This window comes from Streptomyces sp. NPDC087300 (assembly GCF_044744425.1).
GTDB lineage: Bacteria > Actinomycetota > Actinomycetes > Streptomycetales > Streptomycetaceae > Streptomyces.
In genome coordinates this window covers 964,342-1,195,027 of the sequence record NZ_JBIUYI010000001.1, presented here as the reverse complement: position 1 = coordinate 1,195,027, position 230,686 = coordinate 964,342, and the positions used below count along the sequence as shown (strand labels likewise).

Annotated in this window: 164 protein-coding genes (1 of these 164 cut by a window edge); 76 read left to right on the top strand and 88 right to left on the bottom strand. The window is 71.9% G+C overall.

The window, feature by feature from the left end:
• Nucleotides 1–526, bottom strand: the beginning of a protein-coding gene (locus ACIO9J_RS04785) for a thiamine pyrophosphate-binding protein (protein WP_401992491.1). Its footprint begins 1,079 nt before the window's first position; the window shows 526 of its 1,605 coding nt (coding positions 1–526); it begins with the start codon at nt 524–526; its stop codon lies off the left edge, out of view.
• A 102-nt stretch (nt 527–628) separates the two neighbouring features.
• Nucleotides 629–1,765 (bottom strand): chorismate mutase, encoded by a 1,137-nt coding sequence (locus tag ACIO9J_RS04780; protein ID WP_401992488.1) that lies wholly within the window; start codon nt 1,763–1,765, stop codon nt 629–631.
• 648 nt (nt 1,766–2,413) lie between these two features.
• Between ACIO9J_RS04780 and ACIO9J_RS04775 the strand changes: the two genes are divergently transcribed.
• Nucleotides 2,414–2,659, top strand: coding sequence for a hypothetical protein (locus tag ACIO9J_RS04775; RefSeq protein WP_401992485.1), 246 nt, complete (start codon nt 2,414–2,416; stop codon nt 2,657–2,659).
• A 653-nt stretch (nt 2,660–3,312) separates the two neighbouring features.
• Here the strand turns inward: ACIO9J_RS04775 and ACIO9J_RS04770 are convergent.
• Complete coding sequence (locus tag ACIO9J_RS04770; protein ID WP_401992482.1) at nt 3,313–3,822, bottom strand: nucleoside deaminase; 510 nt, start codon at nt 3,820–3,822, stop codon at nt 3,313–3,315.
• Nucleotides 3,819–5,234, bottom strand: coding sequence for a purine-cytosine permease family protein (locus tag ACIO9J_RS04765; RefSeq protein ID WP_401992479.1), 1,416 nt, complete (start codon nt 5,232–5,234; stop codon nt 3,819–3,821). The genes ACIO9J_RS04770 and ACIO9J_RS04765 overlap by 4 nt, the downstream gene beginning before the upstream one ends.
• A gap of 260 nt (nt 5,235–5,494) precedes the next feature.
• Between ACIO9J_RS04765 and ACIO9J_RS04760 the strand changes: the two genes are divergently transcribed.
• A complete protein-coding gene (locus tag ACIO9J_RS04760; RefSeq protein ID WP_401992476.1) occupies nt 5,495–7,081 on the top strand; it encodes a PucR family transcriptional regulator in 1,587 nt (528 codons plus the stop codon).
• Nucleotides 7,082–7,187: 106 nt separating this feature from the next.
• Here the strand turns inward: ACIO9J_RS04760 and ACIO9J_RS04755 are convergent, their stop codons facing one another.
• From ACIO9J_RS04755 to ACIO9J_RS04740, 4 genes are all read right to left on the bottom strand, one after another.
• Nucleotides 7,188–8,480, bottom strand: coding sequence for a sensor histidine kinase (locus ACIO9J_RS04755; RefSeq protein WP_401992473.1), 1,293 nt, complete (start codon nt 8,478–8,480; stop codon nt 7,188–7,190).
• A gap of 10 nt (nt 8,481–8,490) precedes the next feature.
• A complete protein-coding gene (gene cseB / locus ACIO9J_RS04750; protein WP_401992470.1) occupies nt 8,491–9,246 on the bottom strand; it encodes a two-component system response regulator CseB in 756 nt (251 codons plus the stop codon).
• A 173-nt stretch (nt 9,247–9,419) separates the two neighbouring features.
• On the bottom strand, nt 9,420–10,364 hold the full coding sequence (locus ACIO9J_RS04745) for an endonuclease/exonuclease/phosphatase family protein (protein ID WP_401992467.1): 945 nt from the start codon (nt 10,362–10,364) through the stop codon (nt 9,420–9,422).
• A 146-nt stretch (nt 10,365–10,510) separates the two neighbouring features.
• A complete protein-coding gene (locus ACIO9J_RS04740; RefSeq protein WP_401992464.1) occupies nt 10,511–11,560 on the bottom strand; it encodes a D-alanyl-D-alanine carboxypeptidase family protein in 1,050 nt (349 codons plus the stop codon).
• A 377-nt stretch (nt 11,561–11,937) separates the two neighbouring features.
• Here ACIO9J_RS04740 and ACIO9J_RS04735 point away from each other — a divergent pair, with 377 nt between their 5' ends.
• Both ACIO9J_RS04735 and ACIO9J_RS04730 read left to right on the top strand, forming a co-directional pair.
• Complete coding sequence (locus ACIO9J_RS04735; RefSeq protein WP_401992461.1) at nt 11,938–13,443, top strand: FUSC family protein; 1,506 nt, start codon at nt 11,938–11,940, stop codon at nt 13,441–13,443.
• Nucleotides 13,444–13,557: 114 nt separating this feature from the next.
• On the top strand, nt 13,558–14,604 hold the full coding sequence (locus tag ACIO9J_RS04730; RefSeq protein WP_401992458.1) for a lactonase family protein: 1,047 nt from the start codon (nt 13,558–13,560) through the stop codon (nt 14,602–14,604).
• A 115-nt stretch (nt 14,605–14,719) separates the two neighbouring features.
• Here ACIO9J_RS04730 and ACIO9J_RS04725 read toward each other — a convergent pair whose 3' ends face one another.
• The 9 genes from ACIO9J_RS04725 to ACIO9J_RS04685 all read right to left on the bottom strand — a co-directional run bounded on the left by ACIO9J_RS04725 (nt 14,720) and on the right by ACIO9J_RS04685 (nt 25,519).
• A complete protein-coding gene (locus ACIO9J_RS04725) occupies nt 14,720–15,673 on the bottom strand; it encodes a sirohydrochlorin chelatase (RefSeq protein WP_401992455.1) in 954 nt (317 codons plus the stop codon).
• 95 nt (nt 15,674–15,768) lie between these two features.
• Complete coding sequence (locus ACIO9J_RS04720; protein ID WP_401992452.1) at nt 15,769–16,803, bottom strand: N-acetylglucosamine kinase; 1,035 nt, start codon at nt 16,801–16,803, stop codon at nt 15,769–15,771.
• The gene (locus tag ACIO9J_RS04715; RefSeq protein WP_401992449.1) at nt 16,800–17,477 is read right to left on the bottom strand and encodes a uracil-DNA glycosylase; all 678 of its coding nucleotides are present in this window, start codon (nt 17,475–17,477) and stop codon (nt 16,800–16,802) included. Before ACIO9J_RS04715 ends, ACIO9J_RS04720 begins: the two co-directional genes overlap by 4 nt.
• 33 nt (nt 17,478–17,510) lie before the next feature.
• On the bottom strand, nt 17,511–18,596 hold the full coding sequence (locus ACIO9J_RS04710; RefSeq protein WP_401992446.1) for a WD40/YVTN/BNR-like repeat-containing protein: 1,086 nt from the start codon (nt 18,594–18,596) through the stop codon (nt 17,511–17,513).
• A gap of 109 nt (nt 18,597–18,705) precedes the next feature.
• Entirely contained in the window at nt 18,706–19,725 is a 1,020-nt protein-coding gene (mmuM, locus tag ACIO9J_RS04705; protein WP_401992443.1) for a homocysteine S-methyltransferase, read from the bottom strand.
• Nucleotides 19,722–21,803 carry a dipeptide ABC transporter ATP-binding protein gene (locus ACIO9J_RS04700; RefSeq protein WP_401992440.1) on the bottom strand — a complete coding sequence of 694 codons (2,082 nt, stop codon included), beginning with the start codon at nt 21,801–21,803 and terminating at the stop codon, nt 19,722–19,724. The genes mmuM and ACIO9J_RS04700 overlap by 4 nt, the downstream gene beginning before the upstream one ends.
• Before the next feature lie 16 nt (nt 21,804–21,819).
• Nucleotides 21,820–22,725, bottom strand: a complete 906-nt coding sequence (locus tag ACIO9J_RS04695) for an ABC transporter permease (protein ID WP_401992437.1) — start codon at nt 22,723–22,725, stop codon at nt 21,820–21,822.
• Nucleotides 22,722–23,681, bottom strand: a complete 960-nt coding sequence (locus ACIO9J_RS04690; protein WP_401992434.1) for an ABC transporter permease — start codon at nt 23,679–23,681, stop codon at nt 22,722–22,724. The genes ACIO9J_RS04695 and ACIO9J_RS04690 overlap by 4 nt, the downstream gene beginning before the upstream one ends.
• Nucleotides 23,678–25,519 (bottom strand): peptide ABC transporter substrate-binding protein, encoded by a 1,842-nt coding sequence (locus ACIO9J_RS04685; protein WP_401992431.1) that lies wholly within the window; start codon nt 25,517–25,519, stop codon nt 23,678–23,680. The genes ACIO9J_RS04690 and ACIO9J_RS04685 overlap by 4 nt, the downstream gene beginning before the upstream one ends.
• Nucleotides 25,520–25,725: 206 nt before the next feature.
• Here ACIO9J_RS04685 and ACIO9J_RS04680 point away from each other — a divergent pair, with 206 nt between their 5' ends.
• The 3 genes from ACIO9J_RS04680 (at nt 25,726) to ACIO9J_RS04670 (ending at nt 29,512) form a co-directional block, all read left to right on the top strand.
• Nucleotides 25,726–26,967 carry an ROK family protein gene (locus ACIO9J_RS04680; protein ID WP_401992428.1) on the top strand — a complete coding sequence of 414 codons (1,242 nt, stop codon included), beginning with the start codon at nt 25,726–25,728 and terminating at the stop codon, nt 26,965–26,967.
• A complete protein-coding gene (locus ACIO9J_RS04675) occupies nt 26,964–28,574 on the top strand; it encodes a M81 family metallopeptidase (RefSeq protein ID WP_401992425.1) in 1,611 nt (536 codons plus the stop codon). Before ACIO9J_RS04680 ends, ACIO9J_RS04675 begins: the two co-directional genes overlap by 4 nt.
• 74 nt (nt 28,575–28,648) lie before the next feature.
• Entirely contained in the window at nt 28,649–29,512 is an 864-nt protein-coding gene (locus ACIO9J_RS04670; RefSeq protein WP_401992422.1) for a transporter substrate-binding domain-containing protein, read from the top strand.
• Nucleotides 29,513–29,543: 31 nt separating this feature from the next.
• On the opposite strand, the gene ACIO9J_RS04665 is transcribed toward ACIO9J_RS04670, so the two are convergent.
• The 6 genes from ACIO9J_RS04665 to ACIO9J_RS04640 all read right to left on the bottom strand — a co-directional run bounded on the left by ACIO9J_RS04665 (nt 29,544) and on the right by ACIO9J_RS04640 (nt 42,513).
• The gene (locus ACIO9J_RS04665; protein ID WP_401992420.1) at nt 29,544–31,556 is read right to left on the bottom strand and encodes a hypothetical protein; all 2,013 of its coding nucleotides are present in this window, start codon (nt 31,554–31,556) and stop codon (nt 29,544–29,546) included.
• A complete protein-coding gene (locus ACIO9J_RS04660) occupies nt 31,553–35,164 on the bottom strand; it encodes a DUF5682 family protein (RefSeq protein ID WP_401992418.1) in 3,612 nt (1,203 codons plus the stop codon). The genes ACIO9J_RS04665 and ACIO9J_RS04660 overlap by 4 nt, the downstream gene beginning before the upstream one ends.
• Complete coding sequence (locus ACIO9J_RS04655) at nt 35,151–36,302, bottom strand: AAA family ATPase (RefSeq protein ID WP_401992415.1); 1,152 nt, start codon at nt 36,300–36,302, stop codon at nt 35,151–35,153. The genes ACIO9J_RS04660 and ACIO9J_RS04655 overlap by 14 nt, the downstream gene beginning before the upstream one ends.
• Nucleotides 36,299–41,284, bottom strand: coding sequence for a hypothetical protein (locus ACIO9J_RS04650; protein ID WP_401992412.1), 4,986 nt, complete (start codon nt 41,282–41,284; stop codon nt 36,299–36,301). The genes ACIO9J_RS04655 and ACIO9J_RS04650 overlap by 4 nt, the downstream gene beginning before the upstream one ends.
• On the bottom strand, nt 41,281–42,162 hold the full coding sequence (locus tag ACIO9J_RS04645) for a DUF4132 domain-containing protein (protein WP_401992410.1): 882 nt from the start codon (nt 42,160–42,162) through the stop codon (nt 41,281–41,283). Before ACIO9J_RS04645 ends, ACIO9J_RS04650 begins: the two co-directional genes overlap by 4 nt.
• Nucleotides 42,163–42,279: 117 nt before the next feature.
• Nucleotides 42,280–42,513, bottom strand: coding sequence for a WhiB family transcriptional regulator (locus ACIO9J_RS04640; RefSeq protein WP_401992407.1), 234 nt, complete (start codon nt 42,511–42,513; stop codon nt 42,280–42,282).
• Nucleotides 42,514–42,671: 158 nt separating this feature from the next.
• Between ACIO9J_RS04640 and ACIO9J_RS04635 the strand changes: the two genes are divergently transcribed.
• Entirely contained in the window at nt 42,672–43,055 is a 384-nt protein-coding gene (locus tag ACIO9J_RS04635) for a VOC family protein (protein ID WP_401992404.1), read from the top strand.
• 148 nt (nt 43,056–43,203) lie between these two features.
• Here the strand turns inward: ACIO9J_RS04635 and ACIO9J_RS04630 are convergent, their stop codons facing one another.
• Nucleotides 43,204–44,283: an NADH:flavin oxidoreductase/NADH oxidase gene (locus tag ACIO9J_RS04630; protein WP_401992401.1), complete on the bottom strand. Its 1,080-nt coding sequence runs from the start codon at nt 44,281–44,283 to the stop codon at nt 43,204–43,206.
• A gap of 251 nt (nt 44,284–44,534) precedes the next feature.
• Between ACIO9J_RS04630 and ACIO9J_RS04625 the strand changes: the two genes are divergently transcribed.
• Nucleotides 44,535–44,897: an ArsR/SmtB family transcription factor gene (locus tag ACIO9J_RS04625; protein ID WP_401992398.1), complete on the top strand. Its 363-nt coding sequence runs from the start codon at nt 44,535–44,537 to the stop codon at nt 44,895–44,897.
• A gap of 249 nt (nt 44,898–45,146) precedes the next feature.
• Here ACIO9J_RS04625 and ACIO9J_RS04620 read toward each other — a convergent pair whose 3' ends face one another.
• A complete protein-coding gene (locus tag ACIO9J_RS04620; RefSeq protein ID WP_401992395.1) occupies nt 45,147–46,517 on the bottom strand; it encodes an FAD-dependent oxidoreductase in 1,371 nt (456 codons plus the stop codon).
• A 249-nt stretch (nt 46,518–46,766) separates the two neighbouring features.
• Here ACIO9J_RS04620 and ACIO9J_RS04615 point away from each other — a divergent pair, with 249 nt between their 5' ends.
• Nucleotides 46,767–47,501 carry a DUF6214 family protein gene (locus tag ACIO9J_RS04615; RefSeq protein ID WP_401992392.1) on the top strand — a complete coding sequence of 245 codons (735 nt, stop codon included), beginning with the start codon at nt 46,767–46,769 and terminating at the stop codon, nt 47,499–47,501.
• A gap of 45 nt (nt 47,502–47,546) precedes the next feature.
• On the opposite strand, the gene ACIO9J_RS04610 is transcribed toward ACIO9J_RS04615, so the two are convergent.
• Nucleotides 47,547–48,170 (bottom strand): DUF305 domain-containing protein, encoded by a 624-nt coding sequence (locus tag ACIO9J_RS04610; RefSeq protein ID WP_401993070.1) that lies wholly within the window; start codon nt 48,168–48,170, stop codon nt 47,547–47,549.
• A gap of 212 nt (nt 48,171–48,382) precedes the next feature.
• Here ACIO9J_RS04610 and ACIO9J_RS04605 point away from each other — a divergent pair, with 212 nt between their 5' ends.
• Nucleotides 48,383–49,885, top strand: coding sequence for an LVIVD repeat-containing protein (locus tag ACIO9J_RS04605; RefSeq protein WP_401992389.1), 1,503 nt, complete (start codon nt 48,383–48,385; stop codon nt 49,883–49,885).
• Here the strand turns inward: ACIO9J_RS04605 and ACIO9J_RS04600 are convergent.
• Nucleotides 49,873–50,550 (bottom strand): TetR/AcrR family transcriptional regulator, encoded by a 678-nt coding sequence (locus tag ACIO9J_RS04600; protein WP_401992386.1) that lies wholly within the window; start codon nt 50,548–50,550, stop codon nt 49,873–49,875. The two genes, ACIO9J_RS04605 and ACIO9J_RS04600, sit on opposite strands and share 13 nt — an antisense overlap.
• A 281-nt stretch (nt 50,551–50,831) precedes the next feature.
• Between ACIO9J_RS04600 and ACIO9J_RS04595 the strand changes: the two genes are divergently transcribed.
• Together ACIO9J_RS04595 and ACIO9J_RS04590 are read left to right on the top strand one after the other, a co-directional pair.
• Complete coding sequence (locus tag ACIO9J_RS04595) at nt 50,832–51,077, top strand: DUF2630 family protein (protein WP_401992383.1); 246 nt, start codon at nt 50,832–50,834, stop codon at nt 51,075–51,077.
• 27 nt (nt 51,078–51,104) lie between these two features.
• Nucleotides 51,105–51,536: a (4Fe-4S)-binding protein gene (locus ACIO9J_RS04590; protein WP_401992380.1), complete on the top strand. Its 432-nt coding sequence runs from the start codon at nt 51,105–51,107 to the stop codon at nt 51,534–51,536.
• A 13-nt stretch (nt 51,537–51,549) separates the two neighbouring features.
• Here ACIO9J_RS04590 and ACIO9J_RS04585 read toward each other — a convergent pair whose 3' ends face one another.
• From ACIO9J_RS04585 to ACIO9J_RS04575, 3 genes are all read right to left on the bottom strand, one after another.
• Nucleotides 51,550–52,239 (bottom strand): HAD family hydrolase, encoded by a 690-nt coding sequence (locus ACIO9J_RS04585; protein ID WP_401992377.1) that lies wholly within the window; start codon nt 52,237–52,239, stop codon nt 51,550–51,552.
• A gap of 10 nt (nt 52,240–52,249) precedes the next feature.
• On the bottom strand, nt 52,250–52,957 hold the full coding sequence (locus ACIO9J_RS04580) for a phosphatase PAP2 family protein (protein ID WP_401992374.1): 708 nt from the start codon (nt 52,955–52,957) through the stop codon (nt 52,250–52,252).
• 288 nt (nt 52,958–53,245) lie between these two features.
• Nucleotides 53,246–54,184, bottom strand: a complete 939-nt coding sequence (locus ACIO9J_RS04575; RefSeq protein ID WP_401992371.1) for a M56 family metallopeptidase — start codon at nt 54,182–54,184, stop codon at nt 53,246–53,248.
• A 273-nt stretch (nt 54,185–54,457) separates the two neighbouring features.
• Between ACIO9J_RS04575 and ACIO9J_RS04570 the strand changes: the two genes are divergently transcribed.
• Nucleotides 54,458–55,102 (top strand): HAD family hydrolase, encoded by a 645-nt coding sequence (locus ACIO9J_RS04570; protein WP_401992369.1) that lies wholly within the window; start codon nt 54,458–54,460, stop codon nt 55,100–55,102.
• A gap of 210 nt (nt 55,103–55,312) precedes the next feature.
• Here the strand turns inward: ACIO9J_RS04570 and ACIO9J_RS04565 are convergent, their stop codons facing one another.
• Nucleotides 55,313–55,873, bottom strand: coding sequence for a DUF5134 domain-containing protein (locus ACIO9J_RS04565; protein ID WP_401992367.1), 561 nt, complete (start codon nt 55,871–55,873; stop codon nt 55,313–55,315).
• A 178-nt stretch (nt 55,874–56,051) separates the two neighbouring features.
• Here ACIO9J_RS04565 and ACIO9J_RS04560 point away from each other — a divergent pair, with 178 nt between their 5' ends.
• From ACIO9J_RS04560 to ACIO9J_RS04540, 5 genes are all read left to right on the top strand, one after another.
• The gene (locus tag ACIO9J_RS04560) at nt 56,052–57,761 is read left to right on the top strand and encodes an FUSC family protein (RefSeq protein WP_401992364.1); all 1,710 of its coding nucleotides are present in this window, start codon (nt 56,052–56,054) and stop codon (nt 57,759–57,761) included.
• Entirely contained in the window at nt 57,758–58,294 is a 537-nt protein-coding gene (locus ACIO9J_RS04555) for a MarR family winged helix-turn-helix transcriptional regulator (RefSeq protein WP_401992361.1), read from the top strand. The genes ACIO9J_RS04560 and ACIO9J_RS04555 overlap by 4 nt, the downstream gene beginning before the upstream one ends.
• A 171-nt stretch (nt 58,295–58,465) precedes the next feature.
• Nucleotides 58,466–59,680 carry a M20 family metallopeptidase gene (locus tag ACIO9J_RS04550; protein ID WP_401992358.1) on the top strand — a complete coding sequence of 405 codons (1,215 nt, stop codon included), beginning with the start codon at nt 58,466–58,468 and terminating at the stop codon, nt 59,678–59,680.
• The gene (locus tag ACIO9J_RS04545) at nt 59,677–61,110 is read left to right on the top strand and encodes an aldehyde dehydrogenase family protein (protein WP_401992355.1); all 1,434 of its coding nucleotides are present in this window, start codon (nt 59,677–59,679) and stop codon (nt 61,108–61,110) included. Before ACIO9J_RS04550 ends, ACIO9J_RS04545 begins: the two co-directional genes overlap by 4 nt.
• Nucleotides 61,107–61,967, top strand: a complete 861-nt coding sequence (locus ACIO9J_RS04540) for an SDR family NAD(P)-dependent oxidoreductase (protein ID WP_401992352.1) — start codon at nt 61,107–61,109, stop codon at nt 61,965–61,967. Before ACIO9J_RS04545 ends, ACIO9J_RS04540 begins: the two co-directional genes overlap by 4 nt.
• Here ACIO9J_RS04540 and ACIO9J_RS04535 read toward each other — a convergent pair.
• Together ACIO9J_RS04535 and ACIO9J_RS04530 are read right to left on the bottom strand one after the other, a co-directional pair.
• Nucleotides 61,949–63,328 (bottom strand): NAD(P)/FAD-dependent oxidoreductase, encoded by a 1,380-nt coding sequence (locus ACIO9J_RS04535; RefSeq protein ID WP_401992349.1) that lies wholly within the window; start codon nt 63,326–63,328, stop codon nt 61,949–61,951. The genes ACIO9J_RS04540 and ACIO9J_RS04535 overlap by 19 nt on opposite strands.
• A gap of 159 nt (nt 63,329–63,487) precedes the next feature.
• Nucleotides 63,488–63,880, bottom strand: a complete 393-nt coding sequence (locus ACIO9J_RS04530; RefSeq protein WP_401992346.1) for a VOC family protein — start codon at nt 63,878–63,880, stop codon at nt 63,488–63,490.
• 69 nt (nt 63,881–63,949) lie between these two features.
• Between ACIO9J_RS04530 and ACIO9J_RS04525 the strand changes: the two genes are divergently transcribed.
• Nucleotides 63,950–64,501: a GNAT family N-acetyltransferase gene (locus ACIO9J_RS04525; protein WP_401992343.1), complete on the top strand. Its 552-nt coding sequence runs from the start codon at nt 63,950–63,952 to the stop codon at nt 64,499–64,501.
• 36 nt (nt 64,502–64,537) lie between these two features.
• Here the strand turns inward: ACIO9J_RS04525 and ACIO9J_RS04520 are convergent, their stop codons facing one another.
• The 6 genes from ACIO9J_RS04520 to ACIO9J_RS04495 form a co-directional block, all read right to left on the bottom strand.
• Entirely contained in the window at nt 64,538–65,221 is a 684-nt protein-coding gene (locus tag ACIO9J_RS04520) for a glycerophosphodiester phosphodiesterase (RefSeq protein ID WP_401992340.1), read from the bottom strand.
• Between the two features lie 74 nt (nt 65,222–65,295).
• A complete protein-coding gene (locus tag ACIO9J_RS04515; RefSeq protein WP_401992337.1) occupies nt 65,296–65,421 on the bottom strand; it encodes a hypothetical protein in 126 nt (41 codons plus the stop codon).
• A 77-nt stretch (nt 65,422–65,498) separates the two neighbouring features.
• Nucleotides 65,499–66,155, bottom strand: coding sequence for a PadR family transcriptional regulator (locus ACIO9J_RS04510; protein WP_401992334.1), 657 nt, complete (start codon nt 66,153–66,155; stop codon nt 65,499–65,501).
• A 55-nt stretch (nt 66,156–66,210) separates the two neighbouring features.
• Nucleotides 66,211–68,898, bottom strand: coding sequence for a pyruvate dehydrogenase (acetyl-transferring), homodimeric type (gene aceE / locus ACIO9J_RS04505; protein ID WP_401992331.1), 2,688 nt, complete (start codon nt 68,896–68,898; stop codon nt 66,211–66,213).
• Between the two features lie 122 nt (nt 68,899–69,020).
• On the bottom strand, nt 69,021–69,698 hold the full coding sequence (locus ACIO9J_RS04500; protein ID WP_401992328.1) for a GntR family transcriptional regulator: 678 nt from the start codon (nt 69,696–69,698) through the stop codon (nt 69,021–69,023).
• A 114-nt stretch (nt 69,699–69,812) separates the two neighbouring features.
• A complete protein-coding gene (locus ACIO9J_RS04495; protein WP_401992325.1) occupies nt 69,813–71,363 on the bottom strand; it encodes a bifunctional phosphatase PAP2/diacylglycerol kinase family protein in 1,551 nt (516 codons plus the stop codon).
• Nucleotides 71,364–71,544: 181 nt separating this feature from the next.
• Here ACIO9J_RS04495 and ACIO9J_RS04490 point away from each other — a divergent pair, with 181 nt between their 5' ends.
• From ACIO9J_RS04490 to ACIO9J_RS04480, 3 genes are all read left to right on the top strand, one after another.
• Complete coding sequence (locus ACIO9J_RS04490) at nt 71,545–71,934, top strand: DUF488 domain-containing protein (protein WP_401992322.1); 390 nt, start codon at nt 71,545–71,547, stop codon at nt 71,932–71,934.
• A gap of 62 nt (nt 71,935–71,996) precedes the next feature.
• Entirely contained in the window at nt 71,997–72,791 is a 795-nt protein-coding gene (locus ACIO9J_RS04485; RefSeq protein WP_401992319.1) for an SDR family NAD(P)-dependent oxidoreductase, read from the top strand.
• A gap of 155 nt (nt 72,792–72,946) precedes the next feature.
• Nucleotides 72,947–73,936 carry an alpha/beta fold hydrolase gene (locus ACIO9J_RS04480; protein ID WP_401992316.1) on the top strand — a complete coding sequence of 330 codons (990 nt, stop codon included), beginning with the start codon at nt 72,947–72,949 and terminating at the stop codon, nt 73,934–73,936.
• A gap of 24 nt (nt 73,937–73,960) precedes the next feature.
• Here ACIO9J_RS04480 and ACIO9J_RS04475 read toward each other — a convergent pair whose 3' ends face one another.
• A complete protein-coding gene (locus ACIO9J_RS04475) occupies nt 73,961–74,695 on the bottom strand; it encodes an ANTAR domain-containing protein (RefSeq protein ID WP_401992313.1) in 735 nt (244 codons plus the stop codon).
• Between the two features lie 327 nt (nt 74,696–75,022).
• Here ACIO9J_RS04475 and ACIO9J_RS04470 point away from each other — a divergent pair, with 327 nt between their 5' ends.
• On the top strand, nt 75,023–75,583 hold the full coding sequence (locus ACIO9J_RS04470) for a GNAT family N-acetyltransferase (protein WP_401992310.1): 561 nt from the start codon (nt 75,023–75,025) through the stop codon (nt 75,581–75,583).
• Between the two features lie 94 nt (nt 75,584–75,677).
• Here the strand turns inward: ACIO9J_RS04470 and ACIO9J_RS04465 are convergent, their stop codons facing one another.
• Entirely contained in the window at nt 75,678–77,180 is a 1,503-nt protein-coding gene (locus tag ACIO9J_RS04465) for an MFS transporter (RefSeq protein ID WP_401992307.1), read from the bottom strand.
• Nucleotides 77,181–77,282: 102 nt separating this feature from the next.
• On the opposite strand from ACIO9J_RS04465, the gene ACIO9J_RS04460 reads away from it, so the two are divergent.
• Entirely contained in the window at nt 77,283–78,026 is a 744-nt protein-coding gene (locus ACIO9J_RS04460; protein WP_401992304.1) for a TetR/AcrR family transcriptional regulator, read from the top strand.
• Nucleotides 78,019–80,334, top strand: a complete 2,316-nt coding sequence (locus ACIO9J_RS04455; protein WP_401992301.1) for an arylsulfatase — start codon at nt 78,019–78,021, stop codon at nt 80,332–80,334. Before ACIO9J_RS04460 ends, ACIO9J_RS04455 begins: the two co-directional genes overlap by 8 nt.
• An 8-nt stretch (nt 80,335–80,342) precedes the next feature.
• Here ACIO9J_RS04455 and ACIO9J_RS04450 read toward each other — a convergent pair whose 3' ends face one another.
• Both ACIO9J_RS04450 and ACIO9J_RS04445 read right to left on the bottom strand, forming a co-directional pair.
• Entirely contained in the window at nt 80,343–81,668 is a 1,326-nt protein-coding gene (locus ACIO9J_RS04450) for a uracil-xanthine permease family protein (protein WP_401992298.1), read from the bottom strand.
• Nucleotides 81,665–82,807: an aryl-sulfate sulfotransferase gene (locus tag ACIO9J_RS04445; RefSeq protein ID WP_401992295.1), complete on the bottom strand. Its 1,143-nt coding sequence runs from the start codon at nt 82,805–82,807 to the stop codon at nt 81,665–81,667. The genes ACIO9J_RS04450 and ACIO9J_RS04445 overlap by 4 nt, the downstream gene beginning before the upstream one ends.
• Nucleotides 82,808–82,941: 134 nt before the next feature.
• Between ACIO9J_RS04445 and ACIO9J_RS04440 the strand changes: the two genes are divergently transcribed.
• The 4 genes from ACIO9J_RS04440 (at nt 82,942) to ACIO9J_RS04425 (ending at nt 86,372) form a co-directional block, all read left to right on the top strand.
• Complete coding sequence (locus tag ACIO9J_RS04440; protein ID WP_401992292.1) at nt 82,942–83,577, top strand: helix-turn-helix domain-containing protein; 636 nt, start codon at nt 82,942–82,944, stop codon at nt 83,575–83,577.
• Nucleotides 83,578–83,785: 208 nt separating this feature from the next.
• Nucleotides 83,786–84,406: a TetR family transcriptional regulator gene (locus ACIO9J_RS04435; protein WP_401992291.1), complete on the top strand. Its 621-nt coding sequence runs from the start codon at nt 83,786–83,788 to the stop codon at nt 84,404–84,406.
• 14 nt (nt 84,407–84,420) lie between these two features.
• The gene (locus ACIO9J_RS04430) at nt 84,421–85,230 is read left to right on the top strand and encodes an SDR family NAD(P)-dependent oxidoreductase (RefSeq protein WP_401992288.1); all 810 of its coding nucleotides are present in this window, start codon (nt 84,421–84,423) and stop codon (nt 85,228–85,230) included.
• Nucleotides 85,231–85,331: 101 nt separating this feature from the next.
• Nucleotides 85,332–86,372, top strand: coding sequence for an NAD(P)-dependent alcohol dehydrogenase (locus tag ACIO9J_RS04425; RefSeq protein WP_401993067.1), 1,041 nt, complete (start codon nt 85,332–85,334; stop codon nt 86,370–86,372).
• 113 nt (nt 86,373–86,485) lie between these two features.
• Here ACIO9J_RS04425 and ACIO9J_RS04420 read toward each other — a convergent pair whose 3' ends face one another.
• The 7 genes from ACIO9J_RS04420 to ACIO9J_RS04390 all read right to left on the bottom strand — a co-directional run bounded on the left by ACIO9J_RS04420 (nt 86,486) and on the right by ACIO9J_RS04390 (nt 108,606).
• Nucleotides 86,486–87,217: a chitinase gene (locus ACIO9J_RS04420; RefSeq protein WP_401992285.1), complete on the bottom strand. Its 732-nt coding sequence runs from the start codon at nt 87,215–87,217 to the stop codon at nt 86,486–86,488.
• A gap of 106 nt (nt 87,218–87,323) precedes the next feature.
• Entirely contained in the window at nt 87,324–87,842 is a 519-nt protein-coding gene (locus ACIO9J_RS04415) for a lytic polysaccharide monooxygenase auxiliary activity family 9 protein (RefSeq protein WP_401992282.1), read from the bottom strand.
• Nucleotides 87,843–88,038: 196 nt separating this feature from the next.
• Entirely contained in the window at nt 88,039–89,367 is a 1,329-nt protein-coding gene (locus ACIO9J_RS04410) for a cytochrome P450 (RefSeq protein WP_401992279.1), read from the bottom strand.
• Complete coding sequence (locus ACIO9J_RS04405; protein ID WP_401992276.1) at nt 89,364–93,263, bottom strand: amino acid adenylation domain-containing protein; 3,900 nt, start codon at nt 93,261–93,263, stop codon at nt 89,364–89,366. The genes ACIO9J_RS04410 and ACIO9J_RS04405 overlap by 4 nt, the downstream gene beginning before the upstream one ends.
• Complete coding sequence (locus ACIO9J_RS04400) at nt 93,260–101,113, bottom strand: amino acid adenylation domain-containing protein (RefSeq protein WP_401992273.1); 7,854 nt, start codon at nt 101,111–101,113, stop codon at nt 93,260–93,262. The genes ACIO9J_RS04405 and ACIO9J_RS04400 overlap by 4 nt, the downstream gene beginning before the upstream one ends.
• Nucleotides 101,114–101,134: 21 nt before the next feature.
• Nucleotides 101,135–102,178, bottom strand: coding sequence for a MupA/Atu3671 family FMN-dependent luciferase-like monooxygenase (locus ACIO9J_RS04395; protein ID WP_401992270.1), 1,044 nt, complete (start codon nt 102,176–102,178; stop codon nt 101,135–101,137).
• A gap of 80 nt (nt 102,179–102,258) precedes the next feature.
• Complete coding sequence (locus tag ACIO9J_RS04390) at nt 102,259–108,606, bottom strand: amino acid adenylation domain-containing protein (protein ID WP_401992267.1); 6,348 nt, start codon at nt 108,604–108,606, stop codon at nt 102,259–102,261.
• 433 nt (nt 108,607–109,039) lie between these two features.
• Here ACIO9J_RS04390 and ACIO9J_RS04385 point away from each other — a divergent pair, with 433 nt between their 5' ends.
• From ACIO9J_RS04385 to ACIO9J_RS04345, 9 genes are all read left to right on the top strand, one after another.
• Nucleotides 109,040–110,353, top strand: a complete 1,314-nt coding sequence (locus tag ACIO9J_RS04385; protein ID WP_401992264.1) for an MFS transporter — start codon at nt 109,040–109,042, stop codon at nt 110,351–110,353.
• A 213-nt stretch (nt 110,354–110,566) separates the two neighbouring features.
• On the top strand, nt 110,567–115,189 hold the full coding sequence (locus ACIO9J_RS04380) for an amino acid adenylation domain-containing protein (protein WP_401992261.1): 4,623 nt from the start codon (nt 110,567–110,569) through the stop codon (nt 115,187–115,189).
• A complete protein-coding gene (locus ACIO9J_RS04375) occupies nt 115,186–120,717 on the top strand; it encodes an amino acid adenylation domain-containing protein (protein WP_401992258.1) in 5,532 nt (1,843 codons plus the stop codon). The genes ACIO9J_RS04380 and ACIO9J_RS04375 overlap by 4 nt, the downstream gene beginning before the upstream one ends.
• Nucleotides 120,714–121,817 (top strand): Gfo/Idh/MocA family oxidoreductase, encoded by a 1,104-nt coding sequence (locus ACIO9J_RS04370; RefSeq protein ID WP_401992255.1) that lies wholly within the window; start codon nt 120,714–120,716, stop codon nt 121,815–121,817. Before ACIO9J_RS04375 ends, ACIO9J_RS04370 begins: the two co-directional genes overlap by 4 nt.
• A gap of 137 nt (nt 121,818–121,954) precedes the next feature.
• Nucleotides 121,955–123,358, top strand: a complete 1,404-nt coding sequence (locus tag ACIO9J_RS04365; protein ID WP_401993064.1) for an MFS transporter — start codon at nt 121,955–121,957, stop codon at nt 123,356–123,358.
• Nucleotides 123,355–125,202: an ABC transporter ATP-binding protein gene (locus ACIO9J_RS04360; RefSeq protein ID WP_401992252.1), complete on the top strand. Its 1,848-nt coding sequence runs from the start codon at nt 123,355–123,357 to the stop codon at nt 125,200–125,202. Before ACIO9J_RS04365 ends, ACIO9J_RS04360 begins: the two co-directional genes overlap by 4 nt.
• On the top strand, nt 125,199–126,914 hold the full coding sequence (locus ACIO9J_RS04355) for an ABC transporter ATP-binding protein (RefSeq protein ID WP_401992249.1): 1,716 nt from the start codon (nt 125,199–125,201) through the stop codon (nt 126,912–126,914). Before ACIO9J_RS04360 ends, ACIO9J_RS04355 begins: the two co-directional genes overlap by 4 nt.
• 7 nt (nt 126,915–126,921) lie before the next feature.
• Nucleotides 126,922–127,731: a thioesterase II family protein gene (locus ACIO9J_RS04350; RefSeq protein ID WP_401992246.1), complete on the top strand. Its 810-nt coding sequence runs from the start codon at nt 126,922–126,924 to the stop codon at nt 127,729–127,731.
• A gap of 74 nt (nt 127,732–127,805) precedes the next feature.
• Nucleotides 127,806–129,419: a (2,3-dihydroxybenzoyl)adenylate synthase gene (locus tag ACIO9J_RS04345; RefSeq protein ID WP_401992243.1), complete on the top strand. Its 1,614-nt coding sequence runs from the start codon at nt 127,806–127,808 to the stop codon at nt 129,417–129,419.
• An 82-nt stretch (nt 129,420–129,501) separates the two neighbouring features.
• On the opposite strand, the gene ACIO9J_RS04340 is transcribed toward ACIO9J_RS04345, so the two are convergent.
• Together ACIO9J_RS04340 and ACIO9J_RS04335 are read right to left on the bottom strand one after the other, a co-directional pair.
• Nucleotides 129,502–130,167, bottom strand: a complete 666-nt coding sequence (locus tag ACIO9J_RS04340; protein ID WP_401992240.1) for a TetR/AcrR family transcriptional regulator — start codon at nt 130,165–130,167, stop codon at nt 129,502–129,504.
• A gap of 218 nt (nt 130,168–130,385) precedes the next feature.
• A complete protein-coding gene (locus tag ACIO9J_RS04335; protein WP_401992237.1) occupies nt 130,386–131,111 on the bottom strand; it encodes a TetR/AcrR family transcriptional regulator in 726 nt (241 codons plus the stop codon).
• 295 nt (nt 131,112–131,406) lie between these two features.
• Here ACIO9J_RS04335 and ACIO9J_RS04330 point away from each other — a divergent pair, with 295 nt between their 5' ends.
• The 3 genes from ACIO9J_RS04330 (at nt 131,407) to ACIO9J_RS04320 (ending at nt 137,011) form a co-directional block, all read left to right on the top strand.
• Entirely contained in the window at nt 131,407–132,843 is a 1,437-nt protein-coding gene (locus ACIO9J_RS04330) for an MFS transporter (RefSeq protein ID WP_401992234.1), read from the top strand.
• Nucleotides 132,844–133,591: 748 nt separating this feature from the next.
• The gene (locus ACIO9J_RS04325) at nt 133,592–134,983 is read left to right on the top strand and encodes a salicylate synthase (protein WP_401992232.1); all 1,392 of its coding nucleotides are present in this window, start codon (nt 133,592–133,594) and stop codon (nt 134,981–134,983) included.
• Nucleotides 134,984–135,022: 39 nt separating this feature from the next.
• Nucleotides 135,023–137,011: a BTAD domain-containing putative transcriptional regulator gene (locus tag ACIO9J_RS04320; RefSeq protein ID WP_401992229.1), complete on the top strand. Its 1,989-nt coding sequence runs from the start codon at nt 135,023–135,025 to the stop codon at nt 137,009–137,011.
• Between the two features lie 74 nt (nt 137,012–137,085).
• Here the strand turns inward: ACIO9J_RS04320 and ACIO9J_RS04315 are convergent, their stop codons facing one another.
• From ACIO9J_RS04315 to ACIO9J_RS04255, 13 genes are all read right to left on the bottom strand, one after another.
• A complete protein-coding gene (locus ACIO9J_RS04315) occupies nt 137,086–138,285 on the bottom strand; it encodes a cytochrome P450 (protein WP_401992226.1) in 1,200 nt (399 codons plus the stop codon).
• A gap of 31 nt (nt 138,286–138,316) precedes the next feature.
• Nucleotides 138,317–139,276 carry an alpha/beta fold hydrolase gene (locus ACIO9J_RS04310; protein WP_401992223.1) on the bottom strand — a complete coding sequence of 320 codons (960 nt, stop codon included), beginning with the start codon at nt 139,274–139,276 and terminating at the stop codon, nt 138,317–138,319.
• A gap of 61 nt (nt 139,277–139,337) precedes the next feature.
• Entirely contained in the window at nt 139,338–140,717 is a 1,380-nt protein-coding gene (locus tag ACIO9J_RS04305; RefSeq protein ID WP_401992220.1) for an NAD(P)/FAD-dependent oxidoreductase, read from the bottom strand.
• Nucleotides 140,718–140,772: 55 nt separating this feature from the next.
• Entirely contained in the window at nt 140,773–142,056 is a 1,284-nt protein-coding gene (locus ACIO9J_RS04300) for an AMP-binding protein (protein ID WP_401993061.1), read from the bottom strand.
• Between the two features lie 11 nt (nt 142,057–142,067).
• Nucleotides 142,068–142,604: a flavin reductase family protein gene (locus ACIO9J_RS04295; RefSeq protein WP_401992217.1), complete on the bottom strand. Its 537-nt coding sequence runs from the start codon at nt 142,602–142,604 to the stop codon at nt 142,068–142,070.
• A 95-nt stretch (nt 142,605–142,699) separates the two neighbouring features.
• Nucleotides 142,700–143,503 carry a thioesterase II family protein gene (locus ACIO9J_RS04290; RefSeq protein ID WP_401992214.1) on the bottom strand — a complete coding sequence of 268 codons (804 nt, stop codon included), beginning with the start codon at nt 143,501–143,503 and terminating at the stop codon, nt 142,700–142,702.
• The gene (locus ACIO9J_RS04285) at nt 143,500–145,971 is read right to left on the bottom strand and encodes a beta-ketoacyl synthase N-terminal-like domain-containing protein (protein ID WP_401992213.1); all 2,472 of its coding nucleotides are present in this window, start codon (nt 145,969–145,971) and stop codon (nt 143,500–143,502) included. The genes ACIO9J_RS04290 and ACIO9J_RS04285 overlap by 4 nt, the downstream gene beginning before the upstream one ends.
• A gap of 11 nt (nt 145,972–145,982) precedes the next feature.
• Entirely contained in the window at nt 145,983–155,033 is a 9,051-nt protein-coding gene (locus ACIO9J_RS04280; RefSeq protein ID WP_401992210.1) for a type I polyketide synthase, read from the bottom strand.
• Between the two features lie 58 nt (nt 155,034–155,091).
• Nucleotides 155,092–161,367 carry an SDR family NAD(P)-dependent oxidoreductase gene (locus ACIO9J_RS04275; RefSeq protein ID WP_401992207.1) on the bottom strand — a complete coding sequence of 2,092 codons (6,276 nt, stop codon included), beginning with the start codon at nt 161,365–161,367 and terminating at the stop codon, nt 155,092–155,094.
• Nucleotides 161,368–161,521: 154 nt separating this feature from the next.
• On the bottom strand, nt 161,522–163,189 hold the full coding sequence (locus tag ACIO9J_RS04270; RefSeq protein ID WP_401992204.1) for an NAD(P)/FAD-dependent oxidoreductase: 1,668 nt from the start codon (nt 163,187–163,189) through the stop codon (nt 161,522–161,524).
• Entirely contained in the window at nt 163,186–166,038 is a 2,853-nt protein-coding gene (locus tag ACIO9J_RS04265; protein WP_401992201.1) for an AAA family ATPase, read from the bottom strand. Before ACIO9J_RS04265 ends, ACIO9J_RS04270 begins: the two co-directional genes overlap by 4 nt.
• Before the next feature lie 45 nt (nt 166,039–166,083).
• Complete coding sequence (locus ACIO9J_RS04260; protein WP_401992198.1) at nt 166,084–167,346, bottom strand: cation:proton antiporter; 1,263 nt, start codon at nt 167,344–167,346, stop codon at nt 166,084–166,086.
• A gap of 41 nt (nt 167,347–167,387) precedes the next feature.
• Nucleotides 167,388–168,680 (bottom strand): NAD(P)/FAD-dependent oxidoreductase, encoded by a 1,293-nt coding sequence (locus tag ACIO9J_RS04255; protein ID WP_401992195.1) that lies wholly within the window; start codon nt 168,678–168,680, stop codon nt 167,388–167,390.
• A gap of 509 nt (nt 168,681–169,189) precedes the next feature.
• Between ACIO9J_RS04255 and ACIO9J_RS04250 the strand changes: the two genes are divergently transcribed.
• The 7 genes from ACIO9J_RS04250 to ACIO9J_RS04220 all read left to right on the top strand — a co-directional run bounded on the left by ACIO9J_RS04250 (nt 169,190) and on the right by ACIO9J_RS04220 (nt 176,177).
• Nucleotides 169,190–170,389: an LLM class flavin-dependent oxidoreductase gene (locus ACIO9J_RS04250; RefSeq protein WP_401992193.1), complete on the top strand. Its 1,200-nt coding sequence runs from the start codon at nt 169,190–169,192 to the stop codon at nt 170,387–170,389.
• Nucleotides 170,389–171,426 carry an alpha/beta hydrolase gene (locus ACIO9J_RS04245; RefSeq protein WP_401992190.1) on the top strand — a complete coding sequence of 346 codons (1,038 nt, stop codon included), beginning with the start codon at nt 170,389–170,391 and terminating at the stop codon, nt 171,424–171,426. The genes ACIO9J_RS04250 and ACIO9J_RS04245 overlap by 1 nt, the downstream gene beginning before the upstream one ends.
• A gap of 81 nt (nt 171,427–171,507) precedes the next feature.
• The gene (locus tag ACIO9J_RS04240) at nt 171,508–172,911 is read left to right on the top strand and encodes a DUF6421 family protein (RefSeq protein ID WP_401992188.1); all 1,404 of its coding nucleotides are present in this window, start codon (nt 171,508–171,510) and stop codon (nt 172,909–172,911) included.
• A 26-nt stretch (nt 172,912–172,937) separates the two neighbouring features.
• The gene (locus ACIO9J_RS04235; RefSeq protein ID WP_401992185.1) at nt 172,938–173,678 is read left to right on the top strand and encodes an SDR family NAD(P)-dependent oxidoreductase; all 741 of its coding nucleotides are present in this window, start codon (nt 172,938–172,940) and stop codon (nt 173,676–173,678) included.
• A gap of 41 nt (nt 173,679–173,719) precedes the next feature.
• Complete coding sequence (locus ACIO9J_RS04230) at nt 173,720–174,790, top strand: threonine aldolase family protein (protein WP_401993058.1); 1,071 nt, start codon at nt 173,720–173,722, stop codon at nt 174,788–174,790.
• A gap of 90 nt (nt 174,791–174,880) precedes the next feature.
• On the top strand, nt 174,881–175,477 hold the full coding sequence (locus ACIO9J_RS04225; RefSeq protein WP_401992182.1) for a transglutaminase family protein: 597 nt from the start codon (nt 174,881–174,883) through the stop codon (nt 175,475–175,477).
• 13 nt (nt 175,478–175,490) lie between these two features.
• The gene (locus ACIO9J_RS04220) at nt 175,491–176,177 is read left to right on the top strand and encodes a B3/4 domain-containing protein (protein WP_401992179.1); all 687 of its coding nucleotides are present in this window, start codon (nt 175,491–175,493) and stop codon (nt 176,175–176,177) included.
• 33 nt (nt 176,178–176,210) lie between these two features.
• On the opposite strand, the gene ACIO9J_RS04215 is transcribed toward ACIO9J_RS04220, so the two are convergent.
• A complete protein-coding gene (locus tag ACIO9J_RS04215; RefSeq protein ID WP_401992176.1) occupies nt 176,211–176,948 on the bottom strand; it encodes a lysophospholipid acyltransferase family protein in 738 nt (245 codons plus the stop codon).
• A 235-nt stretch (nt 176,949–177,183) separates the two neighbouring features.
• Between ACIO9J_RS04215 and ACIO9J_RS04210 the strand changes: the two genes are divergently transcribed.
• From ACIO9J_RS04210 to ACIO9J_RS04195, 4 genes are all read left to right on the top strand, one after another.
• Nucleotides 177,184–177,510: a TlpA family protein disulfide reductase gene (locus ACIO9J_RS04210; RefSeq protein WP_401992173.1), complete on the top strand. Its 327-nt coding sequence runs from the start codon at nt 177,184–177,186 to the stop codon at nt 177,508–177,510.
• 234 nt (nt 177,511–177,744) lie between these two features.
• A complete protein-coding gene (locus ACIO9J_RS04205) occupies nt 177,745–178,266 on the top strand; it encodes a flavin reductase family protein (protein WP_401992170.1) in 522 nt (173 codons plus the stop codon).
• A gap of 232 nt (nt 178,267–178,498) precedes the next feature.
• Nucleotides 178,499–179,284, top strand: coding sequence for an electron transfer flavoprotein subunit beta/FixA family protein (locus ACIO9J_RS04200; protein WP_401992167.1), 786 nt, complete (start codon nt 178,499–178,501; stop codon nt 179,282–179,284).
• A 57-nt stretch (nt 179,285–179,341) separates the two neighbouring features.
• Entirely contained in the window at nt 179,342–180,304 is a 963-nt protein-coding gene (locus ACIO9J_RS04195; RefSeq protein ID WP_401992164.1) for an electron transfer flavoprotein subunit alpha/FixB family protein, read from the top strand.
• Between the two features lie 60 nt (nt 180,305–180,364).
• On the opposite strand, the gene ACIO9J_RS04190 is transcribed toward ACIO9J_RS04195, so the two are convergent.
• Entirely contained in the window at nt 180,365–181,189 is an 825-nt protein-coding gene (locus ACIO9J_RS04190; RefSeq protein WP_401992161.1) for an endonuclease/exonuclease/phosphatase family protein, read from the bottom strand.
• Between the two features lie 248 nt (nt 181,190–181,437).
• Between ACIO9J_RS04190 and ACIO9J_RS04185 the strand changes: the two genes are divergently transcribed.
• The 3 genes from ACIO9J_RS04185 (at nt 181,438) to ACIO9J_RS04175 (ending at nt 185,155) form a co-directional block, all read left to right on the top strand.
• A complete protein-coding gene (locus ACIO9J_RS04185; RefSeq protein ID WP_401992158.1) occupies nt 181,438–182,730 on the top strand; it encodes a DUF6986 family protein in 1,293 nt (430 codons plus the stop codon).
• 75 nt (nt 182,731–182,805) lie between these two features.
• A complete protein-coding gene (locus ACIO9J_RS04180; RefSeq protein WP_401992155.1) occupies nt 182,806–184,632 on the top strand; it encodes a serine/threonine-protein kinase in 1,827 nt (608 codons plus the stop codon).
• 28 nt (nt 184,633–184,660) lie between these two features.
• Complete coding sequence (locus ACIO9J_RS04175; RefSeq protein ID WP_401992152.1) at nt 184,661–185,155, top strand: hypothetical protein; 495 nt, start codon at nt 184,661–184,663, stop codon at nt 185,153–185,155.
• A gap of 39 nt (nt 185,156–185,194) precedes the next feature.
• Here the strand turns inward: ACIO9J_RS04175 and ACIO9J_RS04170 are convergent, their stop codons facing one another.
• Nucleotides 185,195–186,259: a LacI family DNA-binding transcriptional regulator gene (locus tag ACIO9J_RS04170; RefSeq protein ID WP_401993055.1), complete on the bottom strand. Its 1,065-nt coding sequence runs from the start codon at nt 186,257–186,259 to the stop codon at nt 185,195–185,197.
• Nucleotides 186,260–186,375: 116 nt separating this feature from the next.
• Between ACIO9J_RS04170 and ACIO9J_RS04165 the strand changes: the two genes are divergently transcribed.
• Nucleotides 186,376–187,338 (top strand): ROK family protein, encoded by a 963-nt coding sequence (locus tag ACIO9J_RS04165; protein ID WP_401992149.1) that lies wholly within the window; start codon nt 186,376–186,378, stop codon nt 187,336–187,338.
• 208 nt (nt 187,339–187,546) lie between these two features.
• On the opposite strand, the gene ACIO9J_RS04160 is transcribed toward ACIO9J_RS04165, so the two are convergent.
• Nucleotides 187,547–189,631 carry an NPCBM/NEW2 domain-containing protein gene (locus tag ACIO9J_RS04160; protein WP_401992146.1) on the bottom strand — a complete coding sequence of 695 codons (2,085 nt, stop codon included), beginning with the start codon at nt 189,629–189,631 and terminating at the stop codon, nt 187,547–187,549.
• Nucleotides 189,632–189,898: 267 nt separating this feature from the next.
• On the opposite strand from ACIO9J_RS04160, the gene ACIO9J_RS04155 reads away from it, so the two are divergent.
• The 3 genes from ACIO9J_RS04155 to ACIO9J_RS04145 are packed head-to-tail and all read left to right on the top strand — an operon-like array spanning nt 189,899 to nt 193,028.
• Nucleotides 189,899–191,167 carry an ABC transporter substrate-binding protein gene (locus ACIO9J_RS04155; RefSeq protein WP_401992143.1) on the top strand — a complete coding sequence of 423 codons (1,269 nt, stop codon included), beginning with the start codon at nt 189,899–189,901 and terminating at the stop codon, nt 191,165–191,167.
• 2 nt (nt 191,168–191,169) lie between these two features.
• The gene (locus ACIO9J_RS04150) at nt 191,170–192,102 is read left to right on the top strand and encodes a carbohydrate ABC transporter permease (RefSeq protein ID WP_401992140.1); all 933 of its coding nucleotides are present in this window, start codon (nt 191,170–191,172) and stop codon (nt 192,100–192,102) included.
• Entirely contained in the window at nt 192,099–193,028 is a 930-nt protein-coding gene (locus tag ACIO9J_RS04145) for a carbohydrate ABC transporter permease (protein ID WP_401992137.1), read from the top strand. Before ACIO9J_RS04150 ends, ACIO9J_RS04145 begins: the two co-directional genes overlap by 4 nt.
• Nucleotides 193,029–193,046: 18 nt before the next feature.
• Here ACIO9J_RS04145 and ACIO9J_RS04140 read toward each other — a convergent pair whose 3' ends face one another.
• Nucleotides 193,047–194,546 carry an MFS transporter gene (locus ACIO9J_RS04140; RefSeq protein WP_401992135.1) on the bottom strand — a complete coding sequence of 500 codons (1,500 nt, stop codon included), beginning with the start codon at nt 194,544–194,546 and terminating at the stop codon, nt 193,047–193,049.
• 94 nt (nt 194,547–194,640) lie between these two features.
• Between ACIO9J_RS04140 and ACIO9J_RS04135 the strand changes: the two genes are divergently transcribed.
• Nucleotides 194,641–195,330 carry a TetR/AcrR family transcriptional regulator gene (locus tag ACIO9J_RS04135; RefSeq protein ID WP_401992132.1) on the top strand — a complete coding sequence of 230 codons (690 nt, stop codon included), beginning with the start codon at nt 194,641–194,643 and terminating at the stop codon, nt 195,328–195,330.
• Between the two features lie 50 nt (nt 195,331–195,380).
• Here the strand turns inward: ACIO9J_RS04135 and ACIO9J_RS04130 are convergent, their stop codons facing one another.
• The 5 genes from ACIO9J_RS04130 to ACIO9J_RS04110 form a co-directional block, all read right to left on the bottom strand.
• Nucleotides 195,381–195,770: an STAS domain-containing protein gene (locus ACIO9J_RS04130; protein WP_401992129.1), complete on the bottom strand. Its 390-nt coding sequence runs from the start codon at nt 195,768–195,770 to the stop codon at nt 195,381–195,383.
• A 182-nt stretch (nt 195,771–195,952) separates the two neighbouring features.
• Complete coding sequence (locus ACIO9J_RS04125) at nt 195,953–197,350, bottom strand: FtsW/RodA/SpoVE family cell cycle protein (protein WP_401992126.1); 1,398 nt, start codon at nt 197,348–197,350, stop codon at nt 195,953–195,955.
• Entirely contained in the window at nt 197,338–198,558 is a 1,221-nt protein-coding gene (locus ACIO9J_RS04120; protein WP_401992123.1) for an LCP family protein, read from the bottom strand. Before ACIO9J_RS04120 ends, ACIO9J_RS04125 begins: the two co-directional genes overlap by 13 nt.
• Before the next feature lie 90 nt (nt 198,559–198,648).
• Nucleotides 198,649–200,148 (bottom strand): sensor histidine kinase, encoded by a 1,500-nt coding sequence (locus ACIO9J_RS04115; protein ID WP_401992120.1) that lies wholly within the window; start codon nt 200,146–200,148, stop codon nt 198,649–198,651.
• Nucleotides 200,138–200,815, bottom strand: coding sequence for a response regulator transcription factor (locus tag ACIO9J_RS04110; RefSeq protein WP_401992117.1), 678 nt, complete (start codon nt 200,813–200,815; stop codon nt 200,138–200,140). Before ACIO9J_RS04110 ends, ACIO9J_RS04115 begins: the two co-directional genes overlap by 11 nt.
• Nucleotides 200,816–201,428: 613 nt before the next feature.
• Between ACIO9J_RS04110 and ACIO9J_RS04105 the strand changes: the two genes are divergently transcribed.
• The 6 genes from ACIO9J_RS04105 to ACIO9J_RS04080 all read left to right on the top strand — a co-directional run bounded on the left by ACIO9J_RS04105 (nt 201,429) and on the right by ACIO9J_RS04080 (nt 209,199).
• Nucleotides 201,429–203,162: an ABC transporter permease gene (locus tag ACIO9J_RS04105; protein WP_401992115.1), complete on the top strand. Its 1,734-nt coding sequence runs from the start codon at nt 201,429–201,431 to the stop codon at nt 203,160–203,162.
• A gap of 389 nt (nt 203,163–203,551) precedes the next feature.
• The gene (locus tag ACIO9J_RS04100) at nt 203,552–204,916 is read left to right on the top strand and encodes a nitrate/sulfonate/bicarbonate ABC transporter ATP-binding protein (protein ID WP_401992113.1); all 1,365 of its coding nucleotides are present in this window, start codon (nt 203,552–203,554) and stop codon (nt 204,914–204,916) included.
• Between the two features lie 48 nt (nt 204,917–204,964).
• Nucleotides 204,965–205,369, top strand: coding sequence for a hypothetical protein (locus ACIO9J_RS04095; protein WP_401992111.1), 405 nt, complete (start codon nt 204,965–204,967; stop codon nt 205,367–205,369).
• A 24-nt stretch (nt 205,370–205,393) separates the two neighbouring features.
• Nucleotides 205,394–206,302 carry an endonuclease/exonuclease/phosphatase family protein gene (locus ACIO9J_RS04090; protein ID WP_401992110.1) on the top strand — a complete coding sequence of 303 codons (909 nt, stop codon included), beginning with the start codon at nt 205,394–205,396 and terminating at the stop codon, nt 206,300–206,302.
• A 167-nt stretch (nt 206,303–206,469) separates the two neighbouring features.
• Complete coding sequence (locus ACIO9J_RS04085; RefSeq protein WP_401992108.1) at nt 206,470–207,555, top strand: hypothetical protein; 1,086 nt, start codon at nt 206,470–206,472, stop codon at nt 207,553–207,555.
• A 597-nt stretch (nt 207,556–208,152) separates the two neighbouring features.
• The gene (locus ACIO9J_RS04080) at nt 208,153–209,199 is read left to right on the top strand and encodes an NUDIX domain-containing protein (RefSeq protein ID WP_401992106.1); all 1,047 of its coding nucleotides are present in this window, start codon (nt 208,153–208,155) and stop codon (nt 209,197–209,199) included.
• Nucleotides 209,200–209,220: 21 nt separating this feature from the next.
• On the opposite strand, the gene ACIO9J_RS04075 is transcribed toward ACIO9J_RS04080, so the two are convergent.
• Nucleotides 209,221–210,018 carry a DJ-1/PfpI family protein gene (locus tag ACIO9J_RS04075; protein WP_401992104.1) on the bottom strand — a complete coding sequence of 266 codons (798 nt, stop codon included), beginning with the start codon at nt 210,016–210,018 and terminating at the stop codon, nt 209,221–209,223.
• Nucleotides 210,019–210,132: 114 nt separating this feature from the next.
• Nucleotides 210,133–211,488, bottom strand: a complete 1,356-nt coding sequence (locus tag ACIO9J_RS04070) for a dipeptidase (RefSeq protein ID WP_401992102.1) — start codon at nt 211,486–211,488, stop codon at nt 210,133–210,135.
• A 135-nt stretch (nt 211,489–211,623) separates the two neighbouring features.
• On the opposite strand from ACIO9J_RS04070, the gene ACIO9J_RS04065 reads away from it, so the two are divergent.
• Entirely contained in the window at nt 211,624–212,826 is a 1,203-nt protein-coding gene (locus tag ACIO9J_RS04065) for a geranylgeranyl reductase family protein (protein ID WP_401992101.1), read from the top strand.
• A gap of 116 nt (nt 212,827–212,942) precedes the next feature.
• Here ACIO9J_RS04065 and ACIO9J_RS04060 read toward each other — a convergent pair whose 3' ends face one another.
• A complete protein-coding gene (locus tag ACIO9J_RS04060; RefSeq protein ID WP_401992099.1) occupies nt 212,943–213,461 on the bottom strand; it encodes a nitroreductase/quinone reductase family protein in 519 nt (172 codons plus the stop codon).
• 283 nt (nt 213,462–213,744) lie between these two features.
• Between ACIO9J_RS04060 and ACIO9J_RS04055 the strand changes: the two genes are divergently transcribed.
• From ACIO9J_RS04055 to ACIO9J_RS04040, 4 genes are all read left to right on the top strand, one after another.
• A complete protein-coding gene (locus ACIO9J_RS04055) occupies nt 213,745–214,446 on the top strand; it encodes a TetR/AcrR family transcriptional regulator (RefSeq protein WP_401992097.1) in 702 nt (233 codons plus the stop codon).
• Between the two features lie 244 nt (nt 214,447–214,690).
• The gene (locus tag ACIO9J_RS04050; protein ID WP_401992095.1) at nt 214,691–216,064 is read left to right on the top strand and encodes a sensor histidine kinase; all 1,374 of its coding nucleotides are present in this window, start codon (nt 214,691–214,693) and stop codon (nt 216,062–216,064) included.
• Entirely contained in the window at nt 216,061–216,726 is a 666-nt protein-coding gene (locus ACIO9J_RS04045; RefSeq protein ID WP_401992093.1) for a response regulator, read from the top strand. The genes ACIO9J_RS04050 and ACIO9J_RS04045 overlap by 4 nt, the downstream gene beginning before the upstream one ends.
• Before the next feature lie 96 nt (nt 216,727–216,822).
• A complete protein-coding gene (locus ACIO9J_RS04040; RefSeq protein WP_401992091.1) occupies nt 216,823–217,224 on the top strand; it encodes a MarR family winged helix-turn-helix transcriptional regulator in 402 nt (133 codons plus the stop codon).
• Nucleotides 217,225–217,261: 37 nt separating this feature from the next.
• Here the strand turns inward: ACIO9J_RS04040 and ACIO9J_RS04035 are convergent, their stop codons facing one another.
• Nucleotides 217,262–218,005, bottom strand: coding sequence for a maleylpyruvate isomerase family mycothiol-dependent enzyme (locus ACIO9J_RS04035; RefSeq protein WP_401993053.1), 744 nt, complete (start codon nt 218,003–218,005; stop codon nt 217,262–217,264).
• Nucleotides 218,006–218,066: 61 nt separating this feature from the next.
• Complete coding sequence (locus ACIO9J_RS04030; protein WP_401992089.1) at nt 218,067–219,335, bottom strand: MFS transporter; 1,269 nt, start codon at nt 219,333–219,335, stop codon at nt 218,067–218,069.
• 141 nt (nt 219,336–219,476) lie between these two features.
• On the opposite strand from ACIO9J_RS04030, the gene ACIO9J_RS04025 reads away from it, so the two are divergent.
• Nucleotides 219,477–220,709 carry an ROK family protein gene (locus ACIO9J_RS04025; protein WP_401992086.1) on the top strand — a complete coding sequence of 411 codons (1,233 nt, stop codon included), beginning with the start codon at nt 219,477–219,479 and terminating at the stop codon, nt 220,707–220,709.
• Here ACIO9J_RS04025 and ACIO9J_RS04020 read toward each other — a convergent pair.
• The 6 genes from ACIO9J_RS04020 to ACIO9J_RS03995 all read right to left on the bottom strand — a co-directional run bounded on the left by ACIO9J_RS04020 (nt 220,706) and on the right by ACIO9J_RS03995 (nt 225,511).
• Nucleotides 220,706–221,953: an MFS transporter gene (locus ACIO9J_RS04020; protein WP_401992083.1), complete on the bottom strand. Its 1,248-nt coding sequence runs from the start codon at nt 221,951–221,953 to the stop codon at nt 220,706–220,708. The two genes, ACIO9J_RS04025 and ACIO9J_RS04020, sit on opposite strands and share 4 nt — an antisense overlap.
• Nucleotides 221,954–222,168: 215 nt before the next feature.
• The gene (locus ACIO9J_RS04015; protein ID WP_401992080.1) at nt 222,169–222,768 is read right to left on the bottom strand and encodes a TetR/AcrR family transcriptional regulator; all 600 of its coding nucleotides are present in this window, start codon (nt 222,766–222,768) and stop codon (nt 222,169–222,171) included.
• A gap of 146 nt (nt 222,769–222,914) precedes the next feature.
• On the bottom strand, nt 222,915–223,835 hold the full coding sequence (locus ACIO9J_RS04010) for a phosphotriesterase (RefSeq protein WP_401992077.1): 921 nt from the start codon (nt 223,833–223,835) through the stop codon (nt 222,915–222,917).
• Nucleotides 223,832–224,416 (bottom strand): DUF4865 family protein, encoded by a 585-nt coding sequence (locus ACIO9J_RS04005; RefSeq protein ID WP_401992074.1) that lies wholly within the window; start codon nt 224,414–224,416, stop codon nt 223,832–223,834. Before ACIO9J_RS04005 ends, ACIO9J_RS04010 begins: the two co-directional genes overlap by 4 nt.
• A gap of 48 nt (nt 224,417–224,464) precedes the next feature.
• On the bottom strand, nt 224,465–224,860 hold the full coding sequence (locus ACIO9J_RS04000) for a cupin domain-containing protein (protein ID WP_401992071.1): 396 nt from the start codon (nt 224,858–224,860) through the stop codon (nt 224,465–224,467).
• Between the two features lie 69 nt (nt 224,861–224,929).
• The gene (locus ACIO9J_RS03995; RefSeq protein WP_401992068.1) at nt 224,930–225,511 is read right to left on the bottom strand and encodes a TetR/AcrR family transcriptional regulator; all 582 of its coding nucleotides are present in this window, start codon (nt 225,509–225,511) and stop codon (nt 224,930–224,932) included.
• Nucleotides 225,512–225,723: 212 nt separating this feature from the next.
• Between ACIO9J_RS03995 and ACIO9J_RS03990 the strand changes: the two genes are divergently transcribed.
• The 3 genes from ACIO9J_RS03990 to ACIO9J_RS03980 are packed head-to-tail and all read left to right on the top strand — an operon-like array spanning nt 225,724 to nt 229,450.
• The gene (locus ACIO9J_RS03990; protein WP_401992065.1) at nt 225,724–226,017 is read left to right on the top strand and encodes an SHOCT domain-containing protein; all 294 of its coding nucleotides are present in this window, start codon (nt 225,724–225,726) and stop codon (nt 226,015–226,017) included.
• Nucleotides 226,014–226,883, top strand: coding sequence for an ABC transporter ATP-binding protein (locus tag ACIO9J_RS03985; protein ID WP_401992063.1), 870 nt, complete (start codon nt 226,014–226,016; stop codon nt 226,881–226,883). The genes ACIO9J_RS03990 and ACIO9J_RS03985 overlap by 4 nt, the downstream gene beginning before the upstream one ends.
• Nucleotides 226,880–229,450 carry an ABC transporter permease gene (locus ACIO9J_RS03980; protein WP_401992060.1) on the top strand — a complete coding sequence of 857 codons (2,571 nt, stop codon included), beginning with the start codon at nt 226,880–226,882 and terminating at the stop codon, nt 229,448–229,450. Before ACIO9J_RS03985 ends, ACIO9J_RS03980 begins: the two co-directional genes overlap by 4 nt.
• An 89-nt stretch (nt 229,451–229,539) precedes the next feature.
• On the opposite strand, the gene ACIO9J_RS03975 is transcribed toward ACIO9J_RS03980, so the two are convergent.
• Nucleotides 229,540–230,013 carry an ATP-binding protein gene (locus tag ACIO9J_RS03975; protein ID WP_401992058.1) on the bottom strand — a complete coding sequence of 158 codons (474 nt, stop codon included), beginning with the start codon at nt 230,011–230,013 and terminating at the stop codon, nt 229,540–229,542.
• Nucleotides 230,014–230,209: 196 nt separating this feature from the next.
• Nucleotides 230,210–230,539 (bottom strand): hypothetical protein, encoded by a 330-nt coding sequence (locus ACIO9J_RS03970; RefSeq protein ID WP_401992055.1) that lies wholly within the window; start codon nt 230,537–230,539, stop codon nt 230,210–230,212.
• Nucleotides 230,540–230,686 lie beyond the last annotated feature (147 nt).

The window sequence follows — 230,686 nt, the reverse complement described above, 5'->3', positions numbered from 1 at the left end:
ACTCGTCCAGCAGGTTCATCGGCAACGAGACGAACACCGGTCCTGTCGGCGGCGCTTGCGCGACCCGGAAGGCGTGGCCGAGCACCTCGCCGAGTTCCTCGCGGGTCCCGACCTCGTGGGCCCACTTGACGGTGGGTGTGGCCAGGCCCGTCAGGTCGCCCGCGAGAACCGGGTCGCGGATGAGGTGGCGCAGGTCCTGCTGCCCCGCGGTGACCACCATCGGTACGCGGGCGGCTGCCGCGTTGGTGAGCGCGCCGATGCCGTTGCCGAGGCCCGCGGCCGCGTGCAGGTTGACGAAGGACGGGCGGCCGGTGATGCGGGCATGGCCGTCCGCCATGGCGACCGCGGAGGCCTCCTGGAGCGCGAGCACGTAGGTGATGTCGTGTTGGTCCGCCAACTGCTGGATCAGGGGGAGTTCGGTGGTCCCGGGGTTGCCGAAGACGTGGTCGACGCCTTCTTCCCGGAGGACGCGCAGGACGAGTTCGGCACCGCTCAGACGCGGTGAAGCGACAGCGGGTGTGGGCATGGGGGGCTCCCGATGGTGGGTGGGGGAGGGCGGGGAGAGCTGGAGACGCTGGGAGGGCGAGGAGAGTCTGGGGACCGGGGACGGGACCGGGACCGGGGACGTTCAGGACTCGGCCGGTCGGCCCGAGAGCCCGGCAATCGGATACGTGCCGATCATGCGCAGCCGGTCGCAGGGTTCGCTCAGCTCGACCCAGGTGCGTACGAGGCGGGGGTCGGCGGCGTGTCCGCGGCAGTCCAGCCACAGCAGGTGACGGGCCTTCCCCGCGGGCAAGGTGTGCAGGCCCAGAACTTCGGCCCGGTTGCGGGCCAGGCACTCCACGACGTCGGTCAGGGACCGGGTGGGCACGGTGACGGCCAGGCTGGTGACGTCGTCACCGGACGGCTCCGGCAGCGCGGCGGCAGGCCGTACCAGGGCGAAACGTGTGACGGGGACCAGCGACGTGTCAGGTGTCGCGAGGACGCTCAGGCGGTAGTGCTCAGCCGCCCTGCGGGTACACACGGCCGCTTCGTACGCGGCGTCGGGCGCGAGGAGCCCCGCGGCGGACGCGGAGGAGGACGATGCGGCGCTGGTGGTGGCCGTCCGCGGCAGCAGCGCGCCGAGCCACTTCCGGGTCTGGGCCAGCGCGTGCGGGTGGCTCGCCACGGTGTCGACGTCGGCGAGGCGCGTGCCCGGTGCGGCCGCGAGCACCCAGTCGACGGGGAGCCGCAACTGCGCGGTGACGCACACCTCGTCGCAGGCGACGAGGGCACGGATGCTGTCGTGGACGGGCCCGGACAGGGTGTTCTCCAGAGGCAGCACCGCCTCAGCGGCGCGGCCGTCCACCACCTCGCTCACCACGTCGTCCAGCGTGTCCAGGGGCACCAGTTCCTGTCCCGCGCGGGGCACGAGGAGCTCGGCGGCCCGCTGGGAGACGGATGAGGCAGGCCCGAGGAAGGCCCGTCGGGCCGGGGCGGCGCCAGACCCGAACGCGGGCACGGGGTCCCTGCCGCGGCACAGGCGCAGCAGGCTCAGCGCGATGTCACGGCCCGCCGGGCCCAGACTCTGGTGGTACCTCCGGACGACGACGTTCTCCCGCCGATGGTCGGTGCGGCAGCCTCCGTCCGAGATGCGGGCGGACTGCACGAGTGCGGAGAACGACACCCGCTCCTTGAGCATTCTCACGATGTGTCGGTCGAGTTCGTCCAGGCGCTTCCTCGCCCGGTCGATATCCCCTTCAGGAGTTCCTTCGACGTGCGACATGGCTTGCTTTCCGCTTGAGGCAGCGAGTCACTTACAGGGCCCGCGCACTGTGTCGGCGGGCGCCTTCCCGGGGTCCTGCCGCGCCACTACCGGTACGCGGCGGACCACCAACTCGGCAGTCGCGTCCAGCCTTCCACTCCCGTGAGGAGGGCGGCATTCGCCGACATGAGGCCGAGGCTATGTCTCCGAGTAAACGCGCATTCGCCCCGTGGGACCAGGGAGAGAACGGGGCGCATTGGCTGCTGACGAGGCACGTTGCGACACGTGGTGCGTGGCCCACTGAAGCGTCGCGGAACCACGCCTCCCGGCCTCCCGTGATCCACCCGAACGCACCCGTGCGCCCGCATGAAAGCGAGCGGCGGGGGAACATCCGCTGCCCGTACCTGTGTGTCAGAGGAGGATCATCCATGCCCTGGAAGTCTGTCGTAGCCCTGTAACAGGGACCGTGAGCACTTGGATCTTCCCCCGTTCGTGTGATCGGGTACTGAGTGCCCGAGGGAAGCGCGACGCGACGCTTCGCCACGGTCGGACACGACTCCGGCCGGCCGCGGGGGCGGCCCGATCCAGCCGCGCTCCGCGAGCAGCGGGCCCGTGCGCCGTGGAGGCGCGCACGTACCACTGAACGTATGCACGTAAAGGAGAGAACACATGCGCAAGTTCCAGCGCACCGCAGTCGCCGCCGCCGGCATCCTGGCCTTCTCCGGCCTCGCCGTCGGAGCCGCGCAGGCCGCCGAACTCCCCTACGTGGAAACGCCGGGTGACGCCGCGACGGACTGCTTCACGAAGGAGACCCAGCGGGAGATGGACATGGGGGCGGGCCACCACGTCACGATCGTCCACTGCGAACGCGACCCCAGGAACCCGGGCAGCATGTTCGTCTTCTACCGGAACTGAGTCCGGAGCACCCGCACCGGACGTTCCGTCGACGTGACGGACGAAGGCGGCTCCTCCACCCCCTGCGCGGGGGTCGGAGGGGCCGCCTTCGTGGTGCTCGTCGACGCCGCTGGCCGGACGGTGGACGCCGCCCACGGCACGCCGCCCGCTTCGCGTACCCGTCTGACGCTCCATCGAGCCGACAGGTGACCGGTGGTGAGAGCTGACCGGAGAGCTACCGATCAAACACGCTGCGCTCTAGTGTCGTGACGATGTGAAGCGCGGCCGCTCTCGCACCGGCTGCCGCGCACTTATCAGGCTCCTGGACCCGAGCCTGCTCATGCTCATGCCGTCCAGGACCCGTTGGGGCCGCGCCGCCGACCATGCGGCCCCAACCACTGCCCTCCCGTACGCCCGGCCCGGGATTCCCGCTCCCGGCCGACGCTGGAGGGCGCCCGCGCGAGGGCCATGGGGGAGCCGTGTCCCTCGCGCACTCGACGGCCGTCATCACGTGCATGCGCGTGATGACGGCCGTCCCCCTAGCGGGCCGGCCTTCAGCACTGCCGACGGCCCATGTCGCGACGCTACTGCCGACGGGTATCCGTGGCTGAGTCCTTGACGGAATGTGCCTCGTATCTATGCATCCGCGTTGCCTGGGCGCAGAGGCCGTTCGGTCAGTTCCAGAAGCCGTGGTGGACTTCGCGGGCCTCGGGCAGGCCGACGGGACCGATCACCGGGAGGTCGCGCTGACCGGCCTTGAAGACCTCGCGGCAGGGCAGGGCCATGGTGGGGTTCTCGGCGTTGGCGCCGGTCATGGCGAGGAGTTCGTCCTCGCCGAGGGCGTAGACGACGCGGCCGATGCCGCCCCAGTAGATGGCGCCGGAGCACATCGCGCAGGGTTCGGTGCTGGTGTAGAGGGTGCAGGTGCGCAGGAAGTCCGCGTCGTACTTCTGGGTGGACAGGCGCACGAGGTTGGTCTCGGCGTGACCGGTGGCGTCGCTGTCGGTGGTGACGGTGTTCTCCGCCTGGAGCAGGACGGTGCCGTCGGGGCCGGTCAGGAGGGCGCCGAAGGGGTGGTTGCCGCCGTCGCGGGAGCGCTGGGCGACGGTGACGGCGGTGCGCAGGTGCGCGAGGTCGGTGGTGGTGGCGGAGGGGGTCTCGGCTGCGGACTGGACGGTGGTCATGCGGGGATCTCCTCAGTGGGTGAATCGGTGGCTGGATCGGTGGGCGAAAGGGAGTTGACGGGCCTGTCCGTACGCGTGATGCGGACCAACAGGAGATGGATGAGCCCTGCGGTCGTGAAGGCGACGGCCGCGGCGTACGGGCCGAGGGCCGGATGGTGGTCGGCGAGCGGGCCGGTGAACACGCCGGGCTGGCTCATGAACGGGATCGCCGCGGCGATCCCGAGCATCCAGGATGCGAAGCCCGCGCCGAAGCGGGGGGTCTCGCCGTCCGCCGGGGCGGGGGCGACGTAGCGGTGGACGAGCATGACGGCGAGCCAGGGGGCGATCCAGTTGCCGAGCAGGATGAGGAAGTTCTGGAAGGACTCCCAGTAGTCGCCCTGCCCGGCCGCCCAGCCGGTCGCGGATCCGATCGCGCCGACCACCAGGACGGCCTGCCAGCGGGCCATCTTGACCCCGACCACCAGCCAGGCCATCGCGCCGGAGTAGCAGTCCAGGCAGGAGGAGGTGATGGTCGAGACGCCCAGGGCGAGCATGGTGAGTGCCCCGAGCGCGGACGGCAGTACGTTGTTGACGAGGTCGGTGGGGGTGCCGACGAAGGTGAGGGTGCCGATGGCCGCGCCCAGCCCGGCGATCCACACCGAGCCGAGCAGCGCCCCGCCGAAGGCATGGCGGAAGAGCCGGCCCGGGGGTGTGTCCCGCGGCATGTAGCGGGTGTAGTCCGCCGCGTAGGAGGAGAAGCTCAGCGAGCGTGCGGCCTGGACGGCGACGGTCAGTGCGAACGCCCCCGCGAAGCCGAGCGAACCGGCCTTGTCCGCGTCGAACGACGAGTCCAGATGGCTCTTGGCGAAGCCGTAGACGGAGACGCCGATGAACAGCAGTGGCAGGACGACCGCCATCGCCTTCTGCACCAGGTGGATGAAGCCGTAGCCGAGCAGCGCGATGACGACCTGGCTGACGGTCACGATGCCGAAGGCCAGGCCGAAACCGGTCCCGAGCAGGGACTGAAGGGCGAAGGAGCCGAGCACCGAGTTCACGGCGAACCAGGCGCACGCCTTGAAGAAGACCAGCACCGCGGGCACGGCACTGCCGAAGCGGCCCAGCGGAACGCGGGACTGGACGAGCAGTCCCACACCGGCCCGGGGGCCGAAGGTGGACATGATGCCGATCGCGGCGGCGCCGATCGCGCTGCCGAGGGTGATCGCCACGAGTGCCTGTAGCCATCCCAGGCCGAAGACGGCGGTGGCGAGCAGACCGCTGCTGAGGCTGGAGAACTGGACGTTGGAGCTGAACCAGAGGGTGAACGAGGCGCCGGTGCCGCCGGTGCGTTCGGACTCCGGGATCGGTTCGGCCCCGGACGTCTCGATCTCGGTGGCGGCGCGGATGGTACGGGTGACGCGTCCGTGCTGGGCCATGAGAGCCCCATTCCGTCGATCATCGGATTCAGGCTGTCCGGATGAAGCCTCCGGGCAGTGGGTGGGATTGCCGCAGCACTGGAAGTAGACCAACGGGAACAGGGATGGGGGCAGGCTACGAGTGTGCGAAAGCGTGGCTGGAAGTCGACCCGATCTCCTACGATCGTCGGAACCGGGCGGAGGAGCGGCGCACGGTCGTCGGAATCGGGCGGAGGGGCGGGGCGGCGCATGAACGTCGGAACCGGGCGGAGGGGCGACGCATGAACGTGGCGGACCTGCTGGACATGCCCGGCATGCGGCTCGACCTGCTGAGCGGCGACGCCGACGCCCTCGGCCGCGAGCTGCGCTGGGTCTACACCACCGACCTGCTGGATCCCGAACCGTTCCTGACCGGCGGCGAACTCGTCCTGACCAGCGAGGGCTGGTACCGGGACCCCGCCGACTGCGAGGTCTTCGTCGCCTCACTCGTGGCGGGCGGCGCGGCCGCCGTGGTCGCCGGTGACCTCCTGCTCGGTGAAGTCCCGCCCGCTCTCATCAGCGCGTGTGCCCGGCACGATCTGCCGCTGCTGGCGGCACCCTCCGAGATCTCCTACAGCACGTTGTCGCGCGGCGTCATCGACCGGATCAACCGCGAACGCGGCCGGCAGCTCGGCGAGATCCTCGGCCGGCACCGCCGTCTCGTCCGGGCCCTCGTCGACGGCGCCGACCTGGGCGGACTCACCGCCATGCTCGCCGCCGAACTGGGCCGCGCATGCTGGGTCCTGTCCACCGCGGGCCGCCTGCTCGCCGGGCCCTCGGACGCTCTGCCGCCCACGGCCCGCACCGCCCTGATCGCCGCCGCGCTCGCCGCCGACCGGTTGCCCACCGTGCTGCCCCTCGGCCCGCACGACACCGGCACCGACGACAGCCGCGAGTCCTGCACGGTCCTGCCGATCGGCCGTCGCGGCAGCGGCGGCGGCCACCTCGTCGTCGAGGGTGAACTCACCTCTGACGAGGGCCTGGACGCGGCCGTGCAGACCGCCGAACTGCTGGCCCTGGGCGGCGCCCGCCGCGATGAGCGGCGCCGCACCGAACAGCACTTCTTCGCCGACCTCATCGCGCTGATCGAGTCAGGCGCCCCCGCCTCGGCCCTCGTGCCCCGGCTGCGCACGGCCGGTCTCGCCGCCGACGGCCCCTTCCTCGTCCTCACGGCCACCAGCAAGGGCGCCCCGCGGCCCTGGGACCTCGCCGCCGATCTCGTGGAGAGCACGCTGGACCACGATCCCCGCGCGCGGACGGTCGTCGCGGCCCACAGCGCCGGCCTCACCGTCCTCGTCACACTCGGCGACGAGATCACCGACGACCTCGCCCTCGCGCGGCTGCTCCGCGAACGGCTCGGCGCGCTGGAGGACACCGCCGAGGGAGGCAAGATCGCCTTCGGGCTCGGCGAGCCCGTCCGCACCCCCGCGGACCTCCCACGCGCCCTGGACGAAGCCCGGCACGCCGCACGCCTCGCCGAACTGCGTCCCGGGCGCCTCGCGTTGGTCACCGCCCGCGACCTCGACTCGCACCTCCTGCTCCTCGCCGGCGTCCCGGTCGAGACCCGCCGCACCTTCCGCCGACGCCTGCTGGCCCCGATCGAGGACTACGACCACACCCACCACGCCGAACTGCTCCCCACCCTCACCGCCTTCCTGGAGAACAACGGCGCCTGGCGCGGCACCGCGGCCCAACTCCACATCCACGTCAGCACCCTGCACTACCGCATCGGCCGCATCGAACACATCACGGGCCGCGACCTCTCCCACGCCGGCGACCGCGTCGACCTCTACCTCGCGTGCGCCCTCACCGACGACCGGCCGGCGTGAGAGCTGGGCAGGGGGAAGCGGGCCACGGCCGACGCGATCCCGAGGCGCGGGGCGACCGCGCCTGAACTCCGAGCCGTCACCCAGCAGACCGCCTCCCCGCGCGGCGCTACGGGCTGGGCACTTGCTCCGAACCGGGCTCGTCAGTGGGCCCTCCGACGGGGGAGTCGCCGAGTTCCAGCGTGGCGATCGCCCCTCCGTCCAGTGCGTTGGTGAAGGTCAGCCGGGCGCCGAGGACCGTCGCCTGGCCGAGCGCGATGGTCAGGCCGAGCCCGTGGCCGCGTCCGCGTTCGGCGGCTTCCGTGCGGAAGCGTTGCGGACCGTGTTCCAGAAGGCCGGCGGGGAAGCCGGGGCCGTGGTCGCGTACGGCGATCCGGGACCTGGTGACGGTGACCTGGATCGGAGAGGCACCGTGCCGCTGCGCGTTGGTGATGAGGTTGGTGAGGACGCGTTCCACCCGGCGCGGGTCCGTACGCACGACGTCCGCGTCCCGGGCGCTCACTTCGTCGACGCCGCCGAGGCGTCGGACCACGTCGGTGACCAGTTCGCCCAGGGGGACCTCGTCGAGCCTGGCGCGCTCGACCCCGGCGTCGAGGCGGGAGATCTCCAGGAGGTCCTCGGTCAGGCCGCGCAGCGTGCCCACCTCGGTGCGGACCAGGTTCGCGGCCTCGTCGTGGTCGGGGAGCAGGCTCGCGGCGGTGACCAGGCCCATCAGCGGGGTGCGCAGTTCATGGGCCACGTCGGCGGTGAAGCGCCGTTCCGACTCCAGCCTCTGCTGGAGGGTGCCCGCCATGACGTCCATGGCCGTGGACATCTCGGTGATCTCGTCGCGGGCCCGGCCGCGGTGGCCGATGCGGGCGTCCAGGTCGCCGTCGGCGATCCTGCGGGCGGTACGGGCGCCGTGCCGCAGCCGCCGGTTGATCGGCTCGGTGGCGAGCGCGGCGAGAGGGACGACGACGGCGAGCGCGGCGAAGACGGACTTCACGATGCTGCGGTCGAGCAGCTGGAGGCTGCGCACCTCGGCACTCATGTCCGTGCGGACGACGAGCACCTTGTCGCCGACGGGCACGGCCGCCCACATCCAGTACCAGTTGGGCGGCTTCTCGTCGTACCAGACGGCGTATTCACCGCTCCGGCTGAGCCCCGCGAGGTCGCGGGCCAGGGGGCCTGGCACCTCGTCCCGCGTCATGAGGTCGGCGGTCGCGGGCCTTTGGCCGGTACGGGCGTACTCCTGCTCGGCGACGTGCAGTTGAGTGACGGCCCGGTCGTGACCCGCCCGCTGCCCGTGCTCCTGCGTCGACTGGTGGACGAGCAGACCGATGACCGTGGCGACCGCGCAGCAGGCGGCCGCGGTCAGGGCGGCGATCTTCCAGCGCAGGGCGCGGGGGTTGAGGAATCTCATGGCCGCCGTCTCAGGACCGGTCGAGTTTGTAGCCGAAGCCGCGGACGGTCTTGATGCGGTCGGCGCCGATCTTCTTGCGCAGCCGTACCACGCACAGGTCGACGACCCGGGTGTCGCCCTCCCAGCCGTAGTCCCAGACCTCGCGCAGCAGGCGGCGCCGGTCGAGCACGACGCCGGGGTGCTCGGCGAACGCCAGGAGCAGCCGCAGCTCGGTGGGGGTGAGGGGGACGGTCGCCCCGGCCCGGCTCACCGTCAGCCCGCGGAGGTCGATGGCCAGGTCACCGAAGACGAGAGGATCGGACCCGGAACCACCATCGGAACTATCAGAGGAGCCGGAGCCGGGACCGGGTTCCGCGGCAGCCTCGACCGCCCCCGGGTGGAACGTCGCACGACGCAGCAACACCCGGATCCGGGCGACCATGACCCCGATGTCGACGGGCTTGACCACGTAGTCGTCGGCCCCTGCCTCGAGACCGGACACGACGTCGAGGGCGTCGCTGCGGGCGGACATCATCAAGATGGGGACGAGGCTCTCGTCGCGGATGCGCCGGCACAGGCCGATGCCGTCGAGGCCCGGCAGCATGACGTCCAGGATGAGCAGATCGTGCCGTGCGGACCGGAACGCCTCAAGGCCCCCGAGACCGTCCTCCGCGACCGAGACCTCGTACCCGTAGCGCTCGAGAGCCAGTTGGACGGCGCGGCGGATGACCGCGTCATCTTCGACCACGAGCACGCTGACCGTGCTCGGGACGGGGGATTCGGACAAGGACTTACCTTCCCAAAACGTTCCTGCCGACTGATGATCGAATCGTAGCCATGTGGCGGCCCGCCCCTCGTCAGGCCGCGTGCTCCGTGAGGGCGCGTGCTCCGTGAGGTCGGCGCGGGTACAGGAAGGTCGGTGCGCGTACAGCCGATGTGGTGTCCGTACGGGCGGCGGCGTCACAAGCTCAGGGAGGCCGCGACCGGCAGGTGATCACTGCCGGTGGCGGGCAGGGTCCACGAGGAGACCGGAGTCATCCCCTTGACCATGATCTGGTCGAGGCGGACCACGGGGAACGCGGCGGGCCACGTGAAGCCGAACCCGTCCCCCGCCTCTCGCTGCGCGGAACGCAGCTGGCGGGTTAGAGGGGCCATCGCCGAGTCCTCGGTCGCCCCGTTGAAGTCGCCGACCACGACGACCCGGGCCAGTTGTTCGGCCCGTACGGCGTCGGCCAGTTTCCCCGCCGACTCGTTGCGGCGTTCCGTGGTGAATCCGGAGCTGGGCAGGACACGCACGGAGGCGAGGTGCGCGACGTAGAGGGCGACAGGCCCCTTCGGGGTGTCGACCGTGGCGCGCAGGGCCCGCGTCCAGGGCATGATCTCGACCGGCCGCACGGCCTTGAGCGGGTGCTTGCTCCACAGCCCGACGCCTTCGCGCACCGCGGAGTACCGGTAGACGGGCGCCAGTTCGCGCTCGTACGTCGAGACGGCGGGGCGGGAGAGTTCCTCCAGCGCCACGACGTCGGCACCCGAGGCGGCCAGCGCTCGTGCGGTCCCGCGCGGATCGCGGTTCCCCTCGTGCACGTTGTGGCCGACCACGACCAGGTCCCCGCCGCTGGAGCGCTTGTCGAGGAACGTGCCCGCGAACAGGGAGCACCAGGTGACGGCGGGGACCAGTACGGCGACGGCCGCGAGAGCGGAGCGGCGTGCCAGGGCGGCCGCCAACAGCGCGATCACGCCCAGGCCCGTCCAGGGCAGCACGGTCTGCAACAGGCTGCCGAGGTTGCCGACGCTGTTCGGGACGTGGGTGTTGAGGGCCATGAGCAGGGCGCAGAGTACGGCGGCAGCGGCGACGACCCGACCTCGTCGCCACATACCTGTGCGCCAGGCGCGGAGGCGCCACATACATGTGAGCCGCATACGCGTGTGCCGCATACGTGTGCCCCACGTGTTCGTGCGCCCTGTGCTCGTGCGCCCTGTGCTCGTGCGCGGTATGTCGGCGGATTCCGCCGCGGGACGGGAGTCGGTGCTGCTGGTGACCGTGTTCTCGCTCATCGACGACCGCCCGCGTCCCCGCCGTCGCGGTTCGCCGCCAGGGCGGCGGGCAGCCGCTCCTGGAGCGCGTCGAGGAGTCGGCCGCTGCTGGCCAGGGCCGCCTGGTTTCCCTCGGTCGGGGAGGTGCCCACGCGCTGGGAGAGGACGACGCCGTACACGACACGGTGGCTCTTGCCGTCCGGTATCTCGGCCGCCCACATCAGATTGCCGCCCGCCGGGGTGCTCGATCCCGTCTTCAGACCGATCACACCTGGGCGATCGAGCAGCTTGTTGGTGTTCCGTATCGGTTCGGCCTGACCGGGGAGCTTCGTACTGCGCAGGGCCACCGTCGCGCGCAGCGCCGGGTCCTTCATCGCCTCGCGGGCGAGTGTGAGCTGGTCGGCGGCGGTGGACCGGGTGGTGGACTCGAAACCGCTGGCACCGGTGTACGTGGTGTGGGCCATCCCGAGCCGGGTCGCCGTGGCGTTCATCTTGGCCGTGAACTTCTTCTGGCTGCCGGAGTCCCAACGGGCCAGCAGCCGGGCGACGTTGTTGCCGGACGGCAGGAGCATCAGCTCAAGGAGTTTGCGCTGGGAGAGCATCTGTCCCTGGCGTACGGGTGCGGTGGACTCGCTGAGCGAGTGGGCCTCGGCCGCGGCCCGCTCGTCGACCTTGATCACCGGCCCGTCGTCGCCGTCTTCCAGCGGATGCTCTTTCAAGATCACATATGCGGTCATGACCTTGGTGAGGCTGGCGATCGGCACGGCTTGCCGTGCCCCTGCCCCGTTGGCGCCGAGGGCACCGACCTTCTCCACCGCGATGGCCGTCTGCCCCTCTTCGGGCCACGGCAGTTCCAGCCGGTCGGCGACGCCCCGCGGCATCGGGACCTGCTGCGCGACAGCGCTTCCCCGGTCACCCGAGCTGCTGTCACCGCCGTCGGTGAAAGCGAGCAGCCCTCCGGTACAACCGACGAGGAGCGCCGCGGCCGCCGCCCACGTCGTACGCCGGCGGCCCCGCGACGACCCCCCGAGCACGGTGCGGACAGCACAGTGGGCACGTACGAACACGTCAACCGCCTCCCAAAGCCAGCTACGCGTACACCGGACATCGGGTACGGGCACAGCCTTCGGGAAGGCGGCTTCAAGGCCGTCAGGGCGAAGCTTCCGCTGTCGCACGGTTATGTATCAGGCGTGTGTCGGCCCTCTGCCGCGTCGATGCTCCTGCGGACGACGCGGGGGCCGGGGGCCGTGCCCCGTAGCCCATTGGCCTTCTCGACGGTCGCGTGGAGGGCCTCCTGATGGGCCATTGGTCCAGCGGCCCGGGTGCGGGTTGAGCCACAAGGTCGATGGATGGTGTGATGTGTCTGTCGATGGCGCTGCGGAACTCCGTGGCGCCTTTTTCATGTGGGCAGGTTGTGACAGGGCGTGGAAGGGGCGGGGAAGCCGTGCTGAAGAGGGTGTTCGTGGCGCCGGATCCGGGGCGGATGCGGTTGCGGTTCGCGTCGCGGGCGGTCCTCGGGATCGCGCTGGCCGTGGCCGTGTGCGGCGTTGCCGGGCATTCGCTGGTGGCGGCGATCACCGGTGGGCTCGCGGCGCTGCTGGCTCTCTTCACGGTGGGGGACGCGAGTGTGCGGGGGCAGGCGGTCACCACCGCCCTGCTGCCGGTCGTCGGTTTTCCCGTGCTCGCGCTGGCGGCGGTCCTGCATGACGTGCCGGTGGCCAGGGATGTCGCGTTCTTGAGCGTGATGGGGCTCGGGGTGTACGCGCGGCGCTGGGGACCGCGCGGGCACTCGCTCGGCGTGTTCGCGTTCATGATGTTCTTCGCGACGCAGTTCCTGCACACCGTGCCCGCCCAGCTCCCCGAGCTGTACGCCGCCGTGCTCATGTCGCTGTGCGCCTCGTCGGCCGTGCGGTTCGGGGCCTGGTGCTACGAGCGGCGGCTGCCCGTCGCCGTCGTGCCCGCCGTGCCGGGCGGCAGGGGCATCGCCCGTACGACCACCCGGCAGGCCGTGCAGGCCTTCGCCGGCGGGGCCTTCGCGCTGATCCTGGGGCAGGTGCTCTCGGGGGAGCGGTGGTACTGGGCCGTGGGTGCCACCTGGTGGGTGTTCGTGAACACCGCGTCCAGTGGCGAGACCCTGGTGCGGAGCTTCCGGCGGGTGCTCGGCACCGTCATCGGCATCGGCGTCGGCTTCGTCCTCGCGGTGCCGTTGAACGGAGCGCCCGTGCCCTCCGCGCTGCTCGTCGCCGTCAGCGTCTTCGGGATCTTCTACACGGCCGCCGTCTCGTACACCTGGATGATGCTCGCCGTGACCGTGATGGCCGGTGTGCTCTACGGCCTGCTCGGAGTGCTCGACCCCGCGCTGCTCACGCTGCGCGTCGGCGAGACCGCCGTCGGGGCGCTCGGCGCGGTCATCGCCGTGCTCGTCGTGCTGCCCGTCACCACGCACGCCACCACCAACGCCTGGATCCAGCGCGCCCTGCGGTGCGTGCACGCCTGCACCGCCGAGGCCGCCGCGCGTCTCGCGGGCTCGGGCGGCGCCGACCCGGCGCCTCTCGTCGCCGAACTCGAACACCTCCTCGGCAAGGTGCGCCTCTCGCTCGCCCCGCTGGTGCACCCGCTCAGCCCGCTGCGCGGCCGCAAGGAACGGGCCCGTCAGGTGCTCGCGCTGCTCGACTCCTGCGCCCGCGAGGTGCGCGGGCTCGCCTCGATCGCCGCCGACCCCGAGGCCTCGCACGACGACCGGCTCGCCGCGGCCTGCTGGCGCGTGGAGGCCGCCGTGGAGGCGCTCACCACGTCCAAGGCCGCCGAAGGCCGCGAGGCCGGTGTCCTCGCCGCGCCGCAGCACTCCGCCCTCGAACCCGCGCTCGCCCACCTGCACGGCCTGGAGAAGGCGCTCGCCGACCTCGCCGAGCCGCTGCGCAGCCACACGCGTGCCCCGTTGGGCGCCTGACCCGTCCCTGCCGGGTTCCCGCCACCGGCTCCGGCTTGGTCTAGACCGGCTGCTAGCGTCGGCCGCACGAGCGGCGCCACGGACGTGCGCCGCTCCGGTCGAGAGGGGACAGCAGTGGTCGTCGGCAGGCACGCCGCGCGGGCGTACATCGGATCCTTCACCGCGGCAGGGGGCCGCGGCGTCAGCGCCGCGGCGCTCGACCAGGACACCGGCGCGCTGACCGTCCTGAGCAGTACGGACGAGGTCGCCGACCCGTCGTACCTGGTGCTCTCGCCCGCAGGCGAGACCCTGTACGCGGTCAGCGAGACGGCCGAGGGCGCGGTCGCCGCCTACGATCTCGGCGGCGCGGAGCCACGGCTCACCGCGACGCCCGTCCCCGTCGGCTCCGCGCCCACCCACCTCGCGCTGCACGCGGGCCACCTGCTCGCCGCCAACTACGGCTCGGGCAGCGTCGCCGCCGTACCCCTGCGCGCCGACGGAACCCTCGCCGCCGCCCCGTCGAGCGTCCTGCGCCACACCGGCTCCGGGCCGCACCCCCAGCGCCAGCAGGCGCCGCACGCCCACCAGGTGAGCGCCGACCCGAGCGGCCGCTGGGCGCTCAGCGTCGACCTCGGCACCGACTCGGTGCGGGTCTGCGCCCTGGACGAGGACAAGGGGCAGCTGACCCTGCACCGCGAGGTCGCGCTGCGGCCGGGGTCGGGGCCGCGGCACCTCGCGTTCCACCCGGACGGCGACCGCGTGTACGTCCTGAACGAGCTCACGCCCACCCTCACCGTCTGCGCCTGGGACGCCGCCGAGGGCGCGATCACACCGCTCGGTGAGACGCCCGTCCTCACCGAGGTCCCGGACGGCGACGCCTTCCCTTCGGCGGTCGTCGTCGACCCCGAAGGGCGCTTCCTGTGGACCGCTACGCGCGGCACGGACGTCATCTCCGTCTTCGCGCTCGACGGCCCCGGCGGGGCGCCGCGGCTCACGGCGACCGTGCCGTGCGGCGGCCACTGGCCCCGTGACCTGGCCGTCCACCCCTCGGGCCGGTACCTCTACGCGGCCAACGAGCGCTCCGGGGACGTCACCTGGTTCACGGTCGACCGGGCCACCGGGATGCCCGTCAGGAGCGGCTCCGTCGAGGCACCCGCCGCCTCCTGCGTGGTCTTCGGCTGAGAGCCGGTACCAAGCAGCCGGTAGCAGCCGGTTCCGAGTCGCCCTTAGGTACGACGATGGGCCCGCCCCCACATCGGGGCGGGCCCATTCGTCGTATCCGTCGGCGCGCGGCGGCTCAGTGCACCGGCGTGCCCGAAGGCTGCTGCGGGGTGATGCCGAGCGTCGTCGTGTACTTGGCGAGCGCCAGCTTGCCGATCGCCGGGTAGGGGCCGAGCGGCTCGGCGACGGAGCAGCCCGCCTCCTTCGCCGCGGCGTCGAGCAGACCGGAGTCCAGCTCGGGGCCGATCAGGTACGGGGCGAGCGCCAGCTGGGCGGAGCCGGAGCCGCGCAGCTGCTCGGCGGTCGCCGCGATGGCGCCCTCCTCGTCGAGCGCGGCGGCCATCACCGGCACCGCGAGGCGGGCGGCGAGCAGCATGCCGGTGATCCCGGCGGCCTGCACGGCCTCCTCGCCGCCGACCGTGGCGAGCACGATGCCGTCCGCGGCGGTCGCCACGGTGAACAGGCGGGCGCGGTCGGCGCGGGCAAGACCGGCCTCCGAGAGGCGCACGTGCAGCGCCTCGGCGAGCAACGGGTGCGGGCCGAGCACATCGGTCAGCTCGGCGGCGACACGGCTGTCCATGACGGCCTGCCTGATGCGCCGCATCAGCGCGCTGTCGGGGCCCGCGAGCAGCGGCACCACGACCGCCACGGGACCTTCCGACTGGGCAGCGTCGGCCACGTCCGCACCGGCGGCACGCGCCTGCTCGACGCGGGCGGCGCGCTCGGCGGCCGCGTGCGCGAGCACGGAGCTGAGCGAGGGGAACTCGGGGAAGGACGTGACGGTGGCGTCCTCCTCACCGTCGACGTAACCGATCCGGGCGTCGAGACCGGGGAGCTCGGAGCGGGCGATGCTCACGACTTCCTCGGCGAGGCTGCGCGTGGTGGTGCTGGGGGCGCCCGGCACGGCGAGGACGAGTGCGGGTGCGCCCTCAGGAGCCGCGACGGGCTCCGGGCGGCGGTGCCGGCCCGGCTGACGGGGGCGCGGCATTCGTACGGGCAGGCCTGATGCGGGCCCAGTGGGGGAGCTCATGCGGCCGCATGCTACTGGTTTGCGGGTCCTCGCTGTTCGGGGAGGGTGCAGGTGGGCGGTATAAGTCCGTTTTTGTCTGATGAATTACGTAGAGGTCAACTGTCGTCTTCACCGGGGACGGTGAGCATGCGCGGATCCCGCGGCAGTCGCAGCCGGTTCGCGGCGATATCGGCGGCTATGCGCAACGCGCCGTCCAACGGGTCGCCCGCGGCGGGAACCCGCACGGCCCGTGGCAGTCGCTCCGTCAGTTCCTCGTCCAGCGGCCCGGTCAGCGCCTCGCCCAGCTTGAACAGGCCGCCCGTCAGCGCCACTTCGCAGTCGCCTTCCGCCGGGCAGACGGCGGCCGCGGCCTGCGCGATGTGCCGTGCCGCGGCGCACAGGATGTCCCGCGCCACCGGGTCGTCGGCCGCGCAGGCGGCCACGTGCGGCGCGAACGAGGCGAGGACGGCGGGCCGGTCGGTACGGGGATAGAGCTGGGCCGGCAGGCCCGCCACCGGCCCGAACAGGTCCTCGGCGCGGCCGAGCAGCGCCTTGGAGCCGCCGTCCCTGCCGTCGTGCGCCCGCATCACCGCCTCCAGGCCCGCACGGCCGATCCAGGCGCCGCTGCCGCAGTCCCCGAGCAGATGTCCCCAGCCGTCGGCGCGGTGCCAGGCGGCGAGGTCCGTACCGATCGCGATCAGGCCCGTGCCCGCGGCGACGACCGCGCCGGGGCGGTCGCCGAGCGCTCCCGCGTACGCGGTCACGGCGTCCGCGGCGAGCGCCACGCGGCGTACGCCCAGGCTCTGTTCGAGCGCGGCAGGCAGCCGGGCGCGCAGGTCGTCGCCCAGGGTCGCGAGTCCCGCCGCGCCGATGCCGACGGCCACGATCCGGCCGCCGCCCGCGCGGTCGAGCAACTCCCTTGCCATGGGCAGGAGTTGCGTCATGAAGTGCTCGGCGTCGATGCCTCGCACACCGGTGCGCACCGGCTCCGCCGAGCGCACGGGGGCGGGACCGCGCACCCCGTCACCGCGCACCCCGGCACCAGGCGCGCCGCTCGGCACCGCGAGCCCGGCCCGCAGCCCGGAGCCGCCCGAGTCGACGCCGAGGACCAGGGCCCTGTCCGCGTCGGGGCCGCCGGCCGCCGGTGTCACGGCAGTCGCCAGTCCACCGGCTGCGCGCCCTGCTGGACCAGCAGGTCGTTGGCCCGGCTGAAGGGGCGCGAACCGAAGAAGCCGCGGTCCGCCGACATCGGCGAGGGGTGCGAGGACTCCACGGACGGCAACTGCCCGAGCAGCGGCCGCAGATTGCGTGCGTCACGGCCCCACAGGATCGAGACCAGCGGCTTGCCGCGCGCGGCGAGCGCCCGTATCGCCTGCTCGGTGACCTCCTCCCAGCCCTTGCCGCGGTGCGCGGCGGGCTTGCGCGGGGCGGTGGTCAGCGCCCTGTTGAGCAGCAGCACGCCCTGCTGCGTCCAGGGGGTGAGGTCGCCGTTCGACGGCGGGGGCAGGCCCAGGTCGTTGTTCATCTCGCGGTAGATGTTGATGAGGCTGCCTGGCAGCGGCCGCACTTCGGGCGCGACCGAGAACGACAGCCCCACCGCGTGACCGGGGGTGGGATAGGGGTCCTGGCCGACGATCAGGACGCGGACGTCGTCGAAGGGCTGCTGGAAGGCGCGCAGGACGTTCGGTCCCGCCGGGAGATAGGTGCGTCCCGCGCCGATCTCCGCGCGCAGGAAGTCGCCCATCGCGGCGATCCGTCCGGCCACCGGTTCCAGGGCCTTGGCCCAGCCGGGTTCGACGATTTCATGCAAGGGTCGTGGTGCCACGGCGTCACCCTACTGCCGTAACGGGGCGGTCGATCAACCGATGGCCGCGGCCCGCACGCACAGCACGTCCGGCAGGTGCGAGGCCAGTTGCCGCCAGCTGTCGCCGTCGTCCGCCGACGCGTACACCTCCCCGTTGCGATTGCCGAAGTAGATTCCCGCCGGGTCGCTGTCGTCGCTGCACATGGCGTCGCGCAGCACGGTGCCGTAGTGGTCCTCCTGGGGCAGGCCCGCGCTGAGCGGCTCCCAGGTCGTGCCCGCGTCGGCCGTGCGGTAGACCCGGCACTTGCGGTCGGCCGGGACCCGGTCGCTGTCCGCGGTGATCGGGAAGACGTACGCCGTGCCGCCGCGGTGCGGGTGGGCGACCGCCGCGAAGCCGAAGTCGGAGGGCAGTCCGTCCCCGATGTCGGTCCAGTTGGCGCCCGCGTCGTCGCTCCGGTACACGCCCCAGTGGTTCTGCAGATACAGCCGGTCGGGGTCGGCCGCGTCCCGCGCGACCTTGTGCACGCACTGGCCGAACTCGGGGTCGGACTCGGGCAGGAAGACGGCGGAGACGCCGTGGTTCGACGGGGTCCAGCTCGCGCCGCCGTCCACCGTGCGGAACACTCCCGCGGTGGACACCGCGACGGTCACCGCGCGCGGGTCGCGGGCGTCGGTGAGGACCGTGTGCAAGCCCTCGCCGCCGCCTCCTGGGACCCATTTGGAGCGGGTGGGATGCTCCCAGAGCGGTCGTACGAGCGCGAAGCTCTCGCCCCGGTCCTCCGAGCGGTACAGCGCGGCCGGCTCCGTGCCCGCGTACACCACGTCGGGCTCGGCGGCCGCCGGGTGCAGCTGCCACACGCGCTCCAGCGAGGCCCCGGTGTCCTTGGGGAACTTCACGGCGGGACTCGACGGCTCGGTCCAGGTCGCGCCGAGGTCGTCGGAGTGGAAGACGGAAGGGCCCCAGTGCGCGCTGTCGCCGCCGACGAGCAGGCGCGGGGTCGGGCCGCGGGTGTCGATCGCGACGGAATACACGGCCTGCGCGTTGAAGTAGGGGCTGTCGTCGAACTCCCAGGCGCCACCGCGCCTGCGGCCGATGAAGAGGCCTTTGCGGGTACCTACGGTCAGGATGATGTCGGACATGCCGACCACCTCCGGGACGTCGTTGTCTCAGGTACCGGTCAGTCTGCACCCCGGCACTGACAACCACCCCCGGAGTCGGTGTCCGTGCAGGTCAGCGCCGTGTCCCGGATCAGGGACCGGTGCCGGGCGCCCGCTCGCGCGAAGGCTCAGCCCCCTCCCGCGACAGCTCTGCCCGCTCCCGTGACAGCTCAGCCCGCTCGCGCGACAGCTCTGCCCGCTCCCGCGGCGGCTCTGCCCCCTCCCGCGACAGCTCGGCGGCCACCTGCGAGATCGTCGCGGGCCCCACCCGGCAGCAGCCGCCGATCAGCCGCGCCCCCGACGCCCGCCAGCCCGTGACCCGGCCCGCCGAGAAGGTGCCAGGCCCCCGCCAGGCGCGGGCCGCCGCGTCCCAGTGCTCCCCGCTGTTGGGGTAGACCACCACGGGCTTGCCGGTGATCCGCGCGGCGAGCGCCACCGCCGTGTCCGCGTCGCGCGGATCGCAGCAGTTCACGCCGACCGCGATCACCTCGTCGGCGTCGGCGGCGAGCGCGAAGGCCTCCGCGAGCGGCTGGCCCGCGCGCGTGAAGCCGCCCGTGACGCTGTACGACAGCCAGGCGGGCACGCCGAGCCCGCGCACCGCCCGCAGCAGCGCCCGCGCCTCGTCGGTGTCGGGGACCGTCTCCAGGGCGACCACGTCGGGGGCCGCCCCGGCGAGGGCCTCCAGGCGCGGCCGGTGGAAGCGTTCGAGTTCGTCCACGCCAAGGCCGTACCGACCCCGGTACTCGGAGCCGTCCGCGAGCATCGCGCCGTAGGGCCCCGCCGACGCGGCCACCCAGACCTCCCGGCCCGCGTCGGCTCCCGCATGGCGCGCCAACTCCACGCTCAGGCGCAGCAAATCGGTGGTGCGGGCCGCGTCGATGCCGTGCCGCGCGAACCCCTCGTACGTCGCCTGATAGCTCGCGGTGATCGCGACGTCGGCGCCCGCCGCGTAGTACGCGCGATGCGCCGCCTCGATCGCGGCGGGCTCGTCGGCGAGCAGCCGCGCGGACCACAGGGCGTCGGCCAGGTCGTGCCCGGCGGCCTCCAGCTGTCCTGCCAGGCCGCCGTCCAGCACGACGGGGCGGCGCGCGAAGGCGTCTGCGAGTTTCACAGAGCCGACGCTAGCCGAGGTGCGGCGAGCGGGAAGTGGCAGGCGACCTGGTGTCCCGCCCCGTTCGGGGTGCTGACCGGCGGCTCGGTCGTGGCGCAGACCTCCTGGGCGAGGGGGCAGCGGGTGCGGAAGCGGCAGCCCGAAGGGGGCTTCGCGGCGGACGGCGTCTCGCCCTCCAGCGGGGTGCGCCCGGCATCCGATGTGCGCGCGGCGGCCGTCGGGTCCGGCACGTTGACCGTGTCGAGCAGCCCTCGCGTATAGGGGTGCAGCGGCTGGGCGTACACCTGCTCGGCGGGCCCCGACTCGACCAGCTTGCCCAGGTACATCACGCCGACGGTGTCCGCCAGATGACGCACCACCGCCAGGTCGTGCGAGATGAACAGATAGGTCAGGCCGCGCTCGCGCTGGAGGTCGCGCATCAGGTTGAGGATCTGCGCCTGTACGGACACGTCGAGCGCGGACACCGGCTCGTCGGCGACCACCAGATCGGGCGACAGCGTCAACGCGCGTGCCAGGCCCAGGCGTTGGCGCTGGCCGCCGGAGAACTCGTGCGGGTAGCGGTGCACGGCGCCGCGCGGCAGGCCGACCGCGTCGAGGAGCTCGCCGACCAGTTCCTCCTGGTGGGCGCGGTCGCCGACGCCCTGGATGACGAGCGGCTCGCGCAGGATCTCGCCGACGCGCATGCGCGGATCCATCGCGGCGGTGGAGTCCTGGAACATCAGCTGGACGCGGCGCCGGTGCGCGCGGCGCTCGGCCCGCGACAGGCCGGCGGGGTCACGCCCCTCGAAACGCACCGCGCCACCGGTCGGCTCCTCCAGGCCCGCGACGATCCGCCCCAGCGTGGTCTTGCCACAGCCGGACTCGCCGACCATGCCGAACGTCTCGCCCTTGCGGATCCGCAGGGACACCCCGCCGACCGCGCTGACCGTGCCGCGGCTGCGCGAGAACGCGCCGCCCTTGAGGGGGAACTCCTTGACCAGCCCGTCGAGTTCGAGGAGTACGTCACCGGGGGCCGCGGGCGCGGGGACCACCGCGGGGGCCACCACCTCGTCGGGGGACGTGACCTCGTCCGGCACCGGATGGAAGCAGGCGAACCGGTGCCCGGCGCCCCCTGCCGCGTCGTCCGCGAGCGGCGGCTCCTCCGTACGGCAGGTGTCGGTGGCGAAGGAGCAACGCGGCGCGAAGCGGCAGCCGGTGGGGCGCACGGCGAGGTTCGGCGGCAGACCGGGGATGGTGTGCAGCTCCGTGCCGCGCCCTGCCGCGCGCTCGGGCAGCGCGGCGAACAGGGCCTCGGTGTAGCGGTGCCTGGGACGCGCGAACAGGTCCTGTACGTCGGCCTGTTCGGCGACCTTGCCCGCGTACATCACCGCGACCCGGTCCACCCGGTTGGCGATGACCCCGAGGTCGTGCGTGACCAGGATCATCGCCATGCCGAGGCGTTCGCGCAGATCGTCGACGAGCTCCAGGATCTGGTGCTGCGTCGTCACGTCGAGCGCCGTGGTCGGCTCGTCGGCGATCAGCAGCTTCGGCTCGCAGACCAGGGCCATGGCGATCGCCACGCGCTGGCGCATGCCGCCGGACAGCTGGTGCGGATAGGCCTTCATGCGCTCGGCGGGCTGCGGCATGCCGACCAGGCGCAGCATCTCCTGGGCGCGCGCCCAGGCCTCCTTCCGCGTGATCCCCTCGCGGTGCAGCAGCAGCGGCTCCGCCACCTGCGCGCCGATCGTCATCGTCGGGTTGAGGGAGGTCAGCGGGTCCTGGAAGACCATGCCGATGGTGTTGCCGCGGACGTCCTGGAGGACGGGCGCGGGGGCCGCGGCCAGGTCCTGGCCGTCGAACAGGACGCGTCCGCCGGTGATGTCGCCGCCGGGCGGCAGCAGGCCGAGGACGCTGAGCGCCGTCATGGTCTTGCCGCAGCCGGACTCGCCGACGATGCCGAGGGCCTCGCCGGGGGCCAGCTGGAGGCTGACGCCGTCCAGGGCGTGCACGGTGCGCTCGCGCGAGGTGATGTCGACGCGCAGGTCGTCGATCGTGAGCAGGGGCTCGGCCGTCTGGGGTGTGTGGGGTGTCTGGGTCATGTCTACGGGGCTCCCTTTACTTCCGCAGCCGTACTTCGAAGGCGTCCCGCAGCCCGTCACCGATGAAGTTGAACGCGGCGACGACCAGGACGATCGCGATGCCCGGCGGGAAGATCAGCCACCAGTAGCCGTTCTGGGTGTAGGTGATGCCGGCCGACAGCATCGAGCCCCAGTCGGCGGACGGCGGCGGGATGCTCAGCCCGAGGAAGGCGAGGTAGCTGACGTAGAGGATCGCGTCGGCGATCTGGAACGTGCAGTTGACGATGACCGTGCCGATCGCGTTCGGCACGATGTGCTTGAAGACGGCCCGCGCACCGCCGCCGCCCATCATCCGCATGGCCTGGACGTACTCGCGGTTGCGCAGCGAGAGGGCCTCGCCGCGCACCAGGCGGGCGGGGGAGAGCCAGGCCACCGAGGCGATGATGACGATCAGGACGCCCTTGCTGGGGGTGATGATCGCGGCGACCACGACGAGCAGGAACATCGCGGGGATGGCGAGCGCCGCGTCGGTGATCCGCATCATCGTGGCGTCGACCCAGCCGCCGAAGTATCCGGCGACGGCGCCGTACACGGTGCCGAAGAGGGTGGCCAACAGGCCTGCCGCCAGGCCGATTTCGAGCGACGTCTGACCGGCGACCATCAGCCGGCCGATCATGTCGTAGCCGAGGTCGGTGGTGCCCAGGAGGTGGCCGGAGCTGCCGGGCGGGAGGTTGGCCTGGGAGAGGTCGGTGTGGACCTGCTCGGTGTCGTACAGGAGCGGGCCGAGATAGCTGAACGCGAGCAGCAGCACCAGGACGACGACGCCCGTCAGGGCGAGCTTGTTGCCGGTGAAGACCTGGAGCGTGCGGCGGGCGAGGGAGGGGGTGGCCCGCGCCGCTTCCTCCTGCCCGGGGGCGATGCCAGGGGTGACCGCGGTACTCATGCCACGCTCCGTATCCGGGGGTCGAGGACGGCGTACAGGACGTCGGTGAGCAGTGAGCCGACGACGGTGGCGACACCGACGACGAGCGTCACGCCGAGCAGTACGGGGAAGTCGGAGCCCTGCGCCGCGTTCCAGAACAGCAGCCCCATGCCGGGGTAGTTGAACATCGACTCGACGACGAGGGCGCCGCTGAACAGGGTCGGCAGATAGAGGCCGAGCAGGGTGGCCAGCGGGATCAGCGCGTTGCGCAGGACGTGCCTGACCATGATCCGGCGGCTCGACTGGCCCTTGGCCATCGCGGTGCGGACGTATTCCTCGGTGAGGTTGTCGAGGACCGCCGAGCGCATGTAGCGGCTGAACATCGCGATGATGCCGAACGCCATGGTGACCACGGGGAGCACCAACCCGCTCGCGTCGCGCAGGAGTTCACCGATGGTCTCGCCCTGCGGGGCCTCGGCCGGGAAGACCGGCATGACCTGCGCGAACAGGATGATCATGATGAGGCCGAGGAAGAACACCGGCGTCGCGTACAGCAGGAAGGCGAGCCCCGTGAGGGCGTAGTCCGACGCCTTGCCGCGCCGCACGGCCTGGAGCAGGCCGAGCGGCACCGCGATGAGCACGGCGAGCGCGGTGGACAGGACCGTCAGGAGCAGCGTCTTGGGCAGCCGCTGCTTGAGCAGTTCGAAGACCGGCGAGTTGAGCTTGAAGGACTCGCCGAGGTCGCCCGTGAGCAGCCGCTTCAGATACATCACGTACTGCATCGGCAGCGAACGGTCGTACCCCTGCTGGTGGTTGAAGTGCTCGATCTGCTGCGGCGTGCCCTTGGGGCCGAGGATGGCGCGCGCGGGGCCGCCGGGCAGCAGGTGCAGGAGCACGAAGACGATGACCGACACCAGGAAGAGGACGACGATCGCCTGGAGGAAACGCTTGACCAGAAAGCCGGTGAAGCCGGTCACTTCTCGGCCCCCTTCTTCTTGACGTAGTACCAGTGCTGGGGCGCGAAGGTGACCGTCGGGTTCTGGTCGACACCGCGCAAGTCGTTGCGGATCACCGAGACTTGGTATGCCGGGTTGGGCATCCACATCACGGGCAGCTGGTCGGCGAGGTACTCGCCGTACTCGTGCACGGCCTTCATGTCGGGGGAGTACTGCACGCCCCGGATGATGCGGTCGGCCTTCTTGTCGCTGTAGTTGCCGAAGTTGGCGGACGCGCCGGTGGAGAAGAGCTGTTCGCCGCTGGGGTTGAGCGGGTAGTACCAGCTGCCCGCGGTGCCGAAGAAGGACATGTCCCAGTCGCAGCCGGGGTCCTTGGCCTTGCACGGTACGGAGTTGCCGAGGACGGAGTTCAACGGCTGCTGCCGTACGGTCAGTTGGATACCGGCCTTGGAGAGCGACGACTTCAGCTCCTGCATCATGTTCGTCGTCTCGGTCGACCCCGACTGGGAGAGCAGGGTGAGTTCGAGCGGGTCGTCCTTGTCGATGCCCGCCCCGCACTCGTCGTCGCCCGTGCCAGGCCGTACGCAGCGTGCGGTGCCGTCGTCGGTGCGCCAGCCGCGCTCGGCGAGCAGCCGCCTGGCCTCGGCCACGTCGAAGGGGTAGCGATCGCGCTCCATCGCCTTGGAGAGGTACTGGCTCTTCGGCGTGACAGGGACGGGACCGAGCGTCGGCGTCGCGCTGCCCTGCCAGATGACGTCGCTCATCGCCTTCTGGTCGACGAGGTGCTGCATGGCCCTGCGGATGTAGAGCTGGCTCATCAGGGGGCCCGCGTGGGTGGAGTTGAAGTTGTAGACGATGTACGTCGCCGCCCAGCCCTCCCACGGGTCGACGCGATACCCCTTGTCCTCGAACTTCTCCTTCTGCGCCATCACCGACGGCGGGATGTAGCCGTAGTCGACGCCGCCCGAACGCAGCACGTTGTACTCGGAGTCGGCCGTGGTGAAGGGCTTGAAGACGACCTTGTCGAGGTGCGGGCGCTCCGCCTTCGGACCGGTGAACTTCTCGTTCGGCACGATGGTGACCTGGCCGCTGTCACGCCAACCGGCCAGCTTCCAAGGGCCGTTGACGGTCTTCCAGAGCGGATCGGAGCCGTACGAACCGAGGCTCTTGGCGTGCTTGGTGAGCCGGGCGAAGACGGCCTTGGCGCCCGCGGGGGTGCGGTCCCAGTCGCCGATCTTCCCGCCGTCGGTCTTCGCGTCCCAGGCGTGCTGGGGCAGCGCCCGCATCAGGGTCAGCTGATTGGCGGTGAACCAGTCGGGGTTGTACGCGCGCGTCAGGTGCAGCCGCACGGTGTGGTCGTCGAGCGTCTCGAAGCGCTTGACGTTGTCGGGCATCGTGCCGACCGAGTAGTTGCCCCAGTCCGCCTTGTTGGCCTTGACCAGGTGGAACCAGAACTCCAGGTCACGTGCGGTGACGGGCTTCCCGTCGGACCACTTCACGCCCTCGCGCAGCGGCACGGTCACGGTCCTGTTGCCGTCGCTGTACTTCGGTTCCAGGCCGAGCGTGCTCGGGCCGTGCGTGGTCAGCTCGCCCTTCGCCTTGTCCTGCACGGCGTCGTAGACCGGCATGAAGAGCAGCGACTGGATCCCGTAGTTGTACGAGGCGCCGTAGCCGGGCGCGCCGATCGGGAAGATCCAGTTGGGCGTCGCGGCCGGCGGCAGCGCCATGGTCGCGGTGCCGCCCTCGACCGGGGTGCCGCCGGTGGGGCCCATGTCGATGCGGCCGCCCTCGCGGGTGCAGCCCGTCAGCGCCGCCGCGAGGACGACCAGGGCTGCCGCCGTGGACCTGAATGAGCGCATGGCGATGGGCCTCCAAGGGATACGTGGGCGGCCCCGTGCCGGAGAACGACGGGGCGGCGCCCGAACGCTAGGCCGCAGGTGAAAAACAAGTCAATAGCTTCGTTCGGCAAGAAGAGGAAAATCCGATAGGGCTAGCCAACTTGCTTCGACCGAACCTAGAGTTCGTATCGTTCTCGAACGAAAGCTTCGAAGTAAATGGGGGCGGTATGGCCGGAACACCACTCGGCGAGCCAGGTTCGGCGCAGCACATCGTGCACCTGGTCTCCTCGGGGGCGGCCACCTCCCGGGCCGATCTCGTACGCGAGCTGGGCCTCGCCCCCTCGACGGTCTCCCTGCGGGTCCAGGAGCTGGTCGACGCCGGGCTGCTCACCGAGTCCGGCGAGGGCGCCTCGCGCGGCGGGCGCAGGCCACGCCTGCTCCGGGTGGCCGCGCACGGCGGCGTCGCCCTCGCCGCCGACCTCGGCAGCCATCACGCGCGGCTCGGCGTGGTCGACGCCGGTGGCACCGTCACGGACGCCGTCGACCTGCCGCACGACATCACCGCGGGGCCCGAGTCCGCCGTCGGCTGGCTCTGCGGCCAGGCCGACGCCCTCGTGGCCCGCCAGCGCGCCGAGGGGCGCACGGTGCGCGCGTTCGGCGTCGCCTTCCCCGGCCCCGTCCAGCCGGGGGCCGGCCGCGTCCTGAGCCCGTCCCGCATGCCGGGCTGGCACCGCTACCCGCTCCGCGACGTCCTCGCCGAGCGGCTCGGCATCCCCGTGACCGTCGACAACGACGCCACGATGATGGCCGTCGGCGAGCACCGCGTCGGGCGCCCCGAACTCGACCACCTGGTCGTCGTCAAGGCGGGCCGCGGCATCGGCAGCGGCATCATCTCCGCGGGCCGCCCGCACGACGGCGCCAACGGCAGCGCCGGCGACATCAGCCACGTCCGCGTCGACGCCGCCGGTGACCGGCCGTGCAGCTGCGGCAACATCGGCTGCCTGGAGACCGTCGCCAGCGGGGCCGCGCTGATCCGCGAACTGGCCGGGCAGGGCGTCGAGGTGGCCGACACCACGGACCTGCTGCGTCTCGTCGCGGACGGCGACCCGCAGGCCACCACCCTGGTGCGCACCGCGGGACGCCACATCGGCACCGTCCTCTCGGTCGTCGTCAACTTCTTCAACCCGCAGGCCGTGGCCCTCGGCGGGGTCCTCGCCACCGCCGAGCCGCTGGTCGCCGCCGTGCGCGGCGTCCTCTACGAGCGCTGCCTGCCGCTGGCCACCGCCGACCTGGAGATCACCACCACCGTGACCGGCGTCGACGCGGGCCTGCTCGGTGCGGGCCTCACCGCGCTGCGCCCCCACCTCCCCACCTCCCCGGCGGCCCCCACCTCCCCGACGGCCCCCACCTCCCCGGCAGCCCCCGCATCCGCGGCCTCCGCATCCCAGGAAGAGAGCGCACCCGCATGACCCCCTCCGCGAACCACCGCCGCCTGCGCGTCGGCATCGGCGGCATCGGCATCGAGTCGTCCACGTTCTGCCCGCACCGCTCCACCGCCGACGACTTCCGGCAGACCCGCGGCCAGGACCTCCTGGACCGCTACACCTGGACGCGGGCGGACTCTGACCTCGCCGACGCCGTGGAATGGGTGCCCCTGCTGCACGCGACCTCGCTGCCCGGCGGCCCGGTGGAAGCGGAGTCGTACCTCACGCTCAAGGACGAACTCGTCACGCGCATACGGGAGGCGGGCCCGCTCGACGGACTCGTCTACGACATCCACGGCGCGATGAGCGTCGTCGGCCTCACCGACGCCGAGGCCGACCTCACCGAGGCGGTCCGCGCGGCCCTCGACTTCGTGGGCACCCCGGACGGCAGGGGCCGCCCCATGATCTCCACCGCCATGGACCTGCACGGCAACGTGTCGCGCCGCTTCGCCGAGCCGATCGACCTGCTCACCGCCCACCGCCTCGCCCCGCACGAGGACGCCTGGGAGACCCGCGAGCGCGCCGCCCGCAACCTCGTGTGCTGCCTCCTCGACGGCACCCGGCCGCACCGCGCCTGGGTGCAGGTCCCCGTCCTGCTGCCCGGTGAGAAGACCAGCACCCGCCTGGAGCCCGCCAAGTCCCTCTACGCCTCGCTCGCCGACGTCGAGCGGCTGCCGGGCATCCTCGACGCCGCGATGTGGGTCGGCTACGCCTGGGCCGACGAGCCGCGCTGCAAGGCCGCGATCGTCGTCACCGGCGAGAACGCCGAACTCGCCGCAGCCGAGGCCGAGAAGCTCGCCCGGCGCTACTGGGAGGCGCGGCGCGACTTCGTCTTCGTCGGGCCCACGGGCGGCGCGCAGGAGTGCATCGAGAAGGCCGTCGCATCGGACAAGCGCCCCTTCCTGATCAGCGACTCGGGCGACAACCCGACGGCGGGCGGCGCGGGCGACCTCGCGTACATGCTCGGCAAGCTCCTGGAGAACGAGGACGTCCGCACCGGCCGGGTCACCGCGGTCCACCCCGGCATCACCGACCCGGTCGCCGTCGCCCGCTGCTTCGAGGCAGGGGTGGGCGCCGAGGTCACCCTGAGCGTCGGCGGCAAGGTCGACAGCAACCACGGCGGCCCCTACGAACTCACCGGCACCGTCGTGGCGTTGCAGCGCGCCACCGACCAGCGTGACCGCGCGGAGGGCGGCGCGTACGACCGCGGCGTCGACATGGCGGCCGTGCGCTGCGGCGGCCTCACGGTGATCCTCGTCGAGCGCCGCAAGCCGTTCCACACCCTCGCCGACTTCATGGGTCCCGAGCACGGCGGCCTGGGCATCGACCCCCGCACGTACGATCTCGTGGTCGTCAAGATCGGCTACCTGGAGCCCGAGCTCCACGACATGGCGGCCGACTGGCTGCTCGCCCTCACACCCGGTGGCGTCGACCAGGACCTGCCGCGGCTGGGACACCACCGCGTCGAACGGCCGCTGTACCCCTTCGACGAGGACGCGTACGACGGCGGCGCGCCCGACCTCACCCCCGTCCGCCTCGCGCCGCTCGCCGGTTCGCTCACCGGCTGGCTCGGCGGGCCGCTCGCCAGGTGAGAAGGGGGTTCAGCCGCGGGAACGGGTCTGCGAAGGTGATCCCTTCGAGCCGCCCACCGCGCAGAGGAGCCCCCGTGAAGCGTGCCGCCACCCTGACCGCCCTGGTCTGCCTGCTCGCCGTCACCGCCGCCGCGCCCGCGTCCCCCGACGCGGGCCGGCGCGCGGACACCGGGGCGGCTGCCCCCGGCGACGCCCGGTCGGGCGCCCGGCCGGACCGGCACCACGGGACCCTCCTCGACTCGGTCCCGAAGAAGGCCGTCCTGAAGGTCTGCACGACCGGCGACTACGCCCCCTTCACCAAGCTCGACCCCGCCGATGGCACATACAGCGGCGTGGACATCACGATGGCGCGCGACCTCGCCGAGAGCCTGGACGCGAAGCCGAAGTTCGTCGCCACGACCTGGGCGAACCTGACCAAGGACGTCGCGGCGGGCCGCTGCGACATCGGTGTCGGCGGCGTCTCGATCACGCTGCCGCGCGCCCGCCAGGTGTACTTCAGCGAGCCCACGCGCGAGGACGGCAAGACGCCGATCGTGCGCTGTGCCGACAAGGGCAAGTTCGGCGCGGGCGCGCTCGCGGACATCGACAAGCCGGGCACGAGCGTCGTCGTCAACCCCGGCGGCACGAACGAACAGTTCGCCCGCGCGCACATCAAGCAGGCGACGATCAAGCTCCACCCCGAGAACACCACGATCTTCAAGGAGATCATCGAGGGCCGCGCGGACGTCATGATGACGGACGCGAGCGAGACGCTCTACCAGTCGAAGATCCACCCCGAACTGTGCTCGCTCCACCCCGACAAGCCCTTCACCTTCTCGGAGAAGGCGTACGCGACGCCGCGCGGTGACGACCAGTTCAAGGAGTACGTCGACCAGTTCGTGCACCTCGCCACGCACGACGGCACGTATGCGCGGTACGAGGACGAGTGGATGAAGTGAGCCGGGGCGCGCGGCGGGCGCCCGCACCGGTCTACTGCCGTCGCGTCGGCACCTCCTGAGGATTCCTCGGCACCTCCTGAGGATTCGGCGGACGCGGTTCCCACGCCGCCGTGAGCAGGGACGTGGACGCGGCCCGCGCATAGCGGGCGGTGGCGAGCCACGCCTCGGCGTAGGCGCGCGGATCGGCGGGGAGCAGCCGGCCGAGCACGTCGTGGCGGCGGTCGGCCGCGGCGTCGGTGAGCCGTTGCGCACAGGCGGCCCCGGTGGCGAGCCCCACCGCCCTCAGCCTGCGCGGGAGTTCGCCCCCGGTGTCCAGCGCGGCGACGGCACGACCGCCCGCCACGGCGCGGTCCACGGCGCGGCGGAGCACGCCGAGTTCCATGGGGAGTGCCGGGGGCTCGGTGGGCCCGGTGGCGGTCGGATCAGCTTCGGCCGCCCTGGGCGGCTGGCTCGGGAAGTGGGTACGGTCCAGGCGGCGCAGGCCCAGGTCCGCGCGGTACAGCGTGTCGTCGCGACCGGGCCAGGCGGCCGCGAGGACGAGGATCCCACCGGGCCTGTCCGGCGCGGCCCGGCCGATGACACGGACGGGCAGGCCGTGGCGGGCGGCGATGAGACGCAGGTTCTCGGCGTACGGCAGCTCCGGACGCTCGTCCGGGGCGAGCAGACGCAGGACGGGACCGTCGACGACGGCGAGGTCGCCGCCCGCCGTGACCGCTCCGCGCAGGAAGAGGAGGTCGCCGCCCGCGGTCGTTCGCTCATCGGCGGGAGTGTCCAACCAGGCGAGCGCATCCGTCAGTTGCGCATGCGGTGCGCGCTGCCACAGTGCGTCGAGCGGATCGTCGTGCCAGGTGGTGCCCGGGGCCGGGACGGAACGCACCTTGCCGCCGCCGCCGATCCTGCCGTCCCGCGACACCGTCGGCGCGGTGAGGATCGCCCCGCCGCCGTCACCGAGCTCGCGCAGCGAGAGGGCGCGGGCGCCGGGCACGGCGGAGCCCGCCGCCCTGCCGACCCGCTCCGGTCCGCCGGGCGCCACGTCCGGCACGGTACGCAGACCGCCTTCGGGCGCGAGGGCGTGGGTGACCACTCCCGCGTACCCGGACGCGGTGACCACCGGCTCGGTGAACAGGCCGTACAGGCGCAGCGGGCGCTCGGGGCGGTAGGGGCGGCGGGCGGTGCCAATGAGGGAGGGGTCGGCATCGCCGGTGCCGGGGTGTGTCAACGTCCTTGTGGTGCCGAGGAGTTCCGCCAGTTCCGCCGTCAGTCCGGACAACCGGAAGCCGGGGTCGCCCGTGGCCGCCTCGCCGAGGAGCCGGGCCACGCGGACGGCCGCCGCGGAGGCCCGGTGCAGGCCCGCGATCCGGGCGGCGTGCGCGGCGTGCAGGAGCCGCGCCCGGTGGACCGCTCCCGCTCCGGAGATGCCGGCGACCAGGATCTCGGTGGTGGCGGTCAAGAGGGTGTGGGATGCGGTCAGTTGGGGTGGGGTGAGGGGGTGGTGGGGCTTTGGGGGGTCAGGGTCCACGGCCAGGTCCGGGTCCGGGTCCGGGGCCGAGTTGGTGCTGTTGCTCGGGCCGGGGGTGGAGTGTGCCGGGGTCTCCGGACCCGTCATGTCAGCCGGGGCCTCCGCGTCCGCAACGTCCTTGTCTGCCAAGGCTTCCGCCTCGGAAACGGACTCCGCCCCCGCCCCCGCCTCCGCCAGTGGTGCGAGGGACAGTACCGCGGCCCGGTGCAGGCAGGCCGGTGCCAGCAGGCATGTGCACGTCGCGTCGTCCGCAGTCGCGATGACACCGGCCGTGGCGGTCAGTGTCACCGTCGTGTCGTCGTCGACCCGGACCACGGCCCGGATCACGACGCCCGCACCGTCCCTGCTGACGTCGACCGGCCAGGACGCGGCCTTGGCGACGGTGGCGTCGGCACGTTTGCGCAGCCGCGCGGGGAGGGGATCGAGCGCGGCGGCCCACACGTCGGGTGCCACCGGAGGCAGCCCCGCCGAGCCTGTCACACCGAGCCCCTTCGGCCCTTCCGCCTCTTCGCGTACTTCTGTCACCGGGCCGTACCTCCCAAGCGTTCGCCCACCCAGCGGGCCAGTTCCAGTGGGCTGAGCGCCGCGACCGGCATGCCCGCGGCCACCAACTGCCCCGCCACACCCGCCGAGTAGCGCGGGCGCCCCTCGTCGTCGAGCGAGGCGCAGCCCAGTACGTGACAGCCCGCGTCGACGAGCGCGCGCACCTCCGACAGGATCGGTCCGACGGGTCCGCCCTCCTCGAAGTCGCTGACCAGCACCACCAGCGTGCGGGACGGCACCGTGACGAGGGTGCGGGCGTGCCGCAGTCCGCGCGTGATGCTGGTGCCGCCGCCGACCCGCACTTCGAGGAGCAGCCCGAGCGGGTCGTCCACGTGATCGGTGAGGTCCATGACCTCCGTGGAGAACGCCACGAAGTGCGTGCTGAGCGCGGGCACTCCGGCGAGCACGGAAGCGGTGAGCGCGGACCAGACGGTCGACGCCTCCATCGAGCCCGACACGTCCACGACGAGCACCAGCCGCCAGTCCGCGGCCTTGCGCGCCCGCGTACGGAACACCGGCCGCTCCGGCAGCACCGTCACCGCGCCCGTGGCCGGGTCGCGGCGCGCGGTCGCGAGATTGGCCCGCAGCGTACGGGCGAGGTCCAGCGGGCCGCCGGGCCTCGACGTCGGACGGGGATGGGCGAAGCCGGTGACGGCGGGCCGCAGACGGTGCGCCAGCGTCTCCGTCAGCTCCTTCACCAGCCGGGCCACCAGCGGTCTGAGTGTGGCGAGTTGGGACTCGGGCATGCCTCCCGCGTACGACAGGACCGTGCGCAGCAGCTCCACCGAGGGGCGTGCCGACGCAGGGTCGAGCTCGGCCGCGGCGTCGATGCGCCCGGCCTCGGCCGCCGAGGCGAGGACCTCCTCACGGATGCCCGGTCCGAAGAGCGCGGCCAACTCCTCCGACCAGCCGCGCACATCAGGGAAGGACGCCTCCGTGCCGCCCCCGGACCCGGGCGTACCGTCCTCGCCCCGGGACCCCTCGCCGCGCCCGGACCCGTACAACTCGTCGAGGGCGGTGGCCATCCGGCCCGCCCTGCCGGTCAGCCCCCGGGCCCTGCCGAGCAGGAGCCGCCAGCGCTCATGGGCTCCCAGGACGAGGGAAGTGTCCTGCTCCTGAATCGCCGGCGCGGGTGTGCGTGGGCCGTCGCCCGCGCCCTTCGTGGCGACAGCTGGTGCTCCGGAACCTCCGGGCGTCGGCACCGCGATCCCCGCCCGCGCCAGTGCCTCGCGTCCCGCCAGGTCGGCCTCGGCGAGGCGGGCGAGGAGGGCCGGGTCGGCGACCGTGGCGGGGAGGGCGTCCGCGGAGTGACCCGTGCGGTCCTCCACGGCCGCGAGCATCCGCGCGCGTGCGGCGGGCGACAGCGCGTCGAAGCCGGACCGCAGCGTGGGAAGCCGGTCGACGAAGGCGCGGTCGGCGAGGGACTCGACCCGTTCCATGAGGGGCCGCAGGGCCCGCGCGGTCTCCAGGAGCGGGCCCGCGGCGACCAGCGTGCCCCGCAGGAACGCGCCGAGGTCCGACCGCAGTTCGGGCGTGACCGCGCCGTCCACCCGGGAGGCGAGCCGCGTGCCGAAGTCCTCGGCGGCCCGCTGTCCGAGCAGCACCCGCGCCGCGCCCGCCGCGCCCCGGATCAGCGGGGTGCCGTCCGTGTCGAGCCTGGCCAGCGCGTCGGCGAGCCGCAGCCCGCCGCCCTCGTCGGCGGCGCGCAGCGCGAGATCGACCAGCGCACGGGCGTCGTCCACCTCCGTGGCGCCCGCGAGGCCGTCGAGCGCGCGCACGCCCGCCGCGCCGAGCCGCTCGCGCGCTTCGGCGATCTCGCCTGCACACCAGTCCACGGGCAGACCGGGCAGCCGGCCCGCGCCGACGCGGCCCAACAGGTCGAGGCCCGCGATGAGTTCGGGCAGCGTCCCGGACGCGGGCAGCAGGTCGGCCATCTCTTCGAGGAGCTCGGCCGCGAGCTCGGGCAGCGCGCAACCGGCCGCGTCCGCGAGGGCCGTGAGCACCTGGGCCGCGGTCGGACCGCCGTGCCGCACGTCGGTCGCGTGGCGGCGCCGCAGCACACCGGCCGCGGCCTGCTCGGGCGTCACGCCGTGGATCCCGGTGACCTCCAGCATCGCGGCCGTGGACGGCTTCCACTGAACCGTCCAGCGCGTGGTGAGCGCCGCCGTCTCGCCCACGCCGGCGACCTGGCCCTCCTCCCCGTACGGCACCCGGCAGACGGCGAGGCGGCGCAGCAGGACCTCGCGGCGCGCGTCCAGCTCGGAGCGGAGCGGGTCCAGGCGCAGCTCGCGGCGGGCGGGGGAGTCGGGGGTGGGCAGGGAGAGCTCGTCGAGCCGTGCCTCCACGGCGGGTCCGAGGCCCGAGCGCGGCGTCCCCGGGGCGAGCCGCCCGTGCCGGTCGCCGACGAGCACCTCCTCCATGGCCGCGGCCACCACCCGCCCCCGCCCCTGGAGCTGCCCTTGGGTCAGTACGGTCTGCGCGGCCTCGGCCAGCTCGCCCCGGCCCGCGGCGGGCAGCCCGCGCAGCGTCGCCAGGTCCCTGGCGACCCGCACGACCTCGCGAGCGTCGGCGGGCCCGCTCGGGTGCCCCGCCGCGCGCACGGCTGCGCAGATCCGCACGGCGGTGACGGTGAGCAGTTCGTCGATCCGCCCGGCCTCGCCCCCGGCCCGGAACACCCCGTGCTGCCACTCGGGATCGCGGATCCCCGCCGGATACCCGGACCGCTCGTCGAGCAGCGGATAGGAGTACGGGACGAGCGAGGTGGTCACCTCGGAGTCGTACGACGTGACGTGTGCCGTGATGTGCGTCGTGCCGTACGACGTGGTGGTGTGCCCGCCCGGCGCGCTGTCGCCGTCCGCCCCGGCGCCCGGTTCCCCGCGCCCGACCAGCGCGGGGGCGTGAAACGCGCCCACCACGGCCGCGGCGCGGCGCCCCGCGTGCTCGGCGAGCCTGCGGCGCATGTGCGCCTCGCGTGCCAGGTCGTGCGCCGAGACCTCGCCGGTGTCCGTCCGCAGCGCCCAGCCGACCAGGAGCGCGGCCCTGCGCAGCGCCTCCGCCGTGCCGCCGGGCGCCGCCGATTCGACGAGGCGGTCCCACAGGTCGTCCTGGGGTCGCAGGCCCGATCCGGCACGCAGCGCGGCGACGAGCCGGCCCGCCTCTGGCGCCGTGCCTCCGCGCTCGGGCACCGGAGGGAAGGCGTCGTCCCGCGCGGACTCCGCCTCCCGTGCCGCCAGCGGCAGGTCGAAGGGCAGCACGGGCACGCCCGCCCCGCGCGCCCAGCGGATCGCGGCCAGCTCCGGTGAGAACTCCGCGAACGGCAGGAACACGGGGCCGCCCGCCGCGCCGGTCCCCGCGAGTGCCACCGGCGGCACGGTCGCGGGGTCCCCGAGGTGCCCGAGCCACGGCCCGAACTCCTCGGGCAGCTCCACGAACAACACCTCGGGGTCCGCCGCCGCGAGCAGCTCGGGCATCGCGGACGCCAGCGCGGGGGAGTGGTGCCGCACCCCGATCAGCGACGGCGCACGGCACCCGGCCAGCGCGGCAAGCGCCTCCCCGGGCGCGTGGCCGGTGTCCGCCTCAGCCGAGGTCATCACGCAGCTCCCACAAGGTGCGCCACAGCCCCGCGCCGCTCTCCGCACGGCGCCGCACCGGGCCGTCCCAGTAGCCGAGCAGCCGCGCGTGGTCGGCCGGATCGTCCTTCCGCACGGTGCCGAGGAGATGGCCGGGCAGCGTGCGCGCGACGTCCCTGCCGTCGCCGAGATACGCGGCGCCGATGCCCATGGACGTGGCGACCTGGACCGCCTCCGCCGTCGACATGACCGTCGAGGGCCGCTCGACCTCCCAGCCCTCCGCGCTGCGGCCGGAGCGCAGGTCGCGGAAGGCGGTGACCAGCGCTGCGAGCACGGTGTCGTCCACGGCGAAGGAGGCGCCGGAGCGGGCCAGCGCCGCCGTGGCCTGCCGCCGCACGAGGTCCGTCTCCGCCTCCAGGTCGCCGATCGGCCCGACCGTCTCGAAGTTGAAGCGGCGCTTGAGGGCGGCGGACATCTCCGAGACGCCCCGGTCCCTGAGGTTGGCCGTGGCGATGAGGGTGAATCCCGGCACCGCGTGCACCGTGCCGTCCCCCGCGCCGTCTCCGTCGGAGCCCGCCAGTTCGGGTACCGAGACCCGGCGTTCGGAGAGCAGCGACACCAGCGAGTCCTGCACCTCGGGCAGACAGCGCGTGACCTCCTCGACCCGCGCAACCGCCCCGCGCGACATCGCCGTCAGGACCGGCGAGGGCACGAGCGCCTCGCGGCTCGGGCCCTTGGCGAGGAGCATCGCGTAGTTCCAGCCGTACCGCAGCTGGTCCTCCGTGGTGCCCGCGGTGCCCTGCACGGTCAGCGCACTGGTGCCGCACACGGCGGCGGCCAGCAGCTCCGACAGCATCGACTTGGCGGTGCCGGGCTCGCCGACGAGCAGCAGTCCGCGCTCGCCCGCGAGCGTCACCACGCAGCGCTCCACGAGCTGCCGGTCGCCCACGAACTTCCGCTCCACGACGAGCTGGCGCCCGTCAGGGAACCGCAGCGGCTCGCCGTCCGAACCGCAGACGAAGACCACCACCGCGCGCGGGGTGAGCCGCCAGCCGGGCGGCCGCGGCCCGTCGTCGTACGCCGCGAGGAACGCCAGCTCCCCGGCGAATCTGTCCTCGGGCAGCTCCATCTGCCGCCCACCGAGGTCGTCCCGCTTCATCGCCTGCCTCCGCCCCGGCCGCCTCGGCCGCTCCGTTCCTTGAACTCCTCGTAGCCCGGCTCGTCGCCGTCGACGACCCGCTGCCACGTCCGCGCGTACAGCTCGGGCACCGTGTGGTGCGGCACCACGGCACGCGAGCCCGTCAGCGGCAGCAGCGGTGTCTTCCAGCTCTCCATCGGCAGATACGGCGCCTTGAGGTCGAGCCAGCCGCCCGGCAGGAACAGCGAACGGCCCGCGCGGGCGCGCTTGGCCTCCACCACCAGGTCCGTGGCGGCCAGTTCGGCCCTTGCCTTCTTCAGCCGGGCCGACTTCCAGCCGGTCCACGCCGCCTGGCGGCGGTCCGTGGGGTCGGGCAGCGCGAGGACCATCAGATAGAGCACGGCCGCGTCCTCGGAGAGCCCGTGCCGCTCGCGCACGGCGGCGACCGCCTCGGGCGCGCCGATCAGCGGATGCTGCGGGGCCCCCGGCGGCCCGTCCGCCGTGAGCAGCGCGGTGAACTCCGCACCGAGCAGGGTGCGCAGGGCCGTCAGCGGCTCGGATTCTCGGGCGAGCCCGGCGAGCAGCCGCAGCGCCGGGTGGTCGGGTCCCGCGTCCTCGCCCGCACTCGGGAGGAGCGCGGAGGGGCGCACCCACACCGCGTCCCACTCGTGGCGGTACGACATGGGGGTGAGCACGATCGCGGGACCGGCGGTGACGAACTCCCGGTCGTCGGCGCCGCCGCGCGCGGCGAGACCGAAGGCTTCACGCACCCGTTCACCCGTGGCCTTGCCGTCCGTGCCCCAGCTGACCCGCAGATCGAGCAGCAGCCCGGGGTCGGCGAGCCGCTCGCGGAGCATCCGCAGCGTCTCGGGCAGCACGGCGCGCAGCGGATCGCCGTACGGCAGGCGGTAGGCGAGCCAGCGCAGCGTGGCCACGTACGACACCAGCGCGGAGCCCGTGAGCAGCGCGTCGGCGTCCACCGGCTTGAGTCCGTCGTCGAGCTTCTGCTCGGTGCGGCCGGTCAGTTCGGGACGTGTGCCGGGGTTGAGGACGTGGTCGAGGACCGGGCCGGGGCCCAGTTCGCCGACGACCAGGCCGACCAGCTCGGGCGGCGCGACACGGTGCCTGCCGCGCACGTCCACCCACAGCCCGGCCGCGTCGTCGAGATCGAAGCCGGTGCTCCACAGATCGGCGACGCGCTCGGGGTCGCTCGGGACGAGCGCGGCCGTGAACGCCTGGAGCTGTCCGGCCTCGATGTCCTCCAGCACGCTCCGGGCGGCCCGCGCCTCCGCGCTCTTGGCGCCGAGCGGCTTGAGGTACTCGGCGGGCAGCAGGGTATCCCGCCCGTACCCCCGAAGCCCCGGAAGACCGAGTTGCAGCAGGGCGCCGGCCACCGGGCTGACACCGGCCCGCTCGGCGAACTCCTGTGCCTGCTCCGGGCGGTAGGGCAGCGGCCCGCGCTCCCGTACGAGTGCGACGAGTCGGCGCAGCGCGGGCGCTCGGCGGGGAGCGTCCGGGGTGCCGTGCACCTCGGCCGAGGTGAGGGCGAAGCCGTCCCAGGCGCCGAACGCGCCCGCCGGGTCGTACTCGATGCCGTTCCAGTACGCGTCGTCGCCGTCCACCCGCTGGCAGGAGACGATCAGCATGCGGCGCTCGCCGGAGACGAGGACCTCGCCCACGCGCTCGGGGCGCGCGGACCGCGACGTCTTGAGCTCCACCACGCGCAGCCTGCCGCGGGGATCGACGAGGACCGAGTCGTCGTCGGCCCGCACCGCGAGGACCGCGTCGAGCAGTTCCAGGAGCGCCGCCCGGTGCGCGTCGTCCGTGGTCGGCGCGGCGGCACGGACGGCGAGTGCCGTCATGCCGGGCCCGGTCAGCGTCAGCCAGGCCACGGCCGTTCCGGAGAGGCCCAGCTTGCCCGCGGGGGTGCCGGCCCCCACCACCCGGCCGAACGCGGCGAGTTGCTCCACGGCGGTCGCGGCCTGCTCGTCGCGGCCGTAGTGGAACGTGGTGGAGAAGTGCCGCGAGCCCGTCAGGCCCTGCGTCGCGGCGCGCAGCACACCGTCGAAGGCGTGCCGCACCCGTGCGGTGTCCTGCTCCCGTGCCCCCTGCCGGTCGGCGTGCTCGGCGAGCGTGGCGATCCGCTTGGCGCAGCGCGCGGTCTCCTCGACCAGACCAGCTACGCCCCGCGCCAGCGAGGGATGGGTGAGCGCGGGCAGCAGCCGGGCCACGGCGGCCTCGGGCCGCTCGCCGCCCTTGACGGCCGCGAGCAGCGCGGCCGCGTCCGCGTCGGTCACGGCGCGCAGCGCGGCGGAGCCCCGCTCGTCACGCGGCCGCAGCGCGTGCCAGTACCAGAGCGGCGGGACGAACCGGGTGCCCGCCGAGTACGCGCTGCCCCGGTCGCCGGTCAGCACCCGGGCGACGGGCACGCCGTCCGCGTCGCGCAGCTCGACCACCGCGTTGTTCCAGCCCTGCCGCACGGGGTGCAGCACGGCACCCGCGGGCAGCCGCAGCGGCGCCGCGGGCAGGCCGTCGCCCGTCGCGGGGCCTTGGCTGCCGTCGACGGAACAGGCCGTGTGGGTCCCTGCCCGCTCGTCGTACGTCACCCACCAGCCGAGCAGCCCGTCCTTGCTGCCGAACGGCGAACCCTCCAGGCCCGCCTGGACGGGCAGCAGACGGCAGGCCTTCTCGGCGAGGCGCGTGCCGCGTCCCGGCACGTCGGAGGTCCCGTCTGCCGCACCGGCTCCGGTCCCGGCGAGCGCCGAGTCGAAGAAGGCGGGCACACTGGCGCGGCCGCGGCGCGCCGAAGCCGGGTCGTACTCGTGCCAGCGGTCCTCGTGCAGCACCCAGTACGAGACGCCGTCCGACGCGATCTCACGGCGCTGCTCGGCGAAGGAGGTGTCGCCGGGGTGCACGGGCCGCGCGCCGTAGCTGCGGCCGCCGCCGGGCAGCGGGAGCGAGACCGTGCCTGCGTGGTACCAGCCGTCCTGGAGGCCCGCGGGCTTGAACACGTCGGCGGGGTTCCCCGACCAGGTGGCCCGCCGCTCGTTGCCGTACCCCGAAGCGACCAGCCACTGGCCGTCCACGAAGCGCACCGTCGGCTCGCCGTGCTGCGAGGTCTTCGCGGGCAGGGTGAGCGTGCGCTGTTCGAGGACACCGTCGGGGCCGGCGAGCACGGCCCGGGTGCCGGCCCGGACGACCAACGCGGGCCAGGCGTCGGCGCACTTGTACCCGTCCCCGTACGAAGAGGACCACTGCGGAGGGTGGGCCGCGGCCTTGGCGGGGTCACCGAGCGCTTCGACGGCCTCGTCGAGCGCGGGCCAGCCGAGCTCGTCCAGGATGCCCGCGCGCAGCGTCCTGGCGAGGACGGGAGCGAGGTCGAAGGAGACGATGCGGCCGACCGCTTCGGGCGCGGTGGCCAGCACCGACGGCTTGGAGAACCGCGCGACGCCGCGCAGCAGTTCGTCGAGTCCCGGCAGCCCGACCGGGCGCGCGAGATCCGCGGCGCGGTCGGCGAGCCAGCTCGCGAGCACCGTACGCAGCGCCGGGTGTTCGGCGAGCCTGGCCAGGCGCGCGGAGGGAACTGCCGCGGGGCCGTCGGCGAGCGAGAGGCTCTCCACCGCCTTGTGCAGGAGCGGCACGAAACGGGCGTCCGAGGTGACCGCCACCAGGTCCCTGCGGCCCTCGCCGTCGTCCTCCAGCCAGTTCCTGAGCTCCAGGTTCTCCGCGCTCGCCGGTGGGTCGGCGACCGGAACTCCCGCCGCGAGGACGGCATCGAGCAGATCGAGGTCCACCTCGGAACGCCAGCCCTCGTCGGTCACCAGGGGCACCGGGGTGCCGTCCGCGATCAGCCTCGGCGCGAGGCGCTCCACCAGGGCCAGCTCGGCGGAGAGCCGGGCCGACTGGCGCCAGCCGCGCTGACGGTGGCGCGCCCAGGAGCCGAGCCACTCGGCCGCGCCCACCGATCCGTCGAGGAGCAGGCCGACGGCCCCGCAGGTGTCGAGCAGCGCGAGCCACGCCTCGTCGAAGGCCTCCGTGGCGTCGCCGCCCGCCGTCGGCATGAGCGTCAACAGCCGCCGCCGCACCGCGGGTTCGGCCGCGGCGAGCTCGGCGAGCGCGGGCAGCGCGGACTTCCAGAAGCTGCCCGCCGCGCGGGTCATCGCACCGGAGTGGATGATCTCCGCGAGCAGCGAGATCTCCTCGGCGCGCGCCGTGAGCCCCGCACCGCGCGCGAGGCGCCGCAGGTCCTCCAGCATGCCGGCGTACGGCGCGATGCCCGCCGCGCACCGCTGCGACGACAGCGTCCTGAACTGCTCGTACGCCTCCTGTCCCGAGAGCCGTGCGGCGAGGCCCTTCGCGTGCTCGCGCAGTACCTTGCCGCTGAGCGCGCCCGCCCCCGCGAACTCCAGGAACACCTCGCGCAGCCGCGCCTCGTCGATGTCGAGCGCGTGCCGCTGCTCGGCCGACCGCGCCTTCCCGAAGAACACTGAGGCGTGCTGCCGCGACTCGGCGGCGAGGAAGAGCCGCGCCACCTGTTCGTAGTACGTCGGCAGGAAGTGCGGCACCGAACGGTCCAGGCGGTCCCCGATCTCGTCGAAGCCCTCCTTGGCCTGGCCCGGCTTGCTCGTCACCAGGCGGGCGAGCCGCTCCATCTCCTTGACCACGGCGAGCGCGTGCCGCCCGTTCGCCGGGTCGTTGACCAGTGCCCAGGCCGGGAAGCCGAGCGAGCGGCGGCGCACCCGGCCGACCGTCGTCGAGGTGCCGCCGCCGAAGCCCAGGTACTCCAGGGCGAGATCCTCGGCGGGCCCGATCGCCTCGGGTACCAGCCGGACCACCGTGCGCCCTTCGAGCACCGGGTGTCCGTACGCCCGCGCGGTCAGCGTGTCCCCCTCCGCGGGCGCGTTGCCGGTGTCCCCGGACGCCGCTTCCGCATCCGTCCGCGCCCGGTCCCGGAGCGGCGGCAGGACCGCACCCGCCTCCAGCAGCCGCTGCTCCGCGCTCACAGCTCCCCCTCCTCGTCCTCGTTCTTGACCACACGGCCCGCGTACACCGAAGCGGCCATGCGGAGCCCCTCCGACCAGGCCACCGGGCCCACTTCACCGATCGGCAGCCGCCGCCCGCCGTCGACCCGCCACTCCAGGCCGCCGGTGTACGCCTCGGCCTCCGGGTAGTCGTCACCGATCCAGTACGCCGCCTCCAGGGCGCGGCCGTCCTCCGTGAGCGGGCAGATCGCGTAGCCCCCGCGCACGCGGTAGCCGTACGACACCGCGCGTGCGGTCGCGTGCCGCAGCTCCTCGAACTTCGCGTCGGCGTACGCACCCCACTCCAGGGCGGTGCCCCCGGCCGTCTCCGGGCGCTGCCAGACCTCCCGGAACAGCTGCTCCAAGCCCTGCTCGACGCCGAGCTCCGTCGCGAACTCCCGCAGGTCGTCGAGGTCTTCGAGGAGCACCGGGTGCGGGATCAGGACCTGCTCGCAGTCCAGGCGGACCGAGTCGCCGTCCAGGTCGACGATGCCGAGGCCGCGCTCGGGGTCGGCGTCGCGCAGGAATCCGGCACGGTCCGCCTCGGCCCTGCCGTCCGCGCCCACCGGCGCCACGACCAGGTCCCGCAGTGCCCCCTGCCAGGCCTCGTCGGGCCATACCCGCGCGAGCAGCCCGACCGGGACGGGCAGCGAGCGCACCAGCCAGGCGTCCACCTGGGAACGGCACTCGTGCTCGTGCCGTTCGAGCCATTCGGCGAGCTGGCGCAGCCGCACCACCTCCGCGTCGTCGCGGAGCTTGGCGGGAACCTGCTTCAGCGCACGGCCCGCGGCGTTCCTGCACCGCACCCGAGTGCCGTCCAGGGTGACCGCGTACCCACCCGTTGTTTCGACCCAGCCCATGTCAGGACCCCTCCCGGACCTCTTGCCTGCTCTGTCGATCACAGTAGGTGAGGGGTCTGACAATCGATTTCCAGCCGGTGGGGAGAGGGGGCCTCGGACCGGTGGGGAGGCGGCGTCTCAGCGGCGCAGCTGCCTGCGCAGGGCCGCTCGTTCCTCCTCGCAGGTGCCGCCCCAGACGCCCGTGGCCTGACCGGTGTTCATGGCCCAGGCCAGGCACAGTCCGCTCACCGGGCAGCGGGCGCAGACGCGTTTGGCCGCGGCGCGGTTCTGCAGAGCACGTCCTGCCGCACCGGAGGGAAAGAACAAGTCGGGGTCCTCGTCGGCGCAGGCGGCCCGGTTCAACCAGTCCATGGGCGCGCGAGTTCCCGTGATGGAGGGAAGGAAACCTGGTCGGCGGGGGTGCGGCAGGTTCCTCCCGCCGCTTTCCGCGGCCTTCTCGCTGCCGTCCCCCTGCCGTCCCCCTTCCTTCCCACCTGTTTGAGACGGCAGGTCGGGGGGACTCGCCGGGCATGACCGTCCACAAGAAGACCGTGCTCGTACTCGACTGTTCGGAGCCCGAGCGGCTCGCCGAGTTCTACGCCGGCCTGCTCGGCGCTGAGGTCCGGCTGAGCAAGGACCCCGACTACGTGGAGGTCACCCACGGGGACGGCGTCTGTCTGTCCGTGCACCGCGAGCGCGACTACATTCCGCCGAGCTGGCCCCGGCCCGAGGACTCGCAGCAGGCGCATCTGCGCATCATGGTCGCCCGTACCGACATGGACGAGGCGGAGCGCGAGGCGGTCGGCCTCGGCGCGCGCCCGGTGGACACGAAGGACAACACGGGCCCCCGTGACACCCGGACCTACTCCGACCCGGCGGGCCACTCCTTCACCCTGGCGGCCATCCCCGAGTGAACTCCCGCCAACAAGGGCCGCGGCCACAAAGACCGCAGCCACAAGGACCGCAGCCGCGAGTCCGGCCGGTGTCGGACCGGCCGGACTCGCGGCTGCGTCAGGTGGGTGAGGACCCCGGGCGGGCCCGTCGGGCCAGTGTGACGGATCGTCAGACGGACCGCAGATACTGCTCGGGCACCCGTACCTCCGCGCCGAGTTCGCGCGCCGCACGCCGCGCCCACGAGGGGTCGCGCAGCAGTTCACGGCCCAGGAGCACCGCGTCGGCCTCGCCGTTGGCGAGGATCTTCTCGGCCTGCTCGACCTCGGTGATCATGCCGACGGCGGCGACCGGCAGCTCCGTCTCGGCCTTCACCCGTGCGGCGAAGGGGACTTGGTAGCCGGGGCCGACGGGGATGCGCACGCCCGCCGCGTTGCCGCCGGTGGAGACGTCGAGCAGGTCGACGCCGTGCTCCTTGAGCTCGGCGGCGAACCGGACGGTGTCGTCCGGCGTCCAGCCGTCCTCCGTCAGCCAGTCGGTGGCGGAGATGCGGAAGAACAGCGGCTTGTCGTCGGGCCACACGGCCCGCACCGCGTCGACGACTTCGAGGGCGAAGCGGGTGCGGTTCTCGTACGAGCCGCCGTAGGCGTCGGTGCGCCGGTTGCTGTGCGGGGAGAGGAACTCGCCGATCAGGTAGCCGTGCGCGCCGTGGATCTCGGCGACGTCGAACCCGGCGGCCAGCGAGCGCCGCGCGGCGTCCGCGAACTGCGTCACGATCTCCTGGATCTGCGCGCCGGTGAGCTCCGTCGGCACCGCGTGGCGCTCGTCGAAGGCGACCGGGCTCGGTGCGACCGGCTGCCAGCCGTGCGCGTCGGCGTCCAGCGGGGCGCCGCCCTTCCAGGGTCGGTCGGTCGACGCCTTGCGGCCCGCGTGGGCGATCTGCACGCCGGGCACCGTGCCCTGGCTCCTGAGGAAGTCCGTGACGCGGCGGAACGCCTCGACCTGCGTGTCGTTCCAGATCCCCAGGTCGTACGGGCTGATGCGGCCCTCGGGGCTCACGGCGGTGGCCTCGACGATGATCAGGCCCGTGCCGCCCGCGGCGCGGGCGCCGTAGTGCGCGAAGTGCCAGTCGCGCGGTGCGCCGGTCTCAGGGCCCTCGGACAGCGCCGAGTACTGGCACATCGGGGGCATCCAGACCCGGTTGGGGATCGTCAGCGATCGCAGGGTGTACGGCTCGAACAGCGCGCTCACGGCGGACTCCATTCGTCACGGCTGATGTGCTGCTCGTACGGTAACCATCGTAGTACGGCGCATGTCAAACTACGATGAATCTCGTACAATGGCTGGAAGAAGCCTGCCGGGCGTGTCGGACGCGCCGCGTGTCGGAAACCTGGTCGCTGACGCCCTTCGGTGCTGTTCGATGTACGCCAGCACGGAGTGCGTCAGTACAGATGTACGGACGGGAGCGCTCGGGGAGATCGGGCGCACGACGAGGAGCCGCCATGACCATCGCCGCCACCACCAGCAGCAGAACGCTGATCCATCCCGCAGCCAAGGACATCCGTCTCGAAGGCGTGCTGCACGCGCTCGCCGACCCCATGCGCATGCGGGTGGTGCGGGACCTGGCGAAGGAGGAGGGGGCGGAACTCTCCTGTTCCTACTTCGACCTGCCCGTCACCAAGTCGACCAGCACGCACCACTTCCGGGTGCTGCGCGAGAGCGGTGTGATCCGGCAGATATACCGGGGCACGGCCAAGCTCAGCGTGCTGCGCCGCGACACCCTGGACTCGCTGTTTCCCGGGCTCCTCGACAGCGTGCTCGCCGCGGCGGCCAAGGACGCGGACCGGCACGGTGACGGCACCTGATCCGACAGGATCGAACCGCCGTGCGGGACGGGGCGGTTGACCGGCGGGGCGACATGGCGGCCCCCTCGCTCGCTCCCGGACCCCGCGCTCTTCCCGCCCTCGCTCCGCTCCGGCGTCGCCGCCGCACTCCACCGTGGCCCAGCTCCGGCTCCACCGTGCTCCGGCCGCGTCGCCACCGTGCCCCGGCCGTCCTTCGGCCCCGCCCCGGTCGCGCCACACAGCGCTCCGGAATGCGTTCGTCCGGGATCGTTATCCGGACGCTTCTCGCGCCGCTGCCGCCCGCAGCCCCGCCCAGTCCGGGATCTTCACCACGCCGCGCCCGAGCGAGCGCCCCAGCTCCGCCTCGGCGCGTTCGATCGCCAGCCATCCCGCCCAGTCGACGGGACGCAGGCCGGCGGCCCTGAGCGCCGCGAGCGGGTCGTCCGGAACCGTCCTGCGCGCGAGTTCGGGCGCGTCGGCCAGCAGGGAGAGGACCGTCTCCTTGGCGCACGGCCGGTTGGTGCCGATGACGCCGGTCGGGCCGCGCTTGATCCAACCAGCCACGTACTCACCGGGTGACGGGACGCCGTCGCGCAGCACGCGCCCGGCCGCGTGCGGCACCGTGCCGAGGTCCTGGTCGAACGGCAGCCCGTCGAGCGGCACCCCGCGATAGCCGACCGAGCGCAGCACCAACTGGGCCTCGACGTCCTCGAACCGCCCCGTCCCGGTGACTCCGCCCCGGCCGTCGGGCTGGGTGCGTTCGAACCGCACCGAGGACACCCGGCCCCCGGCTCCCTCGGTCAGTGCCACCGGGCGCAGGAAGAAGCGCAGCCGGATCCGCCGGGTGCGCCGCGGTGCCGGGTTCGCCGCCCAGCCGCGCATGACCTCGACGTTGCGGCGGGCCGCCGCGGGCAGGCCGGACGGGTCGGCGTAGGCCGGGTCGAGCGCCAACTCCGCCGGATCCACCACGATTTCGGTATCCGGCAGCGCGCCGAGCTCCCGCAGCTCCTTGGTGGTGAACCGGGCCTGGGAGGGGCCGCGCCGCCCCACCATGTGGACCTCGCGGACCCCGCTGTCCGCGAGCACGCCGAGCGCCGCGTCCGGCATGTCGGTGGGGAGCAGCTCGGCGGCGCCGCGCGCCAGCATCCTGGCGACGTCCACCGCCACGTTGCCCACCCCGATGACGACGGCGGACTCCACCCCGCGTACGAAACCGTCCTGCTGGAAGCCGTCGCTCAGTACGTCGGGGTGGGCGCTGTACCAGGAGACGAACTCGGTGGCGGAGTGGCTGCCCGGCAGGTCCTCGCCCGGCACGCCGAGCCTGCGGTCCGCGGCGGCGCCCACGCAGTAGACCACCGCGTGGTAGAGGCCGAGCAGCCGTTCGGGCGGCAGGGTGCCGGGGCCGATCTCGACGCCGCCGACGAAGCGCACGCGCTCGTGTTCGAGGACCGTGCGCAGGTTGTTCTGGAGCGACTTGATCTTCTCGTGGTCCGGCGCGACGCCATACCTGACCAGGCCGTACGGGCAGGGCAGCCGGTCGAGCACATCGACCCGCACCTCGGGCGCCCCGTCCCGCTGGACGAGGGTCTGTGCGGTGTACACCCCGCTGGGGCCCGAACCGACGACGGCGACCTGCAGCACGGTGGTGCTCCTTCCGCGAGGTGACCTCGGGACGGTCCCAGGATCGCACCCCGGCCCTGCCAGGGGGAGATGCCGGACAGGTGGGCCGGGCGGGCCGGGCTCTCAGGGGTCCGCTGTCAGGGTGCCCCGCCCCGCGTCCGCGTGCGTGCCGTTCCTGTTCAAATGCGATCGCACGGATAGCGTGCTTCTGTGCTGAATAGGTCATCTATTGACGTTTCTGAACACTATCGACCGGATGCCGCTGCCTCCATGTGGCCGACGTGGGAGTTGCAGGAAAACGGCACGACAGCGGCGGCGCGGAGCGGTCCGGCGCAGGCCCAGGGGTCGGCGCAGGGCCAAGGCCAGTGGCAGTGGCGGTGGCAGGACGCGGGTCCTGGCGGGTGGCGGGACGCGGCTCCGACCGTGGATACGGCGGGGTGGGGTGGGGGCGGCGAGGGCTCTCCGCCGCCCTGGTTCCAGGTGCGGCTGCTGTTCGGTGACGGGGCGGCCGTCGACGCCCTCGCGATGGTGGCGGACGGCAGGAATCCCTTCGGGGACCCGTATGCGTTCGGGGACCCGTACGCGCGGCCGCCGATCTCCCCCGACACCTTCGTCGCGCCCGCCCAGGAGGAGCCGTACGCGACCGGCTTCGATGGTCGCCCGCCCTGGTGCGAGGAGACGGCGGGCCATGCACCGGAGCCGCCCGCGCCGACCCCACCGATGCCCGCCGCACCGACGTCAGCCGCGCCGGAGCTGCCCGCCGCCCCGGAGCTGCCGGCCACACCGGCCCCGTCGCCCCCGCCGAACCGCGCCCGCCCCTCCTGGCCGCGCGGCAGCGAAGGCCGGCGCACCGTCGCCGAGGCCTACCGCGCGGCACAGCGGGAGGGCCGGGACCCGGTGCTCGCCGTGATGTGCGCGACGGGCCGCAGCCGCCGCAGGTCGCTGAAGCTCATCGCCGCGTCCAGGGACGCCGGTCATCTGCCGCCGCGCCACAACCGCCGCTGAGAGTGGACCAATTGGGCCGAGGTGGTGGGCGTCGCCCGGCGGCGCTCACTCCATCTGCTGCATCCTGCCGATCTCGCTCGTCTGCTGCGCCACCACGTCGTTCGCCATCTCCTCGACCTGGATGTTGTTGCCGTCCGATAGGAGGTCGGTGGCCATGGTGATCGCGCCGTTGTGATGCGTGATCATCAGCTTCAGGAAGAGTTCGTCGAACGCCTTCCCCTTCGCGGCGCGCAGCTGCTTCAGCTGTGCCCCGGTGGCCATGCCGGGCATCGAGCCGTGGTCGTGGCCCGCGTGTTCGCGCGGCCCGCCGTGGCTCTTGAGCCAGCGCTCCATCGCGCCGATCTCCGGCTTCTGCGCCGCGCTGATGCGGGACGCCAGCCGCTTCACCTTCCCCGACTCGGCCCGCTTCGGGGCGAGTTCGGTCATGGTGAGTGCCTGCCCGTGGTGCACGATCATCATCTGCGTATAGGTGAAGTCGGCCGAGTTGGGCCGGTCGTCGTCGGTCCTGCGCTTGGCCGCCTCCTCCGCCGACAGGGTCGCCGCCTTCTCGCCCGGCTTGCCCGGCGCGATCACCGAGGGGCCCGGTGACGCCTGGCTCCCGGACTTCGGTTCCGAGCCGCCGCCCCCGTCGGAGTCACAGCCCCCGAGGACGAGGACGGCGGTCGTCATGAGCGCGGTGACGGCGGACGTACGACGGTAGGGCACGGCAACCTCCTGTGGCACGCGGGGGAGTTGAGGTCCGTATTAGCACGTTCATGAGCGTTGGTGATCGGAAACTCTCGTTACGAGTGCGTTGCCATCTGTTGATCTGTGCATGATGAGCACGATACTGCGGGTGTCCGTGAACCGTTCGAGTGCGAACGGCGACAAGGGAGGACGCAGTGACCCTGTTGAACACATCCCGAACCCGGCGCAGACGCCTGGGCATCGGCGCGGCGGCGGCCGGACTGCTCGCCGCGCTGCTCACCGCCGCGCCGGCGGGGGCGACCCCCGACCCCGGAGACTCGCCCGCCGCCCCGAAGAGCGTGTCCAAGAGCGAGGCCGCCGAGGCCAGGAAGGCCATCGAGCGCGGCGAGATACCCGCGCCCGACGAGGTCGTCCACTCCGCCAACATCGAGCACCTGGCCAACATCCCCAAGGACGCGCTGCCCGGTCTCAACACCGACATCGCCTTCCAGGGCAAGTACGCCTTCGCGGGCAACTACGACGGCTTCCGCATCTACGACATCAGCAACCCGAAGGCGCCGAAGACCGTCTCGCAGGTCCTGTGCCCGGGATCGCAGAACGACGTCTCGGTCTCGGGGAACCTGCTCTTCCTGTCGACCGACTCCTCGCGCAGCGACAACTCCTGCAACAGCACCACGCAGCCCGCGACGGAGAAGTCCTCCTGGGAGGGCATGAAGGTCTTCGACATCAGCGACAAGGCGAACCCCAAGTACGTCTCCGCCGTGGAGACCGCCTGCGGCTCGCACACGCACACGCTGGTGCCGGAGAAGCGGAACGTCTACATCTACGTCTCCTCGTACTCCCCGAGCGCGACCTTCCCCGACTGCCAGCCGCCGCACGACGGGATCTCCGTCATCAAGGTGCCGCGCAAGGCCCCGCAGAAGGCCGCGGTGGTCAACTTCCCCGTGCTCTTCCCCGGTGAGGGTCCCGACGGCGGCGGAAACCCGGGCGGGCCCACCAACCCGGGCGTCTCCAAGACCACCGGCTGCCACGACATCACGGTGCTGCCGTCGGAGGACCTGGCGGCGGGCGCGTGCATGGGCGACGGCATCCTCTTCTCCATCAAGGACCCGGAGAACCCGAGGGTCATCAACCGGGTCCAGGACAACCAGAACTTCGCGTTCTGGCACTCGGCGACCTTCAACCAGAAGGCCGACAAGGTCGTCTTCACCGACGAGCTGGGCGGCGGCTCCGGCGCCACCTGCAACGAGGCCACGGGTCCCGAGCGCGGTGCCAACGGCATCTACGACATCAAGGGCAAGGGCGACAAGCGCAAGCTCGTCTTCAAGAGCTACTTCAAGATCCCGCGCCACCAGGCCGACACCGAGAACTGCGTGGCCCACAACGGCTCGCTGATCCCGGTCAAGGGCAAGGACCTGATGGTCCAGGCGTGGTACCAGGGCGGCGTCTCCGTCTGGGACTTCACCAATTCCAACAAGCCCAAGGAGATCGGCTACTTCGAGCGCGGCCCGCTCACCACCGACAAGATCACCACGGCGGGTTCGTGGTCGGCGTACTACTACAACGGCCGAATCTACTCGAACGACATCGCCAAGGGCCTCGACGTCCTGAAGATCAACGACAAGCGGACCGACCCCGGCCAGCGGGTCAGGCTGCACGAGCTCAACGTCCAGACGCAGCCTGACTACTTCGACTGAGTCTCGACCGCGTACGGCGTCCCGGCCGCGAGCCGGGACGCCGTACGCGGATGTGTCCCGCCGGGCGGAGCCGCGCCCGGCGGGACCCCCAGGCCCCAGTCGAGGCCGTAGCGCTGGAACAGCTCGGCGCGCAGCGCCTCGATGGGCATCGGCGCCCCCGGCATGAGCAGGGCGAACACCGCGCCCATCAGCAGGGCCCGCAGCAGCGGATACTCCCGCTCGACGTCGTCCGAGCCGTAGCGCTCGACGGTGTCGCGCAGCAGTTCGGCGAGGCGCTGCTGCTCCGGGCACTGCACGAAGCCCTCCGCCTGGAGGATCCCGGCCATGTGCGTGCGCATCAGCCGCGGCCGGTCCACGGCAAGGCCCAGGATCGCGTCGACGGCCCGCGCCAGGCGCTCCTGCCCGTCGTCCGCGAGCGGCTCCCGCTCCAGCGCCGCAGCCAGGGTCAGGTGCATCAGACGGTGCACGGCCGACTGCAGGAGCTGGCGTTTGCCGGGGAAGTAGTACGACACCAGGCCCCTGGCGGCGCCCGCCCGGTCGGCGATATCGCCGAGCTTCGTGGCCTCGTAGCCCCGCTCGCTCACGAGCTCCACCGTGGCCTGCAGCAGCCGCTCCCTGGAACGCCTGCGCAACTCTTCATTGACCGATGGGCTACGGGGGGACATTCTGTAACTCCTACGTTGACTGGCCCTGAGCCAATATACTCAGACCGCCCGCCACGGGGACTCGGTACGGGATCCCGTACGGGGCGGACAGGCCTGGGGCAGGCAGCACCGCGGGGGAGTGTTGCCTGCCCACGGGTCGTTCCGCAGCCGTTCTACGCGCGCTGCCCAGGGCCGCGCCGCAGGTTTTTCGCACGTCGCTTCCGGGCCCTCGCGCCCGCTCTCCTCGCCGATCCGGCCCGGCCTCCTTACAGTGGGCCGGGGGGCCGAGGAGGGTGACCGACATGGACCAAGAGCAGATCCTGTCCCGGATCACGGCGATGGTCGACGACGAGAAGAAGCTCCGCGCGTCCCTCGCCGCAGGAGAGATCGACGCTCCCACGGAACACGAGCGGCTCGGCGCCCTGGAGCGCGAGCTCGACCAGTGCTGGGACCTCCTGCGCCAGCGGCGCGCCAAGACCGAGTTCGGCGAGGACCCCGACGAGGCGGCGGTGCGGCCCGCTTCGGAGGTCGAGGGGTACCAGTCGTGAGCGCCCGGCCGTACTGAGGTGCCCGCCATGGGAACCGAGCGGGGCAAGCCGTACCCGGGCGACGCCGTCACCGTCACCTTCGACGCCGCGCGCTGCATCCACGCCGCGGAGTGCGTGCGCGGCCTGCCGCAGGTGTTCGACACCGGGCGGCGCCCCTGGATCCTGCCCGACGCGGCGCCCGCCGCCGAGGTCGCCGAGGTGGTCGGGCGCTGCCCGTCGGGCGCGCTGCACTACGCCCTCGCCGACGGGTCCACGGAGACCCCGCCCGCGCGGACGTCCGTGGCGCGCCGCGCCGACGGCCGGATCGTGCTGCGGGGCGACCTGCTGGTGCGCGCCGGGGATGCCGCGCCGACGCACGAGACACGGGTGACGCTGTGCGGCTGCGGCCACAGCGGCAACCAGCCGTACTGCGACCGTGCAGGGCCGTGCGGGGCTCCGGGAGCCGGGGACGAGGGCTGACGCGGGCGGCGGTTCAGCCGACGAGGCCGAGGACCGGACGCAGGGCGTCCGGGCGCCGGTCGGCCGGCAGGTGGTCGACGAAGTGCACCGCGCAGCCCAGCGCGGCCGCGCCGCCGTCGGCCCGCCGGTCGTCGCCGACCATCACGGTCTCGCGCGGATCGGCCCCCAGCGCCTCGCAGGCCAGCGCGAACAGGCGCGGGTCCGGCTTCTGGATGCCGTGCTCGTAGGAGAGGACGTACGCGTCCACGTAGGCGTCGAGGCCGTGCGCGCGGAAGACGGGGCGCGGGTCCCAGCCGATGTTGCTGACCACCGCGACGCGCACGCCCCGCTCGCGCAGCCCGGCGAGCACGTCCGCCGCGTCGCCGTACGGCGCCCAGGCCGCGGGCGTCATATGGCGCTCGTACAGCGCGTCGTACAGGGCCGGATCGGGCAGTGGCACCTGGCGGGCGAGGCCGGTGTAGGCGGCGCGGTGCAGGTGGGCGTCGCGGTCGCGGGTGGCCCACAGCTCGGCGAGGTGGTCGGGCACCGCCTCCGGCGACGCCCCGCCCGGCAGCGCGCCCGCACGCTCCAATGCCTCGGTCGTGTCCCTCAACTCGCCCTCGGGCAAGGCGAGTCCGGCGCGGTCGAGCACCGACGCGAGCCAGGTACCGGTCGATTCGGCGCGGAACAGCGTCCCGGAGAAGTCAAACAGTGCGGCCTTCACCCGGATGACCCTAGCGGGGCGCGGCCGAGGCCGCCGTGCCGTCGGCGCCGCGGCTGCCCGGCCAGTACGCGTACGTCGCGATGGCGAGCGCCACCGTCATGGCGCCGAGCAGCCAGCCGCCGAGCACGTCCGACGGCCAGTGCACACCGAGCCAGATCCGGGTCAGGCCGACGCCGAGGACGGAGACCGCGGCGATGACCAGCGCGACGCGCCACACGGCGGTGCTGACCTGGTACCTGCGCAGCAGCCACAGGAGCAGGCCGCAGACCACCGCGGCCGTCATCGCGTGGCCCGAGGGGAAGGCCGCGTAGTGCGCGGAGTCCACGGGGTCCGGCCACACAGGGCGCGGCCGGTCGACCGCCGCCTTGAGGGACTGTTGCAGGGCCGAGCCCACCGCACAGGCGCCGGCCAGCCAGACGGCGAGCCACCACGCCCCGCGCACCGCGAGCCACACGCAGGCCACCGCGCACAGCGCCCGCATCGTCCAGGGGTCCCACACCCAGTCGGTGAGGACCCGGAAGGTCTGGGTGGTGTCCGGGTCGGAGACCGCCCAGCGGTGCGTCGTACGGGCGATGTCGCCGTCGAGGGTCAGCAGTGGGCGCCACTTCATCGAGACGAGCAGCAACAGCAGGAGGGAAGGGACGCAGAGCAGCGCGGCGACGAGGGCGGCCCGGCTACCGGGGGGACGGGTGGGGGAGTCGAGCGGCGCGGGGTACATGAAGTGATCCTCCCCGACGGGGCGGGGCCGGGGCCATGCCGGGGAGGGGTGCGGCGGGAATCGGGGTGTGGTCCGGGGTGGCGTCTTCGGTGGAAACGGGTCGTGTGGCCAGGTCGGTGCGGGGGTGCGGGGGTGCGGGGGTGCGGGGGTGCGAGGTCGCGTGGGCGCATGGCCGACCGGGCCAGATGAGCGCGGGGGTCGGCCCAGGTCACGGTGCCGGTTGGTCCAGGGTCGCGTTGCCGGTCGGTCCAGGCCGCGTCGCGAGTCGGTCCAGGGGCGCGTGCCCGGTCAGCCCAGGGCCCGCAGCCCCGGGATGAACGTCACCAGGACCGGGATCACCGGCACCAGCGCGGCGGTCGCCGTCAGGCGCAGCCTGCGGCCCGCGGTGAGCCGCGGGCGGGCCGTCAGGAGCCGGTGCACGCGCTGCGGGACGTGTGCCTGCGGGGTCGGGCACGGGCCGAACACGCCGCGGTCCTCGTTGAGTTCGACCAGGGCGAGGGCGATCGTGAGCCGGCCGAAGCGGCGCGACGCCACGTCGTCCGCGGCCAGTTCGACCAGGCGGTGCATCTCGTCGCGGAACGCCGCGAACACCCGTACCTGCGGGAACCCCGAGGCGAGCGCGCCGGAGCAGTGCAGCAGCCAGTCGTGCCTGGCCTGCGCGTGGCCCTGCTCGTGCGCGAGCACCGCGTCCAGCTGGCGGCCCTTGAGGCGGCGCAACGCGGCTGTGGTGATGACCAGTTGGGGCGCCTGCCCCGGCAGCCACCAGGCGTCGGGGCGCTCGCCCTCCAGGACGACCAGCCGGTCGGCGCCGGGCTCCTCACCGGGCAACAGCGGTGCGCGCTCCAGGAGTTCGGCACGCCGCGTGGCGCGCCGGGCGCGCGCGAGCACGATCTCGCGGGTCAGCATCGCCGCGGTCCAGACGCCGCCGCAGGCCAGCACCACGGCGGTGGCCGCGGCCCAGGGGCCGTCGGACGCCTGGAGCGCGTACGCCTCGACGACGGCGTGCGGCGCGGGGGCGAAGAGATGGCCGCGCACGGCCTGCCACGCGGCGGCGGCGCTCAGCGTCATCGAGAGCGCGCAGCAGAGCAGGACACCCGCCACCACGCACTGCCACGCCCACAGCGCGACGACCGGTTCGCGCTCCGGCCAGTCGGCCCGTGCGAGCATCCGCGGGGCGAGGAGGGCGGTCAGCGCGCCCAGCAGCAACAGGGCGACGGGGACCATCATGCCGTCAGCCTATGAGGGCCGGGCAGCCCGAGGGTATGGACTGCCCGCTCAAGTGACGGACGCCACGGACGAAACGGGTGCGGAGTGTACGGAGTGCCTGCTCGGCCGGGGCGCGCCGGGGGTGTGCCGCCTCCCGGGCGCCCTTCGCTCGTCCTTCGCTCGCCCTTCGCTTCAAACACCTGCGCGAGCGCGGGTGCTCCTTCGGTGCCACCTCACCCGTGCGGCCGAGTGGTGCGGGCCGCCGGGGCCCCGCGACGCCGTAATGTCCCTGTGATGACGATCGAGACCATCGTGTTCGACGTGGGCGAGACCCTCACCAAAGACGACCGCTACTGGGCCGCCTGGGCGGACTGGCTCCAGGTGCCGCGCCACACCGTCTCCGCGCTGGTCGGTGCCGTGGTCGCGCGCGGCGGCAACAGCGCGGACGCCCTGCGCCTGATCAGTCCTGACATGGACGTCGCATCGGCCTACCACGCCCGGGAGGCGGCGGGCCGGGGCGAACACCTGGCCGAGACCGACCTCTACCCGGACGTGCGCCCGGCCCTCGGCAGCCTCCAGAAGCTCGGTGTCCGCGTCATCGTCGCGGGCAACCAGACCTCGCGCGCCGCCGAGCTCCTGCGCGACCTCGACCTGCCCGCCGACCTCGTCGTCACCTCGGGCGACTGGGGCGTGGCGAAACCCGATCCCGCCTTCTTCGCACGGGTGCTCGAGGTGTCCCAGGCGGGCCCGCGCGAGACGCTCTACGTGGGCGACCATCCGGCCGACGACATCTTCCCCGCCCAGCAGGCCGGTCTGCGCACGGCACACATCCGCAGGGGGCCGTGGGGTCACTTGTGGGCGGACGACCAGGCCGTGGCGGAGGCCGCGGACTGGCAGATCGACACCCTCACCACGCTGGCCTCGCTGATCGGGCGCTGAGCGCCGCCCCTAGGGTCTTTCGTTTGGATCAGGTCGGGCTCGCGGGGTCTGGCACGCCCTCCCCCAAGCTCTCGGCTTCGCTCGAGCAGGGAGGTGCCCCCTGCGGCGTTGTCGTCGGTTGTCAACGCTCCGCGTTGCCGCCCTCCTCCGCCTTGCGATCGCACGCACCAGACCCCGCTCCCTGATCCGGCCTGATCCAAACGAAAGACCCTAGAGGGTCAGCAGCATCGCCAGCATCCCCATGCCCATCGACAACCGGCAGGCGAGGGCGAGTTCGGGACGGTCGGCCCAGCCCAGCGGTACGGGGGGTGGGCCCGCCGGGGCCGCGGCCGTGCGGGCCGGGGCGAGCCGGGTGCCCGAGTGCAGGACGTAGGCCGCGAAGTAGACGAGGAACACGCCGGTCAGGACGGGCGCCCCCGAACTGCCGTGGCCCGCGTGCGCCATGGGCGTCATGGTCATCGCCAGGGACATGTAGATCATGGCGAACGCGCCGATCAGATGGTGCAGATGGTGGCGGCTGGTGCGGGCCGACCACAGGGACCGCAGGGCCGCCGCGCCGAACACCGCCGCGTAGGCCAGCCAGACCCAGCGCGGTGGTGACACCACCGCGGCGGGCACGGCCATCACCGCCATGCCGAACCCCATGAGCGCCTCGCCGCCCGCGGTCCTGCGCTGTTCCTCGATCCGGCTGCGCATCCGCAGCAGACAGTAGGCCCCGGTCGCCGCGCACAGCACGACGAGCAGCCAGCCGGCCTGCGCCGGTCCGTGCACCGCGCACCTCCCCAGTCGACGGTGTCGTCGGGTCGATGCCCAGGCACGCGGGGCCGTACGCGAGCGCACGGGGGTGCACCGGGAGCACGGGGGGAGCGGGCGGGGGCGGCGCGGTGCGAGGTGTGGCGTTCCGCACCCCAGATCTTTTGCAGGTAAAACACTTGCTAAGGTTTTGGGTATGAGCAGTGCACCGCCCTCCCCGATCCGCCCCGTACGCGTCCGCCGCCTCCCGCTCGCCGGTGTGCTGCGCCCCGGCAGGCCGTCCGACATCTGGTTCAAACCCGCGTCCAGCGTGGTCGTCGCCACCGCGATACCGAACCTGACGCTGCTCGCCCTCGGCCGGCTCGATCTCGTGATGTACACGATGGCCGGCTCGTTCTGCGCGCTGTACGCCCACCACCTCCCGTACGCCGCGCGCGCGAAGGCGCTCGCCTGGGTCGTCCTGGGGATGGCCGCGAGCATCGGCGTCGCCCTGGTCACCGCCTCGCTGACCGGGTCCGCCGTCGTCCTCGTCGCGGTCGGCGCGGTGCTCGCCGCCGTCCAGAAGACGCTCTGTGACGCCACCCGCATCGGGCCGCCCGGACATCTGATCTTCACCTTCATCAGCTCCGCGTGCCTCTTCGCGCCGCAGAGCCTGGGCCAGGTCCCCTGGCACCTCGCGCTGACCTTCGCCGGGGGCGCCGTGGCCTGGCTGGTCGGCATGGCGCCCGCCCTGGTGCGCCCGCACGGCCCCGAGCGCAGGGCCACCGCCCGCGCCCTGCACGCGGCGGCCGCCTACGCCGACGCCGCGCGCGCCGACACCGCGGGGCCCGCGGCCGAGCGGGCCCGCGCCGCCGCGGCGGGCGCCGTGCACGCCGCCTGGCAGTCGCTGCTCGCCACCGGATCGCGCGGTGCGGCCCGGCGCGCCATGGAACGCCTCGTCGTGCGCGCCGAGGAAGCCCTCGCGGTGCCCGCGGAGGCGGACACCGTCGCGCTGCGCGCCTGGGCCGCCGGGCTGCGCGGCACCGGCGCCGTCCCGCGCCCCCGTGCCGTACGCCCCGGCGAGCGCGACGAGATCCTCGGTGTCGACGCCGGACTCGCGGGGCCCGCGACGCCCCTGTGGCGGCGGCTCGCCCCCGGCTCCCCGCTGCTGCCCATCGCGCTGCGCACCGGGGTCGGCTGCGCGCTCGCCGGATACGCGTCGCTCGCGCTCGGCATCGGCCGTCCCTACTGGGCCCTGGTGACCGCCGCGTCCCTCTATCAGGCGAACGTCACGCTCACCTGGAACCGCGGTGTGCAGCGTGTGGTCGGTAATCTCGTGGGAGTCCTCGCCTTCGCCGCCGTCGCGCCGTTCGCACACCTCGGCCACGCCGAACTGATCGTCAGCTGCCTGGTGCTCGCCTTCGGCGCGGAGGCGCTGATGGGCCGCAACTACTGGCTCGGCACGGTGTGCGTGACGCCGATGGCGCTGCTCGTCACCGAGTTCGCCAGGTTCCAGCAGCCCGGCGAACTGATGGTCGACCGCGTGGTGGACACCCTGGTGGGCGCGCTGCTCGGCATCATCGCCGCGTTCGCCGTCACCAACCGGCGCGCGGGCGACCACATCGAGCGGGCCATCGACACGGCGGTGCTCGCCAGGGAGCGGGCCGAGGCCTCGCTCGCGGGCACGGGACCCCTCGAACCCGCGCGCCGCTCGCTGACCGGCGCGCTCGTCGACCTGCGCGCCGCGGCCGACGCGGCGGCCGGCGAATGGTGGCAGCGGGCCCTGCCCGAGGAGCGGCTGGTCGACGCCGAGCGCGCCGGACACCGTACGCTCGCGGCGACGGTCCGACGACAGAGCGGTGAGAACGGTCAGGGGACGCGGCCCCGCGAAAGGGTCGCGGACGCCTGGGAGGGCGCACGAGCATGACAGAAGAGAACGGTCCGGTGGCGGGCTTCGGTGGCGACACCGTGGCCGCGGTGGTGCGGCAGTGGCAGACGGTGCGCCCCGACATCGACACCGGGCCCATGGAGGTGATCGGCCGCATCAACCGCTGTGCGGCCCTCCTCCAGCAGGCCGAGGACGCCCCGCTGCGCCGCGCCGGGCTGACCCGCGCCGAGTTCGACCTGCTGGGCGCGCTGCGCCGCACCGGGCACGAACTGACCCCCGGCGAGCTGGCCCGCGAGACCTTCTCCTCGGGAGCCGCGGTCACCAAACGGCTCAAGCAGCTCCAGGAGCGCGAACTGGTCGACCGCAGGACCGACGCCCGCGACCGGCGCGTCGCCCACGTCCGGCTGACCGACGCCGGACGCGACCTGGTCGACGCGCTGCTCCCGGAGCAACTCGCCTACGAGACCGTGGTGCTGTCCGTGCTCGACCCGGGCGGCCAGGGCCAACTGAGCGGACTGCTCGGCGAGTTGCTCGGCCAGCTCGAAGGGCGGCTCGGGGTGCGCAGGGTCTGACGGGCCACGGTGGCCGCGCGGCGCGGAACGGCCAAGATCTGACGGTTGACCCGGGCCCGGCGTGCGGGCAGAGTGCGGAAGTTCAGCTGGTCCGACCAGCCGGCCGTCCCGCGGTGCCGAACGGCGCCGAAGGCCGATGCCGCGGTCGGCCGGACGACTTGGAGGTTCTCCATGGCCACCGCACCCCCGGCCCTCCCCGCCGTGGACACCGACGCCGCGATCGCCTTCACCCGGGAGCTGGTGCGGCTGCGCACCGTCAACGCCGCGGGCGCCACCGAGGTGGAGGGACCCGCCGCGCTCCTCGTGCGGCGGCTCTTCGACTCGTTCGGCTGGACCTACGACGTCGTGGAGGTCGCCCCCGGCCGGCCCAACACCGTCGCCGTCGTCGAGGGCGGCGGGGGCCCGGGGCCCACCCTCATGTTCGAGGGGCACATCGACGTCGTCACCGAGGGCGATCCGGCCGACTGGCGCGTCGACCCGTACGGCGCGGAGATCCGGGACGGCAGGCTGTGGGGACGCGGTGCGGCCGACATGAAGTCCGGCGTCGCCGCCATGATCTACGCCGTACGCGCCCTCCAGCTCGCCGGGCCCTTCCCCGGCCGCGTCGTGGTCGGCGTCCTCTGCGACGAGGAGGGCCTGATGCTCGGCGCCAAGGCGTTCGCCGCCACGCCGCTGGCGCGCACCGTAGACGGCGTCGTCGTGTGCGAGCCCGAGGGGTACGAGGTGTGCACGTCGGCGCGCGGCGGGATCAGGCTCCGGCTCGATCTGCGCGGCGTCATGGCGCACGGCGCGATGCCGCAGGAGGCCAGGAGCCCCGTCGTGGCCGGAGCCCGCGTCGTCGACGCGCTCGCCGGGGTCCAGGAGTGGGCCCAGGAGCATTACGCCGCCCACCCGCACGCGGGCCGTGTCACGGTCACCCCGACCGTCCTCATCGGCGGCGACCCCGACCAGCTCAACGTCATCCCCGCGCACGGCGTCGTCGGCGTCGACGTGCGCACCGTCCCCGGCACCGACCACGCCGAACTCATCGGCCGGGTAAGGGAGTCGGCGGTGCGGGCGGCCGCGAGCGTCGGCGTGGACGTTACCCTGACCGTCGTCGACGACCGGCCCGCGATCGAGCTCGCCGAGGACCACCCCGTGGTGACCGCGCTCGTCGAAGCACACCGCCAAGTGCACGGCGAGAAACCGCCGTTCGGCGCCGTGCCGGGCACGACGGACGGGACGATCCTCACCCGCGACGCCGGTCTGCCCACCGTCGTCTACGGTCCCGGCGGCAAGTGGATCGCCCACCAGAAGGACGAGTACGTAGAGGTGCGCGAGATCGGCGAGTACGCGCGCGTGTACGCGGCCGCCGCCCGCGCCTTCCTCTCCGGAGGCGCCCGATGACGTACCCCGAAGGGCTCCCCGTGGGCGACGGCTGGGTCCCCGCGCCCGGCACGGCGGCGGTCACCTTCCCGTACGACGGCACGGAGATCGGGCGCGCCCCCGTCGGCGACGCGGCGCTCGCGCTGCGCGCCGTCGAGCACGCGGACCGGCTCCGCAGGCGGGTCGGCGCGCTGCCCGCGCACGTCCGGCGCCAGGTGCTCGGCGAGGTCGCGCGCGATCTCGCGGACGCGCTGCCCGAACTCGTCGAGCTGCTCGTCCTGGAGACCGGCAAGCCGCGCGTGGACTGTGAGGTGGAGCTGCGCCGGTCCGTGGCCACCTGGCAGGCGGCGGCCGACGAGGTGGCCCATCTGCACGGCGAGACCGTGCCGTTGGACATCCAGGCGTCCGGGGAGGGGCTGTTCGGGTTCTGGACGCGGCGGCCCGTCGGGGTCGTCGTCGGCATCACCGGGTTCAACTACCCCGTCCTGCTGGCCTCCCACAAGATGGCACCCGCCCTCGCCGCGGGCTGCCCCGTGATCGTCAAACCGGCGCCCGCGACCCCGCTCGCCACCCTGCGGCTCGTGCACCTGGTCCGCGAGCGGCTGGCCGCCGCGGGGGCGCCCGCAGGAGCCGTCCAACTGGTCACCGGCGACGCGGAAGTCGGCCGCGCCCTCGTCACCCACCCGCGAGTCGCCGCCGTCTCGTTCACCGGATCGGCCGCCGTGGGACACCGCATCGCGCGCGACGCGGCGCCCCGCAGGACCGTCCTGGAACTGGGTTCCAACGCCGCGCTCGTCGTGGCCGCCGACGCCGATCTGGACGCCGCTGCCGACGCCGTGGTGCGCGGCGGCTACTACGCGTCCGGGCAGGCGTGCATCTCCGTGCAGCGGGTCGTCGCCGTCGACGAGGTGGCCGGTGAACTGGAGAAGCGGATCGCGGCACGGCTGCCCGAGGTGACCGTGGGCGATCCGCGGGACGCGGGCACCCGGGTGTCCGCGCTCGTCGACGAGGCGGCCACCGAGCGGGTGCTCGACCGGGTCGCGCGGGCCAGGGCGGCCGGCGCCCGCCTGGTGCGCGGCGGCGTCCGCGCGGGCCGGTGCCTGGTGCCGACGCTGCTCGCGGATGTGCCCGACGGCGAACCGGCCTGGGAGGAGGAGATCTTCGGGCCGGTCGTCTGCCTGCGCGTGGTGCCGGATCTGACCGCCGCGTACGATCTGGTGAACGCGAGCCGCTACGGCCTGCACGTCGCGGTGTTCACCCGCGCCCTGAACACCGCGCTCCGCGCCGTGGAGGAGCTGGAGGCGGGCGGCGTCGTGGTCAACGAAGTACCCGGCTACCGCAGCGACATCGCGCCGTACGGCGGGGTCAAGGACTCCGGCACCGGCCGCGAGGGCCCGCGCTTCGCGATCGAGGAACTGACGGTGACGCGGATGGCGGTGATCCGGCCGTGAGCGAGACAGGCGGCGCGCGGGCAGGGCGCGAGGGCGCGGAGGGGCGAGGCGGGACCGAACACGCCGCCTACGCGCGGCTGTTCCGGCTGGACGGGCGGCGCGTCGCGGTCGTCGGCGGCGCGGGCGGCATCGGCCGCGAGGCCGTGCGGGCGCTGGTCGCCCAGGGCGCCGACGTGGTCGTCGCCGACCGGGACGGGGCGGGCGCCGCGGAGACGGTGCGGCTCGCGACCGAGGAGGGCGCGGGGCCCGGCCACGGCACCGCCGTCGCGCAGGAGCTCGACGTCCTCGACCCCGACGCCGTACGGGCCACGGCCGCCGGGTGGGAGCCGCTCGACGGGCTCGTCGTCACCGTCGGCGTCAACGTCCGCAAGCGCATCGCCGATTACAGCCTCGCCGAGTTCGACCGCGTCATCGCCCTCAACCTGCGCTCCTACCTCACCCTCGTGCAGGCCGTCGCCCCCGGCATGGCCGCACGCGGGCGCGGCAGCGTCGTCGGGTTCGCGTCGATGCGGGCCTTCCAGGTCGAGCCGGGGCAGGGTGCCTACGCGGCGGCCAAGGCGGGGCTGATCCAGCTCCTGCGGACCGCGGCCGCCGAGTGGGGGCCGCACGGCGTGCGCTTCAACGCGATCGCGCCCGGCGTGGTGCGCACCGCGCTGACCGACCAGATCGCGGCCGACCCCGCCTGGTTCGACGCCTACGCCCAGGCGTCCGCGCTCAAGCGGTGGGCGCGGCCCGACGAGATCGCCGGAGCCGTCGCCTACCTCGTCTCCGACGCGGCGACCTTCGTCACCGGCAGCGTGCTGACCGTCGACGGCGGCTGGACGGCGGTCGACGGACGCTACGACCCGTCGGTGTGACCACCCGGCCGTACGGCCGCCGACTCCACCCGGTCGCTGATCTCCTCGGGCGACAGATAGGCGTCGGTCATCTCGAACCCCTTGAGCGTGGCGGGGCGTTGGGCCTGGAAGCCGGTGCGTACGTAGTCGTCGCCCGCGACCGCGTTCAGGCCCCAGTTGGCCGCCGTGCGGAACCGGGCGGTCATGGTGCGCAGCGCCCCCAAGTGGTAGCCGCGCGCCACCACTTGGGCGGGCAGGCCGGTCAACTGCACGCCCAGCGGCTTCGACACGGCCTGGATGCCGCCCAGGTCGACGACGAGCCCGAGGTCCTTGTGCCGGTAGTCGGCGAGCGGGAAGCCGCGCAGCGCGGCCGTGACGTTCTTGGCGGCGGCCCACCCCTGGCGCATCGCGTGCTGCGCGGTGGGCGGGCAGATCGCGTCGCCGCCCTTGACGACGTCCGGCACGGCCGCCGCGTCGCCGAGCGCGAAGACGCCGTCGAGTCCGGGCACCGTCAGATCGGCCCGCACCACGAGCCGCCCCCGGTTCGTCTCGGCGCCCAGTGTGGCGACGAGCGGGCTGGGCGCGACCCCGGCGGTCCAGATCAGCGTGCGGCAGGGCAGTACGCGGTCGTCGGTGAGGGTCACGGTGTCCTCGGTCACCTTCGCCACGGAGACGCCGAGGGAGACGTTCACCCCTCGGCGCTGCATGATCGCCATCGCCTTGTCGCCCAGGCGCGGGCCCAGTTCGGGCATCAGCTTCGGGGCGACGTCCACGAGATGCCACTTGATCAGGGCCGGGTCGAGGCCCGGGTAGCGCTTGACGGCGGCGCTCGTCAGGCGCTGGAGGTACGCGGCCGTCTCCGTGCCCGCGTAGCCGCCGCCGACCACGACGAACTGGAGCCGCTGCTCCCGCTCCTCCTGGTGCGAGCTCGCGGCGGCCAGGTCGAGCTGGGAGATGACGTGGTCACGGATCCAGGCGGCCTCGGCGAGCGTCTTGACGCCCACCGCGTACCGGTCGACCCCGGGGATGTCGAACTGCCGCGTGACGCTGCCGGGCGTCAGGACCAGATAGTCGTAGCGCTCGACGACCTCCTCGCCGTTGATCTTGCGGACGACCACGGCCTTGGCCTTCGTGTCGACGCCGACCGCGCCGCCGGGCACGATCGCCGTGCGGCGCAGCATTCTGCGCAGCGGCACGGCGACCGACTGCGGGGTGAGCACCCCGGAGGCCACGTGGGGCAGCAGCGGGAGGTAGAGCTGGTGGTCCATGGGGCTGATGAGCCGTAGCTCCGCCTCGTGGGACGAGAGTTTCCGCTCCAGCTTGTGGGCGCACTCCATGCCGGCGAATCCGCCGCCGACGATGAGGATCCGGGGGGCTGCCATGTGATGTCTCTCCTGGGCTGTGGGAGATCGACTTCAGGGCTGTGGGAGATCTTGTGTGGACCGTACCTGTGGCCTTGTACCCCTGCATCCCGGATGGATTGGTCGTGTGACGTGGTTCACATTTCGCGATCCAAGGGTCGTCAGGCAGGACCAGGAGGGTCAGATTCCCGGGCGGTACCTGATCGGATGGTCCTCGGGGACCTCGACGAGCACGATCCGGCAGCCGTCCGGATCCTCGATCCACATCTCCACCAGCCCCCACGGCTCGCGCACCGGCTCCCGCACCACCCCGACGCCCCGCTCCACGAGCTCGGCGTGCGCCGCCCGTACGTCCGGCACCTGGAGCCAGAGCTGGAGGGCGGGGGACGGCGGGGCGTCGGAGCGCCCCGAGACCTCCAGGAAGCCGCCGCCGAGGAAGTAGACCGTGCCGCGCTCGGGACCCGTGCCGAACTCGCGGTACACGGCGAGCCCGAGCGCCCCGCCGTAGAAGGCGCGCGAGCGCTCCGGGTCGGTGGGACGGAGGAGGGTCCTGCTGCTCAGTACATGCACCATGCAGCCGCACCCTAGTGCCGCGTTAGGCTCGGCGGAGCCGCACGTCGCGCCAGATCGGAGAACAGCGCCATGGACACCGCCCCGCGTCCCACCCCCGCCGACCTCACCTTCCGCGATGCGACCGTCGCCGACGTCGACGTGCTCGTCGCCCTCGTCGAGTCGGCGTACCGCGGGGACTCCAGCCGCACGGGCTGGACGACGGAGGCGGACATCCTGGAGGGGCAGCGCACCGACCCGCAGGAGGTCGCCGACGTCATCGCGGCGCCCCGGACCCGTCTGATGACCGTCGAGTACGACGGCGCCGTCGTCGCCTGCTGTCAGCTCCAGGGCCGGGACGACCACGCCTACTTCGGCATGTTCGCGGTGAGCCCCGCCCTCCAGGGCGCGGGCCTCGGCAAGACGATCATCGCCGAGGCGGAGCGGGTCGCGCGGGCCGAGTGGGGCTCCCGCGCGATGCACATGACCGTGCTGAACGCGCGCGAGGACCTCATCGCCTGGTACGTGCGGCGGGGCTACCGCCGTACGGGAGAGATGACGCCCTTCCCGTACGGCAACGAGCGGTTCGGCCTGCCGCAGCGCGACGACCTGGCGTTCGAGCTCCTCGTCAAGGACCTGGACTGAGCGCGAGGAGACCGCGCACGGGCGGCGCGGGGCGGCTCACGCCGTGAAGCGTCCGGTGCGCTTGATCTCCGGGTAGTCGGTGGTCGCGCCGTCCAGTTGCAGGGCGCGCACCAGGCGCAGATCGTCCTGGGTGTTCACGACCCAGCCGATGATCCGCAGGTCGGCCTTCCTGGCGTGCTCGACGATCTCCAGGGTCAGCCGCCTGATGTTGAGGACCAGCGTCGTGGCGCCGACCGCGGTGGCGCGCTGCACGACGTCGGTGCCGTAGCGGCTGGCGACGAGCGCGGTGCGCACCCCGGGCACCAGGCGGGCGATCTCCGCGATCGCCTCGTCGTGGAAGGAGATGACCTCGACGCGGGAGACCAGATCGCGCCGGTGCATGACGTCGGCGAGGGCGCGCGCGGCCGCGGCGTCCTTGATCTCGGCCTGCAACGGCGCCTTCACCGCGTCGAGCACCTCTTCGAAGACGGGGATGCGCTCACCGCGTCCCGCGTCGAGTTCCCGAAGCTCGGAGAGGGTCTTCTCGGCGATCGGTCCCTTGCCGTCGGTCGTCCGGGCCACGTCGGCGTCGTGCATGACGACGAGGGCGCCGTCCTTGCTCAGATGCAGATCGAGCTCGATGAGATCCAGGCCCGCGGCTTGCGCGGCGATGAAGGAACGGAGGGTGTTCTCGGGTTCGACACCCATGACCCCGCGATGACCGATGGTGAGGAAGTTCAAGGTTCACTCGCTTCCGTCGAGGGCGGCTCGGCGGCCGCACGGCGAGGACGGAGGAACCGCGCGGCTGTCGCAGCCTAACGGCCCGCCTCCGCGATGGAACCGGCCGGACGGGGGTGAGCGGAGTCGTCCGCTCTGGTTCCCACGATGCCGAGGATGAGTCCGGTGATCAGGGCGGCGACAAGGACGGCGCGGGTGCTCACAGGGGCGTTGCTCCGTACGGCGGGGACGGCTGACCCCGTCCGTCCTACTCCTGCGGACACGGTCGGGGCGAGCCGCGTCACCCGGGGGTGGGCGAGTCCCCCACGGGTTGACCGGCCGCGGAAGGGTCCGTTCCGGGCGGTGGTCCCGCCGCGTCGAGATCGGTCAGCATCGCCTCCGCGAGCTCGACCTCCGACTCCAGGCGCCGCACGCTCCAGCGCAGCGCGATGTGCGGATGGGACCACTCCTCGGTGCCCTCCGCGCGGGCCAGCGCGTCCCGCGCCTCCTTGAGGTCGCCCCGGGTCCGCGCGATGTGTTCGCCGACCAGGGCGCGCAGTTGACCGGGGTCGGCGAGGTGACCGAGCCAGACCCGCAGAAGCAGCGGGTGCTTGAGGACGGGCGGACCCGCGTCCGCCGCGCCGCCCGCCCAGGCGGCGAGGGCGGTGCGGCCCTCGTCCGTGATCGCGTACGAACGCTTCGCGCGCGGTTCTTCGGGGCCCGAGCGGCGCGACGAGGCGTAGCCGAGCGCTTCCAGGCGGCGCAGTTCGGCGTAGATCTGGCTGATCGCGGGCGACCAGTAGAAGAAGCGCAGCGAGGCGTCCGCCCACTTCTTGAGCTCGTAGCCGGTCCGCTCCCCGGGGAAGGAGAGCAGACCGAGTACGGCCCAGGCGGTCGGTGGCAGCCCGTCGCCGGAAGGGACTTCATGCCGTGGTGATGTCGTTCGACGGGCTGTCATAGGCCGCATTGAAGTGAACGGCGCGCTCCGTACGCAAGGGGCTGCCGGGCGCGGGCTACAGGCCGTAGCGCGCGGCGGCCTCCCGCACCGTCTCCGGCTTGACCTCGCCGCGCCGGGCGAGCGCGGCGAGTGCGGCGACCACGATCGAGGGCGCGTCGACGCCGAAGTGGCGGCGGGCGTTCTCGCGGCTGTCGGAGAGGCCGAAGCCGTCCGTGCCGATCGAGGTCCAGTCCTGCTCGACCCACGGCCTGATCTGGTCGGGCACGGCACGCATCCAGTCGCTCACCGCGACCACCGGGCCCGGGGCGCCCGCCAGGGCCCGGGTGACGTACGGGACCCGGTCGCTCGCGCCCGTGTCGTGGGAGGCTGCGGCGAGGTTCGCGGCGTCGCAGGCGAGCGCGTCGCGGCGGAGTTCGGTCCAGGACGGCGCCGACCAGACGTCGGCCGCCACCGACCAGTCCGCCGCCAGCAGGCGCTGCGCGTCGAGGGCCCAGTGGACGGCGGTGCCGGAGGCCAGGAGTTGCAGGCGCGGGGCGTCGGCGGGCGCGGACCCGGCCGCCCGGTAGCGGTACAGGCCGCGCCGGATGCCCTCGGCCACGTCGTCGCCGGGCGGCATCGGCGGCTGGACCTTCGTCTCGTTGTAGACGGTCAGGTAGTAGAAGACGTCCTCCGCGTCCGGCCCGAACATCCTGCGCAGACCGTCCTCGACGATCACCGCGACCTCGTAGGCGAACGCCGGGTCGTAGCTGACCGCCGCCGGATTGGTCGAGGCGATCAGATGCGAGTGCCCGTCGGCGTGCTGGAGGCCCTCGCCGGTCATCGTCGTACGCCCCGCCGTCGCCCCGACGGCGAAGCCGCGGCCCAACTGGTCGCCGAGCGCCCAGAACTGGTCGGCCGTCCGCTGCCAGCCGAACATCGAGTAGAAGATGTAGAACGGGATCATCGGCTCGGCGTGGGTCGCGTACGACGTGGCCGCCGCGGTCAGCGAGGCCAGTGAACCGGCCTCCGTGATGCCCTCGTTGAGGATCTGTCCGTCGCGCGCCTCCTTGTAGTAGAGGAGCTGGTCGCGGTCGACGGGATCGTAGGTCTGGCCGAGCGGCGAGTAGATGCCGGCGGAAGGGAACAGCGACTCCATGCCGAACGTGCGGGCCTCGTCGGGCACGATCGGCACCCAGCGCCGACCGGTCTCCTTGTCCCGCATCAGCTCCTTGACCAGGCGTACGAATGCCATGGTGGTGGCGATCTCCTGGCTGCCCGAGCCCTTCTTGAGTGCTGCGAACGCCTTCTCGGCGACGGCCGATCCGGTGACCGGCAGCGGTTTGGCGACGACCTTGCGGGCCGGGGCGGGACCGCCGAGCGCCGCGCGCCGCTCGCGCAGATAGGCCAGCTCGGGGGAGTCCTTGCCCGGATGCGCGTACGGCACCAGTTCGTCGTTCAACGCGCTGTCGGGGATGGGGAGTTCGAGCAGGTCGCGCATGGCACGGAACTCCTTGCCCGAGAGCTTCTTCATCTGGTGGTTGGCGTTGCGCGACTCGAAGCCGGGGCCGAGCGTCCAGCCCTTGACCGTCTGGACCAGGACGACGGTGGGCGCGCCCTCGTGCTCCACGGCGGCACGGTAGGCGGCGTACACCTTCCGGGGCTCGTGGCCGGCGCGCGAGGTGCCGACGATCTCCGCGAGGCGCGCGTCGGTGAGCCGGTCCGTCAGCGGGCGCAGCACGGGATCCGCGCCGGTCAGGTACTCGCGGATGTACGCGCCGTCGCGGGCGGCGAACGTCTGGAACTGTCCGTCGGGGATGCGACCCAACTGCCGTACGAGCGCGCCTTCGGTGTCCTGGGCGAGCAGCTCGTCCCAGGCCGAACCCCACAGGGACTTCACGACGTGCCAGCCCGCGGCGCGGAACTGGCGCTCCAGCTCCTGCACGATCTTGAAGTTGCCGCGCACCGGGCCGTCGAGGCGCTGGAGGTTGCAGTTGACGACGAAGGTGAGGTTGTCGAGCTTCTCGCGGGAGGCGAGCGCCAGGGCGGCGGTCGCCTCCGGCTCGTCCATCTCGCCGTCGCCGAGGAACGCCCAGACGTGCGAGGCCGAGGTGTCCTTGATGCCGCGGTGCTCCAGATAGCGGTTGAACCGCGCCTGGTAGATGGCGGAGAGCGGGCCGAGGCCCATCGACACGGTCGGGAACTCCCACAGCCAGGGCAGCCGCCTGGGATGCGGGTAGGAGGGCAGTCCGGCACCGCCCGCCTCCTGCCGGAAGCGGTCCAACTGGCCCTCGTTCAGGCGTCCTTCGAGGAAGGCTCGGGCGTAGATGCCGGGCGACGCGTGGCCCTGGACGTAGAGCTGGTCGCCTGAGTGATCGGCCTCCTTGCCGCGGAAGAAGTGCTGGAAGCCGACCTCGTAGAGCCAGGCCGCGGAGGCGAAGGTGGCCATGTGGCCGCCGAGGCCCCCGCGTTGGTTGCCGCGTGTGACCATCGCGGCCGCGTTCCAGCGGTTCCAGGCGGTGATGCGGGCCTCCATCGCCTCGTCACCGGGGAAGTCCGGTTCGACGGCGGTGGGGATCGTGTTGACGTACGGCGTCTCCAGCAGGGGCGGGAGGTCGATCCCGCTCTGCCGGGCGTGCTCGGTGAGACGGCGCAGCAGGTGTGCCGCGCGGTCCGCGCCCCCGAACCGGACGGCCCCGTCCAGTGAATCGCGCCATTCGGCGACCTCGGTCGGGTCCTGGTCGGGCAGTTGGTCGAGCTGGGACACGGGTGATCCCCTTTCGCGTACACGCGAGTTCCGTCATGTGGAACATCGGTTCCGTATGGCGAATCTAGGAGCCGATATAGGTGTGGTCAACACTTACTGGTGAGTAGATGAGTGATGATCGATCAATTGTGTTCCGCAGAACCCGCCGGGGCCGCGTAGTTCAGGACGTGCAACTGCACGAGCCGGCCCACGTACGGGTCCTGCCTGCGGAACGCGTCGACGATCGCCTCGTGGTCGCAGGCGTTCTCGTGCGGCTCGGTGCGCAGCCACTTCAGGGAGAGGCGGGTCCACAACTCGATGGCGAGGGACTCCCAGTTGCGCAGCAGCACCTGGTTGCCCGCCGCCCGGACGATCTCCCGGTGGAACTCCACGCCGTGGTGGATCTGCCCGTCCACGTCGTTCGCCTCCGCCAACTCCCGCAGCCTGCCCAGATGGTGTGCCAGGACGGTCACGTCGCCGCCCATCCGGTGTACCGCGAGCTCGGCCGCGAGCCTCTCCAGGGCGGCCCGCACCGGGTAGACCTCGGTGAGCTGGCCCGGCGTCAGTTCCTTGACGCGCATGCCCTTGTTGGGGATCGACTCGACCAGCTGCATGGCCTGGAGATCGCGCAGCGCCTCGCGGATCGGGGTCTGGCTGACGCCGAGCTCCAGGCCGATGCGCCGCTCCACGATCCGGTCGCCGGGCTGCCAGCGGCCGTCGAGGAGTCCTTCGAGGACGAAGTTCCTGACCTGGTCGCTGAGCGGGACGCGCGCCACGGGGGCGGGCACGGAGGGGATGCGGGGCGGTACGTCGGCGGTCATCTGGGCTCTCCGAGGCATGAATGAGTGATGATCGATCATCGCTGGTCTCACGGTACCCGGTGACGGCGCCGAAGGGCAGGGCCAGGGGGGCGGCCCGGCCCTGTCGCGCGGCGGTCATCCCTGACGCGTGCGGCGCCCCCGACTCGCCGCCAGCATCGCCGTGCGGGCCCCTTGGGCGATCTCGTCGAGTGCTACTGCCGGGCTGTAGACCGTCAGCGCCGCCTGCCGTTTGTCGAGGACCAGGGCGTCAGGTGCCGGTGCGGTCTCGCCGTCGTACGCGAGGGCGGCCACCTGGTCGAGGCCGCTGAGCCTGAGCTGTTCGACGCGCTCGGTGCGGAAGACGCGGGAGCGCCGCAGCGCGCCGCCCAGGGCGGACAGGGCGACCCGGGTGCGGGCCAGCGGCGCCTGCGCGTCGACCGTGCGGATGTCGAGAAGACCGTCGTCCATGCGGGGCCGGTGCGTGGGGGCGAGGCCGTCCGGGAGGTACTGGCCGTTGCCCGCGAAGAGCAGCCACAGGACGCGGTCGTGGCCGTCGAGCCTGATCCGCAGCGGCTCGGCCGTGCGCAGGACCTCCACGAACGACACGGCGGCCGCCGGCCACTTGCCGATGCGGCCCTCCAACTTCTCGCGCTTGCGCACCAGTTCCGGATAGAGGCCGATGCTGAAGGTGTTGACGAACCCGGTGACGTCCGCGCCGTCACCGTCGCGCACCCGGGCCAGGTCGATCCGGACGGCCTCGCCGCGCTGCACCGCGTACGCGGTGTCCTCGAAGGTGGGCGTGCCCGCGTCCAGGGCGAAGTGGTTCAGGGTGCCGCCGGGGAACACCGCGAGGGGCAGTCCGGCGGCCGCGGCCCGCAGCGCGGCCGCGTTCACGGTGCCGTCGCCGCCGCAGACACCGAGCACACCGGCGGCGTCGGCCGCCCGCGCCACCGCCTTGTCGAGGACGTCGCCGAGGTCGTCCCCCGGCCCGTGCTCCACGATCTCGGCGCGCGGCAGCAGCAGTTCCAGGTGCTCGCGCGCGGGCAGGCGCCCAGGAACCCCCTTGCCCGAACCGGAGTTGACGACCACGACGAGGCCCTCCCCGTCGGCGAGCGCGGGCGCCGCCACCCGGGTGCGCCGGATCTGCGCGGGCTGGGGGCGCGGCGGCCACCAGTAGCAGCTCACCGCGGCGGCGGCCGCGCCGAGCGCGCAGCCCGCCAGCACGTCGCCGGGATAGTGGACCCCCACGTACACGCGCGAGAAGGCCACGGCTGCGGCGACCGGCGCGAGCAGCGCGCCGTACCGGGGCGCCTCCAGGGCCACACCCGTGACGAACGCGGCGGCCGAGGCCGCGTGGCCGGAGGGGAACGACGACGTCCACGGCGCGCTCGTGAGGCGCCGCACCCTCGGGACCGTGTCCAGGACGGGGCGGTGGCGGCGTACGGCGTACTTGGCGACGGCGTTCGTCGTCAGGGAGGCGAGCGCGAGGGCGCCGACGCCGCGCCACGCGGCACGCCGGGCGGCGGGGCCGCCCGCGACGGCGAGGGCCGCCGCCGTGCCGAACCAGAGGCGCCCGTGGTTCGCCGCGGCGCTGAGCGGCGGAAGCACCTGCTCCGCGCCGGGCAGGCGCGCCGCCGCCACCCGTTCGAACCACCGCTGATCGATACTGCCGATACGTCCCGTCATGATCCCAATCGAACAGGATGGCGGGGCAAAGGCCCAAATTGCTCGCCCGAACGGGTCGCGGCCGGGCGGCCCGCGCCGCCGCCGGACGCCGGTCAGGCCGGGAGCCGGCCGCTGGCTGGCGCGGGAGCGGTCTCACCCGCAGCCTTGGGGTGGCACCCCCGACCGGACGGAGCACGCCGCGATGACGCCGAGCCACCCCCTGGACGTTCAGGTCAAGCGCGTCTACGACCCCGCGTCGCCCGACGACGGCACCCGCGTCCTGATCGACAGGCTCTGGCCGCGCGGTGTCTCCAAGGAGCGTGCGGGGCTCGACGCCTGGGAGAAGGAGCTCGCGCCGTCGACCGAGCTGCGCCACTGGTACGACCACGACCCGGACCGCTACGAGGAGTTCGCCGAGCGCTACCGGCACGAACTCGCCGCACCGGAGCGGAGCACCGGACTCGACCGGCTGCGCACCGTCGCCCGCGCGGGCCGCCTGACCCTCCTCACGGCGACGAAGGACCTGCCGCACGGGCATGTGCGGGTCCTCGTCCAGGTCATCGAGCGGGGCGGAGACCGGGGCGGAGAATAGGGGCGTACGGGTCCCGTGGGGCCGCGTCGCAGTACTCGCCGAAGTGTGTGGAGGTACGTACCGTGCTCATCGATCTCTCGGGCAGGACCGCGCTCGTGACCGGATCGACCCAGGGGATCGGCGCGGCGATCGCCGCAGGTCTCGCCGGGTCGGGCGCCCGGGTCGCGGTCAACGGGCGGTCCGCCGCTTCGGTGGACGCCGCCGTCAAACGCCTCGCGGAGGAGTGCGAGGGCGCCGAGTTCGTCGCGGCGCCCGGCGACATCTCCACCGACGCGGGCGCCGCACAGGTCTTCGAGGCCGTGCCGAGCGCGGACATCCTCGTCAACAACCTCGGCGTCTTCGGCGCCGAGCCCGCCCTGGACATCACCGACGCCGAGTGGCGGCGCTACTTCGAGGTCAACGTGCTGACCGCGGTGCGGATGATCCGCCACTACCTGCGGGGCATGAAGGACCGCTCCTGGGGGCGGATCCAGAACATCGCCAGCGACTCGGCGTTCGCCACGCCCGCCGAGATGATCCACTACGGCATGTCGAAGACCGCGCTCCTCGCCGTCTCGCGGGGCTTCGCCAAGGAGGCGGCGGGCTCCGGGGTCACCGTCAACTCCGTGATCGCGGGGCCGACGCACACCGGCGGCGTGGAGGACTTCGTCTACGAACTGGTCGACCGCGCGCTCCCGTGGGAGGAGGCGCAGCGGAAGTTCATGACCGAGCACCGCCCCCAGTCGCTGATCCAGCGGCTCATCGAGCCTGCGGAGATCGCGCACATGGTGGTCTACCTCAGCTCCCCGCTGGCGTCCGCCACGACGGGCGGCGCGGTGCGGGTCGACGGCGGGTACGTGGACTCGATCGCTCCCTAGGGTCCTTCTGGAGAGTCCTTCTGGCGGACGGGGGCCCACGACGGCCCCGATTTGCCGAAGCGGCAACGATCGTCGTCCCGCGCGCCGGGACCGCACCATGCTCGGGACTGTCGGCGGCCGATCACCGGCCGCCCCGGAGCACCCCAGGAGGGTCCATGTCCGCGACCGCACCCGCCACCCAGGACCGCAGGCACCGCATGGTTCCCTCGCCCGCGGGCCGGATCCATCTGGTCGAACAGGGGAGCGGGCCGCTCGTCCTGCTGGTGCACGGCTTCCCGGAGTCCTGGTACTCCTGGCGCCACCAGCTGTCGGCCCTCGCGGCCGCCGGATACCGCGCGGTCGCCGTCGACCAGCGTGGCTACGGCCGGTCGTCGAGGCCCGCGGAGCCTGCCGCGTACCGGATGCTCGACCTGGTCGACGACCACGTCGCCGTGGTCCGCGCACTCGGCGAGGAGAGTGCGGTGGTGGTGGGTCACGACTGGGGCGCCACCGTCGCCGCGCACTCCGCGCTGCTCCGGCCGGACGTGTTCCGCGCGGTCGGACTGCTGAGCGTCCCCTACACGCCGCCGGGCGGTCCACGGCCGAGCGACGTGTTCGCCCACATGGGAGGGGACGAGGAGTTCTACGTCTCGTACTTCCAGGAGCCCGGCCGCGCCGAGGCCGAGATCGAGCCCGACGTGCGGGGCTGGCTCGCCGGTTTCTACGCCGCGCTGTCCGCCGACACCATGCCGGGACCCGACGCGCCCGACCCGCACTTCGTGAGCCGCGGCGGCCTGCTGCGCGACCGGTTCCCGGCGGGGCGGCTGCCCGGCTGGCTCGGTGAACGGGAACTCGACTTCTACGCGGGGGAGTTCGAGAGGACCGGCCTGACCGGGGCGCTCAACCGCTACCGGAACATGGACACGGACTGGGCGGACCTCGCGGGACACGCGGGCGCGCCGGTCACTCAGCCCGCGCTGTTCGTGGGCGGCGGCCTCGACGCCTCCACGACCTGGCTCGCCGACGCGATCGAGGCGTTCCCCGTCACGCTGCCGGGGCTCCGTGCCTCGCACGTCATCGAGGGCTGCGGGCACTGGGTCCAGCAGGAGCGGCCCGCCGAGGTCAACCGCATCCTGACCGACTGGCTCGCCGGGCTGCCCGGCTGACCTCGTCCCGCGCGGCGCCCGCCGTCAGGGCCGGCTGAACGGCGTGGCCCAGTGCGGGCTGGTGATGACCTCGCGGGACAGGTCGCTGAGCTTCATCCGGTGGGCGCGGGCGTGTCTGCGCAGCCGGTCGAAGGCGTCGTCGACGGTGCAGTCGAGGCGCTCGGCGAGGATTCCCTTGGCCTGCTCGATCAGGACGCGGCTGGACAGCGCGGTCTGGAGTTGATCGCGGTGGGTGCGCGCGCCGCGCAGTTCGGTGCGGTGCGCGAGGCCGATGGCGGCGGCCCGCGCGAGCAACTGCCCCCACTGGGCGTCCGAAGGACCCAGGGAACGGTGCTGGTGGTAGAGGTCGAGGGAGCCGGTGAGGTGCCCCCGGTAGCTGATGGGCAGGGCCGTGACCGCGGTGATCCCGGCGTCCAGGGCGTGCCGGGTGAACGCGGGCCAGCGCACGCGGCTCTGCGGATGCACCATGGGGACGTCGTTGAGCGCCGTGCGGGTGCGCGCGGCGTCGCGGCACGGGCCCTCCTCCAACTCCTGCTGCACCCGCTCCAGTTGCGCGGCGACCAGGTCGGAGGCCGCGGAGCAGGGGGCGACGCCCGGCGGCGCCGTGATGGTGCAGCTGGCCGCGTCGACGCCGGGGACGGCGGCCGCGCTCCTGGCGAGGCGCTCCAGGGTGCGCGCATCCTCCTCGTCCGCTCCCGCCCCGTCGACCAGGACGAGCAGGGCCGCGGCGTCCGAGGGTTCCTGCAGAGGCAGAGACATGTCCTGTTCCCTCACGTGAACTCGGTCGTCCGATGGCCACGGCCCGGCGGAACGTTCGCGCCCGTGCGGTCGCGTCGGCCCGGTCGCGTCGGCCCGGCCGGTGCCGGACGGCCACTTCCCGGAGGGACGCCTGCCCACTCCTACCGACCAGCACACCGGGGAAGGGACGTGCGCCGGAGCGCGGGCGTGGAGGGGCTGTGAAGTCGTGCCGCCCGCAACCACTTCCGGACCGACCGCGGCCACTCTCCGGCGTGCGAGGATCCCTTCCTGCCGGACGTCGGACGCGGGGCACCGGACGCCGGGACCGGACGACGCTGGAAGGTGACGATGTACGCCATATCGCTGGGTGACGACGGGGCGGAGCTGCGCCCGCTGGAACCGTGGCAGGCCGGGGAGTTCCTGGCCCACATGGACCGGGGCAGGGAGTTCATCGGGCGGCACAACGGACTGCCCGACGTCGTCACCGACCTGGAGTCGAGCCGGGCCTACCTCCAGGCGTACGCGGAGAAGGCCGCGGCCGACACGGGGCGCCTCTTCGGCATCAGGGTCGACGGCACGCTGGTCGGCGCGGTGATCCTGCGGACGCTCGACACGGTGCAGGGCACCGCGGAGGCGGGCTGTTGGCTGGAGCCTTCGGCGGTGGGCAAGGGCCTGGTGACGCGCTCGGTACGGGTGGTCATCGACTGGGCCGTCGAGGAACGGGGCGTGCACCGCGTGGACTGGTGGGTCTCCTCGGACAACGAGCCGAGCATCGCGGTGGCCCGCAGGCTCGGCATGACGAAGGAGGGCGTGCTCCGCCAGTCCTACCTGTACCGGGGCAAGCGCCACGACGAGGAGATCTGGTCGGTCCTGGCACCGGAGTGGCGGGCGGCACGGGGGCGTGGCTGAGGGCTCCTCGGGTGGGGCCTGTGGGGCTTGTGGGGCGGAGGGGTCACGTCCTGCCTGTGTGGCTGAGGCCTCGCGCCCCCGCATCCCCGAGGCTTCACGCCCCCTTCGCTCCCCGCCCCGCCTCGGCCTCCGCCCCCGCGATCCGCAGCACCCCACCCGTCGCGGGCTCGCGGCCGTGGCGCATCGACGTGGCCACCAGGAGGCCCGTGAAGGTCACCGCCGACGCGATGCCGAAGGCCAGGGCGTAGCCCGTCTCCGCGTACAGGATGCGGTCCTTGTCGGAGTCGTCCACCACGTACCGGGCGAGGATCGCGCCGAGTACGGTCACGCCCGTCGCCTGCCCCAGGTTGTTGGCGACGCCCATCAGGCCCGCGCCGACCGCCGTGCGCTCCGCGGGGACGGCCTCCACGACGAGGTTGGAGACGCCGACGAAGAAGCAGCCGAAGCCCGCGCCCATGAACAGCGCCGCGAGCAGCAACTGCCAGAGCGCGGTGTGCAGCAGGGCCAGGGTGAGGGTGGTGGCGGTGAGTCCGGCGAGGGCGACCATGAGCGTGTGCCGGGGCCCGCCCCGCCGGGCGAGCAGTCCGCCGAGGGGTCCGCAGGCCGCGCCGATCAGCCCCTGCGGCACGAGGAACACCGCGGCGCCGAGCACGCTCATGCCGAATCCGTACCCGAGTGACGTCGGCGTCTGCACCAGCATCGGCATCGCGAACGCCGTACCGCCGATCGCGAACGCCCCGGCGAACGCCGCGAGCAGCGTCCAGCGCAGCGCGGGCCCGGTCAGCAGCCGGAGGTCGATCAGCGGTTCGGGCGCGCGCAGTTCACGCCGTACGAAGGCCAGGAGCAGCAGCAGCGAACCGCCGAGCGCGGCGAGGGTGGCCGCCGATGCCCAGCCCCACGCCGCGCCCTGCCCGACGAAGAGCAGCAGACCGCCCGCGCCCGCGCCGAGCAGCAGACCCCCCGACACGTCGAATCCGTGCCGCTCCGCGCGCGGCCGCCGCACCGGCGACTCGGGCAGCGTGCGCGCGAACCACGGCGTGAGCACGGCGACGTAGCCGAGCGCGAACCAGAACACCGCCCGGTACCCGAAGGCCTGCCCGAGCGCGCCGCCGGTCAGCGGTCCGACGATGGCGCTCAGCCCGATCCCGGTGGTGACCGCGCCGAGCGCCACCGGCACGACACGGGCCGGGAAGATGTCGCGGATCAGGCCGTACGCGGCGGGCGCCATCACCAGGCAGGTGCCCTGGACGGCGCGGCCGGCCAGGAACACGGGGTAGGAGGGCGCGAGCGCGCAGATCAGCGAGCCCGCGCCGAAGGCCCCCGCCGCGTACAGGATCATCCGCTTCTTCCCGATCACATCGGCGACCCTGCCGAGCAGCGGCTGCGCCACCACCCCCGTCAGGCTCACCACGGTCAGCGTCCACCCGATCGACGGTGTGTCGAAGGCGTCGGAGAGCAGCGGCAACACCGGGTAGACCAGCGTGAGTTCGAGCGCGGTGACCTCGGTGAGCAGGATGAGCGGAGCCAGCAGCAGGGCGTACGAGGTGGGGGAGCGGTCGTCGGGCAGCGGGACGGAGCGCGCGGGATCGGAGTGCATGGCCTGGGTCGCACCACCGCTCGGTCAACTCGTGCGCGGATCAGGGAAGTTCACTGTTTAACGCAGTTGCGTTGAAGGGGCAAGGGCCGCACACTGACCGACGTGGAAGAACCTCGGACCCCCGCCGCCACCAGGATCCGGCTGATCGAGACCGCCGAACGGCTCTTCGCCGAGCGCGGCGTCCACGCGGTGTCGCTGCGCGAGATCGCCGCGGCGGCCGGACAGCGCAACACCTCAGCCGTCGCCTACCACTTCGGTGACAAGAGCGGCCTGGTCACCGCCGTGTACGCGCACCGGCTCGGGCCGACGAACGAGGCGCGGCTGCGCAGGCTCGCGGCACTCGACGCGGAGGGTCGCGGCAAGGAACTCCGGGCGCTGGTCGAGGTGTTCGTGCACCCCATGGCCGAGCGGATCAGCCGCGCCGCTGCCGACCCGGACGCCCCGCCGAGCCACTTCCTGCGCTTCGTCGCCCAGGCCCTGTACGTCGACGGCATCGCGCCGCACGATCTGGCGGCCGAGCCCTGGACGCGCGCCCTGCACCAGTTGCGTCCGCGCATCGACGCCTGCCTCGCCGAACTGCCCGCCCCGGTCCGTGCCGACCGGTGGCGCGTCTTCGTCGGTCTCACGCTGCACACGCTCGCCGACCACGAACGGGCCCTGCAATCGGGCGCGGCCGCCCCCGGGCACCGTACGGACCTGCTGGTGGCGAACCTCGTGGACGCCGCCGTCGCCCTGCTCACCGCGCCCGTCTCACCCGCCACCGGAGCGCTGCTCGTGCGGCAGGATCCGGCGGGCGCCGCGCGCGACCCCCTTCCCCCGGATCCAGGAGGCACCGCGGATGACTGACCCCCGCCACCCCGCAGATCCCCGCCACCCCGCAGATCCCCGTCACCTCGCTGGGCCCCGCCCCGAGCCCGGCGCGCCCGACGTCGTCGTCATCGTCCTCGACGACCTCGGCTTCGCCCAACTCGGCTGCTACGGAGCCGACATGGCCACCCCCCACCTGGACCGGCTGGCCGCCGACGGGCTGCGCTTCAACCGCTTCCACGTCACCGCGATGTGCTCCCCGACCCGCGCGAGCCTGCTCACGGGGCGCAACCACCACGCCGTCGGCATGGGCTTCCTCGTCGACCTGCCGATCGCCCACCCCGGCTACACCGCGCGCCCGCCGAGATCCGCCGCGCCGCTGCCCCGGCTGCTGCGCGACGCGGGCCACTCCACCCTCGCCGTCGGCAAATGGCACCTCACGCCCCGCTGGGAACGCACCGCGTCGGGCCCCTTCGACCGCTGGCCGCTCGGCTACGGCTTCGAGCGCTTCTACGGTTTCCTCCAGGGCGACACCAACCACTACGCGCCGAACCTGGTGAGCGACAACCACTACACCGAACCGCCCGCGGGCCCCGAGGACGGCTACCACCTCAGCGAGGACCTCGCCGACCGCGCGATCCGCATGATCCTCGACCAGCGGCAGGCCACCCCCGACAAGCCGTACTTCCTCTATCTGCCGCTCGGCGCGACCCACGCCCCGCACCACGTGCCCCGCGCCTGGAGCGACGCCTACCGGGGCCGCTTCGACCATGGGTGGGAGCGCTGGCGCGAGGAGACCTTCGCGCGCCAGACCGACCTCGGTGTCGTCCCCGGCGGCACCACCCTCACCCCGCGCCCGCCCTGGATCCAGGACTGGCGCGGCCTGGCCGCCGACGAGCGGCGCGTCTTCGCCCGCATGCAGGAGGTGTTCGCCGGGTTCCTCACCCACACCGACGCCCAGATCGGGCGCCTCCTGGACTTCCTTCGCCGTATCGGACGCCTCGACGACACGCTCGTCCTGGTCCTGTCCGACAATGGCGCGAGCGCGGAGGGCGGCCGCCTCGGCACCCTCAACGAACACCGCTTCACGGCCCGTTCGCAGGACAGCGCGGCCCGCAACCTCGCCGCGCTCGACGACTGGGGCGGCCCCGCGACCTATCCGCACTACGCCTGGGGCTGGGCCTGGGCGGGCAACACCCCGCTACGGCTGTGGAAGCGCTACACCTGGCTCGGCGGCACCCGCGCCCCGCTGATCGCCCACTGGCCGCGCCGGATCCGCGACGCGGGCGCCGTCCGCACCGGGTTCACGCACGTCGTCGACCTGATGCCGACGATCCTCGACGCCTGCGGCATCCCGGCCCCCGACGAGGTGGACGGCGTGCCCCAGCAGCCCGTCGACGGCCGCAGCCTGCTGCCCCTCATCGACGACGCCGATGCCCAACGTCCTGTCCCCACCCAGTACTTCGAGATGCTGGGCTCCCGCTCGATCGTGCACGGCGACTGGAAGGCCACCACGGACCACGTGTCCCGCGGCGTCGCCGACGAGGAGCGGCTGCTGCCCGGCAGCCGCGACTTCACCGCCGACCGCTGGTCCCTGTTCCGCCTCTCCGACGACTTCGCCGAAGCGCACGACGTCGCCGACCAACACCCGGACGTCGTACGGAAAATGGCTGACCTGTGGGACGGGGAGGCCGTACGCAACGACGTGCTGCCCCTGGACGACCGCATGCAGGAGCGGCTGAGTGCGATGATCCCGCCCGCCTGGCCGCCGAGGGCCCGCGCCGTCTATCTGCCGGGCGGCTCACCCGTGCACGACGAGGCGCTGCCGCTGCTCTTCGCCGGCTTCACGCTCACCGCCGACGCGGAGATCCCCGGGGCCGGCGAGGCGTCCGGGGTGCTGTGCGCGCTCGGCGACCTCAACGGCGGCTTCGCCCTGTACGCCCACGGGGGCGCACTCGCCTTCAGCTGCTCGCGGGCGGGTGACCTGGACCGGGTCGTAGCCGATGTGCCGCTTCCCGCGGGCAGGCACCTGGTGGGGGTGCGGTTCGACGCCGCCGGGCCCCAACAGGCCTCTGAGTACGGGGTGTTCACCCTCATCGTGGACGGCGCGGACGTCGCTTCGGTGCCGCTCGGCGGGGCGTTCCCCTTCACCTTCCAGCACGGCGGCGCGGGCCTGCGCATCGGGCACGACAGCGGCCTCGCGGTGGACACCGTGACCTACCAGCCGCCGTACCCGTGGCGCGGCACGCTGCACGAGGTGGTCATCGACACGACGGCCGCACACGCGGCCGACGCGCCCCGACGGTCCGTCGACGACGAGATGCGGGACGCGCTGCACAGCGACTGACCAGTCCCTTACGGGGATTTGTCGTTGGCATGGCCGCGCAGCAACGCCGAGAGCAGGACCGCCGTCAGGGTCCCGGCGACCACTCCGCTGCCGAGCACCGTGCGCACCCAGGACGGGAATCCGTCGTACAGGCCGGGGGAGAGGAGCGGCAGGAGGCCCATGGCGAGGGCGAGCGCCGCCACCATCGAACCCGTGCCCTGGCCGGGACCCGCGCCCAGGTCCGCGCGGCGCAGCATCTCCACGCCGAGCACCGCGATCACCGCGTACACGACGAGAGAGGAGCCGCCGACCACCGCCGCAGGGATGCCCGCGACCGCCCGTGACACCGGGGCGAGCAGCCCGGTCAGGACGAGCAGCGCGCCCGCCCCCGCCGTCACGAACCGGCTGCGCACCCCGGTGAGCCTGCCGATGCCGATGTTCTCCGCGCTGGTCACCATCAGCGAGGTGCCGAAGACGCCGCCGACGAGCGAGACGAGCGCGTCGGCCCTGGCCACCCGTGGCACGTCACGGCCCGGATCGGGCGCGCGGCCCGCCGACTCGCTGTTGAGGACGGTCTGCCCGGTGATCTCGGCGAGCGTGGTGAGGCTGAAGAGCAGCAGCGGCAGCGCGGCCAGCAGGTCGAAGTGTGGTGCGCCGTAGGGCAGCAGGGCGGGCAGGGAGAAGCCGGAGCCCGCCGCCGGACGGAACTCGCCGAGGCCCGTGACGACCGCGAGCAGCGTCCCTGCCGCCATGCCGATGAGCACGGCGGTCTGCCGCCACACGCCCCGCAGCAGCACGTACGCCGCCACGGTCGCGGCCACCGTGAGCCCCGCGAGGAGCACGGCGCGCGGCGGCGCGGCCTGCCCGCCGTGCCCCGCGATGAGTTGCGCGGCGACCCGTACCATCGCGATGCCGATGAGCAGCACCGTCACGCCCATGACCAGCGGTGGGAAGAGCCGTACGACGCGGGCGTACAGCGGCAGGACGGCGAGCAGGAGTGCCGCGGCGAGCAGCACCGAACCGGTCGCCGTGGCCGCCCCGTGGTCCTCGGCGATCTGCAGGAACAGCGCGGTGGCCGCGCCGCCCGGCAGCATCACGAACGGCAGCTTCGCGCCGATCCGCCACACCCCGAGCGACTGGAGCAGCGCGCCCGCCCCGCACAGCACGAGCACCGCGCTGAGCAGCGACGCGGTGTCGCCGGGCGAGAGCCGCAGCGCGCCCGCCGTCAGGAAGACGGTCGACACGGGCGCCGCGACCATCGCGAGGACGTGCTGGGCGGAGAGCGGCAACAGGCGGCGCAGCGGCACCCGTTCGTCCACGGGGGAGACCGCGTCGGCCGCGACGCGGGTGCTCACGACGCGTCCTCCGCGCGCCCGGAGCCGTCGAGCCAGGGCAGTTCGGACGCCGCGTACCGGTAGGCGCGGAAGACGGCGTTCGGCTCGGCGGGGAACAGGCCCCGCACCTCCGACTCGCGGTACCCGGCGAAGTACGGCACGACGTACTCCCAGCACAGCTGCCGCTCGGCCGTCACCTCGAAGAGGCGGCCCGACGGCGAGTCGGTGACGAGCGTGTTCCCGTTCGGCAGGCGCTGCGCGCTGCCCATGAACGGCGCGAAGAAGAACTCCCGCGCCGGGTCGTGGTACTCCCAGACCACCTTGCCGCTCGCCCGCTCGATCTCGATCACCCGCGAGTAGGGGACGTCGTGGTGGGGCCGGAACACACCGTTGTCGAAGACGAGGATGTTCCCGTCGGGCAACTCGGTCGGCGCGTGCTGCTGCGAGACCGTGCCGGGCTCGCTGCGCCACAGGATCCCGCCGGTGGCGCGGCTGATGACGACGACCGCGGAGACGCTGCGCAGGCTCGCGAGGACGTTGCCGTCGGCGAGTGGCGTGACGCTGTTGATCAGCGGCCAGTGCTCGCGGGCGTACGCGGGGTGCAGCGCGTAGGCGTCCCGGTCGAGGTGGTCGGCGGCGCGCCACGACCACACGGTGCGCCCCTCGGCGTCGACCTCGCTGATCGTGTCCGCCCAGACGACGCCGTCCGCCGCCTCGGATCCCGGCACGCCCCCGACGACCCCGGCCGCGTCCGCGCCCCGCAGCGGTTCGAGCCCGGTGTACAGGATGTGTCCGTTGTCCAGGTGGTGGGCGTCGTGGTGCTGGAGGGGATCCCGGTGCTCGCGCAGCACGGTGCCGTCAGGTGCGGCCTGGAGCATCACGCCGCCCCGGTACTTGTGCCACATGGGGAACAGCGCCTCCTCGCCGGGCAGGACGCCGTTGTACGCGAGGGTGCCGCCCGGCAGGATCCGGGCGTGCCGCCCCGGCCGGTAGGGGAAGGTCCACCGGTGGGCGGGGCGCCCGGCCATGTCGACGAGGTGGACCTCGCCGGGCCCGGTGAGCGGCGCGAAGAGCGTGTAGCCCGCGAAGGCGGTGTCCGGGTCGTGCGCGATGAGTCCGGTGGCGTGGCGGCGGCGCGAGTTCTGGTCCACGGCGGGCATGACGGATCCCCCTGTCAAAGTTTCTTTGATGAGAACGAACGACTTTGAAGCTAGGGGTGTGATGTGTCGTGCGTGTGACAGCCGTACGAAGCCGGGCACGGAGGCGCGTAAGGAGGCGAAATAGGGTGCAGGCCATGGGCATGGGCACGGACTTGGGGGCGGACGCGGACATGGGTGAGGGGACGGGCGCGGGTGCGGACCGGGCGGGCGGCAAGGGTGCGGGCGACGGCACGCCGCGCGTGGGCGGGGCCGTCCGGCGGCGGCGCAGGAGCCTGGACCTCACGCTCGCGGCGGTGGCCGGGCGCAGCGGCCTCTCGGTGCCGTTCCTCAGCCAGATCGAGAACGACAGGGCCCGCCCCAGCATGCGCTCGCTCCAGCGCATCGCCGACGCGCTGGAGACCACGGCCGTCCAACTGCTCGCGGCCTCCGACGAGCGTCGGGTGGTCGACGTCGTACGGGCGGGTGACGCGGGCGGACTCACGCCGGGCGCGGGCGTACGGCCGCTGACGAGGGGTCAGCATCAGCTCCACGCCCTGGAGTTCACCGGTGAGTCGGACGCGGGCCGTGAATTCCTTCACCGCAACGACGAGATGATGTACGTCGCGGACGGGGCCGTCGAAGTGGAGGCGGAGGGGCGCGTCCACCGTCTCGGGCGCGGCGACAGCATCCTGCTGTCCGGCGGAGTGCGGCACCGCTGGCGGGCCACGGAGGCGGGGGCGCGGGTCCTGGTCGTGGCGGTGTCGGACGAGGTCCAGGTGACGGACGGCTGAGGGGGGGCGGCGTCTTGAGGGTGGCGGAGGTTTGAGGATGTCCGCGGCTTGACGGCGTCCGCGGGGCTCCGGGGTGCCTCGCGCGGATACGAGAGGGCCTTGCCGAGCGGATGCGAGAGGCCTCCCCGAGCGGATCCGAGACGCCTCCCGAACTGTCCCGCCGGGCCATGTGTCCCATTGGGACACTTCGAGGAGTACAGTCGAAGCCATGAGCACCAAGGAGAGCCGCAGGACCCGCAAGGTCCAGGAGAGCCGGGACGCCATGGCGGGCGCCGCCGTGGACCTCGTCCTCGCCCACGGCCTCGACCGGGTCACCGTCGAGACGATCAGCGAACGCGCCGACGTCTCCCGCCGCACCTTCTCCCGGTACTTCACCGGCAAGGAGGACGCCGTGGTCGACGCGCTCCGTGCCGACTACGCCCGGATCAACGCGGCGCTCGCCGCCCGCCCCGCCGACGAGGGCCCGCTCACGGCCTACTACCGCGCCCTGCGCGGCTGGCTCGACGACGATCCCGCCGCCTGGCACCGCGAGCCCCGCTCGGGCGACCTGCTGCGACTGCTCCACGCGGAGCCCTCGCTGCTGCCCGCCTATCTGCGGGTGCGGGACGAGGCCGAGAGCGAGTCCGTGGCGATCGTCGCGCGCCGCCTGGGCCTGGACGCCGGGCGCGATCTGCGCCCCGCGCTCGCCGTCTCCCTCGCCGTCGGCGCCTTCGGCACCGCCGTGCGCTTCTGGATCGCGCCCGGCGCGACCACCCCCCTCCCGCGGCTCATCGACGCGGCGTTCGCCGCCCTCGCCGACGAGCCCGCACCCCGCACCACCGGCAAGTGAAACCAGGTACCACCATGTCCACAGGGACCAGCACGAACACCAGCACCAGCACCGCCGTCGCCGCGGGCCAGGACCCCGCGGCGGGCTTCGCAGGGAAGACCGCCCTGGTCACCGGCGCCGCCTCCGGCATCGGCCTCGAAGTGGCCCGCCGCCTCGCCGAGGCCGGCGCCGCCGTCGTCGTCGCGGACTTCAACGAACAGGGCGCGAAGGACGTCGCCGCGGCCCTCACCGAGGCGGGCGGCCGCGCCGCCGCCGTGCGCGTCGACGTCACGGACCCGGAGTCGGTGCGCGGCGCCGTCGAGTTCACCGTCGAGACGTTCGGCGGACTGCACCTCGCCGTCAACAACGCCGGGATCGCGGGCGCCTCCGCCCCGACCGGTGAGTACGGCATCGAGGACTGGCAGCGGGTGATCGACACCAACCTCAACGGCGTCTTCTACTCCCTGCGCCACGAGCTGCCGCACATCCTCGCCTCCGGCGGCGGCGCGGTCGTCAACATGTCCTCGATCCTCGGCACCAACGGCTTCGCGGGATCGCCCGCCTACTCCGCCGCCAAGCACGCGGTCGTCGGCCTGACCAAGACCGCCGCCGTGGAGTACGCGGCCCAGGGCGTCCGCGTGAACGCCGTGGCCCCCGGCTTCATCGACACCCCGCTGCTCCAGGGCGCCGAGTCCCAGCGCGACCACCTGATCTCGCTGCACCCGCAGGGCCGCCTCGGCACCGCGGAGGAGGTCGCCGAGCTCACCCTGTTCCTGCTCTCCGACCGCGCCTCGTTCGTCAACGGCAGCTACCACCTGGTCGACGGTGGCTACGCCGCACGTTGAGGCGGAGTGACGGGGACAGGAAGACCAAGAACGTACAGCGCAAGGAAGCGCCAGCCAGCGTCAGAAAGAAGGCACCCCAGATGTCGGACCTGCCCGCCGAGATGAAGGCCCTGCAGTACCGCAGCGTCGGCGCCCACCCCGAGGTGGTCACCGTGCCGCGCCCCGCGCCGGGACCCGGTCAGGTGCTGCTCAAGGTCACCGCCGCCGGAGTGTGCCACTCGGACATCGCCGTGATGGGCATGCCCACGGAGGCGCTCACCTTTCCGCTGCCGCTCACCCTCGGCCACGAGGGCGCGGGCACCGTCGCGGCCCTCGGTGACGGCGTCACCGGCTTCGCGCTCGGCGACTCCGTGGCCGTGTACGGGCCGTGGGGCTGCGGCTCCTGTCTGATGTGCGCGCAGGGCAAGGAGAACTACTGCACCCGCGCCGCCGAGCTCGGCATCCGCCCGCCCGGGCTCGGCGCGCCCGGCGCCATCGCCGAGTACCTGCTGGTGGACGACGCGCGCCACCTGGTGCCGCTCGGCGACCTCGACCCGGTCACCGCGGTGCCGCTCACCGACGCGGGCCTGACGCCTTACCACGCGGTCAAGACCTCGCTGCCCAAGCTGACGCCCGGCAGCACCGCCGTGGTCATCGGCACGGGCGGGCTCGGGCACGTCGCCATCCAGCTGCTCCGCGCGCTGACCCCGGCGCGGGTGATCGCCCTCGACGTGACCGAGGAGAAGCTGGCCCTGGCCCGCGAGGTCGGCGCCCACGAGGCGGTCCTCTCGGACGAGAAGGCGGCGGCGAAGGTCCGCGAGCTGACCGGCGGGCTCGGCGCCCAGGCGGTGTTCGACTTCGTCGGCGCGCCGCCCACCGCCACCACGGCGGCGGCCTGCGCGGCGGTGGAGGGCGATGTCGCCATCGTCGGCATCGGCGGCGGCGCCGCGTCCGTCGGCTTCGGCACGACGGCGTACGACGTGGCGGTGCGCGCCCCCTACTGGGGCAGCCGCGCGGAGCTGGTGGAGGTCCTCGACCTCGCGAGGGCGGGCGCGATCGACGTGCACGTGGAGACGTACACGCTGGACGAGGCGCCCACGGCGTACGAGAACCTGCACGCGGGCCGGGTCCACGGCAGGGCCGTCATCCTGCCGAACGGCTGACCGCGCGACCGGAACGCGAGAGGCGGGCCGGAACGCGAGCGGCGGGCCGGAACGCGAGAGGCGGGGCGGGCTCCCACGGAGAGCCCGCCCCGCCTCTCGCCATGACCGGCGGATCAGCAGCTGAGATTGCCGCCCGGGTCCACGCCGAGGATCTGCGCGTACCGCTTGTAGCTGTCGATGCGGCTCTGCACCTGGGAGGGATTTCCTCCGTTGCATTCGAGGGTTCCGTTGATGCTGCGAATGGTCTCGCCGAATCCGGCGCCGTTCACCATCGCGTCGTGCGGCGTCATGGTGCCGGGTCCCGTCTGGGTGTTCCAGTACCAGAGTCCGGTCTTCCAGGCGACGGCCGCGTCGTTCTGCACGAGGTCGGGGTTGTTGAGCAGATCGATGCCCAACGCGTCCCCTGCCGCCTTGTAGTTGAAGTTCCAGCTGAGCTGGATGGGTCCGCGGCCGTAATACTTGTCGTTGCCCGCGGGACAGCCGTAGGGCTGGCTCGTGTCGCAGTAATGCGGATAGTTCGAGGTGTTCTGCTCGACGACGTACACCAGGCCACCGGTCTCGTGGCTCACATTGGCGAGGAAGGCCGCGGCCTCCTGCTTGCGCACGGTGTCGCTGCCGGTCTGGGTGAATCCGGGATAGGCACTGAGCGCCGCGGTCAGACCGCTGTACGTGTAGAAGGCGTTCCTGTTCGGGAACATCTCGTTGAACTGCGATTCACTGACGACGAATGCGTCCGCCGCGCTCTTCGGCGCCTTCTCCGCGGAGGCCGGCGACGCGAGCGTGAGCAGGGCGAGGGAGGCGGCGGCCGCGATGGCGGTCAGCAGCCCGATGATGCGGGAGCGCATGGGCTCACTCCTTGGCCGGCCGCCGGTGACCGGCGGCCGTTGGAGGGGGTGGGGGGAGTGCGGCCGCCGACCGTGTGGGGGGTGCGGCCGGGGCGGAACGGGGGCTTCAGCCGCCGACGTTCACGTCGATGCAGGCGTAGAAGGCATTGGAGGTGTCCGCGATGTTCCACACCGCGAGGACCTTCTGCTTTCCGCTGAGACCGCCGAAGTCCACGTCGTGCGTGACGGTGGCGCCGGGCTGTGCGCCGCCGTCGTCGAATTCGGCGATCTTCTGGCCGCCCGCGTAGTACTGCCAGGTGCTGGTGGAGTGCCGGGCCGTCAGCGTCCACTGGAACTGGGTGGTGCGATTGACATGGGTGACGGCCCAGCCCTTGGAGTCGTCGTCGAGCTCGGCGAACCGGCTGTTTCCGCCGCTGCAACTGGTGAGCCCCTTGGGCCCTTCCACGCTCTGCGGCTCGTATTTGATCTCGCCGCAGCTGACGGTTCCGGCCGCGCACTGTGCCTGCCTGCTGGGCGGATTGGAGATGTATCCGTGGGCGCTCGCCGAACTCGCGGGCAGGCTGACCGCGATGACCGGGGCGAGCGCGGCGCCTATGAGAGCGGCGACTTTTCTGCTGGAACGCATATGTGCTCCTTCACATCAGGTCTTCCCGTGCGTACGGGGGTGTGGGGAACCCCGAATGCGACAGGGCGTCCTCTCGAGGGTGGGGCCAAGAGGCGCGAAAGGAGGCGGAGTTCACGCCCGGGAGCACAACGGAATGCGAGGCAACCGGAACGGGAATTCCTAGTTGGCCTAGACCATACAGGTCGCCGTGTCCGCGTCAAGAGCGCGTGAGGAAGGGCCTGTTGAGAGCCCCGGGCGGCTCCCACATCATCGGCAGCGAACCGAAGCCGGTCAGGAAGTTCGAGTAGATGCGGCGCGGGGGCCCCGCCGCGCCGATGGACCCGACGAGTTCCCGCAGGTCCCTGAGGACCGCACCGATCTCCGCCCGCGCCAGGAACGCCCCCAGACAGAAGTGCGGACCGTGCGCGAAGGTCAGATGCGGGTTCGGCGCTCGCGAGAGCAGGAAGCGGTCGGGGTCGTGGAAGGCGGCCTCGTCCCGGTTGGCCGACGCGTTCCACAGGGTCACGACGTCGCCCGCCCTGATCGTGCGCCCGTGCAGTTCGATGTCCACGGCCGCCGTCCGCCCCGCGTGCAGCGTCGGCGTGGTCCAGCGCAGCACCTCCTCGACGGCCGTCTCCGTGGCGACCTTCCCCTCCCGGTACGCGTGCCACTGCTCGGGGTGGTCGACGAAGGCCGCGACCGCGCCGATCAGCGCGAGGCGCGTGGTCTCGTCGCCGCCGAGGATCAGGCTGTAGCAGTTGAGGATCACCTCCTCGTCGGTGAGCGGCACCCCGTCGATCCGGCACTGGGCGAGCAGGCTGATGACGTCCTCGCGCGGATCGGCGCGCCGGTCCGCCGCCACCTGGGAGAAGTACAGGAGGATCTCCGCCTTGGACACCCAGGACGCCTCGCGCAGTTCGGCCTCGCTCTGGGCGCCGAGCGCCGACGACGTCATGTCGAGCAGCCGCTGCCGGTCGGCGGCGGGCACGTCGAGGAGGTCGCAGATCGCGCGGAGCGGCAGCTGGCCCGCGACGTCCCGCGCGAAGTCGAACCTGCCCCGGTCCAGGGCCTCCACGACGACTTCGCGCGACGCCCGCCGGATGCTGTCGACCACCGAGGCGAGCACCCGTGGCGAGAACGCCTTCATCAACTGGCCGCGCAGCGCGGCGTGTCGGGCCCCGTCCATCACGGGCAGCATGAGACCGGCCGCCGAGTCGCCGCCGCCGAGGAGGGTGTCGAGGACGTTGCCCCGGTCGGAGCGGAAGCGCTCGGTGTCCCGGTAGGCGGCGGCGACGTCCGCGTGGCGCGTCAGGACCCAGAACCCCGGGCGCGCGTCCCGCTCCGGCTGCCGGTGGACCGGCTCGTCGGCGCGCAGCCGCCGCCACAGCCCGGCGAGGTCACGCTCGGCGTGCACGGCGGGATCGGCGAGATCGACGCCGTCGGCCGTGACGTCGCTCGTGCCGGCTGTCACGTCATCGGCCGTGTCGTCGGTCATGCCATCGGTCACGCCGTCGGTCATGTCGTCGCTCCTGGAGAAGTCCGTCATCGGGTGGCCCGCCCCTTCAGCACCTCGGAGAGCGCCGCGCAGATCTCGGCGAGCGGCACGGGGTCCAGCATCCGGTGGTGGCCGCACCCGATGTCGTACGTCGTCAGGCGGCCGCCGGTGAACGCCTGCCAGGACTTCGGCTCCGCGCCCGCCCCCGGCCCTTCGGCGGCCGCCCGGAAGTGCACGATGTCGACGTCGGCGGCGAGCGGCGGCACGGTCCGCAGCACGTCGAGGGCGCCGTGCGCGGCCGCCCGCACTCCCGCCACCGCCCGCGGGCCGAGTGCCGCGATCTGCTCGGGCGGTGTCCCGTCGGCGGCGAAGCCGATGCCGTCGAGGATCCCGCGCAGCATCGTGTCCCGGTCAGGCAGCGGCGCGGGCTCCGGCGGATAGGAGTCCAACAGGCCCAGGAACGCGACCTGTTCACCCGCGGACGCCAGCTCCGCGGCGACCGAGAAGGCGATGTTGCCGCCCACCGACCAGCCGAGCAGGTGGTAGGGACCGTGCGGCTGTACGGCGCGGATCCGCGCGGCGTAGTCGCGGGCCGTGCCGCCCGGTGTGGGCGGGCCGGTGTCCGGGTCGTCGACGGCGGGCGACTGGAGGCCGTACACCGGCAGATCGGCGTCCAGGTGGGGGAGCAGCCGCGCGTACGGCCAGGCGAGGCCGCTCGCCGCGTGCACGCAGAACAGCGGCGGACGCCCTCCCGTGCGCCGCAGCGGCAGCAGCACGTCGAGGCCGCTGCCCGGTCCCGTGGCGTCGGTGCGGGCGGCGAGCGCGGCGGGCGTCGGTGCCTGGTAGAGCGTACGGACGGAGATCTCCGCGCCGAGCTCCGCGCGGACCCTGCTGACCAGGCGGGTGGCGAGCAGCGAGTGGCCGCCCAGGTCGAAGAACCCGTCGTCGGGCCCGACGACGTCCGCGCCCAGCACCTCGGCGAAGAGCGCGCACAAGGCCCGCTCGCGCTCGTCGGCCGGTGCGCGCGGAGCCGAGCGGGCGTACGAAGGTGCGGGCAGCGCGGCCCGGTCGAGCTTGCCGTTGGGCATCAGGGGGAAGCGCGGCAGCCGCACCACCGTCGAGGGGACCATGTGCCGGGGCAGGTGGTCGCCTGCGAAGCGGCGCAGGTCGGCCACGTCGAGCGTCGTTCCCGGCGGCGTGGTCACCACGTAGGCGACGAGCCTGCGGTCATCGGCCCGTTCGCCGCGCGTGACGACGACGGCCTGCGCGATCCGCTCGTGGCGGAGCAGCGCGGACTCCACCTCGCCGGGTTCGACCCGGAAGCCGTTGACCTTCACCTGGCCGTCGAGCCGCCCCAGGAAGTCGAGTTGGCCGTCCGGCCGCAGCCGCACCTGGTCGCCCGTCCGGTACATCCGGCGTCCCGGCGCGCCGAACGGGCAGGCCACGAAGCGCTCCGCGGTCAGCGAGGGCCGGTCCAGATAGCCGCGCGCGACGCCCGCCCCCGCGAGGTACAGCTCACCGGGCAGCCCCACCGGCACGGGCCTGAGCCACGGATCGAGCACGTACGCCTGGCAGTTGGGGACCGGGCGGCCGATGGGCGGCTCGGCGTCTGCGGGTTCGCCGTCGTCGCGCCAGGTCGTGGCGTACGTCGTCGCCTCGGTCGGGCCGTAGATGTTGGTGACCACGCTGCCGGGTACGCGTTCGCGTATCTCGCGCAGCAGACCGCGCGGGATCGGCTCCCCGCCGAGGACCACGTCGCGCGCGGCGAGGCGGGTGTCGCCGCCCGCCAGGACGCTCGCGACCGCGGACGGCACGCCGCTGAGCATGCTGCCCCGCCAGCCGTCGCGTTCGAGGAGCGCGAACAGGTCGTCGACGAGTTCGACGGCCCCGCCGGTCGCCAGCGTCGTGACGATCTCCAGGACCGACACGTCGAAGCTCAGGGACGTCGACGCCAGGACCCGCGCCATCCCTTCGGGACCGAACTGGTCCTCGACCGTGGCGACGAGACCGACCGCGTTGGCGTGTTCGACGACCACGCCCTTGGGTGTACCGGTTGAGCCCGAGGTGTGGATGACGTACGCGGCGTGCCGGGGGAGCAGCGGCCGGGGCCGCTCGGCGTCCGTGACGTCACCGTGGGGTTTGGCCGCGGTGTGCCGCACGACCTGTTCGGCGTCCATGACGACGAGCGTCGCGCCGTCCGGCGGCACGATCCCGGTGCCGTCGGCGACGACCACGACGAGCGGGCTCGCGTCACCGAGCATCCGCGCGATCCGGCCGGCCGGGTGGCGCACGTCGACGGGAACGTAGGCGGCGCCCGCCTTGAGGGTGGCGAGGACGGCGACGACCATGTCGGGCGTTCTGGGCAGGGCGAGGGCCACGAGCGCCTCGGGCCCGGCCCCGTGTTCGAGGAGCAGCCGGGCGAACCGGTTGGCCCGCCGGTTGAGTTCCCCGTAGGTCAGCTCCTGCCCGGCGTGTGTGACGGCGGGCGCGTCGGGCCGCCGTGCCGCGCGCGCCTCGATCAGGCCGGGCAGGGTGGCGGGGGCGACAGGGCGCGCGGTGTCGTTCCACTCCACGAGGATCCGGTGGCGCTCGCGCGGTGTCAGGACGGACACCGAGGCGACCGTGCGCCCCGGGTCGTCGGCGATCGTCTCCAGGATGCGTACGAACCAGTCGCGGATCCGCGCCGCCTCCGCGTGCTCGAACAGATCGGGCCGGTAGTCGAGCCGTACGCCCAGTTCCTCACCGGGCGTGCAGATGAGGGAGAGGGGGTAGTGCGTCGCGTCGAAGCCGCCGGTGCCGACCAGGAGCGCGTCGCCCAGCGCGTGGTCGCCGCCGCTCACCGGGTAGTTCTCGAAGGCGGTCGTCGTGTCGAACAGGGTCCCGTACCCGGCATCGCGCTGGATCTCGGTGAGCCCCAGATGATGGTGGTCGAACAGGTCGAGCTGGGTGTCCTGCGTCCGTTCGAGCACACCGGAGAGGGTGTCCCCCGCGGGCAGCCGGACCCGGGCCGGGAGGGTGTTGACCAGCAGGCCCACCATGGTGTCGATGTCCTCGACGTCCGCGGTCCTGCCCGAGACCGTCATGCCGAAGAGCACGTCGTCACCGCCGGTCAGCTGCCGCAGCACGAGCCCCCAGGCCACCTGCACCACGGTGTTGAGAGTGACGCCGCACTCCCGTGCCCGCCCCCTGAGCGCGGTGCACAGCGCGGCGGGCAGGGTGGACGTCACGCGCGCGGGCAGGACGGTGCCGACGGCCCGTGGCGCGACGAGCGTGGGCCCCTGGATCCCGGCGAGCGCCTCGGACCAGACGGCCCGCGCCTCGTCGGCGTCGGTGTCGGCGAGCCAGTCCAGATAGCTGCCGTAGGCGGGCGCGGGGAACAGCTCGGGTGCGGTGTCGCCGAGCAACTGGTCGTAGATGTCGCAGAGTTCGTCGAGGAGGACCGATGTCGACCAGCCGTCCAGGATGATGTGATGGTTCGTCAGCGCGAAGTGCCAGTGCCGTGCGTCGACGCGCGCCAGCAGGAAGCGGACCAGCGGGGGCCGCGCCAGGTCGAAGCGGCGGGCCCGCTCCTCCGCCATGATCCGGTCGGTCTCTGCGTCCCGCCCGGCCGGATCCGGCGCCTGGACGTCCACCTCGCGCCAGTCCAGCGGGACGTCGGGCACGACGAAGCGGACGGGTGCCCCGGACGCGTCGGTGCGGAAGCCGGAGCGCAGGCTGTCGTGCCGGTCCAGCAGTGTCCGGCAGGCGGCCCGGAGAGTCTCCGGGTCCAGCGGGCCCTCGAAGTCGAGGGTCAGCTGCGTGGTGTAGACGGCCTGGCCCTCCGGGTCGAACGCGGTGTGGAAGAACAGTCCCTGCTGGAGCGGCGCGGGCCGCGCGGAGCCTTCGTGACCTTCGTGATCGGCGGCGCTCATGCGCCGCCCGGAGCCTTCGTGATCTGCGGCGCTCATGCCGTCCTTCCCGTTCCCTCGGCGCGTACCGTCATGGCTTCCAGGGCCGTGCACCACCCGTCGGCGAGCTCCGCCACCAGCCGCTCGTCGAGAAGCGCGCTCGCGTACGCCCACGTGGTCCGCAGCTCGGGCCCGTCGGCGGTGTCGAGGGCGACCGCGGAGATCTCCAGGAGATGGGTGAGCGGCATGTCAGGATCGCCGCCCCCGCCGACCGCCCCCGCCTCCGGGGCGAGCCCCCAAGGAGCGTCGCCGGACCGCTCGAACCTGCCGAGATAGTTGAAGAGGGCCTGCGCCCGGGGCAGCTTCTCCAACTCAGGGCCGGCGTCCGGATCGAGGTATCGGAGCATCCCGTAGCCGACGCCCTTGTCCGGCATGGCGCTCAACTGCGCCTGAAGTGCGGCCACGTCACCTTCCGAGCCGGACTCCGGTCGCCCGAGCCGCACCGGGAACATGCTCGTGAACCAGCCGACGGTCGACGACAGGTCGAGCTCCTCGGCCACCTCCTCCCGCCCGTGCCCTTCGACGTCCACGAGGAAGGGCGCGGTGCTCCCGGGGAAGTGCGCGGCCCGCCAGCGCCGCACGGCCAGGTCGAGGGCGGACAGCAGTACGGCATTGATGCCGGTGCCGAACGCGGCGGGTGCCCGCGTCAGCAGGGCGCCGGTCAGCTCGCGGGACAGGGTCCTGGTGACGATGCCCTGCGACCCCAGGACGTCGCGCGCCGCATCGAGCCCGGGGCTTGGCACAAGATCCTCAGCACCCTCGATCGTCCCCTTCCAGAAGGGGAGTTCGGAGCGGCGCCCGGCCGCCCCACGGGTGAGCAGGGCGCCCCAGTCGGCGAAGGAGATGCCCGTCGGGCGCGCGTCCGGCCCGGCGGTGCTCCCCGACTCCCACGCCGTCCGCAGGTCCTGGAGCAGGATGCGCCATGAAATGCCGTCCACCACCAGGTGGTTGATGACGAGCAGCAGCCGCCCGGACCGCCGCTCCCCGGCGTCGAACCACACCGCCTGGACCATGTTTCCTTCGCCGGGCCTGAGCCGTCCGCGCGCCGATTGGGCCTGGACGCGGACGAGTTCGGCCAGTTGCTCGTCGGTCAGGCTGTCGGCGTCGACCCGTACGACACGCCCCGACGCGTCGATCGAGCCGCGCGGCAGGACGTGGAGCTGCCACGGCCCGTCGCGGTCCAGGCGCATCCGCAGCGCGTCGTGCCGGTCGAGTACGGACTGCACCATCGCGACTAGCCGTGGCAGCCGCAGTTCGGCGGGGGTCCGCAGGAGCACGGACTGGTGGAAGCCGTCGACGGGGCCTCCGCGCTCCCGCTGCCAGTGGATGATCGGGGTGAGCGGCACGGAACCGGCGGCCTCGGCGCGCGCGGCCGTTGCCGTCATCGGTGCCTTCGCCCGTGCCGCGCGGGGCGCTCGTTCCTTTGCGTGCAGGGCGAGTTCGGCCACCGTCTTGTGCCGGAACACGTCCCGCGCGGAGATGCCGACGCCGCGTGCGCGGGCCCGCGCGACCAGGCGGATCGCGACGATGCTGTCGCCGCCGAGGTCGAAGAAGCTGTCGTCCACGCCGACGCGGGGCAGGCCGAGGATGCCCGCGAAGAGCTCGCAGAGCAGCGTCTCGGTCGGGGTGCGCGGTCCACGCGCGGTGGCGACGGCGGCGAAGTCGGGTGCGGGCAGGGCGGCCCGGTCGAGCTTCCCGTTGGGGGTCAGCGGCAGGCCGTCCGGCAGGACGACGACCGTGGGCACCATGTGGTCCGGCAGCAACTTGCCCGCCCTCCGCGCGAGTTCCCCGGCGAGGTCCTCGGTCGCGGCGCCCGTGGCCGGGGCGACGTACGCGGTCAGCCGGGCCGTCCCGGTCCCGTCCTCGCGTACGAGTACGGCCGCTCGGGCCACGGCGGGGTGGCCGCTCAGGACGGCCTCGACCTCGCCGGGCTCCACGCGGAACCCGCGGATCTTGATCTGGTCGTCGGCGCGCCCGACGAAGTCGAGGTCGCCGCCCGGGGTCCACCGCATCAGATCCCCGGTGCGGTACATCCGGGTGCCCGGCGCGCCGAAGGGGTCGGCGACGAAACGTTCGGCGGTACGGCCTGGGAGGCCCGGATAGCCGCGGGCGACGCCCGCACCGGCCAGGTAGAGCTCGCCTACGACGCCCACCGGCGTGAGCCCCAGGCCCGGATCGAGCACGCGCACATAGGTGTTGGGCAACGGACGCCCGATCGGCGGGCGTTGCTCGTCGTGCCGGTCGACGGGCGCTGCGAGGGACCAGATGGTGGTCTCGGTGGGCCCGTACAGATTGGTGACGTCGGCCGTCAGGGCGCGCAGCTTCGCGGCGAGCGCGCCGGGCAGCCGCTCGCCGCCGACCAGGACGCGCAGCCCGCGTACGGCCTCCGGCGCGCTGTCGACCAGCCCCGACCACAGCGACGGGGTCGCCTGGAGCACGGTGACCCCGTGCCGTCCGATCAGCCGGCCGAGCGCATGCGGATCCCTTACGTCGTCGTCGGACGCGATGACGACCGCGGCGCCGACGAGCAGCGGCAGCATGAGTTCGAGCTGCGCGATGTCGAAGGCGACCGTGGTGACGGCGAGCAGCCGGTCCCGCTCCTCCGGCACCGTGCGGTGGCGCATCGCGTCGAGGAGCTGGGCGAGATTGCCGTGGGTGACGGTGACCCCCTTGGGCCTGCCCGTCGTGCCCGAGGTGTAGAGGACGTACGCGGCGGTGTCGGCGGCGATGTCCGTTCCGACGACATCCGTGCCCAAGTCGCCAGCGCCTGACGTCAGTTCGAGTTCGTCGACGGTGAGCCAGCCCTCCCCGCCCAGCGACGCGCGCGCGGCCGGATCGCACAGCACCAGTACCGGCGCCGCGTCCGCGAGGATCGTGTCGATCCTGGCCTTGGGGTGCCGTGGGTCCAGGGGGAGTTGGGCGGCACCCGCCTTGTGCACGGCCAGCAGGGCCACCAGCAGGGCGGGGGAGCGGTCCATGGCCACGCCGACCAGGCGCTCGGGCGCCGCGCCGTGTGCGAGCAGCCGGTGCGCGAGGCGTGTGGCGCGGTCGTCGAGCTCGCGGTAGGTGAGCCGGTCCGCGCCGTGGATCACGGCGAGCGCGTCGGGCGTCCGCGCCGCCTGCGCGCGGAACCATCCCGGCACCGATCCGGGCGTCCGCTCGCGGGCGCGGCCGCTCCACTCGCCGAGCACGGCGTCCCGCTCGTCCGGGGAGATGATCCCGACCTGTCCCACCGGCCGTGCGGGCGCTGCCACGGCGTCGGCGAGGAAGCGTTCGAAGCAGCGGGCGAGGCGCTCGGCCGTGGCGCGGTCGAAGAGGTCCTCGGCGTAGATCAGCCGGCCCGCGAGCCCGTCGGGTCGGCCCGCGAGCCCGTCGGGACGGCCTCCGGGCCCGTCGGCGGACTCGGCGACGTCGAAGAGCAGGTCGAACGGGACCGACGGATCCTGCCCGTCGTCGAGCGACGTCACGTCGAGGCCGGTCAGCTCGGCCGCGGCGGCGGCGTTGTTCTGCAGGCTCAGCATGACCTGGAAGAGGGGGTGCCTGGCGGCCGAACGGGTCGGATCGACCGCCTCCACGACGCGTTCGAAGGGCACTTCCTGGTGGTCGAGCGCGGCGAGCACGGCGGTGCGGGCCCGGTCGGTGAGCTCACCGAGGGACGGGTCGCCCGAGGCGTCGGTGCGGATCACCACGGTGTTCAGGAAGCAGCCGACCAGGTTCTCCAGGGCGGCATCGGTGCGCCCGGCGACGGGGCTGCCGACGGCGATGTCGGTGCCCGCGCCGAGCCGGTGCAGAAGGCCCGCGAGCCCCGCGTGCAGCACCATGAACAGGCTGGCCTCCCGCTCCCTGGCGAACTCGGCCAGTCGGCGGTGCTCACGCCCTCCGACACGAAGCGCCACGGACCCCGCCCGGTGGGTCGCGGTGGGCGGCCGCGGACGGTCGAAGGGCAGCGCGATCTCCTCGGGCATCCCCTCCAACGCCTCACGCCAGTGTGCGAGTTGCTGGGACAGCGCACTCTCTGGGGCCTCCTGCTCGCCCAGCTTCTCCCGCTGCCAGAGGGTGAAGTCGGCGTACTGCACCGGAAGTTCCGACCAGTCCGGCGCGTGCCCGGCCAGGCGTGCCGCGTAGGCCGTCGAGAGATCGCCGAGGAAGGGCGCCGCCGACCAGCCGTCGAAGGCGATGTGGTGCACCGTGAGCAGGAGGACGTGCTCGGCCGGTCCCATGGCGAGCAGCTCGGCTCGCAGTGGTGGCTCGTGCGCCAGGTCAAAGACATGACTGGACGCGGCGGCCTGCGCCGCCGCCACGACTTCGGCCGCTGTCGCCCCATCGGCCGCCGCCAAGGCGTCGGCGGTCACCTCCCGTACCGGCAGGTCGAGGCGCGCGGCCTCCTCGTCGAGGATCACCTGGTACGGGACCCCGTCCCTGGCCGGGAACACCGACCGCAGGCTCTCGTGCCGCCCGACCACGTCCCGCAAGGCGCTCTGCAATGCCGTCCGGTCGAGCCGCCCCGCCAGGCAAAGGCCCAGAGTGATGGTGTGCTCATCGGCTCCGTCCGCCAGCTCGCCCTGGAACCAGAACCTCAACTGCGAGAAGGAGAGCGGGAGATGGTCGGGTCGGGGCCGTCGCGCGACGAGGCGGCTCGGGGCTTCAGGCGCCGGGGCGAACCGTTCGGCCAGCGCGGCCGGCGTCGGCGCCTCGAAGATCGTGCGCATGCCGACCTCCGCGCCGAGCACCGCGCGGAGCCTGCCCACCAGACGGATGGCGAGGAGCGAGTGGCCGCCGAGATCGAAGAAGCTGTCGTCGACACCGACGTGCGGCAGCCCGAGGACGTCGGCGTACAGCTCGCAGAGCGTCCGCTCCGCAGGGGTACGGGGCTCGCGCGCCGGTTCTGGAGAGGTGCTCTCCGGGGCGGGCAGTGCCGCCCGGTCGAGCTTGCCGTTCGGGGTGAGCGGCAGCCCGTCGGGCAGGACGACCACGACCGGGATCATGTACTCCGGCAGCAGCTCCGCCGCCCGCGCGGCCAGTGCCTGGCCGAGGCCTTCGGCGTCTGCCGCGTCCTTCGGCACCGCATAGGCCACCAACTGGCGCTCGCCCGAAGTCACTTCACGCACCACCACGGCCGCCTGAGCGACCGAAGGATCGCCGGTCAGTACCGCCTCGATCTCGCCGGGCTCGATGCGGAAGCCCCGCATCTTGACCTGCTCGTCGGCGCGTCCGACGAAGGCGAGCCTGCCGTCGCGGGTCCAGCGAACCAGGTCCCCGGTGCGGTACATCCGGGTGCCCGGGGCGCCGAAGGGATCGGCGACGAAGCGTTCGGCGGTGAGGTCGGGGCGGCCCAGATAGCCGCGCGCCAGGCCCGCGCCGGAGAGGTGCAGCTCGCCGACGACACCGGGCGGCACGGGGCGGAGGGCGTCGTCGAGGACGTACACCCGTGTGTTCGCCATGGGGCGTCCGATGGGCGGGCGTCCGCCGGAGTGGTCGGGCGGCCGCAGCGGCTGGCTGGTCGTGAAGGTGGTGTTCTCGGTCGGCCCGTAGGCGTTGGTCAGAGCCGTGTCCGGGTACTCCTCCACGAAGCGGCGCACGGTGGCCGCCGACGGCTCCTCGCCGCCCACCCAGATGTGGCCGAGCGACCGCAGGACGGAACTCCCCTCCGCCACAAGGGAGTCGAAGAGCGCGGCGGTGAGGAACGCGCCCGTCGCCCCGTGCTCCGCCACCGCCTCCTCCAGCGCCCCGGCGGCCGCATCGCGGGCCGGTGCCACGACGACGGTGCCGCCGCCGAGCAGCGGCACCCACAGTTCGTACGTCGACGCGTCGAACGAGTGCGGGGAGTGCGCGAGGACCCGGGCGTGGGTGCCGTCCGCCCAGCAGGGGTCGGCGGCGAGAGCGACGATGTTCCGGTGCGTCACCACCACGCCCTTGGGGGTGCCGGTGGACCCGGAGGTGAACATCGCGTACGCGGCCAGGCCCCCGGTGATGGACGGCAACTCCAAGTCCTCGTAGCACTGTTGGGGGACGTCGCCGAATGCCAGCACCGGGATGTCGGCGAAGGGGGCGGCCACCTCGCGTGCGCGCTCGTGGGACGCGGCGTCGGTGAGCAGGAGGCAGGGGCGTGCGCCGTCCAGGACCGTGCGCAGGCGGGCGTCCGGACTCCGCGCGTCCAGCGGCAGGTAGGCCGCGCCTGCCTTGAGGACGGCGAGCAGGGCGACGACGAGATCGGCGGAGCGCTCCATGGCGACGGCGACGAACCGTTCGGGCCCGGCCCCGTGGCGCATCAGCCAGCGGGCGGTCCGCTCCGCACGCGCGTCGAGTTCGGCGTACGTGAGGCGGCTGCCGCCGCAGAGCACGGCTGTGGCGTCCGGTGCGGTGGCGGCGCGCCGCCGGAAGAGCTCCGGTACCGACGCGGCGGGCAGCGGCAGCGAGGGGCCCTGCCACTCGGTCAGGATCGTGTGGCGCTCGGCGGGCGGTACGACGCCGAGGCGGCCGATCGGCAGCGTGGGGTCGGTGGTCGCCTGTGTCAGGAAACTCTCCAGGCGGTGCGCGAGGAGCTCGGCGGTGGCGCGGTCGAAGAGGTCCTCGGCGTAGACGAGGCGTCCCTCGATGCCGCCCGCCCGCTCGGTCACGTCGAGCAGCAGGTCGAAGGTGAGCGACCGGTCCCTGCCCTGCGCCAGCGTCCGCACGGCGAGGCCCGGCATGCGGGGCGGCTCGGACGTGCTGTTCTGGAGGCTGAGCATGACCTGGAACAGAGGGTGCCTGGCCGCCGAACGCGGCGGGTTGACCGCCCCCACGACCTGCTCGAACGGCACGTCCTGATGGTCCAGCGCGGTCAGGACCGCCGACCGTGCCCTGCGCACCAGCTCACCGAAGGCCGGGTCGGACGCGGTGTCCGTGCGGATCACCACGGTGTTCACGAAGCAGCCGACCAGGTCCTCCAGACCGGTGTCGGTGCGCCCGGCGACGGGACTGCCGACGGGGATGTCGGTGCCCGTGCCGAGCCGGTGCAGAAGCCCCGCGAGCCCCGCGTGCAGCACCATGAACACGCTCGCGTCATACGTCCGGGCGACCGCGTCGATCCGCCGCCCCACCTCGGCACCGAGCCGGAAGGGGACCGCGCCCGCCCGGTGCGACGCGGTGGCGGGACGGGGCCGGTCGGCGGGCAGGGCCAGTTCCCCCGGAGCTCCGGCCAATGCTTTCGTCCAGTAAGCGAGTTGCTGGGAGAAGTGGCTGTCGGGGTCGGCGGGGTCGCCGAGGACCTCGCGCTGCCAGAGGGTGAAATCGGCGTACTGGACGGTCAGTTCGGGCCACTCGGGTTCGCTGCCGTCCGTCCGCGCCCGGTAAGCGAGCGCCAGATCGCGGACGAACGGCGCCGCCGACCAGCCGTCGAACGCGATGTGGTGGAACGTCGCCACGAGCACGTGCTCCTGTGGGCCCGTACTCAACAGCACCGCCCGCAACGGGAGTTCCTCCGTGAGGTCGAAGTGCTCCTCCTGCGCCTCGGCCACGAGCCGCGGCAGGTCTTCCGGCCGGGCCGCACGGACCGGAAGGTCCAGGCGGACCGCGGCCGCGTCCAGGATCTCCTGGCGCGGCACGCCGTCCGTCACCGGAAAGACCGTGCGCAGTATTTCGTGGCGCGTCACCACATCCCGCAGCGCCGCCCGCAGGGCGGTCGTGTCCAGCGGCCCGGACAGGTGCAGCGGAACCGAGGCGACGGGCGATTCCCGCCCACTGTTCCGCTCCGCCGGGGAGCCGTCACCGGACTCGCCCTGGAGCGCGCCCTGGAACTCACCCTCCTGGAACTCGCCCTGAAACTCGCCCTGAAACCAGAATCGCAGCTGTGAAAACGACAGTGGGATCATGAATGCCTCGGCCTCCCAGCCTTATGCGCACGCTTCGCGAAGCGCGTTCACATAACGCAATCCGCTCAGTACGGTCTTGGTGTCCACGCCGAAATCAATCAGGCAGGCAATCTCGTCCACGCCGACGGCGCGGAGCCTTTCCACCGTCCGTGCCGCCTCGGCCACCGTGCCGAAGAGCCCCCGTTCGCCGAAGTAGGTGTCGAACGACTGGGAGATGATGAACTCGACGTCTTCCTCGTCGAGGTCGTCGGGATCGAAATCGGGATCGGTCTCGCCGAATGACCGGGTGATGAGGTGGACCGAGCTCTTCAAGTACTCCGTCAGCGGCCCGCGCACGGTCTCGCGCACCTCGTCGCGGCTCTCCCCGACGAACGTGTGCAGCATCAGTACGACGTGTCCGTCCCAGCCCCCGTGCGCCGCGCGCGCCACCGCACGGTACTCGGCGATCTTGGCGGCGAGGTCGTCGACGTCCTGATGGAGCAGATGGGTCAGCACACCCGCCCTGGCCTCGGCGGCCGCGCGGAACGTGCCCGCGTCCCCGGCGCTCGTCACCCACACCGGCAGTTCGCGCTGGACCGGCGGCGGGAAGACCCGCACGGTGGCGGGCAGCCCGTTCCCGTCCGTCACCTCGTGGCTCTCGCCGCGCCACAGGCCCCGCACCTGCCGGACGCTGTCCAGCAGCACGCGCTTGCGTTCGCCGTAGGACGCCCGCCCCAGCGCGAAGTCCACGGGATGCCAACCGGAGGCGAACGAGATGCCGACCCGGCCCCCGGACAGGTTGTCCACCACCGACCACTCCTCGGCGATCCGGACCGGATGGTGCAGGGGAGCCACCACGCTGCCCGCCCTGATGGCGATGTTCTCGGTGACGGTGGCGAGCGCCGCGCCGACCACGGCCGGGTTCGGATAGAGCCCGCCGAAGGCGTGGAAGTGCCGCTCCGGCGTCCACACCGCGCGAAACCCGTTCCGGTCCGCGAAGCGCGCCCCTTCAAGGAGCAGCTCGTACCGTCCCGCGTCCCCCGCAGGGCCGCTGTCGTCCGCGAAGTAGAAGAGGCTGAAGTCCATGGGGCACCCTTGTCGTTCGGCGTCCGCCGGGCGGGCGGGCGCAGTGGTCCGGGGCGTGCGGTCGGCGACGGCACGGTCCCTCAGTCACGCCGGCGCATCCGGCGCAGCGCGGGCCGCGCCTTGCGGGCACCGGCGAGACGCGTCACCAGGTCGGCGACGCGCGGGGTGTCGAAGACCGCACCGACCGGCACCTCGACGCCGAACTCGGCGCGGATGCGGCTCACCAGTCGGGTGACGAGCAGCGAATGGCCGCCGAGTTCGAAGAAGCTGTCGTCGATGCCCACCGCGTCGAGCCCGAGCACCTCCGCGTACATCCGGCACAGGGACTCCTCCGGTGGCGTCCGCGGCGGACGGCTCGCGGCGTCCCCGCCGGGTCGTGGATCGGGCAGCGCGGCGCGGTCGAGCTTGCCGTGCGGGGTCAGCGGCAGACGGTCCAGGACGACGATCGCCGAGGGCACCATGTACGCGGGCAGGAAGGCGCGGGCGTGGCGCGTCACCGCGTCCTTGAGCAGCGCGTCGGCGGAGGCGGCCGAGGGGACGTTGACGTAGCGCGCGACATCGAGCCGGTGTTCGGCCTGAGCCTGCGAGCCGCGGACGTCCTCGGCATCCTCCGCCCCGAGCTCCCCGCCCCCGAAGCCTCCGCCCCCGAACTCCGCGTCGAAGCACGCCGGTCCCGCCACCCCCGACCAGCGCGGCACGACCTCACGGCCCAGTGCCTCGCCGAGCCGCGCGAGTTCCTCGGGGTCCACCGCGTCGGCGTGCCCCTGCCCCACGGCCGCCAGGTCGGCGGTGAGCCGAGCGTTGGGGATCCCGGTGATCCGGAGGCGGCCTGCGGGCCGGTCGCGCAGGAGCGCGCGGACGTCGTCGAGCGAGCGCACGTCCGCGCCCCAGGCCCGCTCCTCCGGCGCCGGACCTGCGGCAGCGCTCGGTCCGGTGCGCAGCACGACGTCGTACCGGTAGCGGGTCAGTTCGTTGTGGTCACCGCCGCGTTTCAGCCGTACGTCGCACGCGGTGAAGGGACCGGGGGAGGCGACGAGCGCGCCGAAGAACCCCGGGTCGACCAGGAGCTCCGGTTCCCTGGCGATGCTCCGCTCGGTGGCCTGCCGATGCGCGGGGCCGCCCGGCACCGCACCGCTCCTGCGCGCCGCCCCCGCCGCGTGGAAGCAGTCGAGGAGCCCCAGATGCCGTACGTCGCCGAGGAACACCGAACCGCCGGGAGCCAGCGCCCGCGCCGCGTGCCGCAGGACCCGGACGAGGTAATCGCCACTGGGGAAGTACTGCGCCACGGAATTGAGCACCACCACGTCGAAGTGCCCCTGGGGGATGCCGGTGTCGTCGTCGGCCTGCTGATCGCGCAGGACGACGCGGTCGGCGAGCGCGGGCCGCTCGACGATGTGCCGCCGGAGACGTTCGATCGCGCGCGGCGAGAGGTCGAGCCCCCAGTAGGAGTCCGCCTCGGGAGCCAGATGGGCGAGCAACAGGCCGCTGCCCACGCCCAGTTCGAGGATGCGGCGAGGGCGCAGCGACCGGATGCGGCGCAGCGTCTCGTCCCGCCACTGCCGCAGCTCGCCGAGCGGCAGGGCGGTCCCGTCGTACCCGCTGTGCCACCCGGCGAAGTCCTCACCGAAGGGCGCGGGCGCCGCATCGGCCGGCACCGCGTCGTGGATGCGCCGCCAGTCGGCGACCCGCTCGCCGTCCGTCGGCGTGCCCGGCGGGGCAGCGCCGCCGTCCCGTACGACGTAGCCGACGATCCTGCGGTCGCCGTCCCGGTCCTCCCGTACGGCGACCGCCGTGCCCGAGACGTGCGGATGACCGGCGAGCAGCGCCTCGATCTCGCCGGGTTCGATGCGGAAGCCCCGCACCTTGACCTGGTCGTCGGCGCGCCCGGCGAACTCCAGTTCGCCATCGGTGGTGCGGCGCACGAGATCACCGGTCCGGTACATCCGGGACCCGGGCGGCCCGAACGGGTCCGCGACGAACCGCTCGGCGGTAAGGCTGAACCGGCCCGCGTATCCCCGGGCGAGCCCGGCCCCCGCGACGTACAGCTCGCCGACCACGCCGTCCGGCGCGGGGCGCAGCCGCTCGTCGAGCACGTACAGGCGCGTACGGCGGATCGGACCGCCGATCGGCGGCGGAGCCGTGCCCGTCGGGGACTCCGGCAGCGGGCGGCTCATGGTGGCGCACACCGTCGTCTCGGTCGGCCCGTACGCGTTGATCAAGGTCCGGCCCCGCGCCCACCGCCCGGCCTCCGCCGCGCCGAGCGCCTCACCGGCGGCGACCAGGCTGCCGACGCCGGACAGGGCGCCGGGCGGCAGCGCGCGGAGTACGGAAGGGGTGAGTGTGGCGTGGGTGACGCCGTGTTCGTCGACGACGTCCAGCAGCCCAGGCCCGGGGAGCAGCCGGCGGGCGGGGGCCATGACGAGCGCGGCCCCTGCGGACAGCGCCAGGGTCAGCTCCCAGAAGAACGCGTCGAAGCCGGACGAGGCGAACTGGAGCACCCGGCTCGTCGGTCGCACCGCCATCGTGCGCAGTTCGTGGGCGACGAGATTGTCGAGGCCGGAGCGCGTCACCACGACACCCTTGGGGCGGCCGGTGGAACCGGAGGTGTAGATCAGGTACGCGGGATGTTCCGGGTGCACGGACCCGGACCCGGAGCCGCTATGGCGGCCGGTCGCCGGTGTCTCCCGCTCCGCAGCGCCGGTCTCCGCCGGGTCCAGGACGAGCCGGGGCACGCCCCGAGCCGTGGCGCAGGCGGCCTCGGTCCCCGGAGTCACGAGGAGCAGCGCGGGAGCGGCGTCGCCGAGGACGTACGCGATGCGGTCGGCCGGGTGCGTGGGATCCACCGGCAGATAGGCGGCACCCGCCTTGAGGACCGCGAGCACCGCGACGACGAGGTCGGGGGACCGGGGCACGGCCGAGGCGACGACCGTTTCGGGTCCGACGCCCCGGGAGCGCAGCCGACGGGCCAACCCTGCGGCGCGGGCGTCGAGTTCGGCGTACGAGACACGTTCCTGCTCGAAGAGGACGGCGGTACGGTCCGGGGCCCGCGCGGCCAGCCCCTCGAAGAGGCCGATGAACGACTGCGCTTCCACACCGTCCCCGTCCCCGTCGCCAGCTCCGTCGTGTCTCTGCCGCGCCTCACATCCGGCGGTCACGGTCAACACGTCCCGGCCCGCCCGCGCGGCGAACTCTCCGATGGCCAGGCCTGGTTCGGCTGCCGCCGTCCGTAACGTGGCCATCAGCCGGGCGGCGATCGCCTCGGCCGTGGCGGGGCGGAACAGGTCGGCGGAGTACTGGAGGTGGCCGTCGAGACCGCCCGGCGTGCCGTCGTCGGCGCGCAGTTCGGCGACCGAGAACGACAGGTCGAACTTGGCGGTGCGCGGCTCCACGGCCTCCGTCCGCATGTCCGTGCCCGCCAAGTCCCATACGGGAACGGCGTTGTTCTGGAAGGCGAGCAGTACCTGGAAGAGCGGCTGACGGCCCGTCACGCGTGGCGGGTTGAGCGCTTCGACGAGCTGGTCGAAGGGCAGGTCCTGGTGCTCGAACGCGGCGAGATCGGTGTCCCGCACCCGCGCGAGCAGCTTCTCGAACGACGGGTCGCCCGAGGTGTCCGTCCTGAGCACCAGCGTGTTCACGAAGAAGCCGACCAGATCGTCGAGCGCGGGCTCGCCGCGCCCCGCCACCACCGCACCGACCGGGATGTCGTGCCCCGCGCCGAGCCCGGTCAGCACCGTGGCGAGGGCCGCCTGCACCACCATGAAGAGCGTGCAGCCGTTGTTCCGCGCCAGCTCCACGAGTGCGCGGTGCAGATCCGCGCCGCAGGCCAGGGGCACGGCACCGCCCCGATGGGCCGCCGTGGCGGGCCGTGGTCCGTCGACGGGCAGCGACAGGGCGTCCGGGAGCCCCTTGAGCGCGTCGGTCCAGTACGCGAGCTGTCGGCTCGGCGGTTCGTCCGGGCCGTCACCACCGTCCATGACGGCGCGCTGCCAGAGGGTGAAGTCGGCGTACTGGACCGGGAGTTCGGGCCAGTCCGGCGCGGTGCTCGCGCGCCGCGCCCGGTAGGCCGTGGCCAGGTCCCGGGCGAGCGGCCGGAGCGACCAGCCGTCGCTGGCGATGTGATGGGTGACGAGTAGCAGTACGTGGGTGTCGGGTCCCGTCGCGAACAGGGCGGCGCGCAGCGGTGGTTCGGCCACGAGATCGAAGGGGAGAGCGACGATCGTACCCAGCCGCTCGGCCAGCTCCGCGGCGCGTATCTCGTGCACCGGCAGGTCCAAGCGCACGGCCTCCGGCGCCAGGACGTGCTGCGCGGGTTCGCCCGCGTGCTCGCGGAAGACCGTGCGCAGCGACTCGTGGCGCGCCACGACGTCCCGCAGCGCGGACCGCAGGGCGGGCACGTCCAGGGCGCCCGTCAGGCGGAAGGCCATCGGCTCGTTGTACGTGGAGTTCGGCCCTGCCAGCCGGTCGAGGAACCACAGCCGGTGCTGGGCGCGGGAGAGCGGCAGCAGGGCGGGGCGGGGCGCCCGGCGCAGCGGGGGCCGGGAACGGGTGGGCACAGGGCGACCGCGTCCCTCAGATCCGGCGCCGACCTCTGCTCCGCCGGCGAGTACGGCCATCGCGGCGTCCACGCGCCGCGCGAGGGCCACCGGCGTCGGCGCCTCGAAGACGTCGCGCACCGTCAGCTCCGCGCCCAGGTCGGCCCGGACCCTGCCCACGAGCCGCATGGCGAGCAGGGAGTGGCCGCCCGCAGCGAAGAACCCGGTGTCGGCGCCGATCCGTGGCGCGTCGAGCAGCTCGGCGAAGAGGGCGCGCAGCGTCCGTTCCCTCGCCGTGCGCGGCGCGTGCGACGGGGTGCCGGGGGTGGTGACCTCGGGGGCCGGGGCGGGCAGCGCCGAGCGGTCCGTCTTGCCGTTCGGCGTCAGCGGGAAGGCGTCGAGGACGACGAAGGCCGACGGCACCATCGCCTCGGGCAGCCGCGCGGCACAGTGCGCGCGCAACGTGTCGGACAGTCCGTGGGGCGCGGGCGGGGTCGCGGTGACGTACGCGAGGAGGCGACGGTCCCCGTACGGGTCCCTGCGCGTGGTGACCACCGCCCTCGTGACGGCGGGATGGCGGCCGACGACCGCCTCGATCTCGGCCGGTTCGATCCGGTGGCCGCGCACCTTGACCTGGTCGTCGGTACGGCCCAGATAGGCGAACACCCCACCGGACAGCGGCCGTACGCGATCGCCCGTCCGGTACATCCGGCCGCCCGCGGGCCCCAGCGGATCGGCCACGAACCGCGCCGCCGTCGCGCCCGGGAGACCCGCGTACCCCTGGGCGACCCCGGCACCGGCCAGATACAGCTCACCGGCCTCCCCCTCGCGCACCGGGCGCAACCGGTCGTCGAGGACCAGGGTCCGTACGCCGGGCAGGGCCGACCCGATGTGCGGTCCCGCCCCCGTGACGCGGGCGGCCGTCGCGTCGACGGTGCACTCCGTGGGCCCGTACAGATTGACCGCGCTCACCCGGCCCTGCCGCGACAGTTCGGTCAGGTCGGCCCACATGGCGGGCGGCACGGGCTCACCACCGAGGAAGAGCCGCAACGCGGGCCCGTCCGCGCCGTCCCCCGTCGGCAGATACGGGCGGAGCACTGCCCAGTGCGACGGGGTGGCGTCCAGGTCGGTGGCACCCTGGGCGCGCAGGAAGTCGGTGAACAGGCCTGGCTCAGCACGGAGTTCGTCCGTCGGCAGGATCAGCGTGTCGCCCCGGCAGACCCGGACCCACTGCTGGACCGACGCGTCGAACCCCGGCCCGGCGTTCCACGCCACGCGGGCGGGCTCCGGGGGATAGACCCCGCTCTCCTCCAAGGCGCGGACCAGATGGGCGACGTTGCGCCGGGTGACGGTCACGCCCCTGGGGCGGCCGGTGGTGCCGGAGGTGGGGAGGATGTACGCGGGGGCCGACCAGGGGACGGACGCGATGGATGTCGTCCGTGGTCCTGCCGTTCCGTAGGGCGTCGCTTCCGAGGAGAGGCTTATGTCGATGTCGATGTCGATGTCGATGTCGATTTCGAGGACGCGGGCCCTCGGCGGCCAGGCATCGGGGTCAACGTGGCCGCCCGCCACGACGACCGCGCGCGCACCGGAGTCCTCGACGAGCAGCCGCAGGCGTCCGGCGGGATGGGCGGGGTCGAGCGGGACCTGGGCCGCGCCGACCTGCCAGACGGCGAGCAGCGCCGCGACGAGGTCGGGGCGCCGGGGGAGACACACCGCCACGGCGGATCCGGGCGTCACACCCGCGCGGCGCAGCGCGGTGGCCAGCTCATTTACCCGGACGGCCAGTTGGGCATACGTGAGGCGCTCGGTCGGCGTGGCGACGGCGATGCGACCGGGGTGCCGGGCGGCCCCTCGGTGGAATCGGCTCAGGAGATCGGTCGCGCTGCCTGTCACGGAGGGCTCCTCGGGCTCTCGTTCGTGAGGTGGAACCATGGCCGCTGCCGCGTCGCGGCCGCCGCGAATCGCGGGACGCGCGTACGGCCCTTCGCTAGCGCGGAGCCGAATAGGGCGCGTGCTGCGGCGCCGACCCGCGAGTGACCCCAGTGACCCCCGAGTAAAGAGGAATGCTCAATTCCCGCGCTCGGACAGCGCGCGGAACCCCGCCATTCATGAGGGCCGGGGGCCGGCCGAATCCATTCCCAAACGTCCCAAACGGATGCGCCATCCGAAATCGACTCGCTTTCACCCAAGGCGTGTTACTGCGGTGACGAGCGCGAATAATCCTAGGGCGGCGGTCGTTGAATTCCCACACTGGTATTCAAAAATCCGATCTTGTATGATCGCGCGAATCCCGGTCGGAACGACTTCTGCGAAGGGGTCGCGCGCCATGAGCGACGAGGGTGCCGCCGACGTTCCCGGCGTGGTCGACGAGCCCTCCCCGCCCGGCGGCGCACGGTCGGCGAAAAGCCGGAGCCTGTTGTTCCACCGGAACTTCCGGCTGCTCCTGATCGGGGAGACCACCAGTAAATTCGGCACGAGCGTCACCTCCGTCCTGCTGCCCGTCGTCGCGGTCACCACGCTCGACGCCCCGGCGTTCCTGCTCGGCCTCCTGACGGCGGCGACCTGGCTGCCCTGGCTGCTGATCGGCCTGCCCGCGGGCGCCTGGGTCGACCAACTGCCCCGCCGCCCGGTGATGCTCTGCGCCAACGCGGTCTCCGCCGTCCTGTTCGCGAGCGTGCCGGTCGCGGCCTGGCTCGGCGTCCTCGGCATCTGGCACCTGGTGGCCGTCGCGCTGCTCTCGGGCACGGCCGCCGTCTTCTTCTCCACGGCGTACTCCGCGTACCTGCCGTCCCTGGTCGACACGTCCGAACTCATGGAGGGCAACGCGAAGTTGCAGGGCAGCGAGCAGGCCGCGAAGGTGGCGGGGCCCGGCGTCGGCGGACTCCTCGCGCAGACGGTGGGAAGCGCGAGCGGCCTGCTGCTCGACGCCTTCTCGTTCGTCGTCTCCTCGATGTGCCTGCTCGCCGTGCGCGGCGTCGAGCCCCGCCCCGCCGTCAGGTCAGGGCGCCGACTGCGCGCCGAGATCTCCGCGGGCCTGCGCTTCGTGCTGCGCGATCCGCACGTGCGGATCCTCACCGCGTACGGCGCGGCGGTGAATCTGGCCCTGGCCGGCTACCAGGCGGTCCTCGTCGTCTTCCTCGTCCGCTCCGTGGGCGTCGACTCCGGCACGCTCGGCGCGCTGGTCGCCTTCGGGGGAGTGGGCGGCATCGCGGGCGGACTGCTCGCGGGACGGCTCACCCGGTGGCTCGGCACCGCCAGGGGGCTGCTCGTCGTCCAGCTCACCGCATCGCCCTTCGGGCTGCTCATCCCGCTGACCCGGCCGGGCGCGGGCCTCGCGCTGTTCGCGGTGGGCTCCGTCGTCGTACTCGCGGGGGTGGTGGCCTGCAACGTCATCATCGTCAGCTTCCGCCAGTCGTACTGCCCGCCCGAGATGCTGGGCCGGGTCACGGCGACCACGCTGTTCCTCAACTACGGCACCATCCCGCTCGGCGCGCTGCTCGGCGGCGCCCTCGGCTCGCTCCTCGGCGCGCGCCCGACGATGTTGATCGTGACCACCGCCCTCGTCGCGGCGAACGGCTTCCTGCTCGGCGCCCCGCTCCGCACGCTCCGCGACTTCCCCGCGGCGTCGGCGCGCGCCTGAGCGCGGACGGCCGTCGTCGCGGCGGATGGGCTGCTCCCGTTTCGACACACGTTGCCTGGTCATCCCGCTCGGCGCTGCCCAGAAGGCATCCAGACTCTGCCCAGCTGCGGATGTGAGGCTGATTCGGGCCTTCGGTTGCCCCTGAGTCCAACCTTTGCACTGCAGAGGGGGCGGAGAGGCGCTCGCATCAGACCGACGAACCGGAGTTGAGGGATGTCACAGGAGAGCATGTCGCCCCGGCCCGCCGAGGCCGCCGCCGCAGCGGCGCCCCTTTGGGAACCGGAGGTTCTGCGGGGGGAGGTCTCTCGTCTGCTGGGCGCGGAACTGAGTCCTGCGGACGACGACGTCAACCTCATCGAACTGGGGCTCCAGTCGTTGCAGTTGATGCGGCTCACGAACCGTCTGAACCGTTCCGGCAGCCGGGTCGACTTCGCACAGCTGGCGGATGATCCTCGTCTGTCGGCATGGTGTGCGCTGCTGAAGGGCTCGGACGGGTTCACCGCCCCAGTGCCGGACAAGCTCGCGTCCGCCGTGGATGAGCACAGGGGTCCCGGTACGCGATCGTCCACCGACGAGGGCAGCGGCTTCCCGCTCACCGCCGTGCAGCAGGCGTACTGGATCGGTCGCAGAAGCGACCAACCGCTCGGTGGTGTGGGCTGCCACGCCTATCTGGAGATTGATGCCCTTGACGTCGATGCCCAGTGTCTCGAGTCCGCGGTGCGCGCCCTTCTGGACCGACACCCCATGCTGCGGGCCCGGTTCGAATCGGACGCGACCCAGCGTGTGCTGACGCGGTCTCCTTGGGCCGGCCTGACCGTCCACGACTTCCGCGCTCACCCGGCGGAGGCCGCCGACCAGGAGCTGGACCTCCTGCGCGACGGGCTCTCGCACCGTCGCCTGAACGTGGGTGCGGGTGACGTCCTGGACGTGCAGCTGAGTCGGCTGCGCGGGTCCCGTGACCGGATCCACGTCAACGTCGACCTGCTGGTCGCCGATGTCCACAGCATCCGGCTGCTCCTCGCGGACCTGGCCGCACTGTACGAGGACCCCTCGGCCGTGCCGGAACTGACGTACACCTTTGGCGAATACCTGGCCGAGCAGGCCGGGAGCAGGAACGTCGAGCGTGAGGCCGCGCGGGCGTACTGGCAGCGTCGGCTGCCCGAAATGCCGGGAGGCCCTCGGCTGCCACTGGCCGTCGAGCCCGCGGACATCGAGGCTGTCCGCTTCGTGCGCCGGACCCATGAACTGTCACCAGAAGCGTGGAGCACCCTGCAAGGGAAGGCGGCAAGGGCCGGCATCACACCGGCTGTGCTGATGGCAACCGCCTTCTCCGAGGTCCTCGCGCGGTGGAGCGGCGAGGAGAGGTTCCTGCTCAATCTGCCGCTCTTCGACCGTGACGTCGAGGCACACCCGCAGATCGAGCGCGTCGTCGCCGACTTCACGAGCCTCGTCCTGCTGGAGGTCGACCTGACCCGTGGCGGCACCTTCGCCGAGCGGTCCCTGGCCGTGCAGAAGCAATTGCATGAGGACGTGGCGCACTCCGCCTACACGGGGGTGGATGTGCTGCGCGATTTTGTCCGCGCCGACACCGACTCGCCGCGCGGCGCGCCGGTGGTCTTCGCCTGCAACCTGGACGCGCCCCTGGTGCCCGATGCCTGCGCCACACAGTTCGGAGAGCTGACCTGGATGGTGTCCCAGACTCCCCAGGTCTGGCTCGACCACCAGGTCTACCGGACCAGGGCCGGCGGCCTGCTGCTGGCCTGGGACGCCGTGGAGGAACTCTTCCCGGCGGGTGTGCTGGACGCGATGATGTCCGCGTACGCCAAGTTGCTCGGTGACCTTGTGGCCGGGGAGCTGCGGACCGCCCCGTGCCTCGCGTTGCCCGCTGCACAGCGGACACGGCGCGACGAGGTGAACTCCGCCTGCAGAGAGGAGAGCGGACACCTCCTGCATTCGGCATTCTTCGACTCGGCGCGGAGCAGGCCCCGGCAGACCGCACTGAGGTGGGGCGACACCGGGCAGCTGACCCATGGCGAACTCGCCGAACAAGCCCTGCGTATTGGCGCGGCGCTGGAGGGACAGGGCGTCGGGCGTGGCTCGACCGTGGCCGTCACCGTCCCCAAGGGCCCGGATCAGATCGCCGCCGTGCTCGGCATCCTCGCGGCGGGCGCCACCTACGTGCCCATAGGCGTCGATCAGCCCGAGGCACGGTGTGCCCGGATCCTGGAGACGAGTGGCGCCGCGCTTGTTCTGGTCGGCGGCTCTCTCTCGCGCTCAGCCGGAACGGCGACCCCCGTCCTGTCCGTCGCCGAGGCGCTGCGCGCGGAACCGCTCGACGCGCCGCTGCGTGCGGAGCCGGACGACACGGCCTACGTCATCTTCACTTCGGGTTCCACCGGCGCGCCCAAGGGTGTCGAGGTGAGTCACCGGGCCGCGATCAACACCGTCGAGGACATCTGCGAGCGGTTCGCCGTCTCGTCGAGCGACCGCGTACTGGCTGTCTCGGCACTCGATTTCGACCTGTCGGTATGGGACATCTTCGGGCCGCTGGCCGTGGGTGGCGCTCTCGTCCTGGTGGACGAGTCCGACCGGCGGGACGCGAGCCGTTGGCTGAGCCTGTGCTCCCGGCACGAAGTGACGGTGTGGAACAGCGTGCCCGCGCTCCTGGACATGCTGCTCACCGCCACGGCCGAGGCGGAGCTGCCGGCGTCGATGCGCCTGGCCCTGCTGTCAGGCGACTGGATCGGCATGGATCTGCCCGGCCGGCTCGCTTCCGCGACCGCCGGGCGATGTCAGCTCGTCGGGCTCGGTGGCGCCACTGAGGCGGCGATCTGGTCCAACGCGTACGAGGTCGCCGACATACCTGAGCACTGGCGGTCGATCCCGTACGGGAAACCCCTGCGCAACCAGAGATTCCGCGTCGTGGACGGTCGGGGCCGGGACTGCCCGGACTGGGTGCCGGGCGAGCTGTGGATCGGCGGCGCCGGCGTAGCCCTGGGCTATCGAGGTGCACCCGGGTTGACGGCCGAGAGCTTCGTCGAGCACCACGACGAGCGGTGGTATCGCACGGGGGACCTCGGCCGCTATTGGCCGGACGGAAACCTGGAGTTCTTGGGGCGGTTGGACCATCAGGTCAAGATCAATGGCTTCCGCGTCGAACTCGGCGAGATCGAAGCCGGCCTCCAGGGGCACCCCGAGGTCGCGAGCGCCGTCGTCGTGCGGGCCGGAGAGCGCCGCAACGAGCTGACCGCGGCCGTGGTCGAGCGCGTCATGCAGAACGAGGGAGTCATCACTCACGAGGCGGACGCCTCTGCCCAGGCCGCGGGCCGGGCCCTCACCGTGGACCCGGCCGCCGCGACGACGGACGCCGAAGCGCTCGAACACCACCTGGTCGACGTTCTGCTGGCCGAGGTTCTCTCGCCGATGGTCGTGGCCGCGCCCGGCACCGCACAGACGCTGTCGGTGACGGAGGAGCAGCGGCCTGTGCTGGAGGCCTGGATCGCTCATCTGGCCGGGACCGACGTGGTGCGCCGAGACGGCCGCGCTGTCCGCCCAGGTGCGCGCTGGGCGGAGACTCGCGACCAAGGACGGGCGCAGCGGCTGCGTGACCGGGCGCGAGGCACCCATCTGGAGCCCGTGGCCACCGCGCTGGCCTGGGCGGGACCCGTCCTGACAGCGGTGTTGGGCGGCGAGGCGCACGCCTCGGTGCTGTTGGACGACCCGGTGCTGTCACCGGAGGGGCTCAACGACGCCATGCCCGCGGTCAGGGAGTGCGTGGCGGCCGTCGCGGCCGACCTGCGAGCGTCGCTGTGCGACGGCACGGGTGTGCCGGCGATCGCCGAGTGGGACGCGACGAGCGGGCTCGGCGCCGCGCGTCTTCTCGCAGGGCTGGAACCCGGCACGGTCGACTACACCTTGCTCGGCACCTCGACGGCGCACCTGGGCACGGCCGAGGCACGGCTGGCGGATTCGGGACACCGGGTGCGCACCGTGCACCAAAGCAGCTCCGCGGTACCCGCCGAACGTGTGCATGCCTATGACGCCGTCGTGGCCAACAACGTGCTGCACCGGATGCCGACCTCCGAATCCGCCGCGATGACCATGGCACTGTTGCTCAAGCCAGGCGGCCGACTGCATGTGCTGGAGCGCACCCGCCTGTCCCCGCTCGCTCTGGTGGTCGCCCTGCCGCTGGAGGCACAGGCGGGTCGGCTTCAGCACGGTGGGCCGGGCAAGACCTGGCTGCCTTCCGGAGCGGAGTGGGCACGGGCCTGCGCGGTCGCCGGACTCGTCGACATCCGGGTGGTGCGCTCTCACGCGACGGGCGAAGTCCTGCTGACCGCTCGCCGGCCCCACGGAGCGGCCGGGGTCGATCCGGACGAACTCCGTCGGTGGACGGCCGAACGGTTGCCCGGCCACATGGTTCCTGCCCACTTCGCGGTGCTTCCCGCGCTGCCCCTGAGCGCCAACGGCAAGGTCGACCGGCAGCGGGTGCAGGACGTCCTGGCATCCATGTCCCCGCGCTCCCGCGAGGAGTCCGACCCGCCTCGAGGCGCCACGGAGCAGTCGGTCGCCGGGTTGTGGGCCGACCTGCTCGGTCTGACTTCGGTGGGACGTGACGAGAGCTTCTTCGTGCTGGGCGGTGACAGCCTCCTCGCCACCCGCCTGGTCACGGAGGTGCACACGGCCCTGGGCGTCGAACTTCCCATGCGCGATGTGATGCGTGCGCCGACCGTCGCCGGCTTGAGCGCGCTGATCGAGAGTCTGCTGTCCACGGACCACGACGAGATGCCGGGGTCGTACGCCGCCGGTGGTGACTTCGAGGAAGGTGTGCTGTGAACCCCAGCCAACTGGTCGAAGAGTTCAAGACCGCCGGGATCCGTGTCTGGCGAGAGGGCGAGCAACTGCGGTTCCGGGCACCGCGCGGCGTCATGACGGAGGAGCGCCTCGCGGCCCTGCGCCGCTGCAAGGACCAGCTCCTCGCCGAATTGCCCGACGGGGCGGCACCGGACGGAGTCCGTACCGACGGCTCCGCCGCCCGCGAGCCCGTCTGGGTGGCCGAGCCGGAGTCCCGTCACGAGCCCTTCGCGCTGACGGACATCCAGTCCGCGTACCTGCTCGGCCGGGACGATGCCTTTGACTACGGAGGCGTCTCCTGCCACATCTACCTGGAGTTCCGGCGTTCCGCCGACCTCGACCCCGAGCGTCTGCAGCACGCGTGGGACGGCCTGGTCGAGCGCCACGGCATGCTGCGTTCGGTCATCTCGCCCGACGGGACCCAGCGCATCGCCCCAGCACTCTCGGACACCGGTATCCGGGTCACCGACGTACGGGGCGCCTCGGACGAATCGGTGTCCGCCACGCTTGCCGCCGTCCGTGACGAGCTGTCGCACCGGGTTCACCCCGCGGGCGAACGCCCCATGTACGAGCTGAGGTTGACGCGGACGACGGACCACAGCCTGCTGCACCTGTCGATGGACTTCATGGTGCTGGACTGGATCAGCATCCAGCTGCTGCTCTCCGAATTGGACCGGCGATGCGAGCAGCCCGACTGTGAACTACCGCCCGTCGACGCGACGTTCCGCGATTACGTCTGCGCCGAACGCCGCCTGCGCGACACGGAGCGCTACGAGCGTGATCGTGCCTACTGGTGGAACCGGCTCGACGAGTTGCCGGCCGCTCCGGCCCTGCCGTTGACCGAGGGCCATGACCCGGCCGACGTGCCGCCCCGCTTCCGCCGTCTCGGTACGTCGCTGAGTGCTGAGGCGTGGCGGGCGCTGAAGAAGCGTGCCGCGGGACACGGCAGCAGCCCGGCCAACGCGGTGCTCGCCGCGTATGCCGAGACGATCGGCCGCTGGAGCGCCACGGAGCGGTTCTGCCTGGGGCTGACCATCCTCAATCGCATGCCGCTGCATCCGGATGTGGACCGGCTGCTCGGAGACTTCACCTCCGTCAGCCTGCTGGGCGTGGACCAGTCGGCACGAGCGTCCTTCGCCGAGCGGGCGCGCGGCGTGGGTGAGCGGCTCTTCGAGGATCTCGATCACAGGCTCTGTGGGGGAGTCGAGGTGCTGCGCGAGCTGGCCCGCCGCCGGGGGCGCGAAGCCGCACTGATGCCGGTGGTCTTCACCGGAGGCATCGGTGTCGCGGACCGATCCGTCGCCGGCGCTGAGAACTTGCGGCCGGTCTACGGAATCAGCCAGACACCGCAGGTGTGGATCGACTGCCAGGCCACCGACCAGTTCGGAGGTCTGGAAGTGAACTGGGACGTCAGGGAAGGGGTCTTCCCCGACGGTCTGGTGGACGACATGTTCGCGGCGTTCTCTCGCCTGCTGCATCGCATCGCGGAGGAGGACGCTCCCTGGCGCGAGGTCGACCCGCTGGGACTGCCGGAGTACCAGCGGTCCCGAAGAGACGCCGTCAACGCCACCGCGGCACCGGAACCCGGTGGTCTGTTGCACGCACCACTGGTGGAGTACGCGAGGAAGTTCCCCGGCGCCACGGCTGTGATCGACGCGACCGGGTCGATGACCTACGAGGACTGGCTGGGCCGGGCGGCCTGGGTGGCGCGCGAGCTGCACGCGGTGGGATGCCGCCCCGGGGACTTCGTTGCCGTGCTCATGGACAAGGGACGCGATCAGGCCATCGGCGTCCTGGGCGTTCTGTTGGCCGGCGGCGCGTACGTACCCGTGGATGTGGGCCAGCCCCAAGCGCGGCGCGACCGCATCCTGAATGGCTGCGGCGCTCGCTACGCGGTGCTCTCGGACGAGAGTCTGAGCCGGACGCTGCCGGCTGCGGTCCGGCCCGTGGATGTGACGGGCGCTGAGCCGCTGGCGCCCGCGGAGCTGCCTGATGCGAGCGCGGTTGCTTCAGGTGACCTCGCCTATGTCATTCACACGTCGGGTTCGACCGGCGAGCCCAAGGGCGTGATGATCAGTCACAGAGCCGCCGCGAACACCGTGCACGACATCAACGAGCGCTTCGCGGTCAGTGACTCGGACAAGGTGCTCGGCCTCGCCGCACTGGGCTTCGACCTGTCCGTCTACGACCTGTTCGGGCCGCCCGCCCTCGGCGCCGCCCTGGTGCTGCCCGAATCCGCCCGCCGCGGTGACCCCTCGCACTGGGCCGAGTTGATGCAACGCCATGGCGTCACGCTCTGGAACTCCGTTCCCGCTCAGCTGCAGATGCTGGCGCACTATCTGGACGCGGAACCGCGAGCACTCCACCAGGTGCGGCTCGCGATGCTGTCGGGCGACTGGATTCCGCTCGCCCTGCCCGAGCACGTGGGCCGACATCTGAACTGTGCCGAACTGGTCAGCCTGGGGGGAGCGACGGAGGCCGCGATCTGGTCGATCTACCGGCCCATTCGCTCCGTCGAGCCGCAGTGGCGGAGCATTCCCTACGGCACTCCGCTCGCCAACCAGCGTTTCCACGTGCTCGACGGCGCGCTCCGCGACCGCCCGGACCTGGTCGCCGGCGAACTGTACATCGCGGGCACCGGTCTGGCGGAGGGTTACCTCAATGACCGCGAGCGCACCCTGGAACGCTTTCCACGGCATCCGGAGACAGGTGAACGGCTCTACCGCACCGGTGACCTGGGCCGCTATCTTCCCGATGGCGAGATCGAGTTCCTCGGCCGCGCCGATCAGCAGGTCAAGATCCGCGGGCACCGCATCGAACTCGGCGAGATCGACTCCGTCCTCGGCGAACACCCGGCCGTCGGTTCCAGCGCCGTCCTGGTGGAGGACGCGGACGTGCTCGAGCGTTCGCTCATCGCCTTCGTGGAACCCGCCGTCCGGATGGATCCGCCGGAGGAGTCGGCCGCGCTGGCCGTGCAGAACGAGGCCGCAGCCCAGTCGGCCGTGCCGCTCCCGCCGGACGCTCCCACCGCGGAGCAAGTACGCGCGTATGTGCGCACCTTGAACCGTGCCTTCCTGCTGTCCATGGCTGAGACGCTGGCTGTGTCCGGACTTTTCGCGGACGGCGCCACGGCCCGGTCGGAGGCAGAGCTCAGCCGTCGGCTGCGGGTGGCCGAGTCACACCTGGGGTTGCTGCGGCGCTGGCTCTCGGCCCTGGCGACGGCCGGGTACGTACGACACGAACCGGCCACTGACACCTGGCAAGGACTTCGGGCACCGGACACGGCCGAGGTGAGCCGTGCCTGGAAGGAACTCGCGGCCCACGCCCATGACGATGTCTGCCCGCCCAGCCTGCTGGCGTACTTCCGAGCGCACTCGGACGCGCTGCCCGCTCTCCTGCGGGGAGAAGAGGAGGCCGTAAGGCTGTTCTTTCCCGGTGGCAGCCAGGAGATCGCGCGTGCCTGGTACGCCGACAACCTCGCCTCACGGCGCCTACTGGCGACGCTCGGTGCCGCCGTACGCGGCGCGGCGCACGGGAAGCAGGGCGGTCGGCCGCTGCGGGTGCTCGAGGTCGGCGGTGGCATCGGGGCGGCCACGGGACCGGTCCTGGACGCACTGGGGGACCGGCCGGTGGACTACTTGTTCACCGACGTCTCGGAGTACTTCCTCGCGGACGCCAGGGAGCGGTTCGGAGCCCGTCCGGGGGTGCGTTTCGGCCTGTTCGACATGAACGCAGACGCGCGTGCACAGGGCCTGCTCCCCAACTCCTTCGACGTCATCGTGAGTGCTGGAGCTCTCAACAACGCACGGGACACCCCGCAGGTGATCTCCCGGCTGCGCGCACTGCTCGCCCCGCAGGGCTGGTTGTGCCTGCTCGAGATGGTGCGGGAACACCCGGAGATCACCGCGACACAGGCGTTCATGATGGAGGAACCCGAGGATGCGCGGCGTGAGCGGGGGAACCTGTTCGTCCACGAGGATCAGTGGCGTGACCTCCTCACGGACGCGGGCGCGTCCGAGGTACTCGTACTGTCGGACGCAGACGATCCGTTCGCGGAGCTGGGCCAGTCCGTGCTGGCGGCCTCCTTCAAGCAGGACCGGGTGGTGACCCACCCCGAGGAGATCACTCAATGGGTGGCCGATCGGCTGCCTGCCTACATGATTCCCGCGCACCTCCAGGTCGTCGACGCACTGCCGTTGACGTCGAACGGCAAGGTGGACCGCAAGCGTCTGCTCGGCTGGGTGCCGCAGCGCGGCGAGCGAACCGCGGACCGGGCGGCTGAACCGCCCCGGCCCGGTGTGGAACGACGCGTGGCTGAACTCTGGGCGGAACTGCTGGGTGGCGAACTCCCGTCCCGACACCAGGGATTCTTCGACGCGGGGGGTGACTCCCTGCTGGCGGCGCGGTTGGTGGGCAGGGTGCGTGAGCTGGTGCCCGAGGCGTCGGCCGTCACCTTCGACGTCCTGCTGCGCACCCTCCTGAACACGCCCACTGTCGCGGGCTTGGCCGCCCGGATCGAGGCGCCGGCCGATGGGAGCGGGGAACCGAGTGGGCGCGGGAGGCCCCTTGAGGGCAGGCCGTCGTCCCTCGTCGATCTGGGAGGCTCAGGACGGGGCCCGGTGCGGGTACTGGTGCACGAGGGCCTCGGCACCCTCGCGCCGTACCGTCCGTTGATCCGTGAACTCGCCCAAGACGGAACCCTGTTGGGACTCGCGGTACCTGACAGTGACGGCTATCTCGGAATCGCGCCGGAGCGAGTGGTGGAGGACCTGGCCGCCGGATACGCGCGTGAGGTGCTGGCCGCAGGGCATCGCGACGTGGAGATCGTGGGCTACTGCTCCGGAGGGCTGATCGCCGCAGAGCTGGCCCGCGCGCTGAGCGAGGGCGGAGCCGACGTACGGCGCCTGACCGTGGTCTCCAGCTACCGCATCCCGTATCGGCTGCGCGACCCGCTCATGGTCGACTACGCCTTCGCCCGTGTCATGGGAGGGGACCTGGGAACGCTCGGTTGGCCCGTGGACGAGAGTGACATGGGGAAGGCCCTGTCGGCGGCCCTGCACCGCTCTCCCCGGTCGCTGGAGCCCGGTGCCCTGGCGCGCGTCGGTGGGGACGAGCGGCTGGATTCCGTCGCCGAGCGCTTCCGAGCGTTGGAGAAGCTCACGGACGACGAGCGCGAGGACGGTCTGTACCGGGAGCTCGCCGCGACCGAGGCGGGCCTGGGCGACGTTCGCCATGTGACCGCTCTGCACCGCGTCTTCGCGCACACCGTAGAGGCGGTCACCCGCTATGAGCCGCTGCCGTATGCGGGGGACATCACCTTCCTTCGACCTCTGGCGCCCACGCACTTCATCCCCGGCTTCGCGGACGACATGACGCACTTCTGGAAGGACTTGTGTCTGGGTGAGTTCACGGTCGTCGACGTGCCCGGTGACCACTTCACGTGCATCCAGGCGCCGCACGTGTCACGGACCGCCGAGGCGATCACGGCACGTGCCGGGGTGCGGCGATGAGCGCCCCCCTGCGGGTCGTGGTGTGCGGCACACGGTTCGGGCAGGTGTATCTGTCGGCACTCCGCCGCTGCCCGGAGAGGTATCGGCTCGTCGGCATCGTCGCGCAGGGCAGCGCGAGATCCGTGTCCCTCGCCGAGGAGTACGGGGTTCCGCTGTACGCGTCGGTCGACCAGCTGCCTGACGGCGTGGACGTCGCCTGCGTCGTCGTGTCCAGCGGGGTCGGGGGTGGCCAGGGCGTGGAGCTGGCCACCCGGCTGATGGAGCGTGGGATACACGTGCTGCAGGAACACCCCGTCCACCCCAGCGAGTTGGCGGACTGCCTGCGCACCGCGCGAAGGACGGGGACGCAATATCAACTGAACACCTTCTACCCCCACCTCGAGCCCGTGCGCCGCTTCATCGCCGCGGCACGACGCCTGGTGGCGCGGCGGCCCGCGGTGTTCGTGGACGCCATGTGCGCCGTGCAGGTCTCCTTCGACCTCCTGGACATCCTGAGCGAGGTCTTTGACGGCGTCCGTCCTTGGTCCCTCACCGCGCCCCCGGACGGCGCGGGGCGCCCACTCTCCGCTGTGGACGCGACGGTTGCCGGAGTGCCGTTGACGCTGCGTGTGGAGAACCGGATGGAGCCCGGAGACGACAGCAGCAGTCTGTTGCTGCACCGCGTCACCGTCGGTACGGACGCGGGCAACCTGACCCTGGTCAGTACCCACGGCCCGGTCATCTGGAGCCCCGTCCTGCGGGTTCCCTCGGATGCCGTGGGGCGGTTCCTCGCCGGTCCTGGCGGGGCAGGGCCCCGGGCAGGTGACGTGCCGGAGGCCAGCGCCGAGGTACTGGGACCCATCGAGGCACCGGCGTGGGGGTCGGTCCTGGAAGAGGTGTGGCCGGAAGGTGTCCTGCGCGCCTTGGACCAGCTGGGGGCGCGCATGGCCGCGGGCGGCGATCCACTTCAGGGTGCCCAGCGGCATCTGACGGTGGCCCACGCCTGGCAGGAGCTCACGGACGCACTGGGGTTCCCGCAGGCGAGCAGTCCCCGCACCGGCCCTCCGATCACCGCCGCGGACTTGCTGTCGGTCTCCGGTGAACCAGCGGAGGCAGGGTGACAAGGCAGCTTGCTCCTTGTACATTCTTGTACGCGTACAAATAACGCGTACGAAAAGTTGGAGGAGCTGTGAACGAGGCAGGTATGAACAGGGGGCGAGTGCTTCTCGCAGTGGCCTTGGCCCAGTTCACGGTCACGATGGTCATGTCGATCGTGAACGTGGCGCTGCCCGCCATCCGCACCGGTCTGGGCTTCGCCCCGGACCAGTTGTCCTGGGTTGTCAACGCGTACTCGCTGGTGTTCGGAGGTCTGCTGCTGCTGGGCGGCCGCGCCGCGGACGTGTACGGCCAGCGACGGTTGCTGGTCAGCGGCGCGGTGGTCTTCGCGGTGGCCTCGCTCGGCGGTGCACTGGCCCAGAGCCCGGTCCAGATGATCGTCGCGCGCGTGGTGCAGGGCCTTGGAGCCGCTGCCCTCGCGCCCGCCGCGCTCGCGATTCTGACCACCACTCAGCGTGAGGGGCGCGAGCGCACCAGGGCCTTGGGCGTCTACGCCGCGGTATCGGCCGTGGGCGGGGCGGCGGGCGTTCTCTTCGGTGGTTTGCTCACCGAGTACGGAGGGTGGCGCTGGGTCATGCTCGTGAACGTCCCGATGGCGCTGGCAGTGGTCTGGTTGGCCATGCGTCACATTCCCCAGGGGGCGTCCGGCGGGGGCCGGCGGCTCGATGTGCTGGGCGGCATCCTGGGCACCGGCGGCGTGGGCCTGCTCGTGCTCGGCGTCGTGCGCACCAATGAGTACGCCTGGACCTCGGGCATGACGCTGGGCACGCTGGCGGGCGCGGTGGTGCTGCTCGTGGCCTTCGTCATGGTGGAAACCCGCCCATCGGCAACGGACCCGCTGGTGCGGTTCGGGCTGCTCGCCCGGCGCAGCGTCGGCGGTGCGAATCTCTTCATGCTCCTGGTGTGCGCGGGCCAGTTCGCCGGTTTCTATTTCGTTTCGCTCTACCTCCAGCAGGTGCTCGAGATGAAGCCGGTCGCCGCCGGTACCGCCTTCCTGCCCTTCTGTGCCGGCATGATCGCGGGCAGCGCCGTCTCGACCCGGTTGCTGGGCACCCTCGGATCCAAGGCCCTGCTCGTGCCCGGTGGTCTGCTGGCGGCCGTCGGCTTCGGCTGGTTCGGCCTGATCAGCGCGTCCGGCAGCTTTGTTGCCGACATCCTCGGGCCGTCCCTGGTCGCGGGGTTCGGTATCGGAGTCTGCTTCGTGCCGCCGACCGGCGCCGCCACGAGCGGACTCGCGCCGCATGAGGCGGGAATGGCCTCGGCGCTGCTCAACAGCGCACGACAGATCGGCGGGGCGATCGGGCTCGCCGCTCTCGTGACCGTCCAGGTCCGCCACACCGAGGACGGCCTCGCCGCAGGGGACGCGCCCAAGGAAGCGATGACCAGCGGCTTCGGTCTCGGTCTCGGCCTGGCCGGAGCGATCCTCGCGGTGGCGGCGCTCACCGCGGCCTTCGTGCTGCCCAGTAGGGCCCGCGAGACCGCCGCGGCCCCCGCCGCGGCGCCGTCCGACCGTGCGGGTGCCCCGGCGACGGAGGCACGGCAGTGACCTCCACCGAAGCCGGCGCGGCCGCAGAAGAGGACCCGGGGTCCGTCGAACAGTCGGCCGCCGGGCCGGCCGGATGGCAGGCGCTCACTGGCCTGCTGCGCCCGCACCGCTTCAGCCTTGCCGCTGTCCTCCTCCTGCAGACCATCGGCGCACTCGCGGGTCTCGCGCCGCTGATCGCCGTGGTCGAACTGGGCCGTGCGCTCCTGTCGTCCGGGCCGATCGACGAGGGCCGCGTGTGGACCGTCATCTCCCTTGGCGCGGTGGGGTTGCTGGTTCGCGTGCTGTTCAGCGCGCTGTCCTCCGGTATCGGGCATGTCGTCGACGGCGAACTCCAGTTGTCCCTGCGGAAGTTGATCGCATCCCACCTCGGCCGCGTACCCATCGGCTGGTACTCCCGGCGCAGTGCGGGCGGACTCGGGCAGGTGGTACAGAACGATGTCGGTGACCTGCACCCGCTGACGGCTCACACTCCGGGAGAGATCACCTCTGCCGTGGTGGTGCCGCTGGCCTCCCTGGTCTACCTGTTCTGTATCGACTGGCGGTTCACCCTGATCGCCCTGGTACCGGTGGCGCTCGGTCTGGTCCTGAACCTCATGCTCATGTCGGACTCCCGGCGCCGTGACCAATTGGCGCTGGACATGGCCATGGGCCGGATCGCCGGCTCCGCCGTCGAGTTCGTCGAGGGCGTTGCGGTGGTCAAGGCGTTCGGCAGCTCCGGTCGCGCGCATCGCGCCTTCATCAAGGCGGCCGACGATTTCGCCGAGTACTTCCTCGGGTGGGTGCTCGGCGTCGCAGGTCTGGGAGCCATGGCATCACTGGTGCTCTCACCTCCGTTCGTCATGCTGGTCGTCCTCTCCGGTGGAACGGCACTGATCACCTTCGACGGCATGCCGCCCGCGGACCTGCTCCCCTTCGTGCTCCTCGCCCTCGGTCTGACCGCGCCGGTCGCCGCTCTCGGCCACGGGCTCGACGACGTGCAGGCCGCGCAGCGGGCCGCGGGCCGGATCCGTGCGTTGCTCGAGGTGCCGGTGCAGCCCGAGCCCTCCGCCCCACGTACTCCGCAGGGCCACCGGGTGGAGCTCTGTGACGTCGGATTCGGCTACGAGCCCGGTCACGAGGTCCTGCGTGGTATCGACCTCGTCCTCGAGCCGGGGACGGTCACGGCGCTGGTGGGCCCCTCGGGCGGTGGGAAGTCCACCCTGGCTCAACTGCTGCCGCGGTTCTTCGACCCGACGCGCGGCTCCGTTCTGCTGGGCGGTGTCGATCTCCGGGACATCGCGACCAAGGATCTGCACCGGCTGATCTCCTTCGTCTTTCAGGACGTGCGGCTCCTGCGCGCCACCGTGGCTGAGAACATCGCGCTCGCGGTGCCGCACGCCGATCGACAGGAGGTGGAACACGCGGCCAGGCTCGCCCGGATCCACGATCGGATCCTGGAACTGCCCCGGGGCTACGACTCCGTGATCGGTGAGGACGCCGGATTCTCCGGGGGAGAGGCGCAGCGCATCTCCATCGCCCGAGCCCTGCTCACCGACGCCCCCGTGCTGGTGCTCGACGAGGCCACCGCATCCGCCGACCCGCGTACGGAGCACGAAGTGCGCTCGGCCCTGGACACGCTCAAGGAGCATCGCACCCAACTGGTCATCGCGCACCGGCTCGAGACGATCATCAACGCCGACACCGTCGTCACACTGGAGGCCGGACGGATCTCGGAGCGCGGCAGTCCCCAGGAACTTCTGGCGAGGCAAGGCAAGTTCGCCACGATGTGGCAGGCCCAACAGGCATGGCGTGACACCACGCCGGACGGCCGCGGCGCGGTCATGCCGGAAAGCGAGCTCCGATGACACGTCTGCTTCTGCGCTTGCTGAGGGCCGAGGACGCCCGGCTGCTGCGCCGCACCATCGCCCTGATGACGGCGACGGCGGTCGCCGAGGGCCTGTCCTATGCGCTGCTGGTCCCGATGCTGAACGCGCTCTTCAGCGACACACCCGACAATGCCTGGCCATGGCTGGGTGCTTTCGCGGCCGCCGCGATCGGTTGCGCGGTGCTGCGTTACCTCGGGGATGTGTCGGGCTTCCGCGTGGGCGCCACGCTCTCACGCGGCCTCCACCACCGGTTGGGCGACCATCTGGCCCGGCTGCCCCTGGGCTGGTTCACGCCGCAGCGAGTCGGCGACGTCTCCGTGCTCGCCAGCCGCAGTGTGCTGCAGGTGATGGCCGTCCCGGCGCACCGTCTCCAGCCACTGATCGGTGCCTGCGCCACGCCGCTCACCGTGGTGGTCGTCCTGCTCTGTTACGACTGGCGGATGGGCCTCGCCGCCCTTGCCGCCGCTCCCGTCGTCGCGGCGACGCAGATCTGGACCGGGCGAGCCACGGCTGCTCAGGACGCGGAACGCGCACGCATGGGAGACGAGGCGGCCGGCCGGGTCATTGAATACGTGCGGGCGCAGCCGGTGCTGCGGGTGGGGGGCCGGACGACCGAGGGATTCCGGAAGTTGGACGACGCGCTGAGCGGACAGCGAAGCGCGGTGCGCCGTTCCGCCATGACCGCGTTGCCGGGCGTGCTGGGACTGTCGTTCACCGTGCAGGCCGTGTTCACGTTGCTGATGGTCCTTGGCGCAGCCCTTGCGCTCGGCGGCCGGATTCAACCGGCAGAGGTGCTGGCGCTGTTGATCCTGGCTGCCCGATGCGTGGATCCGCTGCTGTCTCTGTCTGATCTGTCCGGTCAGATGAGGGCGTCGCGAGGTGAACTGGAGCGGCTCGACGCGGTACTCCGTGAGGAGCCGCTGCCCGAGCCCGAGGTCGCGGCCGAACCGCTCGGCAATGACCTCGCGTTCGATTCGGTGGACTTTGTCCGCGGCGGCCGCAAGGTGTTCGACGGGCTGTCCTTGAACGTGCCCGAGGGGCGGTGTCTCGCGATCGTGGGCCCGTCCGGTGCCGGGAAGAGCACGCTGCTCCAGCTGATCGCGCGTTTCCACGATGTGGACGCGGGAGCGGTGCGCCTGGGCGGGGCGGACGTGCGCGACATCAGTACCGAGCGCTTGATGAGCCGCATCTCCATCGTCTTCCAGAGTGTCTATCTCTTCGAAGGCACCATCGAGGCCAACATTCGCCTCGGGCGCCCTGACGCGAGCGATGCCGAGGTGCACACCGCCGCCACGGCCGCAGGCCTGGACGAGGTGGTGGCACGGCTTCCCGAGGGCTGGTCGACCAACGTGGGGGAGGGGGGCGCCGTGCTGTCGGGCGGGGAGCGCCAACGTGTGTCGATCGCCCGGGCACTGCTCAAGGACTCTCCCGTGGTGCTGCTGGACGAGGCGACGTCCGCGCTGGACCCGGAGAACGAAGCGGCCGTCCAGGAAGGCATCGGTCGACTGCTGGAGGGGCGCACCGTGGTGGTGGTCGCCCACCGACTTCGGACGGTCCAACGGGCCGACCACATTGCGTTCGTCGAGCGTGGCCGGATCGTCGAGCAGGGCACCCATGACGAACTGCTGGGCCGGGACGGGGCCTATGCCCGGTTCTGGCAGCTCTCTTCGGAACCCGTACTCAGTGAGTGAGGCATAGATGTTCTCCGATTCCCTGGCACCGGCCCGGGGTGGCCCGGCTGTGCGGCGCCCCGCGCCGCGTGTCTGTGCCCGCGCCCGGGTGCTCTGCTTCCCGCACGCCGGCGGCTCCGCGAGCCACTACCGCAGGTGGGCCGTGGAAGCCCCTTGGGACGTGGAGTTCGCCGTGCTCCAGTACCCCGGCCGTGAGGAGCGGTACGAGGAGACGGCACCCACTGAGATGGCGGACCTGGCGGGGTCGATCGCCGCCGAGATGCTGTCCGAGGCAGCGCAGGGAGCATCTTTGCCCACTGTGCTGTTCGGCCACAGCATGGGAGCCGCTGTCGCCTATGAGGTCGCCCGGCGGCTCACCGCCGCCGGCCTGCCTCCCGTGGCCCTGGTCGCCTCGGGGCGTCCCGCTCCACCGCTGTCCCGGCCGGGCACGGTGCACCTGGGGACCGACGACGACCTGCTCGCCGATCTGCGTCGCCTCGGCGGCACGGAGAGCGGCGTTCTGGGCAACACGTCTCTGATGGCGGCCGTGCTTCCCACCATCCGCCGCGACTACCAACTCATCGAGACGTACAGGCCGCTGCCCGGGGCCCCACTGCGGGTTCCGGTCACCGTTCTGTACGGCGAGGGGGATCCCGAGGTCGACGAGCGGGAGGCCACGGCATGGCGTGAAGCGACCGAAGGCCCGTGCGAGGTACGCGCCTACCCGGGCGAACACTTCTATCTCGAGACACACCGCCGGGAGGTGCTCGACATCGTCGTGGGCCAGGCGCGTGCGGCCGGAACCAGTACATCCGCGGGCCGGTTGGCCATGCCTTGACCTGCGACGTATCAACGCACTGCGAGACGGGGGCCGAGCCCTCGACTCGCATCTGAGCCGAAGGAGTGTCCCCGATGAGTGAAGACCTTGTGAGCTGGCCCGATCCGGTGGTCCTGCGGTACCGGCAACGCGGGTACTGGACGGATGAAACACTGGGAGTGTGGCCTGCGGGCGTTCCGGGGCGCGCCGATCGAACAGCACTGATCACTCCCGACCAGCGGCTGACCTTCGCCGAAGTCGACCTGGCCGCCGACCGGATGGCCGCGGGGCTGTGGGGTCGAGGACTACGGGCGGGTGAGCGCGTCGTCGTACAACTGCCGAACACACCGGACCTGGTGGTGCTCAGTCTGGCGTTGTTCAGGCTGGGTGCGCTTCCGGTGTTCGCGCTTCCGGCGCACCGGGCGGCGGAGATCACGCACCTCGTGGACACCTCCGAGGCGGTGGTCTACGTGTGCCCTGCCGAATCCATGGACAGTGAGTACGGCCGACTGGCCAAGGACGTCGCGCTTCGCTGTTCCACCCTGCGGGAAGTGCTCGTGGCGGGCGACGCCGGACCCTTCACCGCCCTCGGTGAGGTGGACGCGGAACCTCTCGAACTCCCCGCGCCCGACCCGCTCGACGTCGCACTTTTCCTGCTCTCCGGCGGGACCACGGGCCAGCCCAAGCTCATACCGCGCACCCATGCCGATTACACGTATCAGATACGCGAGAGCGCCCGGCTGTGCGGGTTCGGACCGGAGAGCCGCTACTTGGCGGCATTGCCGATGGCGCACAACTTCGCCCTGGCCTGCCCCGGCGTGCTGGGTGCGCTGCGGCTCGGGGGAGCGGCCGTGCTGGCTCCCGCGCCGACGGCGGAGATTTGCTTTCCGCTCATCGAGAGGGCCGGCGTGACGGCCACTTCCCTGGTGCCGCCACTGCTGCCCCTGTGGCTGGAGGCGACGGAGTGGAACGAGCGTGACCTCTCCGCGCTGAAGCTGCTTCAGGTGGGGGGCGCCAAGCTCGATGTGAACACGGCACGGCAGGTGCCGGCTGGACTCGGCTGCATGCTTCAGCAGGTCTACGGAATGGCCGAAGGGCTGCTCAACTACACGCGCCTGGACGATCCGTGGGACGTCGTCTGCGGCACGCAAGGACGCCCGCTGTCGCCGGCGGACGAGCTGCTGGTGATCCGAGAGGACGGCCGACCGGCCGGTTACGGCGAACCGGGCGAGTTGCTGACCCGTGGTCCTTACACCCTGCGTGGCTACTACCGTGCGCCAGAACACAATCGGACCCGATTCACCGATGACGGCTACTTCTGCAGCGGCGATGTGGTGATTCGCACCGCTGACGGGAATCTCGAAGTGGTCGGGCGGGTCAACGATGTGGTCAATCGGGGAGGGGAGAAGGTCCCGGCGCAGGAGCTGGAGGAGCATCTGCTCGGCGACGAGGGCATTGTGGGCGCAGCGGTCATCGCGCTGCCCGACGACCTCATGGGAGAGCGGACGTGTGCGTGCATCGTGCCGCGGCATCCCGACCGCCCCCCGACGCTGCGGGAGGTGCAGTCCGCTCTCCGGGCGCGTGGCATCGCCGCCTACAAGCTGCCGGACCTTCTGGAGGTGGTCTCCGACTTCCCGATGACCGCCGTCGGCAAGATCGACAAGAAGAGCCTGCGCGTGAGGGTGCTCCAGGGCCACACCACTTCTTGAGGTCCCGCCCATGGGTTCGGTACGGAGCGTGACTCCGTACCGAACCACTGCGCACGCACACGTGTGCTTCACCGATGACGGGTCAAGCGCGTGCGAGGAGCCCTTCGACCACCGTCTCAAGGCCTTGGCGGTGGGTGTCGTGGGCGGTGAGTGTGGCCCAACGGTCGGAGAGAGCCGCGAGACGCGGGTACTCGTCCGCCGCGAGCATCGAGAAGGTACGGTCGCGATACGAGGGGCGGTCGGCATCGGCCTGGCGCCGCTCACGGCTCACGCGGACCATCAGCTCGCCGACCGTGTAGTACCAGATGATGCGGTAGGCGTCGACGGCTTGCTCGGGGGTCAGTCCGCACTTGATCGCGGCGTCCACCATCGCCTCCACGATCCACAGCGCGGAGACTGCCATGAGGTCGTCCGATGCGAGCACCTCGACGATCCAGGGGCAGTCGGCGAGGACATCGTGGAGCACCTGTCCCGCGGCGATCAGACGCTCGCGAGGGTCCTCCGGGAGTTCGGGACGGGGCATGCGCTGCGCGTGTGCCTCCAACAGCAGCAGCAACAGCTCGTCCTTGTCGCGCACATGGTGATAGAGGGCCATGGGCGTGCTGGCGAGCTCCTTCGCCAGGCGCCGCATCGACAGGGCGTCGGCGCCCTCCGCCGCCAGCAGCTGCTCTGCGGCTGAGATGATCGCCTGCTGCGACAACCGTGGCGGACGTCCGGTCCTTCCGGTGCGCTTCGATCGGGGCTGCATCCGTCCCTTTCCTTCACGTCTCAACGACCGCACTTGTGGTGCGTCTGTCATGCGGTTGAGGTCCGTGGCTCCTACCGTCGCCTCACTGGCGCTTGAGGGAGCCGATGGCGCCGCGACCGCTGTGCGGTGAGGCGAAGGGACCCTGGTGGCAGCATCGTAAAGCGGACGGGAACCCACCTGGGCGCTCGCGGCGGCCGAGTGGCAACCCGTTCCTGGAGTCAGAGGGGTTGACGCCCCGTGGCATCTGGCCGACACGGTAACACCCCGTCCACCGCCGTACGCGGCGATCCATCCGTCGAGGTGGGCCCGTCGGCGGACGTGGATCGGCGCAGTATCGGATCGCGGCCGCGCAGGAACCCCTCGACCAGCGCTTCAAGCCCTTCACGGTGGGTCTGCCGCGCCGTGAGACCGGTCCAGCGGTCCGCCAGGGAGTGGAGCCGCGGGTGGGTGCGCGAGTCCATCTCGGCGAAGACGCGCTCCCGGTAGGGAGGTTGATCCAGCTGGGCGAGGCGTCGCTCGCCGGCGTAGCGGATCAAGAGTTCACCGGCGGTGTAGTCCCAGATGATGCGATAGATGTGAACGGCCTCGGCGAGCTCGAAACCACACTGGACGGCGGATTCCACCAGGGTCTCGATGATCCAGAGGTTCGAGGCCGTCATGAGGTTCTCGGAGGTCAGGATCTCGCCGAGGAACGGGCAGTCGCTCAGCGTGTCGTAGAGCAGCTGGGAGCTCACGACAAGCCGCTCGCGCGGGTCATGGGGCAACGTGGGCCGAGGTACGTTCTGCGCCTTGGCCTCCAGCAGCAGCAACAGCAACTCGTGCTTGTCGCGCACGTGGTGGTAGAGGGCCATCGGGGTGATGGACAGCTCCCGGGCCAATCGCCGCATGGACAGACTGCCCTCGCCCTCGTCGTCGATGACCTGCTGGGCCGCGGCGACGATCACCTCCTGTGAGAGCGAGGTCCTGCCTCGCGCGCGGGGGCCACGTCTGCGGTTGCTGTCCGGCCGCTTCGACTCCACTGCGTTCGCCTCCTCATCTGTCCCCGCGCCGTGCGCCGGAAGATCGGATTCGGTCCGTCTTGCCTGGCCAGAAGCCCTTGTGCGGCAGCGGACGCGGAGCGGGGGTGACAGTCAACCGGCCTTGGGCTACGGTTATCTTACGCGTACGTCTTACGGGTACAAAAACTCTGGAGGGTAGATGTCTCAGGCGGGTCTGAGCCGGGGAAGGGCTCTCTTCGCAGTGGCCCTGGCCCAGTTCATGGTGACCCTGGATATGACGATCGTGAACGTCGCGCTGCCCGACATGGGCGCCGGTCTCGACTTCGATCCGGCCCAGCTTCCCTGGGTGGTCAACATCTATGCCCTGCTCTTCGGCGGCTTCCTCCTCCTGGGTGGTCGGGCCGCGGACATGTTCGGGCAGCGACGCATCCTGTTGTCCGGGGCCACGGTGTTCGCCGTGGCCTCCCTGGTCGGTGGACTCGCCCAGGAGCCATGGCAGTTGGTGGTCGCCCGTGCCGTGCAGGGCGTCGGCGCGGCGGTGATGGCACCGGCGGCGCTGGCCGTGCTGACACTGACTCAGCGCGAGGGGAAGGAGCGAACCAAGGCCCTTGGCGTGTATGCCGCCGTCTCCGCCGTGGGCGGTGGAGCGGGCGTCCTGATCGGTGGGTTGCTCACCGAATACGCAGGCTGGCGCTGGGTGATGCTCGTCAATCTTCCGATGGTGCTCGGCGTCGTGGTCCTCGCGATGCGCAGCATCCCGGCCGGCACGTTCGGCAACAAGCGCGGCCGGCTCGATGTCGTCGGCGCGATACTGGCCACCGCGGGTATCGGCCTCCTGATCCTTGGTGTGGTGCGTACGGAGCAGCTCGCCTGGACGTCGGGTACCACCGTGGTCACCTTGGCGGCTGCCGCGATCCTGCTGGTCGCCTTCGGCCTGTGGGAGCAGTTCGGGCCCATGCCCGACCCGTTGATCCGGCTCAGCCTCTTGGGCAGGCGCAGTGTCGGCGGCGCCAATCTCTACATGGCGCTTCTCGTGGCCGGTCAGTTCGGCGTCTTCTACTTCCTCTCGCTCTATCTGCAACGGACCCTGGGGCTGGGGGCCGCTGAGGCGGGCCTGGCGTTCCTGCCGCTGTGTCTGATCGTGGTACTGGGCATCCGGCTGGCCACACGCCTCCTGCCCGTGGTCGGCGTGAAGATGCTGCTGATCCCGGCTGCCGTGCTCGCGGCCGCGGGGTTCGGCTGGTTCGGGCTGGTGGACGCGTCGGGGAGTTATGTGACGGACGTCCTCGGGCCTTCTCTGGTGGCCGGGCTCGGCATCGGGACTTCCTTCGTGCCGCTCACGGCTGCCGCCACCGGCGGGCTCCCGCCGCAGGAAGCGGGCATGGCATCGGCACTGCTGAACTCCTCCCGCCAGATCGGTGGCGCCATTGGTCTCGCCGTCCTCGTGACGGTGCAGACCGCTCGCACCGACAGCCGTCTTGACGCCGGCGCCGGGCAACAGGTGGCGGCGGCTGACGGGTACGCCTTGGGATTTCTCCTGGCCGGAGGCTTCCTGCTGGTCGCGTTGCTCGTGGCGATCTTCGTGCTGCCCGGACAGGTGCGCGGAGGCAGGCAGGCGACCCAGTCACCGCCTTCCACGACCTCGGTGCAGCCCAATGTGACGGCAGACACGCGCTGAGATGTGCCCCCCCCTGTCAGGGGACTCAAGCTGCGGCGGCGGGAGCCGCAATCCCCCGCCGACTCCCGCCGCCGCTGGGTTCCATTGCGCTCTGCACGATTTGTCCAATTGGGGTGTGGAATTTAACGGATCTGTTCGGGGGGTGATGGCTTGCTTTTGCTGGACGATGGCCAGATGGCTGCTTCTTCTGAGGGTGAACATCGAGTAAATCTAGAACTCGTTTTAAAGTTGTGTTGAATCGGCACTCACCGCTAGGTAGACTCGCATCCAGTTCGGTCGATCCGGTTAACCGGATCGGCATGGGGGCGTTTATCTTGCCGAGGTGGCGATGCATAATGGATGCTGCGCAATAGGCGACGACGACTGCTTGCCCATCACGGGAACAGTCGTTTTTGTATTATGCTCATTAATTGCCCGGCAATGATAATCCCGGGTATCAACGCGGAGCGGCCTCGGTAGATCTGAGGGGTGCGTGGGCGTGTGGCCTGCGCCGGAGCGTGCAGTGTGGTGCGCTCTGCCTTCTGTCTTGATTCTTCTCCCTTTGCTGTGGGTGCGGCGGCATGGCGTCAGCGTGCGGTCGCGCTCAAGGCTGTGTTCGCTTGCTGGGGAATCTCACTCAATCTTAGGGTAATCGCCCGTCTCCGCGTACCCTCGACGCCTTTCTGTGCGCGTCTTTCGGTCTGCTCAATCCGTCATGTATCTGTCGCAATAGCTGCTGCGCTGTCGCTCTACGCATGGAGGAAGTGAAATGAAGGCCCATTACCGCACCGTCGTGGTGGAAACCACATGTGAACCGCTGGACATCGCTGCTGAGGTTGCCTCCTCAGGCATCTTTGAGACCTATATGGTCCACGAATCCTCGGAGGGCTGGTCCATAGCCGGGGGCGTCGCCGCGGAAGTGATACTGAGCGCCGATCGCCTGCGATGTACGGAGTTCGGAGAGAGCCGTGAGGAACGCTGGCACGGGGATCCGCTGCGGCAGGTCCAAGACTTCCTGGCCCGGCTGCACATCGCCGACTGGAGTGCCTACGGCTGGAGCGCCTTCGAACTCGCACATGCCATCGCCGGCATGGCCGTGGACCCCGGGGTACTGCTGCACCTCGTCGTCCCTGAGACGGAGATCCTGCTCTCGGAGTCCCGCATGGTCGTGCGCGGCCTGGACAGCGCCTCGTTGGCGGACGTGGAAGTCGCTCTGGACCGGATCCAGGCGAATGTGACGGCGCATCGTATGGATCCGGCCGAACGGCGACAGCAGGTTCCCGTGGATCTGGAGAAGGGCGCCGAGGTCTATCGCAACGGTGTCGCGTCTCTCGTCGGGGACATCCGCTCGGGCAAGTTGCAGAAGGCCATCCTCTCCCGCCGCGTGCCGGTCGAAGCCGAGGTCGACTTCCCCGCCAGTTACCGGAAGGGCCGCCGTGAGAACACGCCGGCACGGTCCTTCCTCCTGGACATGGGCGGGTTGCGCTGCTTCGGGTTCAGTCCGGAGACGGTCGTCGAGGTGAGTCCCGGCCGCCGGGTCGTCAGTCAGCCGCTGGCCGGCACGCGAGCTCTGACGGGCGACGCCGATGTGGATCGCAAGCTCCGTGAGGAGCTCATCTCCGACCCCAAGGAGTTGCACGAACATGCCATCTCGGTGAAGGTCGCGGTCGATGAACTCGCCGGGCCCTGCGCCCTGGAGTCGGTCGTCGTCGAGGAGTACATGACCGTCAAGGAACGAGGTTCCGTTCAGCACTTGGCCTCCCGGGTGGCGGGACGGATGCCCGAAGGTTGCACCCCCTGGGACGCGTTCAGTGCGGTCTTTCCGGCTGTCACCGCGTCCGGTGTGCCCAAGCACGCCGCGTACGAAGCCATTCGCGGGTACGAGCAGTTCCGGCGTGGACCGTACGCGGGCGCCGTGCTGAAGGTGACCGAGGCGGGCGCCATGGATGCGGCTCTGGTCCTGCGCAGTGTCTACGCGCAGGACGGCCAGGCGTGGCTGCAGGCCGGCGCGGGCATCGTCGAGCACTCTCGTCCCGAGCGTGAACTCGAGGAGACACGGGAGAAGCTGCGATGCGTGGCCCTGTCGGTACTGGCGCCGGCCGAAGGCCCCGCGGACGCCGCTGCCCTGGTCGGTTCCGGTCACGCCGGGCACGTGCGTTGACAGACGACCAGCCCCACAACTTCTGGAGGTGACCGCACTGTGCTGACAACGGGGGAGTCCATACGGGTCCAGCTCCTGGGGCCCATACGAGTGTGGCGGGACGGTACCGAAGTCCCGCTCGGGCCACCGAAACAGCGGGCTGTCCTCGGCCTTCTGGCCAGCAGGGTCGGCGATGTCGTGGGGATCGAGCGCATCATCGACGCTGTTTGGGGAAGCGACATTCCACAGACGGCCGCCAATGGCGTGCACACCTACGTCGCCGGGCTGAGACGCGCGCTGGAGCCCGGCCGCAGCAGGCGAGGAGACAGTTCCGTCCTCGCGTCCGCCTCCGGTGGCTACTGTCTGCGCATCGACCCCGACGCGGTGGACGTCACGCGGTTCACGCGAAGCCACGCACAAGCCCGAAAAGCGCATGCCGAACGTGACGCGCAAAGGGCCGTCGGGCTGTACGAGGAGGCCCTGACGCTCTGGCACGGAGAGGCGTACTCCAGCGTTCCGGGACCCTTCGCTGCCATGGAACGGGCCAGGCTCCAGGATCTGCGGCTGACAGCCGTGGAGGAGTGGGCGTCGGACATGCTGGAGGAAGGGCGGCACGCCGAAACCGTCGCCGACCTGTCCGCCGCGGTGATGGAGGAGCCGCTGCGTGAGAAGCTGCGCTGGCTGCTGATGCTGACCCTGTACCGCTGCGATCGCCAGGCGCACGCACTCGCCGTGTACACCAAGACACGAGACCTGCTCAATCGCGAGTTGGGCATAGAACCGGGTGCGGAGCTGCGCAACCTCCATCAAGAGATCCTGCTGGGGAGTCCAAGTCCGAAGGCTGCGGCCCGCCGTGAGCCGCCCACTGCGCCAGGGGGCGAGGGTGACCTCGCCGACGGAGCTCTGGGTGACACCCCACGTCCTGCTCAACTACCGCCGCTGGCACGGGGATTCGTCGGGCGCGCGGCGGAACTCGCCGAGCTGGAGCGGACACTGGGCGACGACGACGGGCGGCACAACGCCAGCACGCGAGTGGCGGTCGTGGACGGTCTCGCGGGTGTGGGCAAGACGGCGTTCTCCCTGGAACTGGCTTATCGGCTGCGCGATCGGTTCCCGGACGGTCAGCTGTTCGTCGACCTGTGCGGTACGGGCCTGCAGGAGAAGCCGCTCTCCGCCCTGGAGGCACTGGCCCAGCTCCTGCGCAGCCTGGGTGTCGACGAGGCGCGGATCCCCGATGACCTGGCCGGGCGGGGAGCCCTCTACCGGAGTCTGCTGCACGGGCGGCGCATGCTCGTCGTCCTCGATGACGCGCTCTCCGCCAACCAGCTGCGGCCGCTGATGCCCAGCGGTTCGTCCTGCGTACTGGCCACGAGCCGCCAGCGGCTCTCCGGCCTTGCCATCCGTGACGGCGCCCATCTTCTGCACATCGGACCGCTGTCCGACGGCGAATCGGCAGACCTCATCACCTACCTCGGAGGGCACCGCTTCCACGGTGAGAGGACGGCCGTGATGCGCCTCGCGGCCATCTGCGGAGGGGTGCCGCTGGCGCTGCGCAGCGCGGTCGAAGGAATGCTCGCGACACGTGATGTCCCACCGCTGGCCATGGTCGAGCGGTACGCCGACGAACGTGTGCTGTTGGATCGCCTCACGGTGAAGGGCGACGCCGCCGCGAGCCTGCGCGCGATGTTCGAGACTTCCTACCAGGCACTTCCCGCGCCGGCGGCTCGGATGTTCCGCTATCTGGGCCTGCACTCGGAGAGTCCGATCACGGTGCACCTGGCGGCGACTCTGGTGGGCACGAGTCACGCGATGGCCCGGCAACTGCTCGATGTGCTCGTCGACAACCACATGCTGGAAGAGGCGTCGAGAGGCCACTACCGATTCCACGGACTCATGGGGCTCTACGCCGCCGAATGCGCCCAGCGTGAGCCATTGGCCAACCGGGAATCGGCGCTCAACAGCCTGATAGAGCAAGGGTGGGGCTTCGTACCGCACCAGGCACCGGCGCCGCTGCAGGAGAACTGCTTGCCGCACGCCACCACGCACTGACGTAAGGGCATGAGAAGGGGCGGGGACCGTTGCCGGTTCCCGCCTCCCTCATGCCCGGATGCGGCAGCGCGTCGTCAGTTCGCGGCGAAGCGGATCGGCAGATGGTGCGGACCTCGTACGAGGATGCCGTGGCGCCACCGCACCGCGGGGGCGGACAGGTCGAGGGCCAGGTCGGGGCAGTGCTCCAGCAGGGACCGGATGGCGATCCGTGCCTCCATGCGGGCCAGCGGGGCGCCCAGGCAGTGATGGATGCCGTGCCCGAAGGCGACATGGCCGGCGGTGGACCTGCGAATGTCGAACCGGTCGGGGGTCGCGAAGCGCGCGGCGTCACGGTTGGCGGCGTTGAGGTCGACCATCACCGCTTCCCCGGCCGTGATGAACCGTCCACCCAGCTCGAATGACTCGGTCGCGAACCGGAAGGTAGCGCTCTCCACGGCTCCGTCATAGCGCAGCATCTCCTCCACCGCCGCGTCCATGAGGCTGAAGTCCGAGCGCAGCAGGCTGAGTTGGTCGGGGTGGGTGAGGAGTGCGTGGACCCCGTTGCCGATCAGATTGGTGGTGGTCTCGTGGCCCGCCACAATCAGTAGGAAGACCGTCCCCATCAGCTCGTCCACCGAGAGGCGGTCCCCTTCCTCGTCGACGGTCCGAATCAGGGCACTCAGCAGATCCGCGCCGGGCCGCGTGCGCTTCTGCTCGACGAGCGTCGCGATGAAGCGAGCGGCGTCCGCGGCGGCGGCCGCGCGTTCGACGGGGTCCTGTGACGAGATGGCCGCGTCCGCCCAACGTCGCACTTCTGCCTGATCCAAGAACGGGACGCCGAGCAGCTCGCAGATGACCGACATCGGCAGGGGGAAGGAGAACGAGTCGACGAGGTCGGCTCGTCCTTCGGGCGCCGCGAGCATCTGGCTGAGCAATGCGTCGCAGATCTCCTGGACCCGTGGACGCAGTGCCTCGATCCGGCGCGAGGTGAATTCGCGTGCCACCAGCTTGCGCAGCCGGGTGTGCTGCGGCATGTCCGAGTTCATCATGTGGCTGCCCGAGGGGCTCTTGATCGGGAAGGACTCGGCGGCGTTGCTCCACTGTTTGGAGAGCCGTGGGTCGGTCAGCGCCGCCCGAGCCTCTTCGTATCCGACGACGAGCCAGACCTCGGCTCCCTCCGGCATCCAGACCCGGTGCACCGGCCCTTCGGTGCGCAGCCGTTCGTAGACCGGGTACGGATCCCTGGCGAAGTCCTCGCCGAGGGCGGCGAGATCGAGGGGGGTGTGAGTGGTCAAGGCAACTCCTGGGTGGGAGCGGGGGCGATGGTCAGGTGAGCGATGCCAGGAACGAGAGGAGGGCCGAACTGACCTCGGTGGGCCGCTCCTGCTGCACCCAGTGACCGGCGCCGGCGACCACCACGGGGTCGTGATGGTGCGGGGCGACCGGGGCGAGGGCGGACACGATGTTGTCGTGGCCGGGGAACGCCCGGTCGCGGTCGCCGACCACGAACAGAGCGGGTACCTCGATGCGCGCGCCGTCCCAGGCCGAGGTCAGCTCCCAGTTGCGGTCGAGGTTGCGATACCAGTTCAGCGGACCGGTGAAGCCGGACTGTCCGAACGCGGTGACGTACGCGGCGATGTCCTCCTCGGTCAGCCAGGAGGGAAGACGCTCGGGGTCCGCGGCCAGATCCAGAAAACCCTTGCCCTCGGGCACCAGCGGCGGGCCGGGGGGCCCGCTGAGCGGACGGTCGCCGGAGGCGCCGTAGAGCATGCGTCGGAAGGTGCGGTCCAGATCCTTGCCGAACTCCGCTTCGGCGATGCCCGGCTGTTCGAAGTAGTTCCAGTAGAACCGCCCGTCGAACCGCTGGTGCATCTGCTGGAGCGGCGGCACCGGCCCGCGGCCGTGCGGCGGCAGGACACTGAGTCCTGCGACCCCTCGGACCACGTCGGGCCGCAGGGTGGCGGTGGACCAGGCGACCAGCGCGCCCCAGTCATGACCGACGACGTACGCCTGGTCTTCGCCCAGGGCGTTGATCAGTCCGATGACATCGCCGGTCAAGTGCAGGATGGAGTAGGCATCTTGAGAATCGGGGCAGTCGCTGCTTCCGTAGCCGCGCTGGTCCGGTGCGACGGCTCGATAGCCGGCCCGTGCGAGTGCCGTGAGCTGGTGGCGCCAGGAGTACCAGAACTCCGGGAATCCGTGCAGGAGGAGGACGAGCGGCCCTTCGCCCTCCTCTGCGACGTGCAAACGTATGCCGTTGACTTCGACAGTGTGATGACGGGGCATGCGGCTTCCTTGAATCGACGGAGAGGAACTCAACAGGATCCGGGGAATGAGGCCTGACCGATCAGGCACCACGGGGCTGGAACAGAGGGTCGGCGGAAGAGTCGGTAGGGGAGCCGCCCGCGTTTCGGAACGAGGCGGTGAGCACGCGCGGCCGCATGAGCGACGTGACGGGCGCCGCCAGTGCGATGACATCCAACAGGGCTCGGGTCACGTCGGGTTGGCGGGTGGCGGCGAGCATGACTCGGTCCGCGTAGTAGTTCTGGGCGCGGACCATCGGGGAGAGCCGGGGGCCGACGACATCGGGATGGCGTAGATCGTCGTTGACCGACAGCTGCCAGGCCGTGACGGCGGATCGGGAGACGGCCCGCTGGGCCCGCCCGGCGACCGCGGGGACGGCTCCGTGCCGCCGCAGGTGGGCGCGCATGGCCGCGACGGCGGAGGCGGCCACGGTCAAGCCGTGTGCATGGGAGGGGTTGAGGGTGCACGCGGCGTCGCCGAGTACGACGAGTCCTTCGGGGTGCCGGGGGAGTTTCTCGAATCGCAAGCGGCGATTCAGCAGCCCCCGAAATCCACGAGCGGTCCCCTGCGGGGTGGCCGCTGAGATGAGTTCGGCCATCGCCGGGTGGGACAGCCGCTTCGCGAAGTCCTGGAACTCCTCATCGCTCGTAGGAGGCTCACTGCCGCGCATGCCGATCACCGTGGCCGTCCACAGGCCGTTCTCCAGAGGTAGCAGCACACCGCCCGTCGCCTCACCGGTCACATTGGCGATCATGACGATGCCTGGGGTGTCCCGGTGCATCTCCGGGGTGGGGCGGAAGAGCCGGGTGGCATAGGCGGTACCCGCGTCAACGACCTCCACGGGGATGCGCGGAACTCCCAGGGGAGCCAGCCAGTCGTCGACCCGGGACGAGCGGCCCGTGGCCGCCACAATGAAGTCGGCTTCCAGCACCGTGCGTTCTCCGGAGGTCCGGTGGCGGAGTTCGGCGCCGGTCACCCGGCGGGCGTCACCGGTGAGGCCGACGGCCTCGGTCTCCGTGAGGACCGTGATGCGTTCGTTGCGCAGCACCCTGTCGCGCATCACCCAGTCGAGGAGGCCCCGGCTGCAGCAGAGCACGAACTCGTCGTGAGCCGTGCGCGGCAGCCACCCGTACTTCGTCAGGAACGCCACATCGGACGGTGCGGCGAGGAGTTGGGCGCCTGCTTCCGTCCAGGCATCCAGGAGCCCGGGAACGAGCGCATCGGCCGTGCGGGCACCGGCCCCCATGAACAGGTGCGAGTGACGGGCCTGCGGCACGCCCTTGCGGGGCTCCGGGCGGCTCGGCAGGACGTCGCGCTCCACGACGGTGACGGAGTCCATGTGGGCGGCCAGGACATGGGCCGCGAGGATACCGGCGAAACCACCGCCGAGTACGAGTCCGTGCTGACCGGACTTCGTCGACATGCCGGTCTCCTTTCTCCGAAGCGACGACCAGGGTGAGCGGGTGAGGGGGTGGGGTTCAGGCGGTGGCTCGGGGAAGCTCCTCGCCCCATTCGAGGGCACCGTCGAGGGTGCGTCGCCCGAGTACTCCAGAGCGCAGGAGCGGCGCGTTGCCCCAGGACGGCAGCGCGCGCTCGGAACGACGGATGGTGTCGAACGGGAGCGCGGATCCGGCGGCGCACAGCTCACCGGTGTGCCCGGCTGCCGCAGGACGGCCGAGCGGGTCCATCACGTGCACGCGGACCTGGGGTACCGGTGTGCCCAAGGCTTCGGCGGACAGACGGGCCTCTCCCTGAGCCGTGAACTCGCGTGAGGCCCAGGGCAGGACGCCCCCTGCCGGCGCGAAGTCGGCGCGCAGCCGGGTACCCGGCAGGGCCTCGAAGTGCCGGGCCACCAGCGGGCCGGGGGCCGGTCGGCCGATGAGCTGGACGAGGCGGGGGCGGACGGGCAGTGCGTCGACGACGGCGTCGTACTCCTCGGGACTGAACACGGTGGCGCACGCCGGTCCACCGCGTACCACCGGGGAGCCGGGGCGGGGCAACGTGCGGAGTGCCCCGCCGGAGGTGAACGCCCACCACATGCCGGACAGGGCGCTCGTGCCCGCCGGCGGCCCGGAGACGAAGACCTGGCGGGGAGCGGGGCCCGCGGCGCGGGCCCTGGCTCCGAGGGAGAGCTGCCAGGCACGGTGGTCGATCAGCTGCCCGGTGGGCTCGTCGGGGCTTCCCTCGGAGATCAGCAGATAGGCGGCTTCCCGTGCTTGGGAGAGCGGCAGCGCCCGGTCCGACCGCTGGGCGGTGGCCCAGCGCCATGTCTGCTCGTCGTCGAGGGGCAGCACGGCGTGGCCGCGCGGCCACAGGGTGTGGGTCGATCGGCTGCACAGGACCAACTGGGCGCCGCTGAGGGCGGCTGCCGTCCGCAGCTCCCGTTGTCCCAGGTCGTGCGTCGTGGGGACGCACACCCCTCCCGCCTTGAGGACGGCCAACTGCGCGACCAATGCCTGTTGGTGGTCGTCACAGTGGATGATCACCGGGTCGCCGAGCTGGACGCCGTTGCGTATCAGCAGCGATGCCAGTTGCGTGGCCCGCCTCTCCGCCGTGGCGAAGCGCAGGACGCCGCGAGCGTCCTGCACGGCGATGCCGTCGGGCCGACGCCTCGCGGTCTGCGTGAACAGACCGTCGAGGGTGTCGGCAGGCGGCGGGAGGGCCGTATCGACCGCTCGGGCTCCGACCGTGGCATGGGTCGTTCGGGAGGGGAACGCTGCGTGAGACGGCTGGACGGCACGGGTGTGGCGCGGTGGCGCCATCTGGTCGGTCCTCACGGTGCTTCCTTTGGATAGGGGACGGCGCAAGCCTGACGCCTCGCTCTGGGGAACCTCTTGATGAATTCCTGTTCCTCGTCGAACGGCGGCCACGAGGCGTAGCGGCGCATCCCGTACAACAGGGGCCGCTGTGCCCGGAGTTGCGTGACGACGTCCAGCTTGCCCAGGACCACGCAGTGGTCCCCCACCTCGTGTGTGGTCACCACGGAGCAGTCAGCGATGGTGTGGGACGAGTGCGTCAGGTGTGGTCCCGCGGCGCCCGCGTGGGCGTACCAGGCGACCCGATCGAAGCGGTCCGGGGCGCCGGAGGCGAAGAGCTCCGCCGTCGGGCGTGACTGCTCGTGCAACAGGTTGACGGCGAACCGGCCGCTGTCCCGCACGGCGTTGAGTGTCGGGCTGTTGCCGCGCAGACAGACGAGGAGCACGGGCGGATCGAGCGAGACACTGCACAGAGACGTACAGGTCATGCCCCACTGCGCGCCGTCCTGTGTGGACGTCGTCACGATGGAGACGCCGGTGGGAAACGCTGTCATCAGCGAGCGAAGATCGCCTGGTGGGTGGCTTCCTGTGGCATGGCGGCCTGTCATGGCATTGCCTCCTGGGGGGAATGAGGGGTGTCGCGGCGTGCCTATACCGCGGTCGCGGCGGGCTCTGCGGTGGCGAACGGAGGGGCGGCCGGCGGCATCCGAAGCCATGGGCGCATTTCGGCGACCAGTACGCGCGTGAAGTGGGCGAAGGAGTCGTCGAGGAAGTGGAAGTGCCCGCCGGGCAGCAGGCACTTGGTGAACCCCCGCGAGGTCTCGCGCGACCAGGAGTCCAGATACCGCGGTGGCGCAAGCGGATCCTCGGCGGCGCCGAAGGCCGTCACCGGAGCTGCCAGGGGGCGGCGGGCGGCGTCCGGGCGGTAGGCGCCAAGGGCGCCGAAGTCGGACCGGATCAGCCGGAGGAAACGTCGGCGGAAGTCGGGGAGTTCGTGGAGGAGAGGAGGCAGCCCGCCCAGTTGGTCGAGACCGTGCAGCAACTCCTCGTCGGGCATGGCCGGGCTGAGGCGCGGACCCGGGACCGAGGCGTCCGGCGCCACCCGGCCGGACACTCCCAACCACACCACCGGAACGCCTCGTTGCTCCAGTGCGTGCGCGACCTCGAACGCGATGATCGCGCCCAGGCTGTGGCCGAACAGGGCCAGCGGCGCCGGCCCGCTCCAGGGAAGCAGGTCTTCGACCGTCCGGGAGACGAGGGACGCCACGTCGGTGGACGGCGGCTCCGTGTGCCGCTTGCCCCGCCCCGGCAGATCCACCAGCAGAGGGTCCCAGCCGTCGGGGAGACCGCGGGTCAGCGGGAAATAGCCCGAGGCCGAACCTCCGGCGTGATGGAACACCGCGAGGCGGAGCGTAGGTGTGTCCAGCTTGCGTGGGCGTATGAAGGCAGTCACCCGCGGGGCACCTCCGCCCCTGTCCGGGCCGCGGTGGCGGCGATGTTGTCCGAGAGCCGGTCGAACAGCTCGGCGAGCGGCAGGTCGAGAGGAAGGTCTTCGGGCGTGAGGCTGAGGGAGTAGTGGGTCTCGACCCGGGTGATGAAGAGGGTCGACAGGAGTGAGTCGCCGCCGGTCTCCAGGAACGACAGGTCTGGATCCACGGGGTCGGGGGACTGCAGGACGTCGGTCATCTCGGCGCGCAGATAGGCACGCAGAGCCTCGCGGTCGTCCGGGGACGGCAGAGCCGGGTGTGGTGGGGTGCTCCCGGGACGCGAACTCTCGGCCACCGTGTCCGGTGAGGGCTCATCGAGCCAGTGGCGCCTGCGGGTGAACGGGTAGGTGGGCAGGTCGCCGAGCAGGTGCGTGCCAGGAGCCGCGATGGCGTCGAACTGGAGATTCGCGCCCGCTGCGAAGAGCGCGGCCAGTGCGTCCAGCAGGTGGGTGACGGTGGTGCCAGGGCGTTCCGAGACGAGGACGTGCCGTTCCTCGGAGCCCCAGGAGAGGACGGCCGGCGCCTGCTGGGAGAGCTCACCCGGTACCACCGACACGCCCAACCCGAGGGCCTGACCTACAAGGGTCAAGGCCTGGACCGGGTCGCTCGCGCCGTCCGCAGCGGCATCGGCCAGCCCGGGAAGAGCATCGACGAGTTCGGTGATTCCCGCGGACAGCCGGTCCGTGTCCGTGGTCACGTGCAGCGTCACCCGGTCGACGGCCGGTGGTCGCGGGAGCCTGCCGGGGGCTTGGGGCCGTTGCTCCGATGCCATCTGCAGAGCGTCGGCCAGCTCGGCCACGGTCGTGCCCGTGACAGCCAGTCGGTGCGGGAAGACGGCGCGTCCCGTCCGAAGCGTGTGGCATACCGAGGACACCATCGAGCCGTCCGTGCCCTTCAGATGTGTCCTGACCCGCTCGGCCAGCCTCAGCAGCGCTTCTTCGTCCTTGGCGGAGAGAGTCAGCAGCTCCTGACGGGCGCCGCCGGAATCGGCGGACACCGCGGGGCAGGCACGGCGCACCGGTACGTCGGTCTCGTGCGCGGCAAGGACGACATGCGCGTTGGTGCCGCTCATCCCGAAGGAGTTGACGCCGGCGACTCGATGCGTCAGCGACCGCGGCCAAGGACGAGGGCTGCGGGGCACCTCGAACGGCAGCTGGTTCCATGGGATATGAGGGTTGAGTTCACCGTCCTCGTCCGCCGCCGCAGCGGGGATCTCGCCCTTCTTGAGCATCAGGGCCGCCTTCATCACCGCGGCGACCCCCGATGCGGCCTCCAAGTGACCCAGGCGGGACTTCACACTGCCCAGCGCCAGTGGGGCGTCTCGGTCCCGTACGGCCTCGCCCACCACCTCGTGGAGGGCGCCGATCTCGATGGGGTCGCCGAGAGCGGTTCCGGTCCCATGCGCCTCGATCCATCCGAGCTCCGACGGATCGGTGCGGGCGTCGGCCAGCGCCGCGCGGATCACCTCCTGCTGCGCGGGGCCGTTGGGTGCGGTCAGCCCGGACGCGGCGCCGTCGTGGTTGATGGCCGTGCCGCGGATGACGGCCAGGATCGGCCGATCCTCCCGCTGGGCGTCGGCCAGGCGCATGAGCGCAAGCGCACCCACGCCCTCCCCTCGCCCGTACCCGTCGGCGGAAGCCATGAACGCCTTGGAGCGCCCTTCGGGGGACAGAGCCCGTGTCTGCGACAGCGAGACCATCAAGTTGGCGGAGAGCAGCAGGTTGGAGCCACACACCAATGCGTAGCGGCACTCCTCGCCGCGCAGGCCGCGCACCGCGAGGTGCAGCGCGGACAGTGACGACGAGCAGGCTGTGTCCACGCTGACGACCGGTCCGGAGAAGCCCATCACGTAGCTGATGCGCCCCGCGCCGAAGCACAGCCCTCCGCCCGTCGTGTAGTAGGGATCGATCCTTGTGGTGTCCGCGCGGTCCTCGAGACGTTCGCTGTACTCGGAGGCCATCATGCCCAAGTACACGCCCACGTCGAGGCGTTCAGAGCGTCGTACCGGAATGGCCGCACGCTCCAGTGCCTCCCACGCCGTTTCCAGGAGCAGCCGCTGCTGCGGGTCCAGGAATGTCGCCTCGCGAGCGGAGATCCCGAAGAAGTCCGCGTCGAAGTCGGCGATGTTCGCGAGGAACCCCGCCCGTGACACGTACGACCGTCCGGGCGTACCCGGCGTCGGGTCGTACACGGCTCGCAGGCCCGGACGGTCGTCGGGCAGTTCGGATTGGGCGTTCGTGCCGCTGCGCAGGAAGTCCCAGTAGCTCTCGGGCGAGTCGATGTCCTCGGCGGTGCCGGACGGCAGCCGCATGCCCATCCCGACGATGGCGATGGGGGCGTGCCTGGCTTCCTCCAGCTCCTCCACCCTGGCCCGCAGCCGACGGGACAGCTTCAGCTGATCCTCCATCAAGGCGCGTATCTGCGCGGTGTCCATGGTCTGTGCCCTCATTTCTCTGTTGCCACGTCCGCTTGCACGGTGTGGAGGAGTTCGTCGAAGGACAGGCTCTGCAGGGAACCGTCATCGGTCGGAGCGTCGGGGACGACGGGTGGCGGTGGCGTGTGCTCCGTCCTCACGGGCGGCTGATCCGACGCCGGATAGAGCCCACGGGCGGCGTAGGCGGCCAGCTGAGCGACCGTGGGGTGATCGAAGGCGACCGTCGCGGGCAGGTCGGTGCCCAGGGCGTGCGCGAGCCGGGTCCGCAGGTCGATCGACATGATGGAGTCGAGTCCCATGTCGCCGAAGCCGAGGTCGTCGTCCGTGGAGTCGCTGCCGAGCACTTCACCGGTGAGCGTGTGCAGAGCGGCGCGCAGGCGGGCGTCGCCGTCCGCAGCTGAGAGGGCGTGGAGCTCACCGCGGAGCCAGCCACGGGCAGGCTCCTGCTTCGCGGCAGGCTGCCGCACGGCGCCGTCGAACATGCTGCTGCGGCCCTGGGCCGACAAGGCCGCGCCGTATCGCGAACGGTCCACCGCGACGGCGACGAGCCTCTCCCGCTGCCCGGTGAGAGCCAGGGCGAGCAGCTCTTCGGCTTCGTCGTCGGCGATCGGCCGGATGCCGAGCCCGGCCGTGGCTCCTTCGACGACGTCGTTCGCGGCGAGTCCACGCCCCGAACGCGGGAGCCACGGGCCCCAATTGATGCTGGTGGCCGGGACACCCCGACGACGGAGCCGGTGGGCCAGGCCGTCCAGGAACCCGTTGGCCGCCGCGTAGTTGGTCTGGCCGGCCGAGCCCAGCACGCTGGCGGCGGACGAGAAGAGCACGAAGGCGTCCAAGGGCTGCTCGCCCAGGGCTCGGACGAGGGCGTCGGCTCCGTGGGCCTTCGCCTCGAAGACGGCCCTGAAGGAATCGGGCGTGAGCTGCTCGAAAGCGTGGTCGTCCGTGGTTCCGGCCAGATGCAGCACCGTGCGCAGCGGAGCATCCTGGGCGGCGTGGTCCACGGCCCTTCGACAGTCCTCCGGATCGGTGACATCACCGCGCAGTACGTGCACGCGTGTGCCGGAGGCCTCGAGTTCCTCGAGTGCGCTCCGTGCGGCGTCGTCCGGATCGGAGCGTGACATCAAGGTGATGGACGAAACCTCGCGCCGGGCCAGGAAGGCCGCCGCGCTGAGCCCCAGGCCTCCCAGTCCTCCGGTGATCAGGACGGAGCCTCGCTCCTTGGCCTGACCCGCTGCCTTCGCCGCGGGCGGGGCGGATTCCTGGAGCGGCGTGAGATGAGCCGTGCGCACCGACTCCGCGGTCATTTCGAGAACACCCTCGCGCGGCCCGTCCACCAGGGTGCGGGCCAGCGCCTTGGCGTCCCAGTCTTCGCCGAGGCCGACCCGCAACAGGCGGCGGCCCGGCTGCTCCGCCGCCAGCGAGGCCAGCATTCCCCACAGCGCCTCACGCAAGGGTGCGCCGGAGTCAGTGGCCGAGGAGAGCACGGCATACGGGACGTCGCCCGGTACGGACCGCAGCGACGCCGAGAGGTCCAAGGCGGCGGCCAAGGCGCTTTCGGCGTCCCCGGCGTCGTCCGGCAGGTGAAAGCGGGCGTCGACGATGACATCCGCGCCGAGCGGCCCGGAGGGCTCACCGGAGAACACCTGGTGCCCGAGGTCCTCCAGCGCCCCCTTGACCGTACGGCCCGTCTCTCCTTCGGCGCCGAGGAGGGCGACGACCCGCAGGCCGGAAGAGGCGAGGGCCGGTTCGAGCGGTTTCCACGATATGCCGTACGCGTGCTCCGTGCCCCTGCGCAGTGAGCGCTCCAAGAGCGCCCGCGGAGCGAGGCGGAACCGGAAGTCGTCCACGGCCAGGACCGTTGAACCGTCGGACCGGAAGAGATGCAGGTCCGCCGACTCGACCTGGAGGAAGTCGCCCGACCGACGGTTGCGTACGGCCTGCACATGACCCCACAGATCCTCGCCCCGAGGCGGTCGGCCGGGGAAGTCGAGTCGGGAGGCAGCGAAGGGAATGGCGAGTTCGGACGCCTCGGCCGCCGCCGTCTCGCCGTGCTGATCGACGGCGAACGCCACGGTGCTCTGAAGGCAGGAATCCAGGAGCCCCGGGTGGATCTCATAGGCCGACGAGGGCTCGTTCATGTGCTCCGGCTCGACGAAGCGGACGAGCGCCTCGTCACCCTTGATCCAGGCTTCCGCCAGCCAGCGGAAGGAGGGGCCCAAGTGGTAGCCGAGCGTACGCAGGTGGCGATAGAAGGCGGCGCCGGTCAGATGCCGCTCGGCCGTGGCGACGAAGGCGTCGCGATCCGGCACGGAACGGGACGGTCCCGGCACCGCGGGTACGGCACGGGCGGCCAAGTGCTCCTGCCATCGGTTGCTCTGCGGGTCCACGAGACTCTGGACGCTCACGGTCGTGGCGCCGTCCTCCTGCTCGAAGGAGACGGTCTGCAGTTCGTAGCGCTCGCCTTCGTGCAGGACCAGCGCACGCGGGAAGTGGAGGTCTGCCAAGGCGATGGGCACGCCACCGCTGCCCAGCGCCGACAGGGTGGTCGCCGTCTGGGAGGCCCCGGGGACCGACACCGTGCCGAACAGCCGATGGTCGGTCAGGTGCGGGGGATGTGAGGTGCTGCGTTCCGAGACGAAGACCCGACCGCGCAGCGCCGGCGAGCGCAACTCGGTGCCCCAGGCCGGACCGTGGGTCCACGGAACGTCCGGCGACGGCGTGCTCCGGGCACGCGTCCAGTGCCGCGACGTGGCGAACGGGTACCGTGGTGCACCCACACGAGGGGCGCTGCCACGCGGATGCACGGCGTTCCAGTCGAGGTCCTGCCCCTGCTCGTAGAGGGTCTTGGCCGCGGTCAGGAGCGACTCGCGATCGCTCCCACCACGTCGCAAGGAGGCCGCGAGCCCGCCGGCCGGCCCCCGGCCCGCGGCTCGTACCAGATTGATCAGGGTGCGGTCCGGGCCGATCTCCAGACACACGTCGATCCCCAGTGGGGCCAACTGCCGCGCGCTGTCGTAGAAGCGGACCGGGTTGCGGGCGTGCTCACACCAGTAGGCGGCGTCGTAGGTCCGCACGTCGGCGAGGCGGCCCGTCACGTTGGACACGATGGGCAGTGTCGGCTCCCGGAAGGTGAACGAACCCAGAGCCTCGGCCAAGTCGGGGAGTACCGGGTCCAGGAGACGCGAGTGAAACGCGTGGGAGACGCTGAGGGGCCGGGTCCGCACACCCTGCTGCCGCAGCCCGGCGGCCAGGGCGTGCACTGCTTCCGGGACACCGGAGACGACGACCGACTCGGGGCCGTTGACCGCCGCGACATCCAGGCCCGTACCGTCGATCCAGTCCCGTACGGCCTCCTCGGACGCGACGACGGCCAGCATGCTGCCGCGATCGGTCCCCTGCATCAGCCGGGCCCGCTCGAGGACCAACTCGAACCCCGTGGACAGGTCCATGACTCCGGCGTGGAGGGCCGCGGAAATCTCGCCGACGCTGTGGCCCAAGACGACTGCCGGTGTCACGCCCCAGGACTTCCACAGGGCGGCGAGCGCCACTTCCAGCGCCACCAGGGCGGGCTGCGTCACACGTGTCTCGTTGATCGCTTGGTGGTCACTGCCGTAGAACGTCAGCTCGGCCAGGGAGGCACCGAGCCGCGGAGCGACCACCTGATCGCAGGAGTCGAACACCTCGCGGAAAACGGGTTCGTTCTCGTACAACTCCCGGCCCATCCCGAAGTACTGACTGCCCTGCCCCGAAAAGAGGAAGGCGACTTGGGGAGGACGCGAGGGCGCCGGATCCGGCGTGGAGCCCCGCAACGCCTTCATGAGCTGGTCGCGGGAGCTTCCCAACAGGGCCCGTCGGTAAGGGAAATGCGCACGCCCGGCAGTCGCAGCCGCGGCCAGGGAGGGGAGTTCGTCATCGGAGGCATGCGACAGCCGCTGCTCCCAGGCCGTGGTCAGCCGCTCAAGGCCCTCGGCATCGGGGGCGGACAAGGGCACGAGGTGGGCCGTGGCCGGCTCCGGGACCGCCGGCGGGACAGGGCAGGAGTCCGGCGGATCCGACAGCAAGATGTGTGCGTTCGTACCGGTGAACCCGAACCCGGAGACACCGGCGAGACGGGGCCGCTCACCGGCCTGCCACGGGACCGCCTCGTCCGCCACGCGGATGTTCATGTCGTCCCACGGGACATGTGGGTTGGGCCGGTCGAAGTGGAGGTTGGCGGGTATTACCCCGTGACGCAGTGCCAGGACGGTCTTGATGACGCCTACGACACCCGCCGCTGACTCACAGTGACCCACGTTGCTCTTGGCCGAGCCGACGAGGAGGGGTTCCTCGGGGCGCCTGCCGGGGCCGAGCACCTTCCACGCGGCGCCCAGTTCGATGGGGTCGCCCAGCGCGGTGCCGGTCCCGTGAGCTTCCAGGTACGACACTTCGTGACCCGCGACGCCCGCATCCGCGAGGGCCGTGGCGAGCATCAGTTCCTGGGCGTGTCCGTTGGGGGCCGTGAGCCCCGATGACGCGCCGTCCTGGTTCACGGCGCTGCCGCGGATCACCGCCAGCACCCGGTCCCCGTCGCGACGAGCGTCGCCCAGGCGCTTGAGCGCGAGCACCCCGCACCCTTCGGAGCGCACGAAGCCGTCCGCGTCGGCGGAGAAGGTCCGGCAGCGACCGCGCGGCGAGAGCATATGGGCACGGCTGACCGCGATGGACGACAGCGGGTCGAGGAGGATGTTGGCTCCGCCCGCCAACACCGTGTCGGTCTCGCCGGAGCGCAGCGAGCGCACGGCGAGGTGCAGCGCCACCAGCGAGGACGAGCAGGCCGTGTCGACTGCCATGGCCGGGCCGTGGAGACCCAGCGTGAATGCGATGCGTCCGGCAGCGGCGTTCAGCGCCGTGCCGGTGGTGTAGTAGGCGTCCACCTCGTCGGCTCCGCCTCCGGCCAGCAGCCGGGCGTAGTCGGCGTAGCTGAGGCCGACGAACACGCCGGTGCGCGAGCCGCGGAGCCCGCTCGGGTCGATGCCCGCGTCCTCAAGCGCGTGCCAGGCGGACTCCAGCAAGAGCCGCTGCTGCGGATCGAGGTTCGCCGCCTCCCGCGCCGGGATGTCAAAGAAGGCCGCGTCGAACCGGTCCAGGTCGCGCAGGAAGCCGCCCTGGTCGGTGGTGAGCGGGCCCGCACCACGCGTGATCGCCTCGTCCCAGCGGCCGGACGGGACGGTCCCGACTCCGTCACGGCCCGCCTTCAGCAACTCCCACAGCTCGTCCACCGAGTCCGCTCCGGGGAAGCGGCCGGCCATACCGACGACGGCGATGGGTTCCTGATTCCGTGCGCCGGATCGAGCCGACTGCTCCTGACCGGCATCGGCGCCGGCGGAGGCCGGGGCCGCCGCGGCAGGGAGCGGAGACGCAGTCTGCGTCACGGGCTCTTCCTGCCCGGCGGGCTCGTCCAGCAGGAATCGAGCGAGTTCATGGACGGTCGGGTAGTTGAAGACGTCCGCGACCTGGAAGCGGAGGCCGAACACCTGGGAGAGCCGGACCGACAGCTCCATCGCCATGATGGAGTCGAGTCCGAGGTCGAGGAACCCGATGGTGTCCTGGACCGCGCCCGGGTCCGCGTGGCCCAACTGCTCGGCGACCAGGAGCCGTACGTGACGGAGCACGGTCTGCTCGCGCACCTTCGGCGTCAGCGAGGCCAGTTCGTCGGCCAAGCTCCGCGCCTTGGGCTCCTCGGCCGCGGGAGCGTCGGCCGGGCCGGACGCGCCCGTCGCGGCCGCGTCGGCGAACAGACCCCGGGACCGCAGGCCCGACATCACGCGAGCGAGCCGCGGCGGGTCGAGGGGACAGAGCACCACGTGGCCCGAGGGCGAGGTGGCGTGGCCCGTGAGTGCCGCGCGTCCGGCCTCGGGGCTCAGCGCGCCCACGCCCAGACGGGCGAAGCGTGCTCGTGCGTCGTCGTCGGCCATGCCCAGGCCGTCCAGCGCCCAAGGCCCGTAGGCCAGGCTGGTCGCCGGCAGTCCGGAGCCGACGCGGCTCGCCGCCAGCGCGTCCAAGGCTCCGTTGGCGGCGGAGTACGCGGCGCACCCCTCGGTGCCCCACTGTGCCGAGACGGAGGAGACCAGCACGAAGAAGTCCAACGGCCAGTCGGCGGAGGCCAGGTGCAGCAACCAGGCAGGTGCGGCCTTGGCACTGAGCGCGACCGCGAAGTCCTGTCGGGTCGTCTCGGCCGCCGGGGAACGCTCCAGGGTGCCTGCCGCGTGCAGGATGCCCCGTACGGCAGGCATGTCCCGCAAGGGGGTGCAGGCCGCATCGAGCTTCTCCCGCGTGTCGCAGCCTCCCGAGCGGTAGACGACCTCCGCGCCGAGGGAGCGCAACCGGGTCAGCAAGGAGCGTGCCTCCGCGGGCAGTTCCTGTTCCGGTCGCCTGCCGATGAGCAGGAGGTGGCGCGCTCCGCGTGCCACCAGCTCCTGCGTCAGCTCGCGACCGACGGCGCCGAGTCCGCCCGTCACCAGGTACGTCGCGTCCGCCCGTACCGTGAGCGCGCTCCTGTGTCGGTCTGCGGTCCGCAGCCGTGCCGCGCGCACTTGGCCCGCGCGGATGGCCGCCGCGTCCTCCACAGGCGTGCCGCTGCCCATCGCGTGCGCTTGCGTCTGTTCTCCGATGAAGCCGATGAGGGCGCTCGCGTCCGCTGCCGTCGGGACGGCCGGCAGGTCGACGATCCCGCCCCACGAGGAGCCGAGTTCGAGGCCCAACACGGGAGCGAGCCCGTGCAGCGCGCCGTGGCCGGTCGCGTGCCTCGTCCGCTCGCCTTCGACGACGCGGAGCGTGCCGCGGGTCAGTACGTGGACGCGATGCGGGCCACCGGCCCGCGCAAGCCCTCGTACCGCCGCGGTCACGGACGCGCAGAGCGATGCGGTATCGGTCACCGGATCCTTGCGACCGTCGGCGGACGTGACGGACGGGGAGTCCGGCGCCAGCAGAAGCGGGCAGGGGGACTGCCCTGCCAGGTCTGCGAAGAACGCGGCCCAGCCGTCGGCGTCAGTGGGCAGGGGGGCCTGCTGCCAGCCGTCCGGCACCGCTATGGGCTCCGGGGCGAGCACGGTCCCGCACTCGGCCTGAGCCATCAGGAGGCTGAGCAGTTCGTGGTCGTCACCGGCTATGACGAGCCGTTCCACGGGGGCGCCGACGGCCGGCAGGGCCTCCCAGACCACCTCGTGGGCGACGGGGCGCGGCGGACCGCTCTCCCCGGTCGGCGGCGACACCGCCGGGGCCGGGAGCGCGGCCTGAGCCGGTGCGTCCGGCGCGTGGCGCCGGCGTTGCCACGGATACGACGGCAGACCGGCGACGCGCCGGGGGATCCCGTGCGCGGGCGCAGGCTCTTGGCTCGGGCTGTCCCCGGGGGCCGTCTCCGTCAGCTCCACGGCGTCCGAGGGGATCCCGCTCGCCAGCGCCCGCAAGGCGGCGCATGCCGTGGTGATGTCACCGGCCGTCACCCGGGCGCGCACCAGGTGGTGGCTGCGGCCGTGGGTCGTGGTGTAGGCGAAGGCGGCGTAGCCGTCCGAGGCGGCAGCAGGGGACTCGAGATGGTCCGCGTAGCGCTTCGCCAGCTCTCGTAGTGCCTCAGGGGTGCGGGCCGACAGGTCGAAGCCCGTGACCGGGGCGGTGGCCTCGGCCGGCGTGGCTTCCGCCACGGGCGGTGGCCCCAGGACGGCGTGGGCGTTGGTGCCACTCATCCCGAACGAGCTGACGGCTGCGAAGCGTCCCGCTTCGGTCGGCCATGCCAGCAACTCGTCCGGCACTGTGATGTTCGTCCCTGACAGGTCGATGCGCGGATTGAGCGTGCGGAAGTGCACAAGGGGAGGGATGAGGCGGTGCCGCAGCGTCAGAACGGCCTTGATCAGCCCCGCGATGCCGGCTGCGCTCTCCAGATGGCCGAAGTTGGTCTTCACCGATCCCACCGGCAGGGGCGAGCCGTTGTTGCGCCGCCCGAGAGTGGTGGCGAGCGCCTCCATCTCGATCGGGTCTCCGAGCGCGGTGCCGGTGCCGTGCGCCTCGACATGGCCGATGTCAGAGGGCTCGAGGCCGGCCTGGGCCAGGGCCGCCTCGATGAGCGAGACCTGGGAGAGCACATTCGGCGCGGTGAAACCGCCGGAGCGTCCGTCCTGGTTGACGGCCGTCGCGTGCAGCACGGCATGGATCCGGTCGCCGTCGCGCCGTGCGTGCTCCAGCAGTTTCAGTACGACCGCACCGCAGCCCTCGCCGCGCGTGAAGCCGTTGGCCCGGGCGTCGAAGGTCTTGCAGAGGCCGTCGGGCGCGAGCGACCGGGTCTCCTGCACGAGGCGCATCGAGCGGGGGGACATGATGAGGTTGGCTCCCGCCGCGAAGGCGACCTCGCATTCCCCGCGGCGCAGGGCCTGCGCGGCCAAGTGCACCGCGACCAGGGAGGACGAACAGGCGGTGTCCACAGCGACCGCCGGTCCCCGCAGCCCGAGGGCGTGGGCGATGCGTCCGGCCGCGAAGTTGTGGCCGTTGCCTGTGGTGGCGTAGGCGTCGGGCTCGGACTCGAGCCACTCCCGGTAGTCCTGCCACATGATGCCCAGGTAGACCCCGGCGGTGACGGTGTCGAGCCGCCGCGCGGGGATCGCCGCGCTCTCCAGGGCTTCCCACGCGACCTCGAGGAGCAGCCGGTGCTGTGGGTCGAGATGGCGGGCCTCGCGAGGACTGATGCCGAAGAACTCGGCGTCGAACCCGAGGACGTCGTCGAGGAATCCGCCTCGCTGCGGCAGCCCCTGCCAATCGGCGGCGAAGGGGCCCTTGCGCGCCTCGGGCAGGGGACGCACCAGGTCCTGTCCCTCGGCCAGCGCCGTCCAGTAACCGTCCAGGTCCTCGATGCCGCCAGGCAGACGCAGACCGATACCGACGATGGCGACCGCCTGGTTGCCCTCCTGCTCGTCGAGCCGTCGGCGCAAGGTCTTGATCGTGTCCAGTGCGCGGGTGAGAGGGGTCTGCTTCTGCTGGGGGCCGATGGCCGAGGCGTCGTTCGCCGGGCTGTCATTGGTGTTGCTGTGAGCCATGAGCTGGGTTCCTTGTGATCGAAGCCGACACAGCGTTGAGGTGGAGCGCGGCGCCGGTTCAGCCGCTCTCCGTGGACGCCGACAGCTGTTCGCCCAGCGCCTTGGCCAGTCCCTTCGGCGCGCCGTACGCCCAGAGGAGGGTGGGCGAGAGCCGGAGGCCGAACGCGGCTTCCAGCCGGTTGCGCAGTTCGAGGCTCATCAGGGAGTCGAGTCCGAGTGATTTGAACGTCGATTCCCTGCCGACCGCCGCCTGATCGAGGCGGAGCACCCGGGCCGCCAACTCGCGTACGGACGCCTCTATCAGCGCGATCCGTTCGTCCATGGGAGCTGCGGCGAGGCGAGCGCGGAGCTCGGTGGCCGAGGCGTTTCGGTCGTTGTCCTGCGTGACTGTGACGCGCAGTTCCTGCCAGCTGCCGCAGGCCGCGGTGTCCGGGTAGGCGTCGAACCACTGCCGCAGAGCCAGGGGGACATAGCCCGTCACCGCCTCGCCGCGACGCAACATGCGGCACAGCGCGGGCCAGGCTTCATCGGCTGGGAAGCCGCCCATGCCGCGCTCTTCGAGCCGGGCGCCGCGCAGGCTGTCCTGCGCGGCCAGGCCGATGTCGGAGAACGGACCCCACTGCACGCTCAGCGCGGGCAGCCCTCGACGGCGGCGCGCTTCGGCGAACGCGTCCAGGGCGGCGTTGGCCGCGGCGTACGCTGCCTGCCCCGCGTTGCCGAACAGGCCTGCGGCGGAGGAGAACAGCACGAAACAGTCCAGCGGATCGTCGGCTGTGACGGCCTGAAGATTTCGTGCGCCGTCCACCTTGGGCCGTACGACTTCCGCTGTCTGCTGCGGCGTCAGCGCGCTCACCGTGGCGTCGGACAGCACACCGGCGGCATGGAACACTCCGCGTAGCGGCGGCAGTTCCCTTCGCGCGTCTGCCAGTGTCCGGCCCAGCTCCATCAGGTCCGTGACGTCGCAGCGGGCTGTCCGTACCAGCACCCCGTCCGCCCTCAGCGCCGCCACCTGCGCGGCGGTGTCGCCCTGGATCGCGGAACGGCCGACGAGGAGCAGTGAACCCGCACCGTTCTCCGCCAGGAACCGGGCCAGCGACAGACCCAGCGCGCCCAGACCTCCGGTGATCAAATACGTACCGTCGGACCGGAAGCTGCCACCGGGCATGGGGAGCGCCGCCACGCTCTCTACCGTCGCCGGGTCGAAGAGGACGTGAGGGTGAGCGGCCGCTTCCGAACGCGGCGTTCGCGACGTCGCTTCCTGGAAGGTGAGCCTTCGCACCTCCGCCGTGGGCAGCAAGCCCTCCGAAACCAGCCGCAGGACCTCCTCCAGTGCCTCGGCGAACTGCTCGGGACGACGTTGGAGGAGGCCGACCGGATCCAGCGAGGCCACACTGGCCCCGCCGCTGAGAGCTGTCGCGTTGAGCCGCGTCCCCTGAGCGGCAGAACCGACCGCGGCACCGATGCCGGTGAGAGCGATCAGACGCCCGTCGGGGGCGAGCGCGTCCAGGGCGTACGCGAGTTCGGAGCCAGCGGTCGGACACAGGACGACATCCGCCCCCAGGCCGCCGGTGTCCGTGCGCACGGCCTGCGGCCACGACAGATCCCGGGCGTCGTATACATGCTCGGCCCCGAGCGTCCGCAGGGCCTCGTCATGCGCCGCGTCGACGCTGACGACGAGGACGTGAGCACCCCGCGCACGGGCGATCCGCAGGGCGACGTCGGTGACAGGGCCAACCGCGGAGTGGATCAACAGGGTGTCGCCCTCGGAGAGCCGACCCACGCGGTCCAGGCCGTGCCGGGCGGCGACAGCCGTCGGGAGCAGAGCCGTGACGTCGACGATGTCGGTGCCCTCGGGAACCGGCCACGTGTGCTCGGCACGTACGACCACATGACTGGCCGGACCGTCGAGCCCACAGGCGACGACCAGTTCGCCGGCCAGCGAGCGCTCCACACCGGGGCCGACCGCGCTCACGCGGCCCGCGAAGCCGTGCACAGCGTGCGGCCCTTCGGCGGTGCCGGAGCCCGGTGCCATGTCGACCGGGTCCAGGGTGGCGGTGAGCAGCTCGAGCTCCACCTCGCCGGGTCCGGGCAGGCGTCGGGTCAGCGGGACATACTGAGCCGACCCGTCCACGGATTGCCCCGAGAGCCGGAACGGCTGCGTCCCGGTGTGCTGTGGTGGCAGGGCGGCGAGCAGCTCGTCGGGTACGGGCCCGCGGACGAGCCGGGCGCCCAGGCGTCGGCTTTCGCGCAACGCGATCTGATCCTCGCTGTCATCGACGAGGACCTCGGCCGCGCACTGCTGTGCCCACCTGGTGTCCGCAGTGGCCACATCGACGATCCGAGGATTCAACTCCCCGTGTTCACGGCGCAGTACGCGGGTGTAGCCCCAGTACAACGCCGCTTCGGGGTCGGGTACGTCGATGTGGTCCACCGCTTGGGCACCCGCGGTCACGACGGTGACCCGTGGCAGCACGCTCCGTTCCGAGCAGGCACGCACGAGCGCGGTGAGCCGACCGATACCGAGCCGCTGCGCCTCGACGCCGTCCGACCCCCGCGGGGCCAGGTAGACGACTCCTTCGAGATCCGGCACCTCGCCGAGCTGATCCCGCGGCGCCACCTCGTCGCCGAGCGGTACCAGCGTGGCTTTGACGCCGGCGGAGCTCAAGGCCGACACCAACGCGTCACCTGCTTCGTACGCCTCCGTGCACACGGCCCAACTGCCGTGCCCCCCATGAGGGATGTCCTTGTCCGGAACATCGAGGGGAGCCAGCTCCCGCCACCTCAGGTGATACAGCCGCGTGGTGTCGCCGCTGTCCGCCGTCTGCGCCCGCAGCGGTTCCAGCTCAAGTCCTCTGAGCGACAGCAACGGTGTCCGGGCGCCGTCGAACAGGTCTATGTCGAGCGTGCCGTCCGCGAGCCGCACCGCATGGGACCACACGGTTTCAACGGGCTGGTCACTCTCGTGCAGTACCCGAAGCGAGCGGATGCCCGTGGGCACGAGAGCAGCGCCGTCGCCGCGGTCGGCACAGAGCGCGAGCGACACCTGGAGTGCGCCGTCCCACAGTGCCGGGTGCAGCACGTGCTGTCGGTTCGTGGCGCGCAGCGGATCCGGCAGAGTCACCTCGCCCACGGCCCGCGAGCCATCACCGTGCCGGTGGAGCCGTCGAATGTTGCGGAAGGTGGTTCCGTACTCCAGGCCCCGCTCGGCCCACTCGTCGTAGAAGTCGTCCACCTCGACGGACTGGGCAGAGCCGACCCAGTCGGGGAACAGCGGCAGCGGCGCCTCAGCGGCCCAGCGGTATGCGTGTGCCTCGGCGTTCACCTGCCACGAGCTGTCGCCCTCGGACAGCGACAGAAGTCGGAACACGCCGCCGTCCACGCGCTCGTCGCGCCACTCGGCCGTCAGACGGGAGGGGGCTTCGCCCACACCGACTCCCTTGCGGAAGACCACGTCGTCCAGCCTGAGGGGCAGTGTTCCCCAGCGGGCCCGCGCCGTGTTGACGGCGACGGCCAGCACGGCCGTCCCCGGCACCACAGGAGTGCCGTGCACTTGGTGGTCCGCGAGCCAGGGCACGTCGATCGTGGAGAGTTCCAGGGCCGAGTGCCAAGTGCCCGCGGCGCCCGGGGCAGGCACGAGCGGCGCCTCGAAGCCGCGCGTGCCTCCGGTGTGCCGGGTGGGCTCGGCGACCCAGTGCCGTTCCGGCCGAAGAGGGTGGCCCGGCAGGGGAACGGGCCGGTTCCGGGGGAGCAGCCCGAAGGGAGCCAGCCCGGAGACGTAACCGCGGGCGAGAGCCAGCGCCACATCCTGAGGAGAACCGTGCTGACGGCGCAGAGTGGTGAGCACCACCGGCGGCTCGGCTCCGGCCGCGGCGAGCTGCTCGATCGCCGGTGCCAGGACTGGATGCGGACTGATCTCGACGACGTGGGTGACATCGGAGTCGAGGAGAGCGGTCATGGCATCGGCGAACTGGACCGGGCTGCGCAGGTTCTCCACCCAGTAGGCGGCAGTCATCTCCGGGCCGTCGAGGATCTCCCGACGCACCGTCGACATCAGCTGTACGGAGCCGGCACGAGGCTCGGCGGGATCGAGCGCGGCCAGCAGGTCCTCGTGCAGCTCATCCATCTGCGGACTGTGCGAGGCGTAGTCGACGTTGACCAGTCGGCAGTACGTTCCGTCCGCTTCCAGGAGCTCACGCAGCATCAGCACGGACTCTTCGTCGCCGGACAGCACACAGGAGCTGGGTCCGTTGTGCACGGCGAGCGAGACACTGTCCTCGAAACCCTCCAGCGCGGCGAGCGCCGCTTCCCGGCTCAGATCCACCGCGAGCATCCGGCCACGGCCGGAGGTGCGGCGCGCGATCGCGCTGCGCCGGGCCATCACCAGTGCGGCGTCCTCGTAGGTGAGGATGCCCGCGAGCGTGGCCGCGGTGATTTCACCCTGGCTGTGGCCGAGTACCACGTCGGATTCCACTCCTGCGGCCCGCCACAGCTCCGCGAGCCCCAACGACATGGCCCACAGCGCGGGCTGGAGCATGTCGATGCGCGTCATCCAGGTGTCCCCGGCCTCGCCGGTGAAGACCGCGACGAGGTCCCAGTCGATGTGCGGATCGAGTGCCTTGGCGCAGCGTTCTATGACTTCGGCGAACAGCGGGCTCTCGCGGAAGAGCTCCTGGCCCATGCGCTCCCACTGGGACCCCTGGCCGGGGAAGACGAACGCCGTGCGGCCAACCCGCCGCGCCTGTCCCCGCACCACACCGGGCTGTTCCTGTTGGCTGTCGGCATCGTCCGCCGCGGCCAGTGCGGCCAGACCGGTACGGAGTTCATCCGGGGTCGCGGAGAGCACCGCGGCCCGCTCGGGAAAGTGATCCCTTCGCCAAGCGAGCGTCCCGGCCATGGCCGGCACCCCGTCGGCGTCGTCCGGTACACAAGAGCCCAACTCCGCAGCCCGCCGGGCCAGGACGGAGGTGTCCTTCGCTGATACGGGTACGAGGTGCGGGAGTCCGGTGCGGCCGGACCCGGCCGGGTCCCTGGACAGGCTCGCGCGCTCGGGAGGCCCGGTCACCACCACGTGTGCGTTGGTGCCGCCCCAGCCGAAGGAGTTCACACCCAGATACACGGGGCCGGACTCGGGGAGCGGCTGCGGTTCCCGTACCACGCGCACATTCAGGTCGTCGAAAGGGATCTCCGGATTCAGCTGTTCCGCGTGCAGGCTCGGCGGCAGGACTCCGTGGCGCAGGGAGAGGAGCAGCTTGAACAGTCCGGCCATGCCAGCCGCGGCTTCCAGGTGGCCGATGTTCGACTTGATGGAACCCACCAGCACGGGATTCTGGGCTCGGTCGCCGCCGAGGACCCGTCCGATGGCCGTGGTCTCGATCGGATCGCCGCGACCGGTCCCGGTGCCGTGTGCCTCGATGTAGGTGGGGGCGCCCACCGGCACCGCACCGTCGCAGTAGGCACTGCGCAGGAGGTCTTCCTGGCCCTCCGGGCTCGGCGTCACGAGGCTCTCGCCACCGCCGTCGTTGTTGACGACCGTGCGTGCCACGACGGCGTGGATGCGGTCGCCGTCCTCAAGGGCTCGGCGCAGTGTCTTGAGGTAGAGCGCAGCGACCCCCTCGCCCCGGACGAAGCCGTCGGCCGAGGACGAGAAGGTCTTGCAACGTCCGTCCGGGGAGAGCGCCCCGAAGTGAGTGAGGCCGACCGACACGTGCGGGTGCAGCATCAGATTGGCGGCGCCGACGATCGCACTGTCCACCTCACCCTGTCGCAGGGCCTGGCCGGCCAGGTGCAGGGCGACGAGCGAAGACGAACAGCCGGTCTCCACCGTCATGCTGGGCCCACGCAGTTTGAACACGTACGACAGTCGGGCGGCGATCACATCGAGGGCGTTGCCGACCAGGCTGTGCGGGGTCGGCCGGGCACCGTGTTCCTCGCGCAGCAACTCGTAGTCGTGCCACGAGGCGCCGACGTATACCCCGGTCCGTGAGTCCGCGAGGTCGGACACTCGTTGCCCCGCGTCCTCCAGCGCGCGCCAGCCCATTTCCAGGAGGAGACGCTGCTGGGGATCGATGGCGGCGGCCTCACGGGGCGAGATGCCAAAGAACCCCGCGTCGAACTGGTCAACGCCTTCGATGAGACCGCCCACGCCCTGGATCTCCCGCTCCGGGTCGAGTTGGGCTGTGGCGTCCCAACGGTCGGCCGGAATGGGATGGATCGCGTCCCCGCGGTCCATCAGGAGTTTCCAGAGGCCGTCGGTGTCAGGGGCATCCGGAAAGCGTCCAGCCATTCCGACAACGGCAATGAGGTTCGATGGATCCTGAGCGGGATTCGCAACCATGGCTGATTCACTTCCTGCTGCGGAGAGTTTCCTGTAGCGCCACTGGAAACCCTAATCCGTCGCCCTCTCTCCTAGGAGCCCCCAATTTCTGTGATGCGCACCCCACGAATCCCCCTATCAGGGAGTAGGGGGGGTGTGGTCGAGAGTCCTTCCTCTACCCTCCGATGAGTCGCATTCGGACGAGTCCCTTGCTTGCGTTGATCATTCGCGGTCCGATCTCCGGTGGTGCGTCCCTGCGGCACCAGACGGCGTTCTTCGCCATCTTTCCGGGTGACATGTTGAAGCAGCGGGTATCTCGCAGCCCGAGCCGGAATGACGGCGCGACGAAATCGGCGTCACGAATGCAATCGAGTATCTGCTGAGCGGCTGCGTGCGGCGCGAGTTGCGACTCGTCCACAGCCTGGCACAGCTCTCGTGTGAGCTTGCTCATCGCGTTGAAACCGTCGCTCACGGGAAGCGGCGAGCCGGGCAGGGTGGAGTCCTCGAGTTCCCGGAAGACATTGGTGTTCCCGCTGCGCGTGAACCGGTAGTAGGCGTCTTCGAGCATCACGTTGCCGAGCATGGTGCCGAGCATCCAGGTGCGGTTCACCGCGTTCCACAGCTCGAAATCGCGGAATCCCACGAAGGAGCTGTAAACCAGATCGTCGTGGAAGTCGAACAAGCCCTGCTGCAGTGCCTCCAGATAGGCGAAACGCTCCAGTGACCAATTGCCGTCGCGTGAGGCTGCGATGAGTCGCCAGCCCAGGGCGTTGACGAGCTCCATGGTGTTGGTCAGGCCGCGCGAGTACAGCGCGTCGATGAACCCGGCCGCGTGCGAGGTGAGGCAGAAGCGTTCACCCACGACCTGCTTGGCGGAGTACTGGAGCCGTCCGGTTGACACCCAAGGTCGTACCGCCTTGGCGTTCCGGAATTGCCAGGCGATCTCAGGGAATCGGCCGAGGAAAGCGTCGAACTCCTCTTGGGCGGGTGTGTCGTCCTTGGGGAAGACCCGCGGATCGAGGGTCAGTCCCACACTGCACAGCGGATTGATGGAATCGGCGTGGTTGTCGAAGGGGATCACCCAGAGCCAGCCGCCGTCGAATACGTGGTGCAGGGTTCCGTGATGCCAGGGGTTCGGCTGCTGGTGTGCTTTGGCCGCCGGAGCCTTGTCGAACGGCTGCACGCCGATCATGTGCGTGAACAGGGTCCGGGAGTGCGTACAGGCCCGGGTCGGTGTTTCCCGAAGCTCGAGCTTCTCCGCCAACGGCGAGCGGAAACCGCTGCCGTCGACCACATAACTCGCCCTGAACTCCTCACCCTTGTCGGTGCGCAGCACCGCACCCGTGTCCGGGTCGATGTCCACGTCCGCGATCCGTGTGTTGAGTCGCGGCACCGCGCCGTACTTGACCGCCACATTGAACAAGTAGGAGTCGATGTCCTGCCGGAAGAGATGGGTTTCCGTGCGAATGGCCGACGGCACGACCAACTGGTTGATCTCTTCCGGGTTCTGCGACGCTCCCTCGCGGTGATACACGAAGCCAAAGTTCTGCTTCTGGCCGCAGTACCGCGACACGTGCCGACTGATGCCCTTGTGGCTGGAGAGGGGCTTGAGCTCGGGAACCTTGTACCGGTCGGCGATGATCCGTGTCATTCCCGAGGTGTAGGGAATGGTGGACTCACCGACAGCGAACCGAGGATGGACGCCGGCGTCGAGCAGCAGCACCCGCACACCGTTGCGCGCCAGGACTGCTCCCAGCATGCCGCCGGCCATGCCGCTGCCGAGGATCGCCACGTCGTATTCGTTCGCGCGCCGTGGCGCGCTGGTGTTGTTCTGCAAGGTCATTGCCCTTCTGCCATGAGATCGATGCGCCTGTTGGGCTGGTCGGACGCGACGGACGCCGACGGCAACTGCCTACGCGTGCGTACGCCGAGCTTCTTGAAGATCCGGGTGAGGTGCTGTTCCACGGTGCTCGGCGTGACGGCCAGCCTTTTGGCTATCTCGCGGTTGGTCAGATCCCCGGCCGCGAGACCCGCCACCCGGCGCTCCGCCGCGGTGAGCAGCTCGAGGCCGCTCGGTGGGGCCAGGACGGTGGCGCCGTGCAGTGGTGCGGCAAAGCCCTGTCCGGAGATCTCGCGGGCCAGGGGCGCCGCGCCGGCGGCCTCGGCCAGACGGCCGGCCGCCTGGAGCTCCCGCCGGGCCTGAGCCGTCTTGCCCTCGGGCAGGCGCGTGCGACTGAGCTCGGCCAGTGCGCAGGCCAGCTGGAGCTGGTCGCCGCAGTCCCGCAGAAGCGTCACGGCTTCGGTGAGCAGTGCGCCCCTCGCGGACGACGGGCTGCTTGCCGCGAGCGCCCGCAACGCGATCGCACGGGCCCTCGACGAGCCTTCGCCCGTGAGCGCCAGCTCCTCGCGGGCGAGTTCCTCGGCTCGTACGGGATCGGCCAGGGCCAGCTGCGCGCGGGCGGACTCGGAACGCCACGGCACGAGCGTCGGCTGGTCGAAATCCCAGTCCCGCATCAGGTCCCCGCAGGCGGTGAAGTCGTCCAGGGCGGCGTACGGGCGCCCGGTCTGCAGGTAGTGGCAGCCGCGGGCATGGAGGAAGTACAGCCCGAAGCGGCTCCTGAACATGCCGTGCGGCACCGGGACTTCCAGGTAGGCGGCAGCAGCCTCGTAGTCACCCGTCCAGGTCGCCGCGTGCACCAGGTTGGCCAGCGGCCCTCCGATGCACACGCCCCAGCTCTCGGCCGGTACCTGCGTGAGAGCCGCCTCCGCCAGTCGCCGGGCCTCTTTGGGCCGCCCCTGGCGCAGGGCGACCCTGGCCCGCAGGGACGCGAACTCGGCCTCCCACAGGGGGACGCGCCGCGTGCGTGCCTGCTCCAGCCAGTGGTCGCACCAGTTGGCGGCCGCGTCGAGGCGGTCCGTGAACTCCAGGACGGAGGTGGCGCAGACGATCCATTCCTGAGTGCTCTTGCTCAGCCGCATGGAGCGCAGCGCGGTCTCGGCGTCGGCTACGGCTTCGTCGTCAGGCCCATGGGCGAGTACGTGGGACAGCGCCGTGGCCCCCAGGACCCGAGGATCCTCCTCCGAGCGACGCGGCAGACGGGACGCCCGGCCGCCGTCACGGGACGACATCCGCACGGAGAGGGGGTAGGTGGTCGAAAGGAGCTCCCGTGTCGCCCGGATCTCCGCCGCCGTCGCGGGATCCGGCGCGGAGCTGTCGGCAGGTGCGTCGACGATGCGGTGAACGGCATCGAGCGCCTCGTCGAAGCGGCCGTGCCACAACAGGAACTTGGCGAGCGGCAGGGCATGCCGGTGGGGCAGCCGGCCGTCGTGCAGGGCCACCGCGAGCTCCCCGAGGTGCCGGGCGCTGATGGACGGATTGAGCATCCATGCCGTACTGGCGTAGAGCGCCTTGATGCTCATGCGCGCGTGGTCGTCCTCGCACACGCGCAGAGCCGCCTCGAGGGAGGCGTGCGCGTCGGCGATGCGGTTGGCGGCCAGATGCCGCTCCGCCGCTTGGCACAACACGTCCGTGGCCCACGGTCCGCTGCGCACCTCGGACTCGACCAGGAGTTGGGCCACCCGGGTGGCGGCCGCCCCGTCCTGGTAGAGCAGTTCCGCGGCCCGCCCGTACAGTGCCGCACGCTGCTGCGGAGGCACACTCGCCAGCATGGCCGTTCGGGCCACGGGATGCAGCTGCCCCGAGGTCAGCAGGCCCGCGGCCGCCAGCGCGAACACGCCGCGGCTCATGGTGGCTTCGTCCTCGTCCAACAGCCGGGCCAGCAGCCCGGGATCGGCATCCGCTCCGAGCACGGCCAGTGCCCGGGCGAGCCGCAAGAGGACGGGCCGCCCACGATGAATGCAGCTGAGCACGGTCTCGCCGTACGCGTCACCGACGGGCGCTCGGGGAGCTGCTCCCTCCAGCGGCGCCCCGGCCCGCCGGTGGTCTTCCAGAAGGGCGCGGACCAGCAGGGGGTTTCCACCGCTGACCCGGTGGTAGTCGGAGGCCAGCGAGCGTGCCGTGTCCGGGCCCAGTTGATCGGTGAGGAGCGCGGTCACCCCGCTCTTGGTCAGCCGCTCCAGCGAGAGGTGGCGGTAGTTGGGTTGACGCAGGAGCTCGGCGTGAAGTTGTGGATGAGCCGGCTTGGACAGCGTGCACTCCGCGACCAGCAGTCCGATCGGCATGGACCGGGTTTGACGCAACAGCTGCAGTAGCCAGTACAGGGACAGCGAGTCGGTGAACTGAGCGTCGTCGACGCAGATCAGTACCGGTACCCGCTGCGCTGTCCGGGCCACCTCCTGGCACAGTCGATGCAGCGCGCCGGTCGTGTCGGACGCGAGGGTCTGCTGTGCGAAGCCGTGGCCGAGGCCGTGTTCGTCGCCGGCCGCGCCAGGTCCGCGCGTCACCGCGTCGAGCAGCGCGGCGATCTCGTGCCGTTCTCCCAGACGGTCGTCCGCCCTGCGCATGAGCTGGCCGAGGACGCTGCCGGGGGATTCGCGCTCGGCCCAGGAGCCGACGGCGCGCAGCACCAGAAAGCCCCGTTCAGTGGCGAGGTCCTCGACCGTGGTGAGCAGCTCGGTCTTCCCGCACCCGATGCCTGCGCTGATGACCGCGGCGCCGCTGTCGCCCTGTGCGCAAGCCTGGAGGAGATCCGCCAGCTCGGTCAGTTCCTTGCCGCGCTCGATCAGCCGCATGAACCAATTCGCTTTCTGGGCTCGTCGGGTTCGGGCATGCCGTGCTCATCGGGACCGGGACGAGGCCGCTGGCTCCGACGACCGGGTCTGGGGAGGCAGGGGCACCTCGACCGGTTTGGCGTAGATACGGGTGAGCAGTGGCCCGGTCATGGCAGTCGTGACCACGGCCATGACCACGAGGAGGGAATACAACGGGCCGTCGAGAAGGCCCAGCTGGAGACCGACGCCGAGAATGACGAGTTCGGTCAGGCCACGGGTGTTCATCAGCGCCCCGAGTGCCGCGGCCGGGCGGGCGGCAAGGCCCTGCGTACGCGCGGCCAGATAGGTCCCGCCGAACTTGCCGACCACGGCGACCACCAGGATCGCACCGAGCTGGAGAACCTGGGCGGCGTCGATTCCGCCGAGGTCGACCTGGAGCCCCGCCATGACGAAGTAGACGGGCAGCAGCAACGAGGTGAGCCGCGTGGTCTGGTCGAGCACGTCCGTGAGTTGCTCCTGGGCGCCGCGACGAGGCATCGCGAGGCCGAACACGAAGGCTCCGAAGATGAAGTGCATGCCGATCGCCTCGGTGGCCGTGGCCGACAGGAGTGCGCCGGTGAGAACGATGGCGAACCGGTGCGCGGTCATGGGCGCCGGCTGTCCGGCGGGTGTCAGGACCCTGCGCAACAGCGGCCGCACGACGAGAGCCATCAGCAGGCCGTAGGGAAGGATGAGTGTCACCGTCCAGTGGTGTCCCTCGTCCGTCACGGACGCCTGGACGATGGCCAGCGCCGTCCAGGCCACGAGATCGACCACGGCCGCTGTGGCCAGCGCGATGCTGCCCAGCGTGGTGCGGGCCAGGAGCCGGTCGGCGAGTATCCGGGCGAGCACCGGAAAGGCGGTCACGGAGACCGTGAGCCCGATGAAGATCACGAACGCCACGTGATGCTCACTGTGCCGACCCTGTGGGAGGCCCAGCGCGAGGCCGACACCCAGGACGAACGGCACGGCCGTGGAACCGAGGGCCGAGATGGCCGTCACGCGTCCACGGCCGCGGAGGGAGTCCGTGTTGATCTCGAGGCCGACACAGAACATGAACAGGGCGACCCCGAGATTGGCCATGCCGGAGAGCAGTGGTCGCACATCGGTGGGGAAGAGATGATGCGCGATCGCGCCATCCAGGAGTGTCGGTCCCAGCAGTATGCCGGCGAAGATCTCACCTACTACAGGGGGTTGGCGAAGCCGGATGGCCAATTGGCCCAACCCCCGGGCGAGTAAAAGAATCAACGCGAGATCCGCGAAAAGGAATTGCACTTGGTGGCTGGTCATGTCGAGGCCGCCCGGCTCATCATCTTGCCTTGTCCAGAAGGTCAGGTACGAGGGGTTCCCGCGCTGTCCGTTTCGGGGGTGGCGGCATCGGCAATCAAGTCGTCCAGATCGATGTGGAACAACGGGTGCCGGCCACTGAGCCCGGAGATGAGCGTCACGAAGTCCGCCGAGGGTTCGTTGGTGCGCTCGGGGTCGACCATTTCCTGGGCCAGGCTGTAGTAGAAGTCCTTGTACTTCGTTCGGTCGTAGAACCGCTCCACGAAAGTCTTGATCTCATCGAAGAACCCGGAGTAGGCGGTGGCGTAGCGGTCGAGTGCCTTCTCCTCGATCTGCGGGTGCTCGATGACTTGGTCCACGATCCGGGCGAGGGTGCTCCCCGCCAGGGTCGCGAGGGCGACGCCGGTGGAGAACAGCGGGTCGACGAAGGCGGCGGCATCCCCGACCAGGACCCAGCCGTCGCCGTGGAACTGGTTGCTGTGGTACGACCAGTCGCGCGCGGTGCGGAACCCCGCCGACTGTCGAGCTCCGGCGAGCATCTTCTTCAGCTTGGTGGTCTGCTGCCGTTCGGCGTGGAACAACTCCTCCAGCGACTGGCCGTTCTCACCGGCTGTCGCGGAGCGGGTCACGTACCCGACGCTGATGGTGCCCTTGTCGATGGGGATGGCCCAGAACCATCCGTCGTCGAGCCCCTCGATGAGGATGTTGGTGTACTCGTCGTCCGGCAGCCGTTCGCAGTTGTCGAAGTACGTCCACACGGCCACATTGCGCAGGTCGTCGTGCCACTCCACCTCGGTGAGCCGACGGCCGAGCACGCGGGCCTGCCCCGACGCGTCCACCACCAGTGAGGCCCGCACCTCGTGCAGCCCGTCGAGCCCGCGCAGCGAGAAGCGGACTCCCTTGACGCGGCCGTCCTCTTCGATGTGCTCCTTGACGGTGGCGTCCTCGATCACGAACGCGCCCAGCTCCCGCGCCCTGTCCAGGATCAGTGCGTCCAGATCGGCACGTCGCGTGTGGAAGGCGTACTCATGGCCACCGCCCTCCACGAAGGAGAAGTTCCACGGCACCTGGTTGTTTCCCCACACCAGGGTTCCGCCGTATTTCCGCTCGAAGCCGCGCGCGTCCATGCGTTCGGTGATGCCCATCTCCTGCATGGGCCGCATGAATGCCGGTATGAGTGACTCGCCGACGTGATATCGAGGGAAGCGATCACGGTCGATGATGAGGACTCGGCGGCCGCGCTGCGCCAGAAGTCCGGCGGTTGTCGCCCCCGCCGGTCCACCGCCGATGACGACAACATCGAATTCGTCAGGAACTCCATAGAGAGCAGACGGCATTGAGGGACCTCCCAGAATGGGTGTCAGGTGGTTCCGAGAACGGAGCTCGGAGCTGGAACGAGTGGTCTCCGATGAAACCTTCGTCAGTTTGCAGCAGTGGTTCTGCAAGGTGTCTGTACGCCTTCTGTAGCCTTCCTGATGCCGTTGTGTATCGGCGCGTGGGAAGCCACCGCGGTCCGGTCAGGGCCCAATGCCGCGCGACATACGTGGATCATGAAGGGGGGTTAGGGGCGCGTCTATTCAGTGCGTCGAGGTGGTGCGCGGGCATCAATGGTCGATGTGACGGTAAGTCAGCTGCCCCGCGCCCCGAGCGCCCCCGCTGCCCGTCGGATCCCCGTCCTCTGTCTGGCGCCTCCGGCGTCCCGAACGGCTCGGCGTGGTCGCCCTGCTGGTCCCGCTCCGAGATTTTCGCCGTGTGACTCCCTTGCGTCTTCTAGGTATGACGGTTAGTCATATAGCTACTAGGTAGACCGGACTGGGCCGTCATGGCTCAACTCCCAGGAGGCACAGTGAAGTTCTCCGTCATCTTCGAGGCCCAACTCGCCGACCCGACCGTCGAGCGCGAGCACCAGCTGATCCACGACAGCGTCGAACAGGCCGTACTGGCCGAGGAGATGGGGTTCGACCGGATCTGGGCGGTCGAGCACCACTCCCTCAAGTGGTACGCGCACATGAGTGCCCCGGAGATCTTCCTGACCTGGGTCGCCGCGCGCACGAGCACCATCAGGATCGGGCACGGTGTCGTCTGCATGCCGTTCAACTTCAACCACCCGGCACGCGTCGCCGAACGCGCCGCGATGCTCGACCTGCTCTCCGGCGGGCGGCTCGACCTCGGCGCGGGCAGGGGCGGCACCGCGCAGGAGACCTCGCTGTGCGGGGTCGACAAGGAGCGCACCACCCAGGAGGTCGAGGAGGCGCTGCGGATCATCGGGAAGGCCTGGGAGAAGGAGGAGCTGGAACACCACGGCGAGCTCATCGACATCGACCCGCACCCGATCCTGCCCCGCCCCGCGCAGACCCCGCACCCGCCGCTCTTCCTGGCCTGTAGCCGGACGGAGACCCTGACCCAGGCCGCCGAACTCGGGATCGGCGCCCTGGTGATGGGCTTCGCGGGCCCCGATGCGATCGCCGAAATGCGCCGTGCGTACGACGGCGCGATCGCGGCCCGCACCGAAGCGCGCCTGGTGTCGAGCGTCGTCAACGACCACTTCTCGGTGCTCTGCCCGACGATCGTCCTGGACGACCGGGAGACCGCGCGGCGCGTCGGCATCCGGGGGCAGCGGTTCTTCGCCCAGTCCATCGGGCACTGGTACGGCGGCGCGGGCATCCCCGACGAGGCGGTCGTCGAGGGCAGCGACGAGGCGGCCGAGATGCGCAAGGCCGCCGAACAGGTCGTCGCGCGCCTGCACGAGCACAACATCCCGGTGCGCCCGACGTCGACCGCCACCTTCAACGCGGACCACGCGTACGGCACCGCCGACGACGCCATCGCCTACGTGGAACGCCTCAGGGACGCGGGCGCCGACGAGATCATGTGCCTCATCCAGATGGGCACCGTGCCGCAGGAGGCCTGCTTGGAGACCCTGCGCCAGTGGGGCGAGAAGGTCATCCCGCACTTCCGCGCCCAGGAGTCCCGGGAATCCGCGGAATCCGAGGAATCCCAGCAGTCCCAGCAGCCCCAACAGCCCCAGGAAGCGACCTCCGGCTGATGGCCGCGGACCATCCGGCGCAGCGGCCAGGGTCGCGACCGGCCGACCGGCTCGCCCCCGCCGCCCGCCCCCTCGTCGCCGCCCTCTCCGCGGCCTTCCCCGACCTCGGCGGCACCGTCACCGATGCCGTGGAGGCCCGCCGGATCCTGGCGGCAGGAACCGGCCCCCAGCGGCCGCCCAAGCCATCCCGGAGCGTCGGCTCCGTCGTGGACCGCGCCATCGCGGGTCCCGTCGGCGCGCCCGAACTCCCCGTACGCGTCTATCTGCCGGACCCGGAGACCTTCCCTGGCCCACGCCCGACCGTCGTCTTCTTCCACGGCGGCGGCTACACCCTGTGCGGCCTGGACTCGCACGACGCCACGGCCCGTGGTCTTTGCGCGCGGGCCGGCGCCGCCGTGGTCTCCGTCGCCTACCGCCTCGCCCCCGAGCACCGCTTCCCCGCGGCCGCCGACGACGCCTACGCGGCGCTGTGCTGGAGCGCGCGCGAGATCTCCTCGCTCGGCGGCGACCCGGACGCCCTGGTCACCGCGGGGGACAGCAGCGGCGGTGGCCTCGCCACCGTCGCCGCGCTCACCGCGCGGGACCGTGGCGGGCCCGCCGTCGCCCTCCAGGTGCTGATCTACCCGGTGCTCGACGCGGGCCAGGACACCGCCTCGTACCGCGAGAACGCCGAGGGCTGCTTCCTGACCGCCGCGCACATGCGGTGGTTCTGGCGGCAGTACCTGGGCCCGGACGGCGACGGCGCCCACCCGCACGCCTCGCCGCTCGGCGCCGAGCTGACCGGGCTGCCGCCCGCGCACCTGGTCACCGCGGGCTGCGATCCGCTCCGCGACGAGGGCTTCGCCTACGCACACCGGCTGCGCGCCGCGGGCGTACCGGTCACGCACGGCCACCACCCGGAGATGTTCCACGGCTTCCTGGGCTTCCCGGGGCTGCTCGACGAGGCGGAGACGGCGGTGGCCGCCGTGGCAGAAGCAATCGCATCGACGGTGAAAGGCAGGAAAAACAGCGGTGAAGGAGGGGGTGCCGCAGGATAATTTCCCGATACCCCCCTTGTCGCGGAGAACCTCGCATGCATACGGTGTTCATACGCGAGGTTCTCCCGTGGAAGGTGGGTCATGACGGAAATTCTTGTGCGTTCGGGTACGGAGGGTGCGGTTCCTTCCGCTGTTGGGCGGGTGGTGGACCACCCGGCGTGGCCGGTGCTCAAGGACGCCGTGGAGGAGATCAGGCCCTGGCAGTCCCAGGACGGGTCGATCGACTTCGCCGCGGAGGGCGCCCCGGCCAAGGCCGTGGCCGAACTCGCCGTGGACCGCGTCATATCGGCGGTCGAGCAGCTCGCCCCGCTGCTCCCGCACGACGCCGCCTACCACCAGGCGCTCGCCGCCGACCTGCGCCGCTGGTCCGACGGCGGCTTCCAGGTGCCGGACTTCCTGGACTCGCTGCTCGCCTTCCAGCCCGCGGCGCACCGCGAGGACGGCCTGCAGCACTTGGTCGTCTTCCCCATGTACACGCAGAACGGCAACCCCGACCGCAATCTCGAAGCGGTCGTGCTGCGCATGGTCTGGCCCGACTGGCTGGCCGAGCTGGAGCGCACGCGCTACGACAACCCGCTGTTCTGCGGCATCACCTTCGAGGACTTCACCGCCGGGTACGACACGAACTCCGCGGTCCTGTTCCCCGAGACCATCGCCGTGCGCGAGGCCCCCGAGCGCTTCTCCTGGGGCGGCATCTTCTGCGACCGCGAGGCGGCCCGCTTCCGCCGGGTCACCGAGGCCTCCGTGGACCTCCTCGGGCTCGAACTGCCCGACGACATCCGCGCGATGGTCGGCGACCAGGACCGCTGCCAGCAGGCGTTCGTCCTGTGGGACATGGTCCACGACCGCACCCACAGCCACGGCGACCTGCCCTTCGACCCCTTCATGATCAAGCAGCGCCAGCCGTTCTGGATGTACGGCCTCGAAGAGCTGCGCTGCGACCTCACCGCCTTCAAGGAGGCCGTGAAGCTGGCGGACGAGGGCGTCCCGCAGGCCCGCGACGTGCAGTACGCCGTCCTGTTCGACCGGATGTTCCGCTTCCCGGTCACCGGTGACCGCGTCAAGAACTACGACGGGCTCGGCGGCCAGCTCCTCTTCGCCTACCTCCACAAGCACGACGTGGTCCGCTGGACGGACAACAAGCTCACCATCGACTGGGAGCGCGCCCCGCGGGTCACCAACCAGCTGTGCGCCGAGATCGAGGACCTCTACCGGGCCGGCATCGACCGCCCGAAGCTGGTCCACTGGTTCGCCGCCTACGACCTGGTGTCGCAGTACCTCGCCCCGCACCCGGGCTCCCGCTGGGCCAAGGGTCCGGAGGCCCTGGACACCTCCCTGCCGCCGCGCAAACTGGTGGACGAGGTGCTTCCGGACGAGTTTCCGCTCAGCATGTTCTATGAGGCGCTCTCCAAGAAGCTGAAGCACGTGATCGCCTCCACCAAGGGGATCACCGCTTCCACGGGCGCCGAGAAGGCCGCCGCGTGAGCGGCCGCCAGGAGGAGGCGAGGAAGATGTCCGTACTCGATGGAGCCGTGATCGCGGTCGCCGGAGCGGCCGGACCCGCGGGCCGGGCCACGCTGCTCAGGCTGGCGGAGGCGGGCGCCACGGTCGTGGCGTCCGACGCCGACGCGGCGCGCCTGGCGGAAGCCGTGGACGCGGCGCGGTACGCGCACGGCGGGGCCACCGTCGTCGGCGACACGGTCGACCTCCTCGACCTCGAAGCGGCCCGCGAGTGGGCGACGCGCACGGAGAAGGAGTTCGGCAGGATCGACGGCCTGGTGCACCTCGTCGGCGGCTGGCGCGGCAGCAAGAACTTCGCCGAGACCGACCTCGCGGACTGGGACTTCCTGGAGAACCTGCTGATCCGCACCGTTCAGCACACCACCCTCGCCTTCGAGGACGGCCTGCGCCGCAGCGACCGCGGCCGCTACCTCCTGATCAGCGCGGCGGGCGCCTCCAAGCCCACCGCGGGCAACGCCGCGTACGCCGCGTCCAAGGCGGCCGCCGAGGCCTGGACGCTCGCCCTCGCGGACGCCTTCCGCAAGGCGGGGGGCGACGAGGGCCCGCGCGCGGCGGCTGCGATCCTGGTGGTCAAGGCGTTGGTGCACGACGCGATGCGCGCGGAGCGGCCCAACGCGAAGTTCGCGGGCTTCACCGACGTCAACGAGCTGGCCGAGGCCATCGCGGGCGTCTGGGAGCGGCCCGCCGCGGAAGTGAACGGAAACCGCCTGTGGCTGACCGAGAAGCCGTGACCGCTCGCGACGGAGACGCGGCGCACGCGCCGCGGACCGCGGTGAACCCGCCGAAGACCGACGCCAGGCGCCATCACGACCCGGACGTACGGGGCTTCGCGAGCGACAACTACGCCGGGGCGCACCCGGAGGTCCTCGCCGCCCTGGCCCTGGCCAACGGCGGTCACCAGATCGCGTACGGCGAGGACGACTACACGGCCAACCTCCAGCAGGTCATCCGCGGCCACTTCGGCGCGACGGCCGAGGCGTTCCCGGTGTTCAACGGCACCGGCGCCAACGTCGTCGCGCTCCAGGCGGTCGCCGACCGCTGGGGCGCGGTGATCTGCGCCGAGTCCGCGCACATCAACGTCGACGAGGGCGGCGCCCCCGAGCGGATGGCCGGCCTCAAGCTGCTCACGGTGCCCACCCCCGACGGCAAGCTCACCCCCGAGCTGATCGACAAGCAGGCGTTCGGCTGGGACGACGAGCACCGGGCGATGCCGCAGGTCGTCTCGATCGCGCAGAACACCGAACTGGGCACGCTCTACACGCCCGACGAGATCCGCGCGATCTGCGACCACGCGCACCAGCTCGGCATGAAGGTGCACCTGGACGGCTCGCGGATATCCAACGCGGCGGCCGCGCTCGACGTCCCCATGCGGACGTTCACCAACGCGGTCGGCGTCGACATCCTCTCGCTCGGCGGCACGAAGAACGGCGCGCTGTTCGGCGAGGCCGTCGTGGTCATCAACCAGGACGCCGTGCGCCACATGAAGCACCTGCGCAAGATGTCCATGCAGCTCGCCTCCAAGATGCGTTTCGTCTCCGTGCAGTTGGAGGCGCTGCTCGCCAAGGACCTGTGGCTGCGCAACGCCCGGCACGCCAACGAGATGGCACAGCGCCTCGCGGAGGGCGTCCGCTCGGTGCACGGCGTGGAGATCCTCTACCCGGTGCAGGCCAACGCCGTCTTCGCCCGGCTGCCGCACGACGTGAGCGAGCGCCTCCAGAAGCGCTACCGCTTCTACTTCTGGGACGAGGCGGCGGGCGACGTCCGCTGGATGTGCGCGTTCGACACCCGCGAGGAGGACGTCGACGGGTTCCTCGCGGCCCTCAAGGAGGAAATGGCGCGCTGACCCGCGCCACCACCCCAACGCGTGCATAGATATACGACCGACCGCAATTGCATTGACTCGCGGTCGGTCGTATTCCTAGGCTCCCGTGCCATGGAGCTGATCCAGGAGAACCCCGACCTGTCGGCGTACTTGGCCGCCGACGACGTCGTCGACCACCGGCACCCGCTGGTCCGCGAGACGGCGGCCGGTCTCGCGAAGTCGTCCGCCGGCACGTACGCGTACGCCCGCGCCGCCTTCGAGTTCGTGCGCGACGCCGTCACGCACTCCCAGGACGCGGGCCGCATGGAGGTCACCTGGCGCGCCTCCGACGTCCTGCGGGAGCGCACCGGCATCTGCACCGCCAAGTCGCACGCCTTGGCCGCCCTGCTGCGCGCCGAGGACATTCCGACGGCGTTCTGCTACCAGCGGCTGCGGGACGACAACACCAGCGGCTACTCCCTGCACGGCCTCGTCGCCGTACGGCTCGACGGCGCCTGGCACCGGCAGGACCCGCGCGGCAACGTCCCGGAGGGCGTCGACGCCCAGTTCCGCCTCGGCGAGGAGCGGCTTGCCTGGCCGGTGGATCCCGAGTCCAATGAAGTGGACTACCCAGTCCTATATGCTGAACCGAGTCCGGTGGTGCTCCGCGTGCTCAAAGAAGCCCGGGACCGGCTCCACCTTTGGCAGATCTACCCCTCAGAACTGTGAGGCACGACGGACCATGACCATCGACCTGACCGTCACCGACGAGGTCCGCGCCCTCGCGCCCGGCTTCACCCATGTCGCCATCGAGGCGCACGGACTCGTCAACGGCCCCAGCACCGAAGCCACTTCGGCCCTCCTCGACGACGCCGCGCGACGGCTCGCCGGGCGCCTGGCCGGGCGCGCACCGCACGAGGACCCGCACATGGCCGCCTGGCGCGCCGCCTACACGGCCTTCGGCGCGAAGCCCTCCCGCACCCGGAACTCGGCGGAGGCGCTCGCCAAGCGGGCGCTCGCCGACGGCGGCCTGCCGCGCATCAACGTCCTCGTGGACCTCTACAACGCGATCAGCGTGGCCCACCTGATCCCGGTCGGCGGCGAGGACCTGGACCACATCAAGGGCGGCATGCGACTGCTGCGGGCCGCCGGCGACGAGGAGTTCGTCACCGCGGCGGCGGGGGAGACGGTCGTCGAGCACCCCGATGCGGGCGAGGTCGTCTGGTGCGACGACGAGGGCGTCACCTGCCGGCGCTGGAACTGGCGCCAGGGCCCGCGCACCCGGCTCACCGAGGAGTCGGTGAACGCGATCTTCCTGTTGGAGGGGATGGGCCCCGAAGCGGGGCTCGCGGCCGCGGGCGCCGAACTGGCCGAGCTCCTGGAGAAGGTCAGCCCCGGCGCGCGGATCACCGTCCGCGCGCCGGAGTAGCCCGGCCGCGGCACGACGGCGCGGGGGAGGGCCTCAGCCCGCCTCCGTCGCCTCCGCCGCCTTCACCTCGGCGGGCGTGGGCGCCGTGCCACCGAGGTGCGCGGGCATCCACCACGTGTCGTCCGCACCCTTCGGGCGCACCGGGTAGGCGCGCTGGGCGGCCTCCAGGAGTTCCTGGCAGCGCTCGCGCAGCCGCCGCGTGATCGCGCCCGCGTACTGGTCCGTGGGCGCCTCGACCGGCTCGCCCACGCGGATCGTGATCGGCAGGTGGCTGCGCTTGAAGTTGCGCGGGTGCCCCTTCGTCCACAGCCGCTGCGTGCCCCACAGGGCCATCGGGATGAGCGGCACCCCGGCCTCCTGCGCGAGCCGCGCGGCACCCGACTTGAACGTCTTCAGGGTGAAGGACTGCGAGATCGTCGCCTCGGGGAAGACCCCGACGATCTCCCCGGAGCGCAGCGAGTCGAGCGCGTGCGCGTACGCCGTCTCGCCCTGGGTGCGGTCGACGGGGATGTGCTTCATCCCGCGCATCAGCGGTCCGGAGATCTTGTGCCGGAACACCGACTCCTTGGCCATGAAGCGCACCAGACGCTTCTGCGGCAGGGCGGCGAGGCCGTCGAAGATGAAGTCCAGGTAGCTGATGTGGTTGCTGACGAGGACCGCACCGCCGGAGCGTGGGATGTTCTCCGACCCCTTGCAGTCGATCTTCAGGTCCCATGCCTTGAACAGCGTTCTCGCGGCACCGATGACCGGACGGTAGACAAGCTCTGCCATGGGTGGGGAGGGCCCTTCGTTTCTGCCTGGGGAGGGGGCTCCCGGCGGGAGGTTACGCAGCCGTAGGTTTTTCGGCGTTGCGCAGATCGTGCCCCAAGAACGGACGAGTGACCACCCTTGGTGCCGCCATTGCGGGAGATTCTCGTCACGTCGGAATCTTTGCGGGTGCATGTGCGCTGAACTGGGGAGCGAACGGAACGGGGCATGGATCTGCATGCCGGGGCGGGAGGCTGGAGTGCGGGAAAGCGAGACCGGGCGGCGGGTCGGGGCGGCGGACATCGGTGCGCCGCTCGGCGAGCGCGCGACGCTCGTGCAGTTCTCCAGCGCCTTCTGCCAGCCCTGCCGCGCGACCCGCAGGGTCCTCGCCGAGGTGGCGGGCATGGTCCCCGGCGTCGCCCACGTGGAGATCGACGCGGAGGAGAGCCTGGCCCTCGTGCGCGATCTGGGCGTCGACAGGACGCCGATGGTGCTCGTCCTGGACGCGGCGGGGCGCGAGGTGCGCCGCGCGGCCGGGCAGCCCCGCAGAGCCGACGTGATCGCCGCTCTCGGGGAGGCCGTGTGACCTGGGGGGCGGCCCGTCGTGGCAGGTCGGGGGCGGTGGCGCCCGTGATGCATCTTTCATATCCCGGAATGGGCTTGACTGTACGCGGCACCTGTCGCCAGCCTGCTTCCATGCCTCGGGACCTTCTGCTGTACGAGCGCGTCCATGTGGATCTCGCGCGCCATGCCAGCGCGCGCTGTCCGCACTGCTGAGCACCGACGGATCCGCTCGTACCTCCGGCAGAAGGACAACTCCATGACGGCATCGACCGCCTCCCTGACGGCATCGACCGCTCCCGGCACCTCCCACCCCGATCTGCTCCGCTCGGTCTTCCGGCGGCACGCGGCCGGGGTCGCCGTGATCACGGCGGCGCGTGACGCCCGCCCCGTCGGCTTCACCGCCACCTCGCTCACCTCGGTCTCCGCCGAGCCCCCGATGATCTCGTTCGGCATCGGCACCGGCGCCTCCAGCTGGCCCGCGATCGCCGAGGCCGGCCACGTCGGCGTGCACATACTCGGCGAGCACCAGCAGGACCTCGCCGGCACGTTCGCGCGGAGCGGAGCCGACCGCTTCGGCGCGCCCACCCGCTGGCACGAAGGGCCCCAGGGCGTCCCCGTCCTGGACGGCACGCTCGCCTGGCTGGTCTGCCGGATCGTGGCCCGGGTGCCCGCGGGCGACCACCGCATCGTGCTCGCCGAGGTCGTCGACGGCGACCCCGCGGGCGAGGGCCGCCCGCTCCTGTACCACCAGGGGCGCTTCAACGCCCTGCGCGACTGAGAGTTCCCGTCCGGCGTCCCCCGGGGCCGATTACGGAGCGTTGGGAAGGTCACAGTTCAAAGCGCTTGCTCAGGGGGAATGAACTGGGTGTACTCATGAGTAATATTTCGGTCGGAGCGGGGGCCGCCCCGACCGGGATCCGCCGCTTCAGGCGCCTATGCTGCCTGCAAGAAGGCAGTAGCCATAAGCCAAGGCAGCAGCCCAGTAAAGACGATGCAGTAGGAGAGCCGGCGTGAGCTTGAGGATCGTTGTCTGTGTGAAGTACGTGCCCGACGCCACCGGCGACCGGCACTTCGCCGATGACCTGACCGTCGACCGCGACGACGTCGACGGCCTCCTTTCGGAGCTCGACGAATACGCCGTCGAGCAGGCACTGCAGATCGCCGACGAGGCGGACGACGCGGAGATCACCGTGCTGACCGTCGGCCCCGAGGACGCCAAGGACGCGCTGCGCAAGGCGCTCTCCATGGGCGCCGACAAGGCCGTCCACGTCGAGGACGACGATCTGCACGGCACCGATGTCATGGGCACCTCGCTGGTGCTCGCCAAGGCCATTGAGAAGACCGGTTACGACCTGGTCATCGCCGGTATGGCCTCCACCGACGGCACCATGGGCGTGCTGCCCGCGATCCTCGCGGAGCGCCTGGGCGTCCCGCAGGTCACGCTGCTCTCCGAGGTCTCCGTCGCGGACGGCGTCGTCAAGGGCCGCCGTGACGGCGACACCGCCAGCGAGCAGCTGGAGGCGTCCCTGCCGGCCGTCGTGTCCGTGACGGACCAGTCGGGCGAGGCCCGTTACCCGTCGTTCAAGGGCATCATGGCCGCCAAGAAGAAGCCGGTGGAGTCCCTCGACCTGGACGACCTGGACATCGACGCCGAAGAGGTCGGCCTCGAGGGTGCCTGGACCGCCGTCGACTCCGCCACCGAGCGTCCGGCCCGCACGGCCGGCACGATCGTCAAGGACGAGGGCGAGGGCGGCAAGCAGCTCGCCGAGTTCCTCGCGGGTCAGAAGTTCATCTGAGCTCCGGTCACCCCTCAACCGCCCAACTTCTTCGTACTTGCAGGAGATTGAAGTCCCATGGCTGAAGTTCTCGTCTACGTCGACCACGTGGACGGCGCCGTCCGCAAGCCCACCCTCGAGCTGCTGACCCTGGCCCGCCGCGTCGGCGAGCCCGTCGCCGTCGCCCTCGGTGCCGGCGCCGAGGCCACCGCCGCCACGCTCGCCGAGCACGGCGCGGTCAAGGTCCTCACCGCCGACGCCCCCGAGTTCGCCGACTACCTCGTCGTACCGAAGGTGGACGCGCTCCAGGCCGCGTACGACGCCGTTTCCCCGGCCGCCGTGCTCGTCCCCTCCTCCGCCGAGGGCAAGGAGATCGCGGCCCGCCTCGCGGTCCGCATCAAGTCCGGCATCATCACGGACGCCGTCGACATCGAGGCCGGCGACGAGGGCCCGGTGGCCACGCAGGCCGTGTTCGCCGCCTCGTACACCACCAAGTCCCGTGTCTCCAACGGCACCCCGGTCATCACGGTCAAGCCGAACTCGGCCGCCGTGGAGGCCGCCCCGGCCGCCGGTGCCGTCGAGGCGCTCGCCGTCACCTTCTCGGAGAAGGCCACCGGCACCAAGGTCGTCGCCCGCACCCCGCGCGAGTCGACCGGCCGCCCGGAGCTGACCGAGGCCGCCATCGTGGTCTCCGGCGGCCGCGGCGTGAACGGCGCCGAGAACTTCTCGGTCATCGAGAACCTCGCCGACTCGCTCGGTGCCGCCGTCGGCGCCTCGCGTGCCGCGGTCGACGCCGGCTGGTACCCGCACTCCAACCAGGTCGGCCAGACCGGCAAGTCGGTCTCCCCGCAGCTGTACATCGCCTCTGGCATCTCCGGCGCGATCCAGCACCGGGCCGGCATGCAGACCTCGAAGACGATCGTCGCCATCAACAAGGACGCCGAGGCCCCGATCTTCGACCTGGTCGACTACGGCGTGGTCGGCGACCTCTTCGAGGTCGTCCCGCAGCTCACCGAAGAGGTCAAGTCCCGCAAGGGCTGAGCCCGTCGGCCGTCCGAGGCCCTCGTTCCCGCGGCGCGCGGGGGCGGGGGCCTCGGCGCGTCACAGGGTCAGACTCGCCTGCACCGGCAGGTGGTCGCTCGGGAACTGCCCGTCCAGCGAGAACGTGTTGATCGACGCCTCGTGCACACGGGTCCCCGGACTCGCCAGGATCCAGTCGATGCGGTCGCCGTCCGGCACCAGCGGCCGGTAGCCGTGGAAGGTGGCGTACGCCTTGCTCCGCCGTTCCGCGGCGTCCCAGGTGTCGACGACGCCCGCGCCCAGCATGGTGTCGTAGACGGGGTTCTTGTGCGCGCCGACGTTGAAGTCACCCGTCACGACGAGCGGCAGGGACCGGTCGAGGCGGCCGGTGCGCTCGACGATCACGGCGGCGGCACGCGCGCGTGCGTACTGGCTGGAGTCGTCGAGGTGGGTGTTGAGGACGTACAGCTCGGCGTCCGTGCGCAGATCGCGGAAGCGCACCCAGGTGACCATGCGGATCGAACCGCCGCCCCAGGTGTTGGAGCCGATGAGCTCCGGGGTGTCCGAGAGCCAGTAGTGGTCGTACTCGACGGGCCACAGCCTGCGGGTGTCGAAGTAGACGGTCTCGAACTCGTTGCGGCTGCCGCCCGCGCGGCCCGTGCCGATCCAGTCGTAGTGCGGCCCGAGGTCGGCCGCGATGTCGCGCACCTGCTGGTAGAGCCCCTCCTGACTGCCGATGACGTGCGGCCGCGCCCGGCGCAGCAGCTCGCGGGTGACCGGGCGGCGCTCCGCCCAGGTGTTCGGCGGGGTGGTGCCCGCGTAGCGGAGGTTGAAGGACATGACCTCCAGGCGGCGGCCGGGGCGTTCTACCGCGCTGGCGGGAGGGGCGGACTGGGTGGTGTCCACGCGGTCTCCTTCGGTAGGTGGCGTCAGGATGGGCTGCGCGGACCGAAGTGTGGAAGCGGGATCTGAGACAGGCGTGAACGGCGATTGTCGGAGACCGGTCAAGAAGCGGTCGAGCGTCGAGACGGGTGTTGACCGGCGGGAAGTCGACGGATAACTTCACCATACGGATTCTCGATTCCGTTAAGCGGAAACGCAAGAATCGTTAAGCGGAAACACCGAGCAACACCGAGTGTGTGGAGGGTGCAGGAATGGGTCAGCAAGAGAAGGTGGCAACGAGCCTCGCCGGTGCGGTCAGCGAGGGCATCAGCGCTTCCCTCGCCCCGGTGGACGCGGAGCTCGAGCGCCGCTACCCCGGCGACCCCGGCACCCGCCAGCCCGTCCACACCGTGTACGTACCAGGTGAGCAGTTCGACGCCGGCACGATCCGCACCTGGGGCGACAAGGCCCTCGCGATGCTCGACGAGCACGCCCCGGACGCCGCCTCCTTCGCCGCGGTCCTCGGCCTGGCCGACGACCTCGCGGACGCCGTCTACACGCGCGTGCGGGCCAAGCTGGAGCGTGAGCCGATCGAAGACCTGCGCATCGACTTCGAGGACGGCTACAAGGGCGCCGACGAGGACCAGGACGCCGCCCGCGCGGCCCGTCTGATCGCCGAGGCCTACAAGAACGGCACCGCGGCCCCCTACATGGGCATCCGCATGAAGTGCATGGAGGAGGCGGTGCGCGACCGCGCCATCCGCACCCTCGACGTCTTCCTGTCCGGCCTCATGGAGGCGGGCGGCCTGCCCGACGGGCTCGTCCTGACGCTGCCCAAGGTGACGTACCCCGAGCAGGTCACCGCGATGGTGCGCCTCCTGGAGGAGTTCGAGAAGGCGCGCGGCCTGGAGGCTGGCCGGATCGGCTTCGAGATCCAGATCGAGACCAGCCAGTCCATCCTCGCCACCGACGGCACCGCCACCGTGGCCCGCATGATTCAGGCCGCCGAGGGCCGCGCCACCGGACTGCACTACGGCACCTTCGACTACAGCGCCTGCCTCGGGGTCAGCGCCGCCTACCAGACGAGCGACCACCCGGCCGCCGACCACGCCAAGGCGATCATGCAGGTCGCCGCGGCGGGCACCGGAGTCCGCGTCTCGGACGGCTCCACCAACGTCCTGCCCGTCGGCGCCACCGAGAAGGTCCACGACGCCTGGCGGCTGCACTACGGCCTCACGCGCCGCGCCCTGGCCCGCGCCTACTACCAGGGCTGGGACATGCACCCCGGCCACATCCCCACGCGCTACGCCGCCGTGTTCGCCTTCTACCGCGAGGGCTTCGAGCAGGCCGCCGCGCGCCTGTCCGCGTACGCCTCCCACCGCGAGGGCGGCGACGTGGCGGACGAGCCGGCGTCGGCCAAGGCGCTCGCCGGGTATCTGCTGCGCGGCCTGGACTGCGGCGCACTCGACGCCGGCGAGGTCACCCGGCTCACCGGCCTGACCCTGGCCCGCCTCCAGGGCTTCTCGGGACCGCGCCGCGGCGACCTCACGGTGTCGGGCAAGTAACACCGGCCACTGGCTGTCACAGCTGCCCCGTACTCTGTACGCCACGGAACGTGGTGTCGCAGGAACGGGGCAGCGGTGTCTTCGGGGGATCAGGAACAGACGGGCGGGGCCGGACGGCTGCTCGCCGGGCGCTATCGCGTCGTGGCGCAGCTCGGCCGCGGCGGCATGGGCGTCGTGTGGCGCGCGGTCGACGAGGTGTTGCACCGCGAGGTGGCGGTCAAGGAACTGCGCACGTTCACGGACGCGGCCGGTGGCGAACTGGCCGATCTGCGGCTGCGGATGCAGCGCGAGGCGCGCGCGGCGGCCCGGGTGCGCCACCCGGGAGTGGTCGCCGTGCACGACGTGGCGGACGAGGACGGCCGCCCCCTCATCGTCATGGAGCTCGTCGAGGGCCCGTCCCTGGACGACGTGCTGCGCGAGCGCGGCACCCTCGACCCGCGCGAGGCAGCGGCCATCGGCGCCAAGGTCATGGAGGCCCTGGCCGCCGCGCACCGCGCGGGCGTCCTGCACCGTGACGTGAAGCCCGGCAACATCCTCCTGGAGACCGGCGGCCGCGTCGTCCTCACCGACTTCGGCATCGCGACCATGGAGGACCCCGGCGACGGCTCGGCGACGCACCTGACCCGCAGCGGCGAACTCATCGGCTCCCTGGACTACTTGGCGCCCGAGCGCGCCCAGGGCCACGACCCGGGACCGGCGTCCGACGTCTGGGCGCTCGGCGCCACCCTGTACGCGGCGGTCGAGGGCGACTCCCCCTTCCGCCGTACGTCGACGTGGTCGACGCTCACCGCGATCGTCGTCGACCCGCTGCCCGAGCCGCGCCGTTCGGGCCCCCTGACGCCCGTACTGCGGCAGCTGATGCACAAGGACCCGCAGGCGCGGCCCGACGCGGCCGCGGCGTGCGGTCTGCTCGCCGAGGTCGCGGCGCGGTCCGCGGGTGACGTGGGTACGGCGCCGCTGCGGGAGATGGCGCCCGGCCCGTACGAGCGTACGGAGCGCAGCATTTCGAGCGCCCCGCCGCCGGGGTTCGGGCCGCCGCCGGTTGCCGCGCAGGGGCACTTCGGCAGTCCGCAGGGCCCGGCACCCGTGCCCGCGTCCGCGCCTGGCCCCACGCCCCACCACGCGCCGCGCACGTCGCCTCAGGCGCCGCCCGCCGTGGACCTCGGTGCGACCCGCACCACGCGGCGCCGGCGCAAGGGGCGGGCCTGGCTCGCCGCCGCTGCCGTGGCCGTCGTCCTCGCGGCGACCGGTACGACGGTGGCCCTGCTCAACGGCAAGGACGACAGCGCCGGTCAGGCCGGGGCGAGCAGGGACCAGAGCCGTGGCGTCGACCGGGCCGACGACGACAGCAACGGCCCCCTCGGCGGCGGTTCCGAGCGCTCAAAGCCCTCGAAGCAGGGCGACGAGAAGCCCCGGAAGCCGGACGCGAAGCCCGGCGCCGACAAGGACGGGGACGACGCGGGGAAGCAGGACAGGAACCAGGGCGCGGGCGAGGAGAAGGGAAAGCGGGACGGTGGGAACGGCGGCGGCAAGGGCGGCGACACACCGTCGAAGGGCCCCGACCCCACCACCAAGCCGACCGGCGGCCCTTCGGGCGGCGACGGCGGCTCCGCGCCCGCACCGGTCTGCCACGCGGCGGGCGGCGGAAAGTACAACTGCTCGGTGTGGCGCACCGCGAAGTCCTACACCGCCTCCGGAGCGGAGGCGGGCAGCCTGAACGCGGGCACCAACTACTTCTACTGCCAGCAGAACCTGGGCCGCCGCGAGACGTACGGCCGCTGGACGAACGTCTGGTGGGCCAGGACGGACGACGACAGCGGCAACAGGAACGTCTTCGTCAGCGACGTCTACATCACCGGCGGCGACAACGACAAGCCGCTGCCGGGCCTGCCGACCTGCTGACCTCACGGACACGGAAAGGGGCGCCCTCATGAGCGGAGCCCAGCGCACCGGCGACACGGACGAGTTCCGCGCCCGGGTCCTCGCGGCGAGCACGGCCGCGCCCACGGACTACCGGATGCAGCACAGGGACCACGGCTTCGACCTGGTCGCCGACGTCCCCAAGACGAGCCGCTACACCACCCAGGTCCACACCTACCGCGTCGAGTTGGACCCCCGCGAGCTGACCTTCGTCATGACGGACATCGTCCGCACCGAGACGACGGGCCCAGGACCGCTGCGCGAACGCTCGGTCGAGACGGGCCGGAGCAGATACTGGGTCACGGGCGGCGCCGCCCCGGACGGCGCCGAACGCCAGAGCTTCTCCTCCACCGCGGGCCACCGGCTGATCAGGAGCGTGGCGCAGGGCCTCGGCTGGCGCGAACTCAAGCCCACCGGCCAGAAGGTCGCGAAGGTGTTCGGCATCATCGGCGGGGCGATCGCCGTGGGGACGCTGATCGCGGTCGCGGTGGTGTTCTGGGTCTGAGTTAGGACTGAGCCCCGGATGACGGGTCGGCCCGCGCGTTCAGTCCGCGGGCCGCAGTTCCCCCGAGCCGCGCGTGATGAGCCGCGTCGGCAGCTCGATGCGCTGCGGCGTCTCCGAGGCGCCGTCGAGCTGGCGGAAGAGGCGCTCCGCCGCCGTCCTGCCCAACTGGGCCGCGTCCTGCGCGACGACGGTCACGCCGGGGTTGAGCAGATCCGCGAGCTCGATGTCGTCGAAGCCGACCAGGGCCACGGGCCTGTCCAGCGCGGCGAGGACGCGGACGACGGTCACGGTCACGCGGTTGTTGCCGGCGAAGACCGCGGTGACCGGGTCGGGGCCGGTCAGCATCGCCTCGGCGGCGGCGCGGACCCGCTCGGGATCGGTGACGCCGAGCGACACCCACGCCTCGTCGACGGGGATGTCCGCGTCCTCCATCGCCGCCCGGTACCCCCGCAGTCGCTCTATGGCGGTGTGGATGCGCGGCTGGTCGCCGATGAAGCCGATGCGGCGGTGGCCGTGTGCGATGAGGTGGGCGACGCCGTCCCGCGCACCGCCGAAGCTGTCGGAGAGCACGACGTCGGCGTCGATCTTCCCGGCGGGCCGGTCGACGAAGACCGTGGCGACCCCGGCGGCGATCTCCGGCTCCAGATAGCGGTGGTCGTCACCGGCGGGGATGACCACGAGCCCGTCGACCCTGCGGGCGCACAGCGCGAGCACCAACTCCTGCTCGCGGTCCGGGTCTTCGGCACTCGACCCGTTGATGAGGAGCGCGCCGTGGGCCCGCGCGACCTCCTCGACGGCGCGGCTCAGCGGGCCGTAGAACGGGTCGGCGAGGTCTTCGAGCACCAGGCCGATGCTGGCGGTGCGGCCCTTGCGGAGCACGCGCGCGCTGTCGTTGCGGCGGAAGCCCAACGCCTCGATGGCTTCCTGCACACGGCGTTCGGTGTCGGGCGTGACACCTGGCTCTCCGTTCACGACACGTGAGACCGTCTTGAGGCCCACGCCCGCGCGCGCGGCGACGTCCTTCATGGTCGGACGGTTGCCGTAGCGGTTTTCGGGTCGTCGGGCGGTCTCGGCCACGGTGCGCTGTCCTGTCCTGTCGTCCATGAGGTGGTCCATGAGCATGTGGCGTCGAGCATAGAGCCTGGACAACGTTGTCAGATGCGAGAGAGACTGTCCATCGCACTCTCCGGCCTGCCCATACACCAGGAGACCCGACACAGATGCACATGGACCTCGTCGCCGCACTCGACATCGGCGGCACCAAGATCGCCGGAGCCCTGGTGGACGGCCACGGCCGGATCGTGCTGCGTGCCCAGCGGCCGACGCCCTCGCGCGAGCACGGCGACACGGTCATGCGGGCGGTCGAGGAGGTTCTCGGCGAGCTGACGGCCAGTCAACTCTGGGGCCGGGTCGGCACGGTGGGCATCGGCAGCGCGGGACCCGTGGACGCGTCCGCCGGTACGGTCAGCCCCGTCAACATCCCCGGATGGCGCGGCTATCCGCTGGTCGACCGGGTCCGCGCGGTCACCGGCGGCCTGCCCGTCGCCCTGGTCGGCGACGGCGTCGCGATGACCGCCGCCGAACACTGGCAGGGCGCGGCCCGCGGCCACGACAACGCGCTGTGCATGGTGGTGTCCACGGGCGTCGGCGGCGGTCTGGTCCTCGGCGGCGCACTGCACCCCGGCCCCACGGGCAACGCGGGCCACATCGGCCACATCAGCGTGGACCTCGACGGTGACCCGTGCCCGTGCGGCGCGCGCGGCTGCGTCGAGCGGATAGCGAGCGGCCCGAACATCGCACGCCGCGCCGTCGAGGGCGGCTGGGTGCCGGGACCGGACGGCGACACGTCGGCGGCCGCGGTGGCGACCGCCGCGCGCGCGGGTGACCCGGTGGCCCTCGCCTCGTTCGAGCGCGCGGCCCAGGCGCTCGCCGCGGGCATCGCCGCCACGGCGACGCTCGTCGAGATCGACATCGCGGTGATCGGCGGGGGAGTGGCGAAGGCGGGCGACGTGCTCTTCACCCCGCTGCGCCGCGCCCTGCGCGACTACGCCACGCTCTCCTTCGTACGTCAACTCGCCGTGGCCCCCGCCCTGATGGGCACGGACGCGGGCCTGGTCGGCGCGGCAGCGGCCGCGCTCGGCGGCAGTGGGCCGAGCGCGGCCGTGGAACTGCGGCCCGCGTAGGCGGGGTCGGGGGCGGGGTGAGGCGGGGCGGTGTGGCGCTTGTCCGGCCCGCCGCGCTTCAGTGACTCGGCGCCGCGCTTCAGTGGCTCAGTGGGCCAGCTCGATTCGCGGTGCGCCGCGCCTCAGTGACTCAGCGCCCCGCCTCGATTCGCGACGCGTCTCGCTTCGGCGACTCAGTGCCCCGCCACGATCCGCCACGCGTCCCTCCTCAGCAACTCAGCGTCGCGTCCGCCCAGTCCGCGTGGTCCGAGTCGTTGCCGTCCCCGCCGTCCGTGACGACGAGGCGGACCAGTCGGGCGCCGGTCACGTCGGCCGACAGTTCCTGTGCGGGCATGGCGTTGGTGAGCACCCCGGTGTTCGCCACCTTCTTGCCGTCCGCCCAGATCTCGAAGACGACCGTGCCCTTGAGGAGCTTCTCGTCGTCCAGGCCGACCTGCGCGGTGACCTTCTCGCAGGTGCCGCCGGTGTAGTACTCCACCGCGCTGTCCGCGTGGACACCGAGCCCCTTGGCGTACACCTTGCCGCCGATGGTGATCGGGTTGCCGTCACCGCCGACGTTCTCGCCGTTGCTGGTGTTGCGTTCGACGGGACCCCAGCCGTTGAGTGCCGTGATCCACGGCAGGTCGCCGAGGGCCGAACTGCCCGCGGGCGGCGCGACGACCACGTCGGCGGTCAGCGGCAGGACGCTCTCGGCGCGGACGCCTTGGGGCGACCGGTAGGTGGTTTTGAGCGTCAGGTCGTACTTGCCGGGGGCCGTGCCCGCGGGTGCGGTGACGGCCCAGGACGTGGCGAGTGACGCGCCGGTGCGCAGCGACTTCGCGGTGGTCGGCGAGGTGGCCTTCAGGCGCCAGGCCGAGGGTCCGGTGAGCGTGACCGACACGTTCTTGGCGGCGGTGCGGCCGAGGTCGGTGACCTTCGAGGTGAGTGTGGTCTGCTTGCCCGCTTCCACCAACGCGGCTGCGTCCGCGCCGAGTTCGACGGCCGGCGGGTTCTTGGCCCACTTGCCGTCCGCCGACACGCGCAGCAGTACGGTGCCGTGCGCGGGCACGGTCGCCGAGATGGCGCCCGCGGTGTTGTAGCTCTTGTGCTGCCACAGGTCGCGCAGCGTGTACCCGTCGGCGGCGGGCAGGCCGACGGCCTTGGCGGTGGTGGAGATGGACTGGGCGGTGCCGGTCTCGTTGAAGAGGGCGACGGCGCGGCTGCCGTCCTTCATCTCCTTGGCGACGACCCAGCGGCCGTTCTGCGTGGAGAGGACCTCGCCCTGCTTGCCCAGCGGGTCCTGGTCGACGGCGATGACTTCCTTGTTGCCGAGGATCTCGAAGGTCGCCGGGGTCGCCTTGCGCAGATCGGAGCCGATGAGCAGCGGCGCGGCCATGATCGACCACATCGAGAAGTGCGTGCGGTACTCGGTGTCGCTCATGCCGCCGTTGCCGACCTCGAGCATGTCGGGGTCGTTCCAGTGGCCGGGACCCGCGTACTTGGCGAGTGGCAGGTTCTGCTTCATGATCGACAGCATCGAGCCCCAGCTGTCGCTGATGTCGCCGGTGGTGCGCCACAGCTGGCCGACGTCGGCGGCCCACTCCCAGGGCTTGTTCTCGCCCCATTCGCAGATGCTGTAGACGATGGGCCTGCCGACCGACTCGGAGGCGGCCTTCAGCGCGTCGCGCATCGCGATGTAGCGCTGCTTGGCGTCGACACCCTGGTTGTTGCAGTTGTCGTACTTGAGGTAGTCGACGCCCCAGTCGGCGAACTGCTGCGCGTCGCTGCGCTCATGGCCGAGCGCGCCGGGGAAGCCGGCCTGGTTACAGGTCTTGGTGCCCGCGCTGGTGTAGATGCCGAGCTTGAGGCCCTTGGAGTGGACGTAGTCGGCAACTGCCTTGATCCCGTTGGGGAACCGCTTGGGGTCGGGCACCAACTTGCCGTTCGCGTCGCGCGCGGGCAGCGCCCAGCAGTCGTCGAGATTGACGTACTGGTATCCGGCGGCCTTGAGGCCCTTCTCGACGAAGATGTCCGCGATCCCCTTGACCATCGCCTCGTCGAACTCGGCACGGCAGTGGGTGGAGTTCCAGTTGTTGAAGCCCATGGGAGGGGTGAGCGCGAGACCGTCGGCGAGCTCGGCCGCGGGGTCGGCCGACGGTCGGTCCGAGGCGGCGCGCGCGACGGCGGAGCCGGTCGAAGGCGCGGGGTCCGCGGCGGCGGCCGCGGGCGCGGCGAGGCCCGCGGCACACAGCAGTGCGGTGGCGAACGATCCGACCACTCTTCGGCGGGTTGTGCGGGAAGGGGGATGACGCATCGTTACGTTCCTCCGTACTCGCGAAAGATGGGGGGTTTGCATGTCCGTGTCATGCGTGCGCGCTTACGGTAGGGCGTGTTGGAGTCTGTTGGAAGGGGAGCGGTAACGGTTCGGCCGCCTGGCGCCAAAACCCTTGACGGCGGTGCCTCTTGGGAGTGAGATCCAACCCTCGCGTTCGGTTGTGTTTGGTTGCACCCCGAGGAGGGGGACATGGCACAGTCATCGTTCAGCGGTCCCGTCGCGCCCCGGAGCATGACAGGACATCGGATGTCCCGACGGAATCTCCTGCGTGGTGCGGCCGTCGGCGCCGGGGCGGTCACGCTCCCCGCGCTGCTCAGCGCCTGCGGCGACGGGCCCGGCGGCAAGAAGAACGAAGTCTCGATGGGCTCCAACTCCTCGGACGCGGTGCCGAAGAAGGCGTTCCAGGACGCCTTTGACGCGTACAAGAAGAAGACCGGCAAGACCGTCGACGTCCACACCACAGAGCACAACGAATTCCAGCAGAACATCACGCGCTATCTGCGGGCCACCCCGGACGACGTCTTCATGTGGTTCGCCGGCTATCGCATGCAGTACTTCGCCGAGAAGGGCCTGCTGGTCGACATCAGCGACGTATGGAAGGGCTTCAGTGGCTTCTCCCAGGCGCTGAAGGATCAGTCCACGCACGACGGCAAGCAGTACTTCGTGCCGTACTACTACTATCCGTGGGCCGTCTTCCACCGCAAGAGTCTCTTCCAGAAACAGGGGTACGAACAGGCCAGGACCTGGGACGAGTTCATCGCGCTCGCCAAGAAGATGCACAAGGACGGGATTCCGGTCGCCTTCTGCGACAAGGACGGCTGGCCCGCCATGGGCACCTTCGACTACATCAACATGCGGCTCAACGGATACGACTTCCACAAGAGCCTGATGGCGGGCGAGGAAGCCTGGACGGACAACAAGGTCAAGAAGGTCTTCGACCTGTGGCGCGAACTCATGCCGTACTACCAGAAGGGCGCGCTCGGCCGGACCTGGGAGGAGGCGGGGCAGGGGCTGCAGAAGCGGCGGACGGGCATGGCTGTCTTCGGAATGCCGCACCCGGGCCAGCAGTTCCCGGCCGACGAACGGGACGACATCGACTTCTTCGCCTTCCCCGAGATCGATCCCGCGCACGGACAGGACGCCGTGGAGGCACCCATCGACGGTTTCCTGATCGCGAAGAAGGCCAAGAACGTCGACGCGGGGAAAGACCTCCTGAAATGGCTGGGAACACCCGGTGCCGAAGAGGTCTATCTGGCCGGCGACCCGAACAACGTCGCGGTCAACGACAAGGCGGACACCTCCAAGTACAGCGCGCTGCAGAAGAAGTCCGCCGAACTGGTCTCCGGGGCCAAGCAGATCTCGCAGTTCCTGGACAGGGACACCCGGCCCGACTTCGCGCAGACCGTCATGATCAAGGCGTTGCAGGACTTCATCGACGACCCCAATGACGTCGACGGGCTCGTGGGCCGCATCGAGCGGCAGAAGAAGGACATCTTCGCGCAGGCCGTCGGCTGACCATGAGGGGACCGCGTTCCGTGCCGTCGAAAGCCGCCGGACGCGCCGGGCGACGGGGCCCGCGGCGTTTCACGCGCTGCGACACCGTCGTCCTCGGCGTACTCCTGGGAATTCCCGTCCTGCTCGAAGCCGTCATCGTGTGGGGGCCGACCCTCGCCTCCATCGGCCTGTCCTTCACCTCGTGGGACGGCATCGGTGACATTCACTGGGTGGGCGGAAAGAACTACGAAAGCCTCGTCGACAACTATCCGGCCTTCTGGCCCGCCGTCCGACACAATCTCCTCTGGATCGCCTTTCTCGGCCTCGTGGCCACGCCGTTCGGACTGCTGCTCGCCGTCCTGATCGACCGGGGCGTACGGTTCAGCCGCTTCTACCAGTCCGTGCTGTACATGCCGGTGGTGCTCTCGCTCGCCGTCGTCGGATTCATGGCGCAACTGCTCCTCGGCACGGACCAGGGCGTGATCAATACCGCGCTCGGCAATCAGAACGACCCCATCGACTGGCTCGGCGATTCCGATCTCAACATCTGGATGATGATGATCGCGGCGAGCTGGCGGCACACGGGATACGTGATGATCCTCTATCTGGCCGGGCTCAAATCGGTCGATCCCGCGCTGAAGGAAGCGGCCGCGATCGACGGGGCGAACACCCGCCAGACGTTCTTCCGCGTCGTCTTTCCGACGCTGCGACCCGTCAATGTCATCGTCGGCGTCATCACCGTCATCGAAGCGCTCCGGGCCTTCGACATCGTGTACGCGGTGAACAAGGGCCGCAACGGCCTGGAACTCCTCTCCGTCCTCATCACCGACAACATCATCGGCGAGGCGAGCCGCATCGGATTCGGTTCCGCCATCGCGGTCGTCCTGCTCACCGTCTCCCTGGGATTCATCGTGACGTTCCTGGTCCAAGAGCTGCGAGGTGCGCGCGACCGATGACCGCAGACCTGCGTCCCGCGTCTCCCGACCGCGCGTCCACCCGTCCCACCGAGCCGCCACGTGCCCAACCCCCGCGCCGCCGCGGACGGTTCGGCGTCCCCCTCTTCCTGTCCGCCGTCTCCCTCGCCTTCCTCGCGCCGCTGTTCCTCGCCGTCTACGCGTCGCTGCGCCCTTACGAGGAGACCGCGGAACACGGCTACTTCTCCTGGCCCGAGCACCTCTCCTTCGACTACTACCGCCAGGCCTACACCGAATCCGGTATGGGGAAGTACTTCACCAACACCCTGCTGATCGCCGTCCCCGCGGTGCTCCTGACGCTGTTCCTCGCGTCGTTCGTCGCCTTCGCCGTCTCACGGGTGCGGATTCGCGGCGGACTGGTCCTGCTGATGCTGTTCACCGCGGGAAACCTGCTGCCCCCACAGGTCCTGGTGACCCCGCTCTACGCGCTGTTCCTGAAGATCCCGCTGCCCTGGTGGATGTCCGACTCACTCACCCTCTACGACTCGTTCTGGGCGCTCATCCTCGTCAACGTCGGCTTCCAGATCGGCTTCTGCGTCTTCGTCCTCTCCAATTTCATGCGGACGCTGCCCAAGGAGATCCTGGAGGCGGCGATCGTGGACGGCGCGGGCGTCTGGACCCAGTTCTGGCGCATCACCCTGCCCCTCTGCCGCCCGGCCCTCGCGGCCCTGGCGACGCTCGAATTCACCTGGATCTACAACGACTTCCTCTGGGCCCTCATCTTCATCTCCAACCCGGACAAACTCCCGATCACCTCGTCCCTGAACAACCTGCGCGGCCAATTCTTCACGGACTACAACTTGCTGGCCGCGGGCTCGGTCCTGGTGGCCCTGCCGACCGTCCTCGTCTTCCTGCTGCTCCAGCGGCATTTCATCGCGGGGCTCACGTTGGGGGCGAGCAAGGGGTAGGCAGGGAGGGCCGCCGGCTCAGTGCGTCCGCGGCCTGATCCGGTGCGCCGCGAGCACGCCGGCTGCCGCCAGCGCGCCCGTCAGCGTGAACGTCGCCGTCAATGCCGTCGAGACCGAGGAGCCGTAGGCGTCGGAGAGGGCGACCGCCGCGCCGCCCAGGCCGCTGAGGACCGCGACCGCGAGGGTCTGGGCCAGTTGCATCGAGCCGCTCGCCTCGCCCTGGCGGTCGGCGGGCGCCTGTTCCATGGCGTCGGTGGTCGCCGCGTTGAAGGCCACGCCCATGCCCGCGCCGCCGATCGCCCAGCCCGCCACGGCCGTCAGAGCCGGTGTCGCGTCGACCAGGATGCCCAGCGCCATGACGACGACGCCGACGAGCAGCACCGCGAAGCCCGCCGCGATCGGCACCGCGCGCGACCGTCCCGTCCAGCGGCTGTCCGCCCTGCCCTGCCAGGCCGCGCCCGCCACCCAGGTGATCGCGCCCGCCGAGAGCCCGAGCCCGGCCTGCGTGGCGCTCAACTCCCGCAACTCGACCAGGCCGAGCGGCAGGAACGCCTCGCTGCCGAAGTACGCGCCGCACAGCAGGAACCGCAGCACCACGCCCGTCGGCACCCCGCGTCGCACGGTGAGCGTGCCCGCAGGGGTGACCGAGCGCAGCGCACCGATCGCGACGACGGCGCCGACCGCGGCCAGCGGGATCAGCAGGGCGACGGTGCGGAGTTCGAGCCCGGTGAGGAACACGGCCGTGCCAGCGGCGAGCAGCACGCTGCGCGCGACCGGCGTGGCCCACCACGGGCCGTCCGCCCTGACCGGCTGCCGCTCGGGGCCGCCGAGACGGCGCAGCGGCGCCAGCGCCAGGGCCGCCGCCAGCGCGACGAGGGGGAGCAGCAGGACGAACACGCCCCGCCAGGAGATCCTGTCGGCGATGACCGCCGCGACGGTCGGGCCGATGAGGGAAGGCAGCGTCCAGGCGCCGGAGACCAGCGCGAACATGCGGGCCCGCAGGTGTTGCGGATAGGCCAGGGAGATGGCGGTGTACGCGAGGGCCATCACGGCGCCGACGCCGAGGCCCTGGAGGAAGCGCCCGGTGAGGAAGAGCGGCCAGTTGGGCGCGGACCCGGCGACCGCGCAGCCGACGGCGAAGACGGCGAGGCCGACGGCCAGCGGACGCGCGGGGCCGCGCCGGTCGGCTTCCCGGCCCGCCGCGACCGTGCCGATCAGGTTGGCCAGCATCAGGGCGGACAGGCCCCAGCCGTACGCGCCGAGGCCGCCGAGGTGTCCGGCGATCTCGGGCAGGACGGTGGCCACGCCCATCGACTCGAAGGCCACCAGGCCGACGGAGAGCACGATGCCCCAAGTCAGCGCGGCGTAGCGGCCGTTGAGCACGCTCTCGGGGGCGGCCCCGGGGGCAGTCCCGTCGCCGGTGCCGGTTAAGCCCCCGGGCTCCGGCTTCGTACGCACGCGATCGGCGGTCGACTCCTGCGCGGTCGACTCCTGCGCGGACACGTCCTGCTCGGACAAGGTGACGCTCCTCGGGTGGCATGTGAAGGTGGGGTCGCGCATTGCATTCCGATCCGGACCGGAACGAAAGCACATGCTACCTATACTGCTTCGCATGGCAACACCCGATCCCGCGTCCCGTGCCCCCCGCCCCGCGGGACGCCCGCGCGACACGCGGCTCGACGAGGCGATCCTGTCGGCGACGCAGGAACTCCTTGAGGAGGTCGGCTATCCCGGCCTGACCATGGAGGCGGTGGCGCGGAGCGCGGGCACGACCAAGCCCGCGATCAGGCGCCGTTGGCCCTCGCGGCAGCACCTCGTCATCGCGGCCCTCGCCGAGACGGTGGGCACGGCGCCCACGCCGGACACCGGCTGCACGCACTGCGACCTGATCGAGGGGATCGACACCCTCAGCCGCGCCTTCGGCGGCCGCCTCGGGCGGCGTACGCTGCCCGCGCTCATGGCCGATCTCGCCGACGACCCCGCACTGGACCGCGTGTTCACGGAGACGATCTTCCATCCACGGCGGGCGACCACCGAGGCGGCGCTGCGCCGCGGCATCGAGCGCGGCGACATCCGTGCCGACGCCGACATCGACCTGCTCCTGGACATGCTCGGTGCCACCACGTACCACCGGGTGCTCTTCGGCCACCTGCCCGTCACGGACTCACTCGCCCACGACGTGGTGATGACGGTCATGGGCGGCGCCGCGACGCCGAGTTGGCGCGGCCGCTACCAGAGTCGCCACGAACCACCGGCGCCGGGCGGCGCGAAGCCGCGGCGGCGGCCGCTGCGCACCGGCTGACGCAGCCGGGTCGTTCGGACCCCGGCTCCCGTCAGCTCTCCGCGATCGGATCAAGCCTCGTCGGACGGCCCGCTCAGTGCCGCGTCGAGCGACGGCACGGGGTACAGGGTCGACGTCAGCCGCGTGATGCGCAGCATCCGCAGCGTCAGCGGATCCGTGCACACGACGCGCAGCCGCCCGCCCCTGCCCCGCACCCGCCGACGCGTCCGCATCAGCAGCGAGATGCCGGAGCAGTCGAAGAAGGTGACCCGGGTGAGGTCGATGACGACCAGCGGCTCGGGGCCCGAGGCCACGGCGTCCATCAGGGACACCGTCCGCTGGTACGCCACGAGGTCCATGTCTCCGTGCAGTTCGACCACGATGGCTCCGTCGAGCCCGTACACGCACGGCGGTTGGCCGGAATCCTCGCGTGCGTAATTGCCCAGCTCCGTCTGTCGCATCCATCCCCCCAGCGCCGGCGCCGGGCTCCTGGGCGGAGCGGCGGCGCATCGGGACTGTCAGTTCCTTGGGATCGCCGGGGGCCGGGGCGTCTGTGCGGATCACGCTAGCGGGGACCGGCGCACGGTGGCGTGCCGGAACGATTCATGGAAGGGCCGCACCACACGATGGGGTGAAGTGGCGTCTAAGTCCTTGACAGTTCAGGTGACGCGTTGGCTGAATCCTGTAGGTCGTGGTGGAGCTGTTCCGCCCGCGCCCGGTGTTTCGCGCCCGCCTGATGGCTGACGACCAGAAGCAGCGACACGAGGAGCCAGTTCGCGACCATCGACGATCCACCCTGGGCGAGGAACGGCAACGCCTTGCCCGTGAACGGCATGAGACCGGTCACGCCCGCCGTCACGATGAAGACCTGGAGCGCGAGGACCAGGGACAGGCCCGCGACGAGCAGCTTCCCGAACGGGTTGTCGCAGGCGATGGCCGTCCGCAGGCCACGCTGGACGAGCAGGGTGTAGAGGAGCAGCACGGCCATCATCCCGGCGAGTCCGAGCTCCTCGCCGACGGTGGTGAGGATGAAGTCGCTGCGCCCGGCGAACCCGATGAGCTCGGGGTGGCCCTGCCCGAGGCCCGTCCCCGTGATGCCGCCGCTGCCGAAGCCGAACAGGGCCTGCGCCGCCTGGTCCGACACCAGGCCCGGCGGGCGCTGGTCGGGCGGCAGATAGATGTCGAAGGGGTGCAGCCAGGCGAGGATCCGGCCGCGTACGTGCGGTTCCGTCGCGCCGACCGCGGTGGCGCCGACCGCCGCCATGGCGATCCCGCACACCACCCAGCTGGTGCGCTCCGTGGCGATGTAGAGCATGACGATGAACACGCCGAAGAAGAGCAGCGAGGTGCCCAGGTCGCGTTCGAAGACCAGCACGAGCAGGCTCAGGATCCACACCGCGGCGATCGGGCCGAAGTGCCTGCCGTGCGGCAGGGTCAGGCCGAGCACGCGGCGGCCGGTGAGGGCCAGCGCGTCGCGCCTGGGCACCAGGAAGGCGGCGAAGAAGATCACGATGGTGACCTTCGCGAACTCGCCGGGCTGGAAGGAGAACGGGCCGAGGAAGACCCACCGCTTGGCGCCGTAGGTGTCGCCGGGGAAGAACGCTGGCGCCATCAGCAGGGCCAGCGACACCGCCATCGCGACGTACTGATAGCGCTGCAGCAGACGGTAGTTGCGCAGAAACTTCAGCAGCAGGACGGCGGCGGCCACCCCGATGACGGTCCACACGAGCTGACCGGTGCTCGCGGGCGCCGAGTCGTAGCGCGCGGCGTACGCCGGGTCGAGGCGGGCGAGGAGGACCAGGCTGAGGCCGGTGAGCAGGAAGGCGAGCGGGAGGATGAGCGGATCCGCGTACGGCGTGTAGCGGCGTACGGCGAGATGGGCGGCGGCCGCCAGACAGACCAACGACGCGGCGAAGCCCGGTAGTTCGCCGGGCAGTTCGCCGTTGAGCGCCAGGCCCGTGCTGGCGTGGCCGAGGACCAGGACGGCGACGGCGAGCGAGAGGAGTCCCGCCTCGGCGCGGCGGGGGTTCAGTCCACGCACGGCACACCGCCACCGGAGACCTTGGGGTCGTCATGCCCGGAGTCCTTGCCGGCGCCATCGCTGCCGTCGGCGCCGCTGGCGGACGAGCCGGATGTCGGTTTGTGCTCGGGCTTGAGCTGTCCTGTCTGTTCCTGCACGCGCCGGCGCACCAGGTCGCGGTCGACGATGTTGACGTCCTCGCCGTTGTGCTTGGCGAAGGACTCCACCGGCAGGGTGGTGAACTCGACCTTGCCGCCCGTCAGGTTCTTGGCCTCCTCGACGAAGGAGAAGACGCCCCAGCCCTTGTCGAGCACCACGTTGTCCTTGACCACGTCCTTCAGGTCGAGGAGACGTCCGGGGTTGGTCAGCGTGCCCAGGCTGTTGGCCTGGTGCAGCGCCGACGCCAGGAACGCCTGCTGGCGGCGTGTGCGGTCCAGGTCGCCGCGGGTCAGACCGTGCCGCTGCCGTACGAAGGCCAGCGCCTCCTGGGCGTTCAGCTTCTGCTTGCCCGCGGGGAAGTCGGCGCCCGAATAGCGGTCCTTGACCGCGTGGTTGAGGCAGACCTCCACCCCGCCGAGCGCGTCGGCCAGATGGTAGAAGCCCGCCAGATTGACCTCGGCGAAATGGTCGACCGGCACGCCGAGGAAGGTGCGCACCGTCTCGATCTGGGAGCGCCTGCCCGCCTCCCGCCCCGCCTGCTCCAGCTCGTGCCTGTCCTTCACTCCGCTGTTGAGGAGCCGCTCCTCCTCGTCCGCCTTGGCCAGGCCGTACGCCTTCTTGATCTTGTCCTTGCCGTGCCCCGGTATGTCGACGAGGTCGTCGCGCGGGATGGAGAAGCCCTTGGCCTTGCCGCCGTCGGCGGGCACGTGCAGGAGGATCAGCGTGTTGGCGTTGTAGCCGCCGATCTCCGAACTGCCCGCGTGCAGCTTCTTCAGGACGTCCTTGGGGAGTTCGTCGCCGTTCTGGTCCTTCCGGGTGTCCAGGCCCATGAGCAGGATGTTCGTCGAGCCGTCCGTGGACTTCGGCGCATCGTCGCCGAGGGCCGCGGACGAGCCGATGCTGTCGAGCTCGCGGTAGAGGTACCAGGCCGCGGCGCCGCCGCCGAGCACCAGCACGGCGGCCAGCGCGAAGAGCGTGCGCAGCAGCCGCACCCGGCGCGAACGCCGTCGCTGGCGCGCGGGACGGTGATGCGCGCGGTGTCGGGGGCCGGTTGCTCGGTGCAGGGACATGGGGACGATCCTGCGGGCCCTTTGCTGAGCGCATTCTGAGGAACCGGAAGAGGGTTTCAGGAAAGGAATGGACGGGACGCCGCGTCCGTGTCACATGCGTGCCGCCGGGAGGCGCAGGACGAGGAGTGCGCCGCGCGGACTAGGGGCCACGCGCAGGCTACCGCCGTGGGCCTGCGCGATCTCCCGGGCGATGGCCAGACCGAGACCGGTGCCGCCCCGGTCCCTGTTGCGGTCCTCCTCCAGTCGGGCGAACCGGTCGAAGACCTTCTCGGCGGCCTCGGGCGGGATGCCGGGCCCGTCGTCCGCCACTTCGAGGACGGCCGTGCCGCTCGCGGGATCGGTCCGCGCGGTCACGCGGACCTCGGAGTCCGCGAAGCGCTGCGCGTTGTCGAGCAGATTCGCCAGGAGCCGCTCCAGCTGACCGCTGTCCCCGCGTACGGAGACGGAGTCGTCGGCCTCCAGGCGCAGCGTTACCCGGGCCGAACGGCGCCGCGCGATCTCCTCGGCGGTGAGCAGTGAGAGGTCCACCAGGGGAGTGGCCGAGGTCTGCTGTGCCTTCGGGGCCTGCTGTGTGTCGAGGCGGGCCAGGAGCAGCAGGTCGGCGGCGATCCGTTCGAGCCGGACCGTGCTCGCGAGCGCCTGCCGCAGCGAGGCCACCGTCTCCTCGGGGTCCTGGCGCAGGAGCGCCAGTTCGAGTTCGGCGCGGACCGCGGCGATGGGGTTGCGCAGCTCGTGCGAGGCGTCGGCGACGAACTGGCGTTGCAGGGTGACCGAGCGCTCCAGGCGTTCCAGGGTGTCGTTGACTGTACGTGCGAGACGGGTGATCTCGTCCTTGCCGCCTGGCGCGGGCACCCGGCGGCTGAGCCGGTCCGCGGTGACGGCGGCGAGCTCCCTGCGGATGGCCTCGACCGGCCGGAGCGCCGAGCCGGTTACGCCCCACGAGATGAGGCCGGTGAGGACGACCACCAGCGGGCCGCCGACGAGGAGGGTGACGGCGAGCGCGCGACTGGCGTCGGACTCGGCGTTCAGCATGGTCAGCGCGTAGACGTAGCGGTCGCCGCGCTCGCCCTGCGGCGAGGGGGCGCGGACCACGGCCACCACGCTGCGGTGGCTGGCCGCCGCCTCGCTCTCGGAGAGCTCGCGCACCGCGGAGTCCTCGCCGGGATCGGGGCGGAAGTCCGCGAGGCGCGCGGCACGGGTCGCGGGATCGGGGGCGGTACTGGCGAGGGCGTGGCCGTCGGCGTCGAGGACGAGCACGGCGTCGACGCCGTCGTCCGGCTCGGGCAGGTCGGAGGGGAGCTTGTCCGTCCCGGTCATGAGGGCCGCGACGGTCTGCCGGGCGGCGAGCTCGGTGCGGTCGGCGGCGTTGTCCAGGACGTTGTCGCGCAGCGTGAGGTAGAGCCAGCCGCCGCCGACGGCCAGGGCGAGCACCATCGTCAGTACGGCGGCGGCGGTGGCCCTGGCGCGGAGGGTGCGGGGCCAGGGCAGGCGGGGGTGGATCGGCGGGAGACGGCGCAGGCGGGAGCGGCGGGGGCGGGGCGCCGGATGGGGTGGGCCCGTCGGCTCCGGGTCGGCCGTGTCAGGGCGCATCGGGCGCCAGCCGGTAGCCCACCCCGCGCACGGTACGGATCGTGTGGCGGTGGAAGGGCGCGTCGATCTTCTTGCGCAGGGAGCTGACGTACACCTCGACGATGTTGGGGTCGAGGTCCGCGGGCGAGGCCCAGACCTCGTCGAGGATGCCCTGCTTGGAGACGGTGCCGCCGCCCGCCGCCATCAGACAGCCGAGCACGTCGACCTCGCGAGCGGTCAGCTCGACCGTACGTTCGCCGCGCTTGCACAGACGCGCGCCGACGTCCAGCGTCAGATCGCCGACCTGGAGCGTCGAGGCCCGCTCGCGTCCGGCGCGACGGCCGAGCGCCCGCAGCCGCGCGAGCAGCACGACGAGCGAGAACGGCTTGGTCAGATAGTCGTCCGCGCCCGCGTCGAGCCCGTCGGCCTCGTCGTACTCGCCGTCCTTGGCCGTCAGGATCAGGACGAGCGCGTGGTCGTCCAGGCTCCGCAGCCGCCGGCAGACCTCCAGACCGCTGAGGCCGGGCAGCATCAGATCGAGCACGATCACGTCGTAGCCGCCGGTCAGGGCAAGCTCGAGCCCGGAGTGTCCGTCGTGGGCGACGTCGACCCAGTGGCCGTCCGAAGAGATGGCCCGGCGCAGGGTGTCGGCGAGCGGGTGCTCGTCCTCGATGACCAGGATCTTCACGGCTCAAATATCACATATCTAGTAAATGGGGTGAGAACCGCCAGGGTAGAGCGGGCCCGCTGAGCCCTCTCTGAAGATCCTGAAGACGCGTTCAGGAACGAGGAAGACACGTTCAGGAACGACGCCGGGGCCGGGCCCACGCGCCTGAAGAGGGCTTCAGGTCGCTCAGGCGGCCTTCAGCGTCCCTTCGGCATGGTGGAGGGGCGGCGCGAGGAGCGTGCCGTGCCAGCGGCCCGGTGTCCCGGCCGCCCGAGGAGCCGAGGAGGTGGTCGTTGTGCCGTACGGCGACCCTCCTAGTCGCGCGCCCCGCCGCCGCGTCCGCTAGCGCGTTCCCCCAGGGCATGGCGTTTCGCCGCCGTACTCCTCCCGCCGCCGCGCCCCCTCCGGCGCCCGGCCGACGAGACGGACCGCCCCGCCGACGAGGCGGCCCGCCCCGCCGCCCGCGCTCCGACCCGCGGCGCCCCGCGCCCCCACCGCTTTCCGCGGACTCCGCCTCTCCGCGGTCTCCGCGACACCCCGCCCCCGCGCGGGCCCGCAGCCGTACCGCCGCGCCGTCACGCGATGACGCGCCGCACCGTCGCTGCCACGCCCGCACTACCCACCGGGTTCCCTCATGTCGAAGCTCCGTCAGTTCCCCTCCCGCGGCGCCGTGCGCGTCGCCCGTATGCGCCCCGTCGACATCCTCGTCCTGCTCGGCGTCGTGGCCGTCTTCTACTGCGCGGCCCGGATCGGCGCGTCGGCCGACCAGCCGTACGACTCCGCCGAGCCGCCCGTCGTCTCCACCGATCCGGGTCAACTGCCCTACTACGCGGGCCGATCGCTGCTCCGGATGTTCGCGGGCCTGGTGCCCGCCGTCCTGTTCACCATCGTCTTCGGCACCTGGGCGGCCCGCTCGCGGCGCGCGGCGAAGGTCATCGTGCCTGCGATCGACATCCTTCAATCGGTGCCGGTGCTCACCTTCCTGAGCATCACCGTCACCGGGTTCATCGCGATGTTCCCGCACTCCACGATCGGGCTCGAACTCGCCTCGATCTTCGCGGTGTTCACCGCCCTGGTGTGGAACATGGCGATGGCCTTCTACCAGTCACTCACCACCCAGTCCAAGGAACTGGACGAGGCCGCGCGGCTGATGCGGCTCACCCGCTGGCAGCGGTTCTGGAAGGTGGACGTGCCCAGCGGCATGATCGCCCAGGTCTGGAACGGAATGATCAGCTTCGGCGCGGCCTGGTTCGCGCTCTCCGCGTCCGAGACGATCAGCGTCAACGGCAAGGACAACGGCCTGCCGGGCGTGGGCTCCTACGTGGCGCAGGCCCTCGACGACGGCCAGGGCGGCCGCGTCGCGCTCGCCGTCGTCGTCATGATCACGATGGTCGTCTCCGTCAACTTCTTCTTCTGGCGGCCCGTCACCGCGTGGGCCGAGCGGTTCCGCACCGAGGACTGCGAGATCGCCGAGCAGCCCCGCAGCTGGTTCCTGAACCTGCTGCGCCGCTCCACCCTGCCCGCGCTGCTCGGCCGGATGCTGCGCCCGGCCGGCGAGCGGCTCGACCGGGCCATGCGCGTCCTCGGCACGAGCCCCGGCACGCTGCGCCACGACCCGGTCCGCCGCAGGTGCGCCGACCTGGTCTTCCACGTGCTCTACACGGTCGCCGTCGGCCTGATCGTGTGGCAGGCGTTCACCTACATTCTCGACAACGTCCCGGTCGGCGAGATCGGGCACGCGGCCTGGCTGGCGCTCATCACCTACGGCCGGGTCATGGCCCTGGTGGTCTTCTCCACCCTGGTGTGGGTGCCGATCGGCGCGTGGATCGGCATGAACCCCAAGGTCAACCGGATCGCCCAGCCCCTCGTGCAGGTCCTCGCCTCCTTCCCCTCCAACTTCCTCTTCCCGCTGGCCGTCGTGGTCCTCGGCGCCTCCGGCATCTCCCTCAACTGGGGCGCGATCGCCCTGATGGCGCTCGGCGCGCAGTGGTACGTCCTGTTCAACGTCATCGCGGGCGCCAGCTCCATCCCCGGCGATCTGCGCGAGGCGGCCGACGACCTGGGCCTCAAGGGCTGGCTGCGCTGGAAGCGGCTGATCCTGCCCGCGGTGTTCCCCTCGTACACGACCGGCGCCCTCACCGCGTCCGGCGGCGCCTGGAACGCCTCCATCCCCGGCGAGCTGGTGTCGTACGGCACGACCACGCTGACCGCCGTCGGCATCGGCGCCTACATCACGCAGGCCACGGACTCCGGCGACTTCGCCCGCAACTTCCTGGGCGCGGTCGTGATGAGCGTGTACGTCGTCGTCATCAACCGGCTGCTCTGGCGCCGTCTTTACCGCTACGCGCAGAGGCGGTGTGCGCTGTGATCCGGCCTTGCCCGCGCGGCCGGGACCGCGGCGATCGGGACGGCCTGCGCCTGGCCGTCGGCACGTGCCTGGCCGTCGGCCTGCGCCCGGCTGTCCGGCACGGCGTGCGCTTGGCCGTCGGCCTGCGCCCGGTTGTCCGGCACGGCGTGCGCCTGGCCGCCTTTAGCCGCCCGCGCCCGACTGTCTCCACCGGCTCGCGCCCGGCTGTCCGGGACGGTCTGCGCCTGGCCGCCTGTACCGGCCCTCTATCGGCAGCCTCTAGCCGCCTGCTCCGGGTCGCCTCTAGTGGCCCGCGCCCGGCCGCCCGTCCCCCTCACCCCACCACCCGTTCCGCTCACCCCACCCCCACCCGTCTCCCTCACCCCACCGCACCCACGAGGAGCGTTCCCATGCCCACGTACACGTCCGCCGTCACCGCCCAGGCCCGCGCCGCCCGGCGGGACCCCGCCGCCCGCACCCCGGTCATCACCGTGACCGGCCTCTCCAAGGACTTCACCGCGCCCGGTGGTGACCGGCTGCCCGTCCTCCAGGACATCGACCTCACGCTGCACGAGGGCGAAGTCGTCGCGCTCCTCGGCAAGTCGGGCTCGGGCAAGTCGACGCTGCTGCGGCACATCGCGGGGCTCCTCGCCCCCACCGCCGGGACCGTCCACTACCGGGGCAGTCAGGTGAACGGGCCCAACCCCGGCACGGCCATGCTCTTCCAGTCGTTCGCCCTGATGCCGTGGCTGACCGTGCAGCAGAACGTCGAACTCGGGCTCCAGGCTAGGGGAGTGGGGGCCACCGAGCGCAGGAAGCGGGCGCTCGCCGCCATCGACATGGTCGGCCTCGACGGCTTCGAGAACGCCTACCCCAAGGAGCTCTCGGGCGGCATGCGCCAGCGCGTCGGGTTCGCCCGCGCCCTGGTCGTGGAGCCGGACGTGCTCCTGATGGACGAGCCGTTCTCGGCGCTCGACGTGCTGACCGCGCAGACGCTGCGCAACGAACTCCTCGAACTGCTCACCCACCCCGAAAGCCCCACCCGCACCGCCCTCTTGGTCACCCACTCCATCGAGGAGGCCGTCCAGCTCGCCGACCGGATCCTCGTGCTCGGCACCGACCCCGGCACCATCCAGCGCGTGCTGCCGGTGGACCTGCCCCGGCCCCGCAACCGCCACACGCCCGGCTTCAGCACCCTCATCGAGGACGCCTACGAGGCCCTGACCGGCGAGCGCTCCGACAGCGCGGGCAACGAGGGGCACGACCCGCTGTGGGGCTCGGCGCCGCTGCCGCGCGCGGAGGTGGACACCCTCGCGGGGCTCCTCGAAGAGCTCGAAGGGCGCGGCGGCGCCGTCGAACTCCCGGTCCTGGCCGACGTGTTGTCGTACGAAGTGGACGACCTGATGCCGCTCGTCGAGGCGGCCCAGCTGCTCGCCTACGCCAGGATCGAGGCGGGGAAGCTGACCCTGACGGCCACCGGACGGGGCTTCGCCCGCGCCGACATCCTCACGCGCAAGCACCTCTTCGCGGCGGCCGCGCTGGCCAACGTGCCGCTCATCGCCACCGTCCGCACGCTCCTGACGGCCTCCGACAGCGGACGCCTTCGCGAGCGCTATCTGCTGGACCGGCTCGGCGCGAGCGGCGCGCAGCACGCCCAGGCGCGCGGGCTCGACACCGCGATCGCCTGGGGCAGGTACGCCGAACTCTTCGAGTACGACGCCCGCGACCGCGTCCTGCTGCTGCCCGCGGAGAGCCGCCCCGAGCACACCGCCTGACCCACCCCGCATACGCCACTGGAGGCGCACGTCATGAAGCCGCACGTCATGAATCCGAACCTCAGGAAGCCGCATCGGGTGGATCCGTACCGCGTGGATCCGTACCGCGTGGATCCGCACCGCGTGGACCCGCCCCGCATGGACCCGCACCGCGTGAATCCCCACCCCGCGAGGCCCCGCCCCGGGAACCCGCACTCCACCCACCCGCACCGCACCGCCCGGCCGGGCCTGACCCCTGGCCGCGAGCCGGAGCGGCTGCTCGCGCGGTCGGGGCCGGTGGCGGTCGCGCTGACCTGCGCCTCGGGCGTGCTGCTCGCCGCCGTGACCGCCGCCCCGCCCAGCACGGCGTACCTCATCTGCGGCGCGCTGCTCGGGGCCTCGGCGACCGCCGTGGGGTTCGCCCTCACGGGCTGGGGCGCCTGCTCGCGGCGCGCGGCAGGCGGCGGGCTCTGAGGGCGGCGGGCGGCACCACCAGACATGCGTATCGTCCTCCCCGCCTTCCTCCTGGCCGGACTGCTCGCCTTCCCCGGTGTGGTGCCCAACACCCCCGGCCACCTGGGCAGTCTCGTCGAGACCGCCCTGCCGTGGTTCGGCGTGGGCATCCCGCTCCTCGTCCTGGCCGCGGCGGTGCGCCGCTCGCGCACGGGCCTGGCCGCGGCGCTGGTCCCCGCGACGGTCTGGGCGGCCCTCTTCGGCCCGGCCCTCCTGCCCGAACAGGGCGCCTCACAGGCCGACTTGAAGGTCCTGACCCTCAACGTCGGCGGCGACCGCACCGCCCCGCGCGAGGTGGCCCGCCAGGTGACCGGCACCCACGCCGACGTCGTGGCCCTGGAGAAGGTCCCAGGGCCCGCCATGAAGGAGTACGAGAAGCGGCTCGGCGCCGCCTATCCCCACCACGTCACCCGCAACACCCTTGGTCTGTGGTCGCGTTACCCGCTCAAGGGCGTCGAGGCGCTGAACCTGGGCGGGGCCTGGCCGCACGCGCTGCGCGCCGTCGCCCGCACCCCCGGCGGTGACACGGCCGTGTACGCGGTGCGGCTGCCCTCGGTGCGGGTGACGCCGGGCAAGGGCTTCGCCGTACGCGACCGGGACGCGAGCGCCGCCGAACTCGCCGAGCGGATCGGCGCCGACCCGGTGCGGCGGGTGGTGCTGCTCGGCGACCTCAACGGCAGCCTGCGCGACCGGGGCCTCGCCCCGCTGACCCGCGACCTCACGGACGCGCGGGAACGGGCGGGCCGGGGGCCCGGGTTCACCTGGCCCGCCGCGTTCCCCGTGGTCCGCATCGACCACGTCCTGACGCGCGGTCTCGAGGCGACGGGGTCCGAGGTCCTGCCGGACCTCGGGAGCGATCACCGTCCGGTGCTGACCGGGCTGCGGTTGCGATGACGGGTTTGACGTGCGCGTCGGCGGGCGCCGCCTCAGGAAACTCAGCGGACGTTCAGGAACCGCACAACATCATCAAAGAGCCGCACAGCAGGCACCCCGCTCCCAGTTCCCTACCCCCAGTTCTCCACCCCCCAGTTCCCTCGCTCCTGGTAGAAGGGCAGTTCCTCATGGCGTCGACAGCGATGGATCTCCCGGCGGGTTCCGCCGCGGCCCGCGCCCACGACCCCTCGTACGCGCCGCGCCCGCTGGGGTTTCTGCCCGAACGCCTGCCCGTCCAGGTCCTGGCGGGCGCGTGGACCGACCTGGACGTCCTGGCCCACGCCGCGGCCGTGGCCCGCACCCCCGAGGACGCCCGCCTGCTGGTGGAGGAGGCGGGCGGGGCGGGTGAGCTCGCGGTCCTGCGGCAGCGCGTCGGCCGGCTCTCGCCGCCGCGGGCCAGGGCCGCCGCGATGCGGGTGGCCGTCATCGCGGCGGCGTGCGGCTGGACCGCCCTGGACCCCCTCGCGCCCGAGTCCCGGCGGTCCGCGCCCGACGACTTCCTCGGACTGTGGACATCGCTGGCGCACCGCGGCGACCACGAGAGGTTCGTCGCGCTGCCCACGCTGGCCCTGCTCAACTGGGCCCCGCGGCACAAGCCGCAGCGCGCCAGGACCACCGACCAACTGGCCCGCGGCGAGGTCCTGGTGCCCATCGTCCGCTGGTCGCCTTCGGGCCGGCCGCTGTCCCGGATCGACCGGCTGATGCTGGCCGCGGTGCGCCTGGAGGGCCAGGGGATCTGGCTGCTGCGCATCGCCGAGAGCCTCGCGGGCCGGGGGCCGGGTGACGAGACCGTGGGGATGGCGCTGTGCCGGTTCACCCGCATCCAGCACGTACTGCGCAGACAACTGCGCACGGAGGCGGTGAAGTTGGCGATGGCGCCGACGACCGAGCAGCAGCGTGCGGTACTGCTCGCGCTCGCCGAGCGCGGCGCGCTGGAACCGCCGGTGCTCCTCGCGGCGGACACGGTCCTCGGCATCGGCGGCCGTACCGGCGGCACGAGCCGCCCCCAACTGCGCCGCCACCTGCCCGCCGGACACCGCTGCCGCCTCTCCACGCTGGACCGCGACTGCGCCCCGCTGCGCACGCTCGCACACCGCAGCGGCCCCGACGCGGACGCCTACCGCGAGGCCCAGGAGTCCCTGATCGTGCTGCGCCGCACCTACGCGGAACTGGTGCGCACCGCGATGGAACCGGGACCGATGCGGCCGATGTAGCCACGGGGCGGCCGACCGGCAACGGCGTCCCTACCGGCACGGCCAGGTCGTCTTGGAGTACGTGTCCCGATGCGCCAGATCCCTGTGGTGCCCCGGCGGCCACGTGCACCGGCCAGGCCCGGTCGGGTTCTGGTCCCAGCAGTAGCCGGCCGCGCGCCCGCCCGCGGAGACGACAATGCGGGGTTCCTCGGCGGGAACTCGGGTGGGCGGGTTCATGCGCTCTCCTCTACGTTGCGGACCTCGGCACGCGCGGCTCACGGCGCGTCGCTCACCCCGGGCCGGCACGGCGGACACGGGGAGGACTCCAACGTCCACCGACCACGGCCCCACACGGCCCACGCCGCTCCGTGACTCACCGGAATGGGCCTGTCCTGTCTGCTCCGCCGTCGCGGACGGGCATGAACTGCCCCTTGTCGAGTGCACGTACAGTGAAGTGACGCTCACCATGGAAGAGCGGATCGTGGAGTACCTCCAGTCTGTTTGGGAGAAGGAGGTAGTGGGGGCCGGGCTGTCGATATCATCGTGACCCATCCCGTCCCCAGATGATCTGCTCAATGAGCCTCCGCCGCTGTTCAGCGGCCTTCCGGTGCTGGAGAATTGATGATCGTCTGGATCAACGGCGCGTTCGGTGCGGGCAAGAGCAGCGCCGCACGGGAACTGATCGAGCTGATCCCGAACAGCACACTCCTCGACCCCGAGGTCATCGGCGGCGCGCTGCCGCATCTGCTGCCTCCCAAGCGCCTCTCCGAGGTGAGCGACTACCAGGACCTGCCGATCTGGCGCCGCCTCGTCGTCGACACGGCGGCCGCGCTGCTCGCGGAGGTGGGCGGCGTTCTGGTGGTGCCGATGACGCTGCTGCGCCAGGAGTACCGCGACGAGATCTTCGGGGGTCTCGCATCGCGCCGGATCTCCGTACGCCACGTCCTGCTCGCCCCGGACGAAACGATCCTGCGCGCCCGAATAACCGGCCGCGACGTGCCGCTCGACCTGCCCGACGGCGACCTGCGCGTGCGGCAGTGGTCGTTCGACCACATCGAGCCCTACCGCGCCGCGCTCGCCGGCTGGCTCGGCGCGGACGCGCTCCGCGTCGACACCAGCGCCCTCACCCCCTACGAGACCGCCGAATGCGTCGCCGAAGCGGTCCGCACCGGCACCGCCGCCGTCTGCGACATCGTGCAGACGCCCGAACCCACCGCGGAGACCGTCGCCGCGGGCGTGCTGCTCTTCGACGAGCGGGACCGGGTGCTGCTCGTCGACCCGACGTACAAGGCGGGCTGGGAGTTCCCCGGTGGTGTCGTCGAACCGGGGGAGGCACCCGCGCGCGCGGGCGTGCGGGAGGTCGCCGAGGAGACCGGCATCCGGCTCACCGGCACTCCCCGGCTGCTCGTCGCCGACTGGGAGCCGCCCGCGCCGCCCGGCTACGGAGGGATGCGGTTCCTCTTCGACGGCGGGCGCCTCGACAGCGAGCAGGCCCACGACATGCTGCTCCCCGGCCCCGAACTGCGCGACTGCCGCTTCGTCACCGAGGAGGAGGCCGCCGTGCTGCTGCCCCCCGTCCGCTACGAACGCCTGCGCTGGGCCCTGCGGGCACGCGAGCGCGGCGCCGCGCTGTACCTGGAGGCGGGCGTTCCGGTCGGCGGGTGAGAAGCGGCGTGAGACGCGGCGTCAGACGGCCGCGTCGGCCAGCAGCTTCAGCGCGAGCTCCCGCGTCGCCGCGTCGGCCTTCTCCGGGCTCCCGGTGTCGTACGGCGGCTCCGGGTCGTACTCGACCGCGAGCTGCATCGCCTTGCCCACCGGCTCGCCGGCCAGCCGCGCGGCGAGGTGGATCCCCATGTCGATGCCCGCGGAGACCCCGGCGGCCGTGATGATCTTCCCGGCCTCCACGAAACGACCGGGCGTGTACGTCGCCCCCGCGTCCTTGAGGAACGAGCGCGACGCCCAGTACGTGGTGGCGGGCAGCCCGCGCAGCAGACCGGCCGCCCCGAGGATCAGCGAGCCCGTGCACACCGACGTCGTCCACGCCGAATCGCGGTGGACGCGGCGGATCCACTCATGGACCGCGGTGTCGTCCATCATCGCCAGGACGCCGCGATCCCCGCCGCCCGGGATCAGCAGGACATCCGGGCGGCGCGTCTGACGCAGCGTCCGCTCCGCCACCAGGCTGAGCTCACCGGTGTCCGTGCGGACCGGCCCCCGCTCCCGGGCGACCATCGTGACCCGTACGTCCGGCACGCGGCACAGCACTTCGTACGGGCCCACCGCGTCCAGCGCGGTGAACCCGTCGTAGAGCAGGATCGCGACCTCTACGCGCCGGTCACCGGCGGCCGCGCCGTCGCCGGACGCCGCGCTCGCGGTGCCCGCGGCACCACCCGCGGCGACGATCCCCGCTCCCACGGCGCCCGCCGCCGCGCCCTGCAGCAGCCCACGACGGCTCGGCTCACGCCCGACCCCATCAGTACTCATGACCGACCAACGCCCCTCGCTCAGACAGCAGTTGACGTATCAGTGGTCGTACGTCACCGCGTGCGAGTTCCCGCGAGGGGCGAGGTCGTCATGAGCGCCGATGAGGCGCCGCGGTCAGCTCGCCGCGTACTTCCGCAGGAACAGCGCCTCGGCGACGGACAGCCGCTCCAACTCCTCGGGCGAGACGCTCTCGTTGACCGCGTGGATCTGCGCCTCGGGCTCGCTCAGACCGATCAGCAGGATCTCCGCCTCCGGGTAGAGCGAGGCGAGCGTGTTGCAGAGCGGGATCGAACCGCCCTGGCCCGCGTACTGCATCTCCTCGCCCGGGTAGGCCTCACCCATCGCCTCGGCCATCGCCGCGTACGCCGGGCTCGCCGTGTCCGCGCGGAACGGCTGGCCCTGCCCGATCTGCTCGGTGCGCACCTGGGCGCCCCACGGGGTGTGCGCCTCGATGTGCGCCTGGAGCAGCTTCGTCGCCTCGACGGCGTCCACGCCCGGCGGCACCCGCAGGCTGATCAGCGCCCGCGCGGCCGCCTGCACGGACGGCGTCGCGCCGACCACCGGCGGGCAGTCGATGCCGAGCACGGTGACGGCGGGACGGGCCCAGATCCGGTCGGCGACGGTGCCGCCGCCGATGAGCTCGACGCCGTCGAGCACCTTGGCGTCCTTGCGGAAGGCGGCCTCTTCGTACTGGAGACCGTCCCAGTCGGCGTCGCCGGTCAGACCGTCGACCGTCGTCGAGCCGTCCTCGGCGCGCAGCGAGTCCAGGACCCGCACCAGCGCCGCGAGGGCGTCCGGGGCCGCGCCGCCGAACTGCCCGGAGTGCAGGTTGCCTTCGAGGGTGTCGACGCTGACGCGGACGAGCGTCATGCCGCGCAGCGTCGAGGTCACCGTCGGCGTACCGACCCGGAAGTTGCCCGCGTCGCCGATCACGATGGTGTCGGCGGTGAGCAGCTCGGGGTGCTCCTCCGCGTACCGCTCAAGGCCGCCGGTGCCCTGCTCCTCGGAGCCCTCCGCGATCACCTTGACGTGCACCGGAACGCCGCCGTTCGCCTTCAGGGCGCGCAGCGCGAGCAAGTGCATGATGACGCCGCCCTTGCAGTCGGCGCTGCCGCGGCCGAACCAGCGGCCGTCGCGCTCGGTGAGCTCGAAGGGCGGGGTGGCCCAGGCGGCCTCGTCGAGGGGCGGCTGCACGTCGTAGTGCGCGTAGAGCAGCACCGTCGGGGCGCCCTCGGGGCCCGGCAGGAAGCCGTACACCGACTGCGTTCCGTCGGGGGTGTCGAGCAGTGCGACGTCCTCGAAGCCCTCGGTGCGCAGAGCGTCGGCCACCCAGTTCGCGGCGGCCTCGCTCTCGCTCTTGGGGAACTGCTCGAAGTCCGCCACCGACTTGAAGGCCACCAGTTCGGTGAGCTCCGCCTTCGCCTTCGGCATGAGTGAGGCGACGGTCTCGGCGATCGGATCCGGCGACATGGGCACGCTCCTCGTAGGTGCGACGTTGTACGTGTGGGTACATGTGATCCTCCCACAGGAGGGGCGCCGAAGGGGTCGCCGTAGGATGCCTGGGGAAAGCGCGGCCAACAGCTGGATCAGGAGCGGTAGACCAACGTGAGCAGCGAGAACACAGCGGACGACGCCCGGCACGTGTGGGATGTCGTGGTGGTCGGAGCGGGCCCCGCGGGGGCCTCGGCGGCCTACGCGGCAGCCGTCGCGGGACGCAGCGTCCTGCTCCTGGAGAAGGCCGAACTGCCCCGCTACAAAACGTGTGGCGGCGGCATCATCGGCCCCTCGCGCGACTCGCTGCCGCCCGGTTTCGACCTGCCCTTGCAGGACCGGGTGCACGCGGTCACGTTCTCCCTGGACGGCAAGTTCAGCCGCACCCGCAAGTCGCGGCAGATGCTGTTCGGCCTGATCAACCGCCCCGAGTTCGACCAGCAGCTCGTCGAGCACGCGCAGAAGGCCGGCGCCGAGCTGCGCACCGGCGTCACCGTCGCGCGCGTGGAGCAGCACGGTCCCGACGTGCCCGACCGGCGCACCGTCGCCGTGATGCTCCAGGGCGGCGAGACCGTCCTCGCCCGCTCGGTGGTCGGCGCCGACGGCAGCGCGAGCCGCATAGGAGCACATGTCGGTGTGAAGCTCGACCAGGTCGACCTCGGTCTGGAGGCCGAGATCCCGGTGCCGAAGACCGTCGCCGAGGACTGGGCGGGCCGCGTCCTCATCGACTGGGGCCCGATGCCGGGCAGTTACGGCTGGGTGTTCCCCAAGGGCGACACCCTCACGGTCGGCGTGATCTCCGCACGCGGCGAAGGCGCCGCCACCAAGCGGTACTTGGAGGACTTCATCGCCCGGCTCGGCCTCGCCGGCTTCGAGCCCAGCATCTCCTCCGGGCATCTGACGCGCTGCCGTGCCGACGACTCGCCGCTCTCCCGTGGCCGGGTCCTGGTCTGCGGTGACGCGGCGGGCCTTCTGGAGCCGTGGACCCGCGAGGGCATCTCGTTCGCGCTGCGCTCGGGCCGCCTCGCGGGGGAGTGGGCGGTACGCGTCGCCGAGGCGCACGACGCGGTCGACGCGCGGCGCCAGGCGCTGAACTACGCCTTCGCGATCAAGGCGGGACTCGGCGTCGAGATGAGCGTGGGCCGCAAGATGCTCCAGATCTTCGAGCGCCGCCCCGGCATGCTGCACGCGGCGATCACCGGGTTCCGCCCCGCGTGGAACGCGTTCGCGAGGATCACCCGAGGCTCGACGACACTGGCCGAACTGGTCCGCACCAACCCGCTCGCGGGCCGCGCGCTGAACGCGTTGGACCGCTAGGGGCGCGGCGGGGGCCGGGCCTAGCCCGGCCCTCCACTACTCCGCGCGGCGCTTATTCGGTGCGGCGCCTGCTCCGTGCGGCGCTTACTCGGTGTCGCGCTTACTCGGTTCGGCGCTTACTCCGTGCCGACCTTCTCGGGGCGCAGCACGGTGATCCGGAATACGGGATGGTCGGGAGCGGCCGCCAGGATCTCCGCGTCGGAGGACTTGGCGGTCACGCCCTGGAAGTACTGGTTGACCTCCCAGCCCCACCGCTCCAGATAGCCGCGCAGCAGCGCCAGCTTCTCGCCGTCGGGCACCTCCACGGCGGTGAACGCATTCACCCTGCGCCCCACACGCAACTCCCCACCACCCGCGACGCGCATGTTCCGCACCCACTGCGAGTGCCCGCGCGCCGACACGAGGTACTCGCCGCGCTTGCCCTCGCCCGTGTGCGTATAGGGGTTCACGGGGATGCGCTGCATCTTGCCGCTCTTGCGGCCCCGCACGGAGAGCTCGGCGCTGCCCATCAGGCTGACGCCGCACCGCGCGAGCCAGCCGATGACGCCGTTGAGGCGGACGCTGAGCGGGCCGCCCTTGAGGTAGTAGCGGGGCGGGATCGGGGCCCCGGTCGGCTCGGGTGTGGTCGCGGACATGGGGACCTCCAGGGGAGAAGTGGGGCGGGGTTTCGGGGGCGGTGCGGAACGGTGTGGTGCCGTGCGGGAACGGCGTGAGAGCGGTGCGAGTGCGATGCGAGAGCACTGCTCTCGCTGTTGAGCAGTGTGCACGAGTCTGATGATCCAAAGCAAGAGCAGCGCTCTCGGAAAGTTCAGCCGCTCCAGTTTCGGTGCGACGTGTAATGAGTGGTGCGGCGCTCGTGACTATGTGCGCCGATCGCGACAGTGTGCAGCGCTCCGCTCCCGTGGCAGACTGATCCCCATGAGCGACAGCGTGATCAAGGGAGCGCGGGCCCGCGCCCGCGAAGAAGTCACCGCGGCCATCAAGGACGAGGCCCGTAGACAACTCGCCGCCGACGGCGCCGCCAAGCTCTCGCTGCGCGCCGTCGCCCGCGAGCTCGGCATGGTCTCGTCCGCGCTCTACCGCTACTTCCCCAGCCGCGACGACCTGCTGACCGCGCTCATCATCGACGCCTACGACTCACTCGGCGCCGCCGCCGAGGCCGCGCACGCGCGAGTCGCCGGGCAGGAACCCGTGCGGCGGTGGACGGCGGTGTGCGAGGAGGTACGGGTCTGGGCGCTGGCGCATCCGCACGAGTACGCGCTCATCTACGGCTCCCCCGTGCCCGGTTACAGCGCGCCGGAATCCACGGTGCGGGCCGCCGCGCGGGTGGGGTTGTTGCTCATCGACATCGTGCGTGACGCCCATCGGGGGCGGGGGATCGCCGTACAGCCGTTGCCCGGCGCGTTGCGCGCGGAGGGTGAGCGGCTCGCGGCGGACGTGGCGCCCGATCTTCCCCCGGCGGCCGCGACCGCGATGGTCGCGGCGTGGGCGCAGCTGTTCGGGCTGGTGGGTTTCGAGGTGTTCGGCCAGTTCAACCGCATCGTCGAGGAGCGTGAGGCGTTCTTCTCCCACGCGGTGACGCAACTCGCGCAGGGCGTGGGCATCTTGTCGCAGGGCTGAGGGCTGAGGGCTGAGGGCTGAGGGCCGGCAGCTGCGCGCGGCGGAGGGCTGGGGCGGCGGTGGTCCACGCCGCACGCCCGGCGGGCGCCAGCTCAGCTCCCGGCGTTACCGGCGATACCTGCGTCCCCGTAGCGCCCCCGAGACGCCCGCCCCGCGTCACCCTCACCCACCCCTACCTACTCCCGGGGGAGTACCCGTGATCACCACGCCCGGCGGACGTCCCTGACGCGCCCCGGCGTCTAGCGTGGCCGCCATGGACGAGCAGCGTGAACGCGGGGCCGACGGTCCGGTCCCCGGAGAGAGGGGGCCGTTCCCCGGAGGGGGCGGGCCGTTCCCGGGATGGGGTGGTCGGTCGATGTGGCGGCACGGGCCGCCGTGGTGGAACCAGGGTGACGACACGGGCCGTGGTCGGCGGCTGCCCTGGCTGACCACGCTCGCGCTCACCGTGTTCGTCCAGATCGGTTCCGGCTTCGCGGGGCACGCGCAGACCGGGCGCGAGGCGCTCGACCCGTACGCCCGGGTGCTCCTGCTCCTGGCCACGGGCGTGCTGCTGTTCCGGCACCGCTTCCCGCTGTCCGTCGTATGGGCCACCTCCGGGCTCACGCTGGTCTACATCGGCGCCGGATATCCGTACGGCCCCGTCTTCCTCGCCGTCGCCGTGGGCTGCTTCGCCGCGGTCGTGGCGGGCCACCGGCGCGCGGCGTGGGGAGCGGTGGGCGCGCTGTGGGCAGGGCATCTGGTGATCGCGCACTGGCTCTACCGGTGGCTGCCGCCCGGTGACGACGGGGCGCGCCCCTGGAGCGAGGAGGTCGCGGTCGCCGTCTGGGTCGTCGCGATCGTCGCGGTGTCCGAGCTGGCCCGCGTACGCCGCGAGCAGTGGGTCAAGGAGCGGGCGGAGCGGGCGCAGGCCGCCCGGCGGCGCGCGGACGAGGAGCGGCTGCGGATGGCCCGCGAACTGCACGACGTACTCGCCCACAGCATCTCCGTCATCAACGTGCAGGCGGGCGTGGGCCTCGCCCTGCTCGACTCCGACCCGGAACAGGCGCGCACCGCGCTGACCACCATCAAGGCGGCGAGCAAGGAGGCGCTCGGCGAGGTGCGCCAGGTCCTCGACACGCTGCGGGCCCCCGGCGCCGCGCCCCGCGCCCCCGCGCCGGGACTCGACCGGCTCCCCGAACTCGTCGAGCAGGCGCGGAGCACGGGCCTCACCGTCGACGTGACCACCGAGGGCGCCCGCGCGAAGCTGCCGCCTGGACTCGACCTCGCCGCGTTCCGCATCGTCCAGGAGGCGCTGACCAACGTCGTACGCCACTCCGTCTCGCGCCACGCGCGCGTGCTGGTGCGCTACGGGGTTCCTGCCGGATCCGGGCACGGGGCCGCCGCCGCGCTGACCCTGCGCATCGACGACGACGGCCCCGCCACCGGCACCGACGCGGGCGGCAGCGGCAACGGACTTGCCGGGATGCGGGAGCGCGCCGCGGCCCTCGATGGCACGATCGAGGCGGGCCCGCGTCCGGACGGCGGCTTCCGCGTGACCGCCGTACTGCCCGTGACCGCCGCACCACCCCCGGCCGACCGGGACGCCACCACCCGTACCGCACCTCCGGAGGACCAGTGATCCGCGTACTGCTCGCCGACGACCAGTCCCTGGTCAGGGCAGGCTTCAAGGCGCTCCTCGACGCCCAGGCGGACATCGAGGTGGCGGGCGAGGCCGCGGACGGCGAGGAGGCGGTGCGCCTCGTACGCGAACTGCGCCCCGATGTCGTCCTGATGGACATCCGCATGCCGTTGCTGGACGGGCTCGCGGCGACCCGGCGGATCACCGGGGAGCCCGGTCTCGACGGGGTGAAGGTGGTCATGCTGACCACCTTCGAGCTCGACGAGTACGTCTTCGAGGCGATCCGCGCCGGGGCGTCCGGCTTCCTCGTCAAGGACACCGAGCCGGACGAACTCCTGCGTGCCGTGCGGGCGGTGGTCGAGGGCGACGCGCTGCTCTCGCCGGGGGTGACGCGCCGTCTGATCGCCGAGTTCGCGGCCCGCTCCAAGGAGCCCGCGGCCGCCGACGCGCTCGGTCAGCTCACGGAGCGGGAGCGGGAGGTGATGGCGCTGGTCGGCGTCGGCCTCACCAACGAGGAGATCGCCCGCCGTCTCGTCGTCAGCCCGCTCACCGCGAAGACACATGTGAGCAGGACCATGGTGAAGCTCGGCGCCCGTGACCGGGCCCAACTGGTCGTCCTGGCCTACGAGTCGGGTCTGGTCCGCCCCGGCTGGCTGGGCTGACGGGCGGACGGGTAGGTGTGCGCAGGCACAGGGTATGTGTACATGCATTTAATGCCGATGCAACAACATGCGGATTCTCTGCTAGCGTGCGATCTCATGGCGGCGAAAACGGCCGAGCAGGGGCTCGTGAACCAATGGCGCGACATCCTCGCGGTGCATGCGCGCACCCTGTGCGAGCTCGATCGTGAGCTGCATCCGCACGGCCTGGGGGCGAGCGACTTCGAGGTGCTCGACGTCCTCGCCGACGGCTCGTCGGACGACGGGGGCTGCACGTTCCGCGTCCAGGAGATCTCCGCGCAGGTCCATCTGAGCCAGAGCGCGCTCTCCCGGCTGATCGGACGCCTGGAGAAGGACGGGCTCGTGGAGCGCGGCATGTGCAGCGAGGACCGGCGCGGCGTACGGGTGTCCTTGACCGGGAAGGGCCGCGAACTCCACGCGGAGGTACGGCCGTTGCAGCGGGCCGTCCTCAAGCGGATGCTCGAAGGGGTCGCGGGCTGACGGCCCTGGTGGACTCGGGTCCGCCGCGCGGACGGGCTCACCCCATCACGATCGCCGACTTCTCCCGCCACAGTGCCGCGAGCGAACGGTCCCCCGTCACCTCGGGGAACGGCAGCCGGTTCCACAGCGCCAGATAGAGCCGTGCCGCCTGCCCGGACACCTCGCAGTCGGCCGGGGCCGACGCGCCGCGCTCGGTGACGGGCGGCCCTTCGGAGAGCCGCACCGTCCAGCTCCACTCCTCGGGCGCGTCCGTGGCCCGCACCCGCAGCACCCGCGGTACGTCGCTGCGCACCCGGCTCCTGGAGCGCGCGTGGAAGCCGAGCAGCAGCTCCTCGATCCCGTCCACGGCGAACGCGGTGCCGATCGGCGAGGGGGTACCCCCTCGCGCCGACTCGGCGTCCACCCGGTGGACGGTCGTCTCATTGGCCTGCCGCCGGGCCCAGAAGGCGAGCGGCGAGGGGGCGGGCAGGAAGGCCCAGCACTCCACGTCGGGCGGCGCGGTGGCGAGCGTCCCGACGAGCGCGGCGTGCCCCTCGCGGAACCAGCCGACGAGCGCGTCCCCTTCGAGGTCGGGCACCTTGCCGCCCAGCCGGTACGAGGTGCGCCGCTCCGTGATGAACGCGGCGGCCCAGCGGTGCACCATCCCGGTGTGCCGCAACAGGTCCCGCACCTGCCAGCCAGGACAGGTGGGGACCTTGGCGTCGGTCCCGGCCTCCTCGGCGGCCCGCGCGAGCAACTCACCCTCGTCGTCGACCACTTGGATGTGTGCGGAAATATCCATCGTCGTCATGCGGAAGATTCTGTCGGACGGAGCGGGCCCGAACCGGAACCTCCGGATGATGTCAGACCGATTCCGTACGCTCCGTACGTTCGGTGTGCCGGGTCGCGAAGCCGATGAGCGCGGCCACGGCGGCGAGCAGGGCGACGCTCGTCAGCGCGGCGGGCAGCGAGTACCAGTCCGCCATGAAGCCGATCAGCGGCGGTCCCACCAGCATCCCGCCGTAGCCGAGGGTCGACGCGGCGGCGACCCCGCCGGGACCGGCGAGCGCGCCCGCTCGCTCCACGGCCACGGGGAAGATGTTGGCGAGCCCGAGCCCGGTGACGGCGAAACCGGCGAGCGCGAGCCCCGTCGAAGGGGCGAGCGCGCCCAGCAGCATGCCGACGCAGGCCGTCGCGCCGCCGCCGACCACCGTGCGGGTCCTGCCGAGGCGCTCCAGGAGCGTGGTGCCGGAGAGGCGGCCGATGGTCATGGCGAAGGCGAAGCAGGAGTAGCTCGCGGCGGCGACGCCCGGGTGCGCGTGGAGGTCCTCCTCCAGGTGCAGCGGGCCCCAGTCCGCGATCGCCCCCTCGCCGTACGCGGTGCACAGCGCGATGAGTCCGAAGACCAGGACGAGGCCGCGGGTGCGGGGGTCCATGCGGTGGGCCTTGGGCGATGCCGGCTTCGTATCCGCGGGCCTGGGTCCTCGCGGACCGCCGTCCGGCGCCGAGGAGTGCTCGCGCAGCCGGTCCGCCGCGCCGTCCCGCAGCAGGACGGGCGCGGTGACCGCGGTGACGGCCAGGCCGACGACGGTGATGCCGAGCAGATGGGGCGTGGGGGACAGGTGTCCCGCGACGAGGCCGCCGAGGCCCGCGCCGATCATGCCGCCGAGGCTGAACGCCGCGTGGAAGCTGGGCATCACGGGGCGGCGCAGCGCGGCCACCAGATCGACCGCCGCGCTGTTCATCGCGACGCTGATCCCGCCGTACGCCGCCCCGAAGAACAGCAGGACGAGGCCGAGTACGACGATCGAGTCGGTCAGCGGCGGCAGCGCGACGCTCAGTGGCAGGAGCACACCGCAGGCCACCGTCGTCTGGAGGCTGCCATAACGGCGGCAGAGCCGTCCGGTGAGCGTCATCGTGATCACCGCGCCCGCGGAGACGGCGAGCAGGGCGAGGCCGAGCTGGCTCGCCGATGCGCCGGTCTGCTCCTTGATCGCGGGGATGCGGACGACCCAGCCGGCGAAGACGAAGCCGTCCAGGGCGAAGAAGACCGTCAGCGCGACGCGCAGGCGGCGGAGGTCGGGGGCGGTGGGCCGCGGCGCTGCGGTCCCGATTTTGTTTAGTAGCGGCACAAAGTCAGAGTAGGGGTGCTTCCGGGCCGCGGACAACACGATTCCGCGTTGGCCGAAGATGAGCGGTTGCCGAAGGGCGGAGGAGGAGCGGATGTCGGCTGAACGGCGAGGCCGTGTACGGATCATGGGAGACTCGCCCTCATGAACGGCAAGGCTGCCCCCCGCGGCGAGGGGGAAGTGTCCACGCGTACCCGCCTTGAGCGGGGGCGCGGCGCGCTGGGTCCCGCGCTCGAACTCGTCCACACCGGGCGGGCCCCCACCCGTGCCGTGCTCACCGCCGAGCTCGGGGTCACCCGAGCCACCGCGGGCGCCGTCGCCGCCGAGCTGGAGGCGCTCGGGCTGATCAGGATCGACGCGAAGCCGAGCGCGGCCGCGGGCTCGCAGGGCAGGCCTTCGCACCGGCTCTCGGTCGCGGAGACGGGTCCCGTCGCGCTCGCCGCGCAGGTGCACGCGGACGGTTTCCGGGCGGCCCTCGTCGGGCTCGGCGGCCACATCGTGGCGACCGCGCCGGGCTGCGAGGCCGTCGGCGCCGACCCCGCGCAGGTCCTCGGCGCGGTCGTCGAGGCGGGCGCGCGGCTGCTGCGTGAGACCGGCAGGCGCTGTGTGGGCGCGGGCCTCGCGGTGCCTTCGGCGGTCGCCGAGCCCGAGGGCACCGCCCTCAATCCGCTGCACCTGGCCTGGCCCGCCGGTTCGCACGTGCGGGAGATCTTCGCCGATCGCGTACGCGAAGCGGGCATCGAGGGACCGGCGTTCGCCGCCAACGACGTGAACCTCGCCGCGCTCGCCGAACACCGGCACGGCGCGGGGCGCGGGGCCCGCGATCTGCTCTGCGTGGCGACCGGGCACCGCGGGGTCGGCGGCGCGCTGGTCCTCGACGGCCGTCTGCACACGGGCAGTTCGGGCCTGGCCCTGGAGGTCGGCCACCTCACGGTGAACTCCGCGGGGCAGCCCTGCTACTGCGGAGGGCGTGGCTGCCTCGACGTGGAGACCGACCCGCTGGCCTTCCTGACGGAGGCCGGACGCACGCCAGGACCCGAGGGTTTGCTCGTACAGGCCCGCGAACTGATCCAGGGCTCCTACGCGGACCCGTCCGTACGTTCGGCCGCCGAGGTCCTCATCGACCGCCTCGGCCTCGGACTCGCGGGCCTGGTCAACATCCTCAACCCCGACCGGATCATCCTCGGCGGTCTGCACCGCACGCTCCTGGAGGCGGACCCGGAGCGGCTGCGCGCCGTCGTCGCCGACCGGAGCCTGTGGGGGCGCAGCGGCGGCGTGCCGATCCTGGCGTGCACGCTGGACTACAACAGCCTGGTGGGGGCCGCCGAGCTGGCATGGCAGCCGGTGCTCGACGACCCCCTTGCGGCGCTGGGTTAGACGGGCTGGGTCACTTCGCCGGCGGGGCGGCCCGCGGTCGTGGCCCTGTCCGCCGCGTCGTCGTCCCCGAGCGGGGCGGTGGAGACGCCGGAGCCCTCCGTCGTACGGCGGCGCAGCAGGTCGGGCAGGAGCGTGCCGAGCCCGAGCACGGCGAGGCCCGCGCCGATCCACAGGGGCGCCCGCAGTCCGTGCGCGTCGATGGCGGGTCCGCCGACGGACGTGGCGACGATGATGCCGAGCGTGATGAAGGACGAGTGCACGGTGTTGACCAGCGGCCCCGTGTTGCCCGCGCGCTGTACCCGGGTGATCAGGGCCGGGTTCATCGTGACGCCGACCAGGCCGACGCCCAGCATGAACAGCACGGCGGGCAAGGTCAGTTGGGCGAATAGCGCGAACCCGGTGAGGAAGACCAGATTGAGCGCGAGGCCCACCACGAGTACGGGCAGGGCGCGGCGGTCGGCGAGCCGGCCCACCACGGTGTTGCCGACGACGGTCGCCGCGCCGTACGCGATGAGCAGCAGCGGGACGCTGCCGGTGGAGAAGCCCGTGACCTCGGTGAGGATCGGGTTGAGGTAGCTGAAGGCCGAGAACGTCGCGCCGATGGTGAAGGTGCTGGTGGTCATGACCAGCCACAGCCGAGGCCGGCGGAAGGCGACGAGTTCCTTGCGGAGTCCGCCGCCGCTCTCCTCGGTCTCGCCCTCCGTGTGCGGCACGAAGGCGAGCGTGGCGAGCGCGGCCAGGACGGTCAGCACCGTGATGGCCCAGAACGCGGCGCGCCAGCCCAGGTGTTCACCGACGACGGTGGCGAACGGAAGCCCGAGCAGCGTGCCCAGCATCAGTCCGTTGAGGACCACCGCGACGGCACGGCCGCGCACTTCGGGACGGGTGATGCGTGAGCCCAGCGAGATGGAGACGCCGAAGAACGCCTGGGAGGCGATGCCGGTGAGTACGCGGGCCACCAGCATGGTGCGGTAGTCGGGCGCGACCGCGGCGAGCACGTTGCCCACCAGGAAGATGCCGAACAGCACTATCAGGGCGGACTTCTGACGCATCTTCAGCAACGCGACGGTGAGGAAGGGTCCGCCGAAGGCCATCGCGGCCGCGAAGGCGGTGATGAGATAGCCGATCTCGGGAATCGTGGCATCCAGCCCGTCGGCCATCTGGGGCATCAGTCCTGCGACCACGAATTCGCTGGTCACCATGGCGAAGATGCCGGCGGCCAGGACGTATACGGCGCGGGGCATGGGTGAGCTCCTGTCGGGTGTGAGTATTGGATTGATCAGTACAAAAAATGGGCGTGAGGGCGCGCTAGGGGACGCGATGGAACGTGAAAGAACGTGAAGGGGCGCGCTAAGACGCGAGGGGCCGCGCGGTCCGCGAAGCAGGTGGCAGGTGGCAGGTGCCGGGTGACGGGTGAGTGACGGGTGACAGGTGGTGAGCGGCGACTGGCCGCCGGAGGCTAACGCACCGCCAGCGCGTCGAGCGCCGTCTCCGTGATCGCCTCCAGGGTCGCGCGATCGGCGCCGCCCTGCGCGGAGACGCGCATGCCGCCGATGACGGCGTTGACGTAGCGGGCGAGGGTGTCGGCGTCGCGCTTCGGCGTGATGTCGCCGTCGAGTTGCCCCGACCGGATGGTGGTGCGCAGTGCCGTGAGCCGGAACTCCTGGTCGCGCGCCAGCATTTCGGCCGCTTCGGCGTCGCGCGCGGCGAGTTCGACGGTCGTGTTGACGGTCAGGCAGCCGATGCTGTGGCCGTCAGGGCGGGTCTCGAACTCCCCGTCGACGACCCGGGTGAGCAGTGCGCGCAGCCGGTCCATGGCGGGCCGTTCCGCGTCGTCCAGGATCTCGATCTGGGCGGCGTTCATCGTGTCCATGTAGCGGGCCAGGGCCCGCCGGAAGAGGTCGTGCTTGCTGCTGAACGTGTTGTAGATGCTGCTGCGGCCCAGTCCGGTGACGTCGCACAGGTCCTGGGTCGAGGTGGCCTCGTAGCCCTTCGCCCAGAAGGCGTGCATCGCCGCGTCCAGGGCCCGCTCCTCGTCGAAAGTCCTCGGTCGGGCCATGGAGAGACCGTACCTGTTTTGGAACGTGCGGTGCAATACGCGTTTCTCGTCCACTGGACGCCTGGCCAGGGGTGCGTACCGGTCGACGTTACCGGCATCGACGCTTAACTAGTAACGACGCCGACGCGCGGCAGGAGACGCCCCGGCTACGCCCACCGCACCCCGAACGCCCGCCCCGCGTTGACCGTGAGGATCCGTTCCACCAGGTCCTTGCCCACGGCGAGTTCGAGGCGCGGACGCACCCTGCGCAGCAGATGGGGCATGCCGGGACCGCCGTTCACCGAACGGGCCCCTGCCGTCGTGGTGTCCCCGCCGAGCAGTAGACGGTCGCCGAAGCCCGCGTCGGCGAGGGCACGCACGGCGTCCGGCATGCGCCAGTCCGTGGCGTGGTGGGCGCGGGACGGACCGTCGAAGGCCAAGTAGGCGCCGATCTCGGCTGCCTGGCGATGGGTGAGGAGATCGGGGGAGCGGTTCAGGTGGCCCAGGACCACCCGGGCGGGCGGTACGTCCCACTCGCCGCAGAGCAGGTCGAGCACGTCCAGGGCGCCGGTGCCCAGTTCCAGGTGGACGGTGATCGGCGCGCCCGTGGCGTGGTGTGCGTCGGCCGCCGCGCGCATGGTCCAGCGGGCGTGCGCGTCGAGTCCGTGGAATCCGCCCGCCACCTTGATGAGTCCGGCCCGTACCCCCGACCCGCCGATCCCTTCGGTGAGTTCCCGGACGAAGACGTCCGCCAGGCCTTCGGCCCGCAGGTTCGCCAGCAACTCCGGCGTGTAGTGGGCCGCTTGATGCAGACCCGTCGCGGCGACGATCCGTACGCCCGACGCCTCGGCGAGCTCGGGCAGGCGTCCGGCATGGCGCCCCATCCCGTACGGAGTCCACTGGATGACGCTCTGTCCGCCGACCGCCGCGAACGCGGCCAGTTCACCGGCTGCGGCCTCCGCCGAGTCCAGCTCCTGGCCGGGCAGTTGAGGGCTCTTGATGAACAGGTGGTCATGCGCGTCGCATACGCCGAGCTCCTGCGGGGCGATGTCGCCGAGGACCGTCCGCACGGTGAGAGGCACGCTCACCACTGCCGCCCCCGTGCCAGCTTCTCGCGCTCCGGCGCCGACAGGTGCAGTACTTCGAAGACGTCGCCGACGCCCTGCGGTGAGGCGTGGTCCCAGAGCGAGAAGTGCACCGCTTCCCAGGCGTGCGGATCGATGGCGACCGCAGCGCTCACCGCACCCTCCTGCCCGGCCAACCGCGCCGCTTCATGGGCGAGTTCGACGGCGAACTCCGGCAACGGCGTCCCCTCCGCTATCCGCTGCCTGCGCCGGATCGCCGCCTTGGGGGTCGCCGTCCCGGCCGCCCCCTCCTCGTACGCGAGAACTGTCCAGTTCCGTACGTCGGGCCGCCCGAAGTCGTCGACGAGCCCCTTGAACCCCGGCCCCCAGAGGAAGGAGTTCATGCCCTCGGAGCCGTTCCAGAGGTAGAACGGCGCGTACTGGTTCACGGGTGATCCGTCCCGGCCGCGCTCCCGCATCAGATAGGCCTTGATGCCGAGCCCGGGGAAGTCGTCGAGCAAGTGCCCCTTCGTCGCGACGCGGTGGCGGATGATCCCCATGTCGTATTCGGCGGGCAGGGTGATCTCGTACTGCAGGGCGTGCATGACGTCCTCCTCAACTGATGCATGGAAAAGGGGGAGTTGGCGGACTGTTCAATCCGTGGGGCAGGTGTCGTCGACCAGTTCGCCCCAGTGCACGGTCGTGCCGTCCACGGCCGCCTCCACCACCGCCAGATGCGTCATGAACGTGCGCGGTCCCGCCCCATGCCAGTGCGATTCGCCGGGCTCGATCCAGACGGTGTCGCCCGCCCTGATCGGCTCGACGGGGCCGCCCGCGCGCTGCACGAGCCCCTCGCCCTCGGTGACGTGGAGGACCTGACCGTGCGGGTGGGTGTGCCAGGCGGTGCGGCCACCCGGGGCGAAGTGAACGCTGAACATGCGCAGCCGGGAGGGGGATTCGGGTGCGGCGATCTCGTCGAGCCAGACCGTGCCGGTGAAGTGCTCGGCGGGGCCTCGCGCGCTGTCCGGACGGGTTCGGGTGGTCTGCAAGGCGGTGATCCTCACTGGGCTCAGGGATGGTCGCGAAAATCGAGAGGTGTCAGTGGAACTGAGGGGTGGTCAGGGCGTCTCTGTCCTCGTGCGGCGGGCGGCCGTGAGCAGGGACAGGAGGCCGCGCACCGCCGTGTCGAACGCGGCGGGCGAGCCGGCGGAGCGGGCCAGGACGTAGCCGCCCTGCACCGTCGCGACGATCGTCGCCGCGGTCTCCCGCGAATCGAGCGCGTCCGTGAACTCGCCCTGAGCGCACCCCTCTTCGACGATTCCGGCGAGCCGGTCGCGCAGCCAGTCGAGGGTCTCCGTGACCGGCGCGCGCAGTTCGTCGCTCGCGATGACGTCGGGGTCCATGGTGAGCCGGCCGACCGGGCAGCCCCGCAGCACGTCACGCTCGCGCAGCAGATACGCCTCGACCCGCTCGTACGCGGAACCGGGCCCGCCGAGGACGGCCTCCGCGGTGCCGCGCATCTCCTCGGCCGTGCGCCGGATCGCGGCGAGAGCTAGATCAGGTTTTCCAGTGAAATGGTGGTACATACTCCCTTGACCCGCACCTGCCTGCTGCTGGATGGCCTTGGGGCTCGTACCCACGTAACCCCGCTCCCACAGGAGCTCGCGGGTGGCCTCGATCAGTCGCTCCGGAGTGCTCATGAGCACACTGTACATACTAGTAGGTACAGAGATCCAGTGATCGGTCGATGGAGAGCTGGATCGACCGTGCATCGATCGATGGAGCAGCCGCTCGTGCCGTGCGTACTCCCGAGGTGGTACGTGGGGTGCCGCTGCCCGTACGACGACGTGGGGGTGCTGTCGGAGCGACCTTGGAGGCGTCGGAGAAACCGCTTCAGAGGAGATGACTTCAGATGCAGACCCTGGCGCAATGGGACGGCGGGCCCGGCCCGTGGATCCTCTTCTTCCCGCTGATCTGGGCGGCCGTCGTGGTCGGCGCCGTCACTCTGCTCCGCCGCACCGTATGGCGCGGCCGCCGCGGGCCGTTCCGGGCCGCTGGGCGGCCGACGGGCATCGAGGAGCACTCGCCCATCGCCGTGCTCGGCCGTCGGTTCGCCTCCGGCGAGATCGACGAGGACGAGTACTGGCGCCGACTGAGCGTCCTGAACGAGGAGTTCGGCCGTGCCGCCAAGGACGGTGCGGCATGAGTGCCCCGACCGGACAGGTGACCGGGACCGCGCACACCGCGGGCCCGGACGCCGCCCGTGTCTCCGGCGCCGTGAAGGTCTACGGCAGCGGCGACACCGCCGTACGGGCCCTGGACGGGGTGGACGTCGGCTTTCCCGCCGGACGCTTCACCGCGATCATGGGCCCGTCCGGCTCGGGCAAGTCCACCCTCATGCACTGCGCCGCCGGGCTCGACACGCTCACGTCGGGCGCCGCGTTCATCGGCGACACGGAGCTCGGGACGCTGGACGACCGGCGTCTGACGCTGCTCCGCCGCGACCGGATCGGCTTCGTCTTCCAGGCCTTCAACCTGGTGCCCACGCTGACCGTCGCCGAGAACATCACCCTGCCCATGGACCTCGCGGGCACCCGTGGCGACCGCGAGTGGACCGAGACGCTGATCGACGTCGTCGGGCTGCGCGACCGGCTGCACCACCGGCCCGCCGAGCTCTCCGGCGGGCAGCAGCAACGCGTGGCCGTGGCACGGGCGTTCGCCGGGCGGCCCGATGTCGTCTTCGCCGACGAGCCGACCGGAAATCTGGACTCGCGCGCGGGGGAGGAGGTCCTCGGCCTGCTCGGCCGCGCCGTGCGCGGGATGGGCCGCACCGTCGTGATGGTCACGCACGATCCGGTGGCCGCAGCCCACGCCGACGAGGTCGTCTTCCTCGCCGACGGCAGGCTCGTGGACCGGATGGAGGCCCCGACGGCGGACCGGGTCCTCGACCGGCTGAAGGCCTTCGACACGAAATCCGGCGGCGGCCGGGGCCCGCTGGCGGCCCGGGACCCGGCGGGCCACGACCCGATGGTGCACGCGGGCCGCGGCGGCACGGAAGGGACGAGGCCATGAGCTCGCTCAGCGCCTCCGCGCGCATCAGCCTGTCCTCGCTGCGCGGGCACAAGCGCCGCTTCGCCGGCACTTTCCTGGCCGTCATGCTCGGTGTCGCCTTCCTGGCGGGCACGCTCGTCATGGGCGACACCCTGCGCGCCAGCTTCGACACGATGTTCGGCAACGCCACCAAGGGCACCGACGCGGTCGTGCGCGGCGCGGACACCATCACCACCCCCGACGACAGCCAGGGCACCCGCAAGCCCGTGCCCACCTCCCTGGTCGGGAAGATCGAGCGGACCGACGGCGTCGCGGCCGCGGCCCCGAACATCCAGGGCGCGGGCCAGCTGCTCGGCAAGGACGGCGAGCCCATCGGCGGCCAGGGCCCGCCCACGCTGGCCGGCAACTGGATCGACGACGCACAGCTCAACGCGTATCAACTCGCCGCGGGGCGCGCCCCCGCCGCCTCCGGCGAGGTCGTGATCAACCGCGGTGCCGCAGAGGCCGGGGACCTGAAGATCGGCGACACGACGACGCTGCGCACCCCCGACCCGGTGCGGGTGAAGATCGTGGGACTCGCGACCTTCGGCGGCGAGGACGGCATGGCGCAGACCACCTTCACCGGCATGACGCGGTCCGACGCCGAGAAGTACCTGACGCCGAAGCCCGGCGAGGCCTCGACCATCCAGGTGCGGGCCGGCCCCGGCGTGAGCGAGCGGGAACTCGTGGACGCGCTGACTCCCGTACTGCCCAGGGGAGTCGAGGCCATCACGGGCGCGGAGTCGGCGGCGGAGAACACCGAGAACATCTCCGGCCAGTTCCTCTCCCTGTTCACCAGCTTCCTGCTGGTGTTCTCCGGAGTCGCCCTGCTGGTGGCGACCTTCAGCATCCACAACACCTTCGCCATCGTCGTCGCCCAGCGCACCCGCGAGAACGCGCTGCTGCGCGCGCTCGGCGCCTCGCGCCGCCAGGTCACCGCGACGACCCTCGTCGAGGCGAGCGCCGTCGCCGTCGTGGCGTCCGCCGCGGGCCTCGCGGGCGGCATCGGGATCGCGGCCGGTCTCCAGGCCCTCTTCCCGGCCATCGGATTCCCCTTCCCCGAGGGCGACTTGGTGATCGGCGCGCTCTCCATGCTGCTGCCGCTGGCCGTCGGCATCGTGGTCTGCCTCGGCTCCGCGCTGCTGCCCGCCGTACGGGCCGGACGCACCGCACCGCTGGCCGCGCTCCGGGAGACCGCGGTGGACCACTCCGGTGCCTCGCGCGGCCGGGCCGTGGCGGGGGCGGTACTCGCGCTGGCGGCCGTCGGGCTCGCCCTGACCGGTGTCCTCGTCAGCCCCTCGGTGTGGCTGGCGGGCGCGGGCGCGGTGCTCGCCCTCGTGGCGTTCGTGGTGCTCGGCCCCGTCGCGTCCTCGCGGGCGGTACGGATCATCGGCGGGCCCCTCGACCGGTTCCGCGGCGTCACCGGCGGGCTGGCCAGGCGAAACGCCCTGCGCAGCCCCAAGCGGACCGCCGCCACCGCGAGCGCCCTGATGATCGGCGTCGCCGTCGTGTCCCTGTTCACCGTCTTCGGTGCCTCGCTGAAGGCGACCATGGACCAGACCGTGAACCGCTCCTTCGCGGGCGACATCGCGATCAGCACGCCCGGATTCGGCGCGGGCGGCAGCGGCCTGAGCCCGAAGCTGGCACCCGCGCTCGCCGAGCGGCCCGAGGTGGCGACGGCCGTCGGCCTCGGCAAGGGCGCCGCCGAGGTCAACGGTGAGGGCCGCGCCCTGACCGTCACCGACCCGGGTCCCTTCGCCAAGTCCTTCGACCTCGGCAAGGTCGACGGGTCCCTGGCCGGGCTCGGCGACCACGGCATCGCGATCACCCGCGCGGAGGCCGACAAGCAGGACCTGAAGGTCGGCTCGCGGGCCGAACTCCGCTTCGCCGACGGCACGAAGGACACCTTCACCGTGCGCGCCGTCTTCGGGCGCTCCGAGCTCGCGGGCGACTACGTCATCACCCGTCAGGCCTGGGCGCCGCACCGCGCGCAGGACGCCGACAGCCTCGTATCGGTCACGTTCGAGGACGGCGTGAGCACGGCCGAGGGCAAGGCGGCGATCGCCAAGACCGCGCAGGCGTACGGGAATCCGGATGTGCAGACGCGTGACGAGTACGCGCGGTCCGCGGCGGGAGGCATCGACATGATGCTCACCCTCGTCTACGCGCTGCTCGCGCTCGCCGTGCTCATCGCGCTGCTCGGCATCGCCAACACGCTGACCCTCGCGATCCACGAACGCACCCGCGAGCTGGGCCTGTTGCGCGCCGTCGGGCAGACGAGGGCGCAGCTGCGGGCCATGGTCCGCTGGGAGTCGGTGCTCGTCGCCGCGTTCGGCACGGCGGGCGGGCTCGCGCTCGGCGGCTTCCTCGGCTGGGTGCTCGTCAAGGCGTCGGACGGTGCGACCGAGAGTGCCTTCGCGTTCGCGGTGCCGCCCGTGCAGCTCGTGGTGGTCGCCCTGGTGGGCGTGAGCGCGGGAGCCTTGGCGGGCCTGCGCCCCGCTCGGCGGGCCGCGCGCCTCGATGTGCTGCGGGCCATCGCCACCGAATGACACCCGCCCCCGCGCCGGGATCCGCGCGGGGGCGCGTCCGGCAAGGGACGTACGGGGTGGGATCCGTGCGAGGGGACGTCACCGCCCGGTCAGCCGGCAACGGCCGACCGGGCGGGAGCATGTTCCACGGCGCCGTAGCCGGGATACGTGGGCAGGGCCACGGCGGGGGAGGGCGCGGGGAGCGTGAACCAGACGACCTTCCCCGCCTCGCCCCGCGGGCGCACGCCCCAGCTCTCGCTGACCGCCGCGACCATCGCGAGCCCGCGGCCACAGGTGGCGAACGGCGCCGCGTCGCGCAACTGGGGCAGCCGGGGGTCGTGGTCGTGCACGGAGACCGTGAGGCGGTCGAGCATCAGCTCGATCTCCACCGTGCACACCTTGTCCGGCTCGGCGTGCCGGTGGACGTTGGTGAGCAGCTCGGTCACGCCGAGGGCTGCCTGGTCTATCAAGGGATCGAGATGCCAGTAGCGCAACTGCGCAGAGACGATTCTGCGGACCTGGCCGATCCGCGACGGCAGGGCTTGCAGCTCTACCGTGCAATGCCTGCTTGGCTGGCTCATCACGGCTGCGACTCCCCGAATTGAGGTCCGGAAGAAGACGACGTTCGGATCCGGCAGGGGCCGCGTGGTCTGCCGCCTGCTGTGTGCCCGGCGGGCTGGTTCGCAGCGTCATCGCCGGTAAACCCAGAGTGATGTTGTGAGACCAGAGTGACTCAGGGGGTGCGGGCGTGCAACTCGCGTGCGGGTGTCGCGGGCCCGCTCAGCCTCGCGGCCGGTGCCCGGCGGCCCTGCGGACGGCGTCCAGGAAACCGCGGACCGTCGGCGGTCCGCCCTCGCCGGGGGCCGGTTCGTGCTCGCCGAGGGTGAGCAGGTAACGCCTGCCGTTGACATCGGCGAGGGCCCTGTCGTCAGGGGCGAACCAGGGCTTGCCCGTGCGTACCGCTTGCAGGGGCGCGCTGTCGATCTCCTTGCCGTAGCTGGTGAGCAACTCCAGCCTGCCGTCGGTGATACGGACCTGTCCCGCCCGGGTGAGGGAGCGCAACCGCCGCCCGATCCGCACGCCCGTGGCCGTGAACTCCGGCTCCGCCATGACGCTCCGCCCCCTTGTGCGCTTCGGTGAATCTGTGCGTTTCGGTGAATCGCCTCGATCGGGACAGGCGTCCCGCTGCGGTGCAGTCTGCACGCACCCGGCGTCGAGCACCAGTACGCATGTCAACGTCCGGCCAGGTCGGTGAGA

What these genes read in the sequence shown, in the direction of transcription:
- ACIO9J_RS04380 (WP_401992261.1), top strand. Translation starts at nt 110,567, where the DNA reads ATGTCACAGGAGAGCATGTCGCCCCGGCCCGCCGAGGCCGCCGCCGCA.
- ACIO9J_RS04475 (WP_401992313.1), bottom strand. Translation starts at nt 74,695, where the DNA reads ATGTCTCTGCCTCTGCAGGAACCCTCGGACGCCGCGGCCCTGCTCGTC.
- ACIO9J_RS04420 (WP_401992285.1), bottom strand. Translation starts at nt 87,217, where the DNA reads ATGCGCTCCCGCATCATCGGGCTGCTGACCGCCATCGCGGCCGCCGCC.
- ACIO9J_RS04655 (WP_401992415.1), bottom strand. Translation starts at nt 36,302, where the DNA reads ATGAAGCGGGACGACCTCGGTGGGCGGCAGATGGAGCTGCCCGAGGAC.
- ACIO9J_RS04550 (WP_401992358.1), top strand. Translation starts at nt 58,466, where the DNA reads ATGGCCACCGCACCCCCGGCCCTCCCCGCCGTGGACACCGACGCCGCG.
- ACIO9J_RS04455 (WP_401992301.1), top strand. Translation starts at nt 78,019, where the DNA reads ATGACTGACCCCCGCCACCCCGCAGATCCCCGCCACCCCGCAGATCCC.
- ACIO9J_RS04120 (WP_401992123.1), bottom strand. Translation starts at nt 198,558, where the DNA reads ATGTCCCTGCACCGAGCAACCGGCCCCCGACACCGCGCGCATCACCGT.
- ACIO9J_RS04440 (WP_401992292.1), top strand. Translation starts at nt 82,942, where the DNA reads ATGGGCATGGGCACGGACTTGGGGGCGGACGCGGACATGGGTGAGGGG.
- ACIO9J_RS04135 (WP_401992132.1), top strand. Translation starts at nt 194,641, where the DNA reads ATGGCAACACCCGATCCCGCGTCCCGTGCCCCCCGCCCCGCGGGACGC.
- ACIO9J_RS04085 (WP_401992108.1), top strand. Translation starts at nt 206,470, where the DNA reads ATGGCGTCGACAGCGATGGATCTCCCGGCGGGTTCCGCCGCGGCCCGC.
- ACIO9J_RS03985 (WP_401992063.1), top strand. Translation starts at nt 226,014, where the DNA reads ATGAGTGCCCCGACCGGACAGGTGACCGGGACCGCGCACACCGCGGGC.
- ACIO9J_RS04610 (WP_401993070.1), bottom strand. Translation starts at nt 48,170, where the DNA reads ATGACGACCGCCGTCCTCGTCCTCGGGGGCTGTGACTCCGACGGGGGC.
- ACIO9J_RS04100 (WP_401992113.1), top strand. Translation starts at nt 203,552, where the DNA reads ATGCCCACGTACACGTCCGCCGTCACCGCCCAGGCCCGCGCCGCCCGG.
- ACIO9J_RS04480 (WP_401992316.1), top strand. Translation starts at nt 72,947, where the DNA reads ATGTCCGCGACCGCACCCGCCACCCAGGACCGCAGGCACCGCATGGTT.
- ACIO9J_RS04590 (WP_401992380.1), top strand. Translation starts at nt 51,105, where the DNA reads ATGGGAACCGAGCGGGGCAAGCCGTACCCGGGCGACGCCGTCACCGTC.
- ACIO9J_RS04675 (WP_401992425.1), top strand. Translation starts at nt 26,964, where the DNA reads ATGACCCCCTCCGCGAACCACCGCCGCCTGCGCGTCGGCATCGGCGGC.
- ACIO9J_RS03970 (WP_401992055.1), bottom strand. Translation starts at nt 230,539, where the DNA reads ATGGCGGAGCCGGAGTTCACGGCCACGGGCGTGCGGATCGGGCGGCGG.
- ACIO9J_RS04470 (WP_401992310.1), top strand. Translation starts at nt 75,023, where the DNA reads ATGTACGCCATATCGCTGGGTGACGACGGGGCGGAGCTGCGCCCGCTG.
- ACIO9J_RS04285 (WP_401992213.1), bottom strand. Translation starts at nt 145,971, where the DNA reads ATGGACACCGCGCAGATACGCGCCTTGATGGAGGATCAGCTGAAGCTG.
- ACIO9J_RS04680 (WP_401992428.1), top strand. Translation starts at nt 25,726, where the DNA reads ATGGCCGGAACACCACTCGGCGAGCCAGGTTCGGCGCAGCACATCGTG.
- ACIO9J_RS03980 (WP_401992060.1), top strand. Translation starts at nt 226,880, where the DNA reads ATGAGCTCGCTCAGCGCCTCCGCGCGCATCAGCCTGTCCTCGCTGCGC.
- ACIO9J_RS04745 (WP_401992467.1), bottom strand. Translation starts at nt 10,364, where the DNA reads ATGTGGCGCCTCCGCGCCTGGCGCACAGGTATGTGGCGACGAGGTCGG.
- ACIO9J_RS04465 (WP_401992307.1), bottom strand. Translation starts at nt 77,180, where the DNA reads ATGCACTCCGATCCCGCGCGCTCCGTCCCGCTGCCCGACGACCGCTCC.
- ACIO9J_RS04055 (WP_401992097.1), top strand. Translation starts at nt 213,745, where the DNA reads ATGAGCGACAGCGTGATCAAGGGAGCGCGGGCCCGCGCCCGCGAAGAA.
- ACIO9J_RS04035 (WP_401993053.1), bottom strand. Translation starts at nt 218,005, where the DNA reads ATGGATATTTCCGCACACATCCAAGTGGTCGACGACGAGGGTGAGTTG.
- ACIO9J_RS04270 (WP_401992204.1), bottom strand. Translation starts at nt 163,189, where the DNA reads ATGACCTTGCAGAACAACACCAGCGCGCCACGGCGCGCGAACGAATAC.
- ACIO9J_RS04535 (WP_401992349.1), bottom strand. Translation starts at nt 63,328, where the DNA reads ATGGCAGCCCCCCGGATCCTCATCGTCGGCGGCGGATTCGCCGGCATG.
- ACIO9J_RS04435 (WP_401992291.1), top strand. Translation starts at nt 83,786, where the DNA reads ATGAGCACCAAGGAGAGCCGCAGGACCCGCAAGGTCCAGGAGAGCCGG.
- ACIO9J_RS04415 (WP_401992282.1), bottom strand. Translation starts at nt 87,842, where the DNA reads ATGCGTTCCAGCAGAAAAGTCGCCGCTCTCATAGGCGCCGCGCTCGCC.
- ACIO9J_RS04395 (WP_401992270.1), bottom strand. Translation starts at nt 102,178, where the DNA reads ATGGACTTCAGCCTCTTCTACTTCGCGGACGACAGCGGCCCTGCGGGG.
- ACIO9J_RS04685 (WP_401992431.1), bottom strand. Translation starts at nt 25,519, where the DNA reads ATGCGCTCATTCAGGTCCACGGCGGCAGCCCTGGTCGTCCTCGCGGCG.
- ACIO9J_RS04160 (WP_401992146.1), bottom strand. Translation starts at nt 189,631, where the DNA reads ATGCGTCATCCCCCTTCCCGCACAACCCGCCGAAGAGTGGTCGGATCG.
- ACIO9J_RS04560 (WP_401992364.1), top strand. Translation starts at nt 56,052, where the DNA reads ATGAGCAGTGCACCGCCCTCCCCGATCCGCCCCGTACGCGTCCGCCGC.
- ACIO9J_RS04765 (WP_401992479.1), bottom strand. Translation starts at nt 5,234, where the DNA reads ATGGCCCAGCACGGACGCGTCACCCGTACCATCCGCGCCGCCACCGAG.
- ACIO9J_RS04760 (WP_401992476.1), top strand. Translation starts at nt 5,495, where the DNA reads ATGAACGTGGCGGACCTGCTGGACATGCCCGGCATGCGGCTCGACCTG.
- ACIO9J_RS04350 (WP_401992246.1), top strand. Translation starts at nt 126,922, where the DNA reads ATGTTCTCCGATTCCCTGGCACCGGCCCGGGGTGGCCCGGCTGTGCGG.
- ACIO9J_RS04155 (WP_401992143.1), top strand. Translation starts at nt 189,899, where the DNA reads ATGTCCCGACGGAATCTCCTGCGTGGTGCGGCCGTCGGCGCCGGGGCG.
- ACIO9J_RS04700 (WP_401992440.1), bottom strand. Translation starts at nt 21,803, where the DNA reads ATGACCCAGACACCCCACACACCCCAGACGGCCGAGCCCCTGCTCACG.
- ACIO9J_RS04345 (WP_401992243.1), top strand. Translation starts at nt 127,806, where the DNA reads ATGAGTGAAGACCTTGTGAGCTGGCCCGATCCGGTGGTCCTGCGGTAC.
- ACIO9J_RS04105 (WP_401992115.1), top strand. Translation starts at nt 201,429, where the DNA reads ATGTCGAAGCTCCGTCAGTTCCCCTCCCGCGGCGCCGTGCGCGTCGCC.
- ACIO9J_RS04205 (WP_401992170.1), top strand. Translation starts at nt 177,745, where the DNA reads ATGACGGCATCGACCGCCTCCCTGACGGCATCGACCGCTCCCGGCACC.
- ACIO9J_RS04025 (WP_401992086.1), top strand. Translation starts at nt 219,477, where the DNA reads ATGAACGGCAAGGCTGCCCCCCGCGGCGAGGGGGAAGTGTCCACGCGT.
- ACIO9J_RS03995 (WP_401992068.1), bottom strand. Translation starts at nt 225,511, where the DNA reads ATGAGCACTCCGGAGCGACTGATCGAGGCCACCCGCGAGCTCCTGTGG.
- ACIO9J_RS04175 (WP_401992152.1), top strand. Translation starts at nt 184,661, where the DNA reads ATGAGCGGAGCCCAGCGCACCGGCGACACGGACGAGTTCCGCGCCCGG.
- ACIO9J_RS04710 (WP_401992446.1), bottom strand. Translation starts at nt 18,596, where the DNA reads ATGTCCGACATCATCCTGACCGTAGGTACCCGCAAAGGCCTCTTCATC.
- ACIO9J_RS04245 (WP_401992190.1), top strand. Translation starts at nt 170,389, where the DNA reads ATGGCCGCGGACCATCCGGCGCAGCGGCCAGGGTCGCGACCGGCCGAC.
- ACIO9J_RS04780 (WP_401992488.1), bottom strand. Translation starts at nt 1,765, where the DNA reads ATGTCGCACGTCGAAGGAACTCCTGAAGGGGATATCGACCGGGCGAGG.
- ACIO9J_RS04770 (WP_401992482.1), bottom strand. Translation starts at nt 3,822, where the DNA reads ATGACCACCGTCCAGTCCGCAGCCGAGACCCCCTCCGCCACCACCACC.
- ACIO9J_RS04525 (WP_401992343.1), top strand. Translation starts at nt 63,950, where the DNA reads ATGGACACCGCCCCGCGTCCCACCCCCGCCGACCTCACCTTCCGCGAT.
- ACIO9J_RS04225 (WP_401992182.1), top strand. Translation starts at nt 174,881, where the DNA reads ATGGAGCTGATCCAGGAGAACCCCGACCTGTCGGCGTACTTGGCCGCC.
- ACIO9J_RS04150 (WP_401992140.1), top strand. Translation starts at nt 191,170, where the DNA reads ATGAGGGGACCGCGTTCCGTGCCGTCGAAAGCCGCCGGACGCGCCGGG.
- ACIO9J_RS04280 (WP_401992210.1), bottom strand. Translation starts at nt 155,033, where the DNA reads ATGGCTCACAGCAACACCAATGACAGCCCGGCGAACGACGCCTCGGCC.
- ACIO9J_RS04595 (WP_401992383.1), top strand. Translation starts at nt 50,832, where the DNA reads ATGGACCAAGAGCAGATCCTGTCCCGGATCACGGCGATGGTCGACGAC.
- ACIO9J_RS04365 (WP_401993064.1), top strand. Translation starts at nt 121,955, where the DNA reads ATGGTCATGTCGATCGTGAACGTGGCGCTGCCCGCCATCCGCACCGGT.
- ACIO9J_RS04575 (WP_401992371.1), bottom strand. Translation starts at nt 54,184, where the DNA reads ATGATGGTCCCCGTCGCCCTGTTGCTGCTGGGCGCGCTGACCGCCCTC.
- ACIO9J_RS04275 (WP_401992207.1), bottom strand. Translation starts at nt 161,367, where the DNA reads ATGGTTGCGAATCCCGCTCAGGATCCATCGAACCTCATTGCCGTTGTC.
- ACIO9J_RS04305 (WP_401992220.1), bottom strand. Translation starts at nt 140,717, where the DNA reads ATGTCGACGAAGTCCGGTCAGCACGGACTCGTACTCGGCGGTGGTTTC.
- ACIO9J_RS04130 (WP_401992129.1), bottom strand. Translation starts at nt 195,770, where the DNA reads ATGCGACAGACGGAGCTGGGCAATTACGCACGCGAGGATTCCGGCCAA.
- ACIO9J_RS04215 (WP_401992176.1), bottom strand. Translation starts at nt 176,948, where the DNA reads ATGGCAGAGCTTGTCTACCGTCCGGTCATCGGTGCCGCGAGAACGCTG.
- ACIO9J_RS04510 (WP_401992334.1), bottom strand. Translation starts at nt 66,155, where the DNA reads ATGACAGCCCGTCGAACGACATCACCACGGCATGAAGTCCCTTCCGGC.
- ACIO9J_RS04530 (WP_401992346.1), bottom strand. Translation starts at nt 63,880, where the DNA reads ATGGTGCATGTACTGAGCAGCAGGACCCTCCTCCGTCCCACCGACCCG.
- ACIO9J_RS04430 (WP_401992288.1), top strand. Translation starts at nt 84,421, where the DNA reads ATGTCCACAGGGACCAGCACGAACACCAGCACCAGCACCGCCGTCGCC.
- ACIO9J_RS04020 (WP_401992083.1), bottom strand. Translation starts at nt 221,953, where the DNA reads ATGCCCCGCGCCGTATACGTCCTGGCCGCCGGCATCTTCGCCATGGTG.
- ACIO9J_RS04170 (WP_401993055.1), bottom strand. Translation starts at nt 186,259, where the DNA reads ATGGACGACAGGACAGGACAGCGCACCGTGGCCGAGACCGCCCGACGA.
- ACIO9J_RS04695 (WP_401992437.1), bottom strand. Translation starts at nt 22,725, where the DNA reads ATGAGTACCGCGGTCACCCCTGGCATCGCCCCCGGGCAGGAGGAAGCG.
- ACIO9J_RS04600 (WP_401992386.1), bottom strand. Translation starts at nt 50,550, where the DNA reads ATGTCCCCCCGTAGCCCATCGGTCAATGAAGAGTTGCGCAGGCGTTCC.
- ACIO9J_RS04235 (WP_401992185.1), top strand. Translation starts at nt 172,938, where the DNA reads ATGTCCGTACTCGATGGAGCCGTGATCGCGGTCGCCGGAGCGGCCGGA.
- ACIO9J_RS04370 (WP_401992255.1), top strand. Translation starts at nt 120,714, where the DNA reads ATGAGCGCCCCCCTGCGGGTCGTGGTGTGCGGCACACGGTTCGGGCAG.
- ACIO9J_RS03990 (WP_401992065.1), top strand. Translation starts at nt 225,724, where the DNA reads ATGCAGACCCTGGCGCAATGGGACGGCGGGCCCGGCCCGTGGATCCTC.
- ACIO9J_RS04015 (WP_401992080.1), bottom strand. Translation starts at nt 222,768, where the DNA reads ATGGCCCGACCGAGGACTTTCGACGAGGAGCGGGCCCTGGACGCGGCG.
- ACIO9J_RS04310 (WP_401992223.1), bottom strand. Translation starts at nt 139,276, where the DNA reads ATGCCCCGTCATCACACTGTCGAAGTCAACGGCATACGTTTGCACGTC.
- ACIO9J_RS04490 (WP_401992322.1), top strand. Translation starts at nt 71,545, where the DNA reads ATGACGCCGAGCCACCCCCTGGACGTTCAGGTCAAGCGCGTCTACGAC.
- ACIO9J_RS04070 (WP_401992102.1), bottom strand. Translation starts at nt 211,488, where the DNA reads ATGTCGCCGGATCCGATCGCCGAGACCGTCGCCTCACTCATGCCGAAG.
- ACIO9J_RS04775 (WP_401992485.1), top strand. Translation starts at nt 2,414, where the DNA reads ATGCGCAAGTTCCAGCGCACCGCAGTCGCCGCCGCCGGCATCCTGGCC.
- ACIO9J_RS04660 (WP_401992418.1), bottom strand. Translation starts at nt 35,164, where the DNA reads ATGACCTCGGCTGAGGCGGACACCGGCCACGCGCCCGGGGAGGCGCTT.
- ACIO9J_RS04405 (WP_401992276.1), bottom strand. Translation starts at nt 93,263, where the DNA reads ATGAGCGCCGCAGATCACGAAGGCTCCGGGCGGCGCATGAGCGCCGCC.
- ACIO9J_RS04090 (WP_401992110.1), top strand. Translation starts at nt 205,394, where the DNA reads ATGCGTATCGTCCTCCCCGCCTTCCTCCTGGCCGGACTGCTCGCCTTC.
- ACIO9J_RS04400 (WP_401992273.1), bottom strand. Translation starts at nt 101,113, where the DNA reads ATGATCCCACTGTCGTTTTCACAGCTGCGATTCTGGTTTCAGGGCGAG.
- ACIO9J_RS04185 (WP_401992158.1), top strand. Translation starts at nt 181,438, where the DNA reads ATGGGTCAGCAAGAGAAGGTGGCAACGAGCCTCGCCGGTGCGGTCAGC.
- ACIO9J_RS04500 (WP_401992328.1), bottom strand. Translation starts at nt 69,698, where the DNA reads ATGACCGCCGACGTACCGCCCCGCATCCCCTCCGTGCCCGCCCCCGTG.
- ACIO9J_RS04425 (WP_401993067.1), top strand. Translation starts at nt 85,332, where the DNA reads ATGAAGGCCCTGCAGTACCGCAGCGTCGGCGCCCACCCCGAGGTGGTC.
- ACIO9J_RS04635 (WP_401992404.1), top strand. Translation starts at nt 42,672, where the DNA reads ATGACCGTCCACAAGAAGACCGTGCTCGTACTCGACTGTTCGGAGCCC.
- ACIO9J_RS04145 (WP_401992137.1), top strand. Translation starts at nt 192,099, where the DNA reads ATGACCGCAGACCTGCGTCCCGCGTCTCCCGACCGCGCGTCCACCCGT.
- ACIO9J_RS04495 (WP_401992325.1), bottom strand. Translation starts at nt 71,363, where the DNA reads ATGACGGGACGTATCGGCAGTATCGATCAGCGGTGGTTCGAACGGGTG.
- ACIO9J_RS04570 (WP_401992369.1), top strand. Translation starts at nt 54,458, where the DNA reads ATGACGATCGAGACCATCGTGTTCGACGTGGGCGAGACCCTCACCAAA.
- ACIO9J_RS04545 (WP_401992355.1), top strand. Translation starts at nt 59,677, where the DNA reads ATGACGTACCCCGAAGGGCTCCCCGTGGGCGACGGCTGGGTCCCCGCG.
- ACIO9J_RS04640 (WP_401992407.1), bottom strand. Translation starts at nt 42,513, where the DNA reads ATGGACTGGTTGAACCGGGCCGCCTGCGCCGACGAGGACCCCGACTTG.
- ACIO9J_RS04580 (WP_401992374.1), bottom strand. Translation starts at nt 52,957, where the DNA reads ATGTACCCCGCGCCGCTCGACTCCCCCACCCGTCCCCCCGGTAGCCGG.
- ACIO9J_RS04265 (WP_401992201.1), bottom strand. Translation starts at nt 166,038, where the DNA reads ATGCGGCTGATCGAGCGCGGCAAGGAACTGACCGAGCTGGCGGATCTC.
- ACIO9J_RS04115 (WP_401992120.1), bottom strand. Translation starts at nt 200,148, where the DNA reads ATGCGCCCTGACACGGCCGACCCGGAGCCGACGGGCCCACCCCATCCG.
- ACIO9J_RS04300 (WP_401993061.1), bottom strand. Translation starts at nt 142,056, where the DNA reads ATGGCGCCACCGCGCCACACCCGTGCCGTCCAGCCGTCTCACGCAGCG.
- ACIO9J_RS04445 (WP_401992295.1), bottom strand. Translation starts at nt 82,807, where the DNA reads ATGCCCGCCGTGGACCAGAACTCGCGCCGCCGCCACGCCACCGGACTC.
- ACIO9J_RS04095 (WP_401992111.1), top strand. Translation starts at nt 204,965, where the DNA reads ATGAATCCGAACCTCAGGAAGCCGCATCGGGTGGATCCGTACCGCGTG.
- ACIO9J_RS04165 (WP_401992149.1), top strand. Translation starts at nt 186,376, where the DNA reads ATGCACATGGACCTCGTCGCCGCACTCGACATCGGCGGCACCAAGATC.
- ACIO9J_RS04615 (WP_401992392.1), top strand. Translation starts at nt 46,767, where the DNA reads ATGTGGCCGACGTGGGAGTTGCAGGAAAACGGCACGACAGCGGCGGCG.
- ACIO9J_RS04195 (WP_401992164.1), top strand. Translation starts at nt 179,342, where the DNA reads ATGGCTGAAGTTCTCGTCTACGTCGACCACGTGGACGGCGCCGTCCGC.
- ACIO9J_RS04385 (WP_401992264.1), top strand. Translation starts at nt 109,040, where the DNA reads ATGAGCGACGAGGGTGCCGCCGACGTTCCCGGCGTGGTCGACGAGCCC.
- ACIO9J_RS04625 (WP_401992398.1), top strand. Translation starts at nt 44,535, where the DNA reads ATGACCATCGCCGCCACCACCAGCAGCAGAACGCTGATCCATCCCGCA.
- ACIO9J_RS04340 (WP_401992240.1), bottom strand. Translation starts at nt 130,167, where the DNA reads ATGCAGCCCCGATCGAAGCGCACCGGAAGGACCGGACGTCCGCCACGG.
- ACIO9J_RS04255 (WP_401992195.1), bottom strand. Translation starts at nt 168,680, where the DNA reads ATGCCGTCTGCTCTCTATGGAGTTCCTGACGAATTCGATGTTGTCGTC.
- ACIO9J_RS04555 (WP_401992361.1), top strand. Translation starts at nt 57,758, where the DNA reads ATGACAGAAGAGAACGGTCCGGTGGCGGGCTTCGGTGGCGACACCGTG.
- ACIO9J_RS04355 (WP_401992249.1), top strand. Translation starts at nt 125,199, where the DNA reads ATGACACGTCTGCTTCTGCGCTTGCTGAGGGCCGAGGACGCCCGGCTG.
- ACIO9J_RS04005 (WP_401992074.1), bottom strand. Translation starts at nt 224,416, where the DNA reads ATGCACGCCCTGCAGTACGAGATCACCCTGCCCGCCGAATACGACATG.
- ACIO9J_RS04075 (WP_401992104.1), bottom strand. Translation starts at nt 210,018, where the DNA reads ATGAGTACTGATGGGGTCGGGCGTGAGCCGAGCCGTCGTGGGCTGCTG.
- ACIO9J_RS04295 (WP_401992217.1), bottom strand. Translation starts at nt 142,604, where the DNA reads ATGACAGCGTTTCCCACCGGCGTCTCCATCGTGACGACGTCCACACAG.
- ACIO9J_RS04410 (WP_401992279.1), bottom strand. Translation starts at nt 89,367, where the DNA reads ATGACGGACTTCTCCAGGAGCGACGACATGACCGACGGCGTGACCGAT.
- ACIO9J_RS04240 (WP_401992188.1), top strand. Translation starts at nt 171,508, where the DNA reads ATGACGGAAATTCTTGTGCGTTCGGGTACGGAGGGTGCGGTTCCTTCC.
- ACIO9J_RS04220 (WP_401992179.1), top strand. Translation starts at nt 175,491, where the DNA reads ATGACCATCGACCTGACCGTCACCGACGAGGTCCGCGCCCTCGCGCCC.
- ACIO9J_RS04040 (WP_401992091.1), top strand. Translation starts at nt 216,823, where the DNA reads ATGGCGGCGAAAACGGCCGAGCAGGGGCTCGTGAACCAATGGCGCGAC.
- ACIO9J_RS04260 (WP_401992198.1), bottom strand. Translation starts at nt 167,346, where the DNA reads ATGACCAGCCACCAAGTGCAATTCCTTTTCGCGGATCTCGCGTTGATT.
- ACIO9J_RS04755 (WP_401992473.1), bottom strand. Translation starts at nt 8,480, where the DNA reads ATGAGATTCCTCAACCCCCGCGCCCTGCGCTGGAAGATCGCCGCCCTG.
- ACIO9J_RS04325 (WP_401992232.1), top strand. Translation starts at nt 133,592, where the DNA reads ATGAAGGCCCATTACCGCACCGTCGTGGTGGAAACCACATGTGAACCG.
- ACIO9J_RS04645 (WP_401992410.1), bottom strand. Translation starts at nt 42,162, where the DNA reads ATGGGCTGGGTCGAAACAACGGGTGGGTACGCGGTCACCCTGGACGGC.
- ACIO9J_RS04060 (WP_401992099.1), bottom strand. Translation starts at nt 213,461, where the DNA reads ATGTCCGCGACCACACCCGAGCCGACCGGGGCCCCGATCCCGCCCCGC.
- ACIO9J_RS04725 (WP_401992455.1), bottom strand. Translation starts at nt 15,673, where the DNA reads ATGAGCTCCCCCACTGGGCCCGCATCAGGCCTGCCCGTACGAATGCCG.